The organism is Bacillus sp. LJBS06, from assembly GCF_016924995.1.
GTDB lineage: Bacteria > Bacillota > Bacilli > Bacillales > Bacillaceae > Bacillus > Bacillus stercoris.
The window spans coordinates 726,252-956,937 of record NZ_CP070483.1 but is presented as its reverse complement, the minus strand read 5'-3'; the positions used below and the strand labels follow the sequence as shown (position 1 = coordinate 956,937).

At 46.1% G+C, this 230,686-nt stretch carries 186 protein-coding genes and 9 pseudogenes (2 of these 195 only partly in view); 55 read left to right on the top strand and 140 right to left on the bottom strand.

The window, feature by feature from the left end:
* Together JQX68_RS04685 and recX are read right to left on the bottom strand one after the other, a co-directional pair.
* A protein-coding gene (locus JQX68_RS04685) for a YfhH family protein (RefSeq protein ID WP_147773072.1) crosses the window boundary here: on the bottom strand, positions 1-30 show its 5' portion. Its footprint begins 285 nt before the window's first position; 30 of the gene's 315 nt are visible here — the first part of the coding sequence; it begins with the start codon at positions 28-30; its stop codon lies beyond the left edge, outside the window.
* A gap of 8 nt (positions 31-38) precedes the next feature.
* Positions 39-830 (bottom strand): recombination regulator RecX, encoded by a 792-nt coding sequence (gene recX / locus JQX68_RS04680; protein WP_134975795.1) that lies wholly within the window; start codon positions 828-830, stop codon positions 39-41.
* 88 nt (positions 831-918) lie between these two features.
* Here recX and JQX68_RS04675 point away from each other — a divergent pair, with 88 nt between their 5' ends.
* The 3 genes from JQX68_RS04675 to JQX68_RS04665 all read left to right on the top strand — a co-directional run bounded on the left by JQX68_RS04675 (position 919) and on the right by JQX68_RS04665 (position 2,253).
* Positions 919-1,830: a TIGR01777 family oxidoreductase gene (locus JQX68_RS04675; protein ID WP_147773071.1), complete on the top strand. Its 912-nt coding sequence runs from the start codon at positions 919-921 to the stop codon at positions 1,828-1,830.
* Between the two features lie 54 nt (positions 1,831-1,884).
* On the top strand, positions 1,885-1,995 hold the full coding sequence (locus JQX68_RS04670) for a YfhE family protein (RefSeq protein ID WP_003223230.1): 111 nt from the start codon (positions 1,885-1,887) through the stop codon (positions 1,993-1,995).
* 66 nt (positions 1,996-2,061) lie between these two features.
* The gene (locus JQX68_RS04665) at positions 2,062-2,253 is read left to right on the top strand and encodes a YfhD family protein (protein ID WP_014663262.1); all 192 of its coding nucleotides are present in this window, start codon (positions 2,062-2,064) and stop codon (positions 2,251-2,253) included.
* Between the two features lie 37 nt (positions 2,254-2,290).
* Here JQX68_RS04665 and JQX68_RS04660 read toward each other — a convergent pair whose 3' ends face one another.
* The 4 genes from JQX68_RS04660 to JQX68_RS04645 form a co-directional block, all read right to left on the bottom strand.
* Complete coding sequence (locus tag JQX68_RS04660) at positions 2,291-2,875, bottom strand: nitroreductase family protein (RefSeq protein ID WP_014663261.1); 585 nt, start codon at positions 2,873-2,875, stop codon at positions 2,291-2,293.
* A gap of 87 nt (positions 2,876-2,962) precedes the next feature.
* Positions 2,963-3,844, bottom strand: a complete 882-nt coding sequence (locus JQX68_RS04655; RefSeq protein WP_134975796.1) for a PhzF family phenazine biosynthesis isomerase — start codon at positions 3,842-3,844, stop codon at positions 2,963-2,965.
* A gap of 114 nt (positions 3,845-3,958) precedes the next feature.
* Positions 3,959-4,990 carry a FecCD family ABC transporter permease gene (locus JQX68_RS04650; protein WP_147773070.1) on the bottom strand — a complete coding sequence of 344 codons (1,032 nt, stop codon included), beginning with the start codon at positions 4,988-4,990 and terminating at the stop codon, positions 3,959-3,961.
* Complete coding sequence (locus JQX68_RS04645) at positions 4,987-5,988, bottom strand: FecCD family ABC transporter permease (RefSeq protein ID WP_040083683.1); 1,002 nt, start codon at positions 5,986-5,988, stop codon at positions 4,987-4,989. Before JQX68_RS04645 ends, JQX68_RS04650 begins: the two co-directional genes overlap by 4 nt.
* 128 nt (positions 5,989-6,116) lie before the next feature.
* Between JQX68_RS04645 and JQX68_RS04640 the strand changes: the two genes are divergently transcribed.
* On the top strand, positions 6,117-7,094 hold the full coding sequence (locus JQX68_RS04640) for an ABC transporter substrate-binding protein (protein WP_040083685.1): 978 nt from the start codon (positions 6,117-6,119) through the stop codon (positions 7,092-7,094).
* Positions 7,095-7,111: 17 nt separating this feature from the next.
* Here the strand turns inward: JQX68_RS04640 and mprF are convergent, their stop codons facing one another.
* On the bottom strand, positions 7,112-9,682 hold the full coding sequence (gene mprF, locus JQX68_RS04635; protein ID WP_040083687.1) for a bifunctional lysylphosphatidylglycerol flippase/synthetase MprF: 2,571 nt from the start codon (positions 9,680-9,682) through the stop codon (positions 7,112-7,114).
* 171 nt (positions 9,683-9,853) lie between these two features.
* Between mprF and JQX68_RS04630 the strand changes: the two genes are divergently transcribed.
* Both JQX68_RS04630 and JQX68_RS04625 read left to right on the top strand, forming a co-directional pair.
* Positions 9,854-10,336 carry a MarR family transcriptional regulator gene (locus JQX68_RS04630; RefSeq protein ID WP_014663255.1) on the top strand — a complete coding sequence of 161 codons (483 nt, stop codon included), beginning with the start codon at positions 9,854-9,856 and terminating at the stop codon, positions 10,334-10,336.
* Positions 10,337-10,447: 111 nt separating this feature from the next.
* Positions 10,448-12,004: an MFS transporter gene (locus JQX68_RS04625; protein ID WP_147773069.1), complete on the top strand. Its 1,557-nt coding sequence runs from the start codon at positions 10,448-10,450 to the stop codon at positions 12,002-12,004.
* Here JQX68_RS04625 and bstA read toward each other — a convergent pair.
* A complete protein-coding gene (bstA, locus tag JQX68_RS04620; protein WP_040083690.1) occupies positions 12,001-12,537 on the bottom strand; it encodes a bacillithiol transferase BstA in 537 nt (178 codons plus the stop codon). The two genes, JQX68_RS04625 and bstA, sit on opposite strands and share 4 nt — an antisense overlap.
* A 123-nt stretch (positions 12,538-12,660) precedes the next feature.
* On the opposite strand from bstA, the gene JQX68_RS04615 reads away from it, so the two are divergent.
* Both JQX68_RS04615 and JQX68_RS04610 read left to right on the top strand, forming a co-directional pair.
* Positions 12,661-13,914, top strand: a complete 1,254-nt coding sequence (locus tag JQX68_RS04615) for an MFS transporter (RefSeq protein ID WP_147773068.1) — start codon at positions 12,661-12,663, stop codon at positions 13,912-13,914.
* Positions 13,880-14,497, top strand: coding sequence for a TetR/AcrR family transcriptional regulator (locus JQX68_RS04610; RefSeq protein WP_069839951.1), 618 nt, complete (start codon positions 13,880-13,882; stop codon positions 14,495-14,497). Before JQX68_RS04615 ends, JQX68_RS04610 begins: the two co-directional genes overlap by 35 nt.
* Positions 14,498-14,531: 34 nt before the next feature.
* Here the strand turns inward: JQX68_RS04610 and JQX68_RS04605 are convergent, their stop codons facing one another.
* A complete protein-coding gene (locus tag JQX68_RS04605) occupies positions 14,532-15,620 on the bottom strand; it encodes an acyltransferase family protein (RefSeq protein ID WP_147773067.1) in 1,089 nt (362 codons plus the stop codon).
* A gap of 461 nt (positions 15,621-16,081) precedes the next feature.
* On the opposite strand from JQX68_RS04605, the gene padR reads away from it, so the two are divergent.
* The gene (gene padR / locus JQX68_RS04600; RefSeq protein ID WP_014663246.1) at positions 16,082-16,630 is read left to right on the top strand and encodes a transcriptional regulator PadR; all 549 of its coding nucleotides are present in this window, start codon (positions 16,082-16,084) and stop codon (positions 16,628-16,630) included.
* Between the two features lie 75 nt (positions 16,631-16,705).
* Here padR and lnrN read toward each other — a convergent pair whose 3' ends face one another.
* From lnrN to glvA, 13 genes are all read right to left on the bottom strand, one after another.
* Positions 16,706-17,863, bottom strand: a complete 1,158-nt coding sequence (lnrN, locus tag JQX68_RS04595; RefSeq protein ID WP_095432299.1) for a linearmycin resistance permease LnrN — start codon at positions 17,861-17,863, stop codon at positions 16,706-16,708.
* Positions 17,864-17,877: 14 nt separating this feature from the next.
* Positions 17,878-19,068, bottom strand: a complete 1,191-nt coding sequence (lnrM, locus tag JQX68_RS04590) for a linearmycin resistance permease LnrM (protein ID WP_136655052.1) — start codon at positions 19,066-19,068, stop codon at positions 17,878-17,880.
* 12 nt (positions 19,069-19,080) lie between these two features.
* Positions 19,081-20,016: a linearmycin resistance ATP-binding protein LnrL gene (gene lnrL / locus JQX68_RS04585; RefSeq protein WP_147773066.1), complete on the bottom strand. Its 936-nt coding sequence runs from the start codon at positions 20,014-20,016 to the stop codon at positions 19,081-19,083.
* 143 nt (positions 20,017-20,159) lie between these two features.
* The gene (gene lnrK / locus JQX68_RS04580; protein ID WP_134975801.1) at positions 20,160-20,822 is read right to left on the bottom strand and encodes a two-component system response regulator LnrK; all 663 of its coding nucleotides are present in this window, start codon (positions 20,820-20,822) and stop codon (positions 20,160-20,162) included.
* Entirely contained in the window at positions 20,819-22,021 is a 1,203-nt protein-coding gene (gene lnrJ / locus JQX68_RS04575; RefSeq protein WP_147773065.1) for a two-component system sensor histidine kinase LnrJ, read from the bottom strand. Before lnrJ ends, lnrK begins: the two co-directional genes overlap by 4 nt.
* 117 nt (positions 22,022-22,138) lie before the next feature.
* Positions 22,139-22,996 (bottom strand): catechol 2,3-dioxygenase, encoded by an 858-nt coding sequence (catE, locus tag JQX68_RS04570; RefSeq protein WP_147773064.1) that lies wholly within the window; start codon positions 22,994-22,996, stop codon positions 22,139-22,141.
* Positions 22,997-23,013: 17 nt separating this feature from the next.
* Positions 23,014-23,418 carry a DoxX family oxidoreductase CatD gene (gene catD / locus JQX68_RS04565; RefSeq protein ID WP_014663239.1) on the bottom strand — a complete coding sequence of 135 codons (405 nt, stop codon included), beginning with the start codon at positions 23,416-23,418 and terminating at the stop codon, positions 23,014-23,016.
* A gap of 153 nt (positions 23,419-23,571) precedes the next feature.
* Positions 23,572-25,386 (bottom strand): ABC transporter ATP-binding protein, encoded by a 1,815-nt coding sequence (locus JQX68_RS04560; RefSeq protein ID WP_014663238.1) that lies wholly within the window; start codon positions 25,384-25,386, stop codon positions 23,572-23,574.
* Positions 25,380-27,101 carry an ABC transporter ATP-binding protein gene (locus JQX68_RS04555; protein ID WP_147773063.1) on the bottom strand — a complete coding sequence of 574 codons (1,722 nt, stop codon included), beginning with the start codon at positions 27,099-27,101 and terminating at the stop codon, positions 25,380-25,382. Before JQX68_RS04555 ends, JQX68_RS04560 begins: the two co-directional genes overlap by 7 nt.
* A 394-nt stretch (positions 27,102-27,495) precedes the next feature.
* Positions 27,496-29,829, bottom strand: coding sequence for a peptidase G2 autoproteolytic cleavage domain-containing protein (locus JQX68_RS04550; protein ID WP_147773062.1), 2,334 nt, complete (start codon positions 29,827-29,829; stop codon positions 27,496-27,498).
* Positions 29,830-29,948: 119 nt separating this feature from the next.
* Positions 29,949-31,532, bottom strand: a complete 1,584-nt coding sequence (gene malP / locus JQX68_RS04545; RefSeq protein ID WP_147773061.1) for a PTS maltose transporter subunit IIBC — start codon at positions 31,530-31,532, stop codon at positions 29,949-29,951.
* A 14-nt stretch (positions 31,533-31,546) separates the two neighbouring features.
* Entirely contained in the window at positions 31,547-32,311 is a 765-nt protein-coding gene (gene glvR / locus JQX68_RS04540) for a MurR/RpiR family transcriptional regulator GlvR (protein WP_014476181.1), read from the bottom strand.
* A 64-nt stretch (positions 32,312-32,375) separates the two neighbouring features.
* Positions 32,376-33,725, bottom strand: coding sequence for a maltose-6'-phosphate glucosidase (gene glvA, locus JQX68_RS04535; protein ID WP_147773060.1), 1,350 nt, complete (start codon positions 33,723-33,725; stop codon positions 32,376-32,378).
* 335 nt (positions 33,726-34,060) lie between these two features.
* Here glvA and JQX68_RS04530 point away from each other — a divergent pair, with 335 nt between their 5' ends.
* Genes JQX68_RS04530 through JQX68_RS04510 form a run of 5 tightly spaced genes read left to right on the top strand, consistent with a single transcriptional unit; the run spans position 34,061 to position 37,344 of the window.
* Positions 34,061-34,375 (top strand): WXG100 family type VII secretion target, encoded by a 315-nt coding sequence (locus tag JQX68_RS04530; RefSeq protein ID WP_147773059.1) that lies wholly within the window; start codon positions 34,061-34,063, stop codon positions 34,373-34,375.
* A 5-nt stretch (positions 34,376-34,380) separates the two neighbouring features.
* On the top strand, positions 34,381-35,604 hold the full coding sequence (locus JQX68_RS04525) for a hypothetical protein (RefSeq protein ID WP_147773058.1): 1,224 nt from the start codon (positions 34,381-34,383) through the stop codon (positions 35,602-35,604).
* An 11-nt stretch (positions 35,605-35,615) separates the two neighbouring features.
* A complete protein-coding gene (locus JQX68_RS04520; protein WP_014663230.1) occupies positions 35,616-36,383 on the top strand; it encodes a hypothetical protein in 768 nt (255 codons plus the stop codon).
* Between the two features lie 23 nt (positions 36,384-36,406).
* Positions 36,407-36,964 (top strand): YfjD family protein, encoded by a 558-nt coding sequence (locus tag JQX68_RS04515; RefSeq protein ID WP_187248804.1) that lies wholly within the window; start codon positions 36,407-36,409, stop codon positions 36,962-36,964.
* A gap of 53 nt (positions 36,965-37,017) precedes the next feature.
* On the top strand, positions 37,018-37,344 hold the full coding sequence (locus JQX68_RS04510; RefSeq protein ID WP_147773057.1) for a YnfA family protein: 327 nt from the start codon (positions 37,018-37,020) through the stop codon (positions 37,342-37,344).
* 36 nt (positions 37,345-37,380) lie between these two features.
* On the opposite strand, the gene JQX68_RS04505 is transcribed toward JQX68_RS04510, so the two are convergent.
* From JQX68_RS04505 to JQX68_RS04455, 11 genes are all read right to left on the bottom strand, one after another.
* Complete coding sequence (locus JQX68_RS04505; RefSeq protein ID WP_014663227.1) at positions 37,381-37,560, bottom strand: small acid-soluble spore protein H; 180 nt, start codon at positions 37,558-37,560, stop codon at positions 37,381-37,383.
* Between the two features lie 53 nt (positions 37,561-37,613).
* Positions 37,614-39,431 (bottom strand): acetoin dehydrogenase operon transcriptional activator AcoR, encoded by a 1,818-nt coding sequence (gene acoR / locus JQX68_RS04500; protein ID WP_147773056.1) that lies wholly within the window; start codon positions 39,429-39,431, stop codon positions 37,614-37,616.
* A gap of 116 nt (positions 39,432-39,547) precedes the next feature.
* Positions 39,548-40,924 carry an acetoin dehydrogenase complex dihydrolipoyl dehydrogenase gene (acoL, locus tag JQX68_RS04495; RefSeq protein WP_147773055.1) on the bottom strand — a complete coding sequence of 459 codons (1,377 nt, stop codon included), beginning with the start codon at positions 40,922-40,924 and terminating at the stop codon, positions 39,548-39,550.
* A 20-nt stretch (positions 40,925-40,944) separates the two neighbouring features.
* The gene (acoC, locus tag JQX68_RS04490) at positions 40,945-42,141 is read right to left on the bottom strand and encodes an acetoin dehydrogenase complex dihydrolipoyllysine-residue acetyltransferase (RefSeq protein ID WP_147773054.1); all 1,197 of its coding nucleotides are present in this window, start codon (positions 42,139-42,141) and stop codon (positions 40,945-40,947) included.
* Positions 42,142-42,154: 13 nt separating this feature from the next.
* Positions 42,155-43,183, bottom strand: coding sequence for an acetoin:2,6-dichlorophenolindophenol oxidoreductase subunit beta (acoB, locus tag JQX68_RS04485; protein WP_014663223.1), 1,029 nt, complete (start codon positions 43,181-43,183; stop codon positions 42,155-42,157).
* 3 nt (positions 43,184-43,186) lie between these two features.
* On the bottom strand, positions 43,187-44,188 hold the full coding sequence (gene acoA, locus JQX68_RS04480; protein ID WP_015252546.1) for an acetoin:2,6-dichlorophenolindophenol oxidoreductase subunit alpha: 1,002 nt from the start codon (positions 44,186-44,188) through the stop codon (positions 43,187-43,189).
* Between the two features lie 230 nt (positions 44,189-44,418).
* Positions 44,419-44,928: a DUF6884 domain-containing protein gene (locus tag JQX68_RS04475; protein ID WP_147773053.1), complete on the bottom strand. Its 510-nt coding sequence runs from the start codon at positions 44,926-44,928 to the stop codon at positions 44,419-44,421.
* 228 nt (positions 44,929-45,156) lie between these two features.
* A complete protein-coding gene (locus tag JQX68_RS04470) occupies positions 45,157-46,134 on the bottom strand; it encodes a tRNA dihydrouridine synthase (RefSeq protein ID WP_041521492.1) in 978 nt (325 codons plus the stop codon).
* Positions 46,135-46,889: 755 nt separating this feature from the next.
* On the bottom strand, positions 46,890-47,168 hold the full coding sequence (locus JQX68_RS04465; protein WP_147773052.1) for a YfzA family protein: 279 nt from the start codon (positions 47,166-47,168) through the stop codon (positions 46,890-46,892).
* 571 nt (positions 47,169-47,739) lie between these two features.
* Positions 47,740-49,140 (bottom strand): 23S rRNA (uracil(1939)-C(5))-methyltransferase RlmD, encoded by a 1,401-nt coding sequence (rlmD, locus tag JQX68_RS04460; protein WP_040083728.1) that lies wholly within the window; start codon positions 49,138-49,140, stop codon positions 47,740-47,742.
* 112 nt (positions 49,141-49,252) lie between these two features.
* Positions 49,253-50,116, bottom strand: a complete 864-nt coding sequence (locus tag JQX68_RS04455) for a DNA-3-methyladenine glycosylase family protein (RefSeq protein ID WP_103031744.1) — start codon at positions 50,114-50,116, stop codon at positions 49,253-49,255.
* 117 nt (positions 50,117-50,233) lie between these two features.
* Between JQX68_RS04455 and corA the strand changes: the two genes are divergently transcribed.
* Together corA and JQX68_RS04445 are read left to right on the top strand one after the other, a co-directional pair.
* Positions 50,234-51,193: a magnesium/cobalt transporter CorA gene (gene corA / locus JQX68_RS04450; protein ID WP_147773051.1), complete on the top strand. Its 960-nt coding sequence runs from the start codon at positions 50,234-50,236 to the stop codon at positions 51,191-51,193.
* 98 nt (positions 51,194-51,291) lie between these two features.
* On the top strand, positions 51,292-52,152 hold the full coding sequence (locus tag JQX68_RS04445) for an NAD(P)-dependent oxidoreductase (RefSeq protein ID WP_071581265.1): 861 nt from the start codon (positions 51,292-51,294) through the stop codon (positions 52,150-52,152).
* A gap of 36 nt (positions 52,153-52,188) precedes the next feature.
* Here JQX68_RS04445 and pdaA read toward each other — a convergent pair whose 3' ends face one another.
* Entirely contained in the window at positions 52,189-52,980 is a 792-nt protein-coding gene (gene pdaA, locus JQX68_RS04440) for a delta-lactam-biosynthetic de-N-acetylase (RefSeq protein WP_069149179.1), read from the bottom strand.
* A gap of 100 nt (positions 52,981-53,080) precedes the next feature.
* Positions 53,081-53,266, bottom strand: a complete 186-nt coding sequence (locus JQX68_RS04435; RefSeq protein ID WP_147773050.1) for an SE1561 family protein — start codon at positions 53,264-53,266, stop codon at positions 53,081-53,083.
* A gap of 144 nt (positions 53,267-53,410) precedes the next feature.
* On the opposite strand from JQX68_RS04435, the gene yfkAB reads away from it, so the two are divergent.
* Together yfkAB and mscC are read left to right on the top strand one after the other, a co-directional pair.
* Positions 53,411-54,532 carry a radical SAM/CxCxxxxC motif protein YfkAB gene (yfkAB, locus tag JQX68_RS04430; protein WP_095432317.1) on the top strand — a complete coding sequence of 374 codons (1,122 nt, stop codon included), beginning with the start codon at positions 53,411-53,413 and terminating at the stop codon, positions 54,530-54,532.
* Positions 54,533-55,375, top strand: a complete 843-nt coding sequence (gene mscC / locus JQX68_RS04425; RefSeq protein ID WP_147773049.1) for a mechanosensitive ion channel protein MscC — start codon at positions 54,533-54,535, stop codon at positions 55,373-55,375.
* Between the two features lie 38 nt (positions 55,376-55,413).
* Here the strand turns inward: mscC and JQX68_RS04420 are convergent, their stop codons facing one another.
* Positions 55,414-56,208, bottom strand: coding sequence for a YfkD famly protein (locus JQX68_RS04420; RefSeq protein ID WP_014663209.1), 795 nt, complete (start codon positions 56,206-56,208; stop codon positions 55,414-55,416).
* A gap of 70 nt (positions 56,209-56,278) precedes the next feature.
* Positions 56,279-57,334: a calcium/proton exchanger gene (gene cax, locus JQX68_RS04415; RefSeq protein ID WP_103031740.1), complete on the bottom strand. Its 1,056-nt coding sequence runs from the start codon at positions 57,332-57,334 to the stop codon at positions 56,279-56,281.
* A gap of 166 nt (positions 57,335-57,500) precedes the next feature.
* On the opposite strand from cax, the gene JQX68_RS04410 reads away from it, so the two are divergent.
* A complete protein-coding gene (locus JQX68_RS04410) occupies positions 57,501-58,676 on the top strand; it encodes an MFS transporter (protein ID WP_069149176.1) in 1,176 nt (391 codons plus the stop codon).
* Positions 58,677-58,874: 198 nt separating this feature from the next.
* On the opposite strand, the gene JQX68_RS04405 is transcribed toward JQX68_RS04410, so the two are convergent.
* The 3 genes from JQX68_RS04405 to yfkJ are packed head-to-tail and all read right to left on the bottom strand — an operon-like array spanning position 58,875 to position 60,534.
* Positions 58,875-59,702 carry a YihY family inner membrane protein gene (locus JQX68_RS04405; protein WP_014663205.1) on the bottom strand — a complete coding sequence of 276 codons (828 nt, stop codon included), beginning with the start codon at positions 59,700-59,702 and terminating at the stop codon, positions 58,875-58,877.
* A 23-nt stretch (positions 59,703-59,725) separates the two neighbouring features.
* Complete coding sequence (locus JQX68_RS04400) at positions 59,726-60,046, bottom strand: hypothetical protein (protein ID WP_003233665.1); 321 nt, start codon at positions 60,044-60,046, stop codon at positions 59,726-59,728.
* Between the two features lie 17 nt (positions 60,047-60,063).
* Entirely contained in the window at positions 60,064-60,534 is a 471-nt protein-coding gene (gene yfkJ / locus JQX68_RS04395; protein WP_147773048.1) for a protein-tyrosine-phosphatase, read from the bottom strand.
* A gap of 202 nt (positions 60,535-60,736) precedes the next feature.
* Between yfkJ and JQX68_RS04390 the strand changes: the two genes are divergently transcribed.
* Both JQX68_RS04390 and JQX68_RS04385 read left to right on the top strand, forming a co-directional pair.
* Entirely contained in the window at positions 60,737-60,952 is a 216-nt protein-coding gene (locus JQX68_RS04390; RefSeq protein WP_003243712.1) for a DUF1128 domain-containing protein, read from the top strand.
* A gap of 164 nt (positions 60,953-61,116) precedes the next feature.
* Positions 61,117-62,307, top strand: a complete 1,191-nt coding sequence (locus tag JQX68_RS04385) for an MFS transporter (protein ID WP_147773047.1) — start codon at positions 61,117-61,119, stop codon at positions 62,305-62,307.
* Positions 62,308-62,347: 40 nt separating this feature from the next.
* On the opposite strand, the gene yfkM is transcribed toward JQX68_RS04385, so the two are convergent.
* Positions 62,348-62,866, bottom strand: a complete 519-nt coding sequence (yfkM, locus tag JQX68_RS04380) for a general stress protein 18 (RefSeq protein WP_014663200.1) — start codon at positions 62,864-62,866, stop codon at positions 62,348-62,350.
* Positions 62,867-63,109: 243 nt separating this feature from the next.
* Between yfkM and JQX68_RS04375 the strand changes: the two genes are divergently transcribed.
* Positions 63,110-67,483, top strand: coding sequence for a multifunctional 2',3'-cyclic-nucleotide 2'-phosphodiesterase/3'-nucleotidase/5'-nucleotidase (locus tag JQX68_RS04375; RefSeq protein ID WP_147773046.1), 4,374 nt, complete (start codon positions 63,110-63,112; stop codon positions 67,481-67,483).
* A 37-nt stretch (positions 67,484-67,520) separates the two neighbouring features.
* Here the strand turns inward: JQX68_RS04375 and JQX68_RS04370 are convergent, their stop codons facing one another.
* From JQX68_RS04370 to treP, 4 genes are all read right to left on the bottom strand, one after another.
* Positions 67,521-68,186, bottom strand: coding sequence for an NAD(P)H-dependent oxidoreductase (locus JQX68_RS04370; protein WP_014663198.1), 666 nt, complete (start codon positions 68,184-68,186; stop codon positions 67,521-67,523).
* Positions 68,187-68,325: 139 nt separating this feature from the next.
* Entirely contained in the window at positions 68,326-69,042 is a 717-nt protein-coding gene (gene treR / locus JQX68_RS04365) for a trehalose operon repressor (RefSeq protein ID WP_147773045.1), read from the bottom strand.
* 20 nt (positions 69,043-69,062) lie between these two features.
* Positions 69,063-70,751, bottom strand: a complete 1,689-nt coding sequence (gene treC / locus JQX68_RS04360; RefSeq protein ID WP_205440548.1) for an alpha,alpha-phosphotrehalase — start codon at positions 70,749-70,751, stop codon at positions 69,063-69,065.
* Positions 70,752-70,822: 71 nt separating this feature from the next.
* Positions 70,823-72,235, bottom strand: coding sequence for a PTS system trehalose-specific EIIBC component (treP, locus tag JQX68_RS04355; RefSeq protein ID WP_069149170.1), 1,413 nt, complete (start codon positions 72,233-72,235; stop codon positions 70,823-70,825).
* A gap of 191 nt (positions 72,236-72,426) precedes the next feature.
* On the opposite strand from treP, the pseudogene JQX68_RS04350 reads away from it, so the two are divergent.
* The 3 pseudogenes from JQX68_RS04350 to JQX68_RS04340 all read left to right on the top strand — a co-directional run.
* Positions 72,427-72,574 (top strand): annotated as a pseudogene (locus tag JQX68_RS04350) (hypothetical protein); the annotation flags it as partial.
* Between the two features lie 96 nt (positions 72,575-72,670).
* Positions 72,671-72,808, top strand: a pseudogene (locus tag JQX68_RS04345) (spore germination protein); the annotation flags it as partial.
* 8 nt (positions 72,809-72,816) lie between these two features.
* Positions 72,817-73,068: pseudogene (locus JQX68_RS04340) on the top strand (endospore germination permease); the annotation flags it as partial.
* Here the strand turns inward: JQX68_RS04340 and JQX68_RS04335 are convergent.
* From JQX68_RS04335 to JQX68_RS04325, 3 genes are all read right to left on the bottom strand, one after another.
* The gene (locus JQX68_RS04335) at positions 73,065-74,480 is read right to left on the bottom strand and encodes an alanine/glycine:cation symporter family protein (protein ID WP_147773042.1); all 1,416 of its coding nucleotides are present in this window, start codon (positions 74,478-74,480) and stop codon (positions 73,065-73,067) included. The pseudogene JQX68_RS04340 and the gene JQX68_RS04335 sit on opposite strands and share 4 nt — an antisense overlap.
* Positions 74,481-74,604: 124 nt before the next feature.
* On the bottom strand, positions 74,605-74,997 hold the full coding sequence (locus JQX68_RS04330) for a DnaJ family domain-containing protein (protein WP_069149167.1): 393 nt from the start codon (positions 74,995-74,997) through the stop codon (positions 74,605-74,607).
* Positions 74,998-75,024: 27 nt separating this feature from the next.
* The gene (locus JQX68_RS04325; protein ID WP_080478180.1) at positions 75,025-75,153 is read right to left on the bottom strand and encodes a hypothetical protein; all 129 of its coding nucleotides are present in this window, start codon (positions 75,151-75,153) and stop codon (positions 75,025-75,027) included.
* Between the two features lie 100 nt (positions 75,154-75,253).
* Between JQX68_RS04325 and ltaS the strand changes: the two genes are divergently transcribed.
* Positions 75,254-77,203: a lipoteichoic acid synthase gene (ltaS, locus tag JQX68_RS04320; protein WP_014663191.1), complete on the top strand. Its 1,950-nt coding sequence runs from the start codon at positions 75,254-75,256 to the stop codon at positions 77,201-77,203.
* A 32-nt stretch (positions 77,204-77,235) separates the two neighbouring features.
* On the opposite strand, the gene nagE is transcribed toward ltaS, so the two are convergent.
* Entirely contained in the window at positions 77,236-78,594 is a 1,359-nt protein-coding gene (nagE, locus tag JQX68_RS04315; protein WP_040083748.1) for an N-acetylglucosamine-specific PTS transporter subunit IIBC, read from the bottom strand.
* Between the two features lie 170 nt (positions 78,595-78,764).
* Here nagE and map point away from each other — a divergent pair, with 170 nt between their 5' ends.
* The 4 genes from map (at position 78,765) to JQX68_RS04295 (ending at position 80,468) form a co-directional block, all read left to right on the top strand.
* Positions 78,765-79,514 (top strand): type I methionyl aminopeptidase, encoded by a 750-nt coding sequence (map, locus tag JQX68_RS04310; protein ID WP_003223067.1) that lies wholly within the window; start codon positions 78,765-78,767, stop codon positions 79,512-79,514.
* 81 nt (positions 79,515-79,595) lie between these two features.
* Positions 79,596-79,910 (top strand): DUF3243 domain-containing protein, encoded by a 315-nt coding sequence (locus JQX68_RS04305; protein WP_014663189.1) that lies wholly within the window; start codon positions 79,596-79,598, stop codon positions 79,908-79,910.
* Between the two features lie 108 nt (positions 79,911-80,018).
* The gene (locus tag JQX68_RS04300; RefSeq protein ID WP_014663188.1) at positions 80,019-80,174 is read left to right on the top strand and encodes a hypothetical protein; all 156 of its coding nucleotides are present in this window, start codon (positions 80,019-80,021) and stop codon (positions 80,172-80,174) included.
* A gap of 156 nt (positions 80,175-80,330) precedes the next feature.
* Positions 80,331-80,468, top strand: a complete 138-nt coding sequence (locus tag JQX68_RS04295; RefSeq protein WP_003239885.1) for a YflJ family protein — start codon at positions 80,331-80,333, stop codon at positions 80,466-80,468.
* A gap of 40 nt (positions 80,469-80,508) precedes the next feature.
* On the opposite strand, the gene JQX68_RS04290 is transcribed toward JQX68_RS04295, so the two are convergent.
* Positions 80,509-81,174 carry an MOSC domain-containing protein gene (locus JQX68_RS04290; RefSeq protein WP_205440547.1) on the bottom strand — a complete coding sequence of 222 codons (666 nt, stop codon included), beginning with the start codon at positions 81,172-81,174 and terminating at the stop codon, positions 80,509-80,511.
* Positions 81,175-81,240: 66 nt separating this feature from the next.
* Here JQX68_RS04290 and JQX68_RS04285 point away from each other — a divergent pair, with 66 nt between their 5' ends.
* Positions 81,241-81,516: an acylphosphatase gene (locus JQX68_RS04285; RefSeq protein WP_205440546.1), complete on the top strand. Its 276-nt coding sequence runs from the start codon at positions 81,241-81,243 to the stop codon at positions 81,514-81,516.
* On the opposite strand, the gene nosA is transcribed toward JQX68_RS04285, so the two are convergent.
* From nosA to JQX68_RS04240, 10 genes are all read right to left on the bottom strand, one after another.
* Positions 81,507-82,598 carry a nitric oxide synthase gene (nosA, locus tag JQX68_RS04280; RefSeq protein ID WP_103031728.1) on the bottom strand — a complete coding sequence of 364 codons (1,092 nt, stop codon included), beginning with the start codon at positions 82,596-82,598 and terminating at the stop codon, positions 81,507-81,509. The genes JQX68_RS04285 and nosA overlap by 10 nt on opposite strands.
* A 117-nt stretch (positions 82,599-82,715) precedes the next feature.
* Positions 82,716-83,510, bottom strand: a complete 795-nt coding sequence (locus JQX68_RS04275) for an MBL fold metallo-hydrolase (protein ID WP_103031727.1) — start codon at positions 83,508-83,510, stop codon at positions 82,716-82,718.
* 55 nt (positions 83,511-83,565) lie between these two features.
* Entirely contained in the window at positions 83,566-84,867 is a 1,302-nt protein-coding gene (citM, locus tag JQX68_RS04270) for an Mg(2+)/citrate complex secondary transporter CitM (protein ID WP_040083754.1), read from the bottom strand.
* A gap of 35 nt (positions 84,868-84,902) precedes the next feature.
* A complete protein-coding gene (locus JQX68_RS21845; protein ID WP_052438176.1) occupies positions 84,903-85,034 on the bottom strand; it encodes a hypothetical protein in 132 nt (43 codons plus the stop codon).
* 25 nt (positions 85,035-85,059) lie between these two features.
* The gene (locus JQX68_RS04265) at positions 85,060-86,019 is read right to left on the bottom strand and encodes a tripartite tricarboxylate transporter substrate binding protein (RefSeq protein WP_136655026.1); all 960 of its coding nucleotides are present in this window, start codon (positions 86,017-86,019) and stop codon (positions 85,060-85,062) included.
* A 2-nt stretch (positions 86,020-86,021) separates the two neighbouring features.
* Positions 86,022-86,702 (bottom strand): two-component response regulator CitT, encoded by a 681-nt coding sequence (gene citT, locus JQX68_RS04260; protein WP_014663181.1) that lies wholly within the window; start codon positions 86,700-86,702, stop codon positions 86,022-86,024.
* Positions 86,674-88,302, bottom strand: a complete 1,629-nt coding sequence (gene yflR / locus JQX68_RS04255; protein ID WP_071581249.1) for a two-component sensor histidine kinase CitS — start codon at positions 88,300-88,302, stop codon at positions 86,674-86,676. Before yflR ends, citT begins: the two co-directional genes overlap by 29 nt.
* Before the next feature lie 126 nt (positions 88,303-88,428).
* Positions 88,429-89,865 (bottom strand): anion permease, encoded by a 1,437-nt coding sequence (locus JQX68_RS04250; protein WP_040083848.1) that lies wholly within the window; start codon positions 89,863-89,865, stop codon positions 88,429-88,431.
* Positions 89,866-89,991: 126 nt separating this feature from the next.
* Complete coding sequence (locus JQX68_RS04245; RefSeq protein ID WP_134975822.1) at positions 89,992-91,254, bottom strand: pectate lyase; 1,263 nt, start codon at positions 91,252-91,254, stop codon at positions 89,992-89,994.
* 194 nt (positions 91,255-91,448) lie between these two features.
* Positions 91,449-91,796: a YflT domain-containing protein gene (locus tag JQX68_RS04240; protein ID WP_014663177.1), complete on the bottom strand. Its 348-nt coding sequence runs from the start codon at positions 91,794-91,796 to the stop codon at positions 91,449-91,451.
* 243 nt (positions 91,797-92,039) lie between these two features.
* On the opposite strand from JQX68_RS04240, the gene JQX68_RS04235 reads away from it, so the two are divergent.
* The 6 genes from JQX68_RS04235 to JQX68_RS04210 all read left to right on the top strand — a co-directional run bounded on the left by JQX68_RS04235 (position 92,040) and on the right by JQX68_RS04210 (position 97,473).
* Complete coding sequence (locus JQX68_RS04235) at positions 92,040-92,408, top strand: DUF3212 family protein (RefSeq protein ID WP_069149158.1); 369 nt, start codon at positions 92,040-92,042, stop codon at positions 92,406-92,408.
* 108 nt (positions 92,409-92,516) lie between these two features.
* Complete coding sequence (gene yfmC, locus JQX68_RS04230; RefSeq protein ID WP_205440545.1) at positions 92,517-93,464, top strand: Fe(3+)-citrate ABC transporter substrate-binding protein YfmC; 948 nt, start codon at positions 92,517-92,519, stop codon at positions 93,462-93,464.
* A 72-nt stretch (positions 93,465-93,536) separates the two neighbouring features.
* Positions 93,537-94,538, top strand: a complete 1,002-nt coding sequence (gene fecD, locus JQX68_RS04225) for a Fe(3+) dicitrate ABC transporter permease FecD (protein WP_040083854.1) — start codon at positions 93,537-93,539, stop codon at positions 94,536-94,538.
* On the top strand, positions 94,535-95,536 hold the full coding sequence (gene yfmE / locus JQX68_RS04220) for a Fe(3+)-citrate ABC transporter permease YfmE (RefSeq protein ID WP_040083856.1): 1,002 nt from the start codon (positions 94,535-94,537) through the stop codon (positions 95,534-95,536). The genes fecD and yfmE overlap by 4 nt, the downstream gene beginning before the upstream one ends.
* A gap of 12 nt (positions 95,537-95,548) precedes the next feature.
* Positions 95,549-96,349 (top strand): Fe(3+)-citrate ABC transporter ATP-binding protein YfmF, encoded by an 801-nt coding sequence (gene yfmF, locus JQX68_RS04215; protein ID WP_205440544.1) that lies wholly within the window; start codon positions 95,549-95,551, stop codon positions 96,347-96,349.
* Between the two features lie 104 nt (positions 96,350-96,453).
* On the top strand, positions 96,454-97,473 hold the full coding sequence (locus JQX68_RS04210) for an NADP-dependent oxidoreductase (protein ID WP_205440543.1): 1,020 nt from the start codon (positions 96,454-96,456) through the stop codon (positions 97,471-97,473).
* Positions 97,474-97,520: 47 nt separating this feature from the next.
* Here the strand turns inward: JQX68_RS04210 and JQX68_RS04205 are convergent, their stop codons facing one another.
* Both JQX68_RS04205 and JQX68_RS04200 read right to left on the bottom strand, forming a co-directional pair.
* Entirely contained in the window at positions 97,521-97,967 is a 447-nt protein-coding gene (locus JQX68_RS04205) for a GNAT family N-acetyltransferase (RefSeq protein ID WP_014663170.1), read from the bottom strand.
* Between the two features lie 69 nt (positions 97,968-98,036).
* Positions 98,037-99,167, bottom strand: a complete 1,131-nt coding sequence (locus JQX68_RS04200) for a DEAD/DEAH box helicase (protein WP_103031719.1) — start codon at positions 99,165-99,167, stop codon at positions 98,037-98,039.
* 174 nt (positions 99,168-99,341) lie between these two features.
* Between JQX68_RS04200 and JQX68_RS04195 the strand changes: the two genes are divergently transcribed.
* Positions 99,342-100,898: an ABC-F family ATP-binding cassette domain-containing protein gene (locus JQX68_RS04195; RefSeq protein ID WP_014663168.1), complete on the top strand. Its 1,557-nt coding sequence runs from the start codon at positions 99,342-99,344 to the stop codon at positions 100,896-100,898.
* Positions 100,899-101,016: 118 nt separating this feature from the next.
* On the opposite strand, the pseudogene JQX68_RS04190 reads toward JQX68_RS04195, so the two are convergent.
* The 7 genes and pseudogenes from JQX68_RS04190 to yfmT all read right to left on the bottom strand — a co-directional run bounded on the left by JQX68_RS04190 (position 101,017) and on the right by yfmT (position 108,185).
* A pseudogene (locus JQX68_RS04190) lies at positions 101,017-101,167 on the bottom strand (hypothetical protein).
* 289 nt (positions 101,168-101,456) lie between these two features.
* Positions 101,457-102,647 carry an MFS transporter gene (locus JQX68_RS04185; protein ID WP_014663166.1) on the bottom strand — a complete coding sequence of 397 codons (1,191 nt, stop codon included), beginning with the start codon at positions 102,645-102,647 and terminating at the stop codon, positions 101,457-101,459.
* 65 nt (positions 102,648-102,712) lie between these two features.
* The gene (locus tag JQX68_RS04180) at positions 102,713-103,135 is read right to left on the bottom strand and encodes a MerR family transcriptional regulator (protein ID WP_040083865.1); all 423 of its coding nucleotides are present in this window, start codon (positions 103,133-103,135) and stop codon (positions 102,713-102,715) included.
* Positions 103,136-103,260: 125 nt separating this feature from the next.
* Complete coding sequence (locus JQX68_RS04175; RefSeq protein WP_040083867.1) at positions 103,261-103,707, bottom strand: YfmQ family protein; 447 nt, start codon at positions 103,705-103,707, stop codon at positions 103,261-103,263.
* Between the two features lie 122 nt (positions 103,708-103,829).
* The gene (locus tag JQX68_RS04170) at positions 103,830-105,719 is read right to left on the bottom strand and encodes an ABC-F family ATP-binding cassette domain-containing protein (RefSeq protein ID WP_205440542.1); all 1,890 of its coding nucleotides are present in this window, start codon (positions 105,717-105,719) and stop codon (positions 103,830-103,832) included.
* A 134-nt stretch (positions 105,720-105,853) separates the two neighbouring features.
* Positions 105,854-106,258, bottom strand: a complete 405-nt coding sequence (locus JQX68_RS21935; protein WP_369888597.1) for a methyl-accepting chemotaxis protein — start codon at positions 106,256-106,258, stop codon at positions 105,854-105,856.
* A gap of 469 nt (positions 106,259-106,727) precedes the next feature.
* Positions 106,728-108,185: a benzaldehyde dehydrogenase gene (yfmT, locus tag JQX68_RS04160; protein ID WP_014663161.1), complete on the bottom strand. Its 1,458-nt coding sequence runs from the start codon at positions 108,183-108,185 to the stop codon at positions 106,728-106,730.
* A 249-nt stretch (positions 108,186-108,434) separates the two neighbouring features.
* Here yfmT and bcaP point away from each other — a divergent pair, with 249 nt between their 5' ends.
* The 3 genes from bcaP to JQX68_RS04145 all read left to right on the top strand — a co-directional run bounded on the left by bcaP (position 108,435) and on the right by JQX68_RS04145 (position 111,964).
* Positions 108,435-109,820 (top strand): branched-chain amino acid transporter BcaP, encoded by a 1,386-nt coding sequence (gene bcaP, locus JQX68_RS04155; protein WP_147773035.1) that lies wholly within the window; start codon positions 108,435-108,437, stop codon positions 109,818-109,820.
* Between the two features lie 96 nt (positions 109,821-109,916).
* Positions 109,917-110,624 carry a YjjG family noncanonical pyrimidine nucleotidase gene (locus JQX68_RS04150; protein WP_147773034.1) on the top strand — a complete coding sequence of 236 codons (708 nt, stop codon included), beginning with the start codon at positions 109,917-109,919 and terminating at the stop codon, positions 110,622-110,624.
* Between the two features lie 110 nt (positions 110,625-110,734).
* Positions 110,735-111,964: an MFS transporter gene (locus JQX68_RS04145; RefSeq protein WP_069840002.1), complete on the top strand. Its 1,230-nt coding sequence runs from the start codon at positions 110,735-110,737 to the stop codon at positions 111,962-111,964.
* Between the two features lie 27 nt (positions 111,965-111,991).
* Here JQX68_RS04145 and JQX68_RS04140 read toward each other — a convergent pair whose 3' ends face one another.
* The 7 genes from JQX68_RS04140 to cypD form a co-directional block, all read right to left on the bottom strand.
* Complete coding sequence (locus JQX68_RS04140) at positions 111,992-112,927, bottom strand: putative nucleotide-diphospho-sugar transferase (RefSeq protein WP_040083878.1); 936 nt, start codon at positions 112,925-112,927, stop codon at positions 111,992-111,994.
* On the bottom strand, positions 112,928-114,106 hold the full coding sequence (locus tag JQX68_RS04135; protein ID WP_014663155.1) for a glycosyltransferase family 2 protein: 1,179 nt from the start codon (positions 114,104-114,106) through the stop codon (positions 112,928-112,930).
* 28 nt (positions 114,107-114,134) lie between these two features.
* Positions 114,135-115,046 (bottom strand): putative nucleotide-diphospho-sugar transferase, encoded by a 912-nt coding sequence (locus tag JQX68_RS04130; RefSeq protein ID WP_147773081.1) that lies wholly within the window; start codon positions 115,044-115,046, stop codon positions 114,135-114,137.
* 23 nt (positions 115,047-115,069) lie between these two features.
* Positions 115,070-116,038: a GDP-mannose 4,6-dehydratase gene (locus JQX68_RS04125; protein WP_040083881.1), complete on the bottom strand. Its 969-nt coding sequence runs from the start codon at positions 116,036-116,038 to the stop codon at positions 115,070-115,072.
* Positions 116,039-116,044: 6 nt separating this feature from the next.
* A complete protein-coding gene (locus JQX68_RS04120; protein WP_014663152.1) occupies positions 116,045-116,809 on the bottom strand; it encodes a glucose-1-phosphate cytidylyltransferase in 765 nt (254 codons plus the stop codon).
* Positions 116,810-117,045: 236 nt separating this feature from the next.
* Positions 117,046-118,965: a lipoteichoic acid synthase LtaS1 gene (gene ltaS1 / locus JQX68_RS04115; RefSeq protein WP_069840098.1), complete on the bottom strand. Its 1,920-nt coding sequence runs from the start codon at positions 118,963-118,965 to the stop codon at positions 117,046-117,048.
* A gap of 445 nt (positions 118,966-119,410) precedes the next feature.
* On the bottom strand, positions 119,411-122,596 hold the full coding sequence (cypD, locus tag JQX68_RS04110) for a bifunctional P-450/NADPH--P450 reductase (protein ID WP_103031715.1): 3,186 nt from the start codon (positions 122,594-122,596) through the stop codon (positions 119,411-119,413).
* Positions 122,597-122,745: 149 nt separating this feature from the next.
* Between cypD and JQX68_RS04105 the strand changes: the two genes are divergently transcribed.
* Complete coding sequence (locus tag JQX68_RS04105) at positions 122,746-123,816, top strand: DUF3900 domain-containing protein (RefSeq protein ID WP_014663147.1); 1,071 nt, start codon at positions 122,746-122,748, stop codon at positions 123,814-123,816.
* A 34-nt stretch (positions 123,817-123,850) separates the two neighbouring features.
* On the opposite strand, the pseudogene JQX68_RS21675 reads toward JQX68_RS04105, so the two are convergent.
* The 5 genes and pseudogenes from JQX68_RS21675 to JQX68_RS04085 all read right to left on the bottom strand — a co-directional run.
* Positions 123,851-124,180: pseudogene (locus JQX68_RS21675) on the bottom strand (FAD-dependent monooxygenase); the annotation flags it as partial.
* Positions 124,180-124,247, bottom strand: a pseudogene (locus JQX68_RS21930) (hypothetical protein); the annotation flags it as partial. The pseudogenes JQX68_RS21675 and JQX68_RS21930, both read right to left, overlap by 1 nt.
* Entirely contained in the window at positions 124,247-124,891 is a 645-nt protein-coding gene (locus JQX68_RS04095; RefSeq protein ID WP_014663145.1) for a Bax inhibitor-1/YccA family protein, read from the bottom strand. The gene JQX68_RS04095 and the pseudogene JQX68_RS21930, both read right to left, overlap by 1 nt.
* A 109-nt stretch (positions 124,892-125,000) precedes the next feature.
* The gene (locus JQX68_RS04090) at positions 125,001-125,168 is read right to left on the bottom strand and encodes a YezD family protein (protein ID WP_014663144.1); all 168 of its coding nucleotides are present in this window, start codon (positions 125,166-125,168) and stop codon (positions 125,001-125,003) included.
* Between the two features lie 153 nt (positions 125,169-125,321).
* Positions 125,322-126,194: an STAS domain-containing protein gene (locus JQX68_RS04085; RefSeq protein WP_041521264.1), complete on the bottom strand. Its 873-nt coding sequence runs from the start codon at positions 126,192-126,194 to the stop codon at positions 125,322-125,324.
* Positions 126,195-126,390: 196 nt separating this feature from the next.
* On the opposite strand from JQX68_RS04085, the gene JQX68_RS04080 reads away from it, so the two are divergent.
* The 3 genes from JQX68_RS04080 to hmoA all read left to right on the top strand — a co-directional run bounded on the left by JQX68_RS04080 (position 126,391) and on the right by hmoA (position 127,771).
* A complete protein-coding gene (locus JQX68_RS04080) occupies positions 126,391-126,885 on the top strand; it encodes a hypothetical protein (RefSeq protein WP_040083887.1) in 495 nt (164 codons plus the stop codon).
* Positions 126,886-126,981: 96 nt separating this feature from the next.
* Positions 126,982-127,344: a VOC family protein gene (locus JQX68_RS04075; RefSeq protein ID WP_014663140.1), complete on the top strand. Its 363-nt coding sequence runs from the start codon at positions 126,982-126,984 to the stop codon at positions 127,342-127,344.
* A gap of 100 nt (positions 127,345-127,444) precedes the next feature.
* Positions 127,445-127,771 carry a heme-degrading oxygenase HmoA gene (gene hmoA / locus JQX68_RS04070; RefSeq protein ID WP_041521263.1) on the top strand — a complete coding sequence of 109 codons (327 nt, stop codon included), beginning with the start codon at positions 127,445-127,447 and terminating at the stop codon, positions 127,769-127,771.
* Between the two features lie 37 nt (positions 127,772-127,808).
* Here hmoA and JQX68_RS04065 read toward each other — a convergent pair whose 3' ends face one another.
* The 33 genes and pseudogenes from JQX68_RS04065 to rapH all read right to left on the bottom strand — a co-directional run bounded on the left by JQX68_RS04065 (position 127,809) and on the right by rapH (position 161,924).
* Complete coding sequence (locus JQX68_RS04065; protein WP_014663138.1) at positions 127,809-128,504, bottom strand: DUF421 domain-containing protein; 696 nt, start codon at positions 128,502-128,504, stop codon at positions 127,809-127,811.
* 98 nt (positions 128,505-128,602) lie between these two features.
* Positions 128,603-129,943: an alpha-galacturonidase LplD gene (lplD, locus tag JQX68_RS04060; RefSeq protein WP_147773033.1), complete on the bottom strand. Its 1,341-nt coding sequence runs from the start codon at positions 129,941-129,943 to the stop codon at positions 128,603-128,605.
* An 8-nt stretch (positions 129,944-129,951) separates the two neighbouring features.
* On the bottom strand, positions 129,952-130,839 hold the full coding sequence (locus JQX68_RS04055) for a carbohydrate ABC transporter permease (RefSeq protein ID WP_014663136.1): 888 nt from the start codon (positions 130,837-130,839) through the stop codon (positions 129,952-129,954).
* Between the two features lie 13 nt (positions 130,840-130,852).
* Entirely contained in the window at positions 130,853-131,809 is a 957-nt protein-coding gene (locus JQX68_RS04050) for an ABC transporter permease (protein ID WP_003233808.1), read from the bottom strand.
* Positions 131,810-131,863: 54 nt separating this feature from the next.
* Positions 131,864-133,372 (bottom strand): extracellular solute-binding protein, encoded by a 1,509-nt coding sequence (locus tag JQX68_RS04045; RefSeq protein WP_147773032.1) that lies wholly within the window; start codon positions 133,370-133,372, stop codon positions 131,864-131,866.
* 122 nt (positions 133,373-133,494) lie between these two features.
* Complete coding sequence (locus tag JQX68_RS04040) at positions 133,495-136,068, bottom strand: exo-rhamnogalacturonan lyase family protein (protein WP_205440541.1); 2,574 nt, start codon at positions 136,066-136,068, stop codon at positions 133,495-133,497.
* 44 nt (positions 136,069-136,112) lie between these two features.
* Positions 136,113-138,107: a beta-galactosidase YesZ gene (yesZ, locus tag JQX68_RS04035; protein ID WP_205440540.1), complete on the bottom strand. Its 1,995-nt coding sequence runs from the start codon at positions 138,105-138,107 to the stop codon at positions 136,113-136,115.
* Positions 138,108-138,112: 5 nt separating this feature from the next.
* Positions 138,113-138,766 carry a rhamnogalacturonan acetylesterase gene (locus tag JQX68_RS04030; RefSeq protein ID WP_147773029.1) on the bottom strand — a complete coding sequence of 218 codons (654 nt, stop codon included), beginning with the start codon at positions 138,764-138,766 and terminating at the stop codon, positions 138,113-138,115.
* A gap of 52 nt (positions 138,767-138,818) precedes the next feature.
* Positions 138,819-140,657: a rhamnogalacturonan exolyase gene (gene rhgX, locus JQX68_RS04025; RefSeq protein WP_147773028.1), complete on the bottom strand. Its 1,839-nt coding sequence runs from the start codon at positions 140,655-140,657 to the stop codon at positions 138,819-138,821.
* Between the two features lie 45 nt (positions 140,658-140,702).
* On the bottom strand, positions 140,703-142,547 hold the full coding sequence (gene rhgW / locus JQX68_RS04020) for a rhamnogalacturonan lyase (protein WP_481748474.1): 1,845 nt from the start codon (positions 142,545-142,547) through the stop codon (positions 140,703-140,705).
* Between the two features lie 137 nt (positions 142,548-142,684).
* Positions 142,685-143,311, bottom strand: coding sequence for a YesL family protein (locus JQX68_RS04015; RefSeq protein ID WP_147773026.1), 627 nt, complete (start codon positions 143,309-143,311; stop codon positions 142,685-142,687).
* Positions 143,308-143,970 (bottom strand): YesU family protein, encoded by a 663-nt coding sequence (locus JQX68_RS04010; protein WP_103750034.1) that lies wholly within the window; start codon positions 143,968-143,970, stop codon positions 143,308-143,310. Before JQX68_RS04010 ends, JQX68_RS04015 begins: the two co-directional genes overlap by 4 nt.
* Positions 143,963-144,661 carry a rhamnogalacturonan acetylesterase gene (gene rhgT / locus JQX68_RS04005; RefSeq protein ID WP_147773025.1) on the bottom strand — a complete coding sequence of 233 codons (699 nt, stop codon included), beginning with the start codon at positions 144,659-144,661 and terminating at the stop codon, positions 143,963-143,965. The genes JQX68_RS04010 and rhgT overlap by 8 nt, the downstream gene beginning before the upstream one ends.
* Positions 144,662-144,674: 13 nt before the next feature.
* On the bottom strand, positions 144,675-146,960 hold the full coding sequence (yesS, locus tag JQX68_RS04000; protein ID WP_147773024.1) for a transcriptional regulator YesS: 2,286 nt from the start codon (positions 146,958-146,960) through the stop codon (positions 144,675-144,677).
* A 23-nt stretch (positions 146,961-146,983) separates the two neighbouring features.
* Complete coding sequence (yesR, locus tag JQX68_RS03995; RefSeq protein WP_040083904.1) at positions 146,984-148,018, bottom strand: rhamnogalacturonyl hydrolase YesR; 1,035 nt, start codon at positions 148,016-148,018, stop codon at positions 146,984-146,986.
* Positions 148,019-148,033: 15 nt separating this feature from the next.
* Positions 148,034-148,924 carry a carbohydrate ABC transporter permease gene (locus JQX68_RS03990; protein WP_147773023.1) on the bottom strand — a complete coding sequence of 297 codons (891 nt, stop codon included), beginning with the start codon at positions 148,922-148,924 and terminating at the stop codon, positions 148,034-148,036.
* Between the two features lie 3 nt (positions 148,925-148,927).
* Entirely contained in the window at positions 148,928-149,857 is a 930-nt protein-coding gene (locus JQX68_RS03985) for a carbohydrate ABC transporter permease (RefSeq protein ID WP_147773022.1), read from the bottom strand.
* On the bottom strand, positions 149,854-151,137 hold the full coding sequence (locus JQX68_RS03980) for an ABC transporter substrate-binding protein (RefSeq protein ID WP_147773021.1): 1,284 nt from the start codon (positions 151,135-151,137) through the stop codon (positions 149,854-149,856). Before JQX68_RS03980 ends, JQX68_RS03985 begins: the two co-directional genes overlap by 4 nt.
* A 102-nt stretch (positions 151,138-151,239) precedes the next feature.
* Positions 151,240-152,346, bottom strand: a complete 1,107-nt coding sequence (gene yesN / locus JQX68_RS03975) for a two-component system response regulator YesN (RefSeq protein ID WP_147773020.1) — start codon at positions 152,344-152,346, stop codon at positions 151,240-151,242.
* Positions 152,346-154,079: a two-component system sensor histidine kinase YesM gene (gene yesM / locus JQX68_RS03970; protein ID WP_147773019.1), complete on the bottom strand. Its 1,734-nt coding sequence runs from the start codon at positions 154,077-154,079 to the stop codon at positions 152,346-152,348. Before yesM ends, yesN begins: the two co-directional genes overlap by 1 nt.
* Entirely contained in the window at positions 154,076-154,705 is a 630-nt protein-coding gene (locus JQX68_RS03965; protein ID WP_147773018.1) for a YesL family protein, read from the bottom strand. Before JQX68_RS03965 ends, yesM begins: the two co-directional genes overlap by 4 nt.
* 114 nt (positions 154,706-154,819) lie before the next feature.
* Positions 154,820-155,124, bottom strand: a pseudogene (locus tag JQX68_RS03960) (YesK-like family protein).
* A gap of 22 nt (positions 155,125-155,146) precedes the next feature.
* The gene (locus JQX68_RS03955) at positions 155,147-155,689 is read right to left on the bottom strand and encodes a GNAT family N-acetyltransferase (protein WP_014663116.1); all 543 of its coding nucleotides are present in this window, start codon (positions 155,687-155,689) and stop codon (positions 155,147-155,149) included.
* 124 nt (positions 155,690-155,813) lie between these two features.
* Positions 155,814-156,383 (bottom strand): spore coat protein CotJC, encoded by a 570-nt coding sequence (gene cotJC, locus JQX68_RS03950; protein ID WP_014663115.1) that lies wholly within the window; start codon positions 156,381-156,383, stop codon positions 155,814-155,816.
* A gap of 14 nt (positions 156,384-156,397) precedes the next feature.
* Entirely contained in the window at positions 156,398-156,661 is a 264-nt protein-coding gene (cotJB, locus tag JQX68_RS03945; protein ID WP_014663114.1) for a spore coat protein CotJB, read from the bottom strand.
* Positions 156,645-156,893: a spore coat-associated protein CotJA gene (gene cotJA / locus JQX68_RS03940; protein WP_003219489.1), complete on the bottom strand. Its 249-nt coding sequence runs from the start codon at positions 156,891-156,893 to the stop codon at positions 156,645-156,647. Before cotJA ends, cotJB begins: the two co-directional genes overlap by 17 nt.
* Positions 156,894-157,019: 126 nt before the next feature.
* Positions 157,020-157,888 (bottom strand): annotated as a pseudogene (locus tag JQX68_RS03935) (NmrA family NAD(P)-binding protein).
* A complete protein-coding gene (locus JQX68_RS03930; RefSeq protein ID WP_040083915.1) occupies positions 157,885-158,328 on the bottom strand; it encodes a nuclear transport factor 2 family protein in 444 nt (147 codons plus the stop codon). Before JQX68_RS03930 ends, JQX68_RS03935 begins: the two are co-directional and overlap by 4 nt.
* Before the next feature lie 79 nt (positions 158,329-158,407).
* Positions 158,408-158,992 carry a TetR/AcrR family transcriptional regulator gene (locus tag JQX68_RS03925; protein WP_014663110.1) on the bottom strand — a complete coding sequence of 195 codons (585 nt, stop codon included), beginning with the start codon at positions 158,990-158,992 and terminating at the stop codon, positions 158,408-158,410.
* A 113-nt stretch (positions 158,993-159,105) separates the two neighbouring features.
* Positions 159,106-159,615 carry a hypothetical protein gene (locus tag JQX68_RS03920; RefSeq protein WP_040083916.1) on the bottom strand — a complete coding sequence of 170 codons (510 nt, stop codon included), beginning with the start codon at positions 159,613-159,615 and terminating at the stop codon, positions 159,106-159,108.
* A 137-nt stretch (positions 159,616-159,752) separates the two neighbouring features.
* Positions 159,753-160,472 (bottom strand): YebC/PmpR family DNA-binding transcriptional regulator, encoded by a 720-nt coding sequence (locus JQX68_RS03915; protein WP_003233863.1) that lies wholly within the window; start codon positions 160,470-160,472, stop codon positions 159,753-159,755.
* 158 nt (positions 160,473-160,630) lie between these two features.
* A complete protein-coding gene (gene phrH / locus JQX68_RS03910; RefSeq protein WP_014663108.1) occupies positions 160,631-160,804 on the bottom strand; it encodes a phosphatase RapH inhibitor PhrH in 174 nt (57 codons plus the stop codon).
* Positions 160,794-161,924 (bottom strand): response regulator aspartate phosphatase RapH, encoded by a 1,131-nt coding sequence (gene rapH, locus JQX68_RS03905; RefSeq protein WP_205440539.1) that lies wholly within the window; start codon positions 161,922-161,924, stop codon positions 160,794-160,796. Before rapH ends, phrH begins: the two co-directional genes overlap by 11 nt.
* Before the next feature lie 191 nt (positions 161,925-162,115).
* Between rapH and JQX68_RS03900 the strand changes: the two genes are divergently transcribed.
* Positions 162,116-162,814, top strand: coding sequence for a YetF domain-containing protein (locus JQX68_RS03900; RefSeq protein ID WP_205440538.1), 699 nt, complete (start codon positions 162,116-162,118; stop codon positions 162,812-162,814).
* A gap of 44 nt (positions 162,815-162,858) precedes the next feature.
* Here the strand turns inward: JQX68_RS03900 and JQX68_RS03895 are convergent, their stop codons facing one another.
* From JQX68_RS03895 to JQX68_RS03885, 3 genes are all read right to left on the bottom strand, one after another.
* Positions 162,859-164,019: a lysozyme inhibitor LprI family protein gene (locus JQX68_RS03895; protein ID WP_205440537.1), complete on the bottom strand. Its 1,161-nt coding sequence runs from the start codon at positions 164,017-164,019 to the stop codon at positions 162,859-162,861.
* A gap of 156 nt (positions 164,020-164,175) precedes the next feature.
* Complete coding sequence (locus JQX68_RS03890; protein WP_205440536.1) at positions 164,176-165,096, bottom strand: DUF5655 domain-containing protein; 921 nt, start codon at positions 165,094-165,096, stop codon at positions 164,176-164,178.
* Positions 165,097-165,108: 12 nt separating this feature from the next.
* A complete protein-coding gene (locus JQX68_RS03885) occupies positions 165,109-165,447 on the bottom strand; it encodes a hypothetical protein (RefSeq protein ID WP_040083922.1) in 339 nt (112 codons plus the stop codon).
* Between the two features lie 166 nt (positions 165,448-165,613).
* Between JQX68_RS03885 and JQX68_RS03880 the strand changes: the two genes are divergently transcribed.
* From JQX68_RS03880 to JQX68_RS03860, 5 genes are all read left to right on the top strand, one after another.
* Positions 165,614-167,500, top strand: a complete 1,887-nt coding sequence (locus JQX68_RS03880) for a ribonuclease YeeF family protein (protein WP_205440535.1) — start codon at positions 165,614-165,616, stop codon at positions 167,498-167,500.
* Positions 167,501-167,512: 12 nt separating this feature from the next.
* Entirely contained in the window at positions 167,513-167,908 is a 396-nt protein-coding gene (locus tag JQX68_RS03875) for an immunity 22 family protein (protein ID WP_134975855.1), read from the top strand.
* An 84-nt stretch (positions 167,909-167,992) separates the two neighbouring features.
* Positions 167,993-168,298, top strand: a complete 306-nt coding sequence (locus tag JQX68_RS03870; RefSeq protein WP_134975856.1) for a hypothetical protein — start codon at positions 167,993-167,995, stop codon at positions 168,296-168,298.
* Between the two features lie 189 nt (positions 168,299-168,487).
* Complete coding sequence (locus JQX68_RS03865) at positions 168,488-169,615, top strand: Rap family tetratricopeptide repeat protein (protein ID WP_134975857.1); 1,128 nt, start codon at positions 168,488-168,490, stop codon at positions 169,613-169,615.
* Positions 169,605-169,802 (top strand): hypothetical protein, encoded by a 198-nt coding sequence (locus JQX68_RS03860; RefSeq protein WP_003240078.1) that lies wholly within the window; start codon positions 169,605-169,607, stop codon positions 169,800-169,802. Before JQX68_RS03865 ends, JQX68_RS03860 begins: the two co-directional genes overlap by 11 nt.
* 465 nt (positions 169,803-170,267) lie before the next feature.
* Here the strand turns inward: JQX68_RS03860 and rlmD (JQX68_RS03855) are convergent, their stop codons facing one another.
* The 3 genes from rlmD (JQX68_RS03855) to srfP all read right to left on the bottom strand — a co-directional run bounded on the left by rlmD (JQX68_RS03855) (position 170,268) and on the right by srfP (position 175,931).
* Positions 170,268-171,653: a 23S rRNA (uracil(1939)-C(5))-methyltransferase RlmD gene (gene rlmD, locus JQX68_RS03855; protein ID WP_147773009.1), complete on the bottom strand. Its 1,386-nt coding sequence runs from the start codon at positions 171,651-171,653 to the stop codon at positions 170,268-170,270.
* A 56-nt stretch (positions 171,654-171,709) separates the two neighbouring features.
* Positions 171,710-172,621, bottom strand: coding sequence for a diacylglycerol kinase (locus tag JQX68_RS03850; protein WP_003233894.1), 912 nt, complete (start codon positions 172,619-172,621; stop codon positions 171,710-171,712).
* A gap of 151 nt (positions 172,622-172,772) precedes the next feature.
* Complete coding sequence (srfP, locus tag JQX68_RS03845) at positions 172,773-175,931, bottom strand: surfactin resistance protein SrfP (protein ID WP_147773080.1); 3,159 nt, start codon at positions 175,929-175,931, stop codon at positions 172,773-172,775.
* 131 nt (positions 175,932-176,062) lie between these two features.
* Between srfP and JQX68_RS03840 the strand changes: the two are divergent.
* Positions 176,063-176,960: pseudogene (locus JQX68_RS03840) on the top strand (TetR/AcrR family transcriptional regulator).
* On the opposite strand, the gene gatB reads toward JQX68_RS03840, so the two are convergent.
* Genes gatB through gatC form a run of 3 tightly spaced genes read right to left on the bottom strand, consistent with a single transcriptional unit; the run spans position 176,947 to position 180,154 of the window.
* Positions 176,947-178,377 carry an Asp-tRNA(Asn)/Glu-tRNA(Gln) amidotransferase subunit GatB gene (gene gatB, locus JQX68_RS03835; protein WP_003219444.1) on the bottom strand — a complete coding sequence of 477 codons (1,431 nt, stop codon included), beginning with the start codon at positions 178,375-178,377 and terminating at the stop codon, positions 176,947-176,949. The pseudogene JQX68_RS03840 and the gene gatB overlap by 14 nt on opposite strands.
* 13 nt (positions 178,378-178,390) lie before the next feature.
* Positions 178,391-179,848, bottom strand: a complete 1,458-nt coding sequence (gene gatA, locus JQX68_RS03830) for an Asp-tRNA(Asn)/Glu-tRNA(Gln) amidotransferase subunit GatA (RefSeq protein ID WP_147773007.1) — start codon at positions 179,846-179,848, stop codon at positions 178,391-178,393.
* Positions 179,849-179,863: 15 nt separating this feature from the next.
* The gene (gene gatC, locus JQX68_RS03825) at positions 179,864-180,154 is read right to left on the bottom strand and encodes an Asp-tRNA(Asn)/Glu-tRNA(Gln) amidotransferase subunit GatC (RefSeq protein ID WP_003219442.1); all 291 of its coding nucleotides are present in this window, start codon (positions 180,152-180,154) and stop codon (positions 179,864-179,866) included.
* A 413-nt stretch (positions 180,155-180,567) separates the two neighbouring features.
* Here gatC and putP point away from each other — a divergent pair, with 413 nt between their 5' ends.
* The 3 genes from putP (at position 180,568) to JQX68_RS03810 (ending at position 184,342) form a co-directional block, all read left to right on the top strand.
* The gene (gene putP / locus JQX68_RS03820) at positions 180,568-182,046 is read left to right on the top strand and encodes a sodium/proline symporter PutP (protein ID WP_069840045.1); all 1,479 of its coding nucleotides are present in this window, start codon (positions 180,568-180,570) and stop codon (positions 182,044-182,046) included.
* Between the two features lie 106 nt (positions 182,047-182,152).
* A complete protein-coding gene (locus JQX68_RS03815) occupies positions 182,153-182,851 on the top strand; it encodes an MgtC/SapB family protein (RefSeq protein WP_014663093.1) in 699 nt (232 codons plus the stop codon).
* Between the two features lie 111 nt (positions 182,852-182,962).
* The gene (locus JQX68_RS03810; RefSeq protein ID WP_147773006.1) at positions 182,963-184,342 is read left to right on the top strand and encodes an alkaline phosphatase; all 1,380 of its coding nucleotides are present in this window, start codon (positions 182,963-182,965) and stop codon (positions 184,340-184,342) included.
* Positions 184,343-184,412: 70 nt separating this feature from the next.
* On the opposite strand, the gene JQX68_RS03805 is transcribed toward JQX68_RS03810, so the two are convergent.
* The 17 genes from JQX68_RS03805 to ligA all read right to left on the bottom strand — a co-directional run.
* Complete coding sequence (locus JQX68_RS03805; protein ID WP_147773005.1) at positions 184,413-185,414, bottom strand: phosphotransferase enzyme family protein; 1,002 nt, start codon at positions 185,412-185,414, stop codon at positions 184,413-184,415.
* A complete protein-coding gene (locus JQX68_RS03800; protein WP_147773004.1) occupies positions 185,407-191,835 on the bottom strand; it encodes a type I polyketide synthase in 6,429 nt (2,142 codons plus the stop codon). Before JQX68_RS03800 ends, JQX68_RS03805 begins: the two co-directional genes overlap by 8 nt.
* 1 nt (position 191,836) lies before the next feature.
* Positions 191,837-199,390, bottom strand: coding sequence for a type I polyketide synthase (locus JQX68_RS03795; RefSeq protein WP_147773003.1), 7,554 nt, complete (start codon positions 199,388-199,390; stop codon positions 191,837-191,839).
* Between the two features lie 17 nt (positions 199,391-199,407).
* Positions 199,408-203,931 (bottom strand): type I polyketide synthase, encoded by a 4,524-nt coding sequence (locus JQX68_RS03790; protein WP_147773002.1) that lies wholly within the window; start codon positions 203,929-203,931, stop codon positions 199,408-199,410.
* Positions 203,924-206,593: a non-ribosomal peptide synthetase gene (locus JQX68_RS03785; RefSeq protein ID WP_205440534.1), complete on the bottom strand. Its 2,670-nt coding sequence runs from the start codon at positions 206,591-206,593 to the stop codon at positions 203,924-203,926. Before JQX68_RS03785 ends, JQX68_RS03790 begins: the two co-directional genes overlap by 8 nt.
* Before the next feature lie 19 nt (positions 206,594-206,612).
* Entirely contained in the window at positions 206,613-215,711 is a 9,099-nt protein-coding gene (locus JQX68_RS03780) for a non-ribosomal peptide synthetase/type I polyketide synthase (RefSeq protein WP_147773000.1), read from the bottom strand.
* Positions 215,712-215,732: 21 nt separating this feature from the next.
* Entirely contained in the window at positions 215,733-216,875 is a 1,143-nt protein-coding gene (locus tag JQX68_RS03775) for an acyl-CoA dehydrogenase family protein (protein ID WP_014663085.1), read from the bottom strand.
* On the bottom strand, positions 216,862-217,131 hold the full coding sequence (locus tag JQX68_RS03770; RefSeq protein WP_003240117.1) for an acyl carrier protein: 270 nt from the start codon (positions 217,129-217,131) through the stop codon (positions 216,862-216,864). Before JQX68_RS03770 ends, JQX68_RS03775 begins: the two co-directional genes overlap by 14 nt.
* A gap of 25 nt (positions 217,132-217,156) precedes the next feature.
* Positions 217,157-218,218 carry an HAD-IIIC family phosphatase gene (locus JQX68_RS03765; protein WP_014663084.1) on the bottom strand — a complete coding sequence of 354 codons (1,062 nt, stop codon included), beginning with the start codon at positions 218,216-218,218 and terminating at the stop codon, positions 217,157-217,159.
* A gap of 15 nt (positions 218,219-218,233) precedes the next feature.
* Positions 218,234-219,088 carry a 3-hydroxyacyl-CoA dehydrogenase family protein gene (locus JQX68_RS03760; RefSeq protein ID WP_069149104.1) on the bottom strand — a complete coding sequence of 285 codons (855 nt, stop codon included), beginning with the start codon at positions 219,086-219,088 and terminating at the stop codon, positions 218,234-218,236.
* Between the two features lies 1 nt (position 219,089).
* Positions 219,090-219,791, bottom strand: coding sequence for a thioesterase II family protein (locus JQX68_RS03755; RefSeq protein ID WP_014663082.1), 702 nt, complete (start codon positions 219,789-219,791; stop codon positions 219,090-219,092).
* Positions 219,788-220,771 carry a cysteine peptidase family C39 domain-containing protein gene (locus JQX68_RS03750; protein WP_014663081.1) on the bottom strand — a complete coding sequence of 328 codons (984 nt, stop codon included), beginning with the start codon at positions 220,769-220,771 and terminating at the stop codon, positions 219,788-219,790. Before JQX68_RS03750 ends, JQX68_RS03755 begins: the two co-directional genes overlap by 4 nt.
* Complete coding sequence (locus JQX68_RS03745; RefSeq protein WP_040083944.1) at positions 220,761-222,266, bottom strand: serine hydrolase domain-containing protein; 1,506 nt, start codon at positions 222,264-222,266, stop codon at positions 220,761-220,763. The genes JQX68_RS03750 and JQX68_RS03745 overlap by 11 nt, the downstream gene beginning before the upstream one ends.
* Positions 222,263-226,759, bottom strand: coding sequence for a non-ribosomal peptide synthetase (locus JQX68_RS03740; protein WP_147772999.1), 4,497 nt, complete (start codon positions 226,757-226,759; stop codon positions 222,263-222,265). Before JQX68_RS03740 ends, JQX68_RS03745 begins: the two co-directional genes overlap by 4 nt.
* Positions 226,760-226,840: 81 nt before the next feature.
* Positions 226,841-228,034 (bottom strand): MFS transporter, encoded by a 1,194-nt coding sequence (locus JQX68_RS03735; RefSeq protein WP_014663078.1) that lies wholly within the window; start codon positions 228,032-228,034, stop codon positions 226,841-226,843.
* 125 nt (positions 228,035-228,159) lie between these two features.
* Positions 228,160-229,350, bottom strand: coding sequence for a CamS family sex pheromone protein (locus tag JQX68_RS03730; protein WP_014663077.1), 1,191 nt, complete (start codon positions 229,348-229,350; stop codon positions 228,160-228,162).
* A gap of 15 nt (positions 229,351-229,365) precedes the next feature.
* Positions 229,366-230,686 carry the 3' portion of an NAD-dependent DNA ligase LigA gene (gene ligA, locus JQX68_RS03725; RefSeq protein WP_147772998.1) on the bottom strand. The gene runs 686 nt beyond the window's last position, so only the last 1,321 of its 2,007 coding nucleotides appear in the window; its start codon lies beyond the right edge, outside the window; it ends in the stop codon at positions 229,366-229,368.

Below are 230,686 nucleotides of genomic sequence, written 5' to 3'. Positions count from 1 at the left end.
CGGTGTCATTTGACTGTATCGTTTCTCCATTTTTTCAGCTACTCCTCTTCGTGCAGAAATTGTTCGATTAAATCGAGTGAGAATCCTTTGCGGAATAAAAATTGTTTGACCTTCATGGCGCTTTCATAGGAGCCGTCATAGCGGTATTTTCTAAGCGCTTTTTCCGCGTGAATGCGCAGCGCTTCTTTCTCTGTGTCTTCATCATTTTCATATTCAATCTGCTCTAGCGCCGCATTGATGACATCAAATGAGAAGCCCTTGCGCTGAAGCTGCATCTGGGCGCGCTGTTTGAGTTCTTTTGTCGAAAGCTTTTTATCTTTTTTGAGAAGCTTTTCAACATGCTTGACCGCTTCTCTTGTCTGATCTTCAAAGGAAAAAGAACTTAGCGCCTCCTTAATTGTATCGTCATCAATTCCCTTCGCTCTCAGCTCTCTGAACAAAACATCAGGTCCTTTTCCGTTTGTTTTTTTGTGGGTGCTGACATAGGCTGCGGCAAATTCCTGGTCGTTTAAGTACTTGTAATCGTTGAGCTTATGGATGACCTCCGCAATGACGGGTGGCGAGGTTTCTTTTTTCTTCAAGTGGTCCTCGACCTCTTTCGTTGACCGCATTCGATAGGATAAAAATTCAAGCGCGCGGTTGAAGCCTTTCTTCACTTCATCGCCGTATTGAATCTCAATGATGTCAAGATCATCAAGTTCTTTTCCCTTCTTGAGCTCATATTTCACAAGCACATCCGCGTCCACGCTGAAGGCGTATTTATCATCCAGAAAAATATTGAAGCGTTCCGTATTCTTTTTTTGCGCTGATATTTTTGTAATAAACGGCATCTTAATCTCCCTTCTCAGGCCTGAAACGTGTTTCCTTTTATTAAAATGAGGTAAAGTATATTTATTAGAACGATGAGGAGAGATGTTGATGAATATCGCAATGACGGGCGGAACCGGTTTTCTCGGCCGGCATCTGACAGGCGTTCTTACCCGCCAGGGACACCATGTTTATATTTTATCAAGAAACGCAAGGGAAACTGAACAAAAAAATATGACATATGTCCAATGGCTGACGGAAGGAGCCGCCCCGGAGCAGGAACTTCCTCATATTGATGTCTGGATAAACCTTGCGGGAAAATCGATTTTTGGCCGCTGGACAGAAAAAACGAAGCAGGACATTCTCTCCAGCCGTATCAATGCGACGCGTGAAGTGCAGCGGCTTATTCGTAAACAGAAGGAGAAGCCGAAGACATTAATCCAAGCCAGTGCTGTGGGTATTTACGGCACAAGCCTTGAGAAAACCTTTACAGAGGATTCTGCAACGTCAGATGAGGATTTTCTCAGCCATACTGCGCACCTGTGGGAAAAGGAAGGACAGAATATTGAGGCGATGGGCATCAGGACGGTTTATGCAAGATTTGGCGTGATGCTTGGAGAAAAAGGCGCTCTACCGCTTATGGTTCTCCCCTATAAGTTTCTGGCCGGCGGAACGATCGGAACAGGCAGACAGTGGCTGTCATGGATTCATGTCGAAGACGCAGCCCAGATGATCCGATATGCGGTGGAAAACGCCGGCATCTCTGGCCCAATGAATGTCACCGCGCCCAATCCTGTGGAAATGAAACAATTCGGCAAAACGATTGCACGGGTGAAGCACCGCCCGCACTGGCTCCCCGTCCCGGAATTCTTTTTATCAAAAGCATTGGGTGAGATGAGTCTTTTGATTGTGAAAGGTCAGCGCGCTCTTCCTAAAAAAGCGATCACCTCTGGATTTCGTTTTACATATTCGGATCTTGCCTTCGCACTCTTACAGCTGATAACGGACCGAAAGACTGTATAAAAACAGCAGGAAGCGTCAACCTTAAGGATAACATGGTTGAAGGAGGTCCTTTTTATGGAAAAAAAGAGGGAGAAGCACCAGCAAGGCGCCAACCTGAAGAAAATGCAGGAAGTTCTTTATTCAGGCGAATTTAAAAAAGCGGAAAAAGCTGCTAAGCGGAAGTAGGAATACATAGCCCCTTAAAACCAAATACTATCTTTGTTTGATATCACTTTTTAGGGGGAATTTGATATGGGCAGAAATCATATCCACAAAAACCGTGATAAAAACAAACAAAAGCTTCCACAAGTTCCCGATGCATTAAAAAGGGAAACTGACGGCGTTTACGAAGAATATTCAAGCGAGCTTGCTGATGCAAATGACCGCGAAGCGCAAGAGCGTGCGAAAGCAGCCGACAACAGAGCGAAAAAGAAATCTCGTTAATAAAAACCCCTTGTCTCCGTTTGAGACAAGGGGTTTTTTACATTTCAGTGAACCGGTCGCGGATCGGTGTGCGTTTTTTCACTTCCGGCGATTCGTCAGGATAACCCGTTTGTATGATGGCGGCGAAGCGTTCATTATCCTGTAAACCAAAGGCCTGATGGACTTCTTTGTCGTATAGGATTTTTCCGCTTTTCCAAACCATGCCGATTCCTTTTTCCCAAGCAAGAAGCTGAAGGTTTTGAATCAATGAGCTTGTTGCCGCAAAATCGTCGTCTCGCGCTCTTTCGTTTTCATCTTCCTGAAAAACGACGAGCAGAAAACCCGGAACGCGCCCAAGTGTGTTTTTGAAATTTTGAAGCTTTTCCTCTGTCATATCCGGCTTGGATTTCTTAGAAAACGCTGCAAATGTATTGATGAGGTTCGCTTTACCTGTCTCACTGGAAACGTAAATAAATCTCCATGGCTCTGTTACTCTGTGATTTGGCGCATATTTTGCCGTTTCAAGCATGTCAAGAATAACTTCTGCAGGTACTGGCCCTTGTTTAAACTTTCGAATCGATCTTCTGCTGCGTATGATGTCCCGCAGTTCTGAGTGCTGATGTATTTGTTCGGTTTGAGGCATACCGTTTCACCTTCCTATTCAATTGAAAATGATTATCATTTCATAATGATAACGGAAAGTGCATCTTGTTGTAAACCATCATCCGTATTAGATGTTAAAAATACGCGTTTCTGAGTAAACGGCCGTTCCTGTCATCTTCACTTTCACATGGCCGTCCGCTTCGTTCATTTCGATTTCGACTTTTCCGTCCTTTCCGATTTCCTGCCCTTGTTCAATGATAAATTTATGCTGCTCAGCATTGCCATAATGTTTCATATAAGCCCCCATCACGCCTGACGCTGTGCCGGTCACTGGGTCTTCAATTGTTCCCGAATACGGGGATGAAAAGTGGCGTCCGTGCAGGTCGCTGTCGGGATGAACGGTTTCAAAGGTAAACGGATGGACTGAAGCTTTTGGCAGATCAACTAACACTTTCGGAAATTGTTTGTTATCTGGCACCATCTTTTTAGAAGCCTCTAATGATTTAAGCGGTACGATGGCTGTCCATATGCCAGTGCTGCCAAATACAATCGGAAGATCTTCATGAAAATCTTCTTCGGTGATTCCCAGTGCGTGCGCAAGTTTTTCCCGATCGCCTGTAAATGGTTTGAATTGCGGGGAGGCCTGTTCAAGCGTAATATGAATGCGGCCATCTTTTTCAGAAATGTTCACAGGCAGGATTCCGGCTTTCGTTTGGATGCTGTACGTTTTACCGCTCTCCAGCATTCCTTTCTCACATAATGCGTAAAGAGAAGCAACTGTAGCATGACCGCACAAATTCATTTCGTGTCCAGGGGTAAAGTAACGGAGTTCAAGATCGGCCGACTCGCTTTTTCGGATAAAGGAGGTTTCTGAATACCCGGCACGCTCGGCTATGATCTGCATTTCGTTTTCAGTAAAATCGTCTCCCTGCAATACGACGCCTGCGGGGTTTCCTTTTCCGGGACTGCTTGTAAATGCTTCATATTTTAATACCTCTGCTTCTTTCATTCATCTGCCGCCCTTTCTTTATCAATGTCTCTGTCAGTATAGCAAAAATAATTACGAATCTTCAGTTATTAATAAAAAAACCCATTTTCTTCTTCAAGAAAATGGGCGTAACGATCAAGAGTTTCTTGTTTTATAGAGCAAATAAATAAAATAAGGGGCGCCGATAGCCGCTGTAAATACGCCGGCTGGCACTTCCACCGGAGCAAATAAGGTTCTGCCGACAATATCAGCTGTTAAGACGAGCAGAGCCCCAATAAGTGCCGACGCCGGAAGCAGCGCGCCATAAGATGAGCCGACAAGCCGTCTTGCAATATGGGGCGCCATCAGCCCAACAAAACCGATTGTGCCGGCAACTGAAACTGCACAACCCGTAAGAGCCGTACTCAAAAGGAGCAAGAAAAAACGATTTCGCTGCACAGCGCTTCCCGCACCCGCCGCAATATCTTCACCCAGCACCTGTATATTCATATTTTTCAGCGCGATCCAACAAATGAATAGGAGAATGACAGATAAGATAATAGCTATTTTTACATGCCCCCAGTTTGACCCATAAACTGACCCAGTGATATATACATTGGCTTGTGATGCCCGATAAATCGGACCTTTGATCATCAGCAGGGTCGTCATCGCCTGCGCCGACATAGAAAATCCGATTCCGATAAGCACCAGCCGAAATGTGGAGGCGCCATTTTTATATGCCAGTAAATAGACGATGAGACCGACAGCCGAGGCGCCGATAAATGCGGCCGCTGGAAGCCATGACAGGCTGATCGTCAGTGAACTGCTGCGGTCTGAGAAGAACATCATTAAAAGTACGACAGCTACTGCCGCTCCTCCCGTTATTCCGATAATATCCGGAGATGCGAGAGGGTTTCTGACGAGTCCCTGCAATATCGCGCCTGCCGCTGCCAAACAAACGCCGGCGCATAAAGCCGTCAAAATTCTTGGCATGCGGAACGACATGATCATCAGTTCATCCAGCTTGGAACCTGCACCAAAGAATGTTTTTGCTACATCCCAGGGAGGAATAAACCTTTGTCCAAGACCGGCGCTTATGATGAGGACAGCAGCTGTGAATCCCAGTAAAACCAAAAAGACGATCCTCGCTTTCTTTTCAGCCGCAGTAACGCCAAAACGAAGTTTCATAGCTTCGCCCCCCTTCTTGCGATGTACACAAACACAGGCATTCCGATGATGGCGGTCATGACCCCGACAGGAACTTCCTGAGGCATAATGATATATCGCGCACCGATGTCCGCGGAAACAAGCAGAATGGCACCCAAAACAGCGGAAAACGGCAGAACCCAGCGATAATCATTACCGACGACGAACCTGGAAAAATGCGGAATAATGATGCCGATAAAGGAAATCGGCCCGGCAATGGCGACAGCAGATCCTGCTAGCAAGACAACACAAAGCGCCATCACGAATTTCAGCAGGCCCGTTTTTTGGCCGAGTCCTTTTGCCACATCTTCTCCCATCACAAGGAGATTTATTTTTTGGCCAAGAAAAAAGCAGATTACCAGCGCTGCCGCTGCATATGGAAACATCGTCATCAGCAGATCCAGACTCCTGCCCTGCACAGAGCCAGTCAGCCAAAATAGCACCTGGGCAAGCTCAAGTTCGTTGACAGACAGCAAGCCTTGCGTCAGAGAAGAAAACATGGCTGCCATGGCAGCGCCCGCCAGCGTCAATTTGATTGGTGTCAGCCCTTCTCTCCCAAGCGAGCCTGCTGCGTAGACGATCGCAGCGGTAAATGCTGCCCCGAGAAACGAGCTCCATACTAGTGCCTGAGGTGATTGAATATGCAGAAAAAACGATCCGGCCACAATAAAAAAGCCGGCACCGGCGTTTATTCCGAAAATTCCCGGTGACGCAAGCGGATTTTTTGTGAGCGCCTGCATGAGTGCTCCCGCGGCTGCAAGCGAGGCGCCGACGACTGTGGCAACCAAAGCACGCGGAAGCCTGACGTCCTTGATGATGACATGCTCATTTGTACCGTTGAAGGAATGAAACGCTTGATAGACCTGTCCCCATGACGTACCTGTATAACCGTACACAACACTTGCGCAGACAGCTGCCAGTAAAATGAAAATCAGACATAATAACGTAATCCATTTTGAAGATGCCTTTTTGCAGATCATGATCTCATTCTCCCAGATTTACTATGTATTGTTTGTTTTTGAGAATAATCCTCAATTAGGGATTGACACTCTCACCACTGCTTATTATGATCTAAATGATAATGAATTTCAATATCGGGAGGAAAAAGATGAAAAAGCATATCAGCATGCTATTCGTATTTTTAATGACCCTTGTCGTACTTTCTGCCTGTAATAGTTCAGAAAGTTCAAGCAACAGCGAGGAGTCAAACAGCAAAACCAGAACGGTTAAACATGCAATGGGAACATCAGACAACATTCCCGCAAATCCAAAACGGATTGTTGTTTTAACAAACGAAGGCACAGAGGCGCTCTTAGCGCTTGGCATCAAGCCGGTTGGCGCCGTGAAGTCATGGAAGGGCGACCCGTGGTATGACTATCTGAAGGATGACATGAAAGGTGTTCAAAACGTCGGCCTTGAAACAGAACCGAATGTGGAAGCCATCGCAGAATTAAAGCCTGATTTGATTATTGGAAACAAAGTGCGCCAGGAAAAAATTTATGATCAGCTAAATGCGATTGCACCGACTGTTTTTGCTGAATCCTTGGCCGGGAATTGGAAGGATAACCTGACTTTATATGCCAACGCGGTGAACAAGGCGGATAAAGGCAAGAAAGCCATTGCCGATTTTGATAAACGCGCTGCCGATTTAAAAGAAAAACTTGGCGACCAGACCAACAAAACAGTTTCTGTCGTACGCTTTTTATCCGGTGAATCAAGAATCTATTATACTGATTCATTCTCAGGAATTATTTTAGACCAGCTTGGCTTCAAACGCCCTGAAAAACAAGTAGAACTGTTCAAGAAGCAAAAGGACCAATTTACGTTCTCAACAGACAGTAAAGAGTCCATTCCTGATATGGATGCCGATGTGCTGTTTTATTTCACATATAAAGCCGATAATGCAAAGGAAAATGAAAAATGGGCCAATCAGTGGACAAGCAGTTCACTATGGAAAAACCTAAAGGCCGTGAAGTCAGGTAACGCACATGAAGTCGATGACGTCGTATGGACAACCGCAGGCGGAATTAAAGCCGCAAACTACCTGCTTGATGATATTGAAACCAATTTCTTAAAAACGAAATAAAAAAAGACTCCGTCTTATTAGACGGAGTCTTTTTTGCTTTTGCCAATCAGACGTGTAACGAGGAACATGGTGACAGAAAGAGATCTGTTTTTCCGATACGCCAGGTATTTCCCGCGCCACTCCGGTTTGTACTTTTCTTTAAAGGCCCTTAGGCCGCTGAAGCTGTACATGTATCTGACATTGTTAAAAATGACAGCAGCAAACCTTTCTGACCAGAAGGATGTAAAGGCAGTGCCGACATTGGACAAGGGTGCCATTCCCATATTAAATGACGTGCAGCCCTCTTCCTTTGCCCATAAAAACATGCGGATGAACAATGCGTCCATAATGCCATTTGGAGCGTCGCCGCGATAGCGCATCAGATCAACCGATATCTCTCCTTCCTGGTACATCGGCATGACATTTGCGAATGCAACGATCTCTCCCTCTGCATTTTTCATATAGGCGATCGGCGCTTTCTGTAAATAGGCAGGATCAAAAAATCCGAGCGAGAATCCCTTCTCCTTTTTCGAACCTAGCCATTCGTCTGAGATTTGTTTCAGCTCCTCCAGAAACGCATCAGAAAATGGGGGATGATCCACATGGAAAGTATACTCCTCCCGCTCAAAGCGGTTATTGATTGCCCGAAGGCCGGCTTTTTTCTTCCCAGTCAAGGTAAATGTATGTAAATCTACATATGCTTCCTCGCCCAATTTAAAGAAGTTGTAGCCAAAATCGTGATACAGCGCCATGTCCTCTCGTTCAATTTGATAGAACAAAACACTGAATCCCTTCTGATGCGCTTCGTTCAGAAACTCTTCCAGCACGAGCGGGAATGATTCTCTTTGGCCAGACGGGTCGCCGAGCACGACCAGCCTTCTGGCGATTTTCCCAAACAGAAGCAATGCATTCCCGTCACTTGAAAAATAAAACCGCTTATCTCCAAGAAAGCCGAGATGGCTCAGCGCGTTGCCGCCTTTTTCATTGAGAAACGCAGCAAGACGCTCAGGGTCAGCTTTCTCTCCGATCGGTCGCGTTCTCTTATGATAGACCACTGTAAATATAAAGAAGAACAGCGGCACAATGATGATTGCCATGATGGTTGCATGTGTAATATGCGAGGTGCTGTGGACGAAATATTCATGACGCAGCACCTTCTTCATCCGATCCCAAATAAAGCCCGCAATCAGATTGTAGTTAAAGAGTGCCACAGTAAACAGCGCTACAGCGAAAATCAATTGTCCCAGTGTATAAGATGCCTGTTCGCGGACAAATTGTTTTTTCAATAGCACAAGCAATACGATAATCATCGGCAGTATGAATATCGCACTGATGTTAAGTCCTTTTAAAAAGCTGAACACAAACCCGCCGACAAGTGCTGTAATGGCCATCGTATAGGAGCGTTTTGTCCGTTTATAAAGCTCGATCGGCAATATCAGCAGAATGAGCGCTGAGCTTAAAGACAGACCGTTAAACAGCAAAAGAGCCGGGCGCGGAATGTGCGGTATAACCGTCAGCCTGTCAATCGGCAAGGAAACTGAGGCCAGGATAATCAGGCCTGCTACGAACACAATAAGCGAAAGCGAGCCTTGCAAAATTCTCACTAATACCGCACGCTGAACAACAAGCAGAACGTTTGTCGTCTCAATTGCCGGTGCGATGCGCGGGTTCGTTTCGAGCCGTTTCATTGTATTTTCCGTCAGGTCGCCTGCGGCAAAGAATAGTCCCAAAATGAATGGGATAAATGAATAGGCGAGTCTGTACAACACAATAGAAGTAACGATGGCCTCCTGATGATAGCCAAGCTGCTCCATCCCCAGCAAAAACAAAAGGTCAAACGAACCAAAGCCGCCCGGCACGAGGCTGATCATCCCGCCGATCGCCGCAATGACGAACACTCCGAACACATACCTGATATCAGCATGAACGCCCATAGCGAACAAAGCAAAATAGATGACGATCCCGGCCATGAGCCATTCAACAACGGAAGCTCCAATATATGCGAAAATCGGATTTTTCACTTTATCCGCATTTTCTTCGTCCCCAGCTTTGCGGTCTTTTATTTTGGACACTGCCAAGGATAGCGGCAATATCAGCGCAAAACCGATAACGACCGCCCACAGCCAAGGCTTTTCATGAATGACTTCATCCACCGGCAGCACTCGGGCAACGACGAAAATGCTGAAAACAGATAATCCGAGCAGCATAGAGGATGTGAGCCAGGCGATTCCTTTCACGAGAGCCTTATGGTCTTTCGTATGCTCCTTATAAAACATCATTCTTAACCCGACTCCGGCTAAACCGCCGAATCCCAGCACATTATTAAATGAATTGGCGATCCAAGAAACCCTGAATACTTTTCCGTTTGTGATCGATAGGCGCAGTGAGTATTTCAGGACGTAATCATACAGAGACATGGCCGCTACAGCCAGCAAGCCGACAAACACAAGTATGAATAAGTCTGTTCGTTCCAGCCCGTTGATGACCATGAGCGTACGTTTGAAAGACAGATTTGTCAGTTCTTTTTTTGATTGATAAATAACAAATAGCAAAACAGCAATAGGAAAAACGATTTTTAATATTGATAAAGCATTCTTTTTAATCAGCAATGGTCTCTCCAATCATATTCTAGTTCGAATCTCTCCCCCAATAATCTCCAACTCATTATACACTACCGTTATTTCTCGGACAAAGTCCCGCATGCAGTTTCTGCTCACTTTCTTTCAGGAGTAGAAATCGAGTAATATGATAAGAGGAGTGAATGATGAGGAAGTGATGAAATGGAATATAATTTACATGATACAACAGTACTAAACGAAAACATTCTTTCATCGGAGGAGCGGGAAATATGGGTGCTCTATATGAAAGTCTTAACTTCTGCCGGGCTCGGTGATGTGTCCGAATGGATGAAGCTGGATATGAGCATGCCGCAAATGAAAGTGCTGATGCTATTAAACAACCATGGAACACTGAAAGTGAGTGACATTGCTGAAAAAATGGGAGCTTCCCTGTCTAATACAACAGGGCTGCTTGACCGGCTTGAAAAATCAGGATTTGTCAAACGCTCACATTCTGAAGAGGACCGCCGCTCAGTGGTTGTTCAGTTGACAGAAAATGCGAAAAATATTTTCCGGGGTTTGTATGAAAAAGGCCACCTGAAATTGAAGCGTTCATTGGAGCTGCTGTCCCCTGAAGAAAAGCAGGCTGTTTCCGAAGGGTTGTCTATCCTTTCAAGAGCATTAGAGAAAGCGAAAAAAGAATAGATCTGCAAGTCTGTCATCCGCAAACTGCGGAAACAGGCTTTTTTTATTTGACATTTAGTTCATTTAAAATGAATAATATATTTTGAGTGAACTAAAGAGGAGTTGATGAATATGTCTGAAGCATTAACAAAGCAGAAAAGCCAAAAGTGGGCAATCAGCCTGTTTACGATTGGCGTGTTTATGGCTGCTTTAGATAACGGAATTATTTCGGCTGCTTTAACAACGATAAACGAGTCGTTTGCTGTTTCTCCTTCTTGGGGATCATGGGGCATCACCCTTTATACGCTCGGTCTTAGCGTCAGTGTGCCAATCGTCGGAAAGCTTTCCGACCGCTACGGCAGAAAAAAACTCTTTCTCATTGAGGTTTGCCTGTTCGGACTTGGTTCTTTGCTTGTTGCTTTGAGCCAAAGCTTCCCGCTCTTTCTGATATCGCGGCTGATTCAGGCGCTTGGCGGCGGCGGGATTTTCATCATCGGAAGCTCGCACATTCTCGCTACGCTTCCAAAGGAAAAACAGGGGAAGGCGCTTGGGCTGCTTGGCGCAATGAACGGCATGGCCGCTGTGCTCGGGCCCAATATCGGAAGCTTTCTGCTTGATTGGACCGGGTCTTGGCATTGGCTGTTTTTGATTAATTTGCCGATTGCCGTGCTATTGGTTGTTTTCGGCGCATGTTTTATTGCGGAAACAAAAGCGCCTGAGGCTAAACGCCTCGATACGGCTGGCATCTTTCTTCTGTCCCTGTCGATTTTAGCCGTGATGTACGGCATGACAAACCTTGACGGGGCAAATCTCTTAAACAGCTTGGGACATCCGGAGGTTTATGGATGTATTATTTTTGGCCTTCTTTGTTTTGCAGCGCTTATCACGTATGAAAAGAGAGTTGAAATGCGCGGGGGCGATCCGATTTTAGCGTATTCTCTGCTGCGAAACCATATGTTTCAGCGCACGCTTATCATCGGTTTGTTATCCGGGGGACTCTTGGCGGCAGTCATTTTTATCCCGTCATATGTCGAGCAGTATTTAGGAGTCCCTGCCTCAAAAGCAGGCTATTGGATGACACCTCTAGCGTTGGCTTCCGGAATCGGCGCTTGGCTTGGCGGAGCGCTTACCGACAAAAAAGGTCCTGTAAAAACCGTTATTCTTTCGGGAATCATTTCATGTGCGGGGTTTGCTTTATTTCCGCTCTGGGTGACGGAAAAATGGGAGTTTGTGATCGCAAGTGTGGTGGCTGGGATCGGCTTTGGCTTTCTGTTAGGCGCTCCGCTGAACGTCCTTGTATCAGAAACGGCTAAAACAAATAAAGGCACAGCGCTTGGCACGCTTTCATTAGTAAGGCAAATTGGACTGACCTTGGCGCCTACTCTTTACGCAGGTTTTATCACGGCCGGGTTTGACCAAATCGGTGATGAAATCAAGAGCCGCTTATCGGACAGCGGGCATTCAGAAAAGGCGAGGCAGATGATTCCGGAGATCGACAGTTCTGATGTTTCTACTTTACAAGAACAAGTTGAACGCATTCCCGTTCCTGAAGTCAAAGCCGCGATAAGCGATGCCATTCATGCGAGTGTCGCCAGCGGCTATGACCATTTATATGCAGCGGCTGCTGTGATCTCACTGCTAGTGATTGCCGCTATCAGTATTCCAGCTTTCCGCCGGCAAAAGCGTTAAGACCACCCCATCCGTTTGGAAAGCTCTGTAATATGAGCGGTATGGTGATGTGAGTGCCAGACATACAGGCCGAGTGCGTTCTCCAGGGTAATAACTTCCTTTGTATCAGGGTGATAAAACCCGCGCTGAAATTGCTGATCCGTCAGAGTGCGGAGCAGAGCCGTCCATCTTCCGTGAAGCTCCTGCAAAAGGGCGAGTGAACCGCTCGGATCTGCCGTTTTCGAGTCTTTTAACTCCGACCATGCTTTTTCATCATACGGACGGATAGCCGGCGTCTCTTCCGTCAAGCTCAATTTAAAACGAATATAGCTGTTCATATGACTGTCAGCCAGATGATGAACAACTTGCCGAACGGTCCATCCACCATCCCGGTACGGTGTGTCAAGCTGGCTGTCCGTCATGCCCTCTACGGCTTGCTTCAGTTGGGCAGGCACTTTTTCAAGGGCTTGTATCCATTCATCTTTTTGCTCCTTCGATATGGATTCCCTCGGCTTGTATTCTCCTATTGGGTAGCTTAGGTTGTCTGTTGTCATGCATGTTCCCCCTTCTTTTCACTCTTCTCCTTTATTTTACAAGAAAAAGATTGTGTCTTGCGTCTTTTTCCCATACAATAAAAACGACACTATTGTCATTTTTATTATTCAGGAGGATGAATCATGGAAAAACCGTTGTTTCGCACTCAAAAAGGGCTGATGACACTGTTAGCCTCACAAACCATTTCTTCACTTGGAGACTGGCTTCACATTTTGGCCGTGCTAACGTTAGCCGCTTTTCAGATGGATGCTTCACCATTAGATATGTCGTTTTTAACGATGTCATTTGCTTTGCCTGTCATTGTACTTGGACCTGTATCGGGCCTACTCGCCGACCGTTTTGACAGAAAAACGATTATGTTTCTGTCTGAAATCGGCCGTGCCCTCACCGTTATCAGCTGCGTTTATGTCAGTGAGCTTTGGCAGCTTTACGTATTGCTATGCGTTCAGAGCTGTTTTTCTTCACTTTTTTCACCTGCTAAAAACGGAAAGCTTAAGGAATTGGCGCCGGAAGCACACCTCCAGCAGGCTGTTTCCGTCAGCAGCATCATTGATAACAGTTCAAAAATCTTCGGCCCTGCCCTCGGCGGCACGCTGATCGCTGCTTTCTCGATACATTCTGTTTTTTATATAAACGCCGGCGCCTTCTTTCTTTCCGCTGTCATTTTGTTTTTCCTCCCCAGAGATGCTTTTTTACAAAAAGCCAATACACCTCAAGAAAAAACATCAGCACTTACTTCTATCAAGGAAGGCCTTCAGTTTTTGAAACGGATGCCGCTGCTTTTAACAGGCTTACTCACAGCTTGTGTCGTTCTCTTTGTTTTGCAGATTGGTGATTCCCAAGCGATTATTCTTATCCGCTCCTTTTCAGGAGCTCCGCCCGAGCTTGCAGGCTGGTGCATGGCCGTAAGCGGTGCCGGAATGCTTTTTACGGCGGTCATTGCCGGCAGACGGCAGATCACTTCTTATTTGCTTTATTTCTCAACTGGGACCCTTCTTCTTGGACTAGCGACTGGAAGTGTGCCATTTCTAACCGGCATGGGCATTGCCGGCATGGCTCTTTTTATATTTGCTTTTTTCATCATGGGGGCGGCTTTCGGCCTCGTCCATATTCCATTTCAAATTCTCGTGCAAACAACAGTGCCTGTCGATTACAGCGGCAGGGTGTTCGGCGCCATTCAAAGCGCGACAACCCTCGCCTCCATCCTCGGCATGGCGGGCGGGGGCGTGCTGGCGGAATGGATCGGTGTTTCACTTGCTTTTCTTGTCTGTGGCTGCTTGCTGATCATGAGTGGGTTGATTACACTTATAGGTAAGAAAGTTTCAGAAAGCAGGCGATATCTTGTCACCGAAAGTAACAAAGGAGCACAAGGATAAACGGCAGGCAGAGATTTTAGAGGCTGCCAAAACGGTTTTTAAACGAAAAGGATTCGAATTAACGACAATGAAGGACGTTGTGGAAGAATCAGGTTTCAGCCGAGGCGGTGTCTATCTTTATTTTTCAAGCACTGAGGAGATGTTTCGCCGCATTATTGAAACAGGGCTGGATGAAGGACTCCGAAAGCTTGATAAATCAGCTGAACACCAAAGTGTTTGGGCCGCCATTTCAATCTATTTGGACGAACTGACTGAGGGTCTGCGTGATGTAGCAGATACGCTGGCGCCGGTGCAATTTGAATATTTAGTGACAGCTTGGCGGAATGAAGAGCGACGGCAGTACTTGGAGAAGCGGTATGATCTTTTTGTGGAAAGGTTTTCAAAGCTATTGCAAAAAGGGATCGATCAGGGAGAGTTTCAGCCGGTTCAGCCTCTTGCGACTATCGCCAAGTTTTTCCTCAATATGAATGACGGCATCATTCAAAACGCCCTGTATTTCGATGAAGAAAAGGCTGATGTATCTGGACTTGCTCAGTCTGCAAAACTATATTTAAAAACAGTTCTGCAAGCGGATGAGAAATAAAAAAACGCGGCAGGAGCCCCCTGCCGCTTGTTTTTTACCCTGCGTGATCACGCACTTCGACTATTACCTTCTTCTGTTTTGGCTGATAAACCTTCCCCACAAATAAATAACCGTATTTGAACTTATTCAGCGCCCACGAGGTCAGAATCGGCCCGGCTGTACACACGGCAAACAACAGGAGAACAGCCGGTACGGCGGGAATTTCGGGCATATTCAAAAGCAACACGTAGCCTATCATCATAAAATAGGCATGGAGCAGATAAATCGAAAAGGAATAGTTGCTGATAAACATCATGATTTTCGGCACATGCTTCATTTTAGAAAACAAGTGAAAGCACAGGAAAATCATGCTTGTCGAATACAGCATGATATCAGGCCGCTTCGAGCTGATCATGCCGATTTCGCCGACATAAGAAACAGTGACAACCAGCGCACCAGAAGCAATTGCGCAACCGTATACGACCCAGCGGTATTGGTTCAGCAGCGCTAAGAAACGCTTGTACTCTTTTCCGCAATAGTAGGCTAGACAAAAGTAGAAAAGCCAGCCTGCGAACGGAACCCAGAAGAACGGAAATGACCCGCCCTCTTCAGAAGCAGGAGCCGGGCTGACTGCGGAGAAATAGCTTAAATAAGCGGCTGTCACCACAAATGAGATAGACAGCACCCATTTCAGAGATGCTTTTTTCAAATACTCATGAAACATCATATGCAGAATGTAAAACTGAAAGATGACGAGAATGAAGTACCCGATAAAGTTTCCTAGGAATACATTCGCCAGATACTTTTGCACAAACGCGAGAAAGGTTATCTCTCCCCCCATCGCACTGGTCATCAGCAGGGCATCAATGGCCGCGATAAATAAAAAAGGAACAAAAATCACTTTTCCCCGCTTCTTTAAAAAACCTTCTGGCACCCCGTCAGGATAAGAACGCGCCAGTAAAAATTCAGAGATGAAAATAAAAGCGGGCGTGCTGAACATCAGGAGAGTACGGAAAGAATCAACAGTGTGAGAAACATCTGCAAGAGCTTCTGCCTGAAGCATCAGGACCATTGAAATGATATGGAGCAGGACGACACTTAAGCACGAAATGCAGCGGATCATAAAAATTTCTTTAATTTGCATGACAGCGCTCCTTTTATTTCAAATTGACAGAAATCGATGGTTGTACCTTAACATGTCTGTTCTATTTGAAAAAGTGCCTGATGTCATATAGTGACGTATGCATGATAGACTAAGGTCATAAGACCCTATGGCTTTCTCAGACGAAAAAACCCGCTGTAACGGAGACAGCAGGTTGTTTTATGGAGATATAGATATTGCGGCTCATATTATTAGAGGATTCCCCATTATACATAAAAAAAACAATATCGTTTATATTTTTCTAAAAATTAAATGCAAATCTCTTTTATCACATCAATGGAGATGAATCGGATACGTCTGACATACCTTTTATTTTCATTTCCCAAGTGGCCCGGTTGTGTTCCCTTCCACCCTTTTCTATAATAAGGGGAATAGGCAGTTAGAATCACAGTCGAGCACCGGCTCATCTGTTTTTCGAAACAGCCATAGACACGGAGGATAGCATGAGAGTATTAAAATACGCCATATTAGGGCTTTTGCGAAAAGGCGAATTGAGTGGATACGACATTACGAGTTATTTTAAAGAGGAGCTTGGCCAATTTTGGAGCGCCAAGCATAGCCAGATTTATCCCGAGCTCAAAAAGCTGACGGATGAAGGATTTATCACGTTCCGGACAACGATTCAGGGCACAAAGCTGGAGAAAAAGATGTACACCCTGACAGACAGCGGAAAGCAGGAGCTGCATGACTGGCTGATCCGCCATCAGCCGATACCGGAGACGGTGAAGGATGAATTTATGCTGAAGGCATACTTTATTTCTTCTCTATCACGGCAGGAGGCTTCTGATTTGTTCAAAGACCAGCTGCAAAAACGCCAAGCCAAGCTTTCTGACTTACAGGGAAGCTATGAAAAGCTTATGGCTTCAGCAGAGCCGATGTCATTTTCTTCACCGGACTTCGGCCACTATCTTGTGCTGACGAAAGCGCTTGAGAGAGAAAAAAATTACGTTTCTTGGCTGGAATCGATTTTAGCTATGATCGATAAGGATTAACCGGGAGCGTCCTTTACGTAATGCATGGGTTTACCCACATGAAAAAATCATCTGTCCAAGGGACAGATGATTTTTTTAAGCTCGGAGCGCTTTCAGCCCCGCTGCGAAAGTGATCGCCGCAAATGCAAGCAAAATGCCGCAGATCCCGAGAATATCTGTGACGCGGGCACCGTTAGCAATAATCTCAGTCAGCCCGCTCATTGCCCACTTTTGGGGAAGAAATTCAGCGATGGATTGCATAAATTTCGGTTCAATGTCGATCGGCCAATACATTCCGCTCACCATACACGTTGCAATGACGAACAAGTTGCCAAACGCAAGCTGCTGTTCTGGCGTTCTGACATTGGCTGCAATCATCAATCCAATGCCGACAACGGTCAGCAGAAAAAGCGACACCAACACCATAACCGCAGCCGGATTCCCCCAGTTGATGCCAAACAGCCAATGGGTTGCGAGAAGCAAAATGCCAAATTGAATCCAGCCAATGACAAAGAAGGACAGCACATACCCAGCACCGATTTCTACTCGGCTGACAGAGGCTGTAAGCAATCTGGACCAGACGCCGTTTTTTCTTGCTTCTAAAATGGTTCCAGCCGCTCCCATCATGGTCAGCATGACAAATAGGATGGAAAAGCCTGCTGCTCTGGAGGCTGTATCACTCGCTTCCGCACCCTCTTTTTTATCGCTGAGCGTCTGTCGTTTTACAGCCGGAGCTGAATCTTCATGTTTTTTGGCGAAAACTGTTTTATACGCCGCCTTCCAGCTCTCTCCCGCTGTCTGAGCTGCCGTTTTCGCTGCGGTAACCTGAATATTGAGCGTTGCCAATGTGCTTTCTGCATATTGTTTGACCATCGGCGCTTCCGACAGCTCGGGGCCGTGACGGAAAATCAGCTCAGGATGTTTGCCTTTTTCCAGCTGTGTCTGAAACGAGCGGGAAATGACGATGATCCCGACAATTTTCTTTTGTTTCAGCTTTTCTGACGCTTTGTTTTCAGACATGCTTTCGAATGTATACATATTATCGTGCGCCTTCAGCTGCCGAGTATAATGCTGTGAGAGAATCGTGTCGTCCTGATCAACGATTGCAAGCCGCACTTTATCATCATTTCCGCTGAGCATGCTCCCAAATACAAAGGTAAGCAAAAGCGGGGCAGCAAACATGATTAAATAGTTCTGCGGCTTCTTAAAAATGAGAGAAAGCTCAATGCCGCAAATGGCTATGATTTTTTTCACCCTGGTGTACCTCCTTATCTTGTATGAAGCCGTCTGATACCAATTACAAGTGAGCAAAGCCCAATCCCCGCAAAAAGAAGCACAGGCTTTTGAAGGTCAGCCCAGCCTCCCCCTTCCATTAAAGAAAGAAAGCCGTCAAGCGCCCAGCGATTTGGCACAGCTTTGGATACAGTCTGCAAGACGTCCGGAAATTGGTACAGCGGTAGCATGGACCCGCCGAGAACTGCAAGCAATTGAATACCGAAGCCGCCGATCGCATCCGCAGATTTCATATCGCTGAGGAAGGACGCAAGCAGCATTGAAATGCCGGATACAGCAGCGGCGTAAGAAAGCCCGAGAACACTCACAAACAGCAGATTGCCGCCCCAGTCCACACCAAAAACATTGATTGTGACGATCAGAAATATGAAAAATTGTATGATGGCAAACAGATATGTCCCAAGCCACTTTCCGAAGAGAATGACAGATTTTTGCGCGGGCGTCATCAGCATTCTGGCAAGCGTCTCCGTATCCTTTTCCTGTAAAAATGATTTCGCCCCGACTGTCATATGAAACAGCATAAACATGCAAAGCATTGCAGCCGAATAGTATTGAAAACTGGTAACTGCCTTGCTGCCAACAGATTTTTCCTTAATAGTAAGTTTGTCGCCCGTTTCTCTTTCAAGTGTCTTTGTCAGCTTTTCTGCAAACTGTGCAGTGTCAAGTTTTCCTTGCTGTACAGCTGCCGTTTTGCTGACGTAATCCATTGAAGCTGACGCGGCTTCTTTTACCGCTTTATATTGGTCTATAAAAGAGCTGGCAGCTGTTTCGATGATGGAACTTTTTAATGTTTGATCAGGAGCGGCATAAACAACAGCTGATGTTTTGCCGGATTCCCAATGTTTCGGAATGACAATACCTACATCGATTTTCTTTTCATCAAGCAGTTTCTTCATCTTGTCTTCGCTGGTTGCTTGTGTGGCCTTTATCGACTTCATTTTTTTGAGCACATCTTTCGTAAACATGTTCGCTGCATCTGACTGATCTGGTTGAACGTAGCCGACTTTGATCTCATCAATCCCGCTGCCTCCGTCAACAACTGACCCGAGCGCCGCTCCTAAAATACAGGTTAGGATCAGCGGCATTAGGATAAGCATCATAAACCCTTTTCTGTCCGTGATTCTGATTTTGACATCTTTCCATGCGATCCATATGCTTTTTTTCATAGCCGTTCCCCCTTAATCCCGCAACGTGCGGCCGGTCAAATTCAGAAACAGGCGCTCCAGATTTGGTTCCTGCACCTGAAGAGACAGCAGGTTTATATGATGGGCAGCGGCTTCAGCAAGCAGGCTTGTGACGACTTTCTCATGATGGGCCGCAGCAATGTCAATTTTGAGCTCTGAATCATGTACTGTCACATCATTCACATGGGCCAAAGAACGGATTGCAAAAAGAAACGCTTCATCGATCCCGCTGACTGTGAGCTGAATGATGGTATCGCCTCCAAGACGGCTGCACAAATCAGTTTTTGTACCGATCGCAATCATTTCGCCCTGATCAATAATTCCGATCCGATCGCATAAAAACTCAACCTCTTCCATGTAATGACTCGTATAGATCACCGTCATGCCCGATTCGTTGAGCTGTTTCACCGTTTCTAAAATATGATTTCTTGACTGAGGGTCAATACCGACAGTCGGTTCATCCATAATCAGCAGCTCGGGCTTATGCATTAAAGCCGCACCGATGTTGATTCTTCGCTTCATCCCTCCGGAGAATGTTTCAATTTTATCTTTGGCACGCTCAGTCAGGCCGACGTATTCGAGGACCTCTGCCGATCTTTTTTTAGCCTCACCGTGCGTAAGTCCGTACATTTTCCCCCAAAACATAAGATTCTCATGAGACGTGAGCGTCGGATATAAAGCAATTTCCTGCGGGACAACACCGATTTTTTGTTTCGCTTTGGCTGTTTCTTTTCCGATGACACAGCCGCCGACTGTGATGTTTCCGCTGTCATGCGGCACAAGGCCGGAAATCATCGAGATGGTTGTGGATTTTCCCGCACCGTTTGGCCCGAGCAGTCCGAATGACTCCCCCTTTTGTAGGGAAAATGAAATGCCTTTCACAATTGTTTTTTTTCCATATGCCTTTTTGATGTTTTCTGCTTGCAGCACGTTGTTTCACTCCTTTTTTACTCCCATTGCCATTGTAGAAAAAAGAAAGGCGTGCGGCATGTAGCGCCGGATAGAATGTAAGGCATGAAAAAAAGGCCTGTAAAAGGCCTTTTTAGAGAAATACATATGCAAAACGTCATATGTCAAAAGACAGATACACCATATCTGACCGAGTAAATGGCGGCTTGGGTTCTGTCCCTGACAGCCAGCTTGCTGATGATATTTGAAACATGATTTTTGACTGTGCCTTCTGTAATGTACAGCTTTTCAGCAATTTCTTTGTTATTCAGCCCGTACCCCAGCTCAGCCAGAACCTCGATTTCGCGCTCGGTCAAGTCGAGCAGCTCCTTAGGTTTTTCTATGTCGCTTATTCCTTTCAGCTGTTTTTCACGCTTCCATTCATTCAGCATTTGGGCGGTCAGTTCCGGAGGAAGCACCATTCCGCCAGAATGAACAGTCATGACCGCTTTTACAATCGTATCTGCCGACATGTCCTTCAGCAGGTATCCGCTCGCTCCTTCTTCAAGCGCTTCAGCAATCAGCTCTGAGTCCTTGAAGGTTGTCAGCATCAAAACCTTTACGCCAGGCAAAGAGCTTGTAATCAATTTTGTTCCTTCGACACCATTGGAGATTGGCATGCGGATGTCCATTAACACGATATCCGGCTCCAGCTCTTTCGCCTTTTCGAAGGCTTCCTGTCCGTTTCGCGCCGTTGCGATCACATCGAGCTCTTCTCGGAGCTGAAGCAGGGATGCCAGCCCTTCTCTGACGATATCCTGATCGTCGGTAATGATGATCTTAATCATGATAAATTCTCCTTTTGCTGCGCGGGCCCGAAGCTCCATTTTTTATTAGCCAGTGAAAATTCGGCGATTACAGTAAACCCTTGATCCCGTTCACTCTCAAAGCGGATCGTTCCGCCATGCTCCGCTGCCCGCTTTTTCATATTCAAGAGGCCAAAGCCAAGTGCCGTTTCTGGATTTCCTTTGCCGTCATCCTTAATGACAAGGCTTACGCTGTCCGTTGTGCAGGCAAGCTGTATCGAACAAGCTGTGGCGCCGCCGTGCCGTTTGGCATTGGTCAGTGCTTCCTGCACCGTTCTGATCAGGGTCGGATGAAGAGACAGCGGGATAATTGCAGGATCGCCGCTGACCGCAAATTCAGTTGTGACTCCTGCATTTTTGTAAAAGTCTTCTGTCAGCTGTTTCAGCGATTCGATTAGCGAAGGATCGTTTTCCGTTTGCAGGGTGCGTACTGATAAGCGGACATCATCAAGCGCTTCACGGGCAAGCGTGTCACAGACACCGACTGTCTCATCCGCTTTTTGGCTGTCTCTTTTTTGCCATTCACGCAAAAGCTGCAGCTGAACGAGGAGCGCCGTCATTTTGTGTCCGACTGTATCATGGATTTCCCTTGCCATTCTATTCCGCTCATGAATGGCGGTCAGCTCCTCAACCTGCTTCGCATATAAATGCAGCTCCTCGTGGGCAGCAGACAGCGCCAAGTGGGATTCTGTCAGTTCCCGGTACTGCTGTTTTGCCGTTTCCTGCGCATCCAACAGCTTGCGGATTAATTTGCCGACGACACCGCAAAAGACAACGAATGTCATGCTGGTCAAATGATCAATGACAAATTCATTGCCGAACATCGCATATGTACGGATGAGGACGATCAAAAACAAAATAGAGCAAAGACATAAGACAGACCAAGCTGTTCTTTTAGGAAACCCCCGCAGAAAAAAGGCGACCGCAACCGGACAAAGCATAATAATGAACAAACCTGTGCCGGGAAAGATAAATCCGAACGAAAAGCCGATTGCAATATCAATCAGGCAGAACCAGATGGCATTTGTCTCTTTTGTCAGCAAAACATGATTGGCTGCATACAAGACAGCACCTGCTGCGATAAATACATATCCAAACCAGTTATCCTCTTTGACAATGGACAAATACATTAAACAACTCACCATTAAGGTGAACATTCTCGTAAAAAAAAGAGCCTTCACGCTCATCACTCCCGATACCCAATTCCCTTCTTATCATACCTGCCTCAGGGCATTTTTGACAGGAGTTTCTGGAAAATAAAAAATCCCCCTGCCGTTTTTTCGGCAAGGGGATTGCAGTCAAATCACAAATAAAATATGGGCCCCGGAAACAGGATCTTTCACGCGGAAGCTGTTTTCCATTTCTTCGATCGAATATCCGGCGCGTTTGACTCGGTCAGCCACTTGATCCAGCTCCTCTTGATGAGGCAGGACAACCGTGTAATAGTCTAGTCCGCTGGCATTTGTCGGTTTGGGCGGCGCGTTTCTTCCCGCCCAAATGTTTAAGCCGATATGATGGTGGTAGCCTCCGCCTGAAACGAAGAGAGCGGACATGCCCGCATAGTTTCCGACAATGTCAAAGCCCAGCACATCTGTATAAAACGCTTTTGCTTCATTCAAATCACTGACATGCAGATGAATGTGTCCGATGATTGTATCGTTGGGAAGCGCTGTTTTCCGTTCATCTCCTGCCTCTTCCAATAGGCCTTCAATGTCAACAGCGGTTGTCGTCATGACGTAGTTCCCTTCCCGGTCACGCTGCCACGTGCTGCGGGGGCGGTCAGCGTACATTTCAATGCCGTTGCCATCAGGATCAGACAGGTAGAGCGCTTCGCTGACAGCATGGTCCCCATGTCCGATGGCAATGCCGTGTTCAATCAGGCGGGCGAGCGCGATCCCAAGTTCCTTCCTGTCCGGAAGAAGAATCGCAAAGTGATAAAGACCCGTCACAGACCGTTCAGGCAAGACGACGGCGCTTGGATTTTCTTCAAGAATAAGCAGAACGCGCTTCCCGTCAGCCGTTAATTCAGCTCGATGATCCGTCTTTTTTAAAACTTGAAAACCGATGACGTTACAGTAGAACTGAAGGGAACGCTCCAAACTGCGGATTGTGAGTTTGGCATAGCCAATGTGTGTATCCTCATGAATGCTGGTCATGCTGTATGCCTCTTTTCTTATGCTGATACGTTTGTGTTCTTTTTTCCTTTAAACACTAATGGGTCCAGTGCCAGGAATCGGCTTCCAGTTAGCGCAAGGTGGATGGATGTCAAAAGCAGAAGGTAATCAAATTCTGCATTGCCCATGAATGGCGCTTTCAGCTTAACTGTGATGATGGCGCCGATCAGTGTAAGTGCGAACAGTACACCGACAATACGTGTAGCCAATCCGAAGAAGACAAGCACTCCGCCAATGAGTTCAATCGCTGCGATGACATACGCCATAAAGCTTGGAAGGCCTATGCTGCCGAAAAATTGGATGGTGCCCTCCATTCCCTGAAACTTAGACAAACCGTGGACAAAAAAGATAATACCTGTAATAACTCTTAAAAGTAATGTGCCAATTTCAAATGATTTATTCATTTGTTCCTCCTTGATAAATGTTATCACTTACTTAATGTAAGCTAGTATATATACATAACTTGTTTACGTCAAGTAATTTTGTTACATTTTACGAAAATGACATAAAAGTACTATAAAACTGTAACAAAAAAGACCTCTGTGCAGGACAAAGGTCTATTTCTCAAATTGGCTTTCATATAAGTTGCTGTAAAATCCTTTTTGCCGGATCAGATCATCATGGCTGCCCTTTTCAATCATTTCGCCGTCTTTCAGCACCACAATCTGATCCGCTCTTTGAATGGTATTCAGCCTGTGGGCAATGATGACGCTTGTTCTTCCTTCCATTAAACGGGCAAGCGCTTCTTGAATGTTGACTTCCGTTACGGTATCAATGTTGCTTGTTGCTTCATCCAAAATGAGAAGAACCGGATCGGCAAGCACCGCCCGCGCTATAGAAATTAACTGTTTCTGTCCTTGACTGATGCCCGAGCCGTTTTGCGTCAGCACGGTGTCGTACCCTTTTGGCAGCCTTTCAATAAAACTATGGGCATTTGCTGTTTTTGCAGCTGCTTCTACTTCCTGATCAGAAGCATCAAGCCTGCCGTAGCGAATATTTTCTCTGATCGTTCCTTGAAACAAAAACGAATCCTGAAGAACAAATCCCATGTTTTTTCTCAGGCTTGCTCTAGTAAGGGTTTTAATATCTGTACCGTCGATTAAAATTTTTCCTTCGTCAGGCTCGTAAAAACGGGCGAGTAGGTTGGTGACGGTCGTCTTTCCCGCTCCCGTCGGCCCGACAAACGCAATGGACTGCCCGGCAGGCACGGTAAACTGTAAATGCTTCAGTGTATGTCGCCCTTTATCGTAACCGAAGGACACATCCCGAAATTCAATGCTTCCTGTTTGGATAGGCTGATGCACGGCGTTCTTTTCATCCTCGCGCTCTTCTTTTTCATCAAGCACGTCAAATACCCGTTCAGCGCCGGCAATTGCGGACAGCATTGTATTAAACTGGTTGGCCAGATCGTTTAAAGGACGTGTAAATTGTCTTGAATACTCGGCAAAGACGACGATTGAGCCGATCGAGATCCAGCCTTTCAGCGCGAACAGACCGCCAATTGCCGCAATCATTGTAAAGCTTAAGTTATTCAAAGAGTTCATGACTTTCGGGATAAACCCTGAAATCGTCTGCGCCCAAAAGCCCGACGTTTTGAGAGCAGCGTTTTTTTCGAGAAATTCAGCAGTAATCTGCTTCTCACGCGAATAGGCTTTGATGACCTTTGCGCCGGAAACAGATTCCTCAATATACCCATTCAGATCACCAAGATTTTTCTGCTGTTCTTTAAACAGCTTTCCCGTTCGGTTGGTGATCCATTTCAGGCTCGCTGCCATCACCGGAATAATGGTCAGCGTAATCAATGTAAGGAGCGGGCTCATGTACAGCATCACCGCAACGGTCCCGACAAAGGTGATCACGCTTGACAAAATTTGAATGACTGACGTATTTAAGGTAGAACTGACATTTTCGATGTCATTCGTCACCCGGCTCATCAGCTCGCCGTGCCGCTGTTTATCAAAAAACGGAATCGGCAGCTCATGCAGATGGGTGAACAATTCGCTTCTCATTCTGAAAACCGTGCCCTGCGAGATCGTAATCATCCAGTAGTTTTGAAACCAGAGCGACAGGGACTGAATGATATAGATAGCGAGCAGAAGAAGCAAAACAGGAATCAAGCCATTGACCGTTTTCCCAACGATAAAATGGTCAATGGCCTTTCCGATCACAAAGGGGCCAAGGAGCCCGAATATCGCGCTGATGACAACCATCAGCATGACAAGTACGAGAAGTCCTTTTCGTTCAGCCAAGTAAGACCAGATTCTTCTCAGTGTACCCTTTGTATCCTTTGCTTTCGCCCGCTTTTTCGCGCTTTCTTTTTTGTCAATTGGCAGTTTGGGATATTGGAAAGGCTTGCGGATGTCTTTTAGCATGACTCGCTCCCCTCCCTTCCGAATTGTGACTCGTAAATGCGCTTGTATAACTGAGATTCAGAAAGCAGCTCACTGTGAGTGCCTTTTTCAATCAGTTCGCCGTCCTCAAGCAGCAAAATCTGATCAGCTTTCATTGCTGTGGTCATTTTTTGCGTAATGATCAAAGTTGTGCACTCGTATGTGCTGATTGCCTCAAGCAGCTTCGCTTCCGTTTGCAGGTCAAGCGCGCTTGTGCTGTCATCCAAAAGAAGGATGGCCGGCTTTCGGATCAGCGCCCGCGCAATGGAAATCCGCTGTTTCTGGCCGCCGGACAGATTGACGCCCCTTTGCCCCAAAACTGTGTCATATCCATTTGGGAGCTTCAAAATCGTTTCATGAATTTGCGCGTGTTTGGCCGCATCCATTATTTCATCTAGTGAAGCATTTTCTTTGCCCCACGCGATATTTTCTTTGATTGTGCCTGAAAACAAGAGAACCTCCTGCGGTACATATCCAATTTGCCTGCGCAGCCCTTCAGCCGGAAAATCTTGAACCGGCTTTTCATCTATGTAAATGCGGCCTGCATCCGGCTGATAAAGCCGTGGGATGAGCTGAAAAAGCGTGGATTTGCCCGAGCCCGTCGCACCGAGAATCGCGATCGTTTCTCTTGGCTTTGTTGAAAATGAGACATTTCTGAGCGCTTCCCTGTCCATTTCAGGATAGCGGAAGGATACATGCTGAAACTCAATCCGTCCCGCCAAACGATCAGATATGATGCCCTCCTCCCGCTCGTCGCCTTCTGTTTCAAGCACCTCGCCGATTCTATCTCCTGAAGCCTTCGCCCGGGTGAAAATCATAATCAAAAACGGAAACATCGAAAGCGCGCCCGTAATTCGTGTGGCATAGTTAATAATCGCAACAACATCGCCGACCTGAGTGCTTCCGCTCGTGATACTGTAGGCCCCCGCCCACAAAATCAACAGGATGCAGAGATTCATCAAAAGCATCAATACAGGCATCGTGAATTCCACAAGCTGAAAGGCAGAAACCGTTTTTTCCATCAGCCTTGTGTTGGCTTTGATAAATTTTTTGACCTCGTGGCTGCCGCGAAGCAGCGCTTTGATCAGCTTGATTGCGGTTAAGTTTTCCTGCATGATGGTGTTCACTTGATCCAGCCGTTTCTGCACTGAACGGAACAGCGCCCCGCCTTTCTTTAATACCCATAGCAAAAACAAGATCAGGATCGGAATCGCCACAAGCAGAAAAAAGCCGAGCTTCACATTAACGGCAAGCGACAGCACAATGCCGCCTGCAATCATTAAAGGAGCCCGCAGCATAAACCGCAAACTCATAAAAATCATATTTTGAACCTGTGTGACATCGTTTGTCAGCCTTGTAATATAAGAAGAGGATGAAAACTGTCCAAATGTAGAATAGGAGAAGGACTGGATTTTTTGAAAAAGCCCTTTTCTCGTATCATAGGAAAAGCTTTGGCTGACATGGGCGGCATAAAAGGAATTCAGCATCCCCGCCGCAAAGGATAACACGGTCAGTCCGATCATGACCGCGCCCCATGTCCAAACATGCCGCAGATCTTGCTTCAAGATCCCATCGTCGATGATTTTCGCAATCAATAAAGGCTGCATCAGTTCAACTACAAGCTCCGTCAGCATAAGAATCAGCGCAATTCCCGCCAGCAATGAATATGGTTTTAAAAACGACAAAGCCTTTTGCATGTAAAAGCCTCCAAACCCCTTTTAGCAATATGTACTTTTTATTTTAATTGTTTATAGAACTTGATGAAAGAATTTTACTGTAATGATGTGTTATAAAAACATGAACAAAATCACCTTATCTTTTATTCGAGAGCTATTTACTGACTGATCTAAGTTCATTAAACACATATCGAGATAAGTTTATCTCTAGTAAAGTTGAGGTGATGGATGAACTTAGATAGATTAGGGAAGTTGCTGAAACCATAGGAATAATGAAAAGTATAAATATTAAAACGAAGATCTTTTTGCGAGGAATTAATCTGATAAAAATGTAGTGAAAAATTTCTAAAACCTAACTAAGACACTAAATAGAGTGCATGATTAAGCACTCTATTTAGAATCTGTACATTTTAATTTACCGAATAAATACTAAAGCCACTCCATATCCCTTACTCTTGTCGAACTCTTTAATGACTCTCATGACCTGCCACCCTTGTTTAGGAGATTCAGCCTTTGTTGCCATTCCGTCATTATGCGCTTGAATAAAGTCTCCAGCTTTTACTGTGCTGTCGCATCTGACATAAACCTGGCCTACAAGGCCCACAACATTCCATTCATCTCTCTCTTCCCTAGAGGCATAGTTCTTATCTGGCTTATAATCAGGATTTTCCATAGGCGCCATGACGATTTGGCCATTGGCATCTTTCTGTTTTTCATAAATATATCCGCCAAAATCATTTTTCAGGTATCTTCCAGACCAATGGAAGCTTGACTCACCAAGTATTACACCAGCTGTTTCAGAAATAACTCCAAGCATGAAGTCACCTTTTTTTGCGGGTCTAATTTTATCTCCCTCCAAAGTAACTAGGGTTCCTGTCGGAATTTTTTCACCGCTTAGACTCTCAAAATATTCAGCGTAATCCGAGAACGTTTGGGAACTTTTTATGCTTCCTGAAGCCTTAATTGTTCCATCTTTTGCATGAAATTCAATCTTTCTGTTTGATGAGGATGGTGTGCTCCCGCTTGCCCATCCTAGAGCAACTGAGTCTGAGTTCGGATTGATTGTATTATATGAGGCTATCACAGAAGATTGGGCTGCTCCAGTTGCTCTGCTTCGAACAGATCCAGCTACAAAATTATTATTTCCAGTAGCATGGGAATCACGAGAGCCAATAACCCCGCTTCCTTTATGTTTAAACAAAAAGTACGGCGTCACGACGCCTCCAATCTTAAAATCTGTTTCGTAGCCTGAAAAGTCACAATTAGAAACATTAAGATCAGGGTCAACAGAAAAAATCCCAACTGTACCACTGTTATTTTTAGGCGATCTTTGCCCCCATACATTACTAACTACAGACTCGTACATACCGCTCCCAAAAACAACACCCTTTTCGGCTGAATCGATCAATGTCACACCATCAATCATTACCTTGCCGACAGAATTGTCGCCACCTACAATATAAAGATCATTATCAGCAGTTTTAAATCCTCTAATCGTTATATTCTTTAAATTGATTAGACGCCCTTTATAATACACGCTTACGACTGAATTTCCCTTATAGTTAATGGAGGAATCATCGCATATAGCATGAAAATTCACCACATTGACGCCATCGTAACCTGAAATTTGCAATGCATTCGGCCCTGCCCCTTTGTACAGATCACTCGGCTTAGGATTATATGCGATACAGTTAGCCAGCTGAACGTCATGAGCTGATGCTGATTGAGGATCACTTGCTGTGTGGTGTCCTATATGCCGAATGCAAAAACTAATTGCATTTTCATAGGCACGGCAGTTCACAAGTTGAACTCTTTTTGCAGCCGGAGCATAATCATGAGCTTTAATTTCAAATCCTCGAACTCCTCCAATTGCGATGCAGCTATCAACCATTACATCCTGAGAGCCATCATCGATTTCAAAACAGTTTGTATTTGAAGACCCATCATTTAACCCCATCGGATGGTAAGAAAGACAATGACTGAAAGTCGTATGCTTTCCAAAGTGACATGTGAAATTATCATCGCCAGAGCCTGTTGCTTCGCAATATGAGAAGGTTACAAAGTTGCAGCCACCAGGCTGATAAAAGGTAGGATCATCATGTTCTCCGTGTCTGTTATAATTCGGGCTTGTAGCATCAAACCCGTGAAGGCCGGCATTTTTTGCAAAAACATGCTCTACAAAAGAGTAATCCACATTTGCAAAAAGCAAGCAGCTTGAAGTGGGCCCCTTAGGGATCTTCCATCCAGCAGGACGCGTATCTTTATTCCAGTCCAGTGTCAAATGTCCAATGTAGATATTTTCATTACCATTTGTATGATCACTATTGGTGAGTACAGAGTGACCAACTGGCGTATCGTCTAATAACTTGATGATGGTCCTTTTTTTACCCGCTCCAACCAGCATTGTATTCGAAGGAACGAGCAAGCCAGATACCCTAAATACGCCTGCAGGGACTTTTATGAGATAACCGCCTTCGGCCATCGCATCATGAAATGCTTGCGTATCATCTGTGACTCCGTCTCCTTTAGCTCCATAATCCATTACGTTTCGTTCATCAAGGTACTCAAATCTGTTCTCATACATTTTGAGTCTTTCATTTAAGTTTTCAAAAGTTGTTATTCCATCACTTAAAGCAATCCCAATTTTACTATCAATCGTTTCGAAATTCTCGGCAAGCTTGGAATCAATTTCAATACTTTCAGTGCTTTCAGGTTTGTAAAGACCTAAAAACGTTGTATGATTTTCCATTTTTACTCCCCCTATTGGTTTCAGTTTTTAAGAAACATAACATCCCTTGCACTTATAAGTGGCAAACGTATGACAAACAAAAAAGCGCTGTCTTTAAACAGCGCACTGATCAAATAATTTCACCTATTTAGTATTTTTTCCACACGCTCCCGCATCTGCGGCACGCTTAATCCGATAATCACCTGAAACGCCTTCCCGTTTCTGACGATGCCATGTGCGCCAAGCGCCCGGAATACGCTGTCGGGTTCAACCTTTGTTTCGTCCTTGACACTGACTCTAAGGCGGGTGGCGCAGTTTGTGACTTCAGTGACGTTGTCTTTTCCGCCCAGCGCTTCAATATACAGAAAAGCAGTGTCATCCGCCGTTTCTGCAGCGGAGGCCGTTTCATCCTTGTTTTTTCGTTCTCTGTACTCCTTTTTCGAATACAGCTTTGTTTCCTGCTGTTCATCCTTTTCCCGTCCTGGTGTAGCGATATTGAATTTGAGGATTAAAAATCTGAAGACGAAAAAATAAATAGCTGTAAACGAGAGTCCGATCAAAATTTGATATACATATGTCATACCGTGGCTGCCAAAGAGCGGAATCCAATTCAAGGTCACCGCTTCGATCAGTCCGCCTCCCATGTTTCCGACGACGCCGGCCATATACATAACTGTCGACATTGTGGCGGCAAGCACGGCGTGAACCGCAAATAAGAATGGTGAAATGAATAAGAAAGTAAACTCAATCGGCTCTGTAATTCCCGCGACAATCGCTGTCAGTGTGACAGGAATCAGCAGCCCTGCGACGAGTTTTTTCTTTTCCTTTTTGGCTGTCACATAAAAAGCAAGAGCGATACCCGGAATACCGAAGATTTTCGAGTTCCCGTGAAGCGCGAATCCGCCTTGCGGGAAGAGCTCCTTCAGCGGTTTGGCGCTTTGCGAATATTCGCCGAGATGCTGTGCCCAATACGTGACGATCCCGCCTTCCGCTACAGCCGGGCCATAAATAAACGGCGTGTAAATAAAATGATGAAGGCCGGTCGGAATTAAAATCCGTTCCAGAAACGTGTATATCCAAACGCCCACCGCCCCGGAAGCAACCAGGAAGCTTTGAAGCGAGCCAATTCCAGATTGAACCATCGGCCATATATAAGACACTGCCAGAGCAATCGGGATCATAATAAAGAAGGAAATCATCACGATATACGTTGAACCCTGAAAGATGCCGAGAAAATCGGGCAGTTTTTTATCAAAATAGCGGTTATGCAAAAAGACGACAATCGAAGAAATAAAGATGGCTCCGATAATGTTGGTATCGAGCGTTTTTATGCCCGCAATCATCGTTAATCCACTCGTTCCGCCGACCTCTTGATTCATGTCGACGCCAAATGCTCCTCCCCATACCGTCAATATCGAGCTGACAAAATAATTGAAGGTCAGGTAAACAGTAAGCGCTTCCAAACAAGCGCGTGCCTGAGCTTTCTTCGCCAAAGCAACCGGGATGCCGATGGCGAATAAGAGCGGCATTTGGTTAAAGACAGTCCAGCCGCCCTGCTCAATGATATACCAGCACTGATACCAAAAACCGTCAGGATCGGCGAGCGATCCCATGAGGGTTTTATTTTTAAAGAGCGTGCTGATACCGACGATAATGCCGGCGAACGCGAATAATAAAACAGGCACAAACATCGCGCTTCCAAAGCGCTGAATTTTTTGCATCATACCAAAACCCCCTGCTACTCATTGTCATTTTTTTCTGCCTCTTTGTAATCAACATATGCGCGGAACAAAGCTTCGCCTACGAGAAAAAACGGTGCAAAAGCGACAATTTCCGTCTTATCGCTTAATGTCACAGGTTTGCTTGTCGCATAAAGATTATGCGGAGTCAGCTGGGCGAGGACATTGTTTTTTAAATTCGTAATGGAAATAAAGGGAATGCCCTTTGCAGAAAGCATTCTTGCCTGAGGAATCAGCTCCGGTGTTTCTCCGGAAAGAGAAATGATGATAAACAGATCGTTCACTTTAAAATCCCCGCGCATCAGATTAAATTCATTCGTGTCTTCAATCAAAATAAGATAGCGATGGCGCGGAATAAACATTCTTTGCAGGTCGCGGGCGCATATCTTTTGCGCATTTCCAGAACCGTAGACGAAAATGCGGTCCGCTTCATCAATCAGCTGGCACATGTCCGTCATGTCCTTTGTCCGTAAGAACTTCAAATTTGCTTCAATATCATCAAGCAGCTTTTCAAAACTCATACTCTCGCCTTCTTCCGGCTGATCTTCCCACTTTAAAAAGACGCGAAATTCACTGTAGCCGCTGAAACCGAGCTTTTGGGCAAGTCGCAAAATTGAGGAACGCGATACACTGCAAGCTTTGGCCAGGGCGTCGATTCCAAGGTGATAGCACGTGTGCTTATGATTCAATATATATTTTAAAATATGAAAATCGTTGTCATTCAATTTGCTGTAGTGCTGATTGATCAGTTCTTCGAGCTGCATATCAGATCCCCCCATTTTCTTTCTATTATATACAATTACAGATTCGAAAATGGGGGAATTTCATTTATGATATGCGGGTTGGGCTTTGATCAAGCTCAGGCCAGAAGTCTTTGTTGGCCTCCACTAAATCCTCAAGAATGAGTCTTGCCACACGCGCGTTCGGCACTGTTTTTGACAGGATCAGCGCCTGCCACAGCTTTTGGAACGATTTCTCCGCCCACGCTTCAACAGTCAGCTTCTCAACGGATACCTGCTGCTCCATGAGCCCTTTCTGGAATTGCGGAATGGTGCCGACGGTAATCGGTTCAGGCCCATTTGAGCCGACGATGCATGGTACCTCAACCATCGCAGTCGGGTCAAAGTTCGCAATTGCACCGTTATTTTCAACAATCAACAGCATTCTTTCACCTGTGTTGTAGGCAATCGCCCGGGCAAGATCAACGATATACGATGCGTGGTCATCGATTTTAATTTCGCTGTTTTCCGAGGACTGTTCACGTGTGATCATGTCACATTGGCTGAAAATAAAAGCTTCGCGCCCTTCCATGACTTCATTCGCCCGCGTATGATTCGGATTTGATTTTTTCACCATATCATCTGGGAACAAATAATATTGCAAATACGTATTTGGCAGTGTGTCAGGATCTGCGGCCTGCACGTCACGCGCTTTGGCGAACGTGTCATTCCAGCTTGCCTCCACCGCTTCAGCCTCTGTTTTCGGAATATAGCCGTATTGAGATACATGCTCCTTCAGCTTCGGCATTAAATCGTTGCCCTCTTGATCCTGAATTGATGTCCACCAGCCGAAGTGATTTAATCCGTAATAGCGGACCTTCATTTCTTTTCTTGAGGATAAGCCAAGAATTTGCGCCATCCGGTCTTCGATTCCAACAGGCATATCACAGATATTGAGAATTTTAGAATTCGGTCTAAGGCGTCTCGTAGCTTCAGCTACAATCGCCGCCGGGTTGGAATAATTGAGCATCCACGCTTCAGGCGAGTATTTTTCCATGTAATCTAATATTTCAAGCACACCGCCGATCGAACGCATACCGTATGCGATCCCGCCCGGCCCGCACGTCTCCTGGCCGACAACTCCGTACTTTAACGGAATTTGCTCATCAAGCGCACGCATCGCGTATTTCCCTACTCTGATGTGCGCCATAACAAAATCGACATCTGTAAAAGCTTCTTCCGGGTCAGTCGTCGCTGCAAATTCAATATCCGGCGCTTTTTCTCTGATAAAAACGTCACAGGCGCCTGCAATGCGATCCTGTCTCTCTTTATCATTATCATACAGCTTCAGCTTTCTGATCGGAAACTCCTCCAAATGGTCCAAGAGCATGAGTACGATCCCTGGAGTGAAAGTGCTTCCTCCGCCCGCTATTACAATTGAGAATGATTTTTTCTTCATATGACGACCTCCTTGATAACGTTTACAATTTCATTTATACCATGGGAGAGCCCGGCCCGTAACACGTTTGGCGCACTTAGGTCATTTGATCAATTTTAGTGTTTTTTCCCATAGAGCGGGAAATTTCTCATTTGCCTTATGTCTGAGGGATTTGTTTTTTTTACCTTTTTTGTAATCTTAAAGTCTCACCAACTGTGAATTTTAAGTGAATATACGCCCTTCCAATTCTTATGAAAAGGTTCTTTTGTACGATTCGGATACATGCCGAATTATTTATAATCATTTATATAAAACATCCAATTGTGCGTGAATTTAGAAAAGGCAGGGGACAAAAGTTGGACTCATATAAAGTCATTGAGCTGGCAAACAAGTACAGTGCGGCCGCAGAAGAGGTCAGAAGCTCCAAAATGCTGCTTGCATCCCGGTTATCTGCATTGGGAGATGCTTGGCAGGGCAAAGCAAGAGATTCGTTTGACCAGGATTTCGAGGAAACGAAAGCCGCCTACGATCAATTCGAACAGGAGCTGCTTGAAACAAGCCAAGAGCTGAAGGCTGCCGCTGTCAAAATAGAAGAACGAAAAGCTGAAATTGCCAGAATGGAAGAACTGGAGCGTAAAGCAAGAGAGGAAAGACATAAACTCGGGAGGTGAACGGTGTGTCAGGAAACATTGCAGTTGATCCGGATAAGCTCGAACAGCTTGCAAATGATGTAGTCACTGAATTAACTGATATGGAAAACAAATATAAGGATCTGCATGTGGAGCTGGGGCAGATGATTTTGCAATGCGATCCCCGCTACAGCAGCTGTTTTTCCGGAGTGGGCGATGCGTGGAGCTCAGGAAAAGCGCTCGTCACCAAGCTGAGTGACAATGAGATTTTCATCAGAAAAACGGGCGATAAATTTGTGGAGCAAGATGATATTTTGCGAAAGCTCTACAATGCCTACGACAAATACGGCACGATGACAAGCTTAACCGCCCTTATGCTGACACAGGGAAAATATTATGGATTAGGGCTTACGAAATTTGTGAAACAGCCAAGCGGCTTGCATACCGCCCAGCACTCAAAACTTCTATTGGATATTTCTAGGGCCGTTGACAGCTCCCGTTATCAAAAAGCGGCAAGAGTGCTTTTGAACCCTAAATATTTGTTAAAAAAGACAAACCGACCATTTTCAGATTTGGTACATAAAAAGTTTACAAAATACTTCCCTCAGGACACGGTCGATTTTTCAAACAGCGTCAGAAGCTACACAAAAGGATTTCTTAATGAAGCCGGCGTACGCTCAACTTTAAAGGATGTCGGAAAAACGGGCTTAAAATTCGCGAAAGGAAATGCCATTACCGCCACACTGATTACCGGTGCGACCGAAACGTTCGGAGCGGGCTTGAAAATAGCTGAAAATTACGCGAAATACCAGGACAAACCGGAAGTTCTCAAGCGTGAAAACGCCAAGGCCGTCGGGAATGCTGTGAATAACACCATTTTTATTGCGGGAGGTGCGACAGCTGGTGCTGTTGTAGGCGGTGCCGTAGGAAGTGTGTTAGGCCCTGTCGGCACCGTAGTCGGAGGCACAATTGGTTCGGCGGTAGGCGGATTTGTTGGGGAAAAAATCGCAAAATTCACATCAGTCTATGCTGAAAAAGCAGCGATAAAGCTGAAAGAGCCGATCCATGCTGTCGTTGATACAGCCAAAAAAGGGCTGGAATCAGCCGGCAAAGTCGTCAAATCAGTGAATGATGGCATAGATGCGGCGAATAAATCGATACATAAAGGGATAGACAGCGCGAAAAAAGGAATAGAAAAAGCAAAGAAAACAGCGGATTCGCTTATACACGGCGCAACCCATTTCCTTAAAGGGAAATTTTCATTTGGATAGGAGAATAAACAATGAAGCAGTTTACAATTAGCATAGAAGAACTCTTGTTTTGTTTTTACAGCGAAGGGTTTTTTGAACAGGGAATGGCCTTAAAACAAGCTTATTTTCCCGAAATAGAAGATGAACAGCTCGGCTCCTTATTTGAAGCTGCGTGCCGCTCACTCTTAGCCAAGGAGGCGGCGGAATATCGGAATCATCAATATCGGTTAAAGGACGAATACTGTCCGTTTATCCACGTGTTAAACGATGCGGACTATACAGTGAAGCTATCCAAATTTGATGAACAAGCCAAAGAACAGAATATATCCTGCCATGTTTCGAAGTTTGGCACTTACTCTCATGAATTGCTGTTTGATGAACAGGTACATAGAATCAAAAAAATGGATTCAACTAATGGAGTACTCTCTAAAACATACGAGTTTTTAAATGTAATAGATGCAGAAGATCATAAAGAATCAATGATCACCCTGACGTCAACTGAATTCGAATGGCTCCTGGAGGGCGCTTCAGACACTCCCGCATATCTGAAGGAATTTCTAGATAAGCATGATCACCAAGAGGACGTGACCCGTTTTGTAAATGATCTGGCTTTGCGAAAAGGAAAAATGGATACGCTGATGCGGCTGGTTTATGACAAAGACAACTCGCCGGAAGTGGCTGATATGGCTTTCGTCCTGCCTGGCAGCCGTCATACTTGGCTGGTAACAGGCATTACCCAAAATGAATTTTCTATCGTAACAGCAAATAAAGATGTGATAAAAGGAATACTTTTTTGCTAAAGAGCGATAAAGGAGAATAGCAATTGAAAAACAATGAAGTAATTAAGGTCAAAAGCAGACTGTTTTTTAGAATATGGCTGTTCCTCGCTACAGGAGGCGCTTTTATTGTAGGAGTATGGCTGGTGTCTGAAGCTCTTACATTTGAATCTAAATATGCCCTGCTTTATTTGGGCGGCGGATTAATGGCGATCGTTTATGGATTGATCACATTTTTTATGGCTTTTCCGGCGTTCACAAGCCGGGGAAATGTCATTTTCAGCGTAAAAACAGGGCCTGATGGCGAGATTTTCTCTAGAAAGCGCAGCGTGATGTTTTCTGAGGTAAAACGGATTTATATGGGACGGCATCATTACAGCTTGAAAGGGATCTTTTTTGAAGATATTATCATCGAGAAAACAGACGGAAGAGTCGTTCGCATCCCTACTTGGAACATTATCGCGAATCCATTGTTTTTTGAAGCGGTGGAACGCTATATCCTCCCTCATCTGAATGAAGAGGCGAAAAGCAACTGGATCAGCCAATTTACGGAGATTCAGCGCAGCGCGTATTTAAAGGAATTTGAAAATCATCCAAAGCTTTAACAGCTCTCCTCCTTTATAATGAAAGAGAAAAGCAACTTGAGGAGTGCTCATGAATGCTGGTTACCATTCTTTTATTTCTCGCGGCGGGGCTTGCTGAAATTGGCGGCGGATATCTGATTTGGCTATGGCTGAGAGAGGCAAAGCCAGTCGGCTATGGGATCGCCGGAGCATTGATCTTGATTGTCTACGGCATTCTTCCGACATTCCAGTCCTTCCCTTCCTTCGGCCGTGTATACGCCGCTTATGGCGGGGTATTCATCGTGCTTGCGGTCCTGTGGGGATGGCTTGTTGACCGGAAAACACCTGATCTGTATGATTGGATCGGCGCATGCATTTGTCTCATCGGTGTCTGCGTCATCTTATTTGCGCCGCGCGGATAAACAAAATGGCCTGCTTATGAAGCGGGCCATTTTTGTTTAATCCTCTTTTAAGCTTGTCAGCTGCACTTCATGCTCATCTTGCGGTTCGTCAAGCGGATAAATTCTTGCTGTTCCGTTTTCTTCATTCACGTGCTGAATGTAAATAGGAACACCGTTGTACGTTACTTTTTTCATATCGGGAGATTCTACAATTTCTTTCGCCCTTTGTATATTCATCGTAACACCCTCCTTCAATACATAATGTTTCCATTTCCTGAAGGAAGTATGCTTTATGATTCAGCGGACAAATTGAATTTTTTCAGGCGTTTGTAGAAAGTGCTTCGCGGGATCCCGCTGATTTTGGCGGCTTGAGAGACGTTTCCTTTTGCGGATTCAAGCGCTTTGATCATCATATCCTTTTGGATTTGCTCACGAAGTTTGACCACGCCGGCAGCAGCGGGCTGTTTTTCTGCAGTGCTGACCGGCAGTCCAGCGGCTTCCAGTAAAGCGGAAAGCGGCTCATCTCCAAGCCGGCCGTCCGGAAATCTGATGGAAAGACGTTCAAACACATTAAATAGCTCACGGATATTTCCCGGCCACTTCCAATGCTTCAGCACCTCACAAAAATCAGAAGGAAGTTCGCCTGGCCAATGATTCTTCTGTTTGTAGTACTCGAAGAGGTCCGGAATATCCTCGGGGCGATCGCGCAATGGAGGAAGTTCAATTGGATAGACATGAAGGCGGTAAAACAAGTCCTCTCTGATTTTTCCGCTTTCGGCAAGCTCGCGTAAATCACAATGTGTGGCGGCAATGACTCTGATATCAACCGGAATTTCTTTTGCCCCGCCGATTGGCGTAATCTTGCGTTCCTGAAGCACGCGTAAAAGCGCAACCTGCATCGAGTGGGAGATTTCTCCGATCTCATCTAAAAATAAGGTGCCTTGATTCGCTTTTTGAAAGGCGCCTTTATAGCCATTTCGCTTCGCTCCCGTAAAAGCGCCTTCCGCATAGCCGAACAGTTCGCTTTCAATCAAATCAGACGGAATCGCTCCGCAATTGACAGCAACAAACGGACCGTGCCGTCTCTCACTGTTCTCATGAAGCGCGCGAGCCGCGACCTCCTTCCCCGTACCCGTTTCACCCGACAAACAGACCGTTGCATCCGTCGCAGCTGCTCGTTCAAGGTGCATCAGCATCGCTTGCGATCGGCCGCTTTGCCCGATCACTCCATTGAATCGAAACGCCTTCTTTTTCTTTTGTTCCGATAGATAAAAACAAGTGCCGCCATCTCCTATAGTGACAGCTTTTTCGATTGAATAGCCCCGTTCCTTCAACTCGTACAGATGCCGGCCCTGCCAATCCGGCATTGAGGTTCGAATCGGCATGCTCGCACTGATGATGTGCTGCTTGGTATTACAGAGCACCATCGGCACACTGGATGCAGCTCTCTCCCCAAAACGGCTGATCAGCTCCAGCTCTTTCTCACGGCTTTTAGCTGCGAGTTCCCGTTCAGCGGCATAGGCAATCGCCGTGGCAATACCAAGCATATGAGGATGCGCGCCTGCCGCCGGGCATGATATGTCAATTACACCCGCAAGGCTGCCATCCTCATGGTGAATCGGAGCAGCTGAACAGTTCCAAAGATGGGAAGCGATAGAGTAATGCTCTGATCCTTGTATTGCAACCGGCTCGCTGATGTGGAGCGCCGTGCCAATCGCATTTGTTCCGACAGCCGTTTCTGTCCAGCATGCCCCTTCGACGAAATTGATGCGTTTGGCTTCATAGAGCGCGCGGGGATGGCCGTCCAATGCCAGTACAACACCATCTGAATCAATTAACAGCGCCATCATTTCCATTTCTTTTATGGCAGGCAGCAGTTTTTCGAGGTAAGGCTTTGCGGTCGTCAGGAAGAATGAATGCTTTTTTGACTGCTGATCCAGCTCCGTTTGCTGTAAAACCCTCGGGCCTTTTTCTAAATAAGGATTGACCTCAGCTTTTTTGCAGCGATGCCATGACTCGGCGATCCGTTTTCTTATTCGGGCTTCGTCAAGCACACCGTCTTTCACAAAACGTTTCCAGGTTTGCAAATCGTTTGGGACCGAATTCATTTCCTTGATCGCTCCTCCCTTACACGCCGTTTTCATCTATTGTAGGGGAAAAATAAAGCGCTTTCAACAATAAAAAAAGCAGACGCCTTATATCCATGCGCCTGCTTTTCCTCTTATTATGCATGTACTGCAAGCCCGATCGTGCTTAGCAGCGCCTCGTGCAATGTTTCCGATAAAGTCGGATGGGCGGCGATAAAATGCTCTGCCATATCAGCCGTCATCTCACCATTCATGATCGCTGCCGCCTGGCCGATAAGCTCGGTTACATCCGGACCAATCATCGAAACACCTACGATTTCGCCGAATTCCGGTTCAGCTATGATTTTGACCTTTCCTTCCGCTTGCTGTTTAATGAGCGCCTTTCCGTTTGCGGAGAAAGGAAATTCGCCAATCTTCACATCCCCGTATACGCTTCTTGCCTGTCGTTCTGTCATTCCGATACACGCGATTTCCGGGGACGTGTAGATGCAGCGCGGCACATGTTTCTCATTGATTTTGACATCCCTTCCAGAAGCATGAGAAGCAGCAATGATGCCCTCATGGAATGCGGCATGTGCCAGCTGAATGCCTCCTATTGCATCTCCGCACGCGTAAATATGAGGCACGTTCGTCTGCATGTGCCCATTCACCGGAATGCCTTTTGGAGAAAAATCAACTCCCGCCTGCTCCAGCTGTAATCCGTCAAGACGGGGTTTTCTGCCGATCGCCACCAGTATATAATCGGCCTTTGTTTTAAACTCACGCTGGCCGCTTTTCCATATAGCCGTTTTCGCTGTTTGATCCACCCGCTCTAATCTGGATGAAATATGCACTTCAACACCGTCTTCCTCAAGCTTTTCTTGAAAGAGACGGGCGATATCTTCATCTTCAGCTGGGACCAGCTGTCCCGCTGTTTCAATGATGGTCACCTTCGATCCCAATCTGGCAAACAGCCCTGCATACTCACACCCGATGACACCGCCGCCGACAATGACAAGTGAAGACGGAATCTCGGAAAGAGAAAGCGCGTCTTTGCTGTCGATGATCCATTCGCCGTCAAAAGGAGCGAACGGCAGCTCGATTGGCTCTGATCCTGAGGCAATCAATACTTGGTCCGCCTCTCTGATTTCTTTTCCGTTTTGTCCTTCGATCAAAAGCTTTCTTTCAGAAAGAAAGGAGGCTGTTCCCTTTACAACCTGTATTTGATTTTTCTTCATTAGGTACTGAACGCCTTGAACAAGCTGTCTGACAACCTGCTGTTTTCGGTTTTGCATTTTACTCCAATCGACTGATATCGCACCTGCGGGGAGTTCGATTCCAAAGCTGCCGGCATGCTTGATTTTATCAAGAACGTTTGCGCTTTCTAGCAAAGACTTCGTGGGGATGCAGCCTTCATTCAGGCAGGTCCCCCCAAGCTTGCCTTTGTCAATGAGCAGCACGTTTCTGCCCTGCTGTGCCGCGGAGACCGCAGCCGCATAGCCTGCAGGTCCGCCGCCGATAATGGCTAGTGTCATGTCGTTTTCACCTGCTTTTCCTATAAAATTAATGCCGCGGGTTCTTCCAAATATGTTTTAATCGCCTTCAGGAATGCAGCTGCTGGAGCGCCGTCACACGCTCTGTGATCAAATGTCAGGCTGAGCGGCAGGATCGTGCTTCTGACGATCTCCTCCCCTTGGTACACCGGTGTGTCATAGCTTGCTCCGATACCGAGAATGCCTGCTTCCGGCGGATTTAATATCGGTGTGAAATGCTCAACTCCAAAAGCGCCAAGGTTTGTAATGGAGAAGGTTGAGCCTTGCAGCTCGTCGCTTCCCGCACGTCCCTCGCGTGCTTTTTTGGCATTTTCTGAGATGGATTGAGCCAGTTCAATCAGCGATTGCTTTTCAGCATGGCGGATGACAGGCACCACTAAGCCATTTTCCAAGGCTACAGCCATACCAAGGTGCACATGAGGATGTGTGATGATGCGCTCATTTTGATAAAAGCTGTTCAGCACAGGGTGAGCTTGCAGTGCGAGAACGGCGGCTCTTGAGACAAAATGAGTGATTGTCAGTTTTGTGCCGTACCGTTCTTCCGCAGCTGGTGAAAGCTGTTTTTGAAGAGTGGCAAGCTTAGTGATATCAGCCTTCATCGTAATCGTCAGCTGCGCGCTGTTTGCCAAGCTTTCCTGCATTCGGGCAGCGATGACTTTTCTCATGCCTGTCACCGGGGTTTCCTGCGCTTTCTGATCAGAAACAGGTTTTGCCTGAGCTTTTTTCTGTTCAGCCAGCGCCTTTGTCACGTCATCCTTCACGATTCTTCCGCCTGGTCCGGTGCCTTTCAGCTGTTTCAGGTCTACCCCCGCTTTTTCCGCTATTTTTCTCGCAACTGGAGATATTTTCAATCGATCTTTTTTGGAGGCTTCGGGTTTGTTTTCTTGTTTGACGGGCTGTACGGCTTGCGGCACGCTGTCTTCAGCAGCAGGCCTGCTTGCCTCTTCCTGCACCGACTCATTGGCGTCTCCGATGTAGCAGATTGCAGTGCCGGGCGGAACCTCTTCTCCCTCTTTCACTTTGATGTCGATCAGCGTTCCTTTTTCAGGCGCCTCGATCTCCATTTCAATTTTCTCCGATTGAATGCTGGCAATGCTTTCTCCCTTTTCAACCGGGTCGCCTACTTTTTTATTCCATATCGATACTTCCCCTTGTTTCATCGCCATTCCTAATTTTGGCATCACTACTTTTACTGCCATTTGTGTCCCCCCTTTAGTTCATTGCCGGCTCGCCAAGCAATTCAAGCGTGACGCTGACAATTTTATCTGGTGTCGGCAAATATTGATCTTCAAGCACCGGTGAAAAAGGCACTGGTGTATGCGGTGCTGTAATCCGTTTAATCGGCGCATCAAGCAAATCAAAGCCTTTGTCTGCGACAATCGCTGCAATATCTGTAGCAATGCTGCATCGCGGATTGGCTTCATCAATGATGATCAGCCGGTTTGTTTTTTCTAACGATGTGAAAATCGCATCCTCATCAAGAGGAGACAGACTGCGGGGATCAAGCACCTCAGCTTCGATGCCTCTCTCTGAAAGCTGTGCAGCTGCTTCAAGCGCGGTATTGACCTGCTTGCCGACTGCAAATAGCGTGACATCATTGCCTTCACGTTTGATGTCGGCCTTTCCGAGCGGAATTGTATAATAATCTTCCGGCACCTCGCCCTTCATGTTGTAGGACGTCTTGTCTTCAAAGAAGAACACCGGATCATTGTCTTCTATTGCTGCAAGCAGCAGACCTTTGGCATCATACGGGCTGGATGGAACAACCGTCTTCAGTCCCGGGATGCTCGTGAAAAGGCCATACAGCGCTTGTGAATGCTGGGCAGCGGCCCGAAATCCCGCTCCGTATGTGGTGCGGACGGTAATCGGCACTTGCGCTTTACCGCCGAACATATAGCGGAATTTCGCCCCTTGGTTGATCACCTGGTCAAAGCATGTGCCGATAAAGTCATTAAACATTAATTCTGCAATCGGTCTCAGCCCCGTGGATGCCGCAGCCATAGCTGCACCCATGTAGCCCGCTTCAGAAATCGGTGTGTCCAGCACTCTTGTGCGCCCGAATTCCTGTACGAGCCCCTTTGTGACTCCTAATACACCGCCCCATGCTTCATCATCCTGCAAATGATCAACAGCCGCTCCGCCGGCAACATCCTCACCGATCAAAAGCACATTTTCATCTCTTCTCATCGCAAGCTTCATTGCTTCATTGATCGCGTCTGACATGCTTATGACTCTCGCCATCTCTTACATTCCTCCTTTTTCATATGACACGTACACATCTGTCAGCAGCTCCGAATCTTTTGGATATGGGCTGTCTTCGCTGAACGAGACGGCTTTTTCAATCGATTCGCTGACACGCTGTTCAATGTCTGACAGCTTATTAGCATCTGTTTCTTTTAAAAGGTAGTTTTTAAAGCCTTGAATGGCATCTTTTTCTTCAAGGTGCTCAACTCTTTCATCCTTCGTTTTATAGGTCTGGGCATCCCCTTCGAAATGGCCGTAGTTTCTGTAGGTCATACATTCAATCAAAGACGGGCCTCCGCCGTTTCTTGCTCTTTCTATCGCTTCCTCGGCTGCCTGGTAAACTGCTAAAATATCTTTCCCGTCAACTGTAACCCCCGGCATGTTATAAGCAGCCGCCCGATCGGCGATTGAATCACAGGCTGATGCGTACTCAAATGGGGTAGCTTCTCCATAGCCGTTGTTTTCAGCAACAAACACGACAGGAAGGTTCCATACAGCCGCTAGATTCAGCCCTTCGTGGAAGGTGCCTTGGTTATTTGCCCCGTCTCCAAAAAAGCAAACGCTTACATTTTTAGTCTGTTTATATTTAGCCGTGAGCGCTGATCCGCACGCGAGCGTAAATCCGCCTCCGACGATTCCATTTGCCCCTAACATGCCTTTATCGAGATCCGCAATGTGCATAGAACCGCCCTTGCCTTTGCACAATCCGGTCGCTTTCCCGAAAATTTCCGCCATCATGCCATCCAGATCACAGCCTTTGGCGATACAATGTCCATGTCCCCTGTGTGTGCTTGTAATGCTGTCGCCATCATGTAAATGAGCGCACACCCCAACAGCCACGGCTTCCTCACCGGCATATAAATGAACGAATCCAGGAAGCACTCCCTGGGCGAACAGGTCATGCACTTTGTCTTCAAAGCCCCTGATCTCCAGCATCTTTTGGTACATCCACAGCGCTTTTTCCTCAGTTAATGACAAGCCTTCTCGTTTTAACAATTCCATTTTGTGCGCCTCCTTCTATTTAGGGTTCACGATTATAAAAGCAAGAAGTGTGCCAGTATTTGAAGCCCGTCAAATCAGCCTTTTCATTTTTACACTGGAGACAATTTGAGACGGGTGTCTCGTTTTGTCTCAAACTGATCCATTTGTCTCGTTTTACAGCATACAAAAAAAGACCGGGCATCACCCGGCCTTTGACAATGATCGACGTATTTATTTCCTTGGAAATGATGTTAACTTCCTAGTTCCTCTGCATCGTTTGATTGAATAGCCGCTTTTGAAAGAAAATCAATCAGTTCATGCTTTTCTTCAACAGCCCGATTCAATGCTTGAAGCATATAGCCAATGCCTTTGTACGATGACAGCGGCCAGCTGATATGCTGGTGCTCTCCGATGACGGCGTTGAGAATGTTTCGATATTTTTTCCCGCCAAGCATGACTAGCTCTTCAATATCAGAAAAGCCCTTTTCGTAAAATTGGCGGCCCAGCTCCTCCGCTGTCATGATTTCCGGATGACCGGTGCCAAAAGTGACATCGTAATTTTCCGATACGATATCATCAGGGCGAAGAAAGCCGTGCTTCGCCGACAAAATCACCCACTCATCGAAAAATGCTTTCGCATACCGCTCGCACGCCTGATGAAACGGGCTAAGATAAGCGTCCGCCGCTCTTACCGGCTCGGCATCAGGCTGGACATCCCAGATTTTTTTCTTGCCGCAGGGGATGATGCATAGCCGTTTCATTTTTCTCTCCCCCTTTATGAGATATCTCCACTAAATGTACCATTATTTTCTTATTCCTGCATGACTAAACAATACATGCGAGAAAAGACAGGCTGAGTAAAAAGCTGCGTACAAAAAAGACCCGGAAATCGGAATTGTTTATTTTACCGAACATCCAGGTTTATTTTAGTCAAGAATGGTGTGAAAATCCCTTTATTTTGTTAGCCTTTTTTGAATCAAGCACTGCTGTTACTCTATCCCATCAAGATACTTTCTCTCAAAGTCGTCGAGCAATGCACGCACTTCATCTGTTGACTTTGTGTTCATGCATTGATTTCTTAATTCACTTGCTCCTCGGAACCCGCGAAGGTAAATCTTGAAAAAGCGAGGAAGAGGTTTGTACGGACGTGCTTCTAATGCTGAATACTTATCATGAAGATCCAGATGCAGTCTTAAAAGATCAAGCAATTCCTTGCTGCTATGCTCTTTCGGCTCCTTTTCAAAAGCGAAAGGATTTGTAAAAATACCGCGCCCTATCATAATTCCATCGACGCCGTATTGTTCAGCAAGTTTCAAGCCAGTTTGACGGTCAGGAATATCCCCGTTTATTGTTAACAGTGTATCTGGTGCCACCTCGTCACGAAGTTTCTTAATCTCCGGGATGAGCTCCCAATGCGCATCCACTTTGCTCATTTCTGCTCTTGTACGCAGATGAATAGAAAGATTGGCAATATCCTGCTTCAAAATGTGTGTCAGCCATTCGCGCCATTCGTCTACATCCGTGAAACCAAGTCTTGTCTTTACGCTTACAGGCAATCCCCCTGCTTTTGCTGCTTGTATTAACTCTGCTGCAACTTCCGGCCGGCGGATAAGACCGCTTCCCTTACCGTTCTGTGTCACATTAGGCACAGGACAGCCCATATTGATATCTAGACCTTTAAATCCTAACTCTGCCATGCCAATACTCATTTTACGAAAGTTTTCAGGCTTATCTCCCCATATATGTGCTACCATTGGCTGTTCATCCTCTGTAAAAGTCAAACGGCCGCGTACGCTATCCTTCCCATCCGGGTGGCAATAGCTCTCTGAGTTTGTGAACTCTGTAAAAAACACATCCGGTCTGCCTGCTTCACTTACTACATGCCGGAAAACAACATCTGTCACATCTTCCATTGGTGCCAATACAAAAAATGGCCGTGGTAATTCACGCCAGAAATTATCTGTTATCATACATTCAAATCCTTTCATGATGGGATACAGTCAAACCTTTATCCCAAAATTAAAAACTGACCATGCTTCTTTTTACACTTATAGCATGCGAAAGCATTTCTTATCAAACTATAGGAAATGTTGAACATTTCACTTTTACACGATCAAAAGTGAAACAGCAAACTGAAATAGAATAGATAAGATAGAACACCTTAATTGGGTTAACGTAATGGAGTATCGCTATAATTATCCCCATATAGTTCTTCAACTCCTGAACCTTATAATCGGTTCGAAAGAGAAAAAAGTGTGATGATTATCTACACCTATTTTTTATATCTATATTGTGGTTTATTAATATTACAGCTGACCTTCATCTTTCTTAGTGGCCTTACTTTTGAACTTTTTGGATAAAAAGTATTCCAACCTAAATAGAATATCATATGAGTTCTCCCTATTACAAAAGCAAAATAATTGTACTGTTATTGAAGATAAGATATTTAACGCTACACCATATCCGTATCTCAATATCATTTGTGGAAAAACTAATTTCAAGAGATAACCTGATTAAGTAAATTGAGTTGGGGTGGCATATCTGAGTACTCGAGAGAATGAAAAAGCTTTAACTTACCGCTTGAGGGTGAGGACGGTAATCCTGATCCAGAACCAATAAAATAGACTGCTGACTAAGTGTCGCAGTCTTCACTCATAAGATTAATAAGAAAGTGTTCATTTCTTTCATCATTAATAAGGCATCAGAAATTATTGCTTTAATTTCAAATATCCTTTGTTATCCCTGTGATTATTTGTATAATAGTGAAAACTCCCAAGAAAACAGTAATAATATTAAACCATGGATTATCATAGAATGAAAGATATGTTTGAAAGAAATCCAGTTCAACTATGTTTGCTGGGAACCCATTCATTTCTCTATAATTAGGACCCCATCCCGTTAATTCTACAACATTAAAATAAAGCTGCAAAACTAAAAATGCCAACAACGTTTGAAACCAACTTCTTTTATATAACGGTCGTTTTTTGTATACTTTATCCATTTAACGCCATACCTTTCCTTACATTTCTATAAACAATATTTCACACATACTAACTGCAAGTCAATATATGATTTTACAAATTATGAAAATACATCTTTTGTTTTACATTATTCTACTCATGTAATTCAATCATACTTAAGCTAATTTTTTCGGGATAATTACTGCTAATTAGAAAAATATATATTTAATGTTTTGCTTATATTTTATTTTTTAGAAGGGGGACAAATTATATACAATCTTATTATTTAATAAAATGCATAAAGGAAATAGAGTATAAAAAATGAAGAATTTCGATGGTTTTCATATTTGTAATTGTATCCAGTCAGCCTATAAGCTCTCACGCTGAAGAATCAAATTATGATGAAGATATACACAAGACTTTTATGGGCGTTGATATGAACGTAATTAATTTAAGTTTATCTACTTTCTTATCAAAAAAAGATAAAGAAGATAGAGATCGCTAAGTAAGTCACTAGTGAATTGAGAAAGACAGTCAGAACTAGGGCTGCACATGAAAAAGACCCGGAAATCGGCAATGTTCATTCTACCGAAATCCAGATCTGATTAGGACTTAATGAGACGATTTTAATACAAGCCTCGCCACTGCTTCCACATGAGCCGTCTGCGGGAACATATCGACAGGCTGAATATAGTCCACGCGATAGTCCTTTGACAGCGTCTGCAAATCCTTCGCAAGCGTGGATGGATTGCAGGAAACGTAGACGAAGCGTTTCGGTTTGACTTTTTTGATCGTGTCCAGGAACGTGCTGTCACAGCCGGTTCTTGGCGGGTCTACGATGACGACGTCCGGGCGGAAGCCTTCTTTCGTCCATTTCGGGAGCCAGTGCTCGGCTGTTCCTGTTACGTATGTGGCATTTGCCATGCCGTGTTTTTTGGCATTTTTCTTGGCATCGTCAATTGATTCCTTGATGACGTCCATGCCGCGGACTTCCTTCGCTCCATCCGCCACCCACATGCCGATAGTGCCGACGCCGCAATACGCATCTACGACTTTTTCTTTTCCGGTCAGCTGCGCCGCTTTTTTCACTTCGTCATACAGCTTGACGGTCTGTTCGGGATTGAGCTGGAAGAAAGCGCGGGCGCTCAATTCAAAGGCTACATCGCCGAGCACCTCTTGAATCACTGTTTTTCCTGCGAGCGGTTTCGTTTTCTCACCGAAAATCACTGAGGTTTTCTCCCCGTTTACATTCTGAATAATGGATTTGACCTCTGGCAATCGCTTTTGAATCGCTTTGACGATTTCTTCCTTGTGCGGAAGCGTTTCTTTTGCGGTTACAAGCACGACCTGCACTTCGCCTGTTTCAAAGCCGACTCTCGTCACGATCGTGCGAACGTCGCCTTTTCGTTTTCTTTCATTATAAACAGACACATTGAAGTCCTCTAAAATGCGGCGGACGATGCCTGTTGTTTTGTTGGTTGCCGGATGCTGAACGATACAATCTTTAATCGGCACGATGTCATGAGAATCAAGGCCGTATAAGCCGGCGATGATGCTGCCGCTTTGCGAGCGCCCGATCTGGAATTGGCTTTTGTTGCGGTAATTCCACGGATTGTCCATGCCAATCGTTTCTTTGATTTCCATGTTCTCTACTTTAAACTTCGTATGGCGTTCAAGAGACTGAATGACGATGTCGCGTTTTTCCCGAAGCTGCTGACTGTATGCAAGGTGCTGGAGCTGACAGCCGCCACATTGTTCGTACACGGGGCAAGGCGGTGCCACCCGGTGCTCAGACGCTTTGCGGATTTTCTTAATGCGGCCCTCCGAAAACTTAGGCTGGACCTTTGTGGCCTGCACAACAACCTCTTCACCAGGAAGCGCGCCGGGCACGAAGACGACTTTTTTCTTAAAATAGCCGACACCTTCTCCGTTAATGCCGAGACGCTTAATCGTCAGCGGAAAGGTTTGTCCGACCTTCAGTTCGACGGGCGCCTGTTTCTTTTGTTGGTTCACGTTTTTCTCTCCGTTTCTATATGAAGCTTTCTGCGGATGGCAGAAAGTGAAATGTTTTTTCACATCTAACTAGTATAACACGTTTGCAGGTTTTCCTTCATTGTCAGATGAATTATTCAATACTCCTCCACAAATATAAAGACGCATAGCTTAAATAAGGCTCCCACTCCTTGCTCATCGCCAGCATGACATCCTTTGCCGGCTTATCGTCCAGCTGAAAATGGCGTTTGATGGCATTCTGGAGGCCGATATCGGCAAGCGGGAATAAATTGGGACGGCCAAGTCCGAACATGAGGACGTTTTGCACGGTCCACGGGCCGATGCCCCTGATTTTAATCAGTTTTTTCATAATGTCTTCATCCGCCATATGCGTCAGTTCTGACAAGCTGAGTGTGCCTTCTGCGATCATCCTTGATGTATCAATGGTGTATTCCGCTTTTCTCATACTGAATTGCAGATCACGCAGATCCTGATAATCGAGTTTTGCAATTGTTTCCGGCTTTGGATAGCACCACACGCCATCCTTCTGCTCGCCAAATGCATGAACAAACCGTTCTGTTAGCGTGTAAGCGAAGGACAGATTGAGCTGCTGGTGGATGATGCATTTCATCATGCAGTTGTACACACTGTAGTCCAGAACAAGCGGTGTCCCGGCATGCTCTTCAAAAATGGCGGACAGACTCGTTTTTGAAAAATGATCCAGAACGTGCTGCAAATGATGTTCCCATTGAAAAATCCGCTTGATTTCCTTCATCATCTCATCCTGATCCGTTTCCCCGCTAACGAGAAACTCAGGCTCGTCAGCATGGCCTAACGCCTGTACTTTTACAATACAAACGTCTCCCGCAAGATTTCTGATCGGCACGCGGACTTCTCTCGCCTCTCGATCGACAGCATTGAGGGGGTCTAAAGACAGCCTGTCCAATACGCGGTCAAAATGATACGGCGGCGTGACAGATACTTTTTCCTTCCACATGTGATCCACCCTTTTTCCGTTTTTTTTCAGTATAACATGCCACTGGAATTAGGCAGAGAGTACCGTATACTTTTCTCATAAAGACCGCATGATATAATGGCAGGTGGAGGGTTGTTTATGATCAACATTACCGCAATCACAACAGAGCATCAGCTGCTGAAAAATATACCGATTGAACGAGTGGAACAGCCTGATATTGCATGGTACTGGGTTGATTTTTACGGCCCGGAGGATACGGAAACGGCGTTATTGAGAGATTTTTTTCATTTTCATCCGCTTGCCATTGAGGATTGCTTCCAGCACATGCAGCGGCCGAAGCTTGACCATTATGACGGCTATCGTTTTTACGTGATTCATGCGCTGAATAAGGAAACACTTGAGACGGAGGAAGTCGATATTTTTCAGGGCGAACAATTTATCGTCACCTTTCATTTACACGAAACGCCCGGTATCGCCAAAGTCCGGGAGCGTTTGTATGCTTCACCGGACATATTGAAAAAAGGGCCTGGGCATATTTCTTATATGATCATGGATCAGCTTGTCGATGAATATTTTCCCCTCGTGTATAAAATTGAGGACCGGCTGAATGAAATTGAAGAAAGCCGCCCCCACAAAACGTATGGAACGCTGATGAACGAGGTGTTTGAACTCAGAACAGATCTATTGCATTTAAGACGGACAATTATCCCGATGCGTGATTTGCTCTATCGGATTTTAAGTCTTGACCATGTGAAAGAGCAGCGGGAAACGAAAGCCTACTTCAGTGACATATACGATCATTTGTTAAAGTTGTCTGAAATTGTGGAATCCAACCGGGACATGACGTCCGACTTGCGTGACAGCTACGTGACGCTAAACTCAAACCGGATGAATGCGATTATGATGACACTGACGATCGTGTCGACCATTTTCATCCCGCTCACCTTTATTGCCGGTGTATACGGTATGAATTTCGACTTCATGCCGGAGCTGCATTGGAAATACGGATATTTTGCTGTACTTGGCCTGATGGGCGCGCTTGTGATCGGGATGCTGATTTGGTTTGTACATAAAGGATGGTTCAATATTTTTAAATGAGGGCAGCAGGAAGCTGTTCTTTTTTGTTGTAAGCCGATTGCTATGCATATTCTGTTTATATTGTTTATAATGGAAAAAATATTCAGGGAGTGATCAGATTGAAAATTGCTGTCATCGGACTCGGCAATATGGGACAGCCCATTGCCCGAAATGTTCTTCAAGCAGGCTACGAATTGACTGTATATAACCGGACGAAACAAAAGACGGAGGAACTTGTCACAGCAGGCGCACAGGCAGCTGATACGCCGCGGCTGGCGGCAAAGTCCGCTGATATTGTCATGACAATGCTTGCAGATGATGATTCTGTCAGCGCCGTGACATTTGGAGAAGACGGGCTGCTTGAAGGATTAGCAGAGAATGGCATTCACATCTCGATGAGCACGATCAGTGTTGAATTCTCAGAGAAGCTCGCAGCGGCTCATGCAGAGAAAGGACAATCTTTTCTCGCCGCTCCCGTCCTTGGCAGACCGGATGCCGCAGCCAAAGCCGCGCTTCGCATCATAACAGCAGGACCGGCGGAAGCGAAGCAAACCGCCAAGCCTCTGCTCAATAGCCTCAGCCAGCAGGTATTTGACGTCGGCGAAGAAAGCAAGATAGCAAATGCAGCGAAAATCAGCATCAATTTCTTACTCGTGTCTATGCTGGAGGCGTTATCTGAATCTTTCTTAATGATGGAGAAGTACGGCTTAGAACAAAAACAATTTTTAGAAATTGCCAGCGCGCTTTTCGGCTCCCCTGTCTACCAAAATTACGGAACCATCATGGCCGAGCAGAAATTTGAGCCGGCCGGTTTCAAAATGTCATTAGGGCTGAAGGATACCAACCTGGCACTCGCCGCCGCAAAACAAGTTTCTGCAAATCTTCCTCTTGCCGAGCTGGCCAAGAGCCATTTTGAAAGCGGGATTGAACAAGGCTTCGGAGATCTGGATTGGGCCGCACTGATTAAATGTATAAAATAAAGAAAAGCCTCTCCGTTTCAGGAGAGGCTTTTCTCATTACAAGGACGGCATCTTCATTTCTTTCTCAAACATCAGATCATCAATGCTTTTAAAAGTGTAGCCTTGTTTTTTCAGGTCTGTGATCGCATCATCCAGTGCTTCAGCATTGTCCCTTGATACAGTGTGAAGCAGGTAAATAGCTCCCGGGTGCGCCTGCTTGATCATATGATCGTAAGCATATTTCTTCCCCTTCTGGTTATTGATTTTCCAATCAACAAAAGCGACCGACCAGAAAACGGTTTGATAGCCGAGGCGTTTCGTTTCTTTCAGTACGTACTCACTAAACACGCCGCGCGGCGGGCGCAAGTACAGGTTGTCCTGCTTTCCCGTAATTTTATAAACCTCTTCGTTGACTGAATCAAGCTCATCCTGAATCTGATCAGCTGTTTTTGTTGTTAAATCCGGATGGTGAAAGGAATGGTTGCCGATAATATGGCCCTCATCTGACATTCGTTTAATCAGCTGAGGCTGGTCCTTTACGAAATGCCCAGTGACAAAAAACGTTCCTGTTACGCGATGTTTTTTTAAGACATCAAGCACTTTTGGCGTATAGCCATTTTCATACCCGTTATCAAACGTTAAGTAAATCGTTTTTTCCTTTGTATTCCCTAAATAAAACGCATCATATTTTTCAATTAAGCGGTTCAGCTGCTTCCCGGCATCTGGCGGCTGATGATTGACACTTCGTTTAAAGCCCCAATTAATCGGCTCATTCGGCACCGCTTCCGCCTGTGCTGCACCTCCGGCAAGCAATACGGCGGCGCAGCATATTGAACACATCCACTTCATGGCCAGCGCTCCTTCTGCATTTTTTCTTATTTTACAGATAGGAGCTTTGTTTTATACTGTTGCTTTATGCCAATAGAAAAAACCGCGCCGGCGCGCGGTTTTATTCCCAATCTTTTTTAAAACGTTCGTATTTGGCTTCCAGGTCATCAAGCATGCTGATGAGCCTGTCTATATCTTCAAGATCGGTTGCTTCAGGGTCTAATGAATCGATGACGTTCATAAACATGTCAAGTCTGTTCTTTAAATAATCAATCTGCTGGTCTTTATTGTTTACGGCGTTCCCCATGCTGTTCCTCCATTCATTTTTTATTATGGTAGCTCATTTTTTGCGGTTTTTCAATCGCCGCGCTACTTGCGATCTTGGCAAATCAGGTCTAAAATTAACTGTTGGCAGCGTTAGTATGCCCATTTATAAAGGAGTTAGATAGTCATGACACAAAACACGAAGCTGCGTCCGATTACGCCTGAGTTTGATCCTTGGGAAGCCTATATGGATGTTGACCAATACGGAGACATGCAGCTGACAAACGTTGAATTCACAACGACGACACTTTGCAATATGAGATGCGAGCATTGTGCTGTAGGCTATACATTGCAGCCTAAAGACCCGAATGCTCTGCCAATAGATCTTCTGTTAAAACGGCTGGAGGAAATCCCTCGCCTGCGCTCCATCAGCATTACAGGCGGAGAGCCGATGCTATCGTTGAAATCAGTAAAAGAATATGTCGTTCCTTTATTGAAATACGCCCATGAACGGGGTGTGCGGACGCAAATTAATTCAAACCTGACCCTCGACATCGAGCGGTACGAATGGATCATTCCGTATCTCGATGTGCTACATATTTCTCATAACTGGGGTACAGTTGAAGATTTTGCTGAAATCGGCTTTGCCATGATGGACAGAAAACCGACCTTCGAACAGCGCGCGCGCTATTTTGAAAAAATGATCGAAAACAGCCGCACGCTCGTGGATGCCGGAGTAATGGTATCTGCGGAAACGATGCTGAACAAACGAACTCTTCCGCATATTGAGCATATTCACCGCCAAATCACAGAAGATATGAAATGTCAGCGTCATGAGGTCCACCCAATGTATCCAAGCGATTTCGCAAGCGCTCTTGAATCCCTCAGCCTGAAAGAGATGAGACAGGCCATTCACCGCTTGCTGGATATTCGTGATGAAAATACGTGGATGCTGTTCGGAACGCTGCCGTTTTATGCCTGCAGTCCGGACAAAGACGACCAAAAGCTGCTTCGCCGGCTTCGCGCGGCAAAAAACGTTACCGTGCGAAATGACCCTGACGGCCGTTCTCGCCTGAATGTAAACATTTTTGACGGAAACATTATCGTGACCGATTTCGGCGATACTCCGCCGCTTGGCAATATTCAGACGGACAGCCTCCCTTCCGCCTATGAAAAATGGAGAGAGACCAAGCTTGCAAAAGAACTGAGTTGCCACTGCCCGAATGTCCGGTGCCTCGGACCGAATGTTCTTGTCAAAAACACTTATTATCAGGATACAGATTTCACAAAACGTCAAGCCAGGAGTTAGATGCGGATGGAAGAAACACTTACAGAGATTTTCCGGAATAAAATCGTCGATATTGTCCTCGTTGCCGTTATCCTTTGGATTGGTGTTTTTATCATCAACCGGCTGGTACAGCTGTTTTTTAAACGGACGGACTTTATTGAAGAAAAAAAGGAAAAAACGATTGAAAGCCTTGTCCGTTCTGTCACCCAATATACAGCGACGATTGGATTTATCTTTTACGTTATTTCTTTATTTGTGCATGATTTCGGCAAGATATTAGCCGGAGCGGGCGTTGCAGGTATCGTGATCGGTTTTGGCGCCCAATCTCTGATCAAAGATGTGCTGGCCGGCGTCTTCTTAATATATGAACGCCAGCTGCACAAAGGCGATTATGTCACCGTCAACAACTTGTTTAACGGGACAGTGGAGGAGATCGGCCTTCGCTCGCTGCAAATCCGGGAATGGAGCGGCAAACTGCTCACCATCAGCAACGGCGAGGTCAGGCAGATAGAGAACTATAATATCCATTTTATGCGGATTATCGAATCCTTTCTCATCAGCTTTAAAGAAGATCCAGACCGCGTGTACAGCGTGTTGGAAGAGGCATGTGACATGCTGAATGAAGAGCTTCGTGATTCATTGAAGCGAGATGAATTCGGCAATCCGGCAGAACCGTTTCAAGTCCACGGCATCACCGCTTTGAATAAAATCAATCGCGGCGTCGAATTTACGGTGAAAGGCATGGTGAAGGATGATGATTATTTCAGCGCCAGCCTTGCAGCAAGACGAATACTCGTTCGCCAGCTGTACCAAAACAATGTGCAAATGCTTGAGGAAGCGGTCCGAATTGAGAGAACCCAATAAACAAAAAAACTGATTCCGAGTCGGAATCAGTTTTTTATTTATCTGATCAGTGAGGAAAGCTGAAAGCCAAACGTGACATGATCTTGAACCGGAATCCATGCGCCGATTCCCTGTGACGTGACATTTTTCACGACGAGTTTTCGTTTATTTCCTTTCAGCACTAAGTACACTTCTCCGTAAGTCACTTTTCCTTTTTCATTCACAGCCGGTGCATATGCATGTAGATAACCGATTTTTTTAGGAGCGACTTTATAAATCTGATCCCGTTTTGTGCCAGCCCCGATGACCGTCTCAAATGCTAGCGGAAGGTTCGTTTTCTTCATCGCTTTTTGCATCATCATGCTTTTGACATCTTCAGCATTCGGAACTTTAGCTGTCAGGCCGCCCTTCACTTTGTACTGCTGTTCCTGGGCATAATGCATTTCAGCCGTTTCTTTCCCGCCGCGGTTATCTGCACGGTTTGTATTGATTTTTTTATATTCCCAGTTTGCGACCGTTTCATTTGATTCATAGCCGAGCGCCCATTTCCCGAGAAATATTGTCGCACGGTACCCTACCGCAAGCGGTGTGCCGGATATGTTGGATTCATTCAGCATTTTGATGAGATGCGGGTTTTCAATCTCCACCTCAGAATGATCGAGCAATTCCTTTGCCAGCTTGCTCGGCTGAAGCATTGGCTGATCCTGTGAAGCGTTCGGATACGTGTTTTCCTTTGAAATGCTTGCGACAGAATTAGGAACCTTAAACTGCTTTTTCGCGTGGATGGGCTGAACGCCGAAAAAACTAAAGAATAACAACACGATAAGTGTGGAATGAAATAGCTTTTTCATCATATCACTCTTTCTATGGCATTTTCCCTTAGTCTTTTCATCCCGCTTTGTTGTTATCCAACATTTTTTCAGGTTAAAGAAGGAAAAAGCCGATCGCCATAATGACATATGCGGCAAGCAGTGTTGCCCCTTCAAACCAGTTGGAATCCCCGTCGTTCGAAATAGCGATCATCAAGAGAACCGCTGATACCATCGCGACGAGCTCCGGCAATGTAAAGACAAGCGGCATGCTTGTCGGGAAAAAGATAGAACAGATGACGAGCACCGGTGCGACAAACATAGCGATCTGCAGCGTAGAGCCGACTGCGATTTCAACCGCAACGTCCATTTTATTTTTGAAGGCCATAATAATCGCTGACGCGTGCTCCGCCGCATTTCCTACAATCGCCACAATGATGACCCCGATAAACAGCTCGCTCCAGCCGAACTGCTCAGCCACAGAGTGGAATGTGTGGACCAGGTTTTCGGATATGTATGCCACGACAATCGTTGCCGCAAACAACACAATCGTCGCAATCTTCCCTGACCATTCCGGCTGTTCCTCCTCTTCATGCTGGGCGGCATTGTTTGGCTGATAAACTCCGCGGTGCGTGACGAGTTTAAAATACAGCGCCGCGACATATAACAGAATCATGATAATGCTGATGCCAATGCTTAAATTGAGCTTGCTCGCGTCTCCCATTCCAATAGAAAATACTTCGGGAATCACGAAGGCGACAATGACGGCAAAAATCAAAAGCCCCGAATTATGGCGCGCATCATGAATATTAAACTCTTGGCGCTTATACTTTAAACCGCCGACAAAAAACGATAGGCCCGCGACCAGCAGCAGGTTTCCCAGCACTGAACCGGTTAAAGAGGCAAGCACGATTCCTGTCAGGCCTTCCTTTAATGCAAAAAGGGAAATAATCAGTTCAACCGCATTCCCGAAGGTTGCATTCAACAAACCGCCTATTCGCGGTCCTGCAATAATGGACAGTGATTCTGTCGCCCTTCCCATATAGCTTGCAAGCGCGATAATTGTCACGCAGTAAACGGCAAAAAGAACCGCGGAAGGCCAATGCATCAAACTGCCAATCACAGAAAGCGGAACACCGGCCGCCACTAAAATAAAAAAGATACGATTCATGGTGAAATGGCTCCTTTTTTATGACTTGTTTTATTTTTATTCTTCTCAAAAACCTTCATGATTACACGAGGGCAAATGTTTAGCGTGATATAGGCTTTTTTCAGGTTGCCTGCTTTTGGAAAACGTTGTACGATCAACATAGATCCCACATAAGGAGAACGACACGATGTCACGATTTCATTTCTTTATCCTTGTCTTGCTCGTTTCCATTTCCGGGTTTTCACAAGGCATGCTGCTGCCTGTCATTTCAATCATTTTTGAAACAAATGGAGAATCCGCTGCTGTCAACGGCCTGCATGCGACCGGACTGTATATCGGCGTGCTTTTGGCTTCGCCGTTTATGGAAGCGCCGCTTAGAAAACTCGGATTCAAGCCGCTGATCGTCATGGGCGGAAGCATTGTCATTTTAAGCTTATTCGGATTTATTTGGCTTCAGTCAGTTTGGGTCTGGTTCCTGCTTCGCCTGTTTATTGGAATCGGCGACCATATGCTTCACTTTTCTACGCAAACGTGGGTAACCTCCATGTCATCAAAACAAAATCGCGGAAAAAACCTGTCTATTTACGGGCTTTCCTTTGGCCTTGGATTTGCCGCGGGTCCGTTCATGGTGCCACTTGTCAAGCTGAGTCCGCCGCTTCCTTTTATCGTGTCCGGCTGCATCAGTCTGTTTGCGTGGCTTTTTGTTTTCTTTCTACAAAATGCATACCCGCAAACCAGTCCTCATGAAACCAAAACTGACAATAGTTTCAGGCGGTTTTATCAGGCCATGCTGTTTGGATGGGTTGCCTTTATGCCTACATTTGGCTACGGGTTTCTGGAGACGGCGCTGAACGGAAGCTTTCCCGTTTACGCGCTCCGTTTGGGGATATCAGTAGACGCAGTAGCGATCATCCTTCCCGCATTTGCGATTGGAAGCATTATCTTTCAGTTTCCTCTCGGCATCCTCAGCGATAAATACGGCAGGCGGAATGTGCTGCTGGTGATTTTACTGACTGGGGCTCTTTGCTTTTTCATCGCCGGTGTATTCCCTTTGCCTTACGTGATCGGCGGCTGCTTTTTTATTGCAGGAATGGCAGTCGGATCAACCTTTACACTTGGCATCAGCTATATGACAGATCTTCTCCCGCCTCATCTCCTGCCGGCGGGAAACCTGCTTTGCGGCATTACATTCAGTCTTGGCAGCATTCTCGGCCCAATTGCCGGCGGCTGGTATATGCAGACATTTGAAAGCGCAAACTTGTTCTACTTCATTACTCTTACGCTTAGCGCTGTATGGCTGGCCCTTGTGCTGGGCAAACCGAAAAGCTGGTCACCGGCTGAAACCTATTCTTCATCTTCCTAATCAAAAAGCCTCCCGACATGATGTCAGGAGGCTTTGATGCTAATGGTAGCCGTTTTGTCCGTTGGCGCTTCCGCTTGTTTTATGGCTCGATTTGCTTTTCGAGTTTTGTTTGTTATGGCTTCCGCCTTTTTTCGTATGCTTGGTCATCACGATATCCCCCCGACTTCTTTTTGAACCGAAGTTCGTTTATAGGATGCACTAATGGTAGGGGTTTTCATCAGGAAGCTTTTTACGTTTATGTAAAAGAGCGTTGATTTCTCCGCCTAGGATAATTAAAATACCGCTCAAGTAAAACCAAATCATCAGAACGATGATTCCCCCGATGCTCCCGTAAGTGGCGCTATAGTTCGCAAACGTGCTGACGTAAAACGAAAACAATGTGCTGACAATGATCCAGCCGAGGGTCGCAAAGACCGCACCCGGCATGACAAACCGGAGAGACAGCTTTTTGTTCGGTGCAATCACATACAGCGCGGAAAAAACAATCAGAAGCACAAGAGGGCTTACACCCCAGCGAATGGCGGCCCAGACGGATAAAAACAGATCCGACGCCCCGACAAAGTCAGAAGCGAGCCTTCCAATCTCCCGGCCAAATACCGGCAGAAGCAAAGCCACTAAAATCGTAAATACCATGGCAATCGTCAAAAAAATCGAGGTTAGACGAACAATGATAAAAGAGCGGTTTTCTTCCACATCATACGCGTGGTTTAACGACCGGACGATCGCGTTCATTCCATTAGACGCAGACCATAATGCGGCGATAATCCCGAAGGACAGCAAACCGCCATTTCGATTATTTAAGGTTTGATGGGTAATGGATTCAACGAGAGACATCGCACTGGCGGGAGCATATTGTTCTATGACTCCTAAAACATCATCGGTAGAAAGCGGAAGATACGCGGTGAGCGTCAGCATAAAAATCAAAAACGGAAACAGTGACAATAGAAAAAAATACGCCAGCTCCGCTGATTTGCTTTGTCCTTCGTGAAGGGTGTACCTGCTGAAAAGCTCTTTTAAAAAACTCATGTCGCCTCACCTCGCATGTTTAATCATTTTTTTGAAAAATGCTCTTTCGTTTCTTGCACAAGTTCCATCACTTGCGGTGTTGTTTTCTTCAGCTCTTTCACCTGCTGATTCACAAAGTCGACTTCCTTTGAAAGCGTTTGGGCGAGCTTTTTGGCCTCATCCACTTTTGTGATGACAGTGTTTTTTAACAGCTCCGGATTGCTTTTATACAGTGAAAGTTTATGCTTGCATGTCAGCCATCTCATGCCGCACGCCTGTCTTGTCGGCTTATGGAGCAGTGATAACGCCGCGCCTGCCGCAGCTCCGAGAAATATCCCTTTCAGCATTAAACGTTCGTTGTTCATGCAAATTCTCCTTTCACTCACAATTGTTTTTCTTTTTGAATCGACGCAAGCAGATGCTCACAGCCCGATTTGATTAATTGGCAAGCCTCTTCAAAATTCCCCGTGTAGTAAGGATCGGGAACATCGGCCAGATCTGAATCTTCAACATAGTCCAAAAGCCTTTTGATATGCGGGGGGTTTTTAAATCCCGCCATGCTTCTGAGACTTCCGATATTTTCTGCATCCATTGCAATGATGTAATCAAAATCGGCCAGATCCTGTTCGCTGACTTGACGCGCCAGCATGCCATCAAAGCTGATTCCTTCTCTTCGCAATATCTCCTGCGTTCCCTCATGCGGGGGATTGCCGATGTGCCAGCCGCCAATACCGGCTGAGTCCGTCTTGATTTTCCCCGCTAATCCTTTTTTGGCTGCCAAGTCCCGAAAAATCGCTTCCGCCATCGGAGACCGGCAAATGTTTCCTAAACAAACAAATAACACGCTTATCATGTTGTGCAACCTCCCTATTCTTTGCCCCTATTTCTCTAAAAAGAAACCTTCATGAATATCTTAGTAGGATGTTCATTTCCTTTTCAACTGATGTCTTCACTTTTTTGGAATAAACAGCCTGCTTTTAGAATAGGGTTTTTTTCTGAAGGAATTCTGTTAGAATAAAACATACCTATATTGCGCAAAGAAAGGATGGAATCATTTGTCCAGCCCAAATACAGAGACATTAACTCAAATGATTGAAGAGATTTCCCAAAAGCTGAACATGCTGAACGTCGGCGTGATCAAAGCGGAGGATTTCAGTGATGAGAAGATCGAAGACCTCACGTACCTTCACCGCATGGTGATGAAAAAAGAATCATTCAGCCCAAGTGAAATGCAGGCAATTGCTCAGGAACTAGCCTCGCTTCGCAAATAATGGAGACTGGCCGGAAACTCGGCGAGTCTTTTTTATCATTGCCTCAAAACCAATTTTCCTTAACAGGCGCCATTTATATCTGCTTAATTTTTGCATTCGAAGAAACAGGCTGCCAAACATGATACTCATGACAGTGTTCGAATAAGTTGTGAAGGAGTACAAGCATGAAAACGTCACATATCAAAACAGCATCCGGAATGTATATCAACTACTTCTTTCTGGGGATGGTCAATATCATTCTCGCATCCAATATGCCCTCTTTAACAAAACAATGGAATACCGATCCGACCGGCATCAGTTATGTCATTGCCGCTATCGGATTTGGCAAACTGCTGACATACGGCATTTCCGGAGTTTTATCTGATAGAATCGGCAGAAAGCCGCTTGTTGTCGCTTCTGCGGGAATTATGGCCGTCTTTTTAGTCGGTATTCCTTTATCACCGAGCTATGAGCTGGCGTTTGTGTTCGCCTTATTAGCGGGAGTTGCAAATTCAGCGATGGACGCAGGAACATATCCCGCCCTGACCGAACTCTTCCCGGCTGCTTCCGGTTCGGCGAATGTCTTGGTCAAAGCCTTTATGTCTGTCGGGGCAGCACTTTTGCCTCTGTTGATCACATTTTTAGCAGACCACAGCATGTTTTACGGATTTGCTTTTTATCTGCCGGCAGCGGTCTATCTCCTGAATATTGTTTATTTATCAACGCTTTCGTTTCCTAAAAAACATAAGAAACCAACTGATAGCGGCCAACAGGAATCTTCCGTTTTCTTGTCTGAACCTGTTTTTCAGAAAGAAGGCACCGCACTGATTATCATCGGTTTTACATCCACGGCTTTATTTACGGTTTCTCAAATCTGGCTCCCGAGCTACGCGCAAAAGGCAGCCGGGTTAGCTGAATCAGCATCCGTACAATTGCTGAGCTATTATAGTATAGGGTCTCTGGCATCTGTTTTATTATTAGCCGTTTTGCTGAACAGATGGGTCAAACCTGTCTTCATAACGCTCTTATATCCCATTATTACTTTATGTACGCTCGCAGTTATGCTGACGGTTCATACCCCAGTCGTGCTGGACATCACTGCCTTTTTCTTAGGCTTTTCTACTGCAGGTGTGTTTCAAATGACCATTACGTTAATGACAGAGCTGTTCTGGAAGCGAAAAGGAACCGTTACCGGAATTGTAGCGACCGCTTCAAGCCTTGCATCGATTCTGCTTCCGATTGCAACAGGCCTTATCGCAAAAGCGGGAGGCATCGCCCATATTTTCATGTTCGACTTCGGCATTGCGGTCATCGGAACGGCTGCAGCGGCTTTCTTGTATTACAGGTACAAGAAGCTGACTGGCGCTCAAGCCTAAGCAACAAAAAAACGGACGCCCGCGGGCGTCCGTTTTTATCTTATTTCTCAAGCAATGCCAAAGATTCGCGGTTAAATGCCGGAATGTCGTCCGGTGTTCGGCTTGTAACCAGTTGATCCTGGCAAACAACCACTTCCTTGTCCACAACGTCGGCACCGGCGTTTTCCATGTCAACACGAATGGACGTATAGCCTGTTGCTTTTCGGCCGTCGAGCGCTTTCGCATTGATTAAAAGCTGCGGGCCGTGGCAAATGGCGAATACCGGTTTTTTGTCAGTCATAAACGCTTTTGTAAATTGGACGAAACGATCATCAGCGCGAAGCTGGTCTGGTGAAAATCCTCCAGGAATCAAGAGCGCATCAAAGTCTGAAGGGTTTACGTCGTCAATGGAAGCGTCAACTGTCACTTCCGCTTTTCCCTGCTTGCCTTTTACTGTTTTTCCTTTTTCAGTTTCGATGACAGTCAGTTCATGTCCCGCTTCTTTAAAAGCTTTCGCAGGCTCAGTGTACTCGCTGTCCTCAAAGTAATCTGTCAAAACAACTGCAATTTTTTTCCCCATGGTTCATAACCTCCCGCTTTAGATGTCTACATAAAACACTCTACCCCAGCCACACTAAAATAAACATTTTGCGAATATGGACAAACGATAAGCATAAATACCCAGCATTTGTCGTTTGAAGCTGCTACATAGTACTCATTTTTCTCCCTTTTACAATAATCATAAAGAAACACCTACAAATAGTTACAAAATATTCTTACAATAGGAGCTGTAACACAAATTTCGTTGAAAGGTGGAGAACTGGTGAGAATACAGAAAAGACGAACACACGTCGGAAACATTCTCCGTATTCTTTTGCCCCCAATTATGATACTTAGCCTAATCCTCCCAACACCACCCATTCATGCAGAAGAAAGCGCGGCTCCTCAGGTGCATCTGAGTATTTTGGCCACGACTGATATTCATGCCAATATGATGGATTATGATTACTACAGCGACAAAGAAACGACGGATTTCGGGCTGGCGAGAACGGCGCAGCTGATCCAAAAGCACCGCGAGCAAAACCCTAACACTCTGCTTGTCGATAACGGCGACTTGATTCAAGGGAATCCGCTGGGTGAATACGCGGTGAAATATCAAAAAGACGACATTATCTCCGGCGCGAAAACCCATCCGATTATCAGCGTCATGAATGCGTTGAAATACGACGCCGGGACGCTTGGCAATCACGAATTCAACTACGGACTTGACTTTCTCGACGGCACAATCAAAGGAGCCGATTTCCCGATTGTCAATGCCAACGTCAAAACAACTAGCGGCGAAAACCGTTATACGCCGTATGTGATAAAAGAGAAAACGGTCACTGACGGAAACGGCAATAAACAGAAAGTAAAAGTCGGCTACATAGGCTTTGTCCCCCCGCAAATCATGACATGGGACAAAAAGAATCTTGAGGGGCAGGTTCAGGTGCAGGATATCGTAGAATCCGCCAATGAAACAATCCCGAAAATGAAGGCAGAAGGCGCAGATGTCATTATTGCTCTCGCCCACACCGGCATTGAAAAGCAGGCGCAATCATCAGGCGCAGAAAACGCCGTGTTTGACCTTGCCACTAAAACGAAAGGCATTGATGCGATTATCTCGGGCCATCAGCACGGGCTCTTTCCTTCCGCGGAGTATGCAGGTGCTGCTCAATTCGATGTGGAAAAAGGAACGATTAACGGCATTCCTGTCGTCATGCCAAGCAGCTGGGGCAAATACTTAGGCGTGATTGACCTCAAACTTGAAAAGGCGGACGGCTCATGGAAGGTTGCAGATTCCAAAGGCAGTATTGAATCTATTGCCGGCACCGTCACATCCAGAAACGAAACCGTTACAAACACCATACAGCAAACACACCAAAACACACTGGAGTATGTTCGAAAGCCAGTCGGCAAAACCGAAGCCGATATTAACAGCTTCTTTGCCCAGGTCAAAGATGATCCTTCCATTCAAATCGTTACTGATGCGCAAAAATGGTACGCCGAAAAAGAAATGAAGGATACCGAGTACAAGGACCTGCCGATTTTATCCGCCGGAGCGCCGTTTAAAGCAGGCGGCAGAAACGGAGCCAATTACTACACAAACATTCCGGCCGGAGATCTTGCGATTAAAAATGTCGGTGACTTGTATCTTTATGATAATACTGTCCAAATCGTCAAGCTGACAGGCAGCGAAGTGAAGGACTGGCTGGAGATGTCAGCAGGCCAATTCAATCAAATTGATCCGGCTAAAGGCGGCGATCAGGCCTTGCTGAACGAGAATTTCCGCTCCTATAATTTTGATGTGATTGACGGCGTCACATATCAAGTCGATGTGACAAAACCGGCTAAATACAATGAGAACGGAAAAGTGGTTCATGCGGATTCATCCCGGATCATCAATCTTTCCTATGAAGGCAAGCCGATCAGCCCAAGCCAGGAATTTCTCGTGGTCACCAATAATTATCGTGCGTCCGGAGGCGGCGGGTTCCCTCATCTGACGAGCGATAAAATTGTCCACGGCTCTGCTGTTGAAAACAGGCAGGTGCTGATGGATTACATTATTGAACAAAAAACAGTCAATCCAAAAGCAGACAACAACTGGTCAATCGCGCCTGTTTCCGGTACGAATATGACGTTTGAATCCTCACTTTTGGCCAAGCCATTTGCCGATAAAGCAGACGACGTCGCTTATGTAGGCAAGTCTGCGAATGAAGGCTATGGTGTGTATAAGCTGCAATTCGATGATGATTCAAATCCAGATCCTCCTAAAGACGGGCTGTGGGATCTAACTGTCATGCACACGAATGACACGCACGCCCATCTCGATAATGCAGCGAGACGAATGACGAAAATTAACGAAGTGCGCAGCGAAACAAACCACAACATTCTCCTTGATGCGGGAGATGTGTTTTCCGGTGATCTGTATTTCACAAAATGGAACGGTTTGGCCGATTTGAAAATGATGAATATGATGGGCTATGACGCCATGACCTTCGGAAACCATGAATTTGACAAAGGCCCGACAGTGCTTTCTGATTTTCTAAGCGGAAACAGCGCGACCGTTGATCCAGCGAACCGCTATCACTTTGAAGCGCCGGAATTTCCGATTGTCAGCGCAAACGTAGATGTGTCAAATGAGCCCAAACTGAAATCATTTGTCAAAAAGCCGCAAACCTTTACGGCAGGTGAAAAGAAAGAAGCCGGCATCCACCCTTACATTCTGTTAGACGTTGACGGGGAGAAAGTCGCCGTATTCGGACTGACAACGGAAGATACGGCCACCACCTCAAGTCCGGGCAAAAGCATCGTATTTAATGATGCCTTTGAAACAGCACAAAACACCGTCAAAGCGATTCAGGAAGAAGAAAAAGTAAATAAAATTATTGCATTAACCCATATCGGGCATAACCGAGACCTTGAGCTCGCCAAAAAAGTAAAAGGCATTGACTTGATCATCGGCGGACACACTCACACCCTCGTAGACAAAATGGAGGTCGTGGACAACGAAGAACCGACGATCGTGGCACAGGCAAAAGAATACGGCCAATTCTTAGGGCGCGTTGATGTCGCGTTTGATGAAAACGGCGTTGTGCAAACAGACAAATCAAATCTGAGTGTGCTGCCAATTGATGAACATACAAGAGAAAACGCAGAAGCAAAACAAGAGCTCGACCAGTTCAAAAGTGAATTAGAAGACGTCAAAAATGAAAAAGTCGGTTATACGGATGTGGCGCTTGACGGCCAGCGTGAGCATGTGCGTACGAAAGAAACGAATCTCGGAAACTTCATCGCGGACGGTATGCTTGCAAAAGCGAAAGAAGCAGCCGGCGCCAGAATAGCGATAACAAATGGCGGCGGCATCAGAGCCGGCATTGACAAAGGGGATATCACACTCGGCGAGGTGCTCAACGTGATGCCGTTCGGCAATACGCTTTACGTGGCCGATTTAACCGGAAAACAAATTAAAGAAGCCCTTGAACAAGGCCTAAGCAATGTGGAAAACGGCGGCGGCGCTTTCCCTCAGGTAGCCGGAATCGAATATACCTTTACATTAAACAATGAACCTGGACACCGTGTGTTAGACGTGAAAATTGAATTGCCTAACGGAGACAAAGTTGCTATAAATACGAATGATACCTACCGCGTGGCAACAAATAATTTTGTCGGCGCCGGAGGAGACGGATATTCTGTCTTTACACAAGCCTCCCATGGTGAAGACCTTGGCTACGTTGATTATGAGATTTTCACCGAACAGCTGAAAAAACTAGGAAACAAGGTATCTCCTAAAATTGAAGGACGGATCAAAGAAGTATTCCTGCCGACAAAGCAGAAGGATGGCAGCTGGACACTTGATGAAGACAAATTTGCGATTTACGCTAAAAATGCCAACACGCCGCTTGTCTATTACGGAACACATGAAGGATCACAAGAGAAGCCTATCAATCTTAAAGTGAAGAAAGATCAGGTCCAACTTTTGAAAGAAAGAGAGTCAGATCCTTCATTGACGGTGTTCAACTACTGGTACAGCATGAAGATGCCAATGGCGAACCTTAAAACCGCAGACACTGCAATCGGAATCAAGTCGACGGGAGAGTTGGATGTGTCATTGGCAGATGTATATGACTTTACAGTAAAGCAAAAAGGAAAAGAGATAAAATCATTCAAGGAGCCCGTTCAGCTTTCTCTTCGCATGTTTGATATTGAAGAAGCCCATAACCCTGCCATTTATCACGTCGACAGGAAAAAGAAAGCTTTCACAAAGACAGATCACGGATCAGTTGACGATGATATGGTGACAGGATATACAAACCACTTCAGCGAATACACGATCTTAAATTCCGGAGAGAACAACAAACCGCCGGCATTCCCGTCAGATCAACCGACAGGCAGGGATGACGGCAATCATGGCGGCGGCTCCGACAAACCAGGCGGAAAACAGCCGACTGACGGGAACGGAGGAAATGATACGCCTCCTGGCACTCAACCGACTAACGGTTCGGGCGGGTCAGGAACAGACGGCCCGGCTGGCGGCCTGCTTCCGGACACAGCCACATCCATGTACTCGATCCTGTTGGCCGGATTTCTGATCAGTGCACTCGGCACGGCATTGTACTTACATCAGAGGAGAAAACAGAATAGAGCGAATCAGGCATAAAAAAAGAGCTGCTCGCTATGCGAGCAGCTTTCTTTATTTAAACCCACTTCACAACATCTTCAACAGCAGATCTTGTTTTCGGACGAGGGTCTCTCACTCGGTAGCCGAATGCCACCATCACAGAAATATCAAAGCTTCCGTTTTCCAGAAGCCCTTCTTCTTCAAGAATGCGGTGAATGTGATCATACTGGAAACCTTCGATCGGGCAGGAATCAACACCAATTTGCGCAGCGGCAGTCATCATGTTGCCAAGCGCGATATAGGTTTGTTTTGATGCCCAGTCAAACAATGTTCTGTCACTTTCAAGCAAATGCAAATCGTTTTTCTGGAATTCTTCTGTTTTGCTTAGATAGCCTTCGTACACGTCTTGAGGCATTTGTTTTACTTCTTTTAAATGACGTTTGATGTAGTCCGCATTATATTTCATATCCTTCGCTGTACGTGCGAGAATCAGGACGAAATGGCTTGCGGTCGGCAGCTGCTTTTGCGCGCCCCATGTGTATTCGCGAAGCTTCTCGCGGAATTCCGGATTTTGGACGACGACAAATTTCCAAGGCTCAAGGCCGAGTGAGCTTGGAGACAGTCTTCCTGTTTCTAAAATAAATTCAAAATCGCTGTCTGACACTTTTTTATTCGGATCAAATTCCTTTGTCGCATGTCTGAAATGGTATGCATCCAAAATTTGTTTCTTTAGATCTGCCATGTTAAACACCTCTCCTTTAGGTTACTCTCATCTCTATTGTAGCCATTATGATAAAAAGTAAAAGTACGCACATTTTTGTTGGATAGTATCAATTTTGATACCAAACAAAAAAGCGCACTGCCGCAGGCAGGCGCCTCTTTCACTTTCCCCGCCGCGCAAAATCGACAAACCGGAATTTGTCGAGACGGTGTCTGCTTTCCGTATATTGAAACAAACTGGTATCCTCCAAAAAGACGTAGTTTCTCACCACGACCATATGGTCATAGCCGCGTAAATCGAGCAGCTCTCTGTCCTCGTCCGTACACGGCTCGGCGACAATTTCTTTTTGGGCGTAACTGATCGAAAGACCGAGTTCTCCTTCTATATATTCATATATGGAGTTTTCACAAATTTCTTTCGTCAGGTGCGGGACATGCTTTCTGAAAAAGTAATCCTTGTCCAAAATCACATGTTCCCCGTCAATCTTTCTAGACCTGATCACTTCCCAGATGTCGTCATCCGAATTGGCCCGGAGCTGTTTCTGGATCAGCTCTGACGGAGGCTCCAACCCGAATTTGTGTACAGTTGTTTTCGTTTCTTTGCCAAGCGTTTGCGCGAGCTCCTTGAAGCTGACAAGACCCGAAACGGGAAACTGCATTTTTTCACGGTTGAGAATGATAGAGCCCTTCCCTCTGATTTTCTGAATATAGCCGTTTTGCGCGAGCATATGAAGCGCCTTTCGGACCGTTTCTCTTGATGTATCATACTGTGCGGTCAACTCATGTTCTGACGGAAGAATCTCCTCCGCTTTCCATCGGCCGGCTTCGATTTGCTGCGCGATGTCTTTATAAATTGTGATGAATTTATTCACCTTCATTATGGACCACCCAGCTTAGTTTAACACGGTTTCGTTAAACGATAAACAATGGACTCATACGGACGGAGCGTCATGTTCTGAAGCCCTTCCCTTGCTTCATCGTTCGTCAACAGCACCTCTGCCTTCCATTCGTCAGGCGCTAAAGAGTCCGGCAGTGTAAAGGCCGCCTCTGTCCCGTAAAAATTATTGATCACGAGCAGCTTTTCATTGCGGCCGTGTCTGAGATACGCAAAAATGCTCGGGTCATCCTTTGCGATTAACTCATACGTCCCCTCTGTCACGATGTCATACATTTTGCGAATCTGAATTAATTTTTGATAATGGTAAAACACCGAATTTTGATCCCTCAGCGCCGCTTCAGCATTGATTTCCCGATAGTTGCCTGCAACCGGTATCCATGGTGTGCCCGTTGTAAAACCGCCATTCTCCGTAGCATCCCACTGAACGGGGGTTCTGGAATTGTCACGGGATTTCGCCTGTAAAATCGCTGTGATCTCTTGATCAGCCATTCCTTTGTCCTTCAAGGCGTGATACATGTTCAGCGATTCAACATCCCGATAGGAGCTGATGTCAGTAAACTTCGGATTCGTCATCCCTAGCTCCTCACCCTGATAAATATAAGGCGTGCCCTGCATCATATGAATGGCCGTAGCAAGCATTTTCGCCGATTTCACCCTATACGGGCCATCATCTCCATATCTTGATACAACGCGCGGCTGATCATGATTGCACCAGAACAGAGCGTTCCATCCCCCTCCTGCGTGCATCCCCGTTTGCCAATCGGATAGGATCTCCTTCAGCTTTAAAAAGTCAAACGGCGCCAAGGCCCATTTTTCGCCGTTTGGATAGTCAACCTTGAGATGATGGAAGCTGAACGTCATGTCTAGTTCCTTATTGGCAGGATTCGTGTATCGGATGCAATGGTCTACCGTCGTTGAAGACATCTCACCGACCGTCATGCTGTCATAATGTGAAAACACCTTTTCGTTCATTTCATGCAGATATTCGTGCACCCGCGGCCCGTCAGTGTAATAGGCACGGCCGTCTTCTCCGGCTTGCGCATCCGGAAAGCGCTGGTCTTTAGAAATCAGGTTGATGACATCAAGCCTGAAGCCGTCTATCCCCTTTTCAAACCAAAAATGCATCATGTCATAGACATGCTTTCTGACCTCTTCATTTTCCCAATTCAAATCAGCCTGCGTCACATCAAACAGATGCAAATAGTATTGTCCCGATGCTTCATCAAGCTCCCATGCCGGGCCGCCGAATTTCGATTCCCAGTTCGTCGGGTGAGAACCGTTTTCCCGCGGGCTTTTCCATATATAAAAATCACGGTATGGGCTGTCGATTGAAGAAATCGCCTCGCGAAACCATTTGTGCTCTGTTGACGTATGATTGACGACAAGGTCCATGACGACTTTCAAGTCTCTTTTATGCGCTTCGAATAGTAACCTTTCAAAATCCTCCATCGTTCCATATTCAGGATAAATCGAGTAATAATCACGAATATCATACCCATTATCCTGCTGCGGAGAATCATAAATCGGCGTCAGCCAAAGCACATCCACCTGAAGTGTTTTTAAGTAATCGAGCTTTTCGATGATGCCGTTCAGGTCACCTACACCGTTTCCTGTCGTATCGTTAAAGCTTTTCGGATAAATTTGATAGACCACAGCTTTTTTCCACCATGGCGTTTGTTCTGTTTTCATCTGTTTCCACCACCGATTTTTAAATGATAAACGGGAAAAGGGAACGCTAAACACGTCCCGCTCCCCATTGGTTATTTATGTTTGAATCTTGCATACGCGTATGTTCCGGCAAACGGTACGATCAATACAATGGCCATCCCGATAGCAAACGCGCCCCAGTACTGGCTCATGATTGAGAAAATCCCCGGCACGCCGCCCACACCGACGGAGCTGGCCAGCACACCTTGAGAAGAAATATACATTCCGGCCAGCCCAGAGCTGACCATTGCGATGATAAATGGGAATCTGTATCGCAGATTCACCCCGAAGATGGCAGGCTCTGTAATGCCAAGATAAGCAGAAATCCCTGACGTGAGGGAGAGGCCTTTTTGTTTCTCATCCTTCACGATAAACATCATGGCCAGCGCGGCCGAACCTTGGGCGATATTAGAAAGCGCCAGCATCGGCCATAAAAAGGTGCCGCCGAGCTTTGATCCGATGAGCTGCAGGTCAACGGCAAGAAACGTGTGATGCATACCGGTAATCACGAGCGCTGAGTAGAAGCCGCCATATAACAAACCGCCAAGTGCGGCAAAAGAACCGAACACCGAGATAAGCCCTGAAGTCAGCACATTCCCGATCGCAAATGTAACCGGGCCGATCAAAATAAAAGAGGCAAACCCAGTTACGAGAAGCGTAATCGGCGCGACAACGAGAAGCTGTATGCCCTCAGGTGTGCGTTTTGTTAAAAACATCTCAATCTTCGCCAGCATATAAGAAGCAAGCAAAATGGGGAGCACCTGGCCCTGATAGCCGACTTTCTGCACCTCTAGGCCGAATAAATTCCATACCGGGATCTTTCCGCTTTGTTCTGCGGCGCCATATCCCCACGCATTTAGCAAATCAGGATGCACGAGCATAACCCCGAGCACAATGCCAAGAAGCGGATTGCCGCCGAACCGTTTGACGGCAGACCATCCGATTAACGCAGGCAGGAACGTAAAGGCCGTGCCTGCAATCAGGTTAATCATATTAGCAAGATCTGCCCACTGCGGATAGACCTGCACAATCGATTTTGTGCTGAAGAAAATGCCTTCCGCCGTTAAAATGTTATTGATCCCCATTAAAAGACCCGCCGTGACAATTGCAGGCAATATTGGAATGAAGATATCTGCAAGCGTTTTCACAGCACGCTGCAAAGGATTCATATTTTTTTCTGAAGCCTTCTTCACATCATCCTTAGTTGACTCGCCAATCCCCGTTTCCTTGACCAGTTCAGCATATACTTTGTTGACCGTTCCCTGGCCGATGACGACCTGAAACTGTCCGTTTGTCGAGAATGAGCCCTTTACCACATCAATTTGATCAAGCGCCTGTTGGTCAACCTTGCTTTCATCTATTAATGCAAAACGCAAACGTGTAACACAATGAGTTGCCGCTGCAATATTTTCAGCACCGCCGACTGCTTCGACAATCTGAAGTGCCGATTTGTTCAGTTCCCCCATGCCAACCCCTCCGTATCCGTTTTTATAACTTGTATATACAACTTATGATTATATTGTATTCCTGTATATACATGTAGTCAACCATTTTTTATAGCGCTTTCATCCTAGTTCGGAATATATGAAACAGACAAGGTTACCCTAAAAGTCACAAACCCTTATTGAATAAGACATAAAAAGCAGGGTAAGCTTCTATGAATAAACGCGACAAAGCGCTTCAGCTCATCAAAGAGCTTGAAGACAATCAGGACAGACCGAACTCTCCCGATTTGAAGGAAAGACATCGTATTTAGACAATTTGACTTTGGAAATGGGCTGTGCGGATTTATTGTTTATGAAGAAACATTGAAGAGTTTATAACAGAATCGACCATCAGAGGATCAAGAGAGGGCTTCACCGAAAGCCTCAAGGGATAATGTTCAGCGCGGCGTCTGCCCGCTAGCGATTTCTTTCCATCAAGCTGAGGCTCTCCGTGAAGAGGGAGTGCGCCTGCCGAAAACCGTTGGCCAGACGGTCAGCATTCTCGGCGCTTTTGTTATTGGGACAGCTACTGAAGCGAAAATTGTGTCTGCCCCATGGTGATCTTAGATCGTTCAGACATGATCAGCGCGGCCTTTTGGATTCCGGTCATTACGGTGAAGATCGCCGGTTCGCTTTATATTGTGGTGTACGGCCCTTTCGTTCTTACACTCAAAAATCGACCTGAAAGCCATGTATACACTAACCGGCATGTTCTCAGTCGTATGCACATTAATACAGTGATTTCTCTTTTGCTGCCTTTTCATTTATTGATCGTGAAAAGCAAAGCATTGTTCGGCGCAAAAGCAAAACACTAGGAATTTTTAGCTTCTTTTGTTGGATAAACAGGCTTCTGTTTCGTTTTTCTTATATCTTTCAGGTAGTACTGTTCAGATGTAAAGAATTCGGTGTACAGCGCTTTTACCTTTCTGCTCAATAACAAGAGCGCAATCACATTCGGGACAACAATAAAAACCAATGCTAAGTCCAATACGCCCCAAATGGCTTTTGCTCCGCCTGCGGCACCTATGATAATAGCCGCTAAATAAACGAATTTAATCACATGTCCTGCCAGCCGCCCGAACAGAAATTCAGCTTGCTTTACGCCGTAGAAAATGACAACCATGATGGTTGATACAACAAAGAAAACGAGAGAAACTGAGACGAAATACCCTCCTCCAGAACCAAAATAGTGCTGAAATGCGGCCGTTGTCAGTGCTGCCGGGTCATTTGAGGCGTTCTTCCCTGTCCATACACCGGATGCAAGGACGATAAAAGCGGTAGTCGTACAGATGATCAAGGTGTCAATGACAATGCCGATCACAGACCAAAACCCTTGCCGCACAGGGTGATCAGTCATAGCTGCCGCGTGTGCAATCGGGGCTGTGCCCATTCCGGCTTCATTAGAATACAGCCCGCGGGCAAATCCCCAGCGAACGGTTTCAGCCAGAGCAGCACCAGCGAATCCTCCAACTGCTGAAGAAGAAGTAAACGCATTTGAAAAGATAAGAGAGAAAAACGCCGGCACTGATGATAGATTCATGAGAACAATCAGGAGACCGGCTCCCGCGTATGCCCCTGCCATAAGAGGCACGACAAACTCTGTTACTTTTCCGATCCGCTTTACTCCTCCGATCACCACTAACCCGATCAAAAACGCTATGCCGATTCCTGCGTATATTTTATTGAAAGAAAACGTCTCGGCAAGCGAGACTGAAACCGAATTTCCCTGAACCATAATACTCGGGATCAGCTCCACAATCAGCGCAACAGAGAAGAATACGCCGAGCCATTTCATGCGCAGCCCTTTTGTTATGTAATACATCGGTCCCCCGACGAATTCACCCTGCTCATTTTTTTCCCTGTAATGAACAGCAAGAACACTCTCAGAAAACTTAATCGCCATGGCAAATAAGGCAATAAGCCACATCCAAAAAACCGCTCCGGGCCCTCCAAACATAATAGCGGCAGGCACACCGACAATGTTCGCCGCACCGATCGTTGAACTGAGGGCCGAGGTCAATGCCTGGAGCGGTGTGACCGTCCCCTCTCCCTTCGGCTTTTTTCCTACACTGGCGATTGTCTGTTTGAAAATGTATAAAGGATAGCGAAATTGAAAACCTTTCAGCAAAATCGTGAAATACAACCCCGTCCCCGTCAGCAGAATGATTAGCGGCGGCCCCCACAGCCAATCAGATATATGCTCTATCCACTCTAATAGTCGTTCCATCCCATCACCCTTTTTTCGTTTATGAGTCATTTCCCATAGATGGAAAAACATAAACCTTTAGACATAGAACTTGGAATATAAAAAGGATGGCTTCTCTCAATCGCCATCCTGGAGACAAGACAAATCAGCTGGAAGAGGGTCTGTTTCGTCCAAGCCGGTCATATACTTTATTCTTATAAAAAGCGGATGCTGGCTTTGAAAACATGTCTTTTTTGTCAACAAGCTTATCAAGCAGCAATTGCTTTTCAGATTTTGTTCTGATTAATTGCTCCCGTTCTTTTTCGTCATAGCACTTTTCGATTAAATGGTCGATGGTCATAAGCTCTTTTTTGAGCGCGCCCTCGTCCTCAGCCATTCCCGCATTTTTCATAATACGGTAGCCCATGCGCAGCGATTCCGGCAAGTGTGCCGCGTCATCTTTCGGCAGCGGCTTTCCCATTCCCGGGAGGTTTTGAAAGTCTCCGTCTTTGATGGCGCGCTTAATTTTATCTTCAGACACAATATGGGAAAAATCCATCCTTCCACCTCTTTTCATCTATTCCGTTTATTTTATCATATAATGATCATTGTACCATTTTATTCCTTTATTTCTAGAAAGATACCTTGTTTTACATTTGGTCATTTCAAAGCGAAACGTTGATTCGACGGCGTTTTTCGCCACTTTCTCCATCATACGATTTTCACTTTTCTAATCTGCTGATTCGTGTTATATTGGATACGTTCGTTTTTTCTATCGTTTCGCTCGAACTGGATCGGAAAAAAGGAGTGTAACAATGAAAACATTTATAAAAGAAAGAGGACTGGCCTTCTTCTTCATCGCGGTCGTCCTGTTATGGATCAAAACGTATGTCGGTTATGTCCTGAACTTCAACTTAGGAATAGACAACACGATACAAAAAATATTGCTTTTTGTGAATCCTCTTAGCTCAAGCTTGTTCTTTCTTGGCTTTGGACTCTTGTTCAAGAAAAAATTACAGCGGACAGCCATTATAGTGATTCATTTTTTAATGTCTTTTTTACTGTACGCAAACATTGTGTACTACAGATTTTTCAATGATTTTATTACAATTCCGGTCATTATGCAGGCTAAAACAAACGGCGGCCAACTCGGTGACAGCGCATTTTCGCTGATGAGACCGACTGACGCCTTTTACTTTATCGACACGATCATCCTAATCATCTTGGCGATCAAAGTGAACAAGCCTGCCGAAACGTCAAGCAAAAAATCGTTCCGAATTATTTTAGCGTCTTCGATTCTTGTGTTCTTGATCAACCTGGCAGTTGCGGAATCAGACCGTCCTGAATTGCTGACAAGATCATTCGACCGGAACTATCTTGTGAAATACTTGGGAACATACAATTTCACAATTTATGACGCTGTACAGAATATCAAGTCCAACAGCCAGCGCGCGCTTGCCGATTCCAGCGACGTGACGGACGTAGAAAACTATATGAAAGCCAATTACGATGTGCCGAATAACGTGTATTTCGGCAAAGCGGAAGGAAAAAACGTCATTTACGTTTCACTTGAATCTTTGCAGTCATTTATCATCGACTATAAAATTGACGGCAAAGAAGTGACACCGTTCTTAAATAAACTGGCACATGATAACGAAACGTTCTACTTTGATAACTTTTTCCACCAAACGGGACAAGGTAAAACATCTGATGCTGAATTTATGATGGAAAACTCTCTGTACCCGCTGGCTCAAGGTTCAGTTTTCGTAAACAAAGCGCAAAACACGCTGCAATCCGTTCCGGCGATTCTGAAGTCTAAGAATTACACATCTGCCGCGTTCCACGGGAACACGCAGACGTTCTGGAACCGTAACGAAATGTACAAAGCGGAAGGCATTGATAAATTCTTTGATTCTGCCTACTATGACATGAACGAAGAAAACACGAAAAACTACGGCATGAAAGACAAACCGTTCTTCAAAGAATCAATGCCGCTGCTGGAAAGCCTGCCGCAGCCGTTCTATACGAAGTTCATTACCCTGTCCAACCACTTCCCATTCGGAATGGATGAGGGGGATACAGACTTCCCGGCTGGAGACTTTGGTGACTCTGTCGTCGATAACTACTTCCAGTCAGCCCATTACCTTGATCAGTCCATTGAACAATTCTTCAATGATCTGAAAAAAGACGGGTTATATGATAAATCGGTTATTGTAATGTACGGAGACCACTACGGCATCTCTGAAAACCACAATAAAGCGATGGCGAAAGTGCTTGGCAAAGATGAAATCACTGATTACGACAATGCCCAGCTTCAACGGGTGCCGCTCTTTATCCACGCTGCCGGCGTGAAGGGCGAGAAGGTTCATAAATATGCCGGAGACGTCGACGTGGCTCCTACCATTCTGCATCTGCTCGGAGTGGATACGAAAGACTATCTGATGTCCGGGTCTGATATTTTATCGAAAGAACACCGTGAAGTGATTCCGTTCCGAAACGGAGACTTTATTTCACCAAAGTACACGAAAATATCCGGTAAGTATTACGATACGAAAACCGGCAAAGAACTCGATGAATCCGAAGTCGACAAGTCAGAAGACTCACTCGTCAAGAAGGAGCTTGAAATGTCTGATAAAATCATAAACGGAGACCTGCTGCGGTTCTACGAGCCGAAAGGTTTTAAGAAGGTAAACCCTTCTGATTATGATTACACAAAACATGACGAAGATTCTTCCGAAACGTCAAAGGATAACGAAGATAAATAAGAAAAAGCGGAGAGGTTGCCCTCTCCGCTTTTTTATTTGACGGCAGCTCTCAATTCCTCAGCTGCAAATTCCACATTCGGCCCAATAATGACTTGAACCGATTGCCCGCCAGATTTGACAACCCCTTTTGCGCCTGCTTTCTTCAAAAGCGCTTCATCCACCAAAGCGGTATCCTTCACAGTCAGTCGCAGCCTTGTGGCGCAATGATCAATGGTTTGAAGATTTTCTTTTCCGCCGAGCCCTTTCAGCATGATGTTTTCATTTACATCCTGAACCGTATTTTCATCCAGCACTTCATCCACATCATCATCTTCCCGTCCCGGCGTTTTTAAATTCAAAGCCTTAATCAGTACATAAAACACGATAAAGTATACTGCCGCATAGCATATACCTACAAAAAGCAGAAGCAGCGGTTTTTCTGCGATTCCGTAGCTGAGCACATAATCGATAGCTCCGGCTGAAAAAGAGAAGCCTGAGCGGATGCCTAGCCAGTTGACGATAAATAAAGATAACCCTGTTAAGATCGCGTGAACAGCGTATAAAAGCGGAGATAAAAACATAAATGCAAACTCAATCGGCTCCGTAATCCCTGTGATAAACGCCGTTAAAGCAAACCCAATCATCATTCCAGCCGTCGCTTTCCGTTTAGACGGCTTCGCAGTCACAACCATAGCCAGACACGCCGCCGGAAGACCGAACATCATGATTGGAAAGAATCCGGTCATATATGTGCCCGCTGTCGGATCTTTCGCGAAAAAGCGCGCCAGATCCCCTGTCACTCCGTTATATTCTCCGAATTGGAACCAGAAAATATTGTTCAGTACGTGGTGAAGGCCAAGCGGAATTAACAGCCTGTTGAAAAGGCCGAATATGCCCGCTCCGATGCCGCCTAGTCCCAGCATCCACTCTCCAAACGCGTTTATGCACGATTGAATCGGCGGCCAGACGACTCCGAATATGCCGGCTAAAATGATCGTAATGATGGCAGTTATAATCGGCACAAGCCGTCTACCGCTGAAAAATCCGAGATATTCTGGCAGCTTTGTATCCTTGAAGCGGTTATAGGTGTAACCAGCAATTAAACCGGCAATAATTCCCCCAAACACCGCCATGTTATTTGTTTTGTCAATTGTCTTTGTCGCCGCGTCAAGCATCAGATACGATATCGCCCCTGATAAACCCGCGGCCCCATTGCTGTCTTTTGAAATGCCGATGGCAATTCCGATCGCAAAAATAAGCGGCAGATGATCAAAAACCGCCGTCCCCGCCTGATAGACAAACGGGATATTAAATACATCCTCTCTGCCAAGCGCAAGGATAATTCCAACCGCAGGCAGAACCGCAATCGGGAGCATAAATGACTTCCCGAGTTTTTGTAAAAATGAAAGCATACCCATCCCCCTCATACCCTTTTTTTTCAAATATACCATATAAGATATCTAGTGATCTATACCAATTTTCCCAAGGCATTTCTTTTTTCCCAGGTCCGTGTGTTTCCTATTTTTAAGACAGTTGTGGTAAGCTTAATCTAGATTATTTAAAAAGAAAGCGGGAATGACAGATGATTGTAACAAACGATCAAGAATTAGAAGGCCTGAAAAAAATCGGAAGAATCGTCGCGCTTGCGCGTGAAGAAATGAAGCGAAAAGCAGAGCCCGGCATGAGCACAAAAGACCTTGACCTTATCGGAAAAGCTGTGCTTGATGAGCATGGCGCCGTTTCAGCTCCTGAGAAGGAATACGATTTTCCAGGTGTGACATGCATCAGCGTAAATGATGAAGTGGCTCACGGCATACCAAGCACTTCCAAGATTTTAAAAGCAGGGGACCTTGTCAACATCGACATCTCCGCTGAATTTGGCGGGTTCTATTCCGACACAGGCATCTCATTTGTACTCGGTGAAGGAGAAGAACGCCTTCATAAGCTTTGCCAATGCGCGGAAGACGCTTTTCAAAAGGGCCTTCAGCAGGCAAAAGCAGGCAAGCGCCAAAACCAGATCGGAAGAGCCGTTTATCATGAAGCACGCTCTCAAGGCTTTACCGTCATCAAAACACTGACCGGCCACGGAATCGGCCGCAGCCTGCATGAAGCGCCGAACCACATCATGAACTATTATGATCCGTTTGATAACGCGCTTTTCAAAAACGGCACAGTGATCGCGCTTGAACCGTTTATTTCTACGAAAGCGGAAACGATTGTTGAAGCTGGAGACGGCTGGACGTTCAAGACGCCGGATAAAAGCATGGTTGCCCAAGTTGAGCACACGATCGTTATCACAAAAGACGAACCGATTATCCTGACGAAGCTGTAAAACACATTCCGGACTTCCGGCAGGTTTAGCCTCCTCGAATTGCAGGTAAAACAACATTATTCTGCACGAGGAGGACTTGCAATGAACAGAGATCAAGAAAAAATCCAAATTGAAAACGAAATGAACGCGATGCACGGCACAACAAAAGAAGACATTTTAAAAGACTTTGAGGAATTTAAAGACTACTTGAAAAAACAAGTCAATCGAGGCAAAAAGCTGGGATTGGATGACGGCAAGCTGGTGAAAAGCGCCGCGATCCTGGGAGACTACCTCGCAAAGCATGAAGAGCCGCAAAACGGTGAAGAAATGCTGCTGCAAGAGCTTTGGAGCATTGCGGACGAAAATGAGAAAACACATTTGGCACAGCTTCTGGTCAAATTGGTTGATAAACAATAAAACATGAGCCGGGCGATATATGCGCCCGGCTTTCTTGATATTGTCACAGCCCGGCTCTTCCAGATATGCTACACTACTATTATGTCTGTGAAAGGAGCCTCTATCTGCATGTGGTTTATCATTTTTGGCATCATTTTTTTCATTGAAGGCATCTTAATAACCGTTTACGGCGTAAAGAAAAAAAACGGGATGCTCACATATATCGGCATTGTTTTCGCCATTATGACATTTGGCGTTGTTATGCTCAAATTGACCGGCCATTAAATCATATTCGGCTTTTACTCCGCATATACATACAGAAGAACATTCGCATATCTAGTGCGAAAGGCTCAGTTTTCCCCACATCTCTTTTCAGCATCTTTTTATAGATGTTACAATGCCAATCGTTTCGAAATCAGATAGGGAAAGGAGTTTTCTGACATGCATTACGGCAGTAAAGGCTGGTATGTGGCAGAACTAAAAAAGCAGGGGATCACGCACCATGAGGGAAGAAAGCTTCAAAGCTATAAAACCTATTTTCTTGCCAACCTGCTTGAAACAAAGAAAAAACAATCTTAAAGATGTCAAAGCCGCGCACGTTGATATGCGCGGCTTTTTTCTATTCAACCGGCAGCAGCCTGGCCTTTTTTTTCTTAAAGGACGCTCTCCAGCTTTTCGATAGGGCATCCTCACTTAAAATCCGGTCAATGGCGGTGAGATTTTTTGCATCATGATAGTTGATGCGGTTGGCGAACTGGACGGAGATGCCTTTCTCTCCTCTGGACAGCAATTCAAGCTTGGCGCCTGGTGACACCCTGCCCTCCTCCAGCACGCGAAAATAATACCCTGTATAGCCTGTTTGCTGAACCTTCAGCACCATTTCTTTTTCGCCAAACTTTTTCGCCAGCTTTACACACGGCTGGCGCGGCTGGCTGACCTGAACAACAGCTTCATCAAGCTTGAACACATCCCCTATGCAAACTGTCTCCTCAGTCAGGCCCGCGACCGTCAAATTTTCTCCAAATGCGGCGCTTGGCAGCGGTCTTGAGAGGAACTCTTCCCAAAACGGATAATGCTCCGCCGGGTAGACGCAAACAGCCTTATCAGGTCCGCCGTGGTTGACGATGTCCGCCTGTCCGTCTCCTTCAAAATTCTCGCGGTGCAGCATAACGGCGGAATCAGCCGGCCGCTTCATGATGCCGGTTTCGATCTTCTTTCCGTCATATTCAAGCGTCTGCGGTTTTCCCAGATTAAGAGAAAGAACTGTATAGCGCTCTGGTTTCATGCGAACACATCCCCTTTACAGGCTGTAAAATAATTGATTATCATAAAAAGAAAAGGTGGTTTTTACATGCTTCAATACCGAATCATTGTAGACGGCCGGGTTCAGGGTGTGGGCTTTCGCTATTTTGTTCAAATGGAAGCTGATAAACGAAAACTGGCCGGCTGGGTCAAAAACCGTGATGACGGGCGTGTTGAGATGTTGGCAGAGGGGCCGGAAAACGCCCTGCAATCGTTTCTTGAGGCTGTAAAGAAAGGAAGCCCTTTCTCAAAGGTTACCGACATCTCTGTCACTGAATCCCGCAGACTCGAAGGCCATTATCGATTTGCCATTGTTTACTCATAAGGCTTATCCTGATAAAAGTAATTCGGCTTAACGATTGAGTTGTCATAGGATCGGTGGAAGATATGAGTGGCGGCGGGTGAGATCGGCGGAATCAGCCACGTCCAATCCCCCGTCAGCTTTCTGCCCGCTTCTTCCTCCTGTTCTTCAAACCGTTTAAACTGGCTTGCGGCTGTATGATGGTCAACGATGCTGACCCCCTGTTTTTTATACGAATGCAGCACAGCCTTATTCAATTCAACAAGCGCTTGATCCTTCCATAAATCCGTATTGTAATCAGCGGCGATGCCGATCACGGACGCTACTTTTTTGAGCTTGTCGTACCGCTTTTCATCTGCGAGGTTTCTCGCTCCGATCTCCGTGCCCATATACCAGCCGTTAAACGGCGCGGCATTATAATGAATGCCGCCAACCTCAAGCTTCATATCAGAAATGATAGGCACGCCGTACCACTTCAGCTCCAAGTCAGAAAACGCATCGATGTCGGGATGTGTGATTGGAACCTCGATCACAAGTGAACGCGGCAGCTCATACCAGACCGGCTGCTCGTCGCCTTTCATGCGAAAAATGAGCGGCAGCAGGTCAAAATCCGTTCGCTCTCCGCGCCAGCCGAGCTCTTCGCAGGCTGCTGTCAGGGAACGGGAAGCCGGGTCGCCGATTCTTTCTCCGTCTGACTCATATCCGGCATACCGGACCAGCTGATGATTCCAGATCTCGACTTGCTTTTCACCCTTCTCTTCCGGAGGGAGAATCGTAATGGTCGGCCTGATTTTCCCGTTATTGGTGGCGGTTTCAATATGGTGAAAGAGGGCGTCACGCACTTCCTCCTTCGTCCGAACGTCTCGTCTGTCGATGACATTTAGCGAATTCCAGAACAACCTGCCGATGCAGCGGTTGCTGTTTCTCCAAGCCATTTTCGCTCCGTGCTCCAGCTCTTCCTTCGTATGTACATAGCTTCCGGTCCGGTCAATTTCACTTTTAATGTCAGCAAGACGGTCTTTCACTTCCTCCTCCTTTCCCAATTCCTGATAGCATGCGGCAATAAACGCTTTCGCTTCATTCCAGAGTATTTCTTTTTCTTCCAACAAACTCTCCCCTTCACTTCACTTCATGCTTTTCATTGTATCGTTTTTAAGCGGCAAGACAATGATTTTTCTGCAACTTCTTGGAAAACAATAAAAAACACCCGCGTAGTGCGGGTGTCAAATAGACGATAAACGGTTTGCCAATTCAGTTAAGTCACGACGAAAGTTTTTGCCGGTCATCGGTATGCCGTGCCCGGTCAATAACGCTTCCGGTTCAAGAGCGGCCAGCTTTAGAATGGACTCCGCGGCCGTCTCTGTGTCAGGCGTGAAATAAGCCGGCGGCCCGTGAAGCTCCTGTTTTTGAATCAAGACGTCAGCCATTTTCTCCTGCTCCACCGTAATAACAGCATCGCCTGCCACAAGCACGCGGCCATCATCGCGGAATAACGAAATATGGCCCGGCGTGTGTCCCGGTGTCGCAATCCACATCCACTCATCAAGAAATGGAACTGAGCCGTCTTCCGGCAGTTCATGCACCTGTGAGGAAATATCGATGGAATGCCGCGGAAACAGCGGCGACAGCTTGGCGACCAGCCCGCTCTTGCTGTCAGGACGAGCTGGAGGATACCCCTCTTTGCCTGTTACATAAGGCATTTCCCTCGAATGGACATAAACAGGTACATCCCAATGCTCAAGAATCTCTTCGATTGCTCCGATATGGTCAAAGTGCCCGTGTGTAAGGATAACCGCCTTCAGCTGAAAACCTTCACCAAATCTTTGCTTGGCTTCATTGACAATCATGCCGGCTGATTGGGGCATACCGGCATCAATTAAAACAAATGAGTGAGGATCAGAAGGCAGCTGAATAAAATAGACATTCGCAATTTGCACAGTCAGGCCGTGCACCCCTTTTGCCGCTTCGAACCCCGTTCCGCTTCTGACCGAAGTCAGCGGCATATAAGGATCACCCATAATGACACCTCCGGAATGTTGTATGCCGTTAGTGTGTGTCATTACGCCTGAATTATCATAAGGAAATAGAGATCGCACCGATCAATAGAGCGATAGCCGTCATGACGATCACTGCGAGAACCGCCCATTTCAATGCGAATTTTTGGTGGTCGTCAATAGAAACCCCGACAAGCCCGACAAGCAAATGAGTGGATGGCACAAGCGGACTCAGCATATGAATCGGCTGGCCGATAATAGAGGCTCTGGCAATTTCAACTTTATCCACACCGTATGCGACAGCTGTTTCTGATAAAATCGGCAGCACCCCGTAGAAATACGCGTCATTCGGCATCAAGAATGTAAAAATGCCGCTTGTTAAGGCCACAATCGCCGGGATCAATCCACCCATTTGTTCCGGTATCATGGACACGAGCGAGATCGCCATTTCATCAACCATTTTCGTGCCTGTCAAAATACCCGTGAACACCCCGGCCGCAAAAATCATTGAACCAATAGCCAGCACGTTGCTGGAATGCGCCGCGATGCGCTGTCTCTGATGCTCGAGATTGGGATAATTCACAATCAGTGCAATACAGAACGCAATGACAAACAGAACGGTTAAACTGATTTTCCCTGATACTAAACATCCTATTAAAGAAAGCGTCAACAATAAATTGAACCACCAAAGCTTCGGCCGCTTCCACTCATCTTCAACCGCTGCCGCCGTTTCATTGGCATTGGCCGGCTGTTTCAGTTCAATCACACCAAGGCGCTTTCGTTCCGCTTTTCCAAGCACATACGCAACCGCCACCATGCAAAGCATCCCGCTTGCAATGACAGGAATCATCGGCCCTGTAAGCTCAGCCGGATCAACCCCCAGCGCGCTCGCCGCCCGCGGCGTCGCGCCACCCCATGGAATCGTGTTCATGATTCCCATGCCGACGCCCGCGATTCCCGCCAGGATAATTGGCCGGATGCCAAGCAGCAAATAGAGCGGGAGCATGGCGCTTGTCGTAATCATATACGTTGTCGAACCGTCGCCGTCCAATGCGACGAGCATCGTCAGAACCGCTGTCCCGACAACAATTTTTAAAGGGTCCCCTTTGACCATGCTTAAAATTTTGCCAACCATCGGATCAAACAGTCCTGCATCAATCATAATTCCAAAATATAAGATCGCAAACATAATCATGACAGCTGTCGGCGCGACTTGCTGAATCCCCGAAATCATCATGTCCCCAACTTCAGTAAATCCAAATCCGGCGATCAGCGCAAACACAATCGGCGTTAAAACCAATGCTGTTAAAACAGAAAGCCGTTTTGTCATGATCAATGCCATAAACACAAGCATCATGAGAAAGCCTAAGATTGCTAACACATCCATTCCCCCTTAAATGAATCCGCTTACATTTTTTATCCCTTACTCCCCTTTTGTCTTGCCTTTTTGCCATCGTATGGGAAAACCAACCGCAAGTAAATAATTTGGTTTTTTTGTATTTTTAATTTTTTAAAACCGTTTTGTTCTTTTTGATCATTTTCCGGCATGAAAAAGATCCCGACATCCGGGATCTTAATTTCCTGTCATTATACTTTGATAAAAAGCGGATTGCTGTTCAAGAAACCGTTTCGTTTCCCTGCTGTTCAAATAAAAGCTTTCCCAGTCCTGTTCGTTTATTTTCCGCCTCCATTCAGGTGAGGAGGTGACCTTCTTGAGCGCTTGGTCCCAGTAAGAAATCTCTTCCTCGGACATATTTTTCGGGCCCAAAATCCCTCTCCAATGAGAAAAAACAAACGGGATTCCCTGCTCCTTCCACGTCGGTACCTTTGGAAAACCGGGAAGTCTTTTATCAGATGTTACAGCGGCTAACGTGATATCACCGTTTCGTTCATATGGTTTCGCTTCAGAAAGGGTCATGGAAGCTGCTTCTATCTCATGTCTGATCAGCGCCTGAATGAGCTGTTCACTGCTGTCATACTGTAAAAATTGAATGTCAAAAGGGTCAATACCGTACATATCGGCCGCTCTGGCGAACGAAAGCTGATCATCATTGCCAAACCCCGGGGCAAAGCCGATTTTCACCTTGCCGGGATGCATGTTGATCTCATTTAGCACATCCTTGCCGTTTGTTAACGCTGATCCTTTTGGCAATGCAACTGTCTGCCATTCCTTGGAGAGAATGGCGAGCGGCGTAAAATCGGACATTTTTAATTTGCTTTGCCCGAGAAGATCATTGCTCAATATTAGGCTGGACGTCATGCTGATGGTTTGTTTGCTGCTGTTGTTGACATATTTCCAGCCTTTCTCTCCCCCGCCGCCTGGTTTATAGACGATATGAACATCCCCCTTCACAATCTGCTTCTTGCTCAAAACAGATTGAATCGCCTGCGCTGTGACATCCCAGCCGCCGGAAGGCTCAGCGGGGACAACAATTTCTATCGGCCCGTCCGGCAGGCGCGGCGCAGCCGCCTGCCTGATATCACCCTGCATAAAGATCAATAGAAAAATCAATAGGATTATAGATTGTTTCATATCTATTTCGCCGCCAAATAATATTTTCTCTCCGGCCTGCCGATAATCCCGTATTCAAGCTCGGCTCTTGCTTCTTCCTTTGACACAAGGTACTCGGCATAACGGCGGGCAGTTGTTCGTGACGCCCCCATTTTTTCCCCGAGTTCCTCCGCTGTCAATCCTTCTGACGCCGTCCGAAGCGCTTCCTTAATTTTTCGCAGTGTAATCGAATTAATGCCAGTCGGCAAATTCTCTGCCGGCAAAGATGTCTTCACACCGTTTCCAAAAATATGATCGATCATGGACTGGCTGACCTCCGGCTGAGACATGAGCAACTTTCTTTTTTCTTTATACTGAAGCAGCACCTGCCTGAACTTGTCAGCCGTTACGGGTTTGATTAAATAGTGGGCAATCCCCGCCCTTAGCGCTTCCTGCAAATGACGGGTTTCTGTTGCCGCTGTGATAATCATAATGTCCACTTCAGGAAATCGGCTTCGTATTTCAGGAATCAATGCGGTCCCAAGCTCGTCCGGCATATAAATATCCAGCAGAAGCAAATCAGCCTTGTGTTCCTTCAAAAGCGCCATTGTCTCTTTGGCGTTGGCCGCTTTGCCGATAATCTTGAATCCATCAAGCTGTTTAATCAATCTCTCATGGATTTGCGCAACTCGAAAATCATCCTCCGCAATCGCGATGTGAATCAAATGGATTCCCCCCTTGTTTCTCCTTCGGTATAAACACAGTGAAAACCGCCCCGCCGTTTTTTTGATTCGCCAGTTCGATCCAGCCGCCCAGTTCACGCACTGAGTCTTTCACATTGGCCAGACCGTAGCCTCTCTTCATCCCCTTTGAAGAATAGCCTCTCTCAAACACAGCTTCCATCTTATCTGGCGGCACACCCGTTCCTGTGTCTGATACTTCGATGACAATGTCACGGCCCATATCCGTGATAAAAAACAAAACCTCCTTCACGCGTTGCTCCGCTACAGCTTCGAAAGCGTTATCAATTAAATTGCCGATAATCGTAATAAGATGGGACAAACCGATATGTGCAGGAAGAGGCGCGAGTGAGCTGTTTTCATCAATCACCAGCTTGACCTTCTTTTCCGATGCCTTGCTTATTTTCCCTAACAAAATCGCCTGCACCTGCTGCGAATGGATGTTATGGAATAAAAGATCATGCTGCTCATTTTGTATCGCGTATTCCTCTTTAATCAAATCAATGGCTTCATCATATTCCCCAAGCTCAAGCAGCCCTAAAATCGCGTAAAGCTTATTTGAAAACTCATGAGTCTGCGCTCTGAGATCCTCTGAATATTTACGAACCTCTGTCAATGTGTCAATCAGCTTCTTCAGCTCTGTTTTCTCCCTGAAGCTGACGACAATCCCATGCGCCTGCCCGCCTTGATTCATCACTTTTGTATTGATAATAAACACCTGATCGTTGACGCTTACCTCCTGATTCGGCGGTATTTCACCTTGTTCAAGCACAGACATCAGCCCGGCTCCCGGCATGACTTCATCTATGGGAAGATGGATCACAGGCTCGGGCAGCCTCAGCATCTCGGCCGCCGACACGTTCATCATGGTGACGACGCCTTCACGATTGGTGGCAATGATCCCTTCTCGAATCGCCAAAAGCATTGCGTTCCTCTCACGATATAGCGCCGCGATCTCATGCGGTTCAAGCCCAAGCGTATCCTTTCTGATGCTTTTGGCCAGCACGGCGGCGCCGGCAAATCCGAGCAGCAGCACAAGCACGGCAATCACGCTCAAATTTCTTAAATGTTTTTTGATGCTTTGCTCTGTCTCCGTTTGCAGAAAATCAACAGACACGCTGCCAATCACTTGGCTGTATCCCTTCTGCTCTTTCATAATCGGCGCGCTCCCTCTGATCACTCTCCGTCCATCCGCTTTTGTTGCAGAAACATGCGAGCCGCCAAACAAAATCTCTCTGCTGCGCTCCAGCTTCTCTAGACCGCTTTTTCCAGAGGCGCTGCGAATGTCTCCTTTTTCGTCCAAGATATAAATGGCATACGCGCCAGTCTGTTCTTTCATTTGTTCAATGACGTCTTGCGTCTCAGCGGCATGTCCGCCTTTTCTCTCAATGAGCTCTTTAGCCGGCGGCATATAGGAAATGGTTCTCGCCGTTTGAACCGCCAGCTGCTCCGCCTGCCTCCGTTCTTCCTGTGTATGCTGAACGGCTAACGTAATGGTCAGCACACCAATGACAAAGACCAGCAGAGCCGCAATCAGCCCCATTATTTTTGTTTGCAGGGAAAAATGGAACCGCTTTTTCACCAAGCACCAGCCGTCCTTTCTACCTAGATCATACCATTTTTCACAGGAAATTTTCTCATTTTTCAAAATCCGTTTTCTTGCGAAGGAGTGAAAATAAAAAAAAGGCAGACCGCGTCTGCCTTTTTCTTTCTACCATATTCCTAGTACTTTCCACCATAATCCGCCGATCACAAGCCATACGATGATATGAACAATCGACAGGATAAATCCGATGGACCACCATTTGCCTTGCGGGATATAGCCTGCTCCGAAGAAGACCGGCGCCGCTCCAGAACCGTAGTGGGTCGTTGATCCAAACAGGTTGCTGAAGAACGCGAGACTCAGCGCTGCTAAAAGCGGCGGTGCGCCCGCTGCCACGACGACAGCCAAAAATGCAGAATACATCGCACTAATGTGTGCTGTCGCACTCGCAAAGAAATAGTGTGAATAGAAATACACAACAATTAGGATTAAGAATGCTACAATCCAAGAGAATCCTGATACTGAGGATTTCATGGCGTTACTGAACCAAGACACCATGCCTAATTCATTCAGGAAGTTGGCCAGCATGACAAGCGCCGCAAACCAAGTGAGCGTATCCCAAGCGCCCTGTTCCTTTTTGATATCATCCCAAGTCAGAACCTGTGATAATAAGAGAACGGCCAAACCGATCAATGCGGTTGTGGTTGCGTCGATGTTGAAGCTGCCGCCAAAAATCCACAGCACAAGCACTAAAAGAAACACAATAACCATGGAAAGTTCTGATTTTTTGAACGGTCCCATTTCTTTCAGTTTTTCTGTTGCGATTTTCGCTGCATCCGGTGTTTCTTTAATTTCCGGCGGGTACAGTTTGTAAATCACAAGCGGCGTGATGATTAAGCTTACAAGTCCCGGTACAATCGCGGCAATTGCCCAGCTTGTCCATGTTAAGTCCACCCCTGCGACATCATGGGCCAGTTTGGCAATCAGCGGGTTCGCCGCCATCGCTGTCAGAAACATAGCAGATGTGATCAGGTTCCCCTGAAAGCCGGTTTTTAATAAGAATGCACCGATTTTTCTCTCTGTTCCATTTGCCGGGCTTGATCCGAATGTTTCGGATAATGATCTGATAATAGGAAATATAATGCCTCCTGCACGCGCCGTATTACTTGGAATGGCAGGTGAAAGTATTAAATCACTGAACAGCAGTGAATAAGAAAGTCCAAGGGTTTTTTTCCCGAATTTCTGAACGAATACATACGAAATTCTCGCACCGAGCCCGGTTTTGATAAATCCCCGGGAAATAAAGAATGCGATCACGATAAGCCAAATGGTCTTATTCCCGAATCCGCTTAATGTATCCTCAATGGATAGTGTTCCAGTTAGTGCAGTAACCGCCAATGCAAAAATTGCAATTGCACCCATTGGCAAGGGCTTGGAGATAAAGCCGATAATTGTCGCGACAAAAATCGCAAACAAATGCCAAGCTTTAGGTTCAAGTCCGGACGGAGCGGGAATAAACCAGATGATTAGTCCCACAGCGACAGTAATAAGCAATGGAACAAGCTTTACTGCTGACTGTTTTCCTGCGTCTTTTTCTGAAGCCATAAATAGGTCTCCTCCTATATACTTGTTTTCCGATCCCCTTTTCCATTCTACTCCTTAACTAAGTTAATAAACATTTTAATTAATTAAAAAACACAAAGGTTAGCACCCTTTGTGTTTTTCACTTTCTTAATTTAATTTACCCGCACCCGCTTGATTTATAACATTCGATTTCACATTAGCAGAAGCATCAATCGATCCATGCAGAGACGGCGTCCAGCCGACAGAAGAGCTCAGCCCGTTTGCAGCCGATGCGTTGATCTGTGCGCCGTTCAGCAATGTGCCTGAGTCATATAAAGCCGTTCCCCCGCTGAATACGCTGATCGTTTTAGCAGCTGACAGTCCCGGTACGTCAATGACATTGTTTTGGGCATAGATTTTAGAAGACTTTCCGATTCCCCACGCGTAACTGAAAGGATAACTTGAAGAGCTTGTGCTTCCTTCATAATAGTTGTTGTACACGTGCACTTGCCCGAAGCGGACTCTCGGCGCGCGCTGGACAATATTTTTATAGCGGTTATGATGCAGCGTAATTTTTAATTTGCCGTCATCAGAGGTTTTGCTGTCACTCGATCCGAAGATGGAGCTTTTATCATGATCGTGATAATAGTTGTAAGACATCGTAATATAGTTAGCACCGTTGGAAGCATCCGTTTGGCCGTCATGGTGCTGATATTTTCTTCCATAATATTTCGGTGATGTGCTGTCCGGACGCGAGCCGTCGTTAAACGTACAGTGATCGATCCAAATGTGCGTACCGCCGTTTATCGTGATGTTGTCGTATTGTGAGTTCCAGTTCCCTGAGCTTCCGTCAGTCGGATCCCATTGCGGAAAATAATCATAGGCATCCTGGAATTCAATGTTGCGGATAATGACGTTATCACTCTTGATTTGGAAATTTCCGCCCACGACTTTGGCGTTAGTCCCTGAACCGACGATTGTCGTGTTTGCAGGAATATCCACCATGACCCGTGCTTTTTGGTTTTTTTGAGAGCGTGCTCTCGCTTCTTCTTGTGTGCCCGACGGCTCTTTTTTGCCCCACGTGCTAGGATCATAGGCTTTCAAATATTTGTCCAAATCGTACTCCGGATCTTTATAGTCATTTAGGCCAAGCGGCTTCAGATTGTCATCTACGTTCATGTCAATCGTTCCCTTGATATAAATGATTTTTGGTGTTGTGTTGGTATCCTTCCCTAATGCCGAGACAAGCTGGTTTCTGTTGCTGACGGTATATACATTCGAAGATGACGCTTTTGATCCGCCTGTCGTACCGGTTGAGTAGGCGCCCCAGCCATCATTGGATCCTAACGTCTGGTGGCCTAAATCAGCTGCGTTCGCGCCAGCTGGAGTCAACCCTAAAAACAGAGCCGTAGCTAACATCACTTTTTTCATTCACTATGTACCCCCATTTTCTGTTTTGTGAGATTTTATTCCAGTTTCTCACAAAAATATAATAGCAAATTGAGGGACATCCAGAACCGAAAATGTTCCGCTATCTTATTGCGGCATTCTGCAGAAGATCCGCCGCAAAGACCGCAAAAAAAACCAAAAGGCCGTCAATTGGCCTTTTGGTTTTTTCCCCTGCTTTATGCCCAAGCTTTCACTTTTTCATTATCTGTCACAAAGAGAAGCACTTTTCCTTCATCTAAGCGTTTTTCAAATTGAGCGGCTTCATCTTCAGAAAAACCGATTTCGTGAATTTTATTGCGGAGCTCGTCTCCTTTTTTATTGAAGATATTTCCTACCGCGTGCTTCAAACCTGTTTCTTTGGCTCCGATCGTGTTGGCATTCGTGTTGTCTGCCAGGCGTTCCGTTCTGTCATCGTCGTGAGCTAAGACGTATACATCCTCTTTCGCCACACCCATTTGCTGTAATTCCTCTACATCCTTCATGAGCTGTTCGTCATTTGTATACTCTTTTACAACTGGTTTCATTTCGATATTCCTCCTTCTTGTTTTCTATATTTCTTTCATACCCGTTCGTCTGTACCTGAAACAGATTCCAGAACATTGAAGAGAAAAACAGGAAGAATGGTAGTAGCTATTTATTTTCCGTCCATGGTAAAGTGATAGGACCGGGACCCATTTTCAGAAAAGTCAAAATCTAAGAGAAGCCGCTGCACGGAGCACACGACCATGAATTGCTGCCTTTATCCGTACGAGCAGGAGGTATGTCTAATGCAATATTTTTCACCAGAACAGCAATACAATGCTTGGATTGTAAGTGATTTAGTCAAACAGATTTTCCATAAGCGTGCCGGATGTTCGCCAGGAATTCACGAGCTTGCAGTTTTTGCCGAGGAGCATTTTGATATCGATATCGACTTTGTTTTCTCGATTATTATGAATATCGGCGATATTGAGTTTGCGCTTGCGGACGAAATAGAAATGAAATTGTCCGGTTATCTCAACACTCTCCTCCCTTATGTCACTGCTGAGATGTTCGAAACCTCTAAAGCCAATGCCCATGCGTTTTTGTCTCGAAGACACGGTAACGCTGCATACCACTTATTTGTATCTGATGATGCTTTTATGAGAAAGCAGTGAAAAAGCGGCTTTCTTTACTAAAAAAATATTGACATGATAAGCCATGCTATTATAGTGTTACATGTGATAATGATTCTCATTACTAAAACTAAAAAAAGGAAGAATGACATGCGCACCTATTCTAACAAGTTGATTGCCATCATGAGTGTTTTATTGCTCGCCTGCCTCATTGTATCCGGCTGTTCATCAAGCCAGAATAACAACGGAAGCAGCGAAAGCAAGTCTAAAGATTCCAGAGTGATCCATGACGAAGAAGGAAAAACGACAATAAGCGGCACACCTAAGCGGGTGGTTGTGCTTGAGCTTTCATTCTTGGATGCCGTTCACAATCTCGGCATGACGCCGGTGGGCATCGCCGATGACAACAAAAAAGATATGATTAAAAAGCTTGTCGGCAGCTCCATTGATTACACATCTGTAGGCACACGCAGCGAACCGAATCTTGAGGTCATCAGTTCATTGAAGCCTGATTTAATCATCGCTGACGCTGAACGCCATAAAAACATTTATAAACAGCTGAAACAAATCGCCCCGACGATTGAATTAAAAAGCCGTGAAGCGACATATGACGAAACAATCGACAGCTTTACAACCATTGCAAAAGCATTAAATAAAGAAGATGAAGGAAAAGAAAAGCTTGCCGAGCACAACAAAGTCATCAACGGCCTGAAAGCCGAACTTCCGAAAGATGAAAACCGCAACATCGTTCTCGGCGTTGCAAGAGCGGATTCCTTCCAGCTTCATACATCATCATCCTATGATGGAGAAATCTTTAAAATGCTCGGCTTTACACACGCTGTGAAGTCAGATAACGCCTATCAAGAGGTCAGCCTCGAGCAATTGAGCAAAATCGATCCTGATATTTTGTTCATCTCAGCCAACGAAGGCAAGACCATTGTAGACGAGTGGAAAACGAACCCGCTCTGGAAAAATCTCAAAGCGGTGAAAAATGGACAAGTCTATGATGCGGACCGTGACACTTGGACAAGATTCAGAGGCATCAAGTCTAGTGAAACAAGCGCCAAAGATGTGCTTAAAAAAGTGTATAATAAATAGGACAAATGAGAAGCGAGGGGAAATCCTTGCTTCTTCGTTTTTGCAACCAGACGCAGTAAGGAAGTGAGACTGTTGTATCATTCAGCCAAACGGCGCTCATCATCAAGACTGATGATGTTCATCATTGCACTGATCATTTTTATATTTGGGCTTGGGCTGAATCTTTCAGTAGGAGCCTCAGACATCGGCATCATAGATTCATTGAAATATCTTTTTGTATGGGACGGTTCAAAGGAACAGCTCATCATCTCTACTCTTCGCCTTCCCCGCACATTAATCGGCGTTTTTGTCGGCGCCAGCCTAGCTGTAGCAGGGGCGCTGATGCAGGCTATGACGAGAAACCCTCTGGCTTCACCCCAAATTTTCGGTGTGAATGCGGGTGCATCGCTTTTTGTCGTTGCTTCTCTCGTCATTCTGCCGGCATCGCCCTATTCTTCTGTTCTTTTCGCTTTTGCGGGTGCGGCGGCAGGCGGCGCGATTGTGTATATGATTGCCTCATCCGGCGGCATGACACCTGTCAAACTGGCGCTGTCAGGAATGGCCGTGCACTTGTTCCTCTCCTCCATGACACAGGCCATCATTATTTTAAATGAGTCAGGTGAGGATGTTCTGTACTGGATGACAGGCGCAATCGACGGCAGCAACTGGCAGGACGTCTTGACCATCGCTCCGTTTTCTGTCATTGGCATCGGGCTTGCTCTCGTATTTTCCGGTTCTATTTCTGTTCTCGGTCTCGGAGACGAAACAGCAAAAGGGCTTGGACAAAATATGAACGGCATCCGGATTCTGATCAGTTTGATTATTTTAATCCTTTCCGGCGCTTCCGTAGCCGTCGCCGGGCCGATTGGCTTTGTCGGGCTGCTCGTCCCGCATATTGTCCGCAAGCTGATCGGAGAACATTATCAATACGTGCTTCCGTTTTCGGCACTGTTCGGTGCCATTTTGCTGGTGTACGCAGATGTTCTGGCCAGATGGATTGCATTTCCTTATGAATCACCGGTCGGCATTGTCACCGCGATTATCGGAACGCCGTTTTTCTTATATTTGGCAAGGAAAGGGCGACACCTGAAATGAAGAAAACAACCAGAAAACAAAAACGCCCCTTGCTGGCGATACTCATATTGGCCGTGATTTTGATCGTTCTGTCCGTCATCAGCATCGGAATCGGTGCATTATACATTTCACCTGAGGCGGTGGTGACGAATTTGCTGGGTCTGGATCATTCCTTTGAATTTATCATCCAGCAATATCGGCTTCCCCGCATTATCTTAGCGATTCTGGCCGGTGCAGGTCTCGCCGCTGCCGGAGCGATTTTACAGGGCGTGATCCGAAATCCGCTTGCTTCCCCGGACGTTGTCGGCATTTCAAAAGGGTCCGGACTTGCGGCGATGGCTGTGATTCTCATCTTTCCTGAGTCGCCGGTATACGTGCTTCCGTTCTCCGCATTTGCCGGAGCAGCCATTATTGCTGTACTATTGTTAATGATAGCCCGAAAAAAGAGCATTCAGCCCTCTTCACTGGCTTTATCAGGCATTGCCTTAGGCGCGGTCTGCCACGCCGGAATGCAATATATGATGGTCAAGTTTCCGGGCGACGTGAATGCTGCACTCATTTGGCTGACAGGCAGCCTCTGGGGAAGAAACTGGGAAGAAGTCAAGCTGCTTGCGCCATGGCTTTTGATTCTTTTTCCGATCGTCTGCATTCTCATACCGAAGCTGGATCTTATGTCACTCGGTGATGAGCTTGCGCAGGGTCTCGGAGAAAACGCAAACCGGCTGAGATTCATCCTGATTTTCACCGCGGTTGCGCTGGCGGGAAGCTGTGTAGCCGTCGTCGGCTCAATCGGTTTTATCGGCTTGCTTGCTCCGCATATTGCCAGACGGCTTGCCGGAGAAAAAGCTAAATATTTACTGCCTGCATCGGCATTGATTGGTGCTATTATATTATTAATTGCAGATACTCTAGGGCGCGGCCTCATGCCTCCGGTTGAAATACCTGCCGGAATACTGACAGCCGTGATTGGCGCGCCTTATTTCTTATATTTATTGAAATTCGAAGCGAGGAAACAGTAGGGAGAGGATACCATGGGAAAACTGGCTGCAGACCAGCTCACTCTTTCATATGACAGCACAGTGATTATTGACGGAGTCGACTTAAAGATAGAAGAAGGAAAAATCACTGCGCTCATCGGCGCTAATGGCTGCGGTAAATCAACAATCCTCAAATCGCTCGCCAGGCTGATGGCCCCGAAAAGCGGTACAGTGCTATTAGAAGGGAAAGACATCCACCGCCAGCCGTCAAAAGAAGTCGCAAAAAAGCTGGCCATTCTTCCACAAGCTCCTCAGGCTCCTGAAGGATTAACGGTAGAGGAATTATGCTATTTCGGCAGACATCCTCACAAAAAGCTGTTATCCAAGCATACGCAAGAGGATCACGACATGGTAGAGTGGGCGCTGGAAGCAACAGGTTTGATTGAACTGAAGGATCGGACACTTGATGCCCTCTCAGGCGGCCAAAGACAAAGAGCTTGGATTTCCATGGCACTTGCCCAAGGAACCGATTTGCTTTTGCTTGATGAGCCGACCACGTACTTAGACATTTCACATCAAATTGAAGTGCTTGAGCTGCTGAAAAAGCTGAACCGCGATCATGGCCGCACCATTGTCATGGTGCTCCATGATTTAAACCAAGCCGCTCAATATGCTGACTATCTGATCAGTGTGCTGGACGGAAAAATATATAATGCCGGAACGCCGGAAGATGTATTTACCCAGCCATTTTTCCGTGAAGTCTTCGGCTTGGAATGCTGCATCATGAGAAGCCCGATCGACCAGAAGCCAATGTGCCTGCCGACGGGACTATGTCCGAAATTACGGGCGAAATGAAAAGGAGAGGTAGATCCTCTCCTTTTTATTTTGCCAGCTTACCTTTTGTATTTCCTCTCCTGTCCATGTTACAGTGGTGTCAACCAAGTGATAGGAGGATGAAAATGACAGCATCTCAGCAGCAAATTCAATTAGCAAGACGTCCGCAAGGTGTTCCTGTTCATGAAGACTTTCGCTTTGAAACCGTTCCGGTTCCTGAACCGAAGCAAGGGGAAGTGCTTGTCAAAACGCTATATATATCGGTTGATCCCTATATGCGCGGCCGTATGCAGGATACGAAATCATATGTTGAGCCATTCGCTTTAAATGAAGCGCTCTCTGGCGGGGTTATCGCTGAAGTTGTGTCAGACGGGAATCATCTAAAAAAAGGCGATATCGTCATCGGAAACCTCAGCTGGCAGGAATATTCCGCGGTAAGCGAGTCTGCCTTGCGAAAAATTGATACAAGCCTTGCTCCCGCTTCTGCCTATCTCGGCATTTTGGGGATGACCGGCTTAACGGCATACTTCGGATTGCTGGACATCGGGCGCCCGAAGGAAGGAGAAACCGTGGTTGTCTCCGGAGCTGCGGGAGCCGTCGGTTCAACAGTCGGGCAAATTGCCAAAATCAAAGGCGCGCGAGTTGTCGGTATCGCGGGCTCTGATGAAAAAATCGACTATTTAAAACAGAAGCTTCAGTTTGACGAAGCCATCAATTACAAAACAGCGGATGATATCCAAAAAGCGCTTCAAGACGCATGTCCTGACGGTGTCGATGTGTATTTTGACAATGTCGGCGGACCGATTTCAGACGCGATCATGAATCTGCTCAATGAATTTGCCCGCATTCCGGTGTGCGGCGCCATTTCTTCCTACAATGCAGAAAGCGAAGCAGATGACATGGGCCCGCGTGTCCAATCAAAGCTGATTAAAACCAAGTCGCTGATGCAAGGCTTTATCGTCAGCGACTACTCCGATCGTTTTCCTGAGGGAGCAAAACAGCTGGCCGAATGGCTGAAGGCTGGTAAACTCCATTACGAGGAAACCATCATAGAAGGCTTCGAAAATATTCCTGATGCGTTTCTCGGCTTATTTAAGGGAGAAAATAAAGGGAAACAGCTGATCAAGGTCAGCGATCCGAGCTGAAGATGAAAACGGGAGGGCTTTTTGCCCTCCTTTTGTGTTTATTGAGGTCAGCTGCGAAAAATCAGCGTAAGAAAACCATCTTCATCTGGTTTCGTGTCCTCCAAAATGAACCCTGCTGCCTGAAAGCAGGCTAAACTGATTCGATTGTCTTCTTCGATGCATGCCACCCATTCCCGCACTTTAGTAAAATCAGGTTCGGTCAGCAGCTTTTGTAATATCCGTTTTCCGTACCCTTGAAGCCGGTACAAAGGATTGACGATCAATCCAATATACGTCCGCTCCTCCCCGAACTCAATAACGGCCATTCCTGCCGGCAGCTGCCCATCATACGCCATGATGATGGTATCGTGTTCATCTTTATTTACTCGTGCATACCACTCATCTAATGGCAGCATCCCATCCATTCTCCGCCTGGTATCCTCATTTTCAAACCAGTGTTCAAGGATTTTAAGCTCTGGCTCTTTCACTGCTTGAAACCTGTCTATTGAAGCCATCTTCCCACCTCCGAGCGAAACCTTTTCTAGTATTTTACAACAAAAAAGAAGGGCTTTTCGCCCTCCTTTTTATTTCGTCTTCAGTTTTCCGCCTGCATACACAGCTTCACTCAGCTCAACACCAAGCTTCTTCGCCGTTTTTTTCAGCTTTGATTCCTCCAATTTTGTCACAAGGCTCAGCACGTTGCCTTCTTTTCCGGCCCGGCCTGTTCGTCCTGATCTGTGTACATAGCCATCTTCATCAGGAATATCAGCATGAATCACGTATGGCAGGTTTTCTATGTCTAAGCCGCGTGCGGCAATGTCAGTCGCCAATAAAAGCGGGAACTCTCCGTCTTCGAATGCGGCAATGATTTTAGCCCGCTCCATTTTTTTCGCTTCGCTGTGCAAAACGCCGAGTTCAACGTGGTGATATGCCAGCTTTTCGGCATATACGCTCAGGTTGCCGATATCTCTCACAAATACGAGCGCCTGCATGCCTTCAAGCCTTGACAGCTTTTGCAGCAGTTTTACTTTGTCACGCTGGTCGCAAATGAGATATTGATGCTTCACTTTCCCAGCTTCCGTCTTGCTTCGCTGCACCTTCAACACCTCAGGCTCTTGCGCCAATTCGCGGAGCACATCCTCTGTTTCCTTTTTGAGGGTGGCTGAGAAACAAAGAAGCTGGCGGTCTCTCAATGTTGTCTTAATGATTTGCTTAATCGTTTCGCGATGCTCCGGCAGGACGAGCTGATCCGTTTCATCAAGCACGATCGTTTTCACTTCATGCATTTTGAGTTTTTTTGCTTTAATCAGTTCAAATACCCTGCCCGGCGTGCCGACGATGATATGCGGGTGTTTTTTCAGCTTTTCGACCTGCTTCTTCACATTCGCCCCGCCGATTAAGGAAGCGGCGCGCAGCTCTGAGCCCGCTTTCCAATCCTGAATCACTTGAAAAATCTGCATGACCAGCTCACGCGAAGGCGCTAAAATGACTGCCTGCGGATGCTTCTGGTCCGGCTTGATCCGCTCCAAGACCGGCAGCGCATACGCCAGCGTCTTCCCTGTGCCTGTCGGCGATTCCGCGATGACATCCTTTCCGTCCATGATCAGCTGGGCAGCCTGCTCCTGTACAGGAGTTGGCTTTTGAAAGCCGGAAGCCTTCCAATTCTCTTGTATAAATGATTGTGCATTATGTAAAAATGGCCAAGTTTGCGTCATTTTTGTTCTCCTCAATTCCTGAAATCTATTCCATAGTATCTCAAAACCTCGCCCGGAACGCAATTTTTCTTTTTCTTTCCTATACCTTTCAACATTCCGAATCCTCCTTTATAATCAAAAGGGTGAATATTACACGCCGATTGAGCGTGTTTGATAAACGATAGAGGTGTAAACATGAGTATTTTATCTGTAAAGGATTTAAGCCACGGCTTCGGGGACCGGGCCATTTTTAATAACGTTTCCTTCCGCCTGTTAAAAGGCGAGCACGTCGGGCTGATCGGCGCAAACGGTGAAGGAAAATCAACCTTCATGAATATTATTACCGGAAAGCTTGAACCTGATGAGGGAAAAGTCGAGTGGTCAAAAAATGTCCGTGTCGGCTATCTTGACCAGCATACCGTGCTTGAAAAAGGAAAATCCATTCGTGACGTCCTGAAAGACGCGTTCCATTATTTATTTGCGATGGAAGAGGAAATGAACGAGATTTACAACAAAATGGGCGAGGCTGATCCCGATGAGCTCGAAAAGCTGCTTGAAGAAGTCGGCGTCATTCAAGACGCGCTGACTAACAATGATTTTTATGTCATTGATTCCAAGGTGGAAGAAATCGCCCGCGGCCTCGGCTTGAGTGATATCGGTTTAGAGCGAGATGTCACTGATCTAAGCGGTGGACAGCGCACAAAGGTTCTTCTCGCCAAGCTGCTTCTTGAAAAGCCGGAAATTCTGCTTCTCGATGAGCCGACCAACTATCTTGATGAACAGCATATTGAATGGCTGAAACGCTACCTGCAGGAATACGAGAACGCGTTCATCCTGATTTCCCACGATATTCCGTTCCTAAATAGCGTCATCAACCTGATTTATCACGTTGAAAATCAAGAGCTGACACGCTATGTCGGCGACTACCATCAGTTTATGGAAGTCTACGAGGTGAAGAAACAGCAGCTTGAAGCGGCCTACAAAAAGCAGCAGCAGGAAGTCGCAGAGCTGAAGGATTTCGTTGCCCGCAACAAAGCGCGCGTCAGCACGAGAAACATGGCGATGTCCCGCCAAAAGAAACTCGATAAGATGGATATGATCGAGCTTGCGGCTGAAAAGCCAAAGCCGGAATTCCACTTCAAGCCGGCGAGAACGTCAGGCAAGCTGATTTTCGAAACGAAGGATCTCGTGATCGGTTACGATTCCCCGCTGTCCCGTCCGCTCAACCTCCGCATGGAGCGCGGCCAAAAAATCGCCCTTTACGGCGCGAATGGGATCGGAAAAACGACGTTGCTGAAAAGTTTACTTGGCGAGATCCAGCCGCTCGAAGGTTCGGTTGAACGCGGCGAGCACATCTATACCGGCTATTTCGAGCAAGAGGTCAAGGAAACAAACAACAATACGTGCATTGAAGAGGTATGGAGCGAATTCCCTTCTTATACGCAGTATGAAATCCGTGCCGCACTGGCAAAATGCGGACTGACGACAAAGCATATCGAAAGCCGCGTCTCCGTATTAAGCGGAGGCGAAAAAGCGAAAGTCAGATTGTGCAAGCTAATCAATTCGGAAACAAACCTGCTGGTGCTCGATGAGCCGACAAACCACTTGGATGTCGATGCCAAGGAAGAGCTCAAGCGCGCCCTCAAAGAATACAAAGGCTCGATTCTGCTTATTTCCCACGAGCCAGAGTTTTATATGGATATCGCGACAGAAACATGGAACTGCGAGTCTTGGACAACGAAAGTGCTTTAAACCGAAGAAAACCCGCCTGCTGAAGGGCGGGTTTTTTACTGCCATTTTTTCTGAACGATTCTCAAAAGCTCTCTGTCTTTTAAAATGAGCTGCAATGGCGATGTGAATTCATCTAGTGTCAGCTCTCTTTTGGCAGACAATTCAAAGTCCTCCTCATCAGCCCAAGCGGTGAACCACTCTACAGAAAAGCTGTTTTTCATGACGCTGTGTATGTATTGATAGAGCGTTTCTAAACATTTCTGTTCATATTCGTCAGGCTTTGCCTTCATGGCAAACGTCCCCTCTACAGCATGAACCATCACTTGAATTGGCAATCGTAAATGAACGGACACATTCTCAGCTCCTACAAGATAAATCCCAGCCGCATCAATGCCTGACCGTAGCGGATGCCCTTTCCGCGAACGCCGTTCTTGCTGACCGAAAAAACCGGTTTCTAAAGGGTTTTTAGCTGTTAAGTAGTAAAATTGTGTCATAAAGACTTTCCTTTCCTGCACCAATTCGATTATGATGCATTATAACAAATAAAAAGACACTGCATATGCGCAGTGTCTTTCTTTATTAATGCCCCGCCTTAATTCCGGCAAGATGTTTACGTCCCATGAGAAGGACAAGCATGCCGACAAAAACGACGATACCGCCGACTGTATATGGTGTGCTTGCGGTGAAGTGTTCTGACAGCATTCCCGCAATCCACGGAGCGAGTGCGCCGCCGATGAAGCGGACTGAGCTGTAGGCTGAAGACGCGATTGAGCGTTCAACCGGCGCAGAACCCATCACAGCGGTTGTCATGATCGTATTCACCATACCGAGGACAGCACCAGCGACAACGATACATGTAATAATCAAAGTCTGATGGTCTGTCCAGATCCCCATAATAACGAGAATGGCCGCAAAGGCGATAAAGAGAACGACGAGCGAACGCACTGTGCCCAGCGCTTTGTGCACGAGCGGCGCCGTAAAGACTGACGTAAGCGCCAGCAGAAGGCCCCAGCCGAAGAAGACATATCCAAGACCGTGTTCATCCAAATCCAGAACGAATGGAGAATAAGCAAGCAAAATAAAAAATCCAAAGTTGTATAAGAATGCCGATACGGCCATCGTTAAAAGGCCTTTATATTTGAGCGCCTTCATCGCATCAAACACACCGACGCGTTTCACCGGTTTCGGTAATCTTGGCAGCATGAAAGAAATCGCGATTAACGCTATAAACATCAGGACAGATACTCCGAAAAACGGTGCGCGCCATGAAATGCTTCCAAGCTCTCCGCCTGCAAGCGGTCCGACAGAAATCCCAAGACCGAGCGCAGCCTCATACAAAATAATCGCTTGGGCGCTTCCGCCGACTGACACGCCGACGATAACCGCAAGCGCTGTGGAGATAAACAAAGCATTACCTAATCCCCAGCCGCCGCGATAGCCGACTAGCTGAGCAATTGAACTTGAGCTGCCGCCAAGCCCCGCAAACACAATAATAAAAATAAGTCCGAGAATTAATGTCCATTTCGCGCCGATGCGGCTGGAAATGGCTCCTGAGAAAAACATCATAAATCCGGTAACAAGCAAATAACTTGTAAACAAGAGTGATACTTCACTAGGTGAAGCATGTAATTGTGCGGCAATTGCCGGAAGAATTGGATCGACCAGCCCGATTCCCATAAAAGAAATCACACAGGCAAACGCGACAGCCCATACCGCTTTCGGCTGGCTGAGCAAGCCCGTTTTCTGATTCACTTGTTTTGTCTTATCCATTTGACCTGACCTCCATCTTTATTCCATTAAAAGAAACGCTACAAAAATAGCGTTTAACAAACTTTTCATTCGATTGATTGAATGCCACGTTCCGCTTTTTCTTTCATGCCCTGCAGATGTTCTTTAAAGCTTTGAAATGTGCGGATTTTCTCATCAATCAAACCCAGCTGGTGATTCAGGGTTTCCTGAATTTCCTCCAGTTTTTCTTTCCGTTCCTTAGGATCCAGTGACAACAAATACCCCTCTTTGTTTAACTCTAGCTGACGGCTGGTTTCCATGAAATGCTGAAGCTCCTGAAGGGAAAAACCGAGCACCTCTTTTGTGCTGATGACTTTCTCAAGCTCCTCCATATCATCCTCTGAATAAAGCCTTACACCGCCGTCTGTCCGTTTCGGCGCCGGAATCAAACCGATTTCTTCATAAAACCGGATGGTCCGCTTTGTCAGCCCGCTTCTTTTGGCCACTTGATCAATCTTCATCCATTCCAAGGTAAATCCCCCTTCGCCGTTTCTGTTACCATTATACACCTTTTGAACCTTAACGTAAACGTTAACTTTTGAAAAGCAATAAAAAAAGACGAGCAGCATAAAGCACCCGTCTTTCACTTTCCTGTTTAAGCTAAACTTCCCGCCAGTGACAGAGACTCTTTTTGAAGGCTTTCTGAAAGCACTCGATACGCAATCACTTTCTTCTTGTACTGTTTTACGACGTCGATATGGTCGTCGTAGCGGTATACAAACAGCCTCACATCATGTTTGCCTTTTTTCGTATCTATCACCAGCGGCGTGCCGCCGTTTTCCGGATATAAATAACGCTCTTCGTCACCTGGGTAAATATAATATTTCTCCAGGAAGACAGCTTCGTTAAATTGATCAATCACTTTCTGCTTCTCTGTACCCTCGAGACGTTTTCCGTCTAGAGAGAGGCTCGCATTTTCATCACTAAGCTTGGCGTGCACTTCAAATTTGCTTAGCAGCCATTCTATGACGCCTGTAGGAAGACAGGTTAATACGATTTTCACCAGACTCATGAGAATTAACATCACGATCGCCCATGTCATACTTCATCATCTCCGTTAGTTTTCCATGTGCCGCTGACACACAATTCCATCCTATCATAAGCAGGCCGATTCGTTTTTGTACATTATGTGAAAAAAAGCGCGGCCTGCTGCGGCCACGCTTTTTAGCTTTCCAGTTCTTCGATCATGAGGGACAATTCTGTCCAGCGGTCCATCGCAGCCTCAAGCTCTTCCGCCGTTTTCGCCTGCTCGGCCATCAGCTCTTGGATTTTGCCAAAATCACTGCCTGCTGCGGCGATGTCAGCTTCGAGCTGTTCATGTTTTTCTTCCAGCTGAGCAATTTTATCTTCGATGCCGTCCCATTCCAGCTGGTCTTTGTAAGAAAGCTTTTTCCGTTTTTTCTTTGGCTCGGCTTCAGCCGGTTTTGCTTCAGCAGCCGATTTTTCAGTTGTTTTTTTCGCTTTTGACTCTTCCATATAATCGCTGTAGGAGCCTTGGAAGCGGGAAATGACACCATTTCCTTCAAACACAATCAAACGGTCGACGACGCGGTCAAGGAAATAGCGGTCATGGGATACGGTAATGACGACGCCAGGGAATTGGTCGATGTAATCCTCAAGAACGCTTAATGTTTCAGTATCCAAATCGTTCGTCGGCTCATCGAGAAACAGGACATTCGGCTCCTGCATGAGAACCTGTAGCAAGTATAAACGGCGTTTTTCCCCGCCGGACAACTTGCGGATATACGTCTGCTGCATTGAACGCGGGAAGAGGAAACGCTCCAGCATTTGTTCAGCTGTAATGATATCGCCATCTACTGTTTTTACGACCTCCGCCGTTTCTTTTATATAGTCAATGACCTTTAACTCACCATTCATTTCACTATGATCCTGGGTATAGTAGCCGATTCTGACCGTCTGTCCGATCGTAATATCGCCTCCGTCCGGCGTATGACGGCCGGCAAGGGTGTTTAACAGCGTTGTTTTCCCGATGCCGTTCGGCCCGATGATTCCGATCCGTTCACCCGGTATGACAAGTTCATTAAAACGGTCGACGAGCATGCGGCCATCATAAGCGATCATGACGTTCTCCGCTTCAATGACCTGTTTGCCGAGACGGTGCGAGCCAATCGCAAAATCGAGTGAACCCGATGACTGAGGGCCTTTCTGCTCTTTAAGCGCTTCTACCCGGTCAATTCTCGCCTTTTGTTTTGTGGATCGGGCTTTCGCTCCTCGTCTGAGCCAAGCCAGTTCACGGCGCAGCAGGTTTTGCCGCTTCGTTTCCTTTTGCTCAGCCTGCGCTTCCCGTTCCGCGCGTTTTTCTAAAAACACTTCATAGTTGCCTTTATACGTGTAGAGGCTGCCTCGTTCTAGCTCATAAATGCGGTTCGTGACACGGTTTAAGAAATATCTATCGTGCGTGACCAGCATAACAGAGCCGGGATATTGGCTTAAATATCCTTCAAGCCACTCAATCGTTTCATTATCCAAATGGTTTGTCGGCTCGTCCAAAATGAGCAGATCAGCGGGCTGAATTAAGTTTTTGGCAATGGCTACCCGTTTTTTCTGGCCTCCTGAGAGCTCGTTGACCGGCTTTGTTACATCGCTGACACCCAGCTTAGTCAGTACGGTTTTTGCCAGGGTGTTTGCATCCCATGCGTTGTTCGCGTCCATTTTCGCCTGCGCTGCCAGCAGGTGTTTCTGGCGCTGTTCATTTTCGGGATCTTTCCCCAATTCATGCAACGCTTTTTCATATTCACGCAAGGTTTTCATCACAGCCGATTCACCGGAATAGATATGCTCCAACACTGTTTGCCCCGCGGGCAGCTCAGGGTCTTGATGAAGAAATTCCACGTGCACGCTTCCGGATTTCGTGATTACTCCTTCTTCGATAGATTCCAAGCCGGCAATCACTTTCAGCAGCGTTGATTTTCCTGTTCCGTTCGGCCCGATTAATCCGATTCTCTCATTCTCTTCAATATGAAAGGAGATATGGTCGAATAATGTTTTATCTCCGTATGTTTTATAAAGGTTTTCCGCTTTTAATATGCTCATGGTTCCTATCAATCCTCACGTAAGTTCATGTGTACATTTTAAATCAGCCGCTGGAATAAAACTAGTAAAACGTCAGACGAATTTCATGGAAATGCGGGATAAGAAAAAGACCGGGGACGTTTGTCCCCGGTCTCTTACTCTTCCTCAAGCGCTTTTTCTGCCATTTTTGCAAGATGCTGCGCGCTTCCTGAAATCTCCTGCATCGTGGCGGAAATTTGTTCAACGGCAGCGGCTTGTCCGTCTGTATGCTGATTAATTGACTCAATGGATTCCTCCAGCCCTTTCAGCAGGCTGTGGATTTTTTTCGTAATCTGGTCAATTTGGCCGACATTTTCTTTTGAATGCGTCGCCAGCTTTCTGATCTCATCTGCAACGACAGAGAAGCCTTTTCCGGACTCCCCTGCTCTTGCCGCTTCGATCGCGGCGTTCAAGCCAAGCAGATTGCTTTGGTCAGAGATGCCTTTAACAGTGACTGAAATATCGGCGATTTCACCGGCGCTTTCGCTTACTTTTTTCGCCTGAGAGGAAATGCCTGACATTTGAGTTGAAAACCCGTTAATTGATTCAGAAATGTCGGAAATGGCCGCGGCCGTTTGTTCAACAACAGCCGATAAGCTTTCTGCCACATCATGCAGCTTCGATGACTCCTCAAGGCTCGTACCGAGGCCAACGCCTCCAATGACTCTTCCATTCTCGTCGTGGAGCGGGATGGCACGGGCGATCAACGGGAAGCCGAACAATTCTTTCGGAACCATGCTCGTTTTCTTCTGATTGCTGCGGATGGCATCTGTGATGATATCCCCTTCCTGCAGCGGATCGCCGGCTTTTACATTCAGCGAAAAGGTTTTGGCCGGTATGTTCACGAGCAGCTTTTCCGTATCATAAATGCCGATTGTAATATCATCCTGAACCAGGCTGTTTAAATAAGGGGCTACTTTGATAAATGCGTCCAGAATATCTGCCGTTTCTTTTTCCGTTTTTATGCTCAATTCCATTCACTCCTATTCATTAATAAGGGAAGCTGCGTTTTTCGTGCTGAACCGAGATCCATTTCAGCGTTGTAAATTCTTCAAGGCTCCACTCACCGTTCAAACGGCCGAGGCCTGATTGCTTTTCACCGCCGAAGGCTACATTCGGTTCATCATTAATGGTCGTGTCATTAACGTGTATCATGCCTGTTTCAATGCGTTTCGCAAAAGCCACGCCGCGCTCAAGATTTGACGTATGTACGGCACCGCTCAATCCAAACGGCGTTTCGTTTGCGATATCCACCGCTTCGTCTTCTGAATCAAACTTCATAAAGGAGACGACCGGCCCGAACAGCTCTTCCTTGGCAATGCTCATGAACGGTTTGACGTCTTTTAAGATCGTCGGTTCCACAATCGTCCCGTTAAATCCGCCAAGCTTCACAGGTACAGCGCCTTCTTCAATTGCTTGCTCAACAGACTTCATCAGCCCGTCCGTCTGTCTGCTGTTGATTAATGGCCCGATAATCGTATCAGGGTCCATTGGGTCGCCGACTTTCAGCGATTCCACTTTTGCCTGATAGAGCTCAAGGAACTTATCATAAATAGATGAATGGACAAGCACGCGATTGGCTGACATGCAAATTTGTCCTTGATGTGTAAATCGGCTGAACACCGCCGCGTTGACCGCATATTCTATATCTGCATCCTCAAGCACGATGAAGGCGCTATTCCCGCCAAGCTCAAGAAGCGGCTTTTTAAAATGCTTCATCGCAAGCTGCCCGATGTAGCTGCCGACTTTCGTAGAACCGGTAAATGAGATAATTCGCGGCACTGGATGCTCAACGAAGCTGTCTCCGATTTCAGCAATGTCTGTGACAACAACATTCAGCAGACCCTCTGGGATTCCCGCGTTCTCAAAAATTTTCGCAATCAGCGTTCCGCCGCATATCGGCGTTTCCTCATGCGGCTTTAACACAACGCCATTGCCGGCTCCGAGTGCAGGCGCCACTGATTTCATAGATAAAAAGAATGGGAAGTTAAATGGACTGATGACACCGACAACACCTGCCGGCACGCGATATAATCTGTTTTCCTTTCCGTCTATTGTGGACGGAAGAATTTTACCTTCCATGCGGACAGGGAACGTTGCCGCTTCTTTTATGATGTTTTTGACAAGACCGATTTCAAAGGCTGCTTTGAGCCTTGTTCCCCCAAGCTCTTCCATAATCAAATAAATAATGGCTTCTTCGTTTTCTTCGATATACGTGACGGCTTTTTCTAGAATGGATCTTTTTTCGAACGGATTGACCGCATCCCATTTTTTCTTCGCCAGCGCCGCTGCCCGGTACGCTTCATCTACATCGTCAGCAGTCGCTTTACGGAATGTTGTGAATGTTTTTTGAGTATAAGGATTTTTGTTTTCCAATACATTTGGGCTGCTGCCCTCCTGCCATTTCCCGCCGATATACTGTTTATTCAACTCTTCATATTGAAACATGGTCAGCATCTCCTTTATAACCGCAAATCAAAATATGGGCGAATCTATTTTTTCTATCGGTTCATCCTGCATAAAATTGAATATTAGATTAGTAAAAATTGCTATCCTATGATACGACAACGCTGTTTCGCTTCTATCGTTTAAAGCAGAAAAATATTTTATTGACTGCGTCAAATTTCGACAATATAATACAACAAGAACTGTATATAATGATTGGAATATTTTGAATATTTACAGGAGGAACTTTTGATGAGTTCATTATTTAGAAAAAAACCGCTTGAAACATTGAATGCGCAGAGCAAGTCAAAAAGCCTTGCCCGTACGTTAAGCGCATTTGATTTAACCTTGCTCGGTATCGGTTGTGTCATCGGTACAGGGATTTTTGTCATTACAGGAACAGTGGCAGCGACCGGTGCAGGTCCCGCCCTCATCATATCGTTTATTTTAGCAGGGCTCGCCTGTGCGCTGGCTGCATTCTGTTATGCTGAGTTTTCGTCTTCCATTCCGATTTCGGGAAGCGTGTACTCATACTCATACGTGACACTTGGAGAGCTGCTCGCCTTTTTGATCGGATGGGATCTCATGCTTGAATATGTCATTGCACTGTCGGCGGTTGCCACCGGCTGGTCTTCCTACTTTCAATCGCTGCTTGCCGGCTTTAATCTCCATCTTCCGGCTGCACTGACAGGTGCGCCGGGAAGCACGCCGGATGCCGTATTTAATCTTCCGGCTGCAGTGATCATTCTCCTCATCACTGCGATTGTCAGCAGAGGCGTCAAGGAAAGCACACGCTTTAACAACGTCATCGTACTGATGAAAATCGCGATCATTTTATTGTTCATTATTGTCGGCATCGGCTATGTGAAACCGGACAACTGGTCTCCTTTTATGCCATTTGGGATGAAAGGCGTCATTCTGAGCGCTGCCACTGTTTTCTTCGCGTACCTTGGGTTTGACGCGGTTTCTAACGCTTCAGAGGAAGTGAAAAATCCACAAAAAAACATGCCCGTCGGCATTATTTCAGCTCTAGCCGTCTGTACGGTTCTGTACATCGCGGTATCGCTTGTGCTGACAGGCATGATGCCTTACGCCAAATTGAATGTCGGAGATCCGGTGTCCTTCGCGCTGAAATTCGTCGGACAGGACGCTGTCGCCGGAATTATTTCTGTTGGTGCGATTATCGGGATTACGACGGTGATGCTCGCTTTGCTGTACGCTCAGGTCCGCTTGACATTTGCCATGAGCAGAGACGGCCTTCTGCCTGGCTTGTTCGCAAAGGTTCATCCGTCATTTAAAACGCCGTTTCGCAATACATGGCTCACAGGGATCGTTGCAGCGGGAATCGCCGGGTTTATTAACCTCGGAACGCTGGCTCATCTGGTGAACATGGGAACACTTGCCGCGTTTACGGTCATTTCCATTGCTGTCATTGTGTTAAGAAAGAAACATCCTGAAATCAAAGCGTCCTTCAGAGTGCCATTCGTTCCGGTTGTGCCGATTATCAGCGCAGGCATCTGCCTCTGGTTCATGTACAGCCTTCCCGGCGTCACATGGCTTTCATTTGTCATCTGGATCGCTGTCGGAACACTGGTTTACTTCCTATATTCGAGAAAACACAGTTTATTAAACAAATAATCTCTTTTTCAGCCGGCGCTGCCTCACTCATCCGCCGGCTTTTTCCTTTTTTTATGTGCTATACTTTGAGTACATATGAGAAGGGAAGACACACAGATGAAACAATACCGCACTTTATTATTTGATGTAGATGATACCATCCTTGATTTTAAAGCGGCAGAAGCTTTGGCCCTCCGTTTGCTGTTTGAAGATCAAAACATTCCTTTAACAAGTGACATGAAGTCGCAATATAAAGCCATCAATCAAGGTCTCTGGAGAGCCTTTGAAGAAGGAAAGATAACACGGGATGAAGTCGTGAATACGCGTTTTTCCGCTTTGCTCAAGGAGTACGGTTACGAGGCGGACGGCGCTTTGCTTGAGCAAAAATACCGCTGCTTTCTTGAAGAAGGACATCAGCTGATAGACGGTGCTTTTGCTCTCATCTCAAATCTGCAGCATCAGTTTGATTTGTACATCGTGACAAACGGCGTGTCTAACACACAATACAAGCGTCTCCGTGACTCAGGATTATTTCCGTTCTTCAAGGACATTTTCGTTTCTGAAGACACAGGCTTCCAAAAGCCGATGAAAGAATATTTCGATTACGTGTTTGAACGGATTCCCCAATTTTCAGCAGAGCACACATTAATCATTGGGGATTCGTTGACTGCTGACATTAAAGGCGGCCAGCTCGTCGGGCTTGATACTTGCTGGATGAACCCTGAGATGAAGCCGAATGTGCCAGAGATCATCCCAACCTATGAGATTCGTAAGCTTGAAGAGCTATATCACATTTTGAATATCGAAAATACCGTCAGCTGCTAATCGGCTGACGGCGTTTCTTTCATAAAAGTCTTTTTTCCTCTTGATAAATTCTTCACCTTATGAATAATATGATGGTATGCTTTGGCTATATATGTAAGGAGGAGACTCAATTGGCTATCGCCGCCCCGTTAAAAGAAAAAACAGTTCAAAAACCCGGCACCACGGTGTATCCGATTTTGATTATTATCGGAATCTGCCATATGCTCAACGATTCGCTGCAGGCCGTGATTCCGGCCATGTTTCCTATTTTGGAACGCTCCATGAGCCTGACGTTTACACAGCTCGGCATCATCGCTTTCACATTAAACATGGTGTCATCCGTGATGCAGCCTGTCGTCGGCTGGTATACCGATAAACGGCCGCGGCCGTACGCGCTTCCAGTCGGTTTGACCGCCAGCATGCTTGGCATTTTGGGTCTTGCATTCGCCCCGTCATTCATCACGATCTTATGCTGTGTGTTTTTCATTGGATTAGGCTCAGCCATTTTCCATCCGGAGGGCTCTCGTGTGGCGTATATGGCCGCCGGCACAAAACGCGGACTCGCCCAGTCGATTTATCAAGTGGGCGGAAACTCAGGCCAAGCGATGGCGCCGCTGATCACCGCGCTGATCCTTGTGCCGCTCGGGCAATTCGGCGCTGTTTGGTTCACGCTTGTCGCCGCGCTTGCTGTTATGTTTCTCATGTATATTGCGAAATGGTACGCCTCACGTCTTGGCAGTCTCGCCCAGAAATCAAGCAAGCAAAAGAAAACGGCTGAAAACACAGCCATCACCAAATCTGTTGTATCTGCTCTTATTATTATTATATTTCTCATTTTTGCGCGTTCCTGGTATACGAGTGCGATCGGCAACTTTTACACGTTTTACGCGATGGATACATATCACGTAAGCATTCAGCAGGCACAAAGCTATATTTTTGTCTTCTTGCTGTTTGGCGCGATCGGCACGTTTCTCGGCGGCCCGCTTGCAGACCGTTTTGGAAAACGCTTCGTTATCCTCGGTTCGCTGTTATGCTCGGCGCCGCTGGCGATTTTGCTGCCATTTGCCGGCCCGGTTCTCGCCTATGGCGTGCTCGCATTGATTGGCGTGGTTCTGATGTCGAGCTTCTCCGTAACGGTTGTCTATGCACAGGAACTAGTTCCTGGAAAAATCGGCACAATGTCTGGGTTAACCGTCGGTCTTGCCTTCGGGATGGGCGCGATCGGCGCTGTGGCGCTGGGCGCTCTGATTGATGCAGCGGGACTGACCCCCACGATGATCGCCATTGCCTTTCTCCCTGTCCTCGGCATCCTTGCCTTCCTATTGCCAAGTGACCAGAAGGTGAGAGAATGGCATAGCTAAAAAACCCTGCCCAGCAGCAGGGTTTTTTTAATCAAGTTGTATAAAATGAGTGTCAGGCACTGCATGCTTCGGGATAAATCCGTCCGCAAAGTCTGGAAACGCGGACTGTATTTCATCAATCCATTTTTTCAGATTTAATATATACGGCATATAAATCATCTCAATTGTCGCTTCATCTTCAATCCGGTAGTACCAGCAAAGATTAAACTCTTTTTCTGTCACCAGTGTAAACCCAGAGAAATGATAGAAAATCAGCGGCGTTTCATCTATATACACGCGGCCGTCCTTTTGCCCGACCTTATAGTTTTCGATATTCCAAAGCGCTGTATTGGCTCCTATTGATTTGACAACATGAACACCTTTAAACTGCGCCGGCCATTTCTCCACATATCTTTGATCACCATATGTCTTTCGTTCCGTATCCATTTCGACCGTGCAAAATGCAATACAGTCCTGTCTCCACTGCCATACCGCTTCATATGCTTCCTTTGTATTACCGGCACCGACAAAGCCTGTATTAAAGCGTCCGGTTCGGTCGTAGTAGGACGTGAAGCGCGGCGAATTACGATGATCAGTCAAATACAGAGACGCCGTTGGGTTTTCTGCAAAAATACGTGCCGGATCAGAAAAGAAAAATAGATCCGTATCCATATGGGCAAAGTATTCAGCGTCATCCCACTTGCTCATCACATGAAACAAAAAGGCCGGTTTTAACGTCCAGCAATATTCATGAAACGTTCTGTTGCTTTTTGCTTTCAGCAGCTCCGGGTCTTCCATTTCATGCAGCTGCACAAAGCTGACATGCTCCCATGGAACGTGCTGAAGCAATTCGTACGCTTTCTGGTCGACACACAGCACATATAAATGAAAATCATCGCAATGCTCATGGAGAGAATGAATCATGGGCATGAGCTTAAAGATATGTGTCCTTGACACTATCGTTGAAAAATGAAATGTACTCACTTATACCACATCCAATGATCTAAGATCCACGTGCAGCAAATCGTTGACAAGCGCATACAGTGCGTTGGCGAAATCGTTCACGCCTAGCTTTTTCTTCGCTTTTGGCAGAAGCTTGCGGACAGTTTGTAAATCAAAGCTTTCCGCCGTCACCCTTGGGGATTTCTTTCGCCAATCCGGATCAATATTGCGCTCTTTAACAACATGCAGAAGCTCAAGAAATAGATTCAGCAGCAGATCATATTTCTGAGATTCCAGCAGCTTTTGAATATCATCCATGATTCTGTTCGTCATGTCAGGCGGGAACGGCCCATTAAAAGCGAGATGAACGTCTAAGGACCGGATATTGTTGTATTTATCGCACATATAGGCAATGTTTGCCCGAATATCGTCTACAGACTTACAATTGCTTGGATGCTCCTGATGAACACTGACAATATCGCGCCGAAGCCTGAAGGTCAATCCGGCCTGATGAAGCCTGATGCCGAGATCATAATCCTCAAACCCGTACCGCACAATGCCCTCATCAAATAAACCGAGATCAACGACATGCTTGCGTTTAACAGAGGAATTATTTGTGATAAAAAAGCGCCATGGCATATGATAGCCTTCCAGATCATCTCCGTACTCATCTAAAATCTGCTTGAGCACGTCAATAAAGTCGGTATTAAGGTCAAAGCTTTTATCAAGAAAGCTTCCGTTTTTAATGTCCGCTTCCTCCAGCAGCTTTTGTTTGTCTTTTTTCGGCATTTCATCTGTGAGCTTTGCGAGCTGTTCCTTATGTTCTTCTTCAAATCGTTCATAATAAAAACTGTAGATCCGCTTCCAAAACAACCCGCACACGACGAGATTCTCTTCATTCTCATGGGCTTTAATATGCTTTGCCACAAGGTCCTTTGCCGCAAGCATATCGCTGTCATGGAAAATCAGGATATCTCCTCTGGCATTGCGCAGCGCCTGATTTCGACCGTACGCAATCCCCCTGTTTTCCTTAATCCGGGTAAAAATCAGCGGAAAATCCGCTTGAAATGATTCAAGCATTGAGAGCGTCCCGTCCTCAGAGCCATTGTCCGCTACAATGACTTCGAATTCTTCATCGCACTCCTGCTGGTTTAATGACAGAAGGCTATTATAAAGACGCTCCTTTGAATTATATGCAGGAATAATAACGCTTGCTTTCACTTCATTTTCACTTCCTGTATTTACTCATTTATTTGTTGTCATCTTTTGAAGCAAAACCGTTAAATTCAGGGTCTAATGTTTTGATGTGCTCAATGATATGCGGCAGTGTTACTTGATACAGTTCATGCACAAACGGCAGGTCTGTGCGGGTTGTTTCATGAATCTGCTTGATTTCATTGATGCCGACGATTCGGTATCCGCTGAAATGATAAAAAATCAACGGACTGCCATCCTCCAGCACGATTCGGCCATCCTCCCACGAAAACGTATGCTGCCCATAATTCCAATGACCAATGTTCACGCCGGGTGTCGTAATATCACAAACATTCGGAAACAGCCCAGACATATAATCCAAATAGCCTTGGTCACCGAATTTTCCTTCACCCGGCGCATTTTTGCATTCCTCAAGACAGCGTTCCTTCCACCACTCCAAGCAGTCAGTGCCTGCATCATCATGCTTGAAGCTGATAAACCCAGAATTATATCTGCCTAAAAGACGCTGCAGCATGTCAATCTGATCTTTCTCAAAAGAAGGAATGACAATATCCCCCCGTGAAAGCAGCACCGAACAGTCCGGCTGGTTTTCAAAAATCGGCGATGGATCTGCGTAGAAAAAGAGATCCCCGTCAATGTATGTCACACGCTCCAGCTCGGGATTGCTGTTCAGCACAGCTTGCAGAAAGATCGGCTTCATCGTCCAGCAATACTCACTTTGATCTCTAGTTTCCTTCAGCTTTTGAAGCATTTCATTTTCAAGAGCGGCCACCGGCACAAGGTTTAGCTGCTTCATCTTCAGCTTCTGTAACACGCGGTGCGTATCTTCGTCCATGCACAGCGTAAAAATGGGACTGTCTTGGTCTACTCGCTCTAATGACTTAAATAAGGCGACTGCCTGATATAATCTTCCTTTTGATAAAACGGTGCAATACGCGCTGGTCACAGTCATGTTCACCTCGTTTCACATTACTTTTTGAAGAATTCCGTATACCACTCAATCGTTTTTTCAAGTCCTTCATCAATGGTGTAGGCCGGTGTCCAATTCAGCAGCTTTCTCGCTTTTTCTGCGGATAAATATTGATGTTTGATTTCATTGCTTCCCTGATTCAGCACCTTAGGTTTCAGATTACTGTTCATTTTCTTCAAAATTTTCTCTACCAGTTCAAGGACGGTCAGCTGGATCTCATTGCTGAAGTTAAAGGCCTCTCCGGCAAGATTGTTTTCTTCCATTTTCTCTGCAAGAAGCAAATAAGCCTGAACGGCATCTTCAATATAGAAGTAGTCCCGGACAAAGGTGCCATCGCTGCGGATTTCCGGCGCTTCCCCGTTCAGCACAAGCTGAATCGTCTGAGGAATGATGCGGTTGAAGTTTAAATCCCCGCCGCCGTATAAGTTTCCGCAGCGCGTAATACAGACCGGAAGCCCGTACGTGTGAAAATAGGTGTGGCTGATCAGATCTGCGCAGCTTTTTGAGACGTCGTACGGGTGCTTGCCCTGCAGCGGCATGTTTTCGTCGTACGGAAGGTTTTCTTGATCGCCGTAAGCTTTATCACTTGAAGCGACAATGACCCGCTTAATTAACGGATGCTTGCGGCAGGCTTCGAGAATATTCCATGTGCCGAGAATATTTGCTTCAAAGGTAGAAATCGGGTTGCGATTTGCCACCCCGACAATCGCTTGTGCAGCGAGGTGAAAGACAGTGTCGATCTCATACTCGCCAAGCGCGCGTTCAATGACAGCCAAGTCTTCAAGAGAGCCCCGCACGATGTTCATTTTCTTGATATGGTCTCCCTGATACAGATTAGATTGGGGCACATGATCCCTGACAAGCCCCGTCACGTTTGCGCCCTGTTCGATCAGCTCTTTCACCAAATAGCTTCCTAAAAGACCTGTACACCCCGTAACAAATACGTTTTTATTTTTCCAGAAACTCAAATCGGTTCACCATACCTTCCATACTTGTTGTCCTTGATCCCACATCTTGTTGACTTCTAAGAGATTTTTATACGTATCGATGGCCGTCCAAAATCCATAATGGCGGTACACGGCAAGCTCTCCGTCTTTGGCAAGGTTCTTCAGCGGTTCATCTTCGAACATTGTGTTCCCGTCCTTCGGCAAATAATCGAAAACCTTGGGACTGAGAACGAAGAATCCGCCATTGATGATTCCGTCACTTGATGTCTTCTCAGAAAATGTTTTCGCCATGCCGTCCTCAACCGTCAAGGTGCCAAACTGCGAGACTTTGTCAATGCCGGTGACAGTCGCGGCAGCACCTTTTGTCTGATGATAGCTGATGAGATGGAAAAGATTGATATTGGCCAGCCCGTCCCCATAGGTGAGCAGAAATGTTTCATCACCGATATAGTCTTTCGCCTGCAAGATTCTTCCGGCTGTCAGCGTATCTTCCCCAGTCTCCAAAAACGTAATTTTCCACGTTTCAGGCTGCCCCAGCATCTGTACCTCTCCCGTAGCGCTGTCGAGTGTCAGGCTGTTGTGCTTCCATTCATAGTCGAGAAAGTATTCTTTGATTTTTTCGCCTTTATAGCCCAAAAGCAGAATAAACTCGTTTACTCCGTAGTACTGATAGATTTTCATAATATGCCATAGAATCGGTTTGCCGCCTATCATGGCGAGCGGTTTAGGAATGTCATTCGTGATTTCACTCATTCTCGTTCCTTTTCCGCCGCAGAGAATGACCGCTTTCATCTCTACCCCTCATCTCTATGAATATTGAGTTCGAAACCTGGTACGTCTTTACAATCTATCAAGGCATTTCCCCGATAATTTGTCCGATTTCAATACCGGTTTCAAAATCTACTGTAATGATATGAGAGAAAGACGGCCTTGGTGACCAAATGGAATCTATTTTTTCAAGTTGGTTATATAACCAAAAAAAGAGCCTTGAGCGAAGGCAATGCGCCCGCTCAAGGCTCTTTTTCATCTTATTTGATTTCTTTTTCCTTGCCGTAATGATAGTCTGACGGATCAACGGCTGTGAAATCATTTAGTTTATGGAACCTCAGCAAGTCTTTGTACAGGACACTGTCTGAAAGGCTCAGCTGCTGGTTCACTCTTGTTTTCAGATTCTTCGTTTCTTCATTCGCTTTCAATTTTTCACCAGTCTTCGTATCGTAAATGACATTGTCGACTGATGTGTACTTCGGCGTTACGAAGTCTCCGTTTCTGAATGCCACTGTATCGTCGTGGTCTTTAGAGAATAAGTCAGTACCAAAGTTGATATATTTCTGAGAATCAATTCCTTCTAAGTGCAGAAGTGTCGGCATGACGTCAATTTCGCCGCCATACGTATGGTTCACTCCGCCTTTTTTGCCAGGAACGCGGATCATCAGCGGCACACGCTGGTTCTGTGCGTTTTGATAATCTGTGATCTCTTTTCCAAGAATCTCTTTCATCGCTCGGTTATGGTTTTCAGAAATACCGTTATGGTCACCATAAATCATAATGACTGAGTTGTCATACAGGCCGGCTTCCTTCAGCTCCTTGAAGAATTGCTCAAGCGCTTCGTCAAGGTAACGCGCTGTTTGGAAGTAGCTGTCTACTGTGTTATCGCCGGTTGTCGCTTTTTTAAGAGACGCGTCTTTTTCATCCAGGTTAAACGGATAATGGTTTGTCAATGTAATCAAATGCGCGTAAAACGGCTGTTTAAGAGACTCAAGCTTTGGAATCGATTCTGTAAAGAACGGCTTATCCTTCAGTCCCATATTAATGACATTTTCATCTGACATATCATACGTGCTTGCGTCGAAGAACTTATCGTATCCGATATGTTTGTAAATCTGGTCACGGTTCCAGAACGATTTGTAATCACCATGCAGGACAGCGCTTGTATAGCCTTCCTTCTGGTCTAAAATCGCCGGAAGCGACTGGTAAGTGTTTTCGCCTTTCGTCACAAACGCGGAGCCTTCTGGAAGGCCGAAGATCGAGTTATCCATTGTCAGCTCGGCGTCAGATGTTTTTCCCTGGCCTGTCTGATGGAAGAAGTTATCAAAATACGTCACATCTTCTCCGCCGTGCGCAAGTTTATTTAAGAAAGGCGTTACCTCTTCACCGTTCAGCTTGTAGTCAATCAGGAATGACTGGAAGCTTTCGAGGTGAATTTTAATGATATTTTTGCCTTTGGCAGAGCCGAAGTACTCAGCGTTCGGTTTCGCATAATGAGACGTCGTGTAATTCTCGACGCTTGTTAAATCATCGCTGCTTGCATAGGCTCTTTGCGTTTCTGTTTGAGCTGTCTGTACACCGTCATAAATGGTGTAGTTGTAAAGACCTAAATATTTCACGATATAATTGCGGTCAAACGTTCTTGTCAGCAGCTGCGGACGGTCTTTTTCCGCATAGTGCAGGTTGATGAAAAACAGTGCGACCCCGGAAAGGATCACTAAAGATGCAAAGCGTTTTTTCATTTTGTATTCTTTTAATTCAGGTCTCCAGATCAATACCGCAATCAAAATGATAATATCCAAGAAATAGAAAATATCATGACCGGCCATGATACTGAAAATACCGTCTCCCATGTTTCCAACGTTTCCGGACTGCTTAATGTTCGGGAACGTCAAGAAATCGTCAAAGAAACGATAGAATAAAATATTTGCATATAAGACAAATGTCATCAAGAAATCGATAATCAGCATAATAATGGCTGATTTACGCCCTTTCGCCAGCAAAGCCAGTCCTAAAAAGAAGACGGCGCTTGAGAATGGGTTAAATATCAGGAGGATCTCCTGGGTTGTGCCTTTTACCCCAAGATTAAACTCAGTCTTGTAGGATAAATACGTTTTTGCCCAAAACAGTATAACAGCCAGCACAAAAAAGCTAAGTTTGTAAGAAAAAAGTTTCTTCATGGCAACCTCTACTTTCTTAAACACTTTAAGTTCTTCATTCATATTTACCTGCTCTTTATATCCTGCCTTCTCATTTCTTCTTTCCAAACAAAATCAAGGCATCACACAACAATAAATACACCGCGGCAAGCCGGAATATTTATGTTTCACACCATACCATTTTTATTACAACCATTTGGAAACCAATCACTGGACGAAAGAAACCTTCATTTCGTTTCACTTTTTTCCTCAGAAATAAAAAAAGGATTTCTTTTGTCATGTGTGCCTTTGAAAAAAGAAATAGATACCGAGTATAAGAATAACATAAACTAGCAAAAACGAAAAATAGGTTTTGCAGACAGCCCGCCCTTCCGGCGGACTGAAGTTATTGTATGCACTAATGTTTAGCGTGATCACCATTTTTTCGAAAGGACAAAAAAGACTGGATGTTTCCAGTCTTCTTTATCTATATCCCTGCCCAGACATCTTTGGCATACATGCCGGTATCCTGCAGATGTCTCAGCCAGTTTTGCGCTTCTTGTTCCCCGGTTCCATGAACAGACTGATACGCTTTTTGAAGTGCCGCCTCCACATCCGGGGCCATTTTGCTGCCGTCACCGCATACATAAAGCCTGCCTCCGCGGTCAAGAATCGATATTAAGGTTTCTGCATGTTCAGCCATGAGATGCTGGACATATGTTTTCGGCATGCCTTCTTTTCGGGAAAAGGCTGTATGGACTGTGACTACACCGTCTTTTTCAAACTGCTCAAGCTCATCTCGGTAAATAAAATCCCGATCGTTCCTGCATCCAAAATAGAGATGAGCCTCACCGAGCGTTTTCCCCTCCCGCTTTAAAACATCACGGGCTTGAAGGAAACCGCGAAATGGTGCGACTCCCGTGCCTGGTCCGACCATAATAATTGGAGTTTCAGGGTCTTTCGGAAGCTGAAACCGGGATTCCGGTGTGCGGATAAACATCACGACATCATCACCGGCTTGACGCTCAGCTAAATCATTTGATGCCACGCCCCTGTATTCGCCACGGCCGCTCAACGCCGGGCCGCGCACAACGCCAACTGTGATTGATGCTTGACCCGGATTCACTCTTGGAGAGCTTGAAATCGAATAATATCTCGGTTTTAACGGACGTAATAGCTCTAAAAATCGTTCAAACGGCATGTCGCATGCTTCGTACTTTTCAAGCAGATCCAGCATAGAAATTCGTTTTTTCAATATTTGTTCCTGATAAACACCCTCTGCTGTCAGTTCTTCTAATTCGCGCTTATGCGGCGGACACACTGTAAAAGCGGCCAGTTCACGTATTTGCGCTCTTGTGGCTGCTTCCTGAACCTCAACGCTGTAGCTAAGAAGATCATTCAGGCTGACAGGACGGCCCAATGGCAGATGCCCCGCACTGCGGCCGCTTGCCGACAATGTCACTTGGTCTGTTCCCTTCAGACCGAATCTATGGAGAATCCGGCTGACATTGGTTGGACTGTTTTTTGGCAATACGCCAAGGTGGTCGCCCTCTTGATATTCAACATCCGGCGGCAATGCGATTTCGATATGGCGGGTGCTTCGATCGCTGTCCGCGGACTGAAGCTCACGATTTTCGGCGATGGATGCGTGAGCCGCTTCATACGATCGGGCAAGCGGGGACTCTCCCAGCCCTCTGACAAACTGAAGGCTCAGCGTGCTTCGTTCCTTATCGGCATTTTCATTAAGCTCCAGTCCGAATGCTTTGATGGCGTCCGCCCACATGCTCTTTTTCCACTCATCAAGCTGCCCTTCGAAATCACCGCTGACATCACCTTCCCCGCGCGCAGAAAACCGAGTCGCGCCTTTCTCTGCAAGCTGCTCATCAATGAATCTCGGCACGTCTTGATACGTGCTCGCCCAGTTGTGGTCGCCGCAGCCAAATACCGCGTAATGGACGCCCTCAAGCTCACCCGGTTTGATTTCTTGGAGCCACTGGACAAACTGTCTCGCGTTGCTTGGCGGTTTTCCGTTATAGGACGAGGTCACAATGACAACCGCTCCCTCTGTCGGCAGCTTGCCAATCTGATCGTTCAGAGGTGACACTTTGGTCCTGACGCCATGAAGACTGGCTGTATCTGCAAGCTCCCGGGCGACGCCTTCTGCGGTGCCGGTATCAGAGCCGTACAGCACGAGAAGCGGGCGGTTGTTAAGGCCTATGACCGATGCGCCCTTTGTCTCCGTTTCTTCTTTTTGCTTATCAGGCCCCGGCTTTTCTGTTGCATGGATGTCAGCATGAATGGCTTCCTGATGACGGGTTTGAACCCTGATGCGAAAATCGCCGGGCTTGAGCGTTAAGGTTTGTTTGATATCAAGCTCATAATTCTCATGATCAATCAACGTGAAATATTTTAAAATCATGCCCAGCACAAGTGTGGCTTCATGAAGGGCAAACTGCATGCCGATACAGGCCCGTTGCCCATTTCCGAACGGTTTGTACGCATGATGAGGCACTTGGTCCTGATGTTCGAACCGTTCCGGCCGGAATTCCTCGGCGTCCTTTCCCCAAGCGTCTCGATCACGATGAAGCTGCGGAATCAGCACAGAAATTCTGTCCTTCGTCGTGATCGGGAACTTTCCGCCAATGACTGTGTCTTCTTTTGGATAAAGGCTAAAAGCCGGAGCTGTCGGCCATAAGCGCAGTGATTCATTTAAAATCATCCGTATGTATTTAAGCTCCAGCACTTGTTTATAGGTCGGCGCTGCATCTGTCAGCACCCGATCTACCTCTTCATACGCCTTTTTCAGTTTGTCAGGATGCTTCAATAAAAAGTAGATCGCAAAGGACAGCAGGCCGCTCGTTGTCTCATGGCCGGCAATCAAAAACGTAATGATTTGAAAGCGGATATTTTCGTCGTCGAGCTTTTCACCCGTTTCCGGATCTTCCACATTCAGCATGCGGGCGAGCAAATCTTTTTCATCCTGGTCTCCATTCGCCCGGCGCTCTGCAATAATGCTGTCGACTAACGAAAACATCGTTTGAATATCATGGTGGAATTGCCGCTTTGTTCTGACCATAAGCTTATCTTGGAAATCAAGCCGCTGCATTTGATGCATCGCTTCATCAAGCGCCCGCACCATGCTGTTGATAAACGGGTGGGGCGTTTCCCTGTAGTAGCTGTTAAAGCGGTAGTTAAACCCACACAGCCCAATGGTGTCGAGCGTCAGCCGGGTCATATCTCCCGGGACATCAACAGCTTCATTCGGATTGAGCCTGGCCCATTTTTGAATGAGCTGAACAGCGATATCGACCATTTTCTCATGATAGTCCTTCATGGCCCGCTGGCTGAACGTCGGCATCAGAATGTTGTGCGCTTTTCTCCAGTTAGGCTCATGCGTCCAGCTCGTAAACAATCCGTCACCGGAAAACGCGCGAACCTTCTCCAGGGCGCCTTCAATGCTTTTATCAAACCGTCCTTCATCACAAACCTCTTTCACCAATTCATGGCCGGACACCACAATCGTCGTGCCCGCGGGTGTATGGATTTGAAAAATCGGACCCTGTTCTTCCGCTAGCTTGATCAGTGAAAGCGTCGGTTTGTCTTTATCAATTAAAGGCAAATTGCCGAGCGGCCCAAACGTCTTCGGCTGAGGAATCGGGCTTGTTTCCTTCATCGAACCATTCCTTTCCGTATGAAATGCCTTCTATTTGACTACATTTCCCTTTCATGGTCATGATTATTCCGTTCTTCCAATTGACGCATGATCGCTGTTTTTTCTATACTTGAGAAGCTGTACAATACACGAATAAGGTGAGTTCACATATGGATTTTGAAATTCGGTTTTTATCCTTTTATGTCATACAGGTGGAAGGCAAGGATGAGCAGGCGAACAAACAGTTCAAGCACTTTCAGACCCTTGATACGGGCGAATTTGAAGAAAGCGAGCTGAAGGACTTTCTCGACGGGGAACTGAAAAAAATCGTCAAACGGAAAGCAGAACGTCATCCGCAGTCTGAGCAGGTGCCGACGAAAATCGGCCATTTTATCGTCGAGCCCGGCCACGAGCTTGATTCCAACCCAAACTACAACATGTTCAACCGCGCGCGTCTGGCGGCAACAAAAGAAGACTTCAATGAGCTGAGCGAGCAGTTCGTCCGCACGTACCTCGACACAAGCGCAGTCCGCGGCGGCGTGTTTCTCGTCGCTTCAGCCGTGCCGAGAAAATACTTTGACGAGTCATTTGTCTTCATTATGAAATGTGACTTTGAGCCGAAGGTCGCCCGCATCTCTGACGCGTCTTCTCTCATTAAAAAAGTCGAAATGGCGATCACGACAAAAAACATGAAAAGCATCCAATACCCGTACATGCCCGAGGAAGGAATGGTCGAGGAAGGCGAGCTGAAAATCCACCAGGCCTCGCACGCCCGCTATTTTGAGGACTTTCTGAAATTCGTCGAGTACGGCGAATCGATGCCGGAAATCATGAAAAACCAGGTCATGAACATGGTGCAGGAGCACGTCTACGAGACATTTGAAGACAACAGCGAAGAGCTCAAGCAGTTCGAGCACGACATTGAGATTTGGGAAGCGAGCGAAAAGCGGGAGATCCAAGAGCGCCTCGACACCCATCAAGTGATCGAAGCCTCCGCCCAAATCATCGAGCACACGCCAGAGGCCCAGCTGAAAATGAAAGTCGGAGAAACAGAGATTAAAGGATTGCTAGCGGATTTTGGCGACTCCATTCATCTCGCAAAAGTGAACGGGCGCTATGTCGCGCTGATTGAAGCCGAGACAATTTCGTTTGAGAAGGGCAGTTCGCCGGTGGAGTTTTATAAGCCTGAGGGACTGCATGAGGTGATTGAGCGGATAAGGAATAAAACAGAGCAAGACTAAAAAGTCCAGAAATCACTTTCTGGACTTTTCCAATTTAATACCCTTCCCTCAACACCGCATAGCACTCCCCAATCAGCTCTTCCGCTCCCAGCTCTCCTTTCAGCCCGCGGCGGACGATTTCTGAGGATAGGTTCTGGACTTTGAGCGCTCTTCTTTTGAAGTAGGCCCAGTAAAGCTGTTTCGTGATCGGCGTGGTTTTTGGGTTCTCCGGAGAGGACGATGGCATCCGGGATCGCCATTGCCGCTCCTTGCGCCAGGGTCGGCGCTCCGGCGTGGGCGGCGTCTCCTCCGATGACGACGGGCCTTTTCACCATGGCTCCAGCACTGTGACCTGCTCCAGTGTATTTAAAATGATAGGATACTCATCAACACTCCACCTGCCTTTTTGTGTATGGCAAAAAGCGCCTATCCAATGACAGGCGCTTTTTCATTAATCATCACTGCTCAAAATGCCGAAGAAGCGAAGCAGGTTGATGAACAAGTTGATAAAGTCAAGGTACAGCGATAATGCCATAACGGGAATTAAGTCTTCCGTAATGTGGCGGTGCTTGATTTGGTTCAAATCATACAAAATGTAAAGGGAAAAGACGATGGTTCCAATCACGGAATACGCCATCATCGCCGCTGAGTTTAACGGGCTGAAAATGTTGAAAATGCCAACCACAACGAGGGCGAGCACCGCTACCATCAGAAATGACCACAGGAAGGATAAATCCTTCTTCATTTTTGCGCCGATTGTGCCTAAGACGGCAAAAATGACAAATGTAGAACCAAAGGCTTCAAGCACGACATAGGCGCCGGCGATGGAAGCGTAATGGCTGACGATCGGAAATAAGGTAATGCCGGAAACGAACGCGAATGTATATACAAACGCATACCCGACCGCTTTTCTTCTGCGCATCCAGAAGGCCATAATAATCATCGCCACTTCAAGAATAGAAAGCGGCAGCATCAAAGCGACAGGAACAAATTGGCCGATAAAAAGGCCGACAGTCGCGATCAGCAATGTGAAGACAAAGACTGTCAAAATGCGTTGCATGATCGATTGCTTACTCTCGTGAACCGTAGCTTGCATGTCAAAAATCCTCCTAAAAAATGATCTTAAAGGTCTATTATATAAAAATTGGATGAAATATGTATATGTTTTAAGGAGAATTTAATGAAAACAAACGCCCTTTACGTTATCATTTCGATTCTTTCCTTTTCAGCGAAAAACGATGCTTTTCTATTTTCTCAATTTGGGTAACCTGAGAATCATGAACCGTAATCTGAACGGTGCCGAAATCGAGCGTTTCCAGCGAACTGATGATTTTTTCAATCACTTCCGGATCAATCGTTAATTTTGAAACCAAAAGACCTTCCCCCCTGTTGAATAGGTTTTAATTCACAGTATTCTTATAAGAATTATAATATTATGTTTTTTTTGATAAATCAATGGTGATTTCTCTTCAAATCAAAAAGGCATATGATCACCCGATGATGGACAATCATATGCCTGGAACTTCCTATTTGTTTTCTTCCAATTCCTCAACAATACAGCGGACACCCATGTTTTCTAATGCCTGCTTCAGCGTGCCATACGTTTCATATTCACTAAAATCAAGCCCCAATTGAATCGATGTTTGGGCCACATCCGGGCGAATCCCTGAAAATACGGCTTTGACGCCTAATAAGAAAAGCGTTTTAGACAGGTTGTACAATTGCTGCGCCACCATGGTATCCACAATCGGGACACCCGAAAGATCAACGACGAGGCTTGTGATTTTTCTCTCGACACAGCGGACCGGCACTGTTTCTAAAATGATCTGTGCCCGTTTTGTATCAACTGAGCCGATAAGCGGCAATATCCCGATTCCATCAGCAATGGAAATGACCGGACAGCCAAGCTCTGAGATCAGTTCCTGCTGAGATGTAAGCCTCATCAGCATGAATTTTTGGTACTGCTCGGAGAATTCAATAATCAGCTTATCGAACGACTGATTCACAATGCGGTTCCATCGGTCTGCATCTTCATTTGTGACGATCTCCTGATTTTCTTTTATAAATGTGACGACTGCGTCCCAGAATGAGATTCTAGAATTGGATATGGCTTCTACGACCTCATGCACCTGAACATCCTGCTCTACCCTGTTTTTCGCAACGGTTTGCGCCCATTTCGCCATATTTTCTTGAAAATCGGTTTGATCCTCTAGAAACGCGCTTGCAATTGTTATATTGGTAAACGTATGCTGCTCGGTTAAAAGCGTTTTCGTTTCTGCACTTAAATGGTCGGCGGAATACAGTTCGCCTTGTAGCTGGCAGCGTAAACTGAACCATTTCTCAGTAATGTCCGCAGTGTGGTCTATGATATATTGATATAATAATTGATCGATATTCACGGTCTGTCTCCTTTTTCGTAATAGAAGCACTTTCATTATAAAATGATAAATCGAAATTGTGAATAAGACTAGGAAAAAATCAAATGAATCTGCTCCCTGAACGCATTCCAGTTTATATCCATAGGCGAATGCACCAATAAGAGTCTGCCCGCATAAACTGCAGTGTACAGTTTACAATGAGAAAGGGCGTTATCACATGTATTATGTTGATCCTTATATGTTTGCAGGGCATTTTTATGAGCCTTGGCCTGCTTTTGAATATGAATATCGATATCCATGGCCTGGCATTGGCAGCGGCGCTGTTCCGGGCTTCGGCGGCGGCTCTGGCCCTGGCATTGGCGGCGGTGCCGTTCCGGGCTTTGGCGGCGGCTCCGGCCCTGGCATCGGCAGCGGCGCCGCTCCGGGCTTCGGCGGTGCGCCACAGGGACCTCCTCCTTCCCAAATACCAGCGAAACCAAAAAAACCGCAGAGTTCTCAAGGAGCCGTTTTGTTAGTTGAACCAATCACCATTCGTCCTTGCCTTTTCCGGTTTACCTATGTTTGGTTAACCAATGGCCGCTCATTTTGGTTCTACCCAATTATCCTTGGCAGAAGATCCGTCGGCGGCTTTTACTGGGATCATTCACGGCGCCGCTGGGTTTATTTCGCCTTAGACACAAATCAGATCGATGTTGTGAGCTGCTCATTTTAATCAAAAATCAGCCGGTTTTCCCGGCTGATTTTTTGTGTTACTTCGGCCTTAAACAGGTTATAGTATTATTATCTTTGCAACTTGGAGGTTTCCCCTATGATCAAACAAATTGGCACTGTAGCTGTATATGTTGAAGACCAGCAGAAAGCGAAACAATTTTGGACTGAGAAGGCAGGCTTTGATATTGCAGCCGACCACCCGATGGGACCTGAAGCAAGCTGGCTGGAGGTTGCGCCAAAAGGTGCTCAGACTCGTTTAGTCATTTATCCGAAAGCCATGATGAAAGGCTCTGAGCAAATGAAGGCTTCTATCGTGTTTGAATGTGAAGACATCTTCGGTACATACGAGAAAATGAAGACAAACGGCGTAGAATTTCTCGGTGAGCCCAATCAAATGGAGTGGGGCACCTTCGTTCAATTTAAGGACGAAGACGGAAATGTGTTTTTATTAAAAGAATAAACTGCGCACGGCGGTTCATTCCGCCCTGCGCTTTCTTTTGACATTGAGAATGAATTTCATTTACAATTATTCATATGTGAGAATGATTGGAGTGAGACAAATGTTTGTACAGTTGAGAAAAATGACGGTTAAAGAAGGCTTTGCAGATAAAGTCATAGAACGTTTCAGTACTGAAGGAATCATTGAAAAACAAGAAGGTTTAATTGATGTGACAGTGCTTGAGAAAAATGTGCGCCGCGGTGATGAAGAAGTTGTTGTCATGATTCGCTGGGAATCAGAGGATCACTGGAAACAATGGGAAAAAAGCGATGCGCATATCGCCGGCCATAAAGCAAACAAAGGCAAACCAAAGCCTGACTATCTGATCAACACTGAAGTGAGCATGTACCATGTACGTGCTGTCAAACAAGGGACATATAATCAATAAAAAGCTTGCGCCTCGCTGCAAGCTTTTTTTCAAAGAGTCATGTTGATCTGCTTTGTTCGTAGGTTACGGTATACAGCGGATTATTTTTGTGCCACTCCGCAAATAACACGTCCTCCGCCTTATCAATGTTCTTCTTTTTCAATTCTTGCTTCAGCCACTGTTCATCCACACCTGCTTCCTTCAAATTATCCTGCACAATCTCTCCATCTATGATTAAAGTGATCGGCAGAGAAACAGACTTCGAAGGAATCTGCAAATCCTTATTTATCGGTTTGTCAAAGTCGGATTTGGGGAGCACGCTGACCATCCCGTTTGTTTCAAGAATCGCATATTCTACTTCTTGGATTGAAAAGCTCCCCGCTTGCCTCAAAAGGCTTTGCAGCTGGTTAATGTCCATCTTATTTTTCTTCAATACTTTATATTGAAGCTCCCCTTTGCGGATGACGATATTCGGCTCGCCCTCTAAAAACTTCCGCGATGATTTCATTTTTTGCGTGATAAATTCAATAATATAAATCAGCACGCCCCACAATAGCGAAGCAAAAATAATTTCTTTGATCTTGATTTCATGATCGTAAACGGCATTTCCGACCAATTCTCCTAAAATTAAAGCAGAAATAAAGTCAAACGGCGTAATTTGAGAAAATTGGGTTTTCCCGAGAAGCTTTAAAATGATAAATAAAATGCCTAAACCGCAGACCAGTTCCACCGCAACACTTAAATAATTTCCCATATTGATAGCACCTACTTCTTGATAATACTATCAGTATGGTCAATGCTTTCCTTTCTAAACCGCGAAAGAAGCTCACCCTGCTAGAAAAATCGGCCTGCTCAGCTTTGTATGGTGCTTTGATGCATGTCATCAAAAAGCTGCTCTGCATCATTGCGGTCAATCATGACAAGCGGGTCATTAAGGAAGGCTTGAAACGCGAGGCCTGTATCCTTTGTCAAACCAGCTTCCGCCACTGCCTCCTGATTGGATACATGCCTAGCCGCCAGCATTTCCACACCTTTTGGAAGCGCTCCGGAAAAAATCGGCTTGACACTGTTCCTTGTGATGAATGCGTTTGTTTCGACAATGGCTTGTATAGGAAGGTTTGAGACCTGGCCTTGATTCGGCATATTTACATTCGTGACGAGTTCACCCAATCCGAGAAGGGCCGCTATGATGTTCACGCCTTCTTCTCCCGAAGCTTTCCCAGCAACACCCCGTTGTTGCTGAATGAACCGTTCTGTTTCTTGTCGTTTCAGTGCTCTGTCTTGTTTTCTGAATGATATAGGTGTGAGATGGAATTTCCATACCTCAGGCTGTTTAAGATATGGACCGGGAAGAAACTCTGCCAGGTGCCTGTCACCCGCAGCAGGGATCGCGCCATACGTTTCAAATAAATCAAACGCAACACGGTGTGCCGAATGAAAGACGCTGTCCCTCCAGCTTTCTCCCTCCAGCTCATATCCTGATTCCCCATAGTGCGAGCTGAATTCACGGAATATAGGCAGCAGGTCAATATGGCGGTAAGAGGCTGCCGTAATCCATGTAAAATGGTTAATGCCGAGCACATTAACATGGATATCTTCTCTCCGCGGCACCTCTATTCCCAGCCTTTCCGTGACCATTTCCGCCAATAGCTTTTGCGTCCCGAACACCTCGTGGCAGCAGCCTATCGCTTTGATTCCGGGAAATACTTTATACAGCGTTCTAGTACAGACAGACATCGGGTTTGTATAATTAATAACCCAGGACTCTGGTGCGTAGTCTCTTATTGCCCGGGCAATTTCCGCAAATATCGGGACAGCACGCAAGCCTCTGATGATTCCGCCCGGCCCGACAGTATCACCTACAGACTGATAAATACCGCAGCGCTCTGGCAAGTGAACATCAATTTCCATATCATCCAGAGAACCCGGCAAAATGGAAATAATGACGATATCCGCGCCAGATAGCGCCTTTTTCAAAGTAGAAACGGCCTCATATCTCCATCTGCCGTTTCCACTGTAATTGCCGATCACTTCGTTTCTCTGGGCGGCCTCAAAATCAAGATCATAGAGCGCCACCATGCCTGACATTCGCTCATCAATCGCCAAATCACTCATCAGGCTTCTGGCCCAGCCTTGGGACCCACCGCCGATATAGGCAATTTTAATCTGATGTAACGTACTCATATGAAACACTCCCTTTCTCAGCCTTTCACCGAGCCAATCAGCATACCCTTTGCAAAGTGTTTTTGTAAAAATGGATAGACCGCCAAAATCGGCAGCGTCGCAATGACAATGACGGCGAGCTTTATACCTTGCTCAGGCGGAACGGCATGTTGCAACGTATCGCCATTGGTCGCCGTTAAATCCGATAAAATCGTGACTTGGCGAAGCACCATTTGCAGCGGCCATTTTGCACTGTCATTGATATATAAGAGAGCGTGGAAGAAATCATTCCAAATCCCGACCGCATAAAACAGCGCAAAGGTCGCGATGACCGGCTTTGACAGCGGCAGGGCGATCCGCCAGAAGACGCCGATTTCGGAACACCCGTCAATTTTTGCCGACTCCTCCAGCTCGCGCGGCAGCTGCTGAAAGAAGTTTTTGATAATAATGAGGTTGAACGGATTAATCGCCATCGGCAGAATCAATGCCCAATACGTATCCAAAAGGCCGAGTGATTTTACGACAAGGTACGTTGGGATCATGCCGCCGGAAAACAGCATCGAGAAAATTACCAGATTCAACAGCAGATTCCGTCCCTTCACATGCCGCTTCGCAAGCGGATATGCCATCGTGAAGGTGAAAAACAGCTGCACAGCCGTCCCGACCACGGTGATGAAGATGGACACGCCCATGCTTCGAATGAACGTCGGTGTCGAAAACACATACTTGTAAGCATCGAGTGTAAAGGTTTTCGGAAAAATAAAGAAGCTCCGCTGGGCAAGTTCCGCTTCTGTCGCAAAGGAACCAGCGATAATGTACAAAAACGGCAAAATGGTAATCGCTCCGACACCGCCGAGAAACAGAATGTTGCAGACGTCAAACACCCGTCCGGCTTTGGTGTTATGCATCGTGTGAATTTCAGCCATACCTCTCCCTCCTCTAAAACAATCCTTCCTGATCAAACTTTTTCGCAATGTAATTGGCGCCGAAAATCAAAATAATCCCGACAACCGATTTAAACAAACCGACCGCCGTGCTGTAGCTGTACGCGCCTTGGGTAATCCCCATCATGTACACGTACGTGTCAAAAATATCAGCCACACTGCGGTTGAGCGAGTTCGTCATCAAATACACCTGTTCAAAGCCGAGATTCAAAAAGCTGCCGATTCTTAAAATCAACAAAACGATAATGGTGCTTCTGATTGCTGGCAGCGTAATATGCCACATTCTCCTGAACCGGCCCGCTCCGTCCATGATGGCGGCTTCATACTGCTCTTGGTCAACAGTTGCCAGCGCGGCCAAGAATAGAATCGTCCCCCAGCCTGTCTCCTTCCAAATGCTTTGCATCACAATCATCGGCCGGAACCAGTCTGCATCAGACAAGAAAGAAATCTGCTCACCTGTCAGGCTCATAATCATTTTGTTGATCACACCTGTATCGACAGTAAAGAAAACGAAGGTGATGCTGACTACAATTGTCCAGGATACAAAATGGGGCACGTAAATAAAGGTTTGGATACATCTTTTATACACGGCCTTTCTCACCTCATTCAAAAGCAATGCCAAAATGAGCGGCGCGGGAAAGGCAAACAGAAGATCCAAGCTCGCCAGCATGAGGGTGTTGCGCAGCAGCCGGAAAAAATCCGGATTCATAAAAAAGTCTTTGAAGTAATCAAAGCCGACCCATTCGCTTTTCCAGAAGCCGAGATATGGCGAATAGTCTTTAAATGCGATCAGGACGCCCCACATCGGCAAGTATTTGAAAATCAAAAAATAAAGCAGACCGGGAATAAGAAGAAGATAAAGCCATTTGTCCCGTTTGAGCGCAGCCATCCAGCTGATGCCTTTTCCAGCAGTGAGAACAGGTGAATCTCCCTTCTTCGGCACTGTTTCCATATCTGTTCTCCTTTCGTGGTACCGGCGCGCCCGCCGAGCGGCAGGCGCATCGGTTTATTTTGACGATTGATACAATTTGTTCAAGTCCTTCATCAGGTCATTGCCGCCGCTTTTTTTCCAAAGCTCCACCGCATCCTCGAACCCATTTTCATCAATTTCTCCAATGATAAATCGTGTTCTCGCGTCGAGAATGATGTTGTCAAGCTGGGCTCCTTTTTGGGTATAGACATCAGATACAAGCGACTCAGCCGGGTTAAAGACGGCTATTTTTTCTCCTTCAGTTATGATGTCTTTGCGATGCTGAAAGAGCTTTGTTTTCTGGTCTTCGATGTAATACTCGCTTTTCGGGATCGACATGCTGAACTGCGCCAAGCCTTCGTGCTCATACAGGAGGGATTTGTTGTTTTTTTCAAGTGAGGTGAATACGCCGTCCTTGAGCTCGTAATTGCGCCCCTTCACTCCGTTGTTCGTGAGAATCTGCGCTTCCTTATCATTCATTTTATCGAGGAAGGACAGCACCTCTTTCAGCTCTTTTTCGGTTTTGACGCTTGATTTTGGTATCGCGATCATGCCTGAATAACCGGATGTCGGGAAGGTGCGTTTGCCATTCGGCCCCTCAAGCGAGCCGACAATATCAATGATATCCTTGTTCGATTCATCCGCCTCCTCCATCGCGCTTTGGATCTGAGACGCTCTGGAGCCTGTATCAACGATGACACCCGCTTTTCCTTTCACAACCGGATCATTCCACTTTGCTGAATCCATGACCGCAAAATCCTTATTGATCAAGCCCTCATCATAGAGCTTTTTAAAAAACTTGAGCGCCTCCATGTATTCCTTCGTTGTAAAATCAGGAATCAGCTTTCCGTTTTCAACACCGTAGCGGTTCGGGGCGCCGAACCAGATTTGCAGAACATCCCACGGGCTTCCGTTGCCGAGCCCCATCCATTTCGGCACGACCATGCCGTACGTGTCATCCTTGCCGTTCCCGTCAGGATCTTTTTCCTTAAAAGCTTTCAGCACTTCATAGAAATCATCAAGCGTTTCCGGCATATCCAGGCCGACATTTTTCAGCCAGTCGGTTCTGATGATCATACACGCCCTGATCAGGTCCCTCGTTCTGTAGACTCCGTACACCTCGCCGTTCACCGAGCTGTTCTTCAAAATCTTTTCATCTGCCTGACTTAAATTCTTGTAGTCTTTTAAATAAGGGGACAGCTCCCAAAATGCCCCTGCTTTGACAGACTTGATAAAGCCGGCTGACTTATCTTTAATGACAATCGCGTGAGGCATCTCTCCTGAAGCCATGACGATGTTGAATTTGTCGTTGTAGGATGAATCAGGCACCCATGTCACCTTAATCTCTTTGCCTGTGTATTTTTCAAGCGCTTTTAATGAAGGGCTCTTTTCACTCGGGCTTTCCGGCGATAAGAGCGGCGCCATAATGTTAATCGTGTCTTTCGAACCGCCCGCTGAACTGGATGTTTCCGAATTGCTGCATCCGGCGATCATCATGGCAGCAAGCGGCAAGGCCAGCCATTTTTTTCGCATTTTTATTTTCATGATGCGTAAGTCCCCCTTTTTTTCACTTTGCATTTCCCCTTTGCCCCTCCCAATATAAAGCGCTTACATAAATTCTTGCAATCTTCATTTTTTGCTTCATTTCTCCTATGAAATTCCGGCTGTTATCCTTTTTTGCCCAATGTTTCTTTTTTTGCCGGAAGAGAATCTCCGATCAGTTCCAGTGCTGCTATGACGTTTAAACACCATTGGGAGACGGTATTGGTTGTCACCCACGGGAGTTCCTCCAGCTGCGTCCATGTCTCGATGCGCTCGGGTTTGATCGGAAGCGGCGTATGGCTGAGCTTATCATCGAGCAAAAGATTCCACGCTTTGGCGGCGAGATGAGGATCTTGTTTTTTTCTCGCAGCGTAGGCTGTCATGGCAGCTGCGAACATCGGCCAGTGAAAATGCTTGTCATGAAGCGCGCCTCTGCTTTTTTTGCGTTTTTCCTCATCACTGAGGGTGTAAAATTCGCCGAATTCACTCAGCATTTCCTCCCATTCCCGGTCATCAAGAAGCTCAGCCAGCTCCATCCACACTTGCGGCGCGCCGAAGGCAATGATCATATGATATCCGCCCGCAATGCCGTCTCCCATATGATGAAGCATCGAAGTCGCCGGATCATATTCAAATGTCGGGCCGGATAATAAGCGGAGCGGCAGCTGCTTTAGACAGTTGATGCCCGTTTTGATTTTTTTGAGATATTCCGGATTTTCGGTACGCTCCCATTCCGCCAGCCAGTTTGAGCAAAACGCTGCCCAGTCCGGCCCCGTTCTCACGTGAGTCGGGTGCTTGCCTTTCTCGTAAAAAGCGCGCATCGGATCGGTTTTGACAAGGGCATAATCGGCATCCTTCACTTCTGTCAAAAGATCTCCCGTCCGTTCATCACCCGTCAGATAATAATAGAATTTATAAAGTCCGGCCATGCTGATTCTCGCTTCCTTGCAGCCGCATCCCCAGTGCACAACGTTATGCCGTGAGCCAAGCCCGGCGTATTCACCGAGATGAAAGCTGTCCGTTTCACTCGTGTGGCGGGTCATGGCTTCTGCCATTCGGAAGATATCCTCTCTGCCTGAGCGGAAAAACGCCTGCCAGAGCCATAGGGTCGGAACGAGCTCATTGTTTTGCCATGCGTATCCGCCGAGATCATATCGCCACATGTGCCGAATTGGATCATACGTATGCATGACATCGCCATAATGCCAAAATCCGTACCATTTGCGCTGCTCTACTTCCTTTTTATAAAACAGAAAGGCGGCGTCAAGCTGTTCCTCAAGCTCTTTTTTGAGCGGATGGGATGTGTCAATGATGCTCCAAACCCCGAGCGCTTTTGATTCGTAATAGACGTTCGGCTCACATACCAGGAGCGGCGGCGCCTGCCATTTGTCAGCGAGCGCATTTAGGACTTCATCAGACGGCATGTGCGAAAAGCACGCCAGGCTGATTTCATTTGTGTTCGCAATGCCGGTCGGATCAGAGCGCATATCATCAAAGCCTTCATACGCGCTGGCCACATGGGTATTTCCTGTATAATGCCGCAAATCCATCGCTTCTCCATCTGGGGGCCAAAGCCAGACGGTCATTTTTGGATGACTGCCGGCAAGACCTGTGATTTCTAGAGCTGACGGATATTTCTCAAAGAAATACCGCAGGCCGAGAGCCACACCGCCATTTACGCCGCCCGCATAGCAAAGCCCCTTCGCCCGGCTGCCATGCAGCATGCCGACCCACGCATAATCTTTTCCGGTCCGTTTTGACAGGCTGTAATGATCGCTTGAATCCTGAACAAGCTTCACCTCGTCCCATACCGCATTCTGTGTTCCGTGCGCAAACCATTCCTTATGCTCTTCATCTGGTGACAGCGTTTCGCCATTGATTTGTTTTTCATAAAGCGGATACCGTTCATTGAATTTACGTGTGCCAAACAGCTGGGCGGGTTCTTTGTACATCCCCTTCTCTCCCGCAAAACGAAAATGGCGGTTGTACGGCTCTCCCTCCAAAAAAAGGTCAAATTCGATGCCGAGTCCCTTAATGAATTCTTGTTTACCGCTCCTGTCAATCAGCTGCGTGTGCACAAGGCCGATCTCAGACAGCCCCGCATAAAACGTCAAACGGATGACAAACGGCAGCCATTCTTCATTCGTTTTATGGAGCACATGAACTCCCTCGATTTTGACCACTGCTTTGACAGGACCGCTTTGCTCAATCGCCGCCTGTTTGATAAGGCTGACAGACGTTTCTTGAAAAAGAACCGTTTCCGCCGCTGACTCCTTTTTCGTTTCTCTTATGGCAACGAGCCTCCCGCCTGCGGCGATCGGCTTTCCGTTGATCTGCAGCGATTGAATGAAATCAAAGCCTGTTTGATGAATGGTACAGACGAGCGTTCCTGTATCCACTTGGATGTCATGCGCTGACTCGTGAATGCTGATCGATTTTGTCGGCTGCGGTGCTTCTCCTTTTTGCACTGTAAAGCTTTGGTTCTCCTGACCGCCAAACACCGCCGCGTGCTTCGTCCACTTGATGCTCCCGTCAGGCCAATAGGCCGACGGTTCGCTTTGCACATATCGCATTTCCGCGTTTTCATTCAGAAGCGCCAGACGGTCACCCTTTTTTAATTCTCCTTTTTTCCATGGCACGCCCCACGTCACACCGCTTGTCACCTTTGGCTGTTCTGATAACCATTTGATCCTTTTCATCGGTCCTCTCCCTCCATAGAAAAAAGCTGATTCGATGCAAAGAATCAGCTGTGATTGTCAAACTGAATTACACGGTATTCATGCGGTCCCACCGCCAGCCTCCCCGCCTTTTCCAAACGTTTTTTCAACAGATCCGTTCCCGCTTCCGGCAGTGTCACGCTTCCGCCTTTTCCATCCATATTCACGATGATCCACACGAGGCCGTTATCGCCTTTGCGCGGGACAACGATCGTGCCGGGTGTCACATCCGAGCGGACAGAAATGGCTGCCTCAGCGGCGTAATGCCTGACAAGCGCCGCCAGCATCGCATCCCCGTCTTTCCCGGTTGGAAGCGAGCCCAGCATGACGATTTTCCCCTCGCCGTAATTCCTTTCCGTCAAAAAAGCATGGCCAGCCCCCGGTCCCGATTCAACCGTGCCAAGGGTGTTTCCGCTCTCTGTGTCAAACACCGCGCTCCACAGTCCGAGCGGCGCCGTGATGCCAAACGCTTTTCCTGTATTCACGTTCTCGTTCATCGGAAAGGTAAACAGCGTTTTGATCCCTGACGTTTTCTCAAGTTCGCCAAGTCCGCAATCGGTATGAATCGTATGCTCGGATGTGCGCCCTCCTGCCAGCGGCCCGGCGATCCAGATGCCGCCGGCTTCAGCGAATGCCGTAGCCTTTTTGATAAATTCAGAAGACAAATGCGGCACAAATGGCGTAAACAGCAAACGATAGCCGTCCAGCGGAGCGCCTTCCGGAATGAGGTCACGGTGAATCCCCGTATTGAGAAGGCGTTCATAAAAATGCGTCACAAGCGAACGGTGCCGGAGTCCCCGGTGAGGCTCAGTTTTGATAAATGCTTTTGCTCTGTCAGAGTACGTCATCGCCGCCTCGGCTTGAACGGGTTCAGTCGATAGAATAATCGGTTCGATTTCCTTTCTTGCCCGCTCAACCGCCAGCACATTTGGGTAGCCGATGGTGGGCTCGCCCCAGGCACTGAGAACCGAACCGTGGGAAATCTCGCTGCCTGAACGCTGCTGCCTCCACAGCCAGTAGCAAAACCCCTGGCTTCCTAAGGCGTAGGACGATACGGCTTCGGCCTGCAAATACCCGTCGGCGTGCGGGTAAGCGGAGCTTTCAAGCGAGGCGGCATACGACGGACTCGTTTCCAAAATCCAAAATGGGCGCCCCTGTTTCAGATTTCTCCATAAATCACAGTTCAATAAAAAGGCAGAGGCGTTTTCCTGCGAAGCGTACGTATCATAGGAGGCAAAATCGAGATTCTGAAACATTCGCTCATTGTCCACGCTGAACATGACAGATCCGTTATGCGTGATCGGCGCATCTGAATAGCAGCGGATGATTTTGGCCTGTTCATCCGCAAACGAAGCGATCATCTCCATCGAAAACAGCTGATACATGGTCCTTAAAGAGGCGTGATGCAGAAACGGGGCCGGCCCCGGCTGCGGCACTTGCTCAAACGTCTGATAGGTTTCGCTCCACACATCGGTTCCCCATGCTTCGTTTAACCGCTCAATCACGCCATAGCGGTTTCTGAGCCAGTCATGCCATAGACGCAAGCACGTCTCACACATGCATTCTGCGACATGGCATTTAAACTCATTGTCTAGCTGCCAGCCGATCAGCCCCGGGAGCCGGCCAAGCTCCTTGGCGATGGCTGTCGTGATGATGGCGGCTCTTTTTCGGAAGTACGGGTTGTTCGTACAGGCGTGCTGACGGGAGCCATGCCCCATGATCTCTCTTTTTTCATTGACATGCATGCGTTCGGGCCGGCCGTGTGACAGCCAAATCGGCGGGGTAGGCGTCGGCGTGCACATGATCGTCTCGATGCCGCTATCATACAGCCGGGTGATGATTTCTTTGAAAAAACCGATGTCAATTTTTCCTTCTTCAGGTTCCATGACAGACCAGGCAAATTCGCCAATCCGCACAACATTCACGCCAACTTCACGCATGATGTCAATGTCCTGCTGAATCGTCTCTTCATCCCATAATTCCGGATAATAGCAAGCCCCGTGATATAGTTTTCTCCTCACATTCTTCACCCTTCTTTGATGATCGATTCAGTCAATGGCAGGCCGAGCTCCTTTATGCCTTTTGCCACAAGTTTCGCCATTTCATTTGCGCCTTTTTTTGTGAAATGCGTGTAATCGTTAATCCCTTCTGAAACCATAAAATAGGTGTACACTTTTTCCTCGCCCTTCTCAGTAAAGAAAGCAAGGCTTTTCTCCATTAGATCTATGAGCTGGACATTCTCCTCAGCAGCAGTTTGCTTCATGGCAATGCAATAATCAGGAAAATCGTTCAAAAACACGCCGTTTTCGTAGTGAAATCGGGCTACGGGAGTAATGAGAAGCGGATGGGCGCCTTTTTCCCGCGCGCCGGCGATGTACTGTTTTAAATATTGTTTATAGGTAGTATAAGGCTCGGTGTAGCGCTCCGGTTTATTTTTCGATGCGTCATTATGGCCCATCTGCACAAACAGCCAATCATCCGGCTCGATCACATCCAGGATCGCCTGAAGCCTGCCCTCTTCCACAAATGTTTTCGAGCTTCTTCCCCCAATCGCTCTGTTGATTACTTGAATGTGCTCCGGCAGATGTGAGCCGAGAAACTGCCCCCAGCCCCCTTGATTTGTGCTGTCTCCATACGTTTGAACAGTCGAATCGCCGGCGAGATAAATATGATTTGCCATTTTTTCATTCCTCCTCGTTTTTTATACGGCTGCTTCTTATCCCTTAGTCCTCCTACAGCGTTGCCTCCGCTTTGCTGCCCGCTATGTACAGGGCGGGCCTCGGCGGTTTTTTCATCCCTGTACCGAGGTAAAAGCTCGTATGCGGGGGCTGGTTGTAGGCGGTGTTCTGCCAAACGATGCCGAGCCTGTAAACCGGATCGTGCATCAGCGTGTAAAAACGGTGGCGAGTGAGATGTGTCGTTGTATAGATACGGAGTGCGCTGCTGTCTTCCGTTCTCCATATCACTTCTTCCCGCCAGTCCCCGAACAGGTTGGCCTGAAGAACAGGATTTCCTTTCGTGCCGTTGTTGGACAGCACGCCGTCCGGCCGAAATATCGTCTTCAGACAGCTATTTTCAGCATCCCATTTTTCAATCTTTGGCCTGCCGATCGTTCCGTCCCAGTCATGATCAAGCAGTTCTCTGACCAAATCTCCGTCCCACCAGATGGCGAAATTGGCTGAAGCGGGCGCTTTGTCGCTGATTTTTTCTCCTTTGCTCGTAAAAAGCCCATACGACATGCCATCATTGCCAGGCGGATCAATTCCCCAGACGAGCGACCCATTGTAGCTTGGATCAATATGAGCCGCCATGCCCCGGCCAACATCAGTTCCAGCATGGACGCCCCATAATATCTCACCGGTTCCGGCATCTCGCAGTGACAGTCCGTACGGCCTCGCGGCATCCTCATGCACCTGGAACACTTCAAGCCCTTTTCGTGACGGGTCCAGATCCCCTACATGCATCGCGTCTCCGTGTCCGAGCCCCGTTGAGTACAGGCCGGTTCCGTCATGATCGACCGCCATTGCGCCATAGATGATTTCATCCTTTCCGTCTCCGTCCACATCTGCCATGCTCAAGCTGTGGTTCCCCTGTCCTGCGTACGCTTCATGTCCCGGATGGTTGGAGTCAAATACCCAGCGTTTTTTGAGCCTTCCGTTTCTGAAATCGTATGCCACGAGCACCGCCCTCGTATAGTAGCCGCGTGCCATTACAAGGCTCGGCCGCTCCCCATCCAAGTAAGCGATTCCGGCGAGAAAACGGTCCATCCGGTTTCCATAGCCGTCTCCCCAATCCTCCAGCTTGCCGCGGGGCGGTTCATATTCAACAGTGGTGAGCGCCTCACCGGTTTCTCCTTTAAACACGGTCAAATATTCCCGTCCGGACAGAATTCTGCCCTGTTCGTTCCTAAAATCGGCATGCTCATCACCGATGATATGTCCTTTCCCGTCTGTTGTGCCGTCAGCTGTTTTCATGGCGATTTCTGCTTTTCCGTCACTGTCCAGGTCATACACCATAAATTGCGTATAATGAGCACCCGCTCTGATGTTTCTGCCGAGGTTGATGCGCCACAAAAAGGTGCCGTCCAGTTTATAGGCATCTATGAGCACCTCCCCGGTATAACCGTCATGAGCGTTGTCTTTTGAATTGGACGGATCCCACTTCAGGATTATTTCATATTCGCCATCCCCATCTACATCTCCGACACTGGCATCATTGGCGCTGTAAGTGTACGGCTTTCCGTCCGGCGTCACACCGCCTTCCGGTTTGGCAAGCGGTACCTCAAGAACATTTTCCTGCCAAACACAGGCTTCCTTGGAAAGCTTTTCTTCCCGTCCTTTATTGACAGCCGCCACTTGATAAACAGAGTCTGCCGTTCCGTTTTGATCAAGAAAATTAGTGCTGTCAGCGATCGGATCGTGAGTGATTCGCTTTCCATCTCGATAAAGGTGAAAAGCCGTCGTCTCATGATCCGTTCCGAGAAAACGCCAGCTGACAAACACGCCCTGTTCTGTCTGTACCGCAATCAAACCTCTGGTCAAGTATTCCATTTGCCTCTTTTTTGGTTTCATTTGATGGGAACGGGCTGGGCGCAGCCCGTTCCTTCCCCCTTTCAGTTAAGGCGTATACATATTTGGTTTTGGCTGTTCCGCCATGCCGTCTCCTAAAAAAAAGCTTGTGTGCGGCGGCTGGTTATAGGCGACATTTTGCCAGGCGATGCCAAGCCGGTACACAGGATCATGCATCAGCGTGTACAGCCTGTGCTCAGTCGGAATGGCCGTCGTATAAATGCGGAGCGCGCTGCTGTCCTCCGTTCTCCACACCACTTCCTCACGCCAGTCTCCAAGCAGGTCAGCCTGAAGTGACGGCGTTGCTTTTGTGCCGTTGTTAGCGGATGCGCCTGATGCGGTCAGCACATTTTTCGATACGCCGAATTGATAATCCCACTTATCAATTCGGTTGCTGTCCAGCTGTTCCCGCAGCAGGTCGCCGTCCCACCATATGCCGAAGTTGGTCGAGGAAGGAGCCCCGCTTCCGATTTTGGCCCCTTTCGCTGAGTAAAGGGAACCGTTGGCCCACACTTCCTGCCCCGGATAACGCGGGTCGATATCAGCAGCCATTCCGCGGCCTACGTCCTTGCCGGCATAGATGCCCCAAAGGATTTTTCCGGTTGCCGCATCACGGAAGGATAAGCCGTATTTGGCGTTTTTGTCCTCATGTACCTGAAACACCTCAAGCCCCGGCCGGCTCGGATCAAGATCCCCGGCATGGAGGGCATCCCCATGGCCTAAGCCCGTTGAGTACATGCCTTTGCCGTCATGATCAACAGCCATTGAGCCGAAAATAATCTCATCTTTTCCATCCCCGTCAACGTCCGCAATGCTCAGGTTGTGATTCCCTTGTCCTGCGAACGCTTCATTTCCTGGCTTTGAGGAGTCAAGCGTCCAAAGCTTTGACAGCTTTCCGTCCCTGAAGTTATAAGCGACTAGCATGGTTTTAGCATAATACCCTCTGGTCATGATCAGACTCGGCCGCTGTCCATCAAGGTAGGCGATGCCGGCGAGAAAACGGTCAACACGGTTGCCGTAGCTGTCTCCCCAATCCGATACATTGCCGCGCGCCGGTTCAAAATTTGTTGTTACAAGTTCTTTCCCGGTTGCCCCCTGAAACACAGTAAGGTATTCCGGCCCTGACAGCACACGCCCCTGTTCATTTCTGTAATCAGCATTGGCATTTCCAATCACTTTGCCCGTGCCGTCTTTTGTCCCGTCCGCCGTTTTCATTGCCACTTCCGCTTTTCCGTCACCATCAAGGTCATACACCATAAACTGGGTGTAGTGCGCGCCCGCTCTGATGTTTTTGCCGAGATTGATCCGCCATAGCTTCGTTCCGTCAAGTTTATAGGCATCAATCAGCACGTCACCTGTATAGCCATCCTGCGAGTTGTCTTTTGAGTTAGATGGGTCCCATTTCAGGATTAGCTCGTATTGCCCGTCACCATCCACATCGCCAACACTTGCGTCATTGGCGCTGTAGGTGTAAGCTTCACCTTTTGGTGTCGTGCCGCCAGCCGGTTTATCCAGCGGGACGGAATGATACGGCTGCGCCCATACGGAGGCTTTTTCAGATGCCGCCTGCTCGGTACCGTTAACGACGGCCCGAACCGTATACGTTGAGCCGGCCGATCCGTTTTTATCCACATAGTTCGTGGCTTTGACAGGCGCAGCATTCAGTTTTTGCCCGTCTCTATACACATTGAACAAAACAGATGCGTTTTCGGTGCCAAGAAACCGCCAGCTGACAAAAATGCCTCCGTCCGTCTTGACCGCGACAAGCCCCCGGTTCAGCGCTTCCATCTGCCGCGCTGCCCCTTCAGCTTTCACAGGATATACAGAGGCTCCCATCACCAACAAGACCAGCAACGTAACAGTGGTAAACATGCGTTTCCTTCGTGTAATCATCAGACAGCTCCTTCTCATTTTTTGTAAGCGCTTACCTAAATTGGATTTTATGCGCTGTGTGAGCTGTCTTCAATTTCACTTTTTTGCATCTGCCTATTTCGGCCACTGCACTTTTTTGCGTATGTGTCATTTTTTTGTTACCCGGCTTGGTGATGCTGGGCCTCCGTCTTTTGAAATCCCCTAAGAGCAAAAAACATCATCACAAGCCCAAATAAAAAGGGGCCGTAAAATGGAATCAGGCCGGGAAGCGTATACAGCAAATAAAGGACAAATCCGCACCCGATCAGCATACAGCCGGTCGTCAGCGGGCTCATGGCGCCAAACAGCAGTGCCTGCGGAATATATTTGCGAAGCGGGAGCTGGTAATGCACATAAAGGGGAAACACATACATCAGCGCGATGATATACAATAGCCCTGCAAGCAGCGTGCAGCTTGTTACGGCAAAGGACAGCCAATCCGTACTGGCCGAAAAATAATGATAGTTCGCGGACAATATGAGCAAAAGAGCCGAAAACACCAATCCGATCGCGTTAACTTTGAGAAACTCTTTTTTATAGGTATCGAGAAATAACGGAAATACCGGTACATCTTTTTGCCCCATCAGCCATTTTCTTATCACGGCACACATCGCGGCTGTGCTCGGCGCCCAACCGAAAAGAACGCCGCCCAAAAGGGTAAATAACAGCCACAGCCCGTTGAGCCATGCGATTTTCACCACCGCTTCGCATCCTGCATAAAGTGCATCCGTTACGGTCGTCTTCATCTTCTCACCGCTTGATGTACGGCAAAATCTCTGTAAGCGGCTTTCATGGGCGCCATCTGCCGGAACCCGATTTTTCCTTTAGTTAAAACAGGCCCGTATGTGCTGCCGTCGTCCATCCATTCAAGAATGGGAAGATCATTGATTGAAAAGCGCACATAGCCTTTGTCTTTAATGAGCTTCATACGATACGGAGAATCAGCGTCGTCTGGAGAAGGCAGCGGATCGGCTCCCATTGCGGCGAGGTGGAAACCGCGGCTTTTTCTTAAATTGCAGGTGCGGAATGCTCTTTCCTCCGGGTATTTTCTGCGGAAATATGACAGGTGGAGAGTGTTGATGTCCCCTGAATGATACTCGGGGTATTTTCCCGTTCTTTTCTGGAGACTTGGATCAAATAAATCCTCGCCCCCAATCCCCGCAGCGGAAAAAAACAGCATACATAATCCCGGCTGCTCAATCGGGGAGAAATCCCATGTCACAATGATGCCGTCCGGAAAGGTTTCCGGACACCAAAAGACAAAGTGCGCTTCGTCTTGGACATGTGACAGGTGCATGCTGTGATCATCAAATGAGACCTGTCCGCCACCCTCCATCCGCCAGTTCTTCACATCGCTTTCTGACTGGAGCGAATTACGGTACAGGCACGCGCCTTTCTTATACATGTTCTTTTCCCTCCCGGCTCACAAGATGGTCCTTCAGCGGAAGTCCGAGCTCTTCAATGCCTTCTGCCACAAGCTTCGCAACCTCCATTGCACCTTTTTCCGAAAAATGCGTATTGTCCTCAATGCCGTCGGGATAATTCGGATGTTCATTCGGCTGAAACCAAACGAACAATCGCTTCGACTCCTCAGGACCGTATGCCTCATACAGCACCTTTGTTTTCGCGAGCAGATCAATCACAGGTACATCGAGCTCCTTCGCCAGTGCTTTCATCGCATCGGGATACTCACCGAGTGTATGCTCGATCCGTCCGTTTTCGTCAAAGCGGCGGCGCTGCACCGATGTGACGAAAACAGGATGCGCGCCCTTTTCGCGTGCCGTATCTGCAAACAAAGTAAGGAACTGCTGAAATGTGGAGTACGGCTTCGTCCCCCGCGGTTTTTGGTCATTGTGGCCGAATTGAATCAACAAATAATCGCCTTGTGTCATGCCCTCGGCAATTGCTTGAAGCCTCCCTTCCTCCACAAAAGAATTGGTGCTCGCTCCTCCTTTGGCGTGATTGTGCACCACTACCTCTTCAGAAAACAATTGCCCGAATACCTGCCCCCATCCCGCCATTGGCGCTTCATGAGGCGAGCAGTCACTCACAGTGGAATCCCCGGCCAAAAATACGTGAATCGGTTTCTCCATCACATGTTCTCTCCTTTCACGGCGTTTCCTGATACATTTGCCTGAAGACACCCGGCGGCATGCCGACCTGTTTTTTAAAAATCCGATTGAAGTAATTGTGGCGGTAGCCGACTTCTTCTGACACATCATGAATTTTTTTATTCGTATTGACCAGCAGTTCTTTCGCCTTTTCGATTCTGATCTGGGTCACATAATCGATAAAGTTAATGCCGGTTACTTGCTTAAATGCCTTGCTTAACGTATATGAATTCATGCCGAACGCATCGGCACAGCTTTCCAATGAAATGTCCGCCATATACTGATCGTGAATCATCGTTATCACACGTTCTACCAGCTGCTTTTGCTGTCTGTTTTTTCTGCCTTCAAGCTTGGAAAGGTAAGGCGTCACCACAATATCCATCAGCCAGGCCGCCGCTTCATTAGGTTCACGCAATTCTGAAATATCAAGAAGCAGATTTCGATGCTGAAACAGTTCGCTGGGATTAAGACCGGAATGCAAAATATCCTCCTGAATGCGGGAGAACAGCTGAATCAGAGCAGAATGCACATGCCTGTCTATGGCCGCCTTTTCCGCCAGTTCCTTCATACAGCTATTTATCAGTTCCTGGGCTTCCTGTTTTCTTTCCAGCCGGATGGCCTGAACAATCTGTTTTTCCAGCTCAAAAGGGTAATAAGGGGCAGACTGCTTATCCTGCGGGAAGTCGGCCTGCAAATCAATGACCTGATCCCGATTGGCAAACTGCCTGCGGGATTTGCCGCTTTTCACATCCTGAAATAAAGAAGGGATTTCCGTGACACGTTCCGTCCTGCTGCTCAATGTCGAGGTCAGGCATAGTCCGGTTACATCCCCAAATTGGCGTGCCAGCTCCGTTATATACATTTTGAGATCAGAGCTGTTTGTTGTCACCACAAGCACGGTGACAGAAAGCCGGCCGATATCAAGTATGGAGAGCTGAAAAACGCGTTTAGCCGCCAATTCCTCAGCGATATTAGTCAGTGTAAACACAGCGAGCTGTTCATCATCACAACAGAAGATGCTTTTTTCACAGCGGAGCCCTGTCAATTGAAGGTCCAGCACATGAAACTCGTTTTCGCCGATGTTCCAGCCGGCCTCCTCCATCCGAGATCTGAGACTTTCCTCGTTGTCGTAGTAAAAATCACCCTGCAAGAGATGCTGCAAAAAACTCTTTTTCATATGGGGCGTCTGCCGCAGGAGCTGCTCTTGGAGCTTCCGGCTTTCAAGGGATAGATCCTGCCATCTCTTTTCAATCCACTTGAATTCATCCTGCCCGGATGCCTGCCATACTTTCTTCTCTCCACCGGTAAACAAGCCAAGCAAATGCTGGATGGGACGATAGATTTTTTTTGATGCATACCATGTCATGCATACCGCCAAACCGATGCAAATAACAAGCATCACAATGATTACTTTGGATAAAAACACCATCGGCGCTGTAATGGCAGAAAGAGGCGCCGCTGACACAAAGGTCCATTGATGATGCATTCGGTTCATTTCTCCAAAGGAAACGGAATACACCTTGCCGTCCCATTCCATCTGAAAATGGCCTTTCTCATTCGGCTGTTTTTTTACCTCATGAAGCAAAGTCTTTTCAAAATCTTTTTCCCCCTCATGAAAGAGCACCTCTTGATTTTGATCCAAAAGCAGCGCACTGCCATCAGGATAAGGGGACAAGCTTTGCAGGATCGATGCCATTTCTTTCAGATCAACCGCCAGCATGATCGCGCCGAACGGTTTCTCCGCCGCGCCCGGAATGAGCTGAATCAGCATCGCTTGATTTCCCGACCGCTTCCAATAAATGCTTTGGTCTGAGGCAAGCAGCGAGCGATACTTGCGAAGCGCCTCCCGTTCTGTCAAAGCGCTGTATTCGGGACTCAGCACAAGAGGCCGGGGGCTGTTCAGAAAGATGGAAGCCCGCTCGATCAGCGGCTGCTGGTCCCGCAAAAGAAACAGCTTTTTCGTTAATTGATAGGAAAACGTAAAGTCTTTCTCCAAATCCCTCTCGGCCAATCCGTTTATCAGCGAAGAATCGTAGGCCATCTGGGTGAGAGCCAGCTCAAGCACGCCCAGCTTCTCATCCATTCGGCTGACCTCACGCGCCACCTGTGCTTCATGCGATCTCTGCAGCTCTTTCTCCACCTTGTCGATCGAAAGAAAATAGATTGCGCCGCCAGTCAGTAATCCGGGAATACAGGCAATCAGCAAAATGAAGAAAAAGTTTCTTTTGAAATACGTTCCCTTCCAGCGAGAAACCCGTTCCTTCTGTTGAGGCTGTTTTTTCATCCCTTTCCCCCCGCCGCTGGTCTTTACTGATACACGCGTTTTTTCGTTCTCAACACATCAGCAAGAAACGTCAGCGCAAGCCCCTGTCCCCATCCTTGTATTCGTTTGTAAGGCACCTGTTTGTATCCTTCGGCATTTTTCATGACGGCTGTCCCGGCCGATACCTTGCTGACCCGTCCGTCCTCTTCCACCGCATCCAAAATGGCGGCAAGCGATTTCTGCACATATTTTGTATAGAGCTTTCCGCTCGACAGCAGAGCAGAGGCAATACCGGCCGATGCCGAAACCTCCAGATAAGAATCCGGATCATCCAAAATCGTATGCCACAGCCCTGATTCATCCTGAAGCCGGACAAGCGCGCTCAGCTGGTCTCTGAGCGATCCGTCAATGATCATAAAGGAAGGATGCGTCACCTCAATGAGCGGGAGCGCCTTTGCCATTGTGAGTGCCGCCCAGCCGTTCGCCCTGCCCCAATAAATCCCCGACAGATGATTTTGCGCTTTGTTGTCCCAGGCGTGGTAGTACAAATTCGTGACAGGGTCCTGAAGCACGTCCTCATGTCCGTGAAACTGGCGCAGACCATCTTCAAAATAATCCTCACGCTCCATCACTCTCCCGATTCTCAGCATAAACAGCCCCGCCATCATCAGCGTATCTGCCCATGCCTGCTCAGGAAATACATATTCAGCCGCATTCACCGTATGCTGAAGGATGCCCTCGCCAAAGCGCGGCGCCTTATGCAGCACATATTCCGCCATCTCGCCCGCTGTTTCCAAATACACCTCATCACCCGTCACCTTGTGGAGGAACAAAAGTGTATGCCCGATAGAAACGCCATTGATCGAAAGCGGCGGCAGCCCATCCTCCAGCTGTTCATCCACCCACGTTTTTAGCAGATTGATATATTCCTCGTTTTCCGTCGCCTCGTAGGCCTCCGCCACGCCGTAAAACGCGACGCCGCCCGGCCAATCCCACGCAAAATCCATCTGAAATGTCCGTTTCACGATCCGATCAATGACGGACGCCACCTTTTCTTCATCAAAGATAAGCTGTGCCATCTGCAACACTCCTTTTTATTTTAATCCGGTCGTACTGATGCCCTGAACGATATATTTCTGAAACAAAAAGAATACAAGAATCACAGGCAATAATGAAACGGCCGACATGGCAAACATCGCGCCCCAGTTCGAAGCCGATTCCGTATCGAGAAAAAGCTTCAGCGCAAGTGAAACAGGGTAAAGCTCCGGTTTATTCAAATACAAAAGCGGCTGAATCAGCTCCTCCCACTTCCAATAGAAGGAGAAAATCGCAGACGTCGCGAGCGCTGGGGCAATCAGCGGGAGAATGATCCGCCAAAAGCAGGCAAAGCGCCCGCACCCGTCGATTCGTGCGGCCTCATCCAGCTCCTCGGGAATCGTCCGGATAAACTGGATCATCAGAAAAATAAAAAACGCATGCCCGAAAAATTGCGGAACGACAATCGGTTTAAAGGAATTCAGCCAGTCTAATTTCGCAAACATAATATACTGCGGAATCATCAGCACTTCATGGGGCAGCATTAACGTCCCCATCATGCACGCGAACCAAAACTTTTTACCCTTAAACGGAATACGCGCAAATCCGTAAGCAATGACAGCCGATGACAGGACGGCGCCGATTGTTGACAGCCCCACAATAATCGCCGAGTTTTTAATAAAGGTCAGAAACGGCTGCCCCGCAATGCCCTTCCATCCCTCAGCATAGTTACTGAGAATAAAAGGATCGGGAATGAGAGAATGAGAGGTTGTAAAAATACTGGCGCTTTCCTTAAATGAGCTGACAAACAGCCAAATGACCGGATACAGCAATAACACCGCCAGCGATGCCGTAAAAACATGGAACAGTATGCGTTTGGGCCTGACGCGCCCGTTTTTTTTCCTCTCAAAAACCGGGACTTCTCTGACAGGCTGGTTGACCGGCTCCATCCGTCATTCCTCCTTTGACTCGTAATGAACCCAATAGGACGATGTTTTAAACAGTATCAGCGTTATCAGCCCGACAATGATAAGCATGACCCACGCCATCGCCGATGCGTAGCCCATTTGAAAATAGTTAAACGCCCGCTGGAACAAATAGAGCGAATACAGAAGCGTCCCGTCAAGCGGTCCTCCCTCGCCCTTCGATATGATATAGGCAGGTGTAAATGTCATAAATGCTGAAATTGTCTGCATCACAAGATTAAAGAAGATAATCGGTGTGAGGATCGGAAGCGTGATCTTAAAGAAACGCTGCGCCCGATTCGCCCCGTCCACACTTGCCGCTTCCAAATACGCAGACGGAATGTTTTTCAGCCCGGCCAGAAAAATCAGCATTGATGACCCGAACTGCCAGACGGAAAGCAGAATCAGTGTCCACAACGCACTTGTCGGGTTCTGATACCAGAGAATTTTTTGATCAATCCCGACAAAAAACAGCAGCGCATTGATGACCCCGTCATTGCCAAAAATATTGCGCCACATAATCGCCACAGCCACGCTCCCGCCGATGATTGAAGGCAGATAAAAGAGCGTTCTGTAAATGGCCGTTCCTTTTGCTGCATTGTTTAAGATGACAGAGATAAAAAGCGCGAAGCCGAGGCGGAGCGGAACCCCGGCAAGCACATACGTAAACGTCACCTTCAACGACTGCCAATACTTTTCGTCACCCGTAAACATTTCCTTAAAGTTGTCGAGCCCGATCCATTTCGGCGCCGTAAACAAGTCATAGCTTGTGAAGGACAGAAACAGGGACGCCCCCATCGGAATGACCGTAAAGCATAGGAATCCGATGATAAACGGAGAAATAAAAGCATATCCCGCCAGATTGTCTTTTCTCATACTCCGGCTTTGTTTCATTGCGTCAGCCCCATTTCCCGTCAATTATTCCTCTCTAATATCTCATTGGCCTTTTTCCGGAACGTTTTGGCGGCTTTTTCCGGGGATACCTTCTGATACAGAATCTGATCAGACGTGTCCTTCAGCAGCTTGATGACCTCCGCGCTTCCCACAGGCTCCGGCGGATCGGCTTTGCTGATGTTTTTTGATGCGGTTTCCACATACTTCACAATGTTGGCTTCTTCCTCATTCAGTTTCGGTTTAATCGCATCCGCCACCTTGTCGGATACTGGCACTCCCCGCTCGCCTTTGATCAGCATGTTTGCCTCTTTATTGTTCACGAAGAAATCAATAAATTTGGCAGCCTCTTTTTTATGCTCAGAGCTTTTCGGAATGGAAAACAGCATACTCGGCTTCAGTGTCAGCGCCTTTTCCTCCATTTGCTCCGGCGGCAGATAGAGAGACAGCGGTGAATCTGTCAACCGGGCAAAGCCCAAATATTGATTGGAGTAGTTCCATGTAATCGCTGATTTGCCTTTGACGATAAAATCGTCCTCCATCCCTTTAATCTGTGCGCTTTCATCAGGTGTTGGGGACGTTTTCGCTTTCACCAGCCTCAGCTGCCGTTCAAAATAATCGACAAACAGCTGATCATCCTGATACGCGAGGCCAGTGCCGTCTTCTTTATAAAAACGCTCACCCTTCGTGCGCAAATAATAAGGAAAGAAAATATCAGGGGGATGCATTCCGTTGGAGCCGTAGACGCCGGCTTTTTCCTGAAGATCATACGCCAGCTTCTCGTAATCCTCCCACGTCCAGTTTTCCTGATTGATAGACACACCGGCTTTTTTCAGCAAATCTTCATTCGCAATCACAGACAGCACGTTGACACCTAGCGTAAACCCATAGAGCTTATTGTCGATTTTTCCGCCCGACAGCATATTCTCGTCGATTGAACTGACATCAATCGTTCCATCCTTTGTATACGGCGTTAAATCTTCCAGCTGGTTCTTCTTTCCGTATTGGGCTAAGTAAGCGGTATCCATTTGGATGACATCAGGAAGCTGGCCGGCGGCAGACATGGGCGCTAGCTTTTTCCAATAGTCATCCCAGTTCGCAAATTCCGCCTCAATATGGACGTGCGGATTCTTTTTCTCGTAAAGTTCAATTACCTTTGTTGTATAATCATGCCTTGGCTGCCCGCCCCACCACGCGATTCTGAGTGTAACGTCTTCTTTTTTTCCCGAGGCCTCTTCACCCGCTGAACAACCGCTGAAAAAAAAGACGCAGACAAGCGATAACAGCACGTAACAAATCTTCTTCAAACCAATCCCCCCTTTAATGTAAGTGCTTACATTTATTTTAAAGCGTTCAGATGAGGCGAAACACTCAAAAAACAGTGGCGAAAGTCAAAAAAACAGAGATGGCTATCCTGCGGAAGCGCCTCCCTGTTTTCTTCTGAATTCTGACGGTGTCAGACCGGTATATTTTTTAAAAACAAGACTGAAATACTTCGGATTATCGCCAAACCCAATTTCTTCAGCAATTTCTGATACACTCGCGTCCCGCCTTATTTTCATCTGCTTCATCGCATGCTCAAGACGCACTCGTGTAACATATTGGGAAAACTTCTCGCCTGTTTCCTGCTTAAATAACTTCCCGAGATAATCAGGATTCATAAACAGCATATCCTTCGCCGCCCATTTTAAGGACAGATTCGGATTTCCGAGCTCGTCGGCAATAAGCCTGATCATTTTTGAAATCACTGCGCTCCCATGCAGGTCATCAGCCACTTCAGCTGTGTCCCGAAACAGCTGCCCCGCGTGCCGGAGTTCTCCCGCCTGACTGATAGCCATCTTGCGGTCCGCAAAAACCTCCGCCGCCTTTTCAGCGGCGTCCTCCTCTACAGCGAGCACGGTCCATTCTCCGCTGCCGCAAACCGCAGTCAGCGCCGTCCCGAGTGCCTTTCTAGCCGCGGTATCAATAGATTGGTCCCCTTTTAAGATCAAGAGGCGGACCTTTTTTCCGGCAAGCGAAGGCGGCGGAGACAGCTGGGCGACACCGGCGATCAAGCCTTCCAAGTATTGATCGGCAGCAAAGGAACGGATATGATCAAGCTCGTGTATCAGGTGGTCTGTTTTCTTTTTCCGCACATCTTGCCGCTTCAGCTCAGCAATGATTTCCTCCAGCGAGCTGATAATCTGCTGTTCATTGCAGGGCTTCAGCAAATAATGCTTCACCCCATATTTCATAGCTTCCTTTGCGTACTCAAACTCTCCAAACCCGGACAGGACGATAAACTGCACCGACGGGCTGACGGCTGATACCTTTTTGATTAGCTCAAGCCCGTCCATGCCAGGCATTTTGACGTCTGTGATGACGATATGCGGCTGCTTATGTACAATCTTTTCATACGCTTCATGTCCGTTCTGCGCTTTGCCGATCAGTGAAGCGCCAAGCGCCTCCCACTCAATGATTCCCGCCATTCCATCAAGGATAATCCTCTCATCATCAGCCAGCAGTATTTTATACATCACACCACCTCATTTCGGCACGGTATTGTGATCACAATCCTCGTTCCCTTTTCATGCTTACTTTGAATACGCAATCCGTATGGCTCTCCGAATGTCAGGCTGATGCGCTCACGAATATTCCACAGTCCGATTCCTCTTCCGCCCGTTGATTCAAGAATCCGTTCATCCATGCCAGGGCCGTTATCTTCGACCGTCATACAGACACAGTCCTTCGCCTTTTTCGCCTGAATCCGGATGGCGCACGGCCTTGTAAAGGGTTCAAGCGCGTATTGAATCGCATTTTCCGCAAGCGGTTGGAGCGTTAGTTTTGGAATGAGACAATGCTTGACCTCATCGTCAATATCCAATGTGAAATTCAAACGCTCTTCAAATCGAAATCGCTGAATGGTCATATAGTGGAGTACGATGTCCGCCTCCTCCTGAATGGTCACGATATCCTTCTTCATATGTATACTGTTTCGCAGAAGAAAACCGAGCGATTCCACCATTTTTGAGATTTGCTTTTGCTGATTCGCCTTGGCCAGCCAATTGATGGACTCGAGCGTGTTATATAAAAAATGCGGATTGATCTGGGCTTGCAGTGCTTTCAATTCGGTTTCTTTAATGATGAGCTGTTTTTCCACATTTTCTTCCATCAGCTCATTAATCCGTTTCATCATGACAGTAAAATGGCGGTTCAGCATGCCGGCCTCATCTTGTGTATGCTCCGGCAGAGAAAGCGATACACCCGCTTCAATGCCGCCGTGCTGTACCGATTTCATCGCGGTCACAAGCTGTTCAATCGGCTCCGTGATGCTGTTGGCGATTTTCCTTCCGAAAAGCAAAACCACACAGAAAAAGAGGAGAAAGCAAGTGCCAATCACTGTTTTCATAAAGGAAATTTTTGCGAACATCTGATCAAAGGGGATGACGTTATAGTAGCTCCAATTTTGATAGGATGATTGAAGGTAAGAAATAAAGTAACGTTTGCCATTCTTTTTTATCAAGTCATAACCTGGGTGCTTCAGCGTCTCCTTTGCTGCCTCAGGAACATGCGCTGATGCATGTGCCGTATACACCAAATTCCCGCCTTGGTCAGCAATCATGATGTCTCCGACTGAATCGCCCCAATCCTTCGGCACATCACGAATCATCTGTTTGATATTGACTTGGATCAGCACCATGCCCAAGCCGTTCAAACTCAGCTGGTGAAAGGATCTGATCTGCCGTGCTGAAATCAGAACGGGATCTGACCCGCCGAGCGTCATCCAAAGATTTCTTCCATTTTTCGCTTTCGCTCGCTTAAACACCTCTTCCTGCTCCTGCTTCAAAATATCTGAAGAACTGCTTCCGGCTGAATACTCTGCGCCGCGGGCATCAATCAAATGAATGGAGTCGATGTACTTTTCATCGCTGGCATATCCCGCAAGCTGATCCCACAGCTCCTGCTTCATTTGATATTGATCATACGTATCATCCCGATTTTGCATGCTCAGGATGCGCTGAATCTGTTCGTCTGTAATGATTTCATAAGACACATCCTCTATCTTTTTCAGCTCGTCTTCGATCCTTTCAGAAGACATCCGCAGCACCTCCGAGGACTTGCGGTAAATCTGCTCATCATACACATGAAAGGCATACTGCACCCCGCTGTATACAAACAGAAAGGATACGGCCATAATCAACGATAGAAACACAAACAGCTTATCCTTAATCTTCATCCGCTTGTACCAGCCAGCAATTCTTTTCTTCATGCCGCCTTTTCTTTCTCCTGCCGCTGATCCATTGACCGAAATGCTTTAAAGGACAGCTTCGTTAAGATCAGGCTGAGTAAACTCCCGCTGAAAAACAGCAAAAATATGACATGAAACAGAACGAGACAAAGCACACCGACAGCGCCCGCCGCCATCAAAAGCGTCACCGCCGGACGGCTGAAGGCAATCAAAAAGCTGATGCTCAGCACCTCTTTGATTTTCACGTCAAAATGAGAGAACACCGGGAACACATACAGCACAACAAACGCGAAAATCAAACTGATGCTCAGGAACACGTTGACGAGCACAGGCTGATTCATCTGAGCCGCTATCCGCATATCCGCAAACAGAAACAGGGCAGCCGTCACAACGATGAGCCCGATGATCTGTGATGCCCGCCATTCCTTTTTAAACGCCCGAATAAAGACAGTAAACACCGGGGCATCAGCATTCCCCTTCGCCCATTCTCTCGCCACTGTAAACATCGCGGCAGTAGCGGGCATCAGCCCAAACACAACCAGGCCTGCAAGAGAAAACAAAATCCAAAGCACATTCAAATAGGCCAGTCTCATCACCCATGTACAAAAACGATTCAGCCCATTCGTCACACTGTGTATCATCAACATCACCTTCCCGCTACGGAAAACGCTTTCATTTTAAAGTACTATGTATTTCTCCTTTCGAAAGAAAATTCCTGCCGTTCTGTGAAAAATTCGATATGATGAGAGACAGCCGCCGCCTTATCTTTTCCTGTCACGCCGGATGGCCTTATCGATCAAATATCCGGCAATGGCTCCGCAAATGACATTAAATCCAAGCATTCCGAGCGCAGCCCCTTCCCAGCCGCGTACATACACGAGGCTGTACCAGATCAGAAACACACCAAGGACGATCAGCCCGCCCAATATCCATTCCGGCCGGCTTTTGTCAGGAAACTTCATCCGCATCAAAGCAGATACGCCAGTGAACAGACAAGCCGTCACGATCCCTGTCATAAATAAAATTGGCCACACCATCGCCTGCCCTCCCTTTTTGAAAAAGACAAAAAAGCCTCCTTGAAAGGACGCTTATTCTGTCGTAATCTCTTTCTCAAACAAATGATATCCGGATGCATCAGCACCCATGAATTCATATCCCATACGCCGATAAAAGGAATGCAAGGCGTCGTTATCAGCGACACAGTCAAGCCGGATTCGCGTTTTTCCTGGAAAGTGTATGCCCGTCTCCGCCCATTGAAGGACGCGTGCTCCAAGTCCTTGTCCCGCAAACCGGCGGCTTACTGCGAGGCGGTGCAAATAAATAGACTCCTCATGCCCATCGTCTCCCCAAAGCGTCCGGTCCCACTCACTTGGTTCAGGCAGCAGCATCACGACAGCCGCAAGCTCTTCATCTTTTTTAAACACAAACACATGTCCCTTTTCAATTGACCCCGTGATATCATGTATATCTTGCCCTTTGAGAAGTCCGCTCCATTGGTTAGACCCCCGATCCCGGAGCCATTCAGCTGTTCGGACGAGCAACCCGGTAATCGATTCTGCATCCTCATAGACGGCCGGACACGCGTAAAATCCATCTGCTATCGTTTCGTTCTCAATCTTAAAAGCTGACATAAAGGCCTCCCAATCAAAAAGTAAGCTTGCACACACACCTTGATTATAATGCAGACCAAACCGCAAAAACAGACCATTTTCTCTGTATGTAAAAGGGTGTATGAAAGAGAGGCCAATCTGCCTATTAGAAAATCTTCTTTTTATCCCGTTCTTCTTTTAAAATTTCAACCGCTTCCCTGAAGCGCATGGAGTGCACAATTTCACGCTCACGCAAAAAGCGCAGGGAATCGTTTAAATCAGGATCATCCGAGATATCAATCAGCCATTGATACGTCGCCCGTGCTTTTTCCTCTGCCGCAATGTCTTCATATAAATCGGCAATCGGATCGCCCTTCGCCTGAATATAAGTCGCTGTAAACGGCGCACCCGCCGCATTGTGGTAAAATAGCGCGCTGTCATGATTGACGTAATGATCGCCGAGGCCAGCTTCACGCAGCTGCTCCGGTGTGGCGTCTTTCGTCAGCTTATAGACCATGGTCGCAATCATTTCCAAATGGGCGAATTCCTCCGTACCGATATCTGTTAAAAGGCCGATGACCTTATCTGGAATTGTATACCGCTGGTTCAAATACCGGAGAGCCGCGGCCAGCTCGCCGTCCGCTCCGCCATACTGCTCAATCAAATATTTCGCCAGCGTCGGGTTGCACGTACTGACTTTGACAGGGTATTGCAGCTTCTTTTCATACACCCACATTCAGGCATTCCTCCTTATACTTGCCACGGCCATGGCCCTTTGCCCCAATCCCAATCCTCGCCCGCGGGGCTGTTGCCGAACTGCAGAAGCGGCCCGTAAGAGGATTCGAACTGTCTTTTTAAGTGCCTTGAATAGCCGGAATATTGATTGAATTGCTTCAGCGCATCTTCATCATGAGGATGTGTATTTAAATAAAGACTCAGCTCAACAAGCACAAAATCCGCGGCCTGTATTTGCTCAAGCTGACGATAATACTCGGCGTCAACCTTTTTTGCCATGTGCGTCTCCCCCTCGATAAGGGTTTTCATAAAAATCATAGAGATCCTTCCAAAGGGTGCCTTTCCTTAAAGCCTCCATCGGCGAAAACTGCTCCATGTGCTCAGGCTGAAAGGTCATATAAAGGTTAGGGGGCGTTCTGTAATATTTCTTCCCTATGGGCGGACAGGGATCAAAACGGCTGTGAAAGGGCGTATATGATTTGACAGGCGTAAACGGCTGCATATCCTTCATTCCGGCTCCTCCTTTCTCAAAAACAATGACCTTAATAGGTATGAGGCAGGAGGCATGATTATGACTGAAACACGACTTAGCTTTTTCAATAAGAAGACCTTCGGCTCTGCCGAAGGTCTTTCTAGACTATTCAGTCCAAAATGAGGTCAGTGTTTCCAATACGCAGCATGAGCTGCAGCAAACTTTAAGAGCGAACGAGGTTCTTTTCCTGTCACACGGTTCACTGTATCCGTTACCCGATGTTCCGCACCATGGCTGATTGCTTCATCTAGCCCCGCCATAAAACTGGCATAATCCGCCGGCAAACCAGCTGCCGTCATCCTATTTTGCAGCTCAGAACGAGAAATGCTGACATGCTTCACCCGGCGTCCCGCGGCAGCACCGATGATCTCTGCCGCTTCGGCATAGCTCAGCGCCTCGGGTCCTGTCAGGATATGATGTGTTTGATGAGGGACGGCATCAGTCAAAGCACGGACAGCTGTTTCTGCGATGTCATCAGCATCAATGAATCCTAGCTTTCCCTCACCCGAAGCCGTGACGATGCGTCCCTCATTTTGAATCGACATTTGATGCTGGACGTTGATGAAATTTTGCATAAAGTATGAGGGCCGCAGCACCGTCCATTCAGGAAATTCGCGCACTGCCTGGTGAAGCGCGCCAAACACAGGACCATTCTCGGAGACAACAGACGCACTTTGCATCACTACCCGCTTTACACCAAGACGCTTTGCTTCCTTTAAAAAGGGAAGCACATAGGGAGCCGGATCAAGCACACCGACCGGAGCAACAAGATAGATGTCTTTTACTTGTTCTAGGGCAGGCGTATAACTGGAGGCGTCCATCCAATCAAAATACACATACTCTGCATTTGCAAGCTCGCCCTTTTTTCTGCTTGCAATACGCACCCTGTATCCCAGCTTGATTAAACGGCTGGCGATTCGGCTGCCGACTGTGCCGGTCCCGCCCGTGATTAAAATCGGATTCTGTTTCATCATTTTCCACTCTCCTCTGTTTGCAAAAATGATCCTCCAAATGCCTCTTTTACAACAAGCGGATTCCAATAATCCCTATACCGCACAATGCGGCCGTCTCTCGTTTCGATGACACTGATATAGCTTTGGCGATAAGGCAGTCCAGTCTCAATCACATGCCCGTCACATTGAAACTCCGCAATCATCGTATTCGAGTCCGCTGAACGGTACACTGTCGGAGCCGTAAATGAAGAAAGATGGATCTGCTTAGGATAATCCTTAATATAATCGTAAATAGCCGCTTTTCCTTCTATTCTTTTTGGTGATCCCTCCGGCGCATAAGGAAACTCAAATACAGCATTCTCATCCCAAAGCTCCACCCAGCTCTTCATGTCCTTCTCAAGCATATAAGCCATAAACTTTCTCAAAGTTTCACATGCTTTTTCAAATTCATTCATCAACATTCATCATCACCTCTTTTTTTATTTCCAGACCATTCAGTCCAAAAAATGCACACATGGGCAAAGAATTCTTTACCACATGTTAATCAAGCACTGATAAACTCACGTCAACATGGTCCTGAAGACGATCCATATCTGCCGTCACTTTCGCAATAAATGTCAGTGACAGCCTGCTTTGATTCAGGTACCGGGCAAGCGCAGATATATCAGGATCTTCGCCATTCAATTCTCCTTGATTCTTCGCCCTTAAAAGCGCCTGATAAAAAGCGTCCTCAAGCTGCTTGGATTGTCTTTCAAAATACCGGGCAAGCTCAGGGTCATGCGGAATCTGTTCAATCGCGCTGTTAATGATATAGCACGCCTTCGCCCGTTCCGGATCCCTCAGGGCATTGACACCCTCCTGAAAAATTTCACGAATGGCTTCCATTACAGATCCTGGCGCTTCAAGCCTTTCCATAACGGCAGTGTTTTTTCCTTCAAGATACGATTTCACAGCGGACAAAAACAAATCACGTTTCGTTCCATACGTATCATACAAGCTCTGGCGGGCAATGCCTAAATGAGAAAGCAGTTCCTGAAGAGACGTTCCTTCGTAGCCATACTCTCCGAAAACCTCTATCGCCCTGTGAAGAACAAGCGCCGTATCAAATTCTTTATTCCTCCCCAAAAAACGATCACCTCCTGAAACAAATGTTATCATTTTCCGGACTGAACAGTCAAGAAAAAATAAAAAAAACACTCTTGATCTGCAAGAGTGTCCTCTTTTCACCATCATCTTTTTTATTTAAAGCCGTCTTTTCCCCAATGGCCCATATGGTGGTGATGGTGGCCATAATGACCATCATGATGATGGTGGTGATTATCCTTACCAACATGATGATGGTGGTGATGAAGATTATCTTTTCCATCATGGTGATGGTGATAATAGTGATGATGTCCATCGTTTTCATGGTGCATGCCCGGATAGCTTACAGCTCCCGGAGAGCCTCCATAACCGCCGCTTGGGTAACCGCCGCCATACGCGCCATATCCCGGATAGCCGCCGACTCCTCCATGCATGCCATAGCCTGGATACCCCCCAGACATGCCGTAGCCCGGGTAGCCCCCAGACATTCCATAACCTGGGTAACCTCCAAACATGCCGCCGTAGCCTGGGTAGCCTCCGTACATCCCATAGCCCGGATAGCCTAGTCCTCCATACATGCCAAACCCCGGACGGCCAATGCCGTAGCCTGGAAAAGTGCCAAAACCAGGTCCGCCATAGATCTGTCTTGTATCAGTATCAGTCATATTCACTCTCTCCTTCACTTAGGTTACAGTCCAGAGTATGAGAATATCTTACAGATCGTATAGGCAGCCGCCTACATACAGCTAAAACAATTTCTAGGACAAAAAAAGAAAGCAGGCTATAACAGCCTGCTCACTCCTTACTCGCCTAAATCAACGTTATGATACACCTGCTGAACGTCTTCCAAATCCTCTAAGGCATCAATCAATTTTTCAAACTGTTCCTTCGCATCATCCGGAAGCGTGACTTCGCTTTGCGCAAGCATTGTCAGCTCCGCTACTGTAAATTCCTCAACGCCCGCGTTTTTAAACGCCTCCTGCACTGCATGGAATTGATCCGGCTCCGCATAGACGATCACACTGTCATCCTCTTCCAAAATGTCACGGACATCGACATCCGCTTCCATCAGGATTTCAAGCGCTTCATCAGCCGTTTTGCCTTCCACACCAATAACAGCCGTTGCGTCAAACATGTAAGCAACAGATCCGCTCACACCCATGTTTCCGCCGTTTTTCCCGAACGCCGCACGCACTTCCGGCGCCGTACGGTTTACATTATTCGTCAGCGCATCAACGATAATCATTGATCCGTTCGGCCCGAAGCCCTCATAACGAAGCTCATCGTAATTCTCTTCCGCTCCGCCCTTCGCCTTCTCGATCGCCCGTTCAATGATGTTTTTCGGTACGCTGTAAGTCTTCGCGCGCTCAAGCACAACCTTCAGCGCCTGGTTGGATTCCGGATCAGGCTCGCCCTGCTTCGCCGCCACGTAAATCTCACGGCCAAACTTCGCATAAATCCGACTCGTATTCGCGTCCTTAGACGCCTTCTTCTCTTTAATATTGTTCCACTTACGGCCCATGATGTTCCACTCTCTTTCATATATATCAATCTAAATGCTGTTATTCACTTTATCCATTATACCTCAAATGGTTTGGTTGTTTCGAGTGTCTTGCGTTAGAAATAGAAGGAATGCCGCGGTGGGAAAATCGAACGTCTTCAGTAAAGCAAGAAAAAGCCCTAGCTAAGGGCTTTCTTCTGATCACTGAGTTTATAAGGGGAATGATCAATATACGTCGTATTTCGATCTGTTGATTCCTTAACGCCGCCCGAGTTTGTCAGGAATGGAAACGACATGCTTCCGAAAACTAGAGTAACAGCCAGACACATCATCACTTTTTTCTTAATAGGCATATAAACACTCTCCTTTTAGAATATCTTCTTGAGCTTTCAGCACTTTCCGATAAAACGCAGCAGCTTGTTCAAAGTGACAGCTGCTTTCAAACACAGCGGCAGCACTCCGGGCACATGCTTCAATGTACGCGTGCAGGTTCTTTTTTTCGAAATAGCTTAAAAGATCATGAATTTTGCGTTCATCAACAGTCTCCTTGTACACGGCCTCTAAGAACAGAAACAATTCTTTATAACATTTGTGAGAACGTGTGGTGATACGGTTTAGCCCTTCTTCTATGAAATGAAACGCCTTCTGTGTCTGGCCCGCTTTACATAATGTCCAGCTTAACCCAAACAAGACTTTCGGAAGCAGATCAGGCACTTTCTCTCTGCTCACTTTCGCCGCTTTTTGGAAATGTTCTACAGCCATCTGATCGTCTCCTGATCTGTCATAGCTGTTCGCGATGTTCAATAGTGAAATGGCGATAAACCGATCGTTTTGAATGTCCATTGCCAATTTCAGCGCCGCTTCTAAATGCGGGAGCGCTTTGCCATAGTGTTTGAAATCATCATAATTTCCGGCGATCACAAACAAGCTTTGTATCGTTCTAATGCTGTATAAGGGATGGTTTTGATAAATGTCTAAGGCTTGAAGAATATGATGCATCGACACATGGGTTTGCTTCATGTGATAATACGCTTCCGCCACTTTAAAATGGAATTCCGCTTTCTCAATTTCATCAGACACAACCGGCAGTTCTTTCTCCGCCTCGCGATAAAACCCGATTGCTTCAACATATTCTTTTTGATCAAATTCATACATGCCGCGGAAAAACAAAGAGTAGTATTTCAAAAGGCCTGTGAGTTTTTTCTGAGGGGTCTCAATCGTTTCAAGAAGCTCTGTCACGGTAGGGCGATTCCCGTAAGGTTGTCCCGGCTCCAAATAATCCAGCATCAGCTGGTGCCGAAAACACATCAGAGAATAATAGATCAGCAAATCCTGATCCTCTTCCATCTTCTGAATGTCCTGCTCAACCTCCGCTTTCAGAACCTCAGCATCCGGAACACTGAACTGGCGAATCATTTTATACCATTCATTAATCTTAACACCAACACGCGAAGACGGTATGGCTTGACTCAACGGCTTCCCTCCTTCTCTGTGAGATATGTCATATTCTATCAATCCCAAATTTTGAAAACAATACGAAAGGAAGAATTTTCTTTTTCATCCTGGCAAAAGCATTCAAAACCCCTTTTTCAAAAGCCTTTAATGAAAATAAAACAAAAGCATGGGAACACTATGAACAGATCCTATGTAAAGGAGAATGGCCGATGCCAATCACGCAACTGATCATTAGACTTTTCATCGCCTTTATCACATTGCTGGTGTTAACAAGACTGATGGGCAGAAAAGAAATCTCCCAGATGACCTTTTTTAACTTTGTTTCAGCCATATCCATTGGAACGATCGGGGCCTCGCTTGCCATTGACTCAACAATCAGTATGAGAAATGGATTCATCGCCTTGTTGGTGTGGAGCGCTTTTACAATCATCATCGGGTTTCTGGATATTACATTCCCCGCTTTTCGGTATGCGGTTGTAGGACAGCCTGTCATTCTGATTAAAAAAGGGAAAATCATGGAGAAGGAGCTTAGAAAAGCCCGAATTGATATCGATACTTTGCAAACTTCGCTTCGCAAAAAAAATATATTTTCAATTGCCGAAGTGGATTATGCTATTTACGAATCGGACGGCACTGTATCTGTGTTGAAAAAGGAAGCACACCAAAGCGTGACAAAAAAGGATATGAACGTACAAGGAGCAAACGCGAAAGTATCTCATTCCGCTTCAGTCATAGCTGATGGAAAAGTGAGAGAAGACAATTTAAAAAAATTGCATCTGAACAGGCAATGGCTGATGGATCGGCTAAAAGAGGCAGGCATCCAAAATCCTAAAGAAGTATTTTATGCAGAAGTTCAAACAGACGGCACGCTGTATATCGATCAAAAAGAGGATTCATTCCCTGAATAAAAAAGACCTGTGCCTGCAACATTGTTGCGGCACAGGCCCTTCACTTATTTCATATACGTATTCACCAGCTCGTAACAGCGCTCTTTCGTCTGTTTGGCAAGCTCTTCCGTTTGGACGACTCGGGATAATGAACCGCCGCCCTCCTCATCATATCGTTTCTGGGCCACAGCATCCCTATCCTTTATCCATTGGCGCTGTTTCCCTTTTAATGCCGCCATGTCTGAAGCAGAAAGCTGATTTTGCAGCACACCGTATATCTCGTTCAGCAATCCGTCCCACATTTGATAATTATAACCGTAATCCTCAATCATCTGATAATCACTTTGATAGTCATTGTGCTTTTCTTTCTTTTCTGCCGCAGACAATTTCGCAACATAATCTGTTTTTGTGCTTCCCGTTGTCTGCTCACTGCTCTGTGTATCCGCTGTATCAGGCGATGCGGTTTCCGCAGTCTTCTGAGCTGTCTCTTGCTCCGCAGCCTCAGTCTCGTTTTCATTATCACTTACCAGACTGGTATCCTTTGAGCTGATCGCCGCCTGTCTTTCCCCATTTGAATTTTTCACATTGAAAAGATAAGCTGTTCCGCCGGCAGCCTTCGATTCATAGGACTTCACAAATTCCGCCGTTTCACCGTTTCTCGACAGAATCGTTTTCGCTTCTTCTTTTGTCAGCTTAATATCATCCCCTTGAAGCGACTTGCTGTCCCATTTGTTGATTTTCCAATCGCCATCTTCCTTCACCAATTCAAACGTCCATAACGTGCCCATGTTGTTTAATTCTGTTGCCGGATCTATTGATGAAGCCTCTATCTTATTCTTGTTCTGTTCATATGTAAAACGCACATCGAAATCAGTGCCCGGTTGAAAAGGAGCATCACACTCGCAATAGTACTCTCCAGCCAAATCCTTTAAGGTCTGATCTGCAAACGTCTCCGTTGCATAAGGCAGCACACTAGGCCGCAACTCGCTGAAATCTGCCTTATTCGCTGTGCTCCAGCCATTTTCTGTTCCCGCTTTATCAAATGCGTTGAAGATCGCATCAATATCGTTTTTCAAAGCTGATTTTACTTCCTGCTCCGTTAGCTTCGCAACGCTCGCTTTCTTCACAGCTTGCTTTTCCTGATCCTTATCAGAAGCTCCGCTATCAGAACACGCCGATAATAGGAATAAAACAGATAAAAGCAGCGCACCCAATTTATAACTCATTGTCTCTTCTCACCCTTCTGTTCTCTCATGGTAGCTTTCTTATTTTATAGGTCTTTTGCAGGTTTGTACATTTGATTTTTACATAGGCAGAAAGAGACTGAAATGAATTCTTTTTTAGCTATGCCACAATAAAAAAGAACTTCTCAATGGAAGTTCTCACTTATTTTTCTCATAGGATTGTTTGATCAACCCCATAATATATTCAATGTGTTCGTCATCTTTTATGAAAATCTCATAGTCTCCATTTCCCCAGTGACCGGTCTCAGAGACATCGCGCATTTTCTCCTCGGGATCATGCAATTCTCCCTTTTTCATATTCACCCACACCTTAAGTCCGCTTTTTAAAAGTAGAATATCAACGAAGTTTCGCTTATTAGATGTAAACGCAATATAAAGCTTGGTCGGTTTGATTGAAATATGATCGTCCAAATTAAAAATGAATTCCTTTAGCTGCTGATAAAGCTCTATGATGTCAAACGGCTTCTCTGCAAGATGATCCTCTTCAGAAAACACTTTAATTTCTTTGCTGACCTCTTGAATGGTCTCACTTTGCCGTGAAATGGTCTTTATCGACTCGGAGACGCCATCAGCCTTCATTTGATTCAGCTGAACCAGATCATTTTCGTATCTTTTAATCTCCCACAATTCAATTGGCAGATCTTTAAAATGGATCGATTGCTTTTGATACACCGTAAATACAGGTGAGATAAAAATGACCTTCGACTGCGACCAATCCACATCATCCCGCTTTAACGAAAAATCATGATTTTCATTGTACTCAAGAATGAAATCTGCTTTATGATTGAGCATTGCTGCTAAGTAGGCGTAGCCCTGGTCAACAACACTGAAGTTTTTCGTATTTTTATACTCGATAATCACGAAAGCATTTGTCTCATAATCAAACGCTAACGTATCAATGCGGAAATTGCTGATCCTGAATTCAGATTTCACAAACCTGAGCCCCAACATCCGCTGAAGATTGATTTCACATAAATCCTGAATCTCTTTTTCTTTTTTAAACGGTTTCTCGCGAATATCTTCGATTTGGTTTTGGCTGTTTACTTTATAGAGATACATGCTGGGCTCCTTTTATTTTACTAGTTCCATCAAGGTTTCTAAGGATAGACTCGAAACCGGATTTTGCGTTTTCGTTTTCAGCGTACCGCCAATCAAATAAGAATAGTCACGGCACTCTGCCAATTGAAACCGAACTCTATTATTCGTTTTAGTGAGCTTGGCGGGTTCATCTGATTCCCAAGCGTCAACGATCTTGTAAACATTTAAAATCACACCGCTCCGAACAACAATTGCCCGTTTACATTCCTTTGCTCTGGACAATTTCATATCCCAGTTCCCGCAGGCGCGGTTCGTTAGCGTGTCGCCTTTTTGAATGTCCTTGATCTTTATGATTAAGAAATCTTTATCCAAATGAGCTCTTCCCCTTTTTATTGATCTATCATTATCTTATCAAAACTGTGCACTTAGACACATGCCAAATGACTCATTTTTCCACCAAAACATGTTCTCACCCCCACCCTCATCCCGCCCCGTGGTAAAATTTTGATATTGAGCGAACAAAAGAAGGGAAATGGTCATGAAAGTATTTGAAGCGAAAACACTGCTTTCGGAAGCGACAGACCGTGCAAAAGAGTACAAAGAACTAAGAACGCAAATGGTCAATTTGAGAAAAGCGTTAAAAAGCGTAGCTGATCTCAGTGACAGCGAATTTTCAGGAAAAGGCGCCAGCAACATCAAAGCCTTCTATCACGACCACGTCGGCGTCACCGACCAATGGATCGACTACATCGATATGAAAATCGCATTTTTCAACAGCATCGCCGGAGTCGCCGAGGACAAAGGCCTCTCAGACGCATACATCGAAGAATCCTTCCTGGAGCACGAACTGGCAAATGCCCACAAAAAATCGAAATCCATCATGTCTGAACAGAAAAAAGCGATGAAAGATATCTTAAACGATATCGACGACATCCTCCCGCTCGACCTATTTTCAACAGAAACCTTCAAAGACGAGCTGGCCGATGCCGACGACAAACGCAAAAAAACACTGGAAAAATTGGACGCCTTGGACGAAGACCTGCAGACTGAATACGCCCTGTCAGAACCAAACGAACAATTCATCAAATCCGACTTCCAAAAGCTCCAAGAAGCAACAGGCAAAGGCAAAAACGCCACACCCATTCACTACAACGCCAAGGCGTACCGTGAGAGCGACATACATAAGAAAAAAGGCGACATTGAAAAGCGGACTGAGGCTTACTTGAAGATTAAGAAAGAGGAAGCGAAAGAACGCGAGATTGAAAAATTGAAGAAAAAGCTTGCGGATGGTGTATCTGACCCTGATGAATATTTAGAAATTGCGAAGAAGATTGGGTATGAGAACCTTGAGCCTGCACAGTTACAGTATGTGGTCCAGCTTGAACAAGCAAAACAGATCGAAGAAGTTGGAGAAACCACATGGGAAGTTCTGAAAGGAGTTGGAGTCGGTCTCTACGATGTCGCTAAGGATACTGTGACTGGCGTTAAAGATTTAGCTGTCGGGGCGTGGGAGTTTTCCCAGCTCTCCGAAGAACAAAAATTAGCCAAAACAATTTCAACTGTATTGAAGACACCTTCCTATGCAAAAATCATATGGACAAACATAGCGGATTCATGGAATGATAAAATGATTAACGGAGATGCATACTCCCGCTCTCATTATATTACCTATGTGGTCGGGAGCCTCGTTGGACTAAAAGGTGCTGGCTCTGTTGTGAAAGTAACAAGTAAACTTGGTAAAGCAGGTGCTGCCAAAGTCGATAAAGTGCTTAAAGCTGGAGAAAAAGCTACTACTAAACATGTAAAGACAGGAATCCAGAAAACAAAAGATTTCAGCAGTGCTTTAAAAGGTAAAAATCAAGTCGCTTTTGCAGGGATTGCTCAGGATATTGAGAATACGCATAATGTAAAGAATACATCGCTTCTGAAAAAAGAAATTGAAGAACAGAAATCAAATGCCTTACAAAAAACTGAAAGAAAAACACAGAACATAAAGAAACCTAGAAAAACAATAATCCCTACAGTAAAAAGTGGCGAATTTAATAATTGGTTTAACTCATTAACAACGAAGCAACTTGATGAGCTTTGGACAGATAAAAAAATTAGAAGAGCAATTGAAAGACAATTGAGAGCACCCGGCGGCATGCACGAATGGCATTTAGTTTCTCGGGCCCCTACTTTCAAACATTGGGGAGTTACAGCTGAACAAATTAGAGATTTAAGAACTGCCATAAACAAAGTCGAGTTTGTGAATCCAGTTGGTAAACACGGAGGATTGGGTTCAACCGCTGCTCATAATGAATTGCTAGGAATTATTGATTCATCCTTAAACTATAATATGTTTGTCCGAAGATTAAATAATTGGGCAAACTATAGGCTAAAAGGTGGAGCGGCAGCCCTGCCAGAAGGATTAAGGATTAAATAATAGGAGGTTAATATGGAACGTCAAAATTTCGTATCATTGTGGATCGGAAGTATAAATGATGATGAATCATTAAGTAAATATGTTGAATTAGATTACAATGAAGATGAAGGTGATTTTCTTCCTTCCCAATTTTTAATTGATTTTGATATAGATATCGATGAATTAGATGAAGATTTTATAGAAAAAGTCGCACATGAAAAAAATTGTAATAATTTATCTGAACTAATTGGCGGCTGTTCGTACGATAGTGTCATCTTACCTCGATTTGAGAACATAGTAGGTACCGCAATTCCTGAACAAATCAATGCTGCTGTTCTTTTATATAATTTTGAATATGACGGCAGTGAGAAAGAAATAAACGATAAAAACTATTCATTTAAATTTATTGGTGCAGTATCCTATGTTTAAGTAAAAAATTCTAAATAAATATGAAGCCCTCTTACTTGAGGGCTTTATTTTTATCTCATCTCACTTTATAAAAGGAGCATCACCTTGACAGTAAGAAAAGAATTAATAAAACAAATAAATTTAACAATCACATCAATAAAAACAATTAATCAAAAGAATTCAACTCTAATGGTGAAAAACATATTAAAAAGGTACGAAGAGGCAAAAGAATTTATCAAACATTCAATAGAGGAACAATTCGAAGAAGACCTCTCTAAAGTTAAAAATAAACTAGATACTCTGACAAGAGCATATCTTGAATCAGCTAACGACTACATGAATCCTATGCTCGAAGAAATGCATAAGACAGAAAAACTGCTAAAAGAGTACGACGAAACTGCTCAGTCGTAATAACCGCAATCCAAGAGTTCAAAATTGAGTTCGCACTAACCTCCACAAAACCAAGTATAACGCAAAACACCAAAACTCCCTTTTGCGGACTGCACCGAAAATTTATTTTGCGGTCTCTCAACCCCTTCCTATTAAATTTCAGTATTGATAAAATTTACATAATTAGTGAGAAGAGGAAGGGTGAGAAGTTTGGGCACGATTTCGTCTCCGCACGTTGGGATGAAAATTAATGAGTGGAACCGGCATATTCAAAAGTTTAATGTGACTGACGCTGAAATGCTTAAAGCTGAGATCGAACGGGACATTGACATCATGGAAGAAGACCAAGATCTCTTGATTTACTATCAGCTCATTGCATTTCGCCATCAGCTTATGATCGACTATGTGATTCCATCTGAAGGAATCCAAATGGAGTTATCAGAATATTTAAAGAGAATTGAAGGCAGCAACAGGAAGATGGAGAAACTCGTTGAATACTACTATTACTTTTTTCAAGGGATGTATGAATTCAAAGAGGGCAATTTCTTAAGTGCCATTACATTCTATCAAAAAGCGGAAAACACAATTCCCTATATTTCAGATGAAATTGAGCGAGCAGAATTTTATTTTAAAATGGCTGAAGTGTTTTACCATATGAAACAAACCCATGTCTCAATGCACTATTCTTCTCAGGCGTATAACATCTATAAAACACACGACCTTTACTCAGTCCGCCGCATACAATGCCATTTTGTGATCGCAGGAAACTACGACGATTTAGAAAGTCATGAAAAGGCGCTCCCTCACCTCGAACAGGCACTAAAAGGCGCACGGCTTCTTGAAAGCAAAAACAAGCGGATTTACGGCCAAGCTTTATTCAATATCGGAAATTGTTATCTTAAAATGGGCGAATTGACGAAAGCAGCAAAATACATGGAGCAATCGATACTCCAATTCCAAAAATCAAATTTCAACAACTTGACACAAGCTTACCACGATTTAGCCTTAATTTATTTTCTTCAACATAAACAAGACCAGGCCATGGATTGTTTCAGAAAAGGCGTACGATTCGCATGTAAATTCGACGATGGCCTATTTAAAATTATGTTTGAAGGATTACAGGCGCTGTTTGTCAAAAAAGGAGAAGCGTCCATTTTATTAAATGTTTTCAACAAATTAGAGACATCCCAAGGATATCCTTATATGGAAGAGTTGGCATTATTAGCCGCAAAGTTTTATACTGAAATTGGGCAGATGGATGATTCTGTTATCTGTTTCAAAAAGATGGTTCATGCCCGCAAACAAATTCAGAGAGGGGATTGTTTGTATGAAATTTAAACTGACTTTGTGCGCTGTAATTGCTTTGATCGGTGTAAGCTTTATCAGTTCTTCCTTAGGAAATGAAGTAAATGTGGCATCCAGAAACATGACAAGCAAAGCTGCAAACGATTCAACGAACTCCCTAGCAGACAAAGCCATCTTTGACAAAGAAATGACGATTGCAGAAAACGGAACGCTTGGTTAAGGACAAGACGCAGCATTTGGCTGCGTCTCTTTTTCTGAAGAAATAGGTGACAAGGTGATAGAATATTGATTTTAAAACACTCATATGCAGACCAAACAAAAGCCTTAAAAAACAAGATAGGCGGAAATAAGGTTTAACCAATTAAGAGAAATTGTAAACCTCTTAGGAAAAATAAATACCACGGTCAAACAAATATACTTTCTGTTGAAGAATTCGAAGAACAACAAGACAATCTAAATGACTTGTCTACAATAATAAACGATATGGATAAACTAAGAGTAAACGCATCGATCTTAACGATGTTCAAGATGCTGATCAACTTCTGCTTGAAATCCACAAAACGATGATCTCACTTGAGCAGCACAGAGCTGAAATTAGTTATCTAACTATAAAATCATTCAAGAAAAAACATGAAGTTTAGCCTTTCCATTTAGAACAATCAAAAAAGGCAACAACCCCCAAGGGTTAGTTGCCTTCTCTAAGTTCAAGCACAGCCACACACTCCACATGATTCGTATGCGGAAACATATCCACAGGCTGCACTTCGCGCGTCGCATACCCGCCATCCTCAAGCACCCGCAAATCCCTCGCAAGCGTGCCAGGATTACAGGACACGTACACCACTCGCTTCGGTTTCATCTCCACAATTGTCCGCAGGAGGGCTTCGTCGCAGCCTTTTCTTGGCGGGTCGACGACTAGTGTATCGGCCGTGATGCCTTCTTCATACCACTTTGGAATCACGGTTTCCGCTTCTCCGACCGCGAACTCTGCGTTTGTGATGCCGTTTAATTCAGCGTTTCGTTTCGCATCTTCAATTGCTTCCGGCACAATTTCTACACCGTACACTTTTTTCGCTTGCTTCGCCAGGAAGAGAGAAATTGTACCGATGCCGCAGTAGGCGTCGATGACGGTTTCTTCCCCTTGAAGCTCAGCATACTCAAGCGCTTTGTCATAGAGCACTTTGGTTTGCTCCGGGTTGACCTGGTAGAACGATCTGGCGGAGATGGCGAATTTGACGTCTCCGATGAGGTCGTAGATGTATTCTTCGCCCCAGATAACGTTTGTTTCGTTCCCAAAAATGACGTTTGTTTTGTTCGGGTTGATGTTTTGCACGATAGATTTGACGTGCGGGAATTGCGCTGTAATGTCTTCGATGATCTTCGCTTTGTGCGGGAAATCGTTTGTTCTTGTGATGAAGACGATCATCATTTCGCCCGTAACAACGCCGTATCTGACCATGATATGGCGGAGCCAGCCTTTGTGGCGTTCTTCGTTGTAGGCTTTGACACCGTAGTTTGCGCAAATGTCTTTGACGGCTTGGACGGCTTCGTCGTTTTTGGATTGCTGGATCAGGCAGGCGCTCATGTCGATGATGTCATGGCTTCTTTGCTGATAGAATCCGGCGACGAGTCCGCCTTCCCGTTCTTCTACCGGCACCTGCGCTTTGTTTCTGTAATTCCACGGGTCTTCCATGCCGAGTGTCGGGTGCACGATGACTTCTGACAGGTCTAGCTTGCCGATGCGTTCTAGGACGTCTATGACTTGTTTCTGTTTAAACAAGAGCTGGCCTTCGTAGGTCATGTGCTGAAGCTGGCAGCCGCCGCATTGCTTGTAGATCGGGCACGGGGCATCCGTTCTGTGCGGGCTTTCTTCCTTCAGCTCAATCAAGCGTCCGAAAGCAAAACCTTTTTTGACGCGTGTCACTTTGATTTGCGCTTTTTCCTCGGGCAGGGCATTCGGCACAAAGATCGGGAATCCTTGAACCTTTGCGACGCCCGCTCCGTCATGAGTCAAATCCTCAAATGTCACGTCGTAGTATTCATTTTTTTCTACTGGGGGTTTCATTTTCATGTATGTTCACCTCTTGTTTTAAGCGAAAGAAAAACTTGGCTTACAAAGCCAAGTTTTTAGTCATCCAGCTGTTCCGCTTTCTCCTTCGGCATGACGACGTGAATGTGTCGGTACAGATTCACGAATTCGCCCGGCAGCATGCCGCCGTACTCGCCGTCGAGGTTCAGCTGCATCTTTTCTGATACATTGACTTTCACGCGGTTCGCTTTTGTATAAATAATGTGCTGGTCGTTGATGTGTTCGCCGCGAAGCGCCATCGTGGCGACCCTGATAAATTCAGCAAGGTTTGCTTTCTTTAGTATCATCAAATCAAACATGCCGTCATTCAGGCTTGAATCCGGCGCGAGCTTTTCAAACCCGCCGACGGAGTTTGTCAGCGTGACCAAAAACAGCATGATTTCACCTTGAAACAGCTTGCCGTCATATTCAATCTCGACTTCTGTCGGACGAAGTGAAGGCAGCATTTCCATTCCTTTTAAATAATAAGCAAGCTGGCCTAGCATTGTTTTCAGTTTGCTTGGCACGTCGTACGTCAGCTCCGTCAGACGGCCTCCTCCGGCGATATTGATAAAATACTGGCCGTTGACCTGTCCGATATCAATCGGGCGGGCGACGCCGTTAATGACCGTATCTGCCGCTTTTAAAATATCCTCGCGCGGAATGCCGAGCGCTCTGGCGAAGTCGTTTGTTGTGCCGACTGGAATCACACCGAGTGTCGGACGGTTGTCTAAAGGCGCAAGCCCGTTGACGACCTCGTTGATCGTTCCGTCTCCGCCTGCCGCAATTATCAGGTCAAACTCACGCAATGCCGCTTCCTTGGCAGCGTGTGTAGCGTCTCCTGCGCATGTCGTCGCATGGGTGGAGGTTTCATAGCCGGCTTGTTCAAATTTTTGCAGGACCTGGGCAAGATGCTTTTTAAAGATCTCCCGTCCTGAAGTCGGATTGTATATTATGCGTGCACGTTTCATTATCTCATCATCCTACTTAAGAGTATCCGATCCATTTTTACACTAACAACCTTTAATTATACTATGAGTTAAAAAAATCGCAACAAAATGTACATAATCTTACAGGTGAAAACGCACAAAAGCCCCAGCAGAGCTGAGGCTTTTTGTTTTTTTACTCTTCTTCCGTTCCCGGTTTTTTCTTGCGGAACTTCGCCAATACTTCATATACGATTGGCACGATCAAGAGCGTCAGAAGTGTTGAACTGATTAAACCGCCGATAACCGTGACGCCGAGTCCTTTTGAAATGACCTGGCTTCCGCCTTCGAAGCCGAGTGCTAATGGAATCAAGGCGCCGATTGTCGCGATGGCTGTCATCAGGATCGGACGGAGTCGTGTAGAGCCGGCTTCCAGAAGCGCTTCTCTCGTAGACAAGCCTTCCGCTTCCTTATGAATCACGCGGTCAATTAAGACAATCGCATTCGTCACAACGATACCGATCAGCATGAGCATACCGATCATTGCGTTCAGACTGATCGTTTCACCTGATACGTAAAGTCCAACCAGGGCACCGATGATTGTGAACGGCAATGAGAACAGGATCGCAAATGGCGCTAATGCTCCGCCGAAGGTAATCACGAGCACAAGGTAAACGATCGCTATTGCTGCCAGCATCGCTAAACCGAGCTTCGTGAAGGAATCAGCGATATCCGCGGATACACCGCCTGTGTCAATCGATACGTTATCAGGATGGTCTAGCTTATCGATTTTCTTCTGTACAGCAGCTGATACGGCTGTGACGTTGTCAGATGTAACCTCACCTGTGACATCCGCATAGACTTTTCCGTCACGTTTTGACAAGGTATCTGATGTTGATCCTTCTTTCACTTTTGCCACATCGCCGATTTTGACTTCCTGGCCAGTCGCGGAAGTGATCTTTTTATTCTCTAAATCTTTCACACTCTTATACTCGTCTTTTTCTGTCTTAATGTTCACATCAAGCTCTTTGCCGTCTTTTTTCACAGTTGTGAGCGGTTCTTGTGATGTTTGTGACATTAAGGCTTGAGAAATTTGAGACGCGGTTAAACCGAGCTTGCTTAATTTTTCTTGGTCAGCGACAAATGTGTACTCATCATATGTGCTGGAAAGGCCTGAATTTACGTTTTTCAGATCCTTTTCATCTTTCATGATTTTTTCAATGTCTTTGACCGTGTCTTTAATATCGTTTTCAGAATCGCCATACACATAGTATGTTAATTCGTTGTTATTGCCTGAAGAGCTGAAGTCCTGTGACTTCCATTCTCCGCGGTCAGATTGCTTTTGAATTTCCTTCAGCACGTTGTCTTTTTCTTTATCAAAGTCAGGCGTGTCGCTTTCATATTTGATATAGAATAACGCACCGTTAGAATCTCCTCCGGCAAGCGGGCTGCCAGAGCCTAATGAATACTGAACCGTATCGACATGCTTGCGGTCAAGCAGGATTTTTTCCGCTTTTTCAGCTTCTTTTTCGGCTTCTTTTTTCGTTTCACCCGGTTCTGGGCTGTATGTGAGCTGCATCGTTTTTTCTTCCTCGGACGGCAGGTAGCTGGCACCGATTAACGGTACAAGGAACAAGCTTCCAAGGAGCATCAGAACAGCGATGATAGACGTGATCCATTTATGGCTCAGCGCCCAGTTCAATACTTTTTTATAGATGTTTGCAAGTCTGCCTGGTTTGTGTTCTTTTGCTTTCATCGGCGCACCGGTTAATGATTTTTTGAACAGGCTGTGTGCGAGCATCGGCACAAGCGTGATCGAAATCAACAGTGATGCGGCAAGCGCAAAAACAATCGTTAAGGCAAATGGAATAAACAACTCACCGATTTGTCCGCCTACAAGTGCGAGCGGCAGGAATACCGCGATGGTCACGATCGTCGATGACATGATCGGCTTAAACATTTCCTTCGTCGCTTCACGAACCAAGGCTTTTCCGCGGAGCGGCTCATCCTTGAGTCTCATGCGGCGGTAAATGTTCTCGATCACAACGATGGAGTCATCGACGACACGTCCGATAGCGACGGTCATTGCGCCGAGCGTCATAATATTCAGTGTGATATCAAGCTGCTGCAGCACAAGGAGTGCGATCAGCAATGATAATGGAATTGAAACTACCGAAATTAATGTAGATTTGATATCTCTTAAGAATAAGAGAATAATCACAATCGCAAAAATAGCACCGAAGATGGCTTTGCTTAACATCGTGTCAACTGACTGTGTGATCGGCTCCGCCATGTCGAGAGTTGCGCTGTAGTTGAAGCCTTTATGGTCTTCTTTGAACTTCTTCAGCTCAGCTTTGACATTGTCGGCAACCTCTACGGTATTCGCATCGTTTGCTTTAACGATGTTGATGCCGATGCTGTCTTTGCCATTTGTGCGTGAAACGGATTCAGCTTTTTTCACATCTTTAATTGTAGCAATGTCAGAAAGCTTGACCGTCGGCACTGCTGTGCTTGCGCTTTGCTGCGCCTGTGCTGCCGCTTGCGCGCTCTGAGCTGCTTGTGCACTTTGCGCCGCCGCTTGAGATGCTGCGCTGCTGCCTGCACTTGAAGCAGATGCCGTAGGAATTCTCATATTCTTCAAATCTTTAATTGTTTCAATATCGCCGCTGACGACGACAGATTTTTCTTCATTTCCGAATGTGTACAAGCCAAGCGGAGTTGTCACATCTGAACCTTGAATCACTTTCTTCACAGTATCTTCATCAAGGCCGTATTCTTTCAGTTTGTCTTCTTTGAAAGAGAATTCAACCTCTTCCACCTGCTGGCCTGATACTTGGACGGACGCAACGCCTTCTATGCCTTCAAGCTTAGAAACGAGGCTGTCCTCCACTTTTTTCGTCAGCTCTTGCAGGTTATCTTTATCACTGGACACGCTCAGCGTCAGAATCGGGAATGAGTTCAAGCTGTAGCGTGAAATCTCCGGATCCTTCGCGTCATCAGGCAGACTGACGTTTTCTAACGCTTCAGCCGCTTCTGTTTTTGCTTTGTCCATGTCTTTCTCATAATCATATTCAATCATGACCGACGATGCGTTTTCATAGGACGTCGACGTCACAACGCTGACACCGTCCAAGTTCTGAACGGCTTGTTCAACCGGTTTGGTCACTTCATCAGCCACTTGGCTTGGTGTCGCACCCGGATATGTCGTGCTGATCGTCAAGTAAGGCATGTTCACGTCAGGAATAGACTCTTGCTTCATATTCATACCCGCATACAAGCCGGCTGCCGTTACAATAATCGTCATCAGCCATACGGCGAATTTGTTTTTCAGAACGAAATTAATAACGTGATTCATCATATCCTCCATTACATTTTTTATTGACTGACTGGTCATTCTATATAATACTAAACGTTATAACGCAACAACGTCAACTCATATACCAGAAAATTTTACTAAATTTTTCAAGGATTAAGGGGAAGCACGTCATGAATGAAAAAAAAGAGAAAATCATAAAAGCCAGCATTCGTTTATTTGCGAAAAAAGGATTCGCAGCTACGACGATCCAGGAAATCGTCAGTGAATGCGGCATTTCAAAGGGCGCTTTTTATTTGCACTTCAAATCGAAAGAAGCGCTGCTGTTATCTGCCTGTGAATATTACATCGGTATGTCTATGACCAAAATGAAAAATATAGAAGAAGATCTCGCCGGAGAGCCGCCTAAGGAAGTGTTAAAAAAGCAAATTGGCGCTCAATTTGAAGATTTTCGCGATCATAAAGATTTTATCGTTCTTTTGCTTACCGAAAATATCATTCCGGAAAATCAAGAAATCAAGCAATACTTTTACAAAGTAACCATGGAGACGGATAAGCTGTACCGGAACGCCTTGCTGGTATCCTATGGCGAAGGAATCGAGCGGTACGTCGCGGATCTGTCTATCATGGCAAGAGGCATCGTGCATTCCTATATGAATGTGATGGTATTTAACAGTGAGCTTAATATCGGTGCAGAGGAAATCTCAGCCTTTATCATCGAGAGACTGGATGATCTTGTACAGGGGCTGAGCCGTTCAAACCTCAATCCGATCGTGCCAAAAGAAATTTTCAATCCGATGCCTGCGGGGAAGGACCAGCTGCTTGAGGACATTCAGAAGGTGAAAGAAAACAGCACGCTGCCCGAGGATATCACCGTGTCACTCGATGTGATCGAGGAAGAACTGGCTCAGGATAAACCGCGCAAACCGATTATAAAAGGCATGCTGTCCAATTTGACCGGAACCAATAACGAAGAAGTTGAAAAGCTTCGGGCTCTGATCTCTGTCTTTATCTCCATTTAACCATAAAAAAGCAGCCTCTAAGGGCTGCTTTTTTATTAGCGTTTTTTAATTTCTTCAAGCAGAATTTTGTTGACCATCGGCGGGTTGGCTTGTCCTTTGGACGCTTTCATAATCTGTCCGACCAGGAAGCCGATCGCACGGTCTTTTCCGTTTTTGAAGTCTTCGATTGATTGCGGATTGTTGTCAAGCGCTTCTGTTACAAGCTTCAGAAGCACGCCTTCGTCAGAAATCTGAACAAGGCCTTTCTCTTTTACAATCTTCTCAGCGTCGCCGCCTTTTTCAATCAATTCTTTAAACACTTTCTTCGCGATCTTAGAAGAAATGGTGCCTTTTTCAATCAATTTGATCATGCCGGCAAGGCCTTCAGGTGTCAGGGCAACGTCGGCAAGCTCTTTTTGCTCAGCGTTTAGGTAAGCTGACACTTCACCCATCAGCCAGTTAGACGCTTGTTTGGCTTCAGCGCCTTTTTGAACGGTTTCTTCGAAGAAATCAGCCATTTCTTTTGTCAGCGTCAGAACCATCGCGTCATATGCAGGCAAGCCAAGCTCTTCGATATAACGCTTGCGGCGCTCATCCGGAAGCTCAGGAATACTTGCTTTTACGCGTTCCTTCCATTCATCATCAATGTAGAGCTCGACAAGGTCTGGCTCCGGGAAGTAACGATAGTCGTCAGATCCCTCTTTGACACGCATGAGAATGGTTTTCTTCGTTGCTTCATCATAACGGCGCGTTTCCTGCTGGATGACGCCGCCGGAAAGAAGAACCTGCTCTTGGCGTTTTTCTTCATGCTCAAGGCCTTTTTGAACAAACGCAAAGGAGTTCAAGTTTTTCAATTCTGTTTTTGTGCCGAATTCCTCTTGGCCGATCGGACGAAGAGAGATATTGGCATCACAGCGAAGTGAGCCTTCTTCCATTTTACAGTCGGAAACGCCTGTATATTGGATGATGGATTTCAGCTTTTCAAGATACGCGTACGCTTCTTCCGGCGTGCGGATATCCGGTTCAGATACGATCTCAACAAGCGGCGTTCCCTGGCGGTTAAAGTCAACAAGAGAATAGCCGTCGCCTGTATGCGTCAGTTTTCCGGCATCCTCTTCAAGGTGAAGGCGTGTGATGCCGATGCGTTTTGTTTTTCCGCCGACTTCAATTTCGATCCAGCCGTTTTCGCCGATCGGCTTATCAAATTGAGAAATCTGATACGCTTTCGGGTTGTCAGGATAGAAATAGTTTTTGCGGTCAAACTTCGTATCCGTTGCGATCTCACAGTTGAGCGCCATAGCGGCTTTCATTGCGAATTCAACGGCTTCTTTGTTCAGGACAGGCAGGACACCCGGGTATCCGAGGTCAATGACGCTTGTCTGCGTATTCGCCTCCGCGCCGAATGGCGTTGGAGAGCTTGAGAAAATTTTTGATTTTGTTTTTAACTCAACGTGGACTTCAAGTCCGATTACCGTTTCAAAGTTCAATTCTTTTCACCCCTTACAGTTCAGGTTTTGCTTTATGATGGTCTGTCGCTTGTTCAAATGCATGAGCAACACGGTATACAGTGCTTTCATCAAAGTGTTTTCCGATGATTTGCAGGCCGAGCGGAAGTCCGTCTGCTAATCCGCATGGCACACTGATTCCCGGTACGCCGGCAAGGTTGACCGGAATCGTTAAGATATCGTTTGCGTACATTGTGAGCGGATCTTTCGTGTTTTCACCGATTTTAAACGCAGGTGTCGGCGTAGTCGGTCCGACAATGACATCATATTTCTCAAATACGTCTTCGAAATCTTTCTTAATCAACGTACGCACTTTTTGCGCTTTTTTGTAGTACGCATCGTAGTAGCCTGAGCTTAAAGCGAACGTTCCAAGCATGATGCGGCGTTTGACTTCATCGCCGAAGCCTTCTGAACGTGTTTGCTTATAAAGGTCGATCAGGTTGTCCGCGTTGTCTGTGCGGTAGCCGTAGCGAATGCCGTCAAAGCGCGCAAGGTTCGCTGACGCTTCAGATGAAGACAGCAGGTAATATGTCGCAAGCGCGTATTTACTGTGCGGCAGAGACACTTCTTCCCATGTAGCGCCGAGGCCTTCAAGAACTTTCAGCGCGGCAAGAACAGATTCTCTCGCTTCTTTGCCGACACCTTCACCAAGGTATTCTTTCGGAACAGCGATTTTCAATCCTTTGATATCGCCAGTTAATGAAGAAAGAAAATCAGGCACATCCACATTTGCGCTCGTGGAGTCCATTTTATCTACGCCGGAAATCGCTTGAAGCAAAAATGCGTTGTCCTCAACCGTACGAGTAATCGGACCGATTTGGTCTAATGAAGACGCAAATGCGACCAGTCCGTAACGAGATACACGTCCGTATGTTGGCTTTAATCCGACTACGCCGCAGAAAGATGCCGGCTGACGGATGGAGCCGCCTGTGTCAGATCCAAGAGAAAACGGAACTTCTCCCGCAGCAACCGCAGCCGCTGAACCGCCGCTTGAACCGCCGGGAACTGTTTCTAAGTTCCAAGGGTTTTTCGTCAGCTTGTAAGCTGAGTTTTCGGTAGATGATCCCATGGCGAATTCGTCCATGTTCAGTTTTCCGATTGTGACTGCTTCAGCGTCTTGAAGGCGCTGAACGACAGTAGCGTCGTAGATCGGATCGAAGTTTTCAAGAATTTTGCTGGAGCATGTTGTGCGCAGCCCTTTTGTTACGATATTATCTTTTACGCCGATCGGCATACCGAATAGAAGACCATGCTCAGAACGGCCGTCAACCGCCTCATCAAGCTCCTTCGCGTATGCGCGCGCTCTTTCTTCATCTAATGCCAAAAAGGCTTGTACCTTATCATCAACCGCTTGGATGCGTTTATAAGATTCATCAACCAGATCAGAAATCTTAATCTCTTTTTTATGTATCAGCTGTTTTAATTCTGTGATTTTATGATCAAACAATGACATTCTTGTGTCCCTCCTTTAGTCCAGAATTGATGGCACACGAATATAGCCGTCTTTATGGTCAGGCGCATTTTTCATGACATCCTCAACCGGAAGACCTTTACCCGCTTCATCTTCTCTCATGACATTTTTCATTTTCAGCACGTGAGTTGTAGGCTCCACATTGTCTGTGTTGACCTCATTCAGCTCCTCGGCAAAGGAAATGATGCTGTCGAGCTGTTCAGTGAACATCTTTGCTTCTTCTTCAGTAATCGCAAGTCGTGCAAGGTGCGCAACGTGCTTTACTTCTTCTATTGAAATTCGTGACATATGATCCACCTCCACATATTTCTCCGTTAAGTCATATAATACTGATCATATCAAAAACAAGCCCTTTAAAGCAACAAAACGCCTTAAGACAGGCCTGTGTTTTCGAAACAATACCCTATATATTTTATACTAAAATGAGACGAAGGAGAAACGAAATATTTTTCTGAATATTTTTACTTTTATTATTTTTTGAAAGCGTTTTATTCTTTATTCCCTTCTAGGTTTGCGGCGGTATTTCCCGCTCATGATCAAGGTTTCATTGCTTGAATGGCCGGGAATACTTTGTTAGGTTAAGTTACCAAGTGCACCCCCAAAAGAATTTCTTTTGTTTCGCGCTTACGCCAGGCTGCTTAACTGGCACCATCAATTTGAGAGGTGATGCAACATTATTAGAAATGAAGAGAGGGTAAATCGTGAGTATTGAAATTATTATATCTTTAGGAATTTACTTTACTGCCATGCTGTTAATCGGCTGGTATGCATTCAAGAAAACCACTGACATCAATGATTACATGCTTGGAGGAAGAGGCCTCGGACCATTCGTTACTGCTTTGTCTGCCGGCGCGGCAGATATGAGTGGATGGATGCTGATGGGAATTCCAGGGGCAATGTTTGCGACAGGCTTGTCGACACTATGGCTAGCACTCGGTTTGACAATCGGCGCGTATTCGAACTATCTTCTTTTGGCTCCACGTCTTAGAGCGTATACGGAAGCGGCGGATGACGCGATTACGATTCCCGATTTTTTTGATAAACGATTCCAGCATTCTTCGTCAGTGCTGAAAATTGTATCAGCTTTAATCATTATGATCTTTTTCACACTGTATACTTCTTCAGGTATGGTATCAGGCGGAAGATTATTTGAATCTGCTTTTGGAGCCGATTATACACTTGGACTCCTGCTGACTGCAGGCGTTGTCGTGTTATATACACTGTTTGGCGGTTTCCTTGCTGTCAGTCTGACTGACTTTGTACAGGGTGCGATCATGTTTGCAGCACTAGTGCTTGTGCCGATCGTTGCTTTTACCCAGCTGGGCGGCGTTTCTCCTGCTTTACATGAGATTACAGCTGTAAACCCAAAGCTATTGGATATTTTTAAAGGCGCGAGCGTCATTAGCATTATTTCTTATTTGGCTTGGGGCTTAGGCTACTATGGTCAGCCTCATATCATCGTCCGTTTTATGGCGATTAAGCATATCAAGGATTTAAAACCTGCGCGCAGAATCGGTATGAGCTGGATGATTATCTCCATTCTTGGTTCAACCGTAACGGGTTTAGTCGGTGTGGCTTACGCCCATAAATTCGGAGTTGCTGTAAGTGATCCTGAAACGATTTTCATTATTTTTTCTAAAATATTGTTTCATCCATTGATTACTGGATTTTTGCTGTCTGCTATTTTAGCAGCCATTATGAGTTCGATCTCTTCTCAGCTCTTGGTAACAGCGAGCGCAATGACAGAAGACTTATACCGGACATTTTTCAGACGTGAAGCATCAGATAAAGAATTGGTCTTGGCCGGCCGGCTGTCAGTATTGATTATCGCGGTCATTGCGATTCTGATGTCCTTGAATCCGAGCAGCACGATTCTTGATTTGGTTGGTTATGCATGGGCCGGATTCGGTTCTGCTTTTGGGCCTGCCATTCTGCTGAGCCTGTATTGGAAACGGATGACTGAATGGGGCGCCCTTTCAGCCATGGTTGTTGGGGCTGCGACAGTATTAATTTGGATTACAACTGGTTTAGCTGACTCTACAGGCATCTATGAAATGATTCCAGGATTTTTCTTGAGTATGATTGCGGGTATTATTGGAAGCTTAATCACAAAACGTCCTGCAAAAGCCTCTTACCGATTATTCGGTGTCATGGAAAAGCTGTTAAAACGCAAAAAGTAAACAATAAGCCATCAAGCGCAGCTTGGTGGCTTTTGTGCTCTTGTTTTGCTATAAATACTGTGAGAAAATCATATTTATTTAAAAACACCTTAGAAAAGGGGGAAGTTTGCTGTTGAGCTGGTATATTGATCCTGATATTTTATTAAAATTGGGCATTGCCACATTGATTGGCATGGTCATCGGGCTTGAACGCGAATTAAAAAATAAGCCGCTCGGATTAAAAACCTGTATCGTCATCGCCGTCAGCTCATGCATGCTGACGATCGTCAGTATTAATGCGGCATATCATTTCCCTAAATACTACCGCATCATGATGGATCCGCTGCGTCTGCCGGCACAAATCATCTCCGGCGTCGGATTTATCGGAGCCGGTGTCATCCTGCGAAAAAGCAATGATGTCATTTCCGGCCTGACGACATCGGCCATGATTTGGGGTGCAGCGGGACTCGGGCTGGCAACGGGAGCCGGATTTTATAAAGAAGCGTTTGCCAGTCTTCTGTTCATCCTGATCAGCGTGGAATTTCTCCCATGGGCGGTCAGAAAAATCGGTCCCGACCGCCTGCAGGAAAAAGACATCCGCATCAGAATGTCACTTTCTGATAAAGACAAAATGACAGAGATTTTAAAAGAAATGAAAAGAAAAGATATCAAAACACACTCCGTCCGGATCGACGACCTGGGCGAAAAGGATTTTCCAATTATGGAAGTGAAGGTCCGCGTCCATAAAAACAGATACACGACCGATGTCTACTATGACATTAAAGCTATTGAAGGCGTAGTCGGCGTGAAGTGTGATACCTTATAAAAGCCAATGGGGCGGAATCCCATTGGCTTTTTGCTGTCATCGAAAAAAACATTGAAGTCTCTATTATTTTCAAATAAAATACATATTAGTAAATAAATATAATAAAAGGAGATGTTCCTCATTACCAAATCACGGTTTACAGTAACTGTCACCCTCATTTTGACTGCTTTCTTAAGTATTTTTGCCATAACTGAATTCATATCCCCTCCTCATTCTCAATCATCCAAGAGCAGCAGCAAGAATCCTAAAAATATTATCCTAATCATCGGAGACGGAATGGGTATGCCGATGATTAACAGCTATAGGACATTAAAAAGCGAAAAACTGAACACTCCCGTCCAAACAGCATGGGACTCTTATTTAACAGGAATGCAGATGACGAAACCTAACGATCCCAGAGACAATATCACTGATTCCTCGGCGGCTGCAACTGCCATGGCAACCGGAACGAAAACATATAATGACGCCATTGCTGTAGACAACAATCATCAGCGGCTCAAAAGCGTAACAGAAGCTGCAAAAGAGAAAAAGAAATCCGTCGGCATCGTCGTGACTTCGGACTTAACCGATGCCACTCCCGCTGCTTTCGGCGTACATAACGTCTCACGGAAAAACTACACTGAAATTGCTGACCAATACTATGATGAACGTATTAATGGATCTCATAAGGTTGATGTTTTACTTGGAGGCGGAGCGAAATATTTCATTCGCAGTGACCGAAATCTTGCTGAAGAATTTCGAAAAGACGGCTATCATTATGTGACCACGAAGCAAGACCTAAAAAAAAATCAGCACGAAAAACTGCTCGGACTGTTTGGAGAAGTTGAATTAGATAAAGCGATTGACAGAGAGAACAGCACACCCTCTCTAAAAGACATGACGGAAGCGGCACTCACCCAGTTACAGAAGAACGAAAACGGTTTTTTCATGCTTCTGGAAGGAAGCAATATTGACAATGCAGCCCATGAAAATGACGTGGTGGGCGCTTTGAGCGAAATGGAAGATTTCGAGAAAGGCGTTCAAGCTGCTCTGGATTTTGCGAAAAAAGATCAAGAAACGCTGGTTATTATTACAGCTGATCATTCTACAGGCGGGTTCTCTTACGGCGCAGAGGGAATGACGCGCGAGACCGGCTATAAATGGGACCCTTCCCCAATCATCGCCGCTAAAAAAACGCCGGGCTATATGGCAGAAAAGATCGCTGAAGGCCAAGATGCCGAAAAGGTTCTCAGCACTTATGTTGATATGAAGCTGACGGAAAATGAGATAAATCAGGTTCAAAATGCAGCCTCACAATCGAATACAGCTGAGATCCAAAAAAGCATTCAATGGATTTTTGATAAACGGTCTTTTTCAGGCTGGACGACATTAGCCCACACCGGGGAAGACGTACCGGTTTATGCTTACGGTCCGGGAAAGGAAAAATGGAAGGGGCTTATCGACAATACGCAGCAGGCAAAAAACATTTTTGCTATTTTTGAACAAAAATAAAAAACGCCGGCTCACTGCCGGCGTTTTTTGATTAAGGAGCGCCGTCCCAAAAGGGACCGGCGCAATTTTCTTAAGCTAACTTCGAAAAATCAAATTCGGTTATCGGCGTTTGATTTTCGATATCGTTTCTGAATCCTTTCAGCATTTCTTTTTCTTCTTCTCCTATTTGATCCAGATCAAACATTTGATGGAGCAATCCATAAATCAACATATGGCGCAGGCGAAGGAAATCTGGAATTTTCTTGAGCCATTCGGCGTCAATTTCATTTTCCTCCCTGTACCCTTTCATAAAATGCGTCATGAATTCTTCTGTAAAGGCTGCTTTATTTTCATAAGGAACAACCGGATACCATAGTACATTGTAGAGAAGAATGCTGATATCATTCACAAACCAGTTGTATCCGATATCATCAAAATCAAATGTAGTGATTTTCCCATGATCCCAGTTAAAATTACCATGATGAAGATCTGCGTGAACAAGGCCGTAGCTGTCACGGTTTTTTGGCAGCTGGCGCAACTCATTCATTAAATCGTCCGCCTGCTGAAAAACCTTTGTCTGATCTTCAGGAACATATTTTCTGAGCTTCAACTGCTCTTCTTCATCCCACTCCTGTCTTTTAAATGTAGGATTGCTCAGTTTATAGCTTTTTGTCAGGCTGTGCATCTTCCCTGTGTATCTGCCAAGCTCGAAAAATAGGGTTTCGTTCCAATCAGATTCGTCTACTTTATGGCCCGGCGCCTTTTCATACACTCTCAATAAAAATGCTCCGCCCTTTCCGTCCGGCACTTCCTCAACATCCTTATCGTTTAACGACGGGATTGGTTTGGCCACTGAAAGACCGCCTTCAGCAAGATGATGGAGCCATTCCATCTCTCCCATAATATAATCCGGCGACCGGCGAATCGTGTGTGTAATCTTTAAAATATAGGATTCATTGTCTTTAGCAAACTCATACACATAGTTTTCCGCATCCGCTAAAAACTGCACTTGATCTCTAGTAAATCCATATATAACGGCAGCTTCTGCCAAAACCTTTTCTTCATCAAATATTGCTTTAATATCTTTATGCATGCTGATTCTCCCTCTTCATATATTTAGATAATTCCCTTATCGTGTGTTTTTTCGCAAGATTCAAATCATCAACATACCAGCCTTTCTTTTCCATCTCTACTTCCATTTTGACAGCGAGCAGCGAATTTCCTCCCAAATCAAAGAAATCGTTGTCAATTCCTACAAAATCCAAGTGGAGAATTTGCTTCCAGATATCCGAAAGGATTTTTTGCTGTTCTGTCTCCGGTCCGCTATCTTCTGTTTCGGCTCCTAAATGTTCCTTTACTAACAGAGCACGCAAATGCTCCGGCTGATTGGTATCTAAGGCCATTAAATATGGAGAATGCAAGGATTTCTCAGCATGCAGCACTTCCCAATGAGCGGTTGTGTTTTCCATTAAAGCGGATTGCAATACGCCATCGGCAATCGCTTTCGCCTTTTTGCGAGGCGCTGGCTCTAACGAGGACACCCATTCGATATGGCCGCTTTGATCCTCTACCTCATTGACGGATATGTGATAAACCGTATTTAACGGGTCAGCCTCTTCCATAAAACGATGCTCAGCCAAAAACTCAGAAAAAGCCCGGTTTTTCCCTGATTTTTTATACTTCAACGATATCGTCGGAAGCTGTTTATCCCGTGCATATGAAGCAAGGCCGGATAGCACCTTATGTTCAATTCCTTTGCCTAGTGCGCGGCAGCTGAGCAGAAAAGTATCTATCTTTAATGAATCTTCTTTTTGAATTCCCATGATTGCACCGACGATGCCTTCATCACTGAATCTGTCCGACGCTTCAACGACCCAGCCGATATGGCCGTCCGTATTGAGCCGCTGGGCAAGCTGCTCCTCACGATAGACTGACGGATTCATATTGAACTGATTAATTCTCGCGCTCATTTGAGCAACTCGCGGCAAATGCTCTTCTGTCATCTCAGTCAAGGCTATACGCAGGTGTAAACCGGAAAGAAACTCTTCAAGAGAACGGGACGTATTCAAATCTATTTTTCTTTCTTGTGCTGCCAAGTATCGTTCCGTGCGCTTTTGATCAGCTTCTGTCACCCTGAACCTGTCAAATGCCCAGACATGTTCTAAGAACATTGGAATAGAATCTATATCTGACGGCAGAAGCAAGGTCAGAACCTCTGGCAGGCGTTCGTTCATTTCAAGGCATTGAGCCGGATCATCATCTAAGAATATGAACCGGTCCACTGAAATGTTCAGCTCGTCGGCCATTTCTTTCATGTTTCTGGCTTTCTCGTCCCAATTAATGCGTGACAGGACAAAGTCCTCTTTCTTTAAAATCATATCTGGATGACGTTCAAACACATTCCAGACGTCTTCTTCATTATTTCGGCTTGAAAGCACAAGGAGCAGACCCTCTTCTTGTTTTCTCTTTAAAAATTGCTGCAGCGCTCGATGGGCAGGAGTAATAATGACTCCTTCCGCCCCAGCTTCAGACACGGTACCGCTCCACAAAGTGCCGTCACAATCAATGGCGGCCGCTTTAAATGGCGGTTTGAGCCATGCCGTCAACTCACGCGCCACCCGCGTTCCCATCGCCGCGTAAAATTCTTCAGTAAATGGTATTCTTGCCGCTCTTTCACTGTGCGGGTCAAATATGGCATCAAGCTGGTATGTTTGATGCAGCTGGCGAAGATCAATCAAATGTACATCCGTTTCTTTAGCAAGCTGCGCGATCCAATTCTGCTGGCATTGCACAAGGATGTCCCGGAGCTCCTGCTCTTTCACATTTTCCAGCGGCAGCAATCCAATGAAATAAGGCACTTCCTTTTTCTTTTGTTTCATGATGACGAGCAGTTCATCTGAATTATATTGAACGTGAGCTATTCTTTCTTCCAAAGAGAGACCCGCATCCCCCGCCATATCCTCCAGGCGAATCAACAGCAGGTTGGCACCGTTTTTTTGCCTTGACAGCAAGCTTTCTTCATTAAGCAATTCTTGAAACACCTGGCCGTAAGGAGACAGCTTTATATCTAAATTGATATCAAACTGTTCGCCCCACCATTTTAGGTAAGGCACAATCGGATCAGCTGTAAAATTGGAACAAATGGTTAATGGGCACGAGATGACTCGGTTTGACTCTCTCTCCCTTTTCAGCTCGGCCTCTTCCTGCTCTTTTTGGCTCAGCACAGGAATGTCCTTAATGCATTTTTCAGGCTCTTCTGCAGCTTTTTCAGCAAGAGAGATAAAATGAGAAACAAATGCCTGCATGGATTCATGAGTGAAAAGCGACCGGTTGTATTGAAGCACACATTTAAGCTCTCCTGTCACTTCCTTCACGACGTCCATTTTCATATCAAGCTTTGAAATGCCTTTTGCGAATTCGTATGTTTCAAATGTTAATCCGCCAGCCTCTATTTTTATATTCGGGTCATACTCATTATGATAGATCAGCATGGTGTCAAAGAAAGGGTTGCGGTTCGGCTTGATCACCGGCTGCAGCGCTTCTGCCATTTGATCGTATGGATAATCCTGATGGTCATAAGCTTCAAGCAGAGTTTGTTTTGTGTGCTGAAGGTTGCCGACAAACGACTCTTCAGGATTCAAATGAATTTTGATCGGCAAAAAGTTTGTAAACATACCGATCGTATTCTCAATATCCGCATGACGCCGGCCTGCCACCAATGACCCAATCATCAGCTCCTGCTGTTTTGTATAACTGGACAAAAGCATGGCATAGAGCTGAAACAGCATGACATTGTTTGTCAGCTGCTGCGCCTCTCCGATTTTCTCAAGCTTTTCTAAAACGCGCGGCGGGATAGTAAACTTGATCGCCCTGCCTAAAAAGCTTTGTTCTTTTCGTTCGTAATCAAGAGGCATATTCAGCACAGGCACTTCACCCTCAAGCTGCTTCAGCCAATACTCTTTTTGGCGTTTAAACATATCACTATTAAAAAATGTCTGCTGCCACTCCGCATAATCTTTATACTGAATGATGTTTTCTGGGAGCTGTTCCCCTCTATATAATTGGGTAAATTCTTTTATAAAAATATTCATTGAGGCGCCGTCCGCCACAATATTATGCATATCAACAAGCAACGCATGTTTTTCTTCCTCGATTTTGACGAATTTCACCCGAATTAATGGAGAAACCTTAAGATCAAACGGCCGTATAAATGAACTGATTTCGTCATCAAGCCCATCCATTTTCGCTTCGGTTTGTTCAATCGAAAATTCAAAGTTTTGATGGATTCGCTGCACAGGTTCTCCATCCTTAATTTCAAACGTTGTACGCAGTGTTTCATGCCTTTCAATCAGCTTTTTGAATGTATCCTCGAAGCGGACGGCATCAATTTTCCCGAAGCATAAAAGAGCCATCGGCATGTTATATGTGGTGACTTGCCCGATTCTTTGATGAATCAAATACGTTCTCCGCTGTGCAGCTGACAGCCTGTATACGTCTTTTTTCTCTGAAGGCAGGATGGATGTATATTGTTGTCGGTCAGAGCGATCAATAAGCGCGGCAAGCGCACGGATTGTCGGGTGCTGGAATACATCGCTTAACGTCAGCTCCGCTCCAAATTCCTTATGAATGCGAGAAATCAGACCAGTGGCGTTTAATGAATGCCCGCCTGTTTCAAAGAAATGGGTATCTAATGTGACATGTTTGACTCCGAGAATGTCTTTCCACATAGCAGCCAAGACCGTCTCTGTCTCATTAAATTGAATATCTGCTTCTGCATCAGCTGTCTGCCCGTCATTTGCTTGCTCAGGCACTAAAAGCTGAAAATGTTCTGCCGCCGGTGCTCCCTGCTGTTCATTTGTCCGGCCAATCCAGTATCTTTCTCTTTCAAAAGGATATGTTGGAAGCGGAATAAGCTGGCATTGGTCCTGGTCATAAAAGGCTGTCCAATCGACCGGCACCCCGTGAAGCCACATATCACCCAGCCTGCTCAGCAAATAACGGTAATCAGAAGCCGTCTCCTTTGGATGCCTCATCAGCTGGATTGCAATATGCTGCTTGCCCTCAGCCTGATACAATTTGCTGACAAACGAACGCAGCGCATTTCCAGGACCGACCTCTATAAAAATTGGATCCAGTTCTTCTTTTAAGCGTTTTGCGCAGTTCATAAATCTGACGGTTCCCCGCAAATGATCAGCCCAATATGTCGGGTCTTTAGCTTCCTCGTCAGTGATCCAGTCTCCGGTTACATTTGAGACAAACGGGATCTTTTGTTTTTTAAATTGATAGGCTGAGAGCTTATGTTTCATGCTTTCTAAAACCGGTTCCATCATATACGAATGGAAGGCATGTGATGTATGAAGCTTTCTGCAGCTGTGCCCTTCGGCGTTCAGCTTCCTTTCCAATGCATCAATCGCACTTGATTCTCCCGATACAACACATGAATCCGATGCATTCACGGCGGCGATTGAAATGGTTCCGTCTATATACGGTTTAATGTCTGCTTCGCTTAAGGAAACGCTAAGCATAGAACCGGACGGCAGATTTTGGAGCGCTGCCCCTCGATAGCTGACGATGTCAAGAGCATCTTCCAATGAGAGCACACCTGAAATGGCTGCAGCTGTATACTCACCGATGCTGTGTCCCGCCATTGCTTTCGGCTTAATTCCCCAGTGGATCAGCATTTTTGCAAGTGCATATTCGATGCAGAACAAAAGGGGCTGTGTATATTCAGTTTGGTTAATCAGATTCGCGTCATGCTTTTGATTGTCAGAGAAAACCACCGTGCGCGGATCTATGTCCATATGATTTTTTAATATGTCAAAACAGGCGTCGAGCTCCTCCTTGAAAATCGGTACAGTATCGTAAAGCCCTTTTGCCATATCAACATACTGCGCCCCCTGTCCCGGAAAAAGAAAGACAACGGGCCGGCTTGCAGATTGAGAACTGCCGGTTTTAACAGATTCATAGTCATTTTCATGAATAGCCTGAAGAAACTCAGGCACATCCGCTGCCACAATCGCTTTTTTATATGGAAATGAATGGCGCCCTGCTTTGAGGGTATATGCCGCGGCTGCAAAATCGGTCTGCGGATTTTGCACAAAATAGTTTGACAGCCGTTCTGTCATGCTGTTTAAAGCGGCCGGTGTTTTGGCTGACAGCAATAAGAGTTCAGCGTCATGTCTTTCCGCTGCCTTGTGCTGCGCCGGCGCTTCCTCTAATATGACATGGGCATTTGTTCCCCCAATGCCAAATGAGCTAACGCCCGCTCTGCGCGGGCATTCACTTTCTTCCCAAGGGGTGAGTTCCGTATTGACGACAAATGGTGATTGCTCAAAATCGATTTTGGCGTTTGGCTTTTCGAAATTCAGAGTCGGCGGAATCACTTTATGCTTTAAGCTTAGAACTGCTTTCATAAATCCAGCTACACCAGACGCATCATTTAAATGACCGATGTTGGATTTGACAGAACCAATTCTGCAGTAGCCGCGACGGTCTGTTTGGTAAGCTTGTTTTAATGCTTCAATTTCTATCGGATCACCGAGTGTCGTCCCTGTGCCGTGAGCCTCGACATAGGTAATGGTTTCAGGCTCCACCTCGGCCATGTGCAGGGCTGTTTTGATCGCGGTTACCTGGCCTTTGGTGCTCGGCGCTGTATATCCAACCTTTCTGCTGCCGTCATTATTGATTGCAGTACCTTTTATGACAGCATAAATATGGTCTCCGTCTGCTTCAGCATCTTCTAGCGTTTTCAAAATGACCGCTCCCGCCCCGTCTCCAAATACTGTGCCTGCCGCCTCATCATCAAAGACGCGGCAATGTCCGTCAGGAGAATGGATCATACCTTCTTGGTAGAGATACCCGGACTTTTGCGGGAGGCGGATAGAGACTCCGCCTGCAACCGCCATATGGCAGTCCCCATTTAACAAAGCCTGAGCAGCAAGGTGAATAGAGACCATCGAGGTTGAGCAAGCGGTCTGCACCATCATGCTCGGCCCTTTCAGGTTAAGCTTATAAGAAATAAGTGTTGCCATGTAATCTCTCATATTCAAAACCGCTGTTTCCAGCGTCTTTGAGTCTTCTCCGGTCTTTGCTCCCTGAAGAGCCCTCAGCACCCATTCTGCATTGAGGCCCGCTCCGGTATAAAGGCCGATCTGCCCTTTGTAAGTGAAAGGATCGTAGCCAGCATCTTCCAAGGCGGTCCACACGCATTCATGAAAGATACGGAACTGCGGATCCATCATGGCAGCTTCCTTCGGCGTATAATCAAAGAAGCCGGCATCAAACAGATCTACATCCTCCACAATTCCTTTTGCTTTGACAAATCGCGGATCATTCAGCAGCTCTTCATTAACGCCCTCTTCTCTCAGCTCCTCATCAGTGAAAAAAGAAATCGTTTCTTTCGCATTTTTTAAATTGCTCCAAAACTCCTGCACGTTTTTTGCTCCCGGAAATCGGCCTGCCATGCCGATTACCGCAATTTCAGCTCCATGATTCGCATAATGAGAATTACTCATCCTATTCGCCGCCTCTCAATCTTTTATCTCGCTGATTACGTATCCGCGTTTTTCTCCGGCCCTTGGATACAGCCGCCATTTCTTCCTTCTCCTCTTCACTTTCCTCTTGATCTGGACTGATAAATTGCGCTAAAGCAGCTACAGATGGGTATGTGAATAAAGTCACCACAGCCTCATTGGTTCCCAATTCTTTATTTAAACGGTTTGTCACTTGTACAATATCTAACGAGCTGGCTCCCAAATCAAAAAAGTTATCATGTATGCCGACTTGCTCCAGGCCCATGAAATCTTGCCAAATGCCGCATATGATCTGCTCTGTTTTGTTGCGGGGAGCGACATACGGATTATTCAATTCCGGCCTAGTGTGTAAGGCGCCTGCCTTTTTCTCCTCTTCCGCTATGCTATCGGCATTCATGGATATCCATTGCTTCATTCTGTGTCCCAAATCACCCGTTGAAACTAATAAATGGCGATTGTTGATATCTGACAGCACATATTGAAATAGAGCTGCTCCTTCTTCAGGCAAAATGGCAAGTTCAGCAATAGATTCTCCGATAGTTGATTCAAGCTGGCCCCAGAAGTTCCATGCATCCCAATTCACGCAAACCCAAGGCGTCTTGCTGCGCTGATTCACCCTCGCCGCAAAAGCATCCATATAAATATTCGCTGCGGAGTACGCTGAGAAACCGAGACCTCCGAGCAAAGCACTAATCGATGAAAATAAGAAACAAAAATCTATATTTTCGTTTTCTAATAGAGATTCAAGCACTTTCAATCCTCTGACTTTAGACTGGAACTGGTCTTCTCCGCCTTCAATCGTTACAGGTATATCTGTAATCGCCCTGAAAGACGAGCTCCCCGGAAGTCCGGCAGCGTGAAAGACACCGTTTAGCTCTCCAAACTCAGTATGAATTTTTCTCATAACAACCTGCATATCCGACAGGCTTCCCGCATCTGCCTGAAGAGCTGTCACCTTTGCGCCTAACCGTTCCAATTCTTTTATTTTCAGGATTTTCACCGAAGTCGGATCATCGTCCTCATGCTTCTCGCACCAGCTTTCCCACTGGCTGCGCTGTGGAAGTTCACTTCTTCCTGTCAGAATCAGACGGACGTTTCCTTCTTGTGCAAGCAGCTTTGATAACACAAATCCGATTCCGCCAAGCCCACCCGTAATAAGATAAACCCCTTTCGGGCGGATCATATTCGGCAAGCCGGACGCTTTATTTAACTGAACAGGCTGATACATCTGCACCCATCGGCGGCGGTTTCGGTATGCGATTATTTGATCCTCACCCGCAGCATCAGTTTCCATCATGATTTGGTCAATCAACTCCTCTTCTTTCCATGTCAATGTATCCGGTAAAGGAGGAATGTCGATGTTCCAGCATTTCAAATGGTTATATTCCTGCGGGATGACTTTCAACGGCCCCAAAATGGTCGATTTTTCAGGATTGATTCGTTCTTCTCCAGTCACCTCATGAATCCCGCTTGTCAGCACAAACATGTTACATTCGTTCATTTGTTTTTGATTAGATGCCGCCTGTGCAGTAAAAATCAAACTATAATAGCCGTTTTCACTGTACGTGCTGAACGTTTTATAGGATTCCTCTTGCTCCGAAACGCTCCACAGATGCATCACACAGTTTGGAAGAAGCCCGTCTGAAGCAAGCGAAGAAAATAAACGCTCATAATGTGTTCCATCAGATGGATTAATGACATACAATCCGCTGTTTATTTTTTTGAATTGCCGGTCTCTCGTGACAATTACGGTCTCATGTCCTTGACGGCGCATCGCTTGCACAAGCCGATCTCCAAAGGCTGTTCCTTCATGGAAAACAAGTGTTTTTCCGCTTTCAGCTGGCTGCTCTTTCTTTCGGCTGTCAGCGGACTGGATTTTCCTTTCCCATGACGGCAGATAGAACCATTGATCCATCGGTTTCTTTTTATTCCAGGCATCAACTGCGGTGAAAGCAGCCGCATTGTCAGCCGCTTCTATCCAATAGCGTTTTTTCTCAAAAGGATAAGGCGGAAGCGATATCAGACGCTTAGGCTTACCACCGCCATACTGCCTCCAGTCAATTTCACATCCGCAGACCCAAAGCTGGCCTAATTTCTTTAAGAAATAGGAATGATCATGCGCTGGTTCCTGAACATGTCTGACGAGGTTGACAATGTCATGCTGGCTAGATCTCTTCTTGTGCCTTCTGGCAAATGTGCTTAATGTGCTGCCCGGCCCGACTTCTATTAACAGAACGTTGTCATCACTCAAAATCTGTTCCAATCCTTCATGGAAGCGGACTGTGCCTCTTAAGTGCTGAGACCAATAAGCCGGGTCTGCTGCTTGTTCCGGTGTTATCCATGTTCCCGTTACATTCGAAACAAATGGAATCCGAGGGGTGTTCATATCCTGTTGCTTTACAATCGCGGCAAATTCCTCAAGAATGGGCTCCATCATATAAGAATGAAAGGCGTGAGAAGTATGCAGCCGGCTGCCTGCAATGCCCTTTTCTTCAAGGAGAACCGCAAACGTCTCAATGTCTTCGCTTTTTCCGGATACTACGCATAAGTCATGAGCATTAACAGCCGCAAGTGACAAACTGTCCGTAAGCAGCGGCTCCAGCTCTTTCTCTGATAGCTGAACACTGATCATTGCCCCAGATTCCAGCTGCTGCATCAGCCTTCCCCGCTCCATTACGAGCGTTAAAGCCGCCTCTAATGAAAACACGCCTGACAGGCATGCAGCAGTGTATTCACCAATGCTGTGCCCAATCATGTAATCTGGTGAGATGCCTGCACTTTGCAGCAGCTTTGCGAGCGCGTATTCAAAGATGAACAGCAGCGGCTGTACAACAGCGGTCTCTGTCAGCTTCGCCCCATCATTTGATTCGGGGAAGACGATCGCCTTCAAATCAATTTGATGTGACCTCTGCACGAAGGCAAAACAGCGGTCCGCTTCACTCTGAAATACCGGTTCAGCTTCATATAAATCTTTCATCATATCGATATACTGAGAGCCTTGCCCTGAGAACATAAAAGCAGTCGGGCGCCCGCTGTGTTTTTGATAGGCTGTGAGCTCTGCACCGCTTTCCCATTCCGTTGATTTTGACAGCACGACCGATTTTCGGTATGAAAATTGTTTTCTGCCGACTTGTAAGGTGTATGCCACATCCTCTAACGGAACGTTCGGTTGCGTTCGAAGAAACTCCTTCAATCGAATTGTCATCCGCTCTAAGGCTGTGTCTGTTTTTGCTGACAGAACTAGCAAATGCCGCTGACTCTCGTCAGCTTCTCTGCCTGATTCCCGCTCTTCTTCCAGCACAATGTGCGCATTGGTGCCGCCTATTCCGAAGGAGCTGACACCCGCCCGCCTTGGATCAGCGGATTCCTTCCAGTATGTCGCTTCGGTATTGACATAAAATGGCGTCTGGTCAAAATGAATATGCGGATTAGGTGTTGTGTAATTCAAGCTTGGCAAAATGGTTTTATGTTTTAGCGATAAAACGGCCTTAAAGAGTCCGGCAATCCCGGCAGCGCTGTTTAAATGTCCGACATTGCTTTTCACTGACCCAATTGGAATTGACATTGGCCTGTCACTTTTAAAAACCTGGTTCAGCGCTTCCATTTCGATTGGATCGCCCATTTTTGTACCGGTTCCGTGAGCTTCGATATACCCTACGGTGTTCGGATCAATCCCTGCATTTTCGTATGCATGTTTTAACACTTCGGCCTGGCCTTCTACACTCGGAGCGGTAAAACCGACTTTTCGGCTTCCGTCATTATTCATTCCGACCCCTTTTATGACCGCATAAATGGAGTGCCGTTCTTTAACGGCGTCCTCATATCTTTTTAAAACGACAATCCCCGCGCCATCGCCAAAAACGGTACCGCCTGCGTCCTCATCAAATGGACGACAATGCCCATCAGGTGATTGAATCATGCCATCCTGATAAACATAGCCTGACCTTAAAGGGGTGCTGACAGTTACGCCTCCAGCAAGCGCCGCGTCACATGCTCCGTTTTGCAGCGCTTGACATGCCGCTCCAATGTTGACTAAAGAAGTAGAGCAGGCTGTTTGCATTGTGATGCTTGGCCCGTGCAGGTTTAATTTATAAGCAAGCTGGGTACTGAAAAATTCTCTGTCATTTAACAGCATGGAGCTGAACTGTTCAGTCCCATCCAATTTCCCTGCGAAACGTGTAATCCACTCGAGGTTTGGACTTGTCCCAGTGTAGACGCCGATTTTCCCTGTTGTCCGCTCCGGGTCGCAGCCCGCATCTTCTAAGGCCTCCCAGGCACATTCATGTAAAAGCCTGAATTGCGGATCCATCAATTCCGCTTCTCTTGAGGAATATTGGAAAAAATCTGCATCAAACATATCAGAGTCCTTAATAATCCCCTTCGCTTTTACATAATCAGGATGCTTCAAGAGCTGATCATCAATGCCTGACGCTTTTAGTTCTTCATCCGTAAAGAAGCTGATAGATTCTTTGCCGTTTACAAGATTATTCCAAAACTCATCCAAATTGCCGGCTCCAGGAAAACGCCCTGCCATACCGATAATCGCGATATCAGTTTCCTGGCCGTTCGGACGGCTTTGCGACACCTTTTGATGCTGCGTCATTTCCAGCTGCCCGGCCTTCGTTTGAACCTGTTGATGAAGATGCTTCGCCAGGCTGCGAACTGCGGCAAATTGATAAAGCAGAACTGGTTCCACCTTCCAATTCAACTGATCTGTTACTTTTGCCGCTAATTGAGAGATATCAAGCGACGTAGCCCCCAGCTCAAAAAACGGTGCATCATCGTTAAGCTCATTGAATCCAAAATGCTTAATGACAATTTCTCTGACTGTCTTTTCAATAGCAGATAACGGCATTGCACGAAGCGGTTCTGCCGGCTGGTGAGGCTCATCTTCTTCAAGTTCAGCCGGTGCCAAGCCGTCAGGCAACGGTAAATGCTGCTTTGTAAAAGGGTAAGTCGGCAGAGCTAACCTTTTATTAAGCTGAGGTTCATGCAGGATACTGAAATCAACCTCAGACCCGAGACTCCACAACGCTCCGTATATATGTAACTTTAAAACGTCTGTGTGTCCTTGTGTGCCGAGTTCACCTGTCATGCCAATTGATTGGCGCTCTGTAAACACTGATGCCCCCTGATTCAAACGCAGGTCTATGCAAATAGCAGGTTCCTCCCGCAAACAAGACGAGATGTGTTCAAAAAACCGTATTGGCTTGCAGATTTGGCCGGCCCAATAACTGGCATCCGCTGCTCCGTCATCTGTTATCACTTTTCCAGTGACAGATGAAACGACTGGAATGTCTGGTGACTTCATGTCCAGCGTGCCAAGGAAGTGCATGAATTCTTGCGCTGCGTCAGCCAGCAGATCCGATTGATACGCAATATCCCCATCAAGTAACTCAGCAGCTATCCCTTCTTGTTCAAGCCGCTCCTTCAGCTGATACACATCCTCCGGCAAACCGGAGACGGCACAATACCGCTCATCAATCAGCGCAAGGGATAATGATTTCTCTAAGTATTGAACGATATCCGGCTCTGACAGGCTGACACCGAGCATTTTTCCTGCCGGCGACATGCTGATTAACTCTCCACGTTTATATGCAGCTGTTGCCCCTTCTTCAAAGGAAAACATTCCTGCCGCACAGGCCGCCGTAAACTCCCCGAACCCCCGCCCGATAAAGCGGTCTGGTGTTATGCCGGTGTGCTGTAAGAAACGGACTGCGGCGTATTCCATGATGAACGACAACAAATGGATCAATCCCAGGTTTTCCTCTTCCTGGTACGTTTCTGGAGCAGAAATACATGCTTTAAAGAAGCTGAGTACATCCTGCTGAAACGCATTTTGCACCTTTTCAAGACAAGCATCGACTTCTTTTTTGAACAGGCTTTCCGTGCGGTACAGCTGCGTATATCGGCCAAAGCCCTCTTGAACGTCTCCCGCAAATACAAACATGGTGCTGCTTGGAACAACCGCCGATTCTCTGATTTGTTTTTTACTCCGATGATCAGAAAGCTGATCAAGCAGATCCTTTTGATGTGAAGCTACAAAGGAGATTCTGTACTGGAATTGCTTTCTGCCAAGCTGTAGCGTACGGGCTATGGCTGGCAGCGGTGCTTCAGGGTTGCGGCGAAGAAAATCAGCCAATTGACCCATTGAACGGATAAGCTCCTGCCTTGTTCTCGCAGAAAGAACAACAAGCTCAGGACCGCCGACTGGCATTTCATCATTATGAGATGGGGGCTCTTCAAGGACAACGTGAGCATTCGCGCCGCCGATTCCAAAGGCGCTCACGCCGGCTCTTCTCGGTCCTTGCTGAGATTCCCATTCAGCCAGCTCTGTATTGACAAAAAACGGCGTGTTCTCAAACTTGATACGCGGATTCGATTTTTGATAGTGAAAAGCGGGAGGCAGCATTTTATGATGGAGCATCATAACGGTTTTTATAAATCCCGCTACCCCTGAAGCGGCGTCCAAATGCCCGATATTCGCTTTGACAGAACCAATGCGGCAATATGCTTTTTTATCTGTATTGAAAGCACGGGTCAGCGCCTCAATTTCAATCGGATCTCCAACAGGCGTTCCCGTCCCGTGAGCCTCAACATAACCAATGGTTTCCGGTTCCGTTTCCGCCATCTCCATAGCTGTGGCAATGACATTCGCCTGGCCTTCAGCACTGGGAGCCGTATACCCTGCCTTATTGTTTCCATCATTATTAATTGCAGATCCCTTGATGACCGCATAAATCACATCACCGTCAGCTTGTGCGTCTTTCAATCGCTTTAACGCCACCACTCCGGCTCCTTCACCAAAAATGGTTCCGTTCGCCTTTTCGTCAAACGGACGGCAATGACCATCTGCTGAATAGATCATTCCTTCCTGATAAAGGTACCCAGATATATGCGGCAGGCTCAGGGTAACACCTCCGGCTAATGCAAGGTCACATTCTCCCCCAATTAAGCCCTGGCACGCCATATGTATCGCGACAAGAGAAGTCGAGCAAGCAGTTTGAACTGATACACTCGGCCCTTTCAAATTAAGTTTATAAGCGATTCGTGATGCAAACGATGAATCATTTAAATGCATGATTTGAAATGCGTCTTCATTCTTATGAAGAGAAGACATATGACGGCCCATCCAGGACAAATTGCTGGAAGCACCAGCATACAGCCCGATCAGCCCGTTAAACCGTTCAGCGTCACAGCCCGCATGCTCCAGCGCTTCCCAGGTGCATTCATGCATGAGTCTGATTTGCGGATCCATCAAGGCAGCTTCTCTCGGTGAATAGCCGAAAAACGCCGCGTCGAAGTCAGAAACGTCATCAATGATCGGCTTTGCTTTTACATATGCCTCTTGACCAAGCAGCGTCTCATCAACCCCGGCTTCTTTTAATTCTTCATCGGTAAATTGAGTGACCGATTCTATTCCTTTTGAAATGTTGCTCCAATACTCATCAATATTTGCCGCGCCTGGAAACTTGCCCGCCATACCGACGACCGCTATTTCCAGTCCTGTTTCTGTCCATTGTTTCTCGTCAGCCATGGAAATCAGCCTCCCATCTATTTTCGTCTCATTCGCTGTTTTCGCCGGTTTTTCCCTTCATTTATGGCTTTTTGGCGATCTGGCTCTATTCCTTTTATGTGTAAGTCATCACCGCTTTGCTGTGCTTTGACGGCTTCGGTTAATGCTGCAACCGTCGGGTGGGCATACATCATCACAACCGGGATATCCACACCGAGCTCGTTTTTGATTCTCCCGCTCACCTGAAGCAGATCAAGTGAAGAGGCTCCTAATTCAAAGAAATTCATATTTACATCTGTCTCAGCATGAAAATAATCCTTAAAAATATTCATTAATCTTTCTTCAAGTGTATCCAAGCGGTCTTTTGTCAGCACATGCGCAGCGGTTTGTCTGTCCTCTTTCACATAGCTGTCTTTTATTCGTTTGTTTACGTCCTGCAGCGAAATTAGGACTTGCGGGTAACACAGCTGCAAAGCTCTCATAAATGCTTTCGCACCTTGAGCCGGCAGGATTCCTTGTTGCTCTCCCTTGTCCGCTATCTTCGAAAGAATGGCTGCCGTTTCTGATTCATATGCCATCCCTACTTGTTCCCAACGGTCCCAGTTAACCGACACCATGTTTTCGCCTTCTTTTCGGCATGCGTGAGCATAGCTGTCCAAGAATGCGTTTGATGCAGCGTAGCCGACTTGGCCCCCCGCTCCTAAAAATGAAACAAGAGAGGAACAAATGAAGAAGAAGTCCGGCTGTTTGTTTTTAAGCGCTTTTCTTAACAGAGCGGTTCCTGTTATTTTGGCTTTTGCCATCTGCCTCTCATCGTCTGGTGTCCTTGCGTGAATCACTTTGCCATCAGGAATGCCCGCTGCATGAATAACGCCATGAATGGCTTGTCCAAAACGAGATTCTGCCGTTTGCAAGGCTTTTTGAAGCTCTGCCTCATCTGAAATATCCGCCTGTAATACCAACACCTCGGCTCCAGCCTTCTCGAGCTCTTCAACAGCTTTGAGTTTTTTGATCGCATCGTCATTTGCTCTTAGTTTATCGGGCAGTCCTGTCCGGCTTAGCAGCACAAGCTTTGCTTGAACTGTTTCAGCTAAATGAGATGCAAGAGATAATCCGATCCCGCCAAGGCCGCCTGTAATGATATAAACTCCTTTATGCCTGAGATTGCCGGCCATATCAATCTCATCTTGCTTGCCCGGCTGCTTCGCCTGCCGAATCCATCTGCTGTTTCCGCGATAAGCCACAATAGGCTGATCATCCTCTTTTTTAAGTTCATAAGAAATCATTTCAGGCCAGTTTGATTGACCGTGCCGCGGGTCCGGACAAAGATCAACAGCTTTACAGCTGATCTGCTGATACTCTTGCGGAATGGTCAAACAGACTCCGGTCAGCGCAGCCTGATGAGGCTGAAGCTCCTCCATTCCCGTCACATCGTGAGCTTGATTGGTCACTACGGTCATGCTGAATCTTTTGTTGCTCTCTGTTCCAAGTAAACGGACAAGATCAAGGAGGGGAAGATAACCGGCTATTGTGCGCTCTGCAAGATCTCCATCACGACAATCACAGTCTTGCAGCCGCATCCAGATGATTTCATCAGGGATAAACCCCCTTGCATTCAGTTCATCCAGCAGCTTCCGGAAGTGGGCCGTATCCCGATGGTTTACCGTAAACGTGTTTTTGTCCATTTCCGCAAAGCAATCACCCGGCAGGACAGACACGGTTTCCGCTTGCTGTTTTAGAAGATATTGGCTGACATCATTGTTTTCTTCAAAGACAAGTATCCTTTTTCCTTGATGAGTGAATGTCTCATTGGCTGGTTCCATTCGTTCCCAATGCGGGACGGAAAACCACTTATCAAAAGGAAGCTGTTCTTCACTGGAGGCAATGTTTAATTTCAATTCGTTTTTGATCTTTTCTTCCATGCCGCCCTGAGCTGGTTGCGGATCGGGAAATACTTGATGCTCAAAAGGATAAGTCGGAAGCGGGACCCTTTCATATGAGCCCCTCTGGCGAAAGTCCTCCCAGTTCATGTTTACACCATGCGTCCAAAGCCTGCCGATGCGGTTTAACAGATAGACACGATCAGACGATACTTCCTTTGGATGCCTGATGATATTAACCGCAGCATGTTGCTCCGCCATAAAACCCTCATGTTTTCTCACAAACTGCGTCAACGTGTTCCCTGGCCCGATCTCAACAAATACAACATTACTCATTTGTAAAAGCGTGCTCAGCCCTGAATGAAAATCAACCTTTTCCGTGATTTGCGAAGCCCAGTATTTCGGATCTACGGCCTGCTCTGCTTGTATCCAATCGCCTGTCACATTTGAAATAAACGGAAGGTCTGGTGCTTGGAATTCTATCTCTTGCAGAATATCAGCAAAACGAGATGCTGCCGGCTTCATCATGCTTGAATGAAACGCATGGGACGTTTTTAAGTGCTGAATGGCCACTCCTTTCGACTGAAGGCGCGCGGCAAAAGTATTGATTGGCTCCATAAGGCCTGATACAACCGATAAATCAGAGCTGTTTGAAGCCGATAGCTCAACCCCTTCTGTCAATTCCATTTCTGTCTCTACGCCGGGCAGTCTGACGCTCAACATTTCTCCCTCCGGCATTTCCTGCATCAATCGGCCTCTCATCACAACCATATGAAGAGCGTCTTCCAATGAACAAATGCCTGACAGACAGGCTGCCGTTAATTCCCCTATGCTGTGGCCAATCATGTATTGCGGTTTTAACCCCTTTTTGATTAAGAAGGACGCCAGCGCATATTCAAAAGAAAATAAAATAGGCTGCGTATACGAGGTTTCATGGATAAGCTGTTCAGCTTCCTCGCTTTCTGCCTCATTATTCGGAAGCATAATGCTTCTAATATTGAGTCCTTCCTCAGTTTGCAGAATGTCAAAACAGCGGTGCAGCTCCTCCTGGAATATGGGTTCTTGTTCATACAATTGTTTCCCCATATTGACGTATTGAGAGCCTTGGCCGGAAAACATAAAGACAACGGCCGGCTTCTCCAGCGCTTTTGAAGTACTTGCCATATCGCTTGTTATCCCTAAAGGGCCAGCCGTAAACGCTTGACGATACTGAAAATGCCTGCGGCCCTCTTGCAGTGTGTATGAAACGTCTTGGAGCGGCACCTCTTCATTCTCTTTTATAAATCGCTTGACCTGATCCGCGGCCTTCTTTGCCGCTTTTTCAGAACGGGCAGAAATAAGCATAAGGCAGTCTTCATGATCCTCTTGATGACGTCTTTCCTTCATCGGCGGCTCTTCCATCACAACATGAACATTCGTGCCGCCGATCCCAAAGGAACTGACGCCCGCTCGAAACACCCGGTCAGCTACTGTCCATTGCTTTGCGGATGTGCTGACATAAAAAGGAGTGTTTTCAAAATCAATTTTAGGATTAGGCTTTTTGTAATGAAGGCTTGGCGGCAGAGTTCTCGCTTTGAGACTCAGCGCCGTTTTAATAAACCCCGCAATACCCGCGGCGGAATCCAAATGACCGATATTTGTTTTAACAGAGCCGATTGCGCAGTATTGCTTCTTTTCAGTTTGAAACGCTTGTGTTAGCGCCTCTATTTCAACCGGGTCTCCTAACGAGGTGCCCGTGCCGTGCGCTTCGACATAAGAAATACTTTCGGGCTCTACACGGCTGATGTTCAGCGCTTTTCTAATGACATCGGCCTGCCCTTCGATACTTGGCGCAGTGTAACCGACTTTACGGCTGCCGTCATTGTTATATGCGGAACCTTTAATGACAGCGTAAATATGATCTTGATCCTTCAGCGCCTGCTTTAAGGTTTTCAGCACTACAACACCGCAGCCCTCTCCCCCGACTGTCCCATTTGCTTCCGCGTCAAATGCGCGGCAGCGGCCGTCCGGCGACATAATCATTCCTTCTTGATACATATAGCCCTTTTTGTGGGGGCAAGTCACCGTTACACCTCCGGCCAGCGCCATTTTGCAGTCGCCGGTAAGCAAAGCTCTGGACGCGAGATGCACCGCCGTCAGAGAAGATGAACAGGCTGTATCCACCGCGATACTCGGCCCTTTCAAATTTAATTTATAAGAAACTTGTGTATTCATAAAATCCTTGTCCGTCAACTGAACAGCAGCAAACTGTTCAGAAGAACTGCTATTTCTCAGTAGCATTGAACTTGCCTGCCAGTACAAATTCGCAGACGCAGCGCCGAATAAGCCGATAGGCTGTGAATAGGTTTCGGGATTGTAGCCGGCGTTTTCAAGAGATTCCCACGCGACTTCATGAAACATGCGCACTTGCGGGTCCATTACCTCAGCTTCTCGCTGTGAGTAGCCGAAAAACGCCGCGTCAAAGTGGTCATGCCGGTCTACTTTTCCTTTGGCTCTGACATAATTCTCATGATCGAGCTGTTCTTTAGGCACACCGGCTTCCATAAGCTCTTCTTTTGAGAAAAACGTGATGGATTCCGTGCCCGTTTTCATGTTCTCCCAAAACTCTTCAATATTTTTGGCTCCGGGGAAACGGCAAGCCATTCCGATAACCGCTATTTCTAAGCCTGTTGTTTTACTCATCAGAAATCCCGCCTAACAGTTGTGCGACATTTTCTAAATCTTCCGCTGCCTCTTCCTCACTTTCTGTATTTGCCTGACAACCCTCAGACTCCGCTTGCCGGCTGAGCTGGGCAGCTATTGCCGATACAGATGTATACTGAAACAGCTGAACAACAGACAGCTCTTGTCCAAACTGCTCTTTCAATTTGTTCGATAGTTCTACGATATGAAATGAGTTTCCGCCGATATCAAAGAAGTTATCTTCCATGCTGATATCAGATTCAGGTATATTCAGAATGCCGGCAAAAATGGAAACCAGCTTTTTTTCAGTTTCATTGTGCGGTTTTATGACCTGCTCGTCAGATTCAGGCTCTTCAAAGGGGTCTGGGAGTGCCTTGAGATCAAGCTTCCCTGACAGGTTCATTGGAAATGAATCCACGCGGATGAATCGTCTCGGAATCATATAACCCGGCAGCTTTTCTCCTAAAAACCCTCTCATTTTTCGAGCTTTCAGTTTTTGATCGGAAATGAGATACGCCACAAGAAACGGATCATCTGATTCCTTTTGAACTGGAATAATCACCGCATCATGAACGATTTGTCCCGGCTCCCGGTAATCAAGCAAGGCTTTTCTAATCTCATCAAGCTCTATTCTGAATCCTCTTATTTTTACTTGATCATCATACCTGCCAAAAAATTCGATGAAGCCGTCACTACGCCATCTCGCCAAGTCACCGGTATGATAAAGCTTGCCGGCAGGAATATGCTGCGGTTCTGTAAATTTTTCTGCCGTCAGCTCTGGCTGACGGATATATCCTCTTGCCACCCCGTCTCCGGCAATGCACAGTTCTCCGTATACGCCGATGGGCACAGGCTGTCCGCAATGATCTAAAATATAAATCTGTTCATTCGGCATCGGCCTGCCAATCGGTACGACGGGTTCATTCCAAGAATCAGGTATGGTAAAAGCCGCTGATTGCACAGCGCATTCCGTCGGACCGTAATTATTTGTCATCACCGGCTTACCCGCACGAAACGTTTGTAAATATTGCTGAACCAATTGGGGCGGCAGCATTTCGCCGCCAGCCATTATTAACTTCAATTCGTCAACGTGATGCGGCTCTTTCTCAGCGGCTTTGATCATGAGGCGCAAATGAGAGGGTGTCGCATCTGAAATATGAATGCGGTTCTCCTCATAAAAAGACCACAACTGCTTTCCATCCATCCTTGCATGATCTGGCGCAATATATAAGGTGTGTCCAAGAAGTACTGCCGGAAATATCGTTTGCACGGATGCGTCAAAAATATGTGAAGCAAGCATGCCGATACGGAGGTGCTCTTGTGAAATTGGCTGAAAATGAAGGCTGTCTATGCCATATACTAAATTGATGACTTGACGATGCTCCACCATCACGCCTTTCGGTTTTCCTGTTGTCCCTGATGTATACAGCACATAAGCGAGATTTTCAGGAGATGGCAGGCGCCCATGCTCCGCCGCCCCTTCAAATTTCATCATTTCCTCTATACATAAGCTTTTTTGATTCTCAGCAGAAGTGCCATGACCCTTGTTCGTGATCACAAACCGCGACCCGCTGTTTGTCAGCATATAATCCATCCGTTCGGACGGCATATTTACATCTATCGGCAAATAAGGACAACCTGCTTTCAAAATGCCTAATATGCCGATAACCATTTCTGCCGAGCGATGAACCATCAGCCCCACAGGCTCCTCATGACAAACGCCTTCTTTTGTCAAAAAAGCAGCAATCCGATCTGACAATTCATCAGCCTCACCGTATGTGAAGCTGACATCTTCATACACGATTGCAGGCTGATCAGGTTTGAGAGCTGCCTGTTCTTTGAAGAGATCGACAATCGATTTTTCCTTCGGGTATGGTTGATTTGTGTGATTAAATGTCGTGATGACTCTCTCTCTCTCCTCATGAGAAAGTAACTGCAGCTCAGAGACCAGAGTCTCAGGCGCCGACAAAGCCTGATCTGCCAGCATGCAAAAATGGCCGGCTATCCGTTCAGCAGTATCGAATGTGTAATGCTTCAAATTCCAGCTCAGCTTTCCAGTCAATCTCCCTTCATCACACTGAATGGAGAAAAATAGATTCGTGTCCAGCGCTTTCAATGACACCGGCTGCTGGAGATCATTCACAGCAAGGGAAATGCCGAAGCGGGGCTCCCCTTTTTTATGCAAAGGATGAAGCTCATCCAATAGGATTTTCACAGGAAAATTTTGATGGGCATACACTTCTTGAAAAGCTTGTTTCACATGCTCTAGACAGTCTCTGAAACTCATAGAAGGATTGATTTTCACCAGCAGCGGAAGAAGATCATTGATCACCGGCTGTGTTTCCCGCTGTCTCAACACAGGGGCCGACGCCATGATATCCGTTCTTCCATCGTACCTGTGCAGCAATGTGACTGCCGCAGTCATCAAAATCATAAATATACGCAAATCTGAAGCTCCGGATGCCTTTAAGATGGCCTTTTCCAGCTGAGCCGGGAATGAAAAAGGTATTGAAGCTTCTTCATCGTTTTGATCAAGAAGCTGTGAATCATAAGGAAAACGGCAGTCCGACGGGATTTGAGTTAATACAGAAGTCCAATATTGCCGCTCCTTCACTTTTTCAAGAGCTGCGGTTTTCAATTGAAAGACATCGGTTTGGTTCATTGTTATTCACCTATTTCTGCTAGATTTTCAGATCGTCTAGTTCCAGCAACGATACCTTTTCTAAATCATTGATGCCTGAAGTCAGGTCAATATCCTTGAGAGCAGTTTGCTTACAATCAATTACGGCTGACAGCACCTTTTTAATCCCTTTCGCAATGCCTTCAATCGTTTCTCTTGTAAACAGCTCAGTGCTGTATTCAATGACAGAAGATAAACCGTTTTCGTCTTCTGAAGCGATCCAAAGCAAATCAAACCGGGAAACCGCTGTTTCATATTCATAGTCGGTTAGTGTGATCCCGTCTACCTCTAAAGAAGGCTGGCTTAGATTTTGCAGAGCAAAAACGGTATCAAAAATATGATTCCTATTTAACGTCCTATCTAACTTCAAGTCTTGAACCATATGTTCATACTGATAATCTTGATGATCAAAGTCATCAATCACCAGCTGCTTGACATGGTGCAGAAATTGAGTGAACGTCATCTCTTTTTCCGGATAAAACCGAAGCGGAAGCATGTTAACGAAGATACCGATGATCCGCTGCAGCTCCTCCTGCCTTCTCCCCGCAACCGGAACGCCGACTACAATGTCGGACTGTCCAGTGAGCTTGTGCAGCAGGACTTGATAGATTGATAAAAGTCCCATAAACAGCGTGGCGTCTTCATCGGCCATAATGGCTTTAAACGCCTCAAGCTCTTTTTTGCTTACATCAAAACGATAATGGGCGCCGGCAAAGCTTTTAACATCAGGTCTCCGGTAATCAGCCGGCAGCTGAAGCTCACGGAAGCCGTCAAGCCGTTTCAGCCAATATGTTTTCACCTCATTCAGGTCATCAGACTGAAGCATCTGATTCTGCCATTCTGAGAAATCTTTATATTGCAGTTCAAGCGGTGCAAGCTCTTTGCCGTCATATAGATCCATAAACTCGCTGACCAAGATGTCCTGAGATAGACCGTCAGAAATAATATGGTGCATATCGAGCATCAGAATATACTCGTTTTCAGAGTTCTTCATCACACCAGCTCTCATCAAGGGTGCCTGATCAAGCTGGAACGGCTTTAAAAAGCTGCTGATGACTTCTTGTTCTTTTTCGTTTTGCCCTTCCTGGCCTGCCAAATGGGATAGGTCAAAAAAGTCTGCATGAAATTCCGCATGCTCAGCTATGCACTGCATAGGAACACCGTCTATTGCTTTAAAGGATGTTCTTAAACTCTCATGACGATGAATCAATTGCCGGAACGCATTCTCCAGCCTTTGCATATCAAGCTTTCCTGCAATCCGGCCGGCAGTGAACTCATTGTAACCAGTGCTTGTTTGATCTAACTGCTGAACAAGATAAAGCCGTTTTTGCGCTGAGGACAGCGGATAATAATCCTGTTTTTCAGCTTTTTCTATCTTTCTGTAAATCTTCTTGTCGGCTTGGCTGATAAATTCGGCCATCTGCCTGATCGTCGGAATGTTAAAGAAATCCGGCAGCGCAATTTCCACATTGAACGCTTGATGAAGAATGGAAATGAAAGTAATCGCCTTTAAAGAATCACCGCCCATCTCAAAGAAATCATCGTCTATGCCGATTTGATCAATTTTGAAAAATGACTGCCAATGAACAAGAAGTTCTTTCTCCATTTCAGTTATTGGTTCAACATATTCAGCGGTAAGCTCTGGCCGCCCATACAGCGAAACGTCCTCTTCTTGCTGTTCATCGCTAGGCTGGTGCAGACGATTCACATATCTTTGTATCCTCTCCTGCAGATCCGTGGCAGACACGACAATCTGATCCATATGATCAAATGTGAAAATTCTCTCGAAAACCTCTCTGCCCTCATGCGCACGAATCAGGGTATTTTCTAAATCCCCTCCGACTGGAATATCCGGTTTTTTGCCGTCTTCAAATTCCCAGCCATCTAAATTTAGGGCTGTCCACTGAACAGGATGCTGCGCATTATGTTGATATACAAAGGCATCAACAAAATGGTTAACTGCAGTATAGGCGGTAAATCCAAGTCCTCCCAATATCGGAGACAAGGACGAAATCAAAAAGCAGAAATCAAGCGGCCGATCGTCCAACACTTTTTCTAATACCGCAACGCCTGTCATTTTTGCTTGAATGTGAGCATTCGAAAAACTTCTATCCGTTTGCTCCATCATCCTGAATGATTGTTCGCCTGTTATTCCAGCTGCATAAATTACGCCATGTATGGAGCCGTACTTATGTTCAGCCGCATGAACCAGTTCAGACATATCCGCTTCACAGCTTGCATCCGCAGCAACAGCAATAACTTCCGCGCCTGTTTGTTCTATCTCATATATTGATTTTATTTTTTTAACAGTTGGATCATCTTCAGCATGCGTGCTGATTAAGGACTCCCATTCACTCCGCGGCGGAAGGCCGGAACGGCTAGTCAGAATAAGCTTTCCTTTTGTTTTCTCAGCAATGGTTTTGGCAGCATGTAAACCGATGAAGCCCAGCCCGCCAATCAGAATATATACGCCTCCGGGACGAAGGTGCCCTTGCGATGATTCTGCAGGCACTGCTTTGTGAATAAAATTCCTGGTGTACCTTTTATTATTTCTGTAAACCGTTAGGAGATTGCCTGATTCGGTCATCAGCTCAGATCTGATGAGTCCCAGCAGCTTGTCTTCTTTCCAGGAATCTTCTTTCTGCCTGTCTATATCAATCACTCGATAGCGAAGGAACGGTGTTTCCTGAGATATGACCATACTCGGCCCCAGATGTACGGCTTTCTCTGGATATAACGTTTCTTCTCCGCCAAGCTGATACGTAAGGGACGATAATACAAAGATCGAAATTTCCTGGTTTGTTCCTTTCTTTTTCAATGCTTGCCCTAAGTAAAGCAACGAGTAATAGGATTCGTTTTGGATCTGCTCAATCCACTCTGCAGCAGCGGTTTCATTCTTCTCTGCCAGCCCCCAGAGGTGCAAAATCCGGCTGTACTGAATCTTTTCCTTCTCCAACACTTCAAAGAGACGGCAGTAATCTTCCGCAGAGTCTGGGCGAAGTGTGTACACTCCTTTTTCAACCTGCTGAAAGTTATGCCCTTTTTTAACGATGACACAAGAAGCACAGGCAGATTGCATCCCCTGAATAAGCTTATGTGAAAAATCGCCATCCTCCATGAAGACAAGCAAACGTTGTTCCGCCGCTTCAATCTCTCGGGAAATCGGCAGGATTTCTTTTTCCCATTGCGGCAGATAAAACCAATCCTGAAGCGGGAGCTTTCCTCCGGAATGTTTATTGCCTTTTCCGCTGGCAGTATGCTTCCGTTTGGGCCAAAAGGATTCCTTTTCAAAAGGATATTGCGGCATTGTAATTTTTTCAGGATTTCTGCCCTCATGCAGCCCGCGCCAATCAATGACTGCGCCATACATCCACAGCGTGCCAATTCTGCTGAGTAAAAATTGGACATCCGACATATTCTGCCTGCTGTGTTTCAGCACATTGCAAACATGCTGGCGCATCTCATCGTTAATCGATCTCTTCACCAGCACACTTAAATCTTGTCCCGGGCCGATTTCGATAAAAATAGCATGCTCCTGCTTCGTTAACACGCCAATACCCTCAGCAAAACGAACAGTCTCAGTCATGTGCCGCTTCCAATAGTCATAGTCCGCAGCTTCTTCATCCGCTATCCAGTCTCCCGTTAAATTCGAGAAGAAGGGAACACCCGGTTTTTGATAAGAAATGTGCTTAGCCGTGTTTCCAAATCGTTCAGCGGCGGAAGCCATGACGTGCGAGTGGGCAGCAATTGAACCTTTTACTCTCATACAAAGCACTTTTTTGGCTTTTAACTGTTCTTCAAACGCTGAAATGTCAGACTCTAGCCCCGACACAATGCAAGAAGCGTCATTCACAACAGCCAATGAAATGCAATCGGGGAGAATCGCTTTCAGTTCTTCCTCTGGCATTGGCACGCTTAACATGATGCCTGACGGCGCTTCGTGCATCGCTTGTCCACGCAAGCTGATCAGCTTGATGGCATCACTGAGCGTAAACACTCCAGATACCGCGGCAGCCGTTAGTTCACCAAAGCTGTAGCCGATCATAGCCCATGGCCGCAGCCCCCACTTCATCAATAAAAGTGACAGCGCATATTCCAGCATAAAAATAGCCGGCTGGGCATATTTCGTCTCTTGAAGCTTTATCGCGGCAGCTTCTTCATCCTGCTGATCAGGGTATAGAATATTCTCAAGCCTCTCACCAGTCGCTTCATAAAATTCTTGAAAACAGTGATCCATCGTCTCTTTGAAAAACGGCTCCTCCGTGTATAAATCCCTGCCCATGTTCACGTATTGACTGCCTTGGCCTGTGAACATGAAGATCAATTTTTTCTCCTTTTTTTCCTGAATCCGCGACATTCTACTGAGTCCTCTGTCCTTTTTCTCGGAAAGCAGGCGGATGACATCCTGCCTGTCCTTTGCCACAAACATTTGCCTATAATCAAAGTGCTGTCTTCCGGCCTGTAGTGTATAGGCGGCGTCTGCTGCATTAAGTTCAGAGTTCCTTTCCATGTGTTCAAGCAAAAGGTCTTTCGTTTTTTCTAAAGCATTCATCGTTTTTGCTGAAAGAGGAAACAGCTGATACGAACGCGAATGTTTTTCACGTTCACTGACAGGCGCTTCCTCCAGAATCACATGGGCATTTGTGCCGCCCATACCGAATGAGCTCACGCCTGCACGTCTCGGAGCATTTGTTTTCTTCCACGTCCGGAGCGTGTCATTGACAAGGAAAGGACTGTTTTCAAAATCAATATTGGGATTTGCTTCTTTAAAATGAAGACTAGGCACAAGTTGTTGATGCTTCAGAGAAAGAACTGTTTTAATGAGACCCGCCGCGCCTGCAGCAGCATCAAGGTGTCCGATATTCGTTTTTACGGAACCAATCCGGCAAAACGCGGTTTTATTCGTTTGAAACGCTTTGGTTAAGGCCTCAATTTCAATTGGATCTCCGAGAGCCGTGCCTGTCCCGTGGGTTTCCACATAGCTGATGGTTTCCGGCTCAATCCCCGCATCAGCAATCGCCTCTCTTATAACCTCTGTCTGGCCTTCCACACTCGGCGCATTAAAGCCTACCTTTTGGTCACCGTCATTGTTGACCGCAGATCCTTTTACAACCGCGTAGATCCTATCGCCGTCAGCCAACGCGCGGCTCAACGATTTCACTGCGACAAATCCGACTCCGTCGCCTCCTACAGTGCCTTTCGCGTCTTTATCAAAGGCTCGGCAATGGCCGTCTGGCGATTTCACCATATTCTCTTGATAGATGTAGCCTGACTTAACCGGGTGGAGAATGGACACACCTCCTGCGAGAGCGATATCGGATTCTCCATTCAGCACTGATTTGCATGCCAAATGCAGCGCGACCAAGGAGGTTGAACAAGCGGTCTGCAGGGTAATGGCTGGACCTTTCAGATTAAGTTTATGAGCAACCCGCGTGCTGATTGTATAGGTATCATTTAAAGAGCCGATTTCAAACAGCTCTGACATCCTGCCGTCTAATGAGTCAGCGAAATGCTGGAGCCATTGAAAATTTGAGGTTGTTCCTGTAAACAAACCGATTTTCCCTTCATATTCAGCTGAAACACACCCTGCGTCCTCCAGCGTTTTCCATACATACTCATGAAGAAGGCGGATTTGCGGGTCCATGACCTCTGCCTGCCCCGGTGAATAGCCAAAGAAAGAGGCATCAAATAAATCAGGGCCATCGATGATTCCTTTCGCCCTTACATAATCACTTCTCATAAATGTTTGTTCATCAATGCCCGCCGCAAACAGCTCTTCATCAGTGAAAAAAGAGATGGATTCCTTGCCGTTTTTCAGATTATGCCAAAATTCATCTATATTTTTAGCGCCGGGGAAACGCCCGGCCATCCCGATGATGGCGATACTGTCATTTGAAGGAGCCTTCCTTTTTGATATGAATGGTGCTTTCTTTTTTGATTGCCCTTCATCCTGGCCTGATAAGAATTCAGCAAGCAACTGAACTGTTGGACGGCGGAACATCTCAACCATAGGAATACTTTTTCCCGTTTCCTTAGAAAGCTGCTGATTAACTTGGATCAAATGCAGGGAAGTGCCGCCGATTTCAAAAAATTTATCGTGAACATTGATGCTGTCTTGACCAAGTACACGTTTCCAAACCTCCAGCACCATCTTTTCTGTTTCAGAAGCTGGGGCCTCCATAAGCACCTTCCGTTTTGTCTCTGCGGCAAGCTCGGGCAGTGCTTTTTTATCCAGTTTTCCATTAGCCGTCAGCGGCATCTCATCCATCACAATAAATCGGGATGGAATCATATATTCCGGCAAATGACGGCGCAGGTATTCACGCAGCTGCTTTTCATCAATCGTCTCATCAGTGAAAAGATAAGCAGCCAGGCACGGTGTCTGGGACGCGTCCTTCTTCACGACAGCCGCCGCCCCTTTGATCCGTCCGTACCGGCAGAGCCAATGTTCAATCTCCCCGCTCTCAATCCGATAGCCCCTAAGTTTGATTTGGTCATCATTTCTGCCTAAAAATTGAATGGTTCCATCTGGTAAAAAGCGGGCTGCGTCTCCTGTTTTATACATTTTTTCTCCGGGCTTAAAAGGATGCGCCACAAATCGCTCTGCCGTCAGTTCCTTCCGGCCTAAGTAGCCTTCTGCTACTCCTTTTCCGGCAATATAGAGTTCTCCCGCTGCTCCTCGGGGCAGCAGATTCATATGTGAATCAAGAATGTATATACCAGTATGTGCTGCAGGCCGGCCGATCGGCACATACAGATCCTTATCCATTTCAGATGAGTAGCGGTGAATCATGCAGCCGACTACCGTTTCCGTCGGTCCGTATTCGTTAAAAATTTCAATTTTCCCATCGAAGTTTTGTTCAATTTTCGCCGCAAGGGAGGTTTCTAATTGCTCTCCCCCCAGTATCAGGCACTCCATGACACTGTCCTGAAACGGCATCTCGGAAATGAAATGAAGATGGGACGGCGTTAACTTCATAACGTGGGCCCGATTATCTTTCAGTATTTGTTCCACAAGAAGCTGCTTGTTTTTATCCTGGTACACAATAATTGCGTTTCCGGTTATAAGCGGGGTAAAGATAGAAGTTACTGTTAAATCAAAAGATAAAGACGTATAAAGGGCAAAATCTCTTTTATGGCCTCTTACATATTGCTCGGCGGCCCAGGAAACATAATTTTCAAGACCCAGATGCTTAACAAGCACCCCTTTTGGCCTGCCTGTTGTTCCAGAGGTATATATGCAATACGCAATGTCTTGCGGACCGTATTGTTTCACCAGATTGCTGTCGTTTCCTTGATAAAGGTTCTGATCGGTAATATCTATTTTCACACCGTCGTACGAGTAAACCAGCCCATCGATATCCTCTGTCAGCAGCAGGTTTATCCCGCTGTCCTGAAGAAGATATTCAATTCTTTGCGGCGGATAATCGGGATCAACTGGAACATAAGCGCCGCCCGCTTTTAATACAGCGAGACAAGCGATCACCATTTCAATTGAATGTTCTGTTAAAATACCGACTCTTTGTGCAGGTCTGACTCCCTGACCTTCTAAAAAACGGGCGAGCTGATTCACTTTTTTATTTAATTGATCATAGGTCAGGGACTCCGAGCGAAACTCCACAGCAAGAGCGTCCGGCGTCTTTGCTGTCTGCCGCTCAAACAAATCAATAACAGTCTGATGTCCGTTGCCGGTCATACCTTTATAGTTGCAAAACTCTTCAAGCTGATAATGCACTTCATCTTCGGAAAGCATATTCAAGCGGTGCACAGATCTGTCTGCCGGATTGTCAATCACTTCCGATAACAGGTTGAGAAAATGATCCCCAAGCTGCTTCACTTGAAGAGCAGACATAGCACCAGGATTGTAGATAAAAGAAAAATGAATATGTTCATCAAAAGCTTGTACACTCAATGTCAAATCAAACTCAGTTTGCTCAAACATGTCATATTGTTCGATTGAAAGAGGAAGACTGTTTGACTTAAGCATTTGATCAAGCGGATAATTTTCAATCACGACAATCGTGTCAAATAATGACTGCTCAGCCGTCAGACCCGCATATGTTTTTAGATCAGACAGCGGTGTATGTTCATATTCACTTCTTTTGGCAATCTGCTCATGCGCAAGCTGAATCACATCTAAAGGCGTGGATTGAGGCGCAAAGCGAAGACGAAGCGGAATGGTGTTAATAAACAGCCCCGTCATTTGTTCTATTCCCGGCACATCCGCGCTTCTTCCTGAAACGGTTGTCCCGAACACCACTTCTTCTTGATCAGAATACTTCTTTAGCAGCAGCCCCCACACACTATATAAAATGGAAGCAAGCGTAACTTGCCGTTCAGCAGCGAGTGAGCGCAGAGCCTTTCCTGCTGAAACCGGAAGCTGTATCTCATGTTTAGAAAAAATAGCATTTCGCTTCCCTGGCCTTTCTGTATTCGGCAGCAATTGCACAGGCTCCCAGTCTTTCAATAACCCTTTCCAAAATGACGCCTGGCTGTCTTTTGTTTTACGCTGCTGTTCCTGCTGCCATTTCACAAATCCTTGATATGACGGTTTTTGAGAAACAACAGGTGTTTGACCCATGGATAACGCTTGATATGACTCCATCCACTCTTTGAGGACAATCCCCATGCTCCAGCCGTCCATCAAGATATGATGAAAGCTGATCATCATCCAGATCCCGTTTTCTTCTGTTTGATAAAGTGTGACACGAAAAGGGACTTCCTGAAGCTGAAACGGCTCTTTCCGATCACAGGCCGCAAGCTCCTCCTTCAGCTTATCCTGAGAAATCCCTTTCTCGAACGGGATGCTCTGATAACGGATATCTATATTATGATGCTTTAATATCACTTGAATTGGCTTAGCTGTTTCCTTCCACCTAAACACCGTCCGCAGCATTTCATTTTGCTGAACCGTTTGCTGCCATGCTTTTTCAAAAAGATCACGGGCTGGTTCGCTCTCTAGTTTTATCAGCATTTGTTCAAAATAGGCATTGCCTTCCGGCTCCATTAAATGATGAAAAAGCAGACCTTCCTGAATGGTTGTCAGTCCGAGAATGTTGGCTATGTTATTTTTATCTATTTTCTTCATTTGCTCACTCACAGAATCCTCTCCATCCTCTGCCTATATATGTTTGACAAAATATCGTCTCAATCCATAATTCGCTATAACTTGCTGCTGAATTTGAGATGTTCCTTCAATGATCTCCAATACTTTGGCTTCTCTGTACAGGCGGGCTGCTGAATGATCTCTGCTGAAGCCGCTTCCTCCGTGGATTTGCACATTTGAATTGGTAATCTCAACAGCAACCTTTGAAGTGAAATATTTCGCGACAGACGTTTCTGTCACGGCCTCTGGATCTTGTTTCATCCGCATTTCGCCGGCTTTCATGCATAAGGCGCGGGCTGCATGCAGCTGTGTTACGGCATCACCGATCATTCCTTTAATCATTTGATGTTTGTAGAGCTTCTCTCCGAATTGGCTTCTCTTCCGTGAGTATGTGACTAAAGAATCGACGGCTTCCTGTGCAATCGCCAATCCGGCCCATGCCACACTGTATCTGCCATGATCCAAAGCCAAGTTAACGATGTAATTAAAACCGCCCCCGATTGGCCCTAATATTTGGTCATCAGAAACCTCGACGCCGTCAAACTCTATTTCCGCAAGATAAGAAGCTCTATTGGCCATCATGCCTTCCATTTTTTTTACCGTTACTCCGCTCTGGCGGCTGTCTACAATAAAGGCTGTAACCACTTCTCCATCCCGGGCTATAACCAGAAAAAAGTCAGCAATGGCGCCAAAGGAAATCCATTTTTTTCTGCCGTTGATGACATAGCTGCTTCCGTTTTTTGCATACGATGTTTCAATGTGGTTTGCGTCTGAACCAATGTTTGGTTCAGACAATGCAAACGCTCCGATTTTCTCTCCTTTTCCGATAGGGACAAGCCATTCTTCTTTTTGGCGCTCTGTACCGTACCGCAGCAGAGATTCACCGACTAACGAATTTACAGTCAAAAGGGTTCGAATATTACAGCACGCTTTTCCTGCTTGTTCAGTAAACAAACCGTACTCGACAGGGTTCAATCCCAATCCGTGATAAACTTCCGGAATCCCCGCAGCAAAATAAGATTTGCTCCCTAACTCTTTTATTAATTCTGCCGGGATGCATTCCTTCTCATCAAACTCGCCTGCAAAAGGTCTGATTTTTTCATCGCAGTAACCCCGGAAATCTTGAATGATGTCGGCTTTCATCTCAGCTGTTTTCATTAGCAAGCGCTCCGTTCTGTTTCTTTTCAATTAGGCTGACGATTCGGTTTACTGTGCTGAAGTTGGCAATATCTAAATCTTCGTTATCAAGCTGAAACCCAAAGTTTTGCTCAAGAAATGTTACAAGCTTCATCGCAAATAAAGAATTTACAAATCCCATTTCAAAAATGTGATCATCATTGGTTAATTCGATTTCATCGTCAAAGACCACCAAATTTTGTTCAATATATTCTCTAATTTGTTCATGAAGATTCATCTATTTGCTCTCCCCGCTATTTAGATTAATTGCTGCTTCCCGCAACAGGTGATTGGCTGAATTCCGTTTTGACCTCGACATACGCAGGATACGGCTGAATCTGGCTCAGGTCATTTTCAAATAGAATGTAGCCGTCCGGGCCCTTCGTATGTTCTTTGAAATTGGCAAATTTATAGGTGATATACATGACTCTGTTGCGATCTGTTTGTTTAAAATCGGCAAACAGTTTTTTCCCTTTTTGTTTCGCTTCATTTAAAATAGCTGTCAGTAATATGGTACCGACACCGCGGGACATAACCCGGCATGACATTAAAAGAAGATTAATATGCCATTCATCTCCCTTTTCTTCTATTAAAGAGAGTCCGATCTTTCCATAAGAGCCGTACTTGTCCTCAAGTTCGCAGACTAGCAGCATATGAGAGTCTGATTCTCGGAAATAATTTAATTCCTGATAATCGTATGTTTTTCCGCTTGCATTCAGCTGATTTGTACGCACCGTAAGCTCTTCTGCCCGCTGCAAGTCGCTTTCTTGCGCATGGCTGATCGTAAACTTCATATTCAGAGTGGCAAGAAATTGTTCGGACGGTCCTTCAAACTGCTCTTCATCCTCTTTTCTGCGATCATCCTCCAGATACATCTGCCGGCGTCTTTTGGCATCCTCTGTTACGAATGCAGGCTTCAGCAACGGGTCGACGATTAGATCCTTATACCGAACGGCATCCCAGCACGAAATCTCCGGATGGGCATTTTTCACTTCTTCCCTTTCAAACGCTTGGTCGTCAATAAAGAGAAGCGTATCCTTATGAATATTGAGGTTTTTGCTGATTTTTTCCAAAGAGACCGATTTGGCATTCCAGCTGATTTCCGGATATAAAAAGAAATGGTCTATTCCAAATTCCTTTAATTTTTCCATAGCAGCAGCTTCGTCATTTCTGCTGGCGACAGACAGCAATATGCCGCGTTCATCAAGCTCAGTCAGAATCTCTTTGATATGTTCCTTCAGCTTTACATCATCTGATTCAAGCAGAATACCATCCCATAGCGTATGATCTAAATCCCAGACAACACACTTAACTCCCTTTTTCAATGGCCTGCCCCTCCTTTAACTGTATTGAAAGAATCCTTGTCCTGACTTTCTCCCTAACTTTCCTGCGTCTACCATTTTCACGAGCAGCGGACACGGCCTGAACTTTGAATCTTTGTAGCTTTCATATAGAACCAGCAAGGAGTTAAGGATCGTATCGAGACCTATTAAATCCGCAGTCGCGAGCGGACCCATTTTATGCCCGAACCCGCCGCGGAAAATTTTATCCACATTGGCTGGTGTCGCCACTTGATCTTGTACCGTCCAAATGCTTTCATTAATGGTCAGCATTAACACACGATTTGACACAAAGCCAGGCAAATCATGAACGACGACAGGGTTTTTGTCGAAAGATTTCAAAAACTCGACGGTTGCATTGACAGTCTCGTCAGAGGTGGCATCGCCCCGTATCACCTCTACAAGTTCTTTCAGAGGAACAGGATTCATAAAATGTGCTCCGATTACCTTTTCCGGACGTTGCATCAGTGAACCGACCTTCGTAATTGAGATGCAGCTTGTATTGACAAGGTAGACGGCATCCTCTCGGCAGATATCCTTTAACTGTAAATACACTTGTTTTTTGATCTCCCAATCTTCTGTTACGTTTTCAATGATGATATCAGCCGGCTCTACATTGTGCGGCTCAGTTGTGAATTGAATGTTATCAAGCACATCTTCCAATGACATGCTGAATTTTTCTTTCCGCATCAGTTGAACAAGCCTAAATGTCTTTTTAATGTTTTCCTCTGCGGCTTTCAGTTTTTCATCACTGATATCCAGCAAAATCACTTGATACCCATTCGCAGATAAATCAAGAGCCATATCGGCCCCCATGACGCCTCCTCCGATAACACCGGCAGTTCTGAAATCCATTTCATACCACTCCTGTCTGATTCAAAATATGATTGATTTTAGCTGTCACTTCTTCTGTCTTCTGATTAATGAAAAAATGATCTCCTTCAAATTCGTAAAATCTGCATGTCTGATCGGTGTACTGACTCCAATCAGATAAATCAAACAGCACTGACGGCAGATCACGTTTGCCGTAAAAAACTGAAATATCGCAGGATAATGGAGCAACTGCTGTATTCCTGTATGTTTCCAGCAACTCAAAGTCAGCTCTTAAAATAGGAAGGAAAAAGTCAAGCACCTGCTCATTTTTGCTGAATTCTTCCGGTACACCCCCCATCTCAATAATCGCTTGTTTTAAAGCGGAATTTGAAAGCTGATGAAGCACTTTCTTTTCCGGGATATGAGGCGGGAAACGCCCGGAAAAAAACATATGGATCGGCTGTTTATTTTCCATGGTTAATTTCCTTTGCAATTCGTATGCAAGCAGCGATCCCATGCTGTGCCCAAAAATGGCATAATCCGAATCACCCAAATGAGATTTTGCTTGCATAAACAGATCTTCCGTCACGGATTCTGCACGATTGAGCAATGGCTCAGACATTCTCGTTCCATGTCCCGGAAGCTCTAGGGCCACCAGTTCAACTGACGCATCAAGAAACCTTTTCCATCCGCTGAAGATGGTGCTCGAACCCCCGGCATACGGCAGACAGAATAATTTGATCATTTGACCCTCTCCTCTTTTCCTATATCCTTCAGGCATTCAATATGGGCTGCTTCAAGCTCCAGCACTTTTTTCAGTGAATCTTTGATCCGATCTTCATAACCAGAAGAAGATCCCCCCGAAAAATAAAGCTTAGCCGCAAGATGCCGCGCTGCTTCCCACTCATCAATAATGTCAGATGTCACAGCGGCAAGCTGTTGAAAATCCGGAAGAAATGCGAGGCGGTATTGCTCTGTTTTTTTCACATTTAAAATCCCATTAAATGAATGAAGGAGCTTTTCGCTGTCTCTTATGCTGTGAAATTGCTCAGTAAACCGGCTGAAGGACGCCAAACCGGATAACATCCGATCTACATGCCCGGTGATGTTATGAGCAAAGAAGGCAGCCGCATCCTTGAAAATGCTTTGCCCTGAGAGGTCCCTGCCCGGATCATAAGAAAAGGAGGCATATGAATGAAAAGCGGCAGGAGGCTGAAAATAACTGTGAAAGCCTTGATAGGCTTTGGCCAAATGCTGATATGAAATATTTCTGGCTTCATATGACAAGTTATCGGGATAACGGTTTTCAATGGCAAGAACAGACTGATCTACATCATGAAAGCCATAAATCAGTATGCTGTTCCGGTTATGCTTAGACATATATTCCTGTCTATAAGGCTGCGCATATGTATCCAACCAAATGATGACGGGTTTATGTTTAAGAACATCGCGTTTCACATCAGCTATGAGACTGCTGCTGACCGATTGCTTATCCGCGATGATTCCCTGCTGATTCATGACATACTCAGGATCATAAACTTCTGTCCGATCAACCATTGGATAACCGTCTTCATCCAATTGATACGAATACATGTCATTTAAAAGATAAGGATAGATTTCTTGCTGAAACGAGCGAACTACGGAAAAATAACAGTTAAAAAAACAGCTGCGATAAAATAGGTCGTTAAACGGCTGAATACCAAGGATGGATGTTTCACATTTCATGCGTCTCACTCCTTCTTGCGGCACGGTGATTGAAAAAACAAGCAGTTAAACCGAATAGACAGGAGGCAAGGAGCAGCAAACCATAAACCGCCGCCAAATAACGAAGAGATCCGGGCCCCCAAATAAATATCATGCTCCAAGGCAAGCCATTAAAGGCAAAGACTGAAATAAGCTTCGGCACCACTATTCCGGCTGCCAGCAACCCTCCCCAAAGCAGCGCCTTTATTCTTGTTCGCTGCTGAACGGGAACATTTTTCGATTTAACGTTTTTTAGAAAAATATAAACCCTCCACACCAGAACAATAAGCAATAAACTGAATAAAACCAGCAAGGCAGCTGCAGCTCTATCAATGACCTGAAACGGATCAGTGACAGAACCGTCCTGCTTTTGGTTTTGATCGGCAATCACTTGTAAAACAGAACGGGCAATTTTCTCAGGGTACGCGCTGTTCATATTGGCCAAAACCCCTACAGCCGCATTATCATCAGGGCTGATGATAATAAACGAAGAAAAGTTCGGGTTGGAGCCGGCATGGAACAATTCTTTGACTCTGCCCTTTTTTTCAAAAATTGACCATCCCGCACCGTAATACACGCCTGGCTCGTCCGTTTTTACGCTTTTATCAGGCAGGTGGCTTTGCTCAATCAAACGGCTTATATCACCGTCACTGTGATTCAGCTGAGATCGAAGCCATTTGGATACATCCTCTGCGTTCGTGATAATATATCCGGCAGGCGTGTTTCCCCGATACTCAGGCGCGTCATAGGCTCTCGCCTTTAAAAATCCAATTTTAAAACCTGATGATACATCACCGTCATCACCAGCGTGCCGCCCAGCATACGTGTTTGACATATCTAACTGCTTAAAAACGTGCTCAGCCATATATTGCTCGTACGGCTGGCCTGATGCCTGTTCAATGATATATCCCAGTACATCATAATTGATTGTGGCATATTCAAATGTGCTTCCCGGCTTATGACTAAGTTCAACTCCCTTTAGCCCCTTCGCCGTTTTTTCCAAAGCATCTTCCTTAGAATCAATCTTGATATCCGCTATTGATAAAAATGGAATTCCGCTTGTATGATGCAGCAGCTGATGAACTGTGATATCTGTTTTCTTTCCGTTGTAAACTGCATAGAATCCGCTGATATACCGGCTGACAGGGTCATTTAGACTGATTGCCCCCGAATGGACAAGCTTAAGTACCCCCAGTGCAGTAAATGCTTTAGAGGTTGAGCCCAACTCAAACAATGTCGAGGCGGTTACAGGGCGGCTATGCCTGTCGCCGGCATAACCAAACCCCTTTTCGTAAACCGCAGCATTTCCTTTTACCACTGTCACTGAGATCCCCGGTATTCCGCTTTCCTTCATTTGCTTTTCGATCAGAGCGTCAATGCGCTTATCAACTGACGTCTGAGCGCTTGCGTGTCCGCCGCTCCAGATTTGAACCGACAAGATACAAAGACAGAAAACCAGCCATACGTTTCTCATCATTTGAACAAGGAATCCAATTCTTCAATAGATAATGAGGCGGTTTCGAAATCTGATGGCGTATATTCGACAGACTCTTGTTTACAGCAATGTTCAGTCAGCTCTTCCAGCTGTACAGAAAATTCATCTAAAAGCTGTTCCATATCCTCTGTCTGATAAAGATTGCTGCAGATTAAATCCAACGTTAGCTGTCCGCCATAGATTCCCGCTGTCAAATCAAGACTGACCGTCAGATCATTTTCAGGCGATGACTCAGCGCCTGAATTTAAATAAGTCATGCGGTATTCTGATTTATCTGCTAAAAAACGGTCAACTTCTCCTAGATAATTAAAGCGCAGCTCAGGCTTCTTGTGATCCGGCATTCGTTTATTCAAATAGGTGAGAGCGCCGTAGCCAATCCCCTTATTGGGGATATTGCGCAGGTTTTCTTTCACTGAACGGATTTGCGCTGGCAGATCAGCCTCTGCCTGAAATACTGCGGGATACATTGCTGTAAACCACCCGAACGTCCTTGAAAAATCTAAGTCTTCCTTTAATGGCTCTCTTCCATGACCTTCTAACTCCAATGAAATAACCTCTTTGCCTGTGCAATGATGGCAAGCCCGGATTAACGCAGTGATAATCAAATCATTTGTTTGGGTTTGATACGCCTCATTTGCTTCACTGAACAGTTTTTGGGTCATCTGGCTTGTCAAAACCCGTTTCAGTTTTATGCTATTTTCAACTTTGGAATTTTCCGAACAAATCCCATAGAGCGGCTCAATTTTTTTCACTTTTTCATTCCAATAGCTGCATTCTTCCTCCGCTTCACGTGAATAAGCGTATTCATGGATCGAATGTGAAAATTCCTGATAAGAGTGTGTCTTTAAAGGGAGTTTCTGCTCTTCCTTCTTATCTAATGAATCTAAAAGAGCAAGAAAATCATCAATCAGAATTTGCCATGATACACCGTCCGCGATTAAGTGGTGGGCTGTGAATAACAAATGCATTTTTTCGTTTGCTTTGATCATGCTGGTTTTAAAAAGCACTCCATTGTATAAGTCCGTGCTTTTTCTCATTTCCTGCCCGATTACTGCTATTTGTTTGGTTTGCTCTTCCTCGGAAAAAGTAGACAGATCCCAGTATTCAATATAAGGTTCGATATCTGTATTGTGATAGACCAAGGCATTCGTCTCTTTTTCTACATTCATTCGCAAGCTGTCATGATGATTGATTAAAAGAGACAGAACCGTCTTAACGTCTTCAAGGTGAATCTCTTTTTCAGCAGTTAGCATTACCGATTGATGCCAGAAATGAGCGCACTTTAAATCCAAAGACCAGAACCATTGGGTAATCGGCGTGCCCATCACTCTGCCTTCAGCCTTCTGTTGAGAAATTGCAGGCGATTGTTTGCTGGTCACAGCACTGACAAGTTCTCTAAATACGGGATATGTCATAATATCCTGAGTCTTGATAAAAAGACCTTTTTCTTTCATTTTCGAAACGAATTGAATGGCTTTGATAGAATCTCCGCCAAGCTGATAAAAATGGTCCTCTGGGCAAATGTCTGTCTGGCCGAGAATCTCCTTCGCGGTTTCCAAAAGAATCGCCTCAGCTTCTTTCTGCTCTTCATTTAACAATCCGTAATCTGTCTGCTCTTGATAAAGTAAAGGATCAGGGAGCGCTTCTTTGTCTGTTTTTCCATTTTGCGTAAGCGGAATATGATCCATCTTGATAAAGTAGGCCGGGACCATAAAAACGGGCAGTTTGCCAGAAAGCTGTTTCCTAAGCTCCAGCACTGGCACAGGTGCAGAGCTCACTACATATGCCGCCAATTGCTTCCCGCCCTGTGAATCATCAAAATCAATGACAACCGCTTCTTCTATTTCCGCTAGAGAAAGCAAGGCTAATTCAATTTCTCCCAGTTCTATACGGTAGCCTCTTAATTTGATTTGATGGTCTTTACGCCCTGCATATTCAAGCAATCCACTATTCGTTCTTTTCGCCAGATCTCCTGTCTTATACATTTTTCTGCCCTTTATGAAAGGGTTATCCAGAAAACGCTCGGTTTGCAAATCCGGACGCTTCCAATATCCTCTGGCGACATTATCGCCTGATATATACATTTCGCCTTGAGTTCCCGGCAATACCGGCTGCAGCTGTTCATCTAATAAATAAATTTCTGTATTCTGCAGCGGAACCCCAATTGGAACCGAGGCTTGCTGATCCTGTTCTCGGTCATACTTGTGGATCATACACCCAACGGTCGCTTCTGTCGGCCCGTATTCATTAAAGATCTCGATGCGGCGATCTGATGCTTCTGTTATTTGGCGTGCTAAAGAAACAGACAGCTGCTCACCGCCAACAATCATTCTTTTAATAGAGGAATCTTTTAAGTTTGCATCTTTCAGCAACGCTAAATGCGCTGGTGTCAGCTTGATGACAGCTGTTTTCTTTTCTTTTACGATTTGATGAAGGATAAATTCCGGGATATCTTCTTGTCTGTAAATGACAATCTTATTTCCTGTCACTAATGGGGTGTAAATGGATGTAACGGTTAAATCGAAAGCTATGGATGAGTACAGCGCAAAGCTGTCCTCTTGGGAAGAAGTATAATTCTGAGAGGCTGATGTTATGTAGTTCACAAGGCTTTGATGTTCGATCATCACGCCTTTCGGCTGCCCTGTTGATCCAGAAGTGTAAATCATGTATGCGATGTCGGAAGGATCGTTCCTGATGTCTAACTGTCCCGTATCTAAATCGTTAAACATTGTGCAGTCAATACTGATTTTTTTTACGTGCCTTGGCAAACGGCAGTCTATTTTAAAAAGAGGGTCTGTAATCAAAAACGCCGCTTCACTATTTTCTAAAATATACTTGATTCGTTCCGCGGGATATTCGGGGTCGATCGGCACATAAGCGCCGCCTGCTTTTAAAATGCCCAGTAAAACAGCAATCAACTCCGGTGAGTGTTTCATGCTCACGGCAACAAAATCACCGCGGCTTATTCCTTTATGTATTAGGCAGCGGGCAAGTTGGTTGGAGCGTTCATCCAGTTCCTGATAAGTAACATGTATGCCCCCATCCTCTATCGCTGTCCGAAACGGATGCTGTGAGGCTGTTGCTTGAATTAATTGATTGATTGTCTGTTCTTTCGAATAGTCGGCCTGCGTCTGATTCCACTTAAATATCTCGTCCCTTTTTTCTTGTTCAGTTAATATAGACAAATGTCTGAATTGAATATCTGGGTCCTCGATAAGCAATAAAATCAGGCGGAGTAAACGGTCTTTCAATTGCTGAATTTGCGTTTCGCTGTAATCCGCTACCTTGTAGTCGAACTGCAATTCGATTGCCCCGCCTTCGTCCCATTCTTTAACTGCAATTTGAAGGGAATAAGGCTGTGATCCGTTATATAATTCATCATATTCGACATGGCATCCATCTATATCAGAAGCAAGGTCGGTGTTGTATGAATTGATATACATTTGGAAGAGCTGGTCATATCCCTGTTTTGCCAGCTGTAATTCCTTTATCAGTTCGTCATAGGGGTACCGTTGGTGGAGAAAGTATTTCATATAGTCTGAATTGACTTCTTGTAAAAAATCTGAGAAACGCTGGTCAAGGTCTGTTTTCTTTCTGAACGGCATCGTACTGACAGTCATCCCCGCCGTGCTTTTTTCCTTCTTTCCAGACCTGTTTAGCACCGGCGTGCCGATTATCAAATCAGTCTCTCCCGTTGCTTTGCTTACATACCAAAACAGCGATGCGGTAAACAATGCGTTTAACGAGGAGCCTTGCTTTTGAATAAATTCATAAACAGCAGCAGAATGTTCTTTGTCTAGTTTAAATCGTTTGCGTTTACCAGCAATGTTCGCTGAACTTTTTGACAAGAAGCTGTCCGGCAAATGAGAAAATTCTTCTTTCCAAAATGCGGCATCTTTTTGATATCGTGGCGAAGAAAGGTATTTTTTCTCTTTTTCTATGAGAATTGAATAGTCATCAGCGGCTTTTTCAGGCAGTGCTCCTTTTGCCAGAAGCATGTACAGATCCTTAATCTTATCAATGATGATTTTCATTGACCAGCCGTCAGCAACAATGTGATGGCATTTTATTAAATACCCGCATGTTGCTTCATCTGTTTGAAAAACATAAAATTGAACAAGCGCGCCATCAAACAAAGAGAAAGGGATTTTAAATTCCCGTTCGGCCCAATCTAGCATTCTTTCATATGGATGGTCGGTTGAAGTAAAATCGACTGATGGCACATGGGCCTGCACTTTTTCGTCTATGTATTGAAGAACTGATCCTTCCTGCTTTACGAGCCGTATTCTGAGGGACTCTGTCTGTCTGATGCAATGCTGAATGGCTTTTTTTAATGTCTCAAGATGAAGTTTTCCATTGATTTGGATAAGGCCGCCAATATGATTAATAGCTGTTTCGGGGTATAAATTTTCGATATTTAAAACTCTTTTTTGATGATGAGAAAGAGGAAATAAATTCAAGTTACCACTCAACATTTCCACCTCTTTACAAATAGTATTTTACATCACCAATTTAATCACATAACAAATAATTTGTAAATATTTATAAAACATTGTCTATATTTGTTCATTTTTTAGTTTTAAAGATAAAAGCGCTGAAACAGTAAAAATAATAAAATTTAAGAAAAATACATATTGGACACCCAGCCAATCAGTAAGACTGCTCATAATTAAGATCGATGCACCGTATACAAATGTACTTATTGTATGCTGAGCCGACAGTATTTTCGGAAGCAAAGTTTCATTTATGCTCTCCTGCACATAGGTTCTGATCGCAATTCCCCGGAGCTGAAATGAAGGTCCTAAAATAAAAACAAAAAGCAGCGATGCCAACGCATACTTATTAAGCGCAAGGCATAGTGTGCAAGCGCCGATGGCAAGTGATGTCCATAAAATCATCGAGAACAGTTTTCCATTCATTATTTTTGAAAGTTTCCAAACGATTAAACCGCCTGTAATGGTGCCGGCGAAATAGCTTGCGTTAATAAACCCCCACCATGTTTCGCTTTTATGCAGCACTTCATCGACATAAACAAGGATAATGGCTCCTGTCCAAATACTTCTGCCGAACATGGATAAAAGCTCAAGAACAGTCAGCATTCTGATAACAGGCATGCGATAAATCGCTTTCCACCCAGAAGAAATTTTATCCATAAAGGACTCGGTTTCTTCCTTTTCTGCATCTCCTTTTCCCGCATCCTTGACAAAAAATAAAGAGACTGTAGAGGTGCCATAAAGGGCAAAAGTCAACAATAGCAGCAATTGCGGCCCGAGCCATTTGATCAAAATACCGCCGAGCATCCATCCAAGCAGGAGCACGATTTGGTCAGAGGTCAGCACCAAGCTGTTTGCTTTCAACAACATGGATTTTGGAACAAAGCGGGGAATCATTGAATTTCTGACTGGAATCGTTCCTCCGTCTAACAGCGACATTAAAAATACGATAAAGAAAAAAATAAAAATAGATTTAAAATCTATCATAAATATAAGAAGCAACAAAGATAACAGAATGGTTTGCGTTAACTGTAAAAAAATCAAAATGTGCTTTAGTCTGTATTTATGAATGAAAACAGGTATAAATACTGCGCTTAATGACTGACCCACGAACTGCATCATGGCTACCAGCGATGCCAAGAAGGCCGAGTCTGTGACTTGATACGTAAATAGAGTCAGAACCAGCACGTATAAAGAATCTCCTAAATTGGCAATTGACTGGCCCGCCCATATAAAATAAAAGGATTTATTTTTCATAATTTCAACCCTTTTCTATTTTTAGAACATCATAACATAAATAAACACCCTCTCCAATGCTACTTAGCCTTCAAAAAAAACGCAAAAAACCCCTGCGCCGCAGCGGCACAAGGGGTCATCCAATATTAGTCATAAATGTGAACAGTCGGCTCTTTATCTCCGGCATTGCGGATAATGACCGCTTCTTGTCCGTCTGAGGACGTGATATTGACTTCGACATCAATTGAGCCTTTAGAGTAGTAGTCCATCACTTCACCCGTTAGGAACTGGGTAAACGCGACAACTTCACTTTTTCCGTAGAATTGCATTGGTATGTCAATCTTTATTTTCTTCATTTCATCATTATCATACAGCGCTGTACCGACAACGCCTGTATAGTTCGGGAAATATTCTTCAATTGAATTTTTGAACCGCTTAAAGACCTCGGTGTCATCCGGGTACTTTTCTGCTGTGGTTGTATCCGCTGGATAGAATACGTATTTTTCATTGATGTCATCCCAATTTGAGATATCAGTAGAGCCTGCTTTGACCTCTGTTTTGGCGATGAAGTTCCCCGGCACAATCGATGTTTTCGACGCCTGCTTGTAGAGTGCGACTGTAATTGGCACATTCTTCAAGTTATCTTTTTTACGGAGGCGGTTAATAACCTCCTGTGCGATTTTTTCTCCCTGCTGGCGGAGCGTGCTGTCCTTAATCTCCACTTCTTTTTGCGGGTCGCCCGTTTTTTCACGATAGTAATACACTGAGTTTAACGCCAGTCCGATCATGACGCCGCCAAGCTGGATAGAATTCTTGTCTTTTCTGACTAAATAATCGTGCTCAAGCATGGATGCTAAATAAATCGGGCTGCTTTCGTTCTTTTCTTCTGTTGAACCAGAACTCGGGAGCGCAGGGTTCAAGCCTTCATTTTTGAAGTTCTTATCTTCTTTTTCGGCTTTTTTCAAATCAGAGCCCGTTTTTTTCCGGGCCAGCCAGCTTAATACTGTATCCTCATCTAAATATTGTCCTTCTTGGAACAGATAATCGTCAGTCGAGAAAGAATCTTGGGCAAGACGCATCAGCCCTGTTTCAAACTCGTCAATGTCCAGTCTCGTGTTCAGCTGTTCCGTTGTTAAGCCGCGCGCTTTGCCTGCCTTAAACGGCAGCACCATTTTGTAATAGGAGTCAGAGATATTATATTTCGGGACAATCGCTTTTTCTGACGATTTCGCCGTCTTTTGCGTAATCTCTTCCTCCTTCTCCCCCCCAAAACCTGACGAGCAGGCAGACAGCATTAATACTGCCGCCGTTGCCGCCAATGCCAACGTCTTTTTCAATAGAAAACACTCCTCTTATTTCTTTAGCTCTTCCATTAACTGTTCTTCATTCCACACTTCAATGTTCAGCTCTTGTGCTTTTGTCAGCTTGCTTCCCGCCGCTTCTCCGGCGATGACCAAGTCTGTGTTTTTGCTGACGCTTCCCGTCATTTTTCCGCCCAGCGCTTCGATTTGCGCTTTGGCTTCGTTTCTTGACAGCTCTTCCAGCTTTCCTGTCAGAACAATTGTTTTACCGGCAAAGTAAGAATCACTGTCCTCTGCCTTTACTTTTTTCGGGCCTTTGTAGAGCGTGTTTACGCCCAGCTCCTGAAGTTCATTCAAGAGTTCAAGCATTTCTTCTTTATGAAAATAGGTGATGACCGCGTCAGCCATTTTCTCACCGATTTCATCAACCGCGAGAAGTTCGTCTTTAGAGGCTTTTTTCAGGTTCTCCAAGCTTTCAAACTGCATGGCGAGCGTCTTTGCAGCCTTTGATCCGATAAAGCGGATGCCAAGCCCAAACAGCAGGCGCTCTAACGAATTTTCTTTTGATTTTTGGATGGAGCTGATCAGGTTTTCAGTGGACTTTTCACCCATGCGTTCGAGCTGGATGACTTGTTCCTTCGTCAGCTTATATAAATCTGCCACATTGCGGACAAGGTTTTCCTTAAACAGCTGTGTGATCACTCGTTCGCCGAGCCCGTCAATGTTCATGGCATTGCGGGAAACGAAATGGATCAGCCCTTCCCGGATTTGCGCCGGACATTCAGGGTTAATGCAGCGAAGCGCCACTTCTCCTTCGATCCGGACGAGCTCACTGCCGCATTCAGGACATTCCGTCGGCATGCTGAATTCCTTTTCTTCTCCTGTGCGCTGTTCAACGAGGACGTTCACGACTTCCGGAATGATATCGCCCGCTTTTTTGATGACGACCTTATCCAAAATCCGAATGTCCTTCTCTTTAATTAAATCTTCGTTATGAAGGGATGCTCTTGAGACCGTTGTGCCGGCAACTTTTACCGGCTCAAGAATCGCGGTCGGCGTGATCACACCCGTTCTGCCGACATTTAATTCGATATCGAGAAGCTTCGTCACGACCTCTTCAGCAGGAAACTTATACGCGATGGCCCAGCGCGGGCTTTTCGCCGTAAAACCGAGCTCCTCCTGCTGATCGAGAGAATCGACTTTAATGACAATGCCGTCTATTTCGTACGGCAGGTCAGCGCGCTTCGCCTGAAGCTCATCGATCAGCGTAATGACTTCTTCTATGTCGCCGCATTTTTTTCGTTCCTGATTCGTTTTAAATCCGAGTTCGTCGAGAAAATCAAGCCCTTGGCTTTGCGTCTCCACACCCATC

What these genes read in the sequence shown, in the direction of transcription:
- recX (WP_134975795.1), bottom strand. Translation starts at nt 830, where the DNA reads ATGCCGTTTATTACAAAAATATCAGCGCAAAAAAAGAATACGGAACGC.
- JQX68_RS04675 (WP_147773071.1), top strand. Translation starts at nt 919, where the DNA reads ATGAATATCGCAATGACGGGCGGAACCGGTTTTCTCGGCCGGCATCTG.
- JQX68_RS04670 (WP_003223230.1), top strand. Translation starts at nt 1,885, where the DNA reads ATGGAAAAAAAGAGGGAGAAGCACCAGCAAGGCGCCAACCTGAAGAAA.
- JQX68_RS04665 (WP_014663262.1), top strand. Translation starts at nt 2,062, where the DNA reads ATGGGCAGAAATCATATCCACAAAAACCGTGATAAAAACAAACAAAAG.
- JQX68_RS04660 (WP_014663261.1), bottom strand. Translation starts at nt 2,875, where the DNA reads ATGCCTCAAACCGAACAAATACATCAGCACTCAGAACTGCGGGACATC.
- JQX68_RS04655 (WP_134975796.1), bottom strand. Translation starts at nt 3,844, where the DNA reads ATGAAAGAAGCAGAGGTATTAAAATATGAAGCATTTACAAGCAGTCCC.
- JQX68_RS04650 (WP_147773070.1), bottom strand. Translation starts at nt 4,990, where the DNA reads ATGAAACTTCGTTTTGGCGTTACTGCGGCTGAAAAGAAAGCGAGGATC.
- JQX68_RS04645 (WP_040083683.1), bottom strand. Translation starts at nt 5,988, where the DNA reads ATGATCTGCAAAAAGGCATCTTCAAAATGGATTACGTTATTATGTCTG.
- JQX68_RS04640 (WP_040083685.1), top strand. Translation starts at nt 6,117, where the DNA reads ATGAAAAAGCATATCAGCATGCTATTCGTATTTTTAATGACCCTTGTC.
- JQX68_RS04630 (WP_014663255.1), top strand. Translation starts at nt 9,854, where the DNA reads ATGGAATATAATTTACATGATACAACAGTACTAAACGAAAACATTCTT.
- JQX68_RS04625 (WP_147773069.1), top strand. Translation starts at nt 10,448, where the DNA reads ATGTCTGAAGCATTAACAAAGCAGAAAAGCCAAAAGTGGGCAATCAGC.
- bstA (WP_040083690.1), bottom strand. Translation starts at nt 12,537, where the DNA reads ATGACAACAGACAACCTAAGCTACCCAATAGGAGAATACAAGCCGAGG.
- JQX68_RS04615 (WP_147773068.1), top strand. Translation starts at nt 12,661, where the DNA reads ATGGAAAAACCGTTGTTTCGCACTCAAAAAGGGCTGATGACACTGTTA.
- JQX68_RS04605 (WP_147773067.1), bottom strand. Translation starts at nt 15,620, where the DNA reads ATGCAAATTAAAGAAATTTTTATGATCCGCTGCATTTCGTGCTTAAGT.
- padR (WP_014663246.1), top strand. Translation starts at nt 16,082, where the DNA reads ATGAGAGTATTAAAATACGCCATATTAGGGCTTTTGCGAAAAGGCGAA.
- lnrM (WP_136655052.1), bottom strand. Translation starts at nt 19,068, where the DNA reads ATGAAAAAAAGCATATGGATCGCATGGAAAGATGTCAAAATCAGAATC.
- lnrK (WP_134975801.1), bottom strand. Translation starts at nt 20,822, where the DNA reads ATGATTAAGATCATCATTACCGACGATCAGGATATCGTCAGAGAAGGG.
- catE (WP_147773064.1), bottom strand. Translation starts at nt 22,996, where the DNA reads ATGACCAGCATTCATGAGGATACACACATTGGCTATGCCAAACTCACA.
- catD (WP_014663239.1), bottom strand. Translation starts at nt 23,418, where the DNA reads ATGAATAAATCATTTGAAATTGGCACATTACTTTTAAGAGTTATTACA.
- JQX68_RS04560 (WP_014663238.1), bottom strand. Translation starts at nt 25,386, where the DNA reads ATGCTAAAAGACATCCGCAAGCCTTTCCAATATCCCAAACTGCCAATT.
- JQX68_RS04555 (WP_147773063.1), bottom strand. Translation starts at nt 27,101, where the DNA reads ATGCAAAAGGCTTTGTCGTTTTTAAAACCATATTCATTGCTGGCGGGA.
- JQX68_RS04550 (WP_147773062.1), bottom strand. Translation starts at nt 29,829, where the DNA reads ATGGAAAATCATACAACGTTTTTAGGTCTTTACAAACCTGAAAGCACT.
- malP (WP_147773061.1), bottom strand. Translation starts at nt 31,532, where the DNA reads ATGATGCAAAAAATTCAGCGCTTTGGAAGCGCGATGTTTGTGCCTGTT.
- glvR (WP_014476181.1), bottom strand. Translation starts at nt 32,311, where the DNA reads ATGCAGCTCGAAGAACTGATCAATCAGCACTACAGCAAATTGAATGAC.
- glvA (WP_147773060.1), bottom strand. Translation starts at nt 33,725, where the DNA reads ATGAAGAAAAAATCATTCTCAATTGTAATAGCGGGCGGAGGAAGCACT.
- JQX68_RS04520 (WP_014663230.1), top strand. Translation starts at nt 35,616, where the DNA reads ATGAAGCAGTTTACAATTAGCATAGAAGAACTCTTGTTTTGTTTTTAC.
- JQX68_RS04510 (WP_147773057.1), top strand. Translation starts at nt 37,018, where the DNA reads ATGCTGGTTACCATTCTTTTATTTCTCGCGGCGGGGCTTGCTGAAATT.
- JQX68_RS04505 (WP_014663227.1), bottom strand. Translation starts at nt 37,560, where the DNA reads ATGAATATACAAAGGGCGAAAGAAATTGTAGAATCTCCCGATATGAAA.
- acoR (WP_147773056.1), bottom strand. Translation starts at nt 39,431, where the DNA reads ATGAATTCGGTCCCAAACGATTTGCAAACCTGGAAACGTTTTGTGAAA.
- acoL (WP_147773055.1), bottom strand. Translation starts at nt 40,924, where the DNA reads ATGACACTAGCCATTATCGGCGGCGGACCTGCAGGCTATGCGGCTGCG.
- acoC (WP_147773054.1), bottom strand. Translation starts at nt 42,141, where the DNA reads ATGGCAGTAAAAGTAGTGATGCCAAAATTAGGAATGGCGATGAAACAA.
- acoB (WP_014663223.1), bottom strand. Translation starts at nt 43,183, where the DNA reads ATGGCGAGAGTCATAAGCATGTCAGACGCGATCAATGAAGCAATGAAG.
- acoA (WP_015252546.1), bottom strand. Translation starts at nt 44,188, where the DNA reads ATGGAATTGTTAAAACGAGAAGGCTTGTCATTAACTGAGGAAAAAGCG.
- JQX68_RS04475 (WP_147773053.1), bottom strand. Translation starts at nt 44,928, where the DNA reads ATGAAACGGCTATGCATCATCCCCTGCGGCAAGAAAAAAATCTGGGAT.
- JQX68_RS04465 (WP_147773052.1), bottom strand. Translation starts at nt 47,168, where the DNA reads ATGGATAAAGTATACAAAAAACGACCGTTATATAAAAGAAGTTGGTTT.
- JQX68_RS04455 (WP_103031744.1), bottom strand. Translation starts at nt 50,116, where the DNA reads ATGTGGAAGGAAAAAGTATCTGTCACGCCGCCGTATCATTTTGACCGC.
- corA (WP_147773051.1), top strand. Translation starts at nt 50,234, where the DNA reads ATGATCAACATTACCGCAATCACAACAGAGCATCAGCTGCTGAAAAAT.
- pdaA (WP_069149179.1), bottom strand. Translation starts at nt 52,980, where the DNA reads ATGAAGTGGATGTGTTCAATATGCTGCGCCGCCGTATTGCTTGCCGGA.
- JQX68_RS04435 (WP_147773050.1), bottom strand. Translation starts at nt 53,266, where the DNA reads ATGGGGAACGCCGTAAACAATAAAGACCAGCAGATTGATTATTTAAAG.
- yfkAB (WP_095432317.1), top strand. Translation starts at nt 53,411, where the DNA reads ATGACACAAAACACGAAGCTGCGTCCGATTACGCCTGAGTTTGATCCT.
- mscC (WP_147773049.1), top strand. Translation starts at nt 54,533, where the DNA reads ATGCGGATGGAAGAAACACTTACAGAGATTTTCCGGAATAAAATCGTC.
- JQX68_RS04420 (WP_014663209.1), bottom strand. Translation starts at nt 56,208, where the DNA reads ATGATGAAAAAGCTATTTCATTCCACACTTATCGTGTTGTTATTCTTT.
- cax (WP_103031740.1), bottom strand. Translation starts at nt 57,334, where the DNA reads ATGAATCGTATCTTTTTTATTTTAGTGGCGGCCGGTGTTCCGCTTTCT.
- JQX68_RS04410 (WP_069149176.1), top strand. Translation starts at nt 57,501, where the DNA reads ATGTCACGATTTCATTTCTTTATCCTTGTCTTGCTCGTTTCCATTTCC.
- JQX68_RS04405 (WP_014663205.1), bottom strand. Translation starts at nt 59,702, where the DNA reads ATGAGTTTTTTAAAAGAGCTTTTCAGCAGGTACACCCTTCACGAAGGA.
- JQX68_RS04400 (WP_003233665.1), bottom strand. Translation starts at nt 60,046, where the DNA reads ATGAACAACGAACGTTTAATGCTGAAAGGGATATTTCTCGGAGCTGCG.
- yfkJ (WP_147773048.1), bottom strand. Translation starts at nt 60,534, where the DNA reads ATGATAAGCGTGTTATTTGTTTGTTTAGGAAACATTTGCCGGTCTCCG.
- JQX68_RS04385 (WP_147773047.1), top strand. Translation starts at nt 61,117, where the DNA reads ATGAAAACGTCACATATCAAAACAGCATCCGGAATGTATATCAACTAC.
- yfkM (WP_014663200.1), bottom strand. Translation starts at nt 62,866, where the DNA reads ATGGGGAAAAAAATTGCAGTTGTTTTGACAGATTACTTTGAGGACAGC.
- JQX68_RS04370 (WP_014663198.1), bottom strand. Translation starts at nt 68,186, where the DNA reads ATGGCAGATCTAAAGAAACAAATTTTGGATGCATACCATTTCAGACAT.
- treR (WP_147773045.1), bottom strand. Translation starts at nt 69,042, where the DNA reads ATGAAGGTGAATAAATTCATCACAATTTATAAAGACATCGCGCAGCAA.
- treC (WP_205440548.1), bottom strand. Translation starts at nt 70,751, where the DNA reads ATGAAAACAGAACAAACGCCATGGTGGAAAAAAGCTGTGGTCTATCAA.
- treP (WP_069149170.1), bottom strand. Translation starts at nt 72,235, where the DNA reads ATGGGGGAACTGAACAAATCGGCACTTCAGATTGTCGAAGCAGTCGGC.
- JQX68_RS04335 (WP_147773042.1), bottom strand. Translation starts at nt 74,480, where the DNA reads ATGGAACGACTATTAGAGTGGATAGAGCATATATCTGATTGGCTGTGG.
- JQX68_RS04330 (WP_069149167.1), bottom strand. Translation starts at nt 74,997, where the DNA reads ATGGATTTTTCCCATATTGTGTCTGAAGATAAAATTAAGCGCGCCATC.
- JQX68_RS04325 (WP_080478180.1), bottom strand. Translation starts at nt 75,153, where the DNA reads ATGATGGAGAAAGTGGCGAAAAACGCCGTCGAATCAACGTTTCGCTTT.
- ltaS (WP_014663191.1), top strand. Translation starts at nt 75,254, where the DNA reads ATGAAAACATTTATAAAAGAAAGAGGACTGGCCTTCTTCTTCATCGCG.
- nagE (WP_040083748.1), bottom strand. Translation starts at nt 78,594, where the DNA reads ATGCTTTCATTTTTACAAAAACTCGGGAAGTCATTTATGCTCCCGATT.
- map (WP_003223067.1), top strand. Translation starts at nt 78,765, where the DNA reads ATGATTGTAACAAACGATCAAGAATTAGAAGGCCTGAAAAAAATCGGA.
- JQX68_RS04305 (WP_014663189.1), top strand. Translation starts at nt 79,596, where the DNA reads ATGAACAGAGATCAAGAAAAAATCCAAATTGAAAACGAAATGAACGCG.
- JQX68_RS04300 (WP_014663188.1), top strand. Translation starts at nt 80,019, where the DNA reads ATGTGGTTTATCATTTTTGGCATCATTTTTTTCATTGAAGGCATCTTA.
- JQX68_RS04295 (WP_003239885.1), top strand. Translation starts at nt 80,331, where the DNA reads ATGCATTACGGCAGTAAAGGCTGGTATGTGGCAGAACTAAAAAAGCAG.
- JQX68_RS04290 (WP_205440547.1), bottom strand. Translation starts at nt 81,174, where the DNA reads ATGAAACCAGAGCGCTATACAGTTCTTTCTCTTAATCTGGGAAAACCG.
- JQX68_RS04285 (WP_205440546.1), top strand. Translation starts at nt 81,241, where the DNA reads ATGCTTCAATACCGAATCATTGTAGACGGCCGGGTTCAGGGTGTGGGC.
- JQX68_RS04275 (WP_103031727.1), bottom strand. Translation starts at nt 83,510, where the DNA reads ATGGGTGATCCTTATATGCCGCTGACTTCGGTCAGAAGCGGAACGGGG.
- JQX68_RS21845 (WP_052438176.1), bottom strand. Translation starts at nt 85,034, where the DNA reads ATGCCGGAAAATGATCAAAAAGAACAAAACGGTTTTAAAAAATTAAAA.
- JQX68_RS04265 (WP_136655026.1), bottom strand. Translation starts at nt 86,019, where the DNA reads ATGAAACAATCTATAATCCTATTGATTTTTCTATTGATCTTTATGCAG.
- JQX68_RS04250 (WP_040083848.1), bottom strand. Translation starts at nt 89,865, where the DNA reads ATGGCTTCAGAAAAAGACGCAGGAAAACAGTCAGCAGTAAAGCTTGTT.
- JQX68_RS04245 (WP_134975822.1), bottom strand. Translation starts at nt 91,254, where the DNA reads ATGAAAAAAGTGATGTTAGCTACGGCTCTGTTTTTAGGGTTGACTCCA.
- JQX68_RS04240 (WP_014663177.1), bottom strand. Translation starts at nt 91,796, where the DNA reads ATGAAACCAGTTGTAAAAGAGTATACAAATGACGAACAGCTCATGAAG.
- JQX68_RS04235 (WP_069149158.1), top strand. Translation starts at nt 92,040, where the DNA reads ATGCAATATTTTTCACCAGAACAGCAATACAATGCTTGGATTGTAAGT.
- yfmC (WP_205440545.1), top strand. Translation starts at nt 92,517, where the DNA reads ATGCGCACCTATTCTAACAAGTTGATTGCCATCATGAGTGTTTTATTG.
- yfmE (WP_040083856.1), top strand. Translation starts at nt 94,535, where the DNA reads ATGAAGAAAACAACCAGAAAACAAAAACGCCCCTTGCTGGCGATACTC.
- yfmF (WP_205440544.1), top strand. Translation starts at nt 95,549, where the DNA reads ATGGGAAAACTGGCTGCAGACCAGCTCACTCTTTCATATGACAGCACA.
- JQX68_RS04210 (WP_205440543.1), top strand. Translation starts at nt 96,454, where the DNA reads ATGACAGCATCTCAGCAGCAAATTCAATTAGCAAGACGTCCGCAAGGT.
- JQX68_RS04205 (WP_014663170.1), bottom strand. Translation starts at nt 97,967, where the DNA reads ATGGCTTCAATAGACAGGTTTCAAGCAGTGAAAGAGCCAGAGCTTAAA.
- JQX68_RS04200 (WP_103031719.1), bottom strand. Translation starts at nt 99,167, where the DNA reads ATGACGCAAACTTGGCCATTTTTACATAATGCACAATCATTTATACAA.
- JQX68_RS04195 (WP_014663168.1), top strand. Translation starts at nt 99,342, where the DNA reads ATGAGTATTTTATCTGTAAAGGATTTAAGCCACGGCTTCGGGGACCGG.
- JQX68_RS04185 (WP_014663166.1), bottom strand. Translation starts at nt 102,647, where the DNA reads ATGGATAAGACAAAACAAGTGAATCAGAAAACGGGCTTGCTCAGCCAG.
- JQX68_RS04175 (WP_040083867.1), bottom strand. Translation starts at nt 103,707, where the DNA reads ATGACATGGGCGATCGTGATGTTAATTCTCATGAGTCTGGTGAAAATC.
- JQX68_RS04170 (WP_205440542.1), bottom strand. Translation starts at nt 105,719, where the DNA reads ATGAGCATATTAAAAGCGGAAAACCTTTATAAAACATACGGAGATAAA.
- JQX68_RS21935 (WP_369888597.1), bottom strand. Translation starts at nt 106,258, where the DNA reads ATGTCAGGCATTTCCTCTCAGGCGAAAAAAGTAAGCGAAAGCGCCGGT.
- yfmT (WP_014663161.1), bottom strand. Translation starts at nt 108,185, where the DNA reads ATGTTTCAATATGAAGAGTTGAATAAACAGTATATCGGCGGGAAATGG.
- bcaP (WP_147773035.1), top strand. Translation starts at nt 108,435, where the DNA reads ATGAGTTCATTATTTAGAAAAAAACCGCTTGAAACATTGAATGCGCAG.
- JQX68_RS04150 (WP_147773034.1), top strand. Translation starts at nt 109,917, where the DNA reads ATGAAACAATACCGCACTTTATTATTTGATGTAGATGATACCATCCTT.
- JQX68_RS04120 (WP_014663152.1), bottom strand. Translation starts at nt 116,809, where the DNA reads ATGAAAGCGGTCATTCTCTGCGGCGGAAAAGGAACGAGAATGAGTGAA.
- ltaS1 (WP_069840098.1), bottom strand. Translation starts at nt 118,965, where the DNA reads ATGAAGAAACTTTTTTCTTACAAACTTAGCTTTTTTGTGCTGGCTGTT.
- cypD (WP_103031715.1), bottom strand. Translation starts at nt 122,596, where the DNA reads ATGAAGGAAACAAGCCCGATTCCTCAGCCGAAGACGTTTGGGCCGCTC.
- JQX68_RS04105 (WP_014663147.1), top strand. Translation starts at nt 122,746, where the DNA reads ATGGATTTTGAAATTCGGTTTTTATCCTTTTATGTCATACAGGTGGAA.
- JQX68_RS04095 (WP_014663145.1), bottom strand. Translation starts at nt 124,891, where the DNA reads ATGCAAGCTACGGTTCACGAGAGTAAGCAATCGATCATGCAACGCATT.
- JQX68_RS04080 (WP_040083887.1), top strand. Translation starts at nt 126,391, where the DNA reads ATGTATTATGTTGATCCTTATATGTTTGCAGGGCATTTTTATGAGCCT.
- JQX68_RS04075 (WP_014663140.1), top strand. Translation starts at nt 126,982, where the DNA reads ATGATCAAACAAATTGGCACTGTAGCTGTATATGTTGAAGACCAGCAG.
- hmoA (WP_041521263.1), top strand. Translation starts at nt 127,445, where the DNA reads ATGTTTGTACAGTTGAGAAAAATGACGGTTAAAGAAGGCTTTGCAGAT.
- JQX68_RS04065 (WP_014663138.1), bottom strand. Translation starts at nt 128,504, where the DNA reads ATGGGAAATTATTTAAGTGTTGCGGTGGAACTGGTCTGCGGTTTAGGC.
- JQX68_RS04055 (WP_014663136.1), bottom strand. Translation starts at nt 130,839, where the DNA reads ATGGCTGAAATTCACACGATGCATAACACCAAAGCCGGACGGGTGTTT.
- JQX68_RS04050 (WP_003233808.1), bottom strand. Translation starts at nt 131,809, where the DNA reads ATGGAAACAGTGCCGAAGAAGGGAGATTCACCTGTTCTCACTGCTGGA.
- JQX68_RS04045 (WP_147773032.1), bottom strand. Translation starts at nt 133,372, where the DNA reads ATGAAAATAAAAATGCGAAAAAAATGGCTGGCCTTGCCGCTTGCTGCC.
- JQX68_RS04040 (WP_205440541.1), bottom strand. Translation starts at nt 136,068, where the DNA reads ATGAAAAGGATCAAATGGTTATCAGAACAGCCAAAGGTGACAAGCGGT.
- JQX68_RS04030 (WP_147773029.1), bottom strand. Translation starts at nt 138,766, where the DNA reads ATGGCAAATCATATTTATCTCGCCGGCGATTCGACTGTTCAAACGTAT.
- rhgX (WP_147773028.1), bottom strand. Translation starts at nt 140,657, where the DNA reads ATGAAACCAAAAAAGAGGCAAATGGAATACTTGACCAGAGGTTTGATT.
- rhgW (WP_481748474.1), bottom strand. Translation starts at nt 142,547, where the DNA reads ATGATTACACGAAGGAAACGCATGTTTACCACTGTTACGTTGCTGGTC.
- JQX68_RS04015 (WP_147773026.1), bottom strand. Translation starts at nt 143,311, where the DNA reads ATGAAGACGACCGTAACGGATGCACTTTATGCAGGATGCGAAGCGGTG.
- JQX68_RS04010 (WP_103750034.1), bottom strand. Translation starts at nt 143,970, where the DNA reads ATGTATAAGAAAGGCGCGTGCCTGTACCGTAATTCGCTCCAGTCAGAA.
- yesS (WP_147773024.1), bottom strand. Translation starts at nt 146,960, where the DNA reads ATGAAAAAACAGCCTCAACAGAAGGAACGGGTTTCTCGCTGGAAGGGA.
- yesR (WP_040083904.1), bottom strand. Translation starts at nt 148,018, where the DNA reads ATGGCACAGCTTATCTTTGATGAAGAAAAGGTGGCGTCCGTCATTGAT.
- JQX68_RS03990 (WP_147773023.1), bottom strand. Translation starts at nt 148,924, where the DNA reads ATGGAGCCGGTCAACCAGCCTGTCAGAGAAGTCCCGGTTTTTGAGAGG.
- yesN (WP_147773020.1), bottom strand. Translation starts at nt 152,346, where the DNA reads ATGTATAAAATACTGCTGGCTGATGATGAGAGGATTATCCTTGATGGA.
- yesM (WP_147773019.1), bottom strand. Translation starts at nt 154,079, where the DNA reads ATGAAGAAAAGAATTGCTGGCTGGTACAAGCGGATGAAGATTAAGGAT.
- JQX68_RS03965 (WP_147773018.1), bottom strand. Translation starts at nt 154,705, where the DNA reads ATGTTGATGATACACAGTGTGACGAATGGGCTGAATCGTTTTTGTACA.
- JQX68_RS03955 (WP_014663116.1), bottom strand. Translation starts at nt 155,689, where the DNA reads ATGTCAGCTTTTAAGATTGAGAACGAAACGATAGCAGATGGATTTTAC.
- cotJC (WP_014663115.1), bottom strand. Translation starts at nt 156,383, where the DNA reads ATGTGGGTGTATGAAAAGAAGCTGCAATACCCTGTCAAAGTCAGTACG.
- cotJB (WP_014663114.1), bottom strand. Translation starts at nt 156,661, where the DNA reads ATGGCAAAAAAGGTTGACGCCGAGTATTATCGTCAGCTTGAGCAAATA.
- cotJA (WP_003219489.1), bottom strand. Translation starts at nt 156,893, where the DNA reads ATGAAGGATATGCAGCCGTTTACGCCTGTCAAATCATATACGCCCTTT.
- JQX68_RS03930 (WP_040083915.1), bottom strand. Translation starts at nt 158,328, where the DNA reads ATGTTGATGAATGAATTTGAAAAAGCATGTGAAACTTTGAGAAAGTTT.
- JQX68_RS03920 (WP_040083916.1), bottom strand. Translation starts at nt 159,615, where the DNA reads ATGACTGATACTGATACAAGACAGATCTATGGCGGACCTGGTTTTGGC.
- JQX68_RS03915 (WP_003233863.1), bottom strand. Translation starts at nt 160,472, where the DNA reads ATGGGCCGTAAGTGGAACAATATTAAAGAGAAGAAGGCGTCTAAGGAC.
- phrH (WP_014663108.1), bottom strand. Translation starts at nt 160,804, where the DNA reads ATGCCTATTAAGAAAAAAGTGATGATGTGTCTGGCTGTTACTCTAGTT.
- JQX68_RS03900 (WP_205440538.1), top strand. Translation starts at nt 162,116, where the DNA reads ATGCCAATCACGCAACTGATCATTAGACTTTTCATCGCCTTTATCACA.
- JQX68_RS03895 (WP_205440537.1), bottom strand. Translation starts at nt 164,019, where the DNA reads ATGAGTTATAAATTGGGTGCGCTGCTTTTATCTGTTTTATTCCTATTA.
- JQX68_RS03890 (WP_205440536.1), bottom strand. Translation starts at nt 165,096, where the DNA reads ATGTATCTCTATAAAGTAAACAGCCAAAACCAAATCGAAGATATTCGC.
- JQX68_RS03880 (WP_205440535.1), top strand. Translation starts at nt 165,614, where the DNA reads ATGAAAGTATTTGAAGCGAAAACACTGCTTTCGGAAGCGACAGACCGT.
- JQX68_RS03875 (WP_134975855.1), top strand. Translation starts at nt 167,513, where the DNA reads ATGGAACGTCAAAATTTCGTATCATTGTGGATCGGAAGTATAAATGAT.
- JQX68_RS03860 (WP_003240078.1), top strand. Translation starts at nt 169,605, where the DNA reads ATGAAATTTAAACTGACTTTGTGCGCTGTAATTGCTTTGATCGGTGTA.
- rlmD (WP_147773009.1), bottom strand. Translation starts at nt 171,653, where the DNA reads ATGAAAATGAAACCCCCAGTAGAAAAAAATGAATACTACGACGTGACA.
- JQX68_RS03850 (WP_003233894.1), bottom strand. Translation starts at nt 172,621, where the DNA reads ATGAAACGTGCACGCATAATATACAATCCGACTTCAGGACGGGAGATC.
- srfP (WP_147773080.1), bottom strand. Translation starts at nt 175,931, where the DNA reads ATGAATCACGTTATTAATTTCGTTCTGAAAAACAAATTCGCCGTATGG.
- gatA (WP_147773007.1), bottom strand. Translation starts at nt 179,848, where the DNA reads ATGTCATTGTTTGATCATAAAATCACAGAATTAAAACAGCTGATACAT.
- gatC (WP_003219442.1), bottom strand. Translation starts at nt 180,154, where the DNA reads ATGTCACGAATTTCAATAGAAGAAGTAAAGCACGTTGCGCACCTTGCA.
- JQX68_RS03810 (WP_147773006.1), top strand. Translation starts at nt 182,963, where the DNA reads ATGTTCCTCATTACCAAATCACGGTTTACAGTAACTGTCACCCTCATT.
- JQX68_RS03805 (WP_147773005.1), bottom strand. Translation starts at nt 185,414, where the DNA reads ATGCATAAAGATATTAAAGCAATATTTGATGAAGAAAAGGTTTTGGCA.
- JQX68_RS03800 (WP_147773004.1), bottom strand. Translation starts at nt 191,835, where the DNA reads ATGAGTAATTCTCATTATGCGAATCATGGAGCTGAAATTGCGGTAATC.
- JQX68_RS03795 (WP_147773003.1), bottom strand. Translation starts at nt 199,390, where the DNA reads ATGGCTGACGAGAAACAATGGACAGAAACAGGACTGGAAATAGCGGTC.
- JQX68_RS03790 (WP_147773002.1), bottom strand. Translation starts at nt 203,931, where the DNA reads ATGAGTAAAACAACAGGCTTAGAAATAGCGGTTATCGGAATGGCTTGC.
- JQX68_RS03785 (WP_205440534.1), bottom strand. Translation starts at nt 206,593, where the DNA reads ATGAACCAAACCGATGTCTTTCAATTGAAAACCGCAGCTCTTGAAAAA.
- JQX68_RS03775 (WP_014663085.1), bottom strand. Translation starts at nt 216,875, where the DNA reads ATGAAAACAGCTGAGATGAAAGCCGACATCATTCAAGATTTCCGGGGT.
- JQX68_RS03770 (WP_003240117.1), bottom strand. Translation starts at nt 217,131, where the DNA reads ATGAATCTTCATGAACAAATTAGAGAATATATTGAACAAAATTTGGTG.
- JQX68_RS03760 (WP_069149104.1), bottom strand. Translation starts at nt 219,088, where the DNA reads ATGGATTTCAGAACTGCCGGTGTTATCGGAGGAGGCGTCATGGGGGCC.
- JQX68_RS03755 (WP_014663082.1), bottom strand. Translation starts at nt 219,791, where the DNA reads ATGATCAAATTATTCTGTCTGCCGTATGCCGGGGGTTCGAGCACCATC.
- JQX68_RS03750 (WP_014663081.1), bottom strand. Translation starts at nt 220,771, where the DNA reads ATGAAATGTGAAACATCCATCCTTGGTATTCAGCCGTTTAACGACCTA.
- JQX68_RS03745 (WP_040083944.1), bottom strand. Translation starts at nt 222,266, where the DNA reads ATGATGAGAAACGTATGGCTGGTTTTCTGTCTTTGTATCTTGTCGGTT.
- JQX68_RS03740 (WP_147772999.1), bottom strand. Translation starts at nt 226,759, where the DNA reads ATGTTGAGTGGTAACTTGAATTTATTTCCTCTTTCTCATCATCAAAAA.
- JQX68_RS03735 (WP_014663078.1), bottom strand. Translation starts at nt 228,034, where the DNA reads ATGAAAAATAAATCCTTTTATTTTATATGGGCGGGCCAGTCAATTGCC.